General features: G+C 72.4%; 218 protein-coding genes and 7 tRNA genes (2 of these 225 only partly in view). 115 read left to right on the top strand and 110 right to left on the bottom strand.

The window, feature by feature from the left end; genetic code table 11:
• Positions 1–1013: the 3' portion of a phosphoglucomutase (alpha-D-glucose-1,6-bisphosphate-dependent) gene (pgm, locus tag OIE67_RS11570; protein WP_326639375.1), read on the top strand. The gene continues 619 nt to the left of window position 1, outside the view; only the last 1013 of its 1632 coding nucleotides appear in the window; its start codon lies beyond the left edge, outside the window; its stop codon occupies positions 1011–1013.
• Between the two features lie 18 nt (positions 1014–1031).
• Here pgm and OIE67_RS11565 read toward each other — a convergent pair whose 3' ends face one another.
• The 5 genes from OIE67_RS11565 to OIE67_RS11545 all read right to left on the bottom strand — a co-directional run bounded on the left by OIE67_RS11565 (position 1032) and on the right by OIE67_RS11545 (position 6316).
• The gene (locus OIE67_RS11565; RefSeq protein ID WP_326639373.1) at positions 1032–1796 is read right to left on the bottom strand and encodes an SDR family NAD(P)-dependent oxidoreductase; all 765 of its coding nucleotides are present in this window, start codon (positions 1794–1796) and stop codon (positions 1032–1034) included.
• 4 nt (positions 1797–1800) lie between these two features.
• Entirely contained in the window at positions 1801–3120 is a 1320-nt protein-coding gene (locus tag OIE67_RS11560; RefSeq protein ID WP_326639371.1) for an MFS transporter, read from the bottom strand.
• Positions 3121–3150: 30 nt separating this feature from the next.
• Positions 3151–4263, bottom strand: coding sequence for an Ldh family oxidoreductase (locus OIE67_RS11555; protein WP_326639370.1), 1113 nt, complete (start codon positions 4261–4263; stop codon positions 3151–3153).
• A 96-nt stretch (positions 4264–4359) separates the two neighbouring features.
• Positions 4360–5052 (bottom strand): DUF2786 domain-containing protein, encoded by a 693-nt coding sequence (locus OIE67_RS11550; RefSeq protein WP_326639368.1) that lies wholly within the window; start codon positions 5050–5052, stop codon positions 4360–4362.
• Between the two features lie 22 nt (positions 5053–5074).
• The gene (locus OIE67_RS11545; protein WP_326639365.1) at positions 5075–6316 is read right to left on the bottom strand and encodes a hypothetical protein; all 1242 of its coding nucleotides are present in this window, start codon (positions 6314–6316) and stop codon (positions 5075–5077) included.
• Between the two features lie 429 nt (positions 6317–6745).
• Between OIE67_RS11545 and OIE67_RS11540 the strand changes: the two genes are divergently transcribed.
• The 3 genes from OIE67_RS11540 to OIE67_RS11530 are packed head-to-tail and all read left to right on the top strand — an operon-like array spanning position 6746 to position 8994.
• Entirely contained in the window at positions 6746–7930 is a 1185-nt protein-coding gene (locus tag OIE67_RS11540) for a cytochrome P450 (protein WP_106247861.1), read from the top strand.
• Positions 7931–7948: 18 nt separating this feature from the next.
• The gene (locus OIE67_RS11535) at positions 7949–8716 is read left to right on the top strand and encodes an HAD family hydrolase (protein ID WP_326639362.1); all 768 of its coding nucleotides are present in this window, start codon (positions 7949–7951) and stop codon (positions 8714–8716) included.
• A complete protein-coding gene (locus OIE67_RS11530) occupies positions 8713–8994 on the top strand; it encodes a DUF4031 domain-containing protein (protein ID WP_106247857.1) in 282 nt (93 codons plus the stop codon). The genes OIE67_RS11535 and OIE67_RS11530 overlap by 4 nt, the downstream gene beginning before the upstream one ends.
• Here OIE67_RS11530 and OIE67_RS11525 read toward each other — a convergent pair.
• Complete coding sequence (locus tag OIE67_RS11525; protein ID WP_326639359.1) at positions 8991–9716, bottom strand: HD domain-containing protein; 726 nt, start codon at positions 9714–9716, stop codon at positions 8991–8993. The genes OIE67_RS11530 and OIE67_RS11525 overlap by 4 nt on opposite strands.
• Before the next feature lie 98 nt (positions 9717–9814).
• On the opposite strand from OIE67_RS11525, the gene OIE67_RS11520 reads away from it, so the two are divergent.
• The gene (locus OIE67_RS11520; protein WP_326639357.1) at positions 9815–10981 is read left to right on the top strand and encodes an alpha-hydroxy acid oxidase; all 1167 of its coding nucleotides are present in this window, start codon (positions 9815–9817) and stop codon (positions 10979–10981) included.
• On the opposite strand, the gene OIE67_RS11515 is transcribed toward OIE67_RS11520, so the two are convergent.
• Positions 10968–13160, bottom strand: coding sequence for a discoidin domain-containing protein (locus OIE67_RS11515; protein WP_326639355.1), 2193 nt, complete (start codon positions 13158–13160; stop codon positions 10968–10970). The genes OIE67_RS11520 and OIE67_RS11515 overlap by 14 nt on opposite strands.
• A 99-nt stretch (positions 13161–13259) precedes the next feature.
• Entirely contained in the window at positions 13260–14450 is a 1191-nt protein-coding gene (locus OIE67_RS11510; protein WP_326639353.1) for an ROK family protein, read from the bottom strand.
• Between the two features lie 161 nt (positions 14451–14611).
• Here OIE67_RS11510 and OIE67_RS11505 point away from each other — a divergent pair, with 161 nt between their 5' ends.
• The 6 genes from OIE67_RS11505 (at position 14612) to OIE67_RS11480 (ending at position 21635) form a co-directional block, all read left to right on the top strand.
• Positions 14612–15835: an ABC transporter substrate-binding protein gene (locus OIE67_RS11505; RefSeq protein WP_326639351.1), complete on the top strand. Its 1224-nt coding sequence runs from the start codon at positions 14612–14614 to the stop codon at positions 15833–15835.
• 1 nt (position 15836) lies between these two features.
• Positions 15837–16799, top strand: coding sequence for a carbohydrate ABC transporter permease (locus tag OIE67_RS11500; RefSeq protein ID WP_326639348.1), 963 nt, complete (start codon positions 15837–15839; stop codon positions 16797–16799).
• On the top strand, positions 16796–17629 hold the full coding sequence (locus OIE67_RS11495; protein ID WP_106247849.1) for a carbohydrate ABC transporter permease: 834 nt from the start codon (positions 16796–16798) through the stop codon (positions 17627–17629). The genes OIE67_RS11500 and OIE67_RS11495 overlap by 4 nt, the downstream gene beginning before the upstream one ends.
• A 26-nt stretch (positions 17630–17655) precedes the next feature.
• The gene (locus OIE67_RS11490) at positions 17656–19641 is read left to right on the top strand and encodes a beta-galactosidase (protein WP_326639346.1); all 1986 of its coding nucleotides are present in this window, start codon (positions 17656–17658) and stop codon (positions 19639–19641) included.
• A 107-nt stretch (positions 19642–19748) separates the two neighbouring features.
• Positions 19749–20168: a hypothetical protein gene (locus tag OIE67_RS11485; RefSeq protein WP_326639344.1), complete on the top strand. Its 420-nt coding sequence runs from the start codon at positions 19749–19751 to the stop codon at positions 20166–20168.
• 189 nt (positions 20169–20357) lie between these two features.
• Positions 20358–21635 carry a hypothetical protein gene (locus OIE67_RS11480; protein WP_326639342.1) on the top strand — a complete coding sequence of 426 codons (1278 nt, stop codon included), beginning with the start codon at positions 20358–20360 and terminating at the stop codon, positions 21633–21635.
• A 48-nt stretch (positions 21636–21683) separates the two neighbouring features.
• Here the strand turns inward: OIE67_RS11480 and OIE67_RS11475 are convergent, their stop codons facing one another.
• Positions 21684–22256 carry an RNA polymerase sigma factor gene (locus OIE67_RS11475; RefSeq protein ID WP_106247843.1) on the bottom strand — a complete coding sequence of 191 codons (573 nt, stop codon included), beginning with the start codon at positions 22254–22256 and terminating at the stop codon, positions 21684–21686.
• A 179-nt stretch (positions 22257–22435) separates the two neighbouring features.
• Between OIE67_RS11475 and OIE67_RS11470 the strand changes: the two genes are divergently transcribed.
• The 3 genes from OIE67_RS11470 to OIE67_RS11460 are packed head-to-tail and all read left to right on the top strand — an operon-like array spanning position 22436 to position 27667.
• The gene (locus OIE67_RS11470) at positions 22436–23146 is read left to right on the top strand and encodes a Crp/Fnr family transcriptional regulator (RefSeq protein WP_326639339.1); all 711 of its coding nucleotides are present in this window, start codon (positions 22436–22438) and stop codon (positions 23144–23146) included.
• Between the two features lie 22 nt (positions 23147–23168).
• Entirely contained in the window at positions 23169–24452 is a 1284-nt protein-coding gene (locus OIE67_RS11465) for an oxygenase MpaB family protein (protein WP_326639337.1), read from the top strand.
• Entirely contained in the window at positions 24452–27667 is a 3216-nt protein-coding gene (locus OIE67_RS11460; RefSeq protein WP_326639335.1) for an ATP-binding protein, read from the top strand. The genes OIE67_RS11465 and OIE67_RS11460 overlap by 1 nt, the downstream gene beginning before the upstream one ends.
• A gap of 125 nt (positions 27668–27792) precedes the next feature.
• On the opposite strand, the gene OIE67_RS11455 is transcribed toward OIE67_RS11460, so the two are convergent.
• The 3 genes from OIE67_RS11455 to OIE67_RS11445 form a co-directional block, all read right to left on the bottom strand.
• Positions 27793–28680, bottom strand: coding sequence for a hypothetical protein (locus tag OIE67_RS11455; RefSeq protein ID WP_326639333.1), 888 nt, complete (start codon positions 28678–28680; stop codon positions 27793–27795).
• Positions 28681–28761: 81 nt separating this feature from the next.
• On the bottom strand, positions 28762–29508 hold the full coding sequence (locus OIE67_RS11450) for an SDR family NAD(P)-dependent oxidoreductase (RefSeq protein ID WP_326639331.1): 747 nt from the start codon (positions 29506–29508) through the stop codon (positions 28762–28764).
• A 192-nt stretch (positions 29509–29700) separates the two neighbouring features.
• Entirely contained in the window at positions 29701–29940 is a 240-nt protein-coding gene (locus OIE67_RS11445; protein WP_326639329.1) for a hypothetical protein, read from the bottom strand.
• A 73-nt stretch (positions 29941–30013) separates the two neighbouring features.
• On the opposite strand from OIE67_RS11445, the gene OIE67_RS11440 reads away from it, so the two are divergent.
• Together OIE67_RS11440 and OIE67_RS11435 are read left to right on the top strand one after the other, a co-directional pair.
• Positions 30014–31186, top strand: a complete 1173-nt coding sequence (locus tag OIE67_RS11440; protein ID WP_326639327.1) for a phosphotransferase — start codon at positions 30014–30016, stop codon at positions 31184–31186.
• Positions 31187–31619: 433 nt separating this feature from the next.
• Positions 31620–32453 carry a DUF4352 domain-containing protein gene (locus OIE67_RS11435; RefSeq protein WP_326639325.1) on the top strand — a complete coding sequence of 278 codons (834 nt, stop codon included), beginning with the start codon at positions 31620–31622 and terminating at the stop codon, positions 32451–32453.
• A gap of 94 nt (positions 32454–32547) precedes the next feature.
• On the opposite strand, the gene OIE67_RS11430 is transcribed toward OIE67_RS11435, so the two are convergent.
• Positions 32548–33246: a sulfotransferase family protein gene (locus tag OIE67_RS11430; RefSeq protein WP_326639323.1), complete on the bottom strand. Its 699-nt coding sequence runs from the start codon at positions 33244–33246 to the stop codon at positions 32548–32550.
• Positions 33247–33336: 90 nt separating this feature from the next.
• Here OIE67_RS11430 and OIE67_RS11425 point away from each other — a divergent pair, with 90 nt between their 5' ends.
• The 7 genes from OIE67_RS11425 (at position 33337) to OIE67_RS11395 (ending at position 42915) form a co-directional block, all read left to right on the top strand.
• Positions 33337–34926, top strand: coding sequence for a class I adenylate-forming enzyme family protein (locus tag OIE67_RS11425; RefSeq protein WP_326639321.1), 1590 nt, complete (start codon positions 33337–33339; stop codon positions 34924–34926).
• A 128-nt stretch (positions 34927–35054) separates the two neighbouring features.
• Positions 35055–36638 carry an NAD(P)-binding domain-containing protein gene (locus OIE67_RS11420; protein WP_326639319.1) on the top strand — a complete coding sequence of 528 codons (1584 nt, stop codon included), beginning with the start codon at positions 35055–35057 and terminating at the stop codon, positions 36636–36638.
• Positions 36639–36643: 5 nt separating this feature from the next.
• Positions 36644–37981 carry a cytochrome P450 gene (locus OIE67_RS11415; protein WP_326639317.1) on the top strand — a complete coding sequence of 446 codons (1338 nt, stop codon included), beginning with the start codon at positions 36644–36646 and terminating at the stop codon, positions 37979–37981.
• Positions 37944–39275 (top strand): cation:proton antiporter, encoded by a 1332-nt coding sequence (locus OIE67_RS11410; protein ID WP_326639315.1) that lies wholly within the window; start codon positions 37944–37946, stop codon positions 39273–39275. Before OIE67_RS11415 ends, OIE67_RS11410 begins: the two co-directional genes overlap by 38 nt.
• An 82-nt stretch (positions 39276–39357) precedes the next feature.
• Positions 39358–40047, top strand: a complete 690-nt coding sequence (locus OIE67_RS11405) for a response regulator transcription factor (protein WP_326639313.1) — start codon at positions 39358–39360, stop codon at positions 40045–40047.
• Positions 40044–41348, top strand: coding sequence for a sensor histidine kinase (locus tag OIE67_RS11400; protein WP_326639312.1), 1305 nt, complete (start codon positions 40044–40046; stop codon positions 41346–41348). Before OIE67_RS11405 ends, OIE67_RS11400 begins: the two co-directional genes overlap by 4 nt.
• 10 nt (positions 41349–41358) lie before the next feature.
• Positions 41359–42915, top strand: a complete 1557-nt coding sequence (locus tag OIE67_RS11395; RefSeq protein WP_326639310.1) for a phospholipase D family protein — start codon at positions 41359–41361, stop codon at positions 42913–42915.
• 4 nt (positions 42916–42919) lie between these two features.
• On the opposite strand, the gene OIE67_RS11390 is transcribed toward OIE67_RS11395, so the two are convergent.
• From OIE67_RS11390 to aceE, 3 genes are all read right to left on the bottom strand, one after another.
• Positions 42920–44275 carry a hypothetical protein gene (locus tag OIE67_RS11390; RefSeq protein WP_326639307.1) on the bottom strand — a complete coding sequence of 452 codons (1356 nt, stop codon included), beginning with the start codon at positions 44273–44275 and terminating at the stop codon, positions 42920–42922.
• Between the two features lie 13 nt (positions 44276–44288).
• Positions 44289–45725 (bottom strand): glycoside hydrolase family 6 protein, encoded by a 1437-nt coding sequence (locus OIE67_RS11385; protein ID WP_326639304.1) that lies wholly within the window; start codon positions 45723–45725, stop codon positions 44289–44291.
• A 127-nt stretch (positions 45726–45852) separates the two neighbouring features.
• Complete coding sequence (gene aceE / locus OIE67_RS11380; RefSeq protein WP_326639303.1) at positions 45853–48309, bottom strand: pyruvate dehydrogenase (acetyl-transferring), homodimeric type; 2457 nt, start codon at positions 48307–48309, stop codon at positions 45853–45855.
• Between the two features lie 58 nt (positions 48310–48367).
• Between aceE and OIE67_RS11375 the strand changes: the two genes are divergently transcribed.
• Genes OIE67_RS11375 through OIE67_RS11365 form a run of 3 tightly spaced genes read left to right on the top strand, consistent with a single transcriptional unit; the run spans position 48368 to position 49438 of the window.
• Positions 48368–49000 (top strand): GntR family transcriptional regulator, encoded by a 633-nt coding sequence (locus OIE67_RS11375; protein WP_326639301.1) that lies wholly within the window; start codon positions 48368–48370, stop codon positions 48998–49000.
• Positions 49001–49051: 51 nt separating this feature from the next.
• Positions 49052–49234: a hypothetical protein gene (locus tag OIE67_RS11370; protein WP_326639299.1), complete on the top strand. Its 183-nt coding sequence runs from the start codon at positions 49052–49054 to the stop codon at positions 49232–49234.
• A gap of 54 nt (positions 49235–49288) precedes the next feature.
• Positions 49289–49438: a hypothetical protein gene (locus OIE67_RS11365; RefSeq protein ID WP_326639297.1), complete on the top strand. Its 150-nt coding sequence runs from the start codon at positions 49289–49291 to the stop codon at positions 49436–49438.
• Positions 49439–49474: 36 nt separating this feature from the next.
• Here OIE67_RS11365 and OIE67_RS11360 read toward each other — a convergent pair whose 3' ends face one another.
• Positions 49475–49942, bottom strand: coding sequence for a lamin tail domain-containing protein (locus OIE67_RS11360; protein ID WP_326639295.1), 468 nt, complete (start codon positions 49940–49942; stop codon positions 49475–49477).
• Between the two features lie 580 nt (positions 49943–50522).
• Entirely contained in the window at positions 50523–50675 is a 153-nt protein-coding gene (locus OIE67_RS11355) for a hypothetical protein (protein WP_326639294.1), read from the bottom strand.
• A 62-nt stretch (positions 50676–50737) separates the two neighbouring features.
• Here OIE67_RS11355 and OIE67_RS11350 point away from each other — a divergent pair, with 62 nt between their 5' ends.
• From OIE67_RS11350 to OIE67_RS11320, 7 genes are all read left to right on the top strand, one after another.
• Positions 50738–50968 (top strand): hypothetical protein, encoded by a 231-nt coding sequence (locus OIE67_RS11350; RefSeq protein ID WP_326639292.1) that lies wholly within the window; start codon positions 50738–50740, stop codon positions 50966–50968.
• Between the two features lie 268 nt (positions 50969–51236).
• Positions 51237–51815, top strand: coding sequence for a TetR/AcrR family transcriptional regulator (locus OIE67_RS11345; protein WP_326639290.1), 579 nt, complete (start codon positions 51237–51239; stop codon positions 51813–51815).
• A 52-nt stretch (positions 51816–51867) separates the two neighbouring features.
• Positions 51868–52749 carry an alpha/beta fold hydrolase gene (locus OIE67_RS11340; RefSeq protein WP_326639288.1) on the top strand — a complete coding sequence of 294 codons (882 nt, stop codon included), beginning with the start codon at positions 51868–51870 and terminating at the stop codon, positions 52747–52749.
• Positions 52750–52875: 126 nt separating this feature from the next.
• Positions 52876–54198: a sensor histidine kinase gene (locus OIE67_RS11335; RefSeq protein WP_326639286.1), complete on the top strand. Its 1323-nt coding sequence runs from the start codon at positions 52876–52878 to the stop codon at positions 54196–54198.
• Entirely contained in the window at positions 54195–54860 is a 666-nt protein-coding gene (locus tag OIE67_RS11330; RefSeq protein WP_326639284.1) for a response regulator transcription factor, read from the top strand. The genes OIE67_RS11335 and OIE67_RS11330 overlap by 4 nt, the downstream gene beginning before the upstream one ends.
• A 262-nt stretch (positions 54861–55122) precedes the next feature.
• On the top strand, positions 55123–55893 hold the full coding sequence (locus OIE67_RS11325; protein ID WP_326639282.1) for an ABC transporter ATP-binding protein: 771 nt from the start codon (positions 55123–55125) through the stop codon (positions 55891–55893).
• Entirely contained in the window at positions 55890–58373 is a 2484-nt protein-coding gene (locus OIE67_RS11320; RefSeq protein ID WP_326639280.1) for an ABC transporter permease, read from the top strand. Before OIE67_RS11325 ends, OIE67_RS11320 begins: the two co-directional genes overlap by 4 nt.
• Positions 58374–58403: 30 nt before the next feature.
• Here the strand turns inward: OIE67_RS11320 and OIE67_RS11315 are convergent, their stop codons facing one another.
• Together OIE67_RS11315 and OIE67_RS11310 are read right to left on the bottom strand one after the other, a co-directional pair.
• Entirely contained in the window at positions 58404–59909 is a 1506-nt protein-coding gene (locus OIE67_RS11315; RefSeq protein WP_326639279.1) for a hypothetical protein, read from the bottom strand.
• A gap of 96 nt (positions 59910–60005) precedes the next feature.
• Entirely contained in the window at positions 60006–60998 is a 993-nt protein-coding gene (locus OIE67_RS11310) for a helix-turn-helix transcriptional regulator (protein ID WP_326639277.1), read from the bottom strand.
• Positions 60999–61060: 62 nt separating this feature from the next.
• Between OIE67_RS11310 and OIE67_RS11305 the strand changes: the two genes are divergently transcribed.
• Positions 61061–62518, top strand: coding sequence for an MFS transporter (locus tag OIE67_RS11305; RefSeq protein ID WP_326639275.1), 1458 nt, complete (start codon positions 61061–61063; stop codon positions 62516–62518).
• A gap of 42 nt (positions 62519–62560) precedes the next feature.
• Positions 62561–62911 carry a cupin domain-containing protein gene (locus tag OIE67_RS11300; protein ID WP_106247804.1) on the top strand — a complete coding sequence of 117 codons (351 nt, stop codon included), beginning with the start codon at positions 62561–62563 and terminating at the stop codon, positions 62909–62911.
• On the opposite strand, the gene OIE67_RS11295 is transcribed toward OIE67_RS11300, so the two are convergent.
• On the bottom strand, positions 62905–63267 hold the full coding sequence (locus tag OIE67_RS11295; protein WP_326639272.1) for an aldo/keto reductase: 363 nt from the start codon (positions 63265–63267) through the stop codon (positions 62905–62907). The two genes, OIE67_RS11300 and OIE67_RS11295, sit on opposite strands and share 7 nt — an antisense overlap.
• A gap of 13 nt (positions 63268–63280) precedes the next feature.
• Here OIE67_RS11295 and OIE67_RS11290 point away from each other — a divergent pair, with 13 nt between their 5' ends.
• Positions 63281–63649, top strand: a complete 369-nt coding sequence (locus OIE67_RS11290; protein ID WP_326639270.1) for a LysR substrate-binding domain-containing protein — start codon at positions 63281–63283, stop codon at positions 63647–63649.
• A gap of 18 nt (positions 63650–63667) precedes the next feature.
• Here OIE67_RS11290 and OIE67_RS11285 read toward each other — a convergent pair whose 3' ends face one another.
• The 5 genes from OIE67_RS11285 to OIE67_RS11265 form a co-directional block, all read right to left on the bottom strand.
• A complete protein-coding gene (locus OIE67_RS11285) occupies positions 63668–65449 on the bottom strand; it encodes a peptidoglycan recognition family protein (protein ID WP_326639268.1) in 1782 nt (593 codons plus the stop codon).
• A gap of 137 nt (positions 65450–65586) precedes the next feature.
• Positions 65587–66666 carry a CU044_5270 family protein gene (locus OIE67_RS11280; protein ID WP_326639267.1) on the bottom strand — a complete coding sequence of 360 codons (1080 nt, stop codon included), beginning with the start codon at positions 66664–66666 and terminating at the stop codon, positions 65587–65589.
• On the bottom strand, positions 66663–66872 hold the full coding sequence (locus tag OIE67_RS11275) for a sigma factor-like helix-turn-helix DNA-binding protein (RefSeq protein WP_326639265.1): 210 nt from the start codon (positions 66870–66872) through the stop codon (positions 66663–66665). Before OIE67_RS11275 ends, OIE67_RS11280 begins: the two co-directional genes overlap by 4 nt.
• An 87-nt stretch (positions 66873–66959) precedes the next feature.
• Positions 66960–67892: an SDR family NAD(P)-dependent oxidoreductase gene (locus OIE67_RS11270; RefSeq protein WP_326639263.1), complete on the bottom strand. Its 933-nt coding sequence runs from the start codon at positions 67890–67892 to the stop codon at positions 66960–66962.
• Entirely contained in the window at positions 67889–68503 is a 615-nt protein-coding gene (locus OIE67_RS11265) for an NAD(P)-dependent oxidoreductase (RefSeq protein ID WP_326639261.1), read from the bottom strand. The genes OIE67_RS11270 and OIE67_RS11265 overlap by 4 nt, the downstream gene beginning before the upstream one ends.
• A 100-nt stretch (positions 68504–68603) precedes the next feature.
• Between OIE67_RS11265 and OIE67_RS11260 the strand changes: the two genes are divergently transcribed.
• The 4 genes from OIE67_RS11260 to OIE67_RS11245 all read left to right on the top strand — a co-directional run bounded on the left by OIE67_RS11260 (position 68604) and on the right by OIE67_RS11245 (position 71613).
• Complete coding sequence (locus OIE67_RS11260) at positions 68604–69032, top strand: MarR family winged helix-turn-helix transcriptional regulator (RefSeq protein WP_326639259.1); 429 nt, start codon at positions 68604–68606, stop codon at positions 69030–69032.
• 73 nt (positions 69033–69105) lie between these two features.
• Positions 69106–69471: a MerR family transcriptional regulator gene (locus OIE67_RS11255; RefSeq protein WP_326639256.1), complete on the top strand. Its 366-nt coding sequence runs from the start codon at positions 69106–69108 to the stop codon at positions 69469–69471.
• 46 nt (positions 69472–69517) lie between these two features.
• Positions 69518–70534, top strand: coding sequence for an NADPH:quinone oxidoreductase family protein (locus OIE67_RS11250; RefSeq protein ID WP_326639254.1), 1017 nt, complete (start codon positions 69518–69520; stop codon positions 70532–70534).
• 221 nt (positions 70535–70755) lie between these two features.
• Positions 70756–71613: a site-specific integrase gene (locus OIE67_RS11245; protein ID WP_326639252.1), complete on the top strand. Its 858-nt coding sequence runs from the start codon at positions 70756–70758 to the stop codon at positions 71611–71613.
• A gap of 84 nt (positions 71614–71697) precedes the next feature.
• Here the strand turns inward: OIE67_RS11245 and OIE67_RS11240 are convergent.
• Positions 71698–71772 (bottom strand) — tRNA-Val (locus OIE67_RS11240).
• Positions 71773–72238: 466 nt separating this feature from the next.
• Here OIE67_RS11240 and OIE67_RS11235 point away from each other — a divergent pair.
• Positions 72239–72655: an SsgA family sporulation/cell division regulator gene (locus OIE67_RS11235; RefSeq protein WP_103958541.1), complete on the top strand. Its 417-nt coding sequence runs from the start codon at positions 72239–72241 to the stop codon at positions 72653–72655.
• Between the two features lie 7 nt (positions 72656–72662).
• On the opposite strand, the gene OIE67_RS11230 is transcribed toward OIE67_RS11235, so the two are convergent.
• Entirely contained in the window at positions 72663–73196 is a 534-nt protein-coding gene (locus tag OIE67_RS11230) for a DUF305 domain-containing protein (RefSeq protein WP_326639247.1), read from the bottom strand.
• A 215-nt stretch (positions 73197–73411) separates the two neighbouring features.
• On the opposite strand from OIE67_RS11230, the gene OIE67_RS11225 reads away from it, so the two are divergent.
• Positions 73412–74749, top strand: coding sequence for an LVIVD repeat-containing protein (locus tag OIE67_RS11225; protein WP_407674836.1), 1338 nt, complete (start codon positions 73412–73414; stop codon positions 74747–74749).
• A 49-nt stretch (positions 74750–74798) separates the two neighbouring features.
• Here OIE67_RS11225 and OIE67_RS11220 read toward each other — a convergent pair whose 3' ends face one another.
• Genes OIE67_RS11220 through OIE67_RS11210 form a run of 3 tightly spaced genes read right to left on the bottom strand, consistent with a single transcriptional unit; the run spans position 74799 to position 77539 of the window.
• Complete coding sequence (locus OIE67_RS11220) at positions 74799–75629, bottom strand: aminotransferase class IV (protein WP_326639243.1); 831 nt, start codon at positions 75627–75629, stop codon at positions 74799–74801.
• Positions 75630–76655, bottom strand: coding sequence for a chorismate-binding protein (locus OIE67_RS11215; RefSeq protein ID WP_326639241.1), 1026 nt, complete (start codon positions 76653–76655; stop codon positions 75630–75632). It lies immediately after the preceding gene.
• Complete coding sequence (locus OIE67_RS11210) at positions 76622–77539, bottom strand: LysR family transcriptional regulator (RefSeq protein ID WP_326639239.1); 918 nt, start codon at positions 77537–77539, stop codon at positions 76622–76624. Before OIE67_RS11210 ends, OIE67_RS11215 begins: the two co-directional genes overlap by 34 nt.
• Positions 77540–77597: 58 nt before the next feature.
• Here OIE67_RS11210 and OIE67_RS11205 point away from each other — a divergent pair, with 58 nt between their 5' ends.
• Positions 77598–78788: a Rid family hydrolase gene (locus OIE67_RS11205; protein WP_326639238.1), complete on the top strand. Its 1191-nt coding sequence runs from the start codon at positions 77598–77600 to the stop codon at positions 78786–78788.
• Positions 78789–78885: 97 nt separating this feature from the next.
• On the opposite strand, the gene hutH is transcribed toward OIE67_RS11205, so the two are convergent.
• The 3 genes from hutH to OIE67_RS11190 all read right to left on the bottom strand — a co-directional run bounded on the left by hutH (position 78886) and on the right by OIE67_RS11190 (position 81807).
• Complete coding sequence (hutH, locus tag OIE67_RS11200; RefSeq protein WP_326639237.1) at positions 78886–80436, bottom strand: histidine ammonia-lyase; 1551 nt, start codon at positions 80434–80436, stop codon at positions 78886–78888.
• Positions 80437–80452: 16 nt separating this feature from the next.
• On the bottom strand, positions 80453–81160 hold the full coding sequence (locus tag OIE67_RS11195) for an ArsR/SmtB family transcription factor (RefSeq protein WP_326639235.1): 708 nt from the start codon (positions 81158–81160) through the stop codon (positions 80453–80455).
• 95 nt (positions 81161–81255) lie between these two features.
• Positions 81256–81807: a hemerythrin domain-containing protein gene (locus tag OIE67_RS11190; protein ID WP_326639234.1), complete on the bottom strand. Its 552-nt coding sequence runs from the start codon at positions 81805–81807 to the stop codon at positions 81256–81258.
• Between the two features lie 178 nt (positions 81808–81985).
• Here OIE67_RS11190 and OIE67_RS11185 point away from each other — a divergent pair, with 178 nt between their 5' ends.
• From OIE67_RS11185 to OIE67_RS11165, 5 genes are all read left to right on the top strand, one after another.
• Positions 81986–82714, top strand: a complete 729-nt coding sequence (locus tag OIE67_RS11185) for an SDR family NAD(P)-dependent oxidoreductase (protein WP_326639232.1) — start codon at positions 81986–81988, stop codon at positions 82712–82714.
• An 82-nt stretch (positions 82715–82796) separates the two neighbouring features.
• Positions 82797–82868: transfer RNA gene (locus tag OIE67_RS11180), tRNA-Gly, on the top strand.
• Positions 82869–82883: 15 nt separating this feature from the next.
• Positions 82884–82954: transfer RNA gene (locus tag OIE67_RS11175), tRNA-Cys, on the top strand.
• A 6-nt stretch (positions 82955–82960) separates the two neighbouring features.
• Positions 82961–83035: transfer RNA gene (locus OIE67_RS11170), tRNA-Val, on the top strand.
• Positions 83036–83240: 205 nt separating this feature from the next.
• Entirely contained in the window at positions 83241–86345 is a 3105-nt protein-coding gene (locus tag OIE67_RS11165; RefSeq protein ID WP_326639229.1) for a hypothetical protein, read from the top strand.
• 75 nt (positions 86346–86420) lie between these two features.
• Here OIE67_RS11165 and OIE67_RS11160 read toward each other — a convergent pair whose 3' ends face one another.
• Positions 86421–86801, bottom strand: coding sequence for a nuclear transport factor 2 family protein (locus tag OIE67_RS11160; protein ID WP_326639227.1), 381 nt, complete (start codon positions 86799–86801; stop codon positions 86421–86423).
• 73 nt (positions 86802–86874) lie between these two features.
• On the opposite strand from OIE67_RS11160, the gene OIE67_RS11155 reads away from it, so the two are divergent.
• From OIE67_RS11155 to OIE67_RS11115, 9 genes are all read left to right on the top strand, one after another.
• On the top strand, positions 86875–87501 hold the full coding sequence (locus tag OIE67_RS11155) for a TetR/AcrR family transcriptional regulator (RefSeq protein ID WP_326639225.1): 627 nt from the start codon (positions 86875–86877) through the stop codon (positions 87499–87501).
• Positions 87502–87559: 58 nt separating this feature from the next.
• Entirely contained in the window at positions 87560–87991 is a 432-nt protein-coding gene (locus tag OIE67_RS11150; protein WP_326639223.1) for a nuclear transport factor 2 family protein, read from the top strand.
• Between the two features lie 192 nt (positions 87992–88183).
• The gene (gene mreB / locus OIE67_RS11145; RefSeq protein ID WP_326639221.1) at positions 88184–89416 is read left to right on the top strand and encodes a rod shape-determining protein; all 1233 of its coding nucleotides are present in this window, start codon (positions 88184–88186) and stop codon (positions 89414–89416) included.
• Positions 89413–90156: a rod shape-determining protein MreC gene (mreC, locus tag OIE67_RS11140; RefSeq protein ID WP_326639219.1), complete on the top strand. Its 744-nt coding sequence runs from the start codon at positions 89413–89415 to the stop codon at positions 90154–90156. The genes mreB and mreC overlap by 4 nt, the downstream gene beginning before the upstream one ends.
• A 15-nt stretch (positions 90157–90171) precedes the next feature.
• The gene (locus OIE67_RS11135) at positions 90172–90621 is read left to right on the top strand and encodes a rod shape-determining protein MreD (protein ID WP_326639218.1); all 450 of its coding nucleotides are present in this window, start codon (positions 90172–90174) and stop codon (positions 90619–90621) included.
• The gene (locus OIE67_RS11130) at positions 90614–92467 is read left to right on the top strand and encodes a penicillin-binding transpeptidase domain-containing protein (RefSeq protein WP_326639217.1); all 1854 of its coding nucleotides are present in this window, start codon (positions 90614–90616) and stop codon (positions 92465–92467) included. Before OIE67_RS11135 ends, OIE67_RS11130 begins: the two co-directional genes overlap by 8 nt.
• The gene (gene rodA / locus OIE67_RS11125) at positions 92464–93600 is read left to right on the top strand and encodes a rod shape-determining protein RodA (RefSeq protein ID WP_326639215.1); all 1137 of its coding nucleotides are present in this window, start codon (positions 92464–92466) and stop codon (positions 93598–93600) included. Before OIE67_RS11130 ends, rodA begins: the two co-directional genes overlap by 4 nt.
• A 176-nt stretch (positions 93601–93776) precedes the next feature.
• Positions 93777–94508 (top strand): IclR family transcriptional regulator, encoded by a 732-nt coding sequence (locus tag OIE67_RS11120; protein WP_326639213.1) that lies wholly within the window; start codon positions 93777–93779, stop codon positions 94506–94508.
• A 39-nt stretch (positions 94509–94547) separates the two neighbouring features.
• Positions 94548–95198 (top strand): Rossmann-fold NAD(P)-binding domain-containing protein, encoded by a 651-nt coding sequence (locus OIE67_RS11115; protein ID WP_326639211.1) that lies wholly within the window; start codon positions 94548–94550, stop codon positions 95196–95198.
• Here OIE67_RS11115 and OIE67_RS11110 read toward each other — a convergent pair.
• A complete protein-coding gene (locus OIE67_RS11110; protein ID WP_326639209.1) occupies positions 95185–96438 on the bottom strand; it encodes an MFS transporter in 1254 nt (417 codons plus the stop codon). The genes OIE67_RS11115 and OIE67_RS11110 overlap by 14 nt on opposite strands.
• Positions 96439–96528: 90 nt before the next feature.
• Between OIE67_RS11110 and OIE67_RS11105 the strand changes: the two genes are divergently transcribed.
• From OIE67_RS11105 to OIE67_RS11090, 4 genes are all read left to right on the top strand, one after another.
• On the top strand, positions 96529–97062 hold the full coding sequence (locus tag OIE67_RS11105; protein WP_326639207.1) for a CGNR zinc finger domain-containing protein: 534 nt from the start codon (positions 96529–96531) through the stop codon (positions 97060–97062).
• Between the two features lie 140 nt (positions 97063–97202).
• On the top strand, positions 97203–98297 hold the full coding sequence (locus OIE67_RS11100; protein WP_326639205.1) for an LLM class flavin-dependent oxidoreductase: 1095 nt from the start codon (positions 97203–97205) through the stop codon (positions 98295–98297).
• A gap of 47 nt (positions 98298–98344) precedes the next feature.
• Entirely contained in the window at positions 98345–98995 is a 651-nt protein-coding gene (locus tag OIE67_RS11095) for an FMN reductase (protein WP_326639203.1), read from the top strand.
• A 10-nt stretch (positions 98996–99005) separates the two neighbouring features.
• Entirely contained in the window at positions 99006–99785 is a 780-nt protein-coding gene (locus OIE67_RS11090) for a chitosanase (RefSeq protein ID WP_326639200.1), read from the top strand.
• A gap of 42 nt (positions 99786–99827) precedes the next feature.
• Here the strand turns inward: OIE67_RS11090 and OIE67_RS11085 are convergent, their stop codons facing one another.
• Positions 99828–100736, bottom strand: coding sequence for a superoxide dismutase (locus OIE67_RS11085; RefSeq protein ID WP_326639198.1), 909 nt, complete (start codon positions 100734–100736; stop codon positions 99828–99830).
• Between the two features lie 162 nt (positions 100737–100898).
• Here OIE67_RS11085 and OIE67_RS11080 point away from each other — a divergent pair, with 162 nt between their 5' ends.
• The 4 genes from OIE67_RS11080 to OIE67_RS11065 are packed head-to-tail and all read left to right on the top strand — an operon-like array spanning position 100899 to position 103673.
• Positions 100899–101450, top strand: coding sequence for a hypothetical protein (locus tag OIE67_RS11080; RefSeq protein ID WP_326639196.1), 552 nt, complete (start codon positions 100899–100901; stop codon positions 101448–101450).
• Positions 101451–101478: 28 nt separating this feature from the next.
• Positions 101479–102084 (top strand): cyclodeaminase/cyclohydrolase family protein, encoded by a 606-nt coding sequence (locus OIE67_RS11075; RefSeq protein WP_326639195.1) that lies wholly within the window; start codon positions 101479–101481, stop codon positions 102082–102084.
• Positions 102081–102908, top strand: a complete 828-nt coding sequence (locus OIE67_RS11070; protein WP_326639193.1) for a bifunctional 5,10-methylenetetrahydrofolate dehydrogenase/5,10-methenyltetrahydrofolate cyclohydrolase — start codon at positions 102081–102083, stop codon at positions 102906–102908. The genes OIE67_RS11075 and OIE67_RS11070 overlap by 4 nt, the downstream gene beginning before the upstream one ends.
• A 57-nt stretch (positions 102909–102965) precedes the next feature.
• Positions 102966–103673, top strand: a complete 708-nt coding sequence (locus OIE67_RS11065) for a type 1 glutamine amidotransferase (RefSeq protein ID WP_326639190.1) — start codon at positions 102966–102968, stop codon at positions 103671–103673.
• An 87-nt stretch (positions 103674–103760) separates the two neighbouring features.
• Here OIE67_RS11065 and OIE67_RS11060 read toward each other — a convergent pair whose 3' ends face one another.
• On the bottom strand, positions 103761–104957 hold the full coding sequence (locus OIE67_RS11060; protein ID WP_326639188.1) for an alpha/beta hydrolase: 1197 nt from the start codon (positions 104955–104957) through the stop codon (positions 103761–103763).
• Between the two features lie 20 nt (positions 104958–104977).
• Here OIE67_RS11060 and OIE67_RS11055 point away from each other — a divergent pair, with 20 nt between their 5' ends.
• A complete protein-coding gene (locus OIE67_RS11055) occupies positions 104978–105637 on the top strand; it encodes an endonuclease V (protein ID WP_326639186.1) in 660 nt (219 codons plus the stop codon).
• Positions 105638–105869: 232 nt separating this feature from the next.
• Here the strand turns inward: OIE67_RS11055 and OIE67_RS11050 are convergent, their stop codons facing one another.
• Together OIE67_RS11050 and OIE67_RS11045 are read right to left on the bottom strand one after the other, a co-directional pair.
• Complete coding sequence (locus OIE67_RS11050; protein ID WP_106249569.1) at positions 105870–106241, bottom strand: hypothetical protein; 372 nt, start codon at positions 106239–106241, stop codon at positions 105870–105872.
• Positions 106242–106348: 107 nt separating this feature from the next.
• Complete coding sequence (locus OIE67_RS11045) at positions 106349–107095, bottom strand: NADPH-dependent F420 reductase (protein WP_326639184.1); 747 nt, start codon at positions 107093–107095, stop codon at positions 106349–106351.
• An 89-nt stretch (positions 107096–107184) separates the two neighbouring features.
• Here OIE67_RS11045 and OIE67_RS11040 point away from each other — a divergent pair, with 89 nt between their 5' ends.
• From OIE67_RS11040 to OIE67_RS11020, 5 genes are all read left to right on the top strand, one after another.
• Positions 107185–107556, top strand: coding sequence for a winged helix-turn-helix transcriptional regulator (locus OIE67_RS11040; protein WP_245956388.1), 372 nt, complete (start codon positions 107185–107187; stop codon positions 107554–107556).
• A gap of 98 nt (positions 107557–107654) precedes the next feature.
• Positions 107655–107882, top strand: coding sequence for a hypothetical protein (locus OIE67_RS11035; protein ID WP_326639181.1), 228 nt, complete (start codon positions 107655–107657; stop codon positions 107880–107882).
• Positions 107883–108016: 134 nt separating this feature from the next.
• A complete protein-coding gene (locus OIE67_RS11030) occupies positions 108017–108163 on the top strand; it encodes a hypothetical protein (protein WP_181308403.1) in 147 nt (48 codons plus the stop codon).
• A 74-nt stretch (positions 108164–108237) separates the two neighbouring features.
• Positions 108238–108783 carry a TIGR00645 family protein gene (locus OIE67_RS11025; RefSeq protein WP_326639179.1) on the top strand — a complete coding sequence of 182 codons (546 nt, stop codon included), beginning with the start codon at positions 108238–108240 and terminating at the stop codon, positions 108781–108783.
• Positions 108784–108826: 43 nt separating this feature from the next.
• Positions 108827–109078 carry a hypothetical protein gene (locus OIE67_RS11020; RefSeq protein ID WP_106249576.1) on the top strand — a complete coding sequence of 84 codons (252 nt, stop codon included), beginning with the start codon at positions 108827–108829 and terminating at the stop codon, positions 109076–109078.
• 62 nt (positions 109079–109140) lie between these two features.
• On the opposite strand, the gene OIE67_RS11015 is transcribed toward OIE67_RS11020, so the two are convergent.
• A complete protein-coding gene (locus OIE67_RS11015; protein ID WP_326639176.1) occupies positions 109141–109953 on the bottom strand; it encodes an HAD family hydrolase in 813 nt (270 codons plus the stop codon).
• A gap of 133 nt (positions 109954–110086) precedes the next feature.
• Between OIE67_RS11015 and OIE67_RS11010 the strand changes: the two genes are divergently transcribed.
• Entirely contained in the window at positions 110087–110773 is a 687-nt protein-coding gene (locus tag OIE67_RS11010; protein WP_326645307.1) for an IMP cyclohydrolase, read from the top strand.
• Between the two features lie 76 nt (positions 110774–110849).
• Here OIE67_RS11010 and OIE67_RS11005 read toward each other — a convergent pair whose 3' ends face one another.
• Positions 110850–111326, bottom strand: coding sequence for a DUF2283 domain-containing protein (locus tag OIE67_RS11005; protein ID WP_181308405.1), 477 nt, complete (start codon positions 111324–111326; stop codon positions 110850–110852).
• A 152-nt stretch (positions 111327–111478) separates the two neighbouring features.
• On the opposite strand from OIE67_RS11005, the gene pyrF reads away from it, so the two are divergent.
• Positions 111479–112300 (top strand): orotidine-5'-phosphate decarboxylase, encoded by an 822-nt coding sequence (pyrF, locus tag OIE67_RS11000; protein ID WP_326639174.1) that lies wholly within the window; start codon positions 111479–111481, stop codon positions 112298–112300.
• A 16-nt stretch (positions 112301–112316) separates the two neighbouring features.
• Here the strand turns inward: pyrF and OIE67_RS10995 are convergent, their stop codons facing one another.
• Complete coding sequence (locus OIE67_RS10995; RefSeq protein WP_326639172.1) at positions 112317–112823, bottom strand: nucleotidyltransferase domain-containing protein; 507 nt, start codon at positions 112821–112823, stop codon at positions 112317–112319.
• A gap of 69 nt (positions 112824–112892) precedes the next feature.
• On the bottom strand, positions 112893–114611 hold the full coding sequence (gene leuA / locus OIE67_RS10990; RefSeq protein WP_326639170.1) for a 2-isopropylmalate synthase: 1719 nt from the start codon (positions 114609–114611) through the stop codon (positions 112893–112895).
• A 173-nt stretch (positions 114612–114784) separates the two neighbouring features.
• Here leuA and OIE67_RS10985 point away from each other — a divergent pair, with 173 nt between their 5' ends.
• On the top strand, positions 114785–115486 hold the full coding sequence (locus OIE67_RS10985; RefSeq protein ID WP_326639168.1) for a FadR/GntR family transcriptional regulator: 702 nt from the start codon (positions 114785–114787) through the stop codon (positions 115484–115486).
• A 130-nt stretch (positions 115487–115616) separates the two neighbouring features.
• On the opposite strand, the gene OIE67_RS10980 is transcribed toward OIE67_RS10985, so the two are convergent.
• The 11 genes from OIE67_RS10980 to OIE67_RS10930 all read right to left on the bottom strand — a co-directional run bounded on the left by OIE67_RS10980 (position 115617) and on the right by OIE67_RS10930 (position 126789).
• The gene (locus tag OIE67_RS10980; protein ID WP_106249587.1) at positions 115617–115826 is read right to left on the bottom strand and encodes a hypothetical protein; all 210 of its coding nucleotides are present in this window, start codon (positions 115824–115826) and stop codon (positions 115617–115619) included.
• A gap of 68 nt (positions 115827–115894) precedes the next feature.
• On the bottom strand, positions 115895–116779 hold the full coding sequence (rbsK, locus tag OIE67_RS10975) for a ribokinase (RefSeq protein ID WP_326639163.1): 885 nt from the start codon (positions 116777–116779) through the stop codon (positions 115895–115897).
• Positions 116776–118104, bottom strand: a complete 1329-nt coding sequence (locus OIE67_RS10970) for an ADP-ribosylglycohydrolase family protein (RefSeq protein WP_326639161.1) — start codon at positions 118102–118104, stop codon at positions 116776–116778. The genes rbsK and OIE67_RS10970 overlap by 4 nt, the downstream gene beginning before the upstream one ends.
• Positions 118101–119240: an ADP-ribosylglycohydrolase family protein gene (locus OIE67_RS10965; RefSeq protein ID WP_326639159.1), complete on the bottom strand. Its 1140-nt coding sequence runs from the start codon at positions 119238–119240 to the stop codon at positions 118101–118103. Before OIE67_RS10965 ends, OIE67_RS10970 begins: the two co-directional genes overlap by 4 nt.
• Positions 119237–120238, bottom strand: a complete 1002-nt coding sequence (locus tag OIE67_RS10960) for an ADP-ribosylglycohydrolase family protein (RefSeq protein ID WP_326639157.1) — start codon at positions 120236–120238, stop codon at positions 119237–119239. Before OIE67_RS10960 ends, OIE67_RS10965 begins: the two co-directional genes overlap by 4 nt.
• Before the next feature lie 6 nt (positions 120239–120244).
• Positions 120245–121216 (bottom strand): ADP-ribosylglycohydrolase family protein, encoded by a 972-nt coding sequence (locus OIE67_RS10955; protein ID WP_326639155.1) that lies wholly within the window; start codon positions 121214–121216, stop codon positions 120245–120247.
• Positions 121213–122514 carry an ABC transporter substrate-binding protein gene (locus OIE67_RS10950; RefSeq protein ID WP_326639153.1) on the bottom strand — a complete coding sequence of 434 codons (1302 nt, stop codon included), beginning with the start codon at positions 122512–122514 and terminating at the stop codon, positions 121213–121215. Before OIE67_RS10950 ends, OIE67_RS10955 begins: the two co-directional genes overlap by 4 nt.
• Before the next feature lie 10 nt (positions 122515–122524).
• The gene (locus OIE67_RS10945) at positions 122525–123343 is read right to left on the bottom strand and encodes a carbohydrate ABC transporter permease (protein ID WP_106249599.1); all 819 of its coding nucleotides are present in this window, start codon (positions 123341–123343) and stop codon (positions 122525–122527) included.
• A complete protein-coding gene (locus OIE67_RS10940; RefSeq protein ID WP_219912307.1) occupies positions 123340–124254 on the bottom strand; it encodes a carbohydrate ABC transporter permease in 915 nt (304 codons plus the stop codon). The genes OIE67_RS10945 and OIE67_RS10940 overlap by 4 nt, the downstream gene beginning before the upstream one ends.
• Complete coding sequence (locus OIE67_RS10935) at positions 124251–125315, bottom strand: LacI family DNA-binding transcriptional regulator (RefSeq protein WP_326639151.1); 1065 nt, start codon at positions 125313–125315, stop codon at positions 124251–124253. The genes OIE67_RS10940 and OIE67_RS10935 overlap by 4 nt, the downstream gene beginning before the upstream one ends.
• Positions 125316–125499: 184 nt before the next feature.
• Positions 125500–126789 (bottom strand): MFS transporter, encoded by a 1290-nt coding sequence (locus OIE67_RS10930; RefSeq protein WP_326639149.1) that lies wholly within the window; start codon positions 126787–126789, stop codon positions 125500–125502.
• 22 nt (positions 126790–126811) lie between these two features.
• On the opposite strand from OIE67_RS10930, the gene OIE67_RS10925 reads away from it, so the two are divergent.
• From OIE67_RS10925 to mihF, 3 genes are all read left to right on the top strand, one after another.
• A complete protein-coding gene (locus tag OIE67_RS10925) occupies positions 126812–128131 on the top strand; it encodes an ROK family transcriptional regulator (protein ID WP_326639147.1) in 1320 nt (439 codons plus the stop codon).
• Positions 128132–128239: 108 nt separating this feature from the next.
• Positions 128240–128644 carry a GlcG/HbpS family heme-binding protein gene (locus tag OIE67_RS10920; RefSeq protein ID WP_326639145.1) on the top strand — a complete coding sequence of 135 codons (405 nt, stop codon included), beginning with the start codon at positions 128240–128242 and terminating at the stop codon, positions 128642–128644.
• A 103-nt stretch (positions 128645–128747) separates the two neighbouring features.
• Complete coding sequence (gene mihF, locus OIE67_RS10915) at positions 128748–129053, top strand: integration host factor, actinobacterial type (RefSeq protein ID WP_043641121.1); 306 nt, start codon at positions 128748–128750, stop codon at positions 129051–129053.
• Between the two features lie 157 nt (positions 129054–129210).
• Here the strand turns inward: mihF and OIE67_RS10910 are convergent, their stop codons facing one another.
• Together OIE67_RS10910 and OIE67_RS10905 are read right to left on the bottom strand one after the other, a co-directional pair.
• A complete protein-coding gene (locus OIE67_RS10910; protein ID WP_106249608.1) occupies positions 129211–129858 on the bottom strand; it encodes a response regulator transcription factor in 648 nt (215 codons plus the stop codon).
• The gene (locus tag OIE67_RS10905) at positions 129849–131096 is read right to left on the bottom strand and encodes a sensor histidine kinase (RefSeq protein WP_326639127.1); all 1248 of its coding nucleotides are present in this window, start codon (positions 131094–131096) and stop codon (positions 129849–129851) included. Before OIE67_RS10905 ends, OIE67_RS10910 begins: the two co-directional genes overlap by 10 nt.
• A gap of 184 nt (positions 131097–131280) precedes the next feature.
• Between OIE67_RS10905 and OIE67_RS10900 the strand changes: the two genes are divergently transcribed.
• Positions 131281–132555, top strand: coding sequence for an acyltransferase family protein (locus tag OIE67_RS10900; protein WP_326639125.1), 1275 nt, complete (start codon positions 131281–131283; stop codon positions 132553–132555).
• A 160-nt stretch (positions 132556–132715) separates the two neighbouring features.
• Positions 132716–135214, top strand: a complete 2499-nt coding sequence (locus OIE67_RS10895; RefSeq protein WP_326639123.1) for a DEAD/DEAH box helicase — start codon at positions 132716–132718, stop codon at positions 135212–135214.
• A 230-nt stretch (positions 135215–135444) separates the two neighbouring features.
• Here the strand turns inward: OIE67_RS10895 and OIE67_RS10890 are convergent, their stop codons facing one another.
• On the bottom strand, positions 135445–136008 hold the full coding sequence (locus OIE67_RS10890; RefSeq protein ID WP_326639122.1) for a hypothetical protein: 564 nt from the start codon (positions 136006–136008) through the stop codon (positions 135445–135447).
• Positions 136009–136025: 17 nt separating this feature from the next.
• On the opposite strand from OIE67_RS10890, the gene OIE67_RS10885 reads away from it, so the two are divergent.
• Positions 136026–136520, top strand: coding sequence for a DUF2087 domain-containing protein (locus tag OIE67_RS10885; protein ID WP_407674835.1), 495 nt, complete (start codon positions 136026–136028; stop codon positions 136518–136520).
• A gap of 37 nt (positions 136521–136557) precedes the next feature.
• Here OIE67_RS10885 and OIE67_RS10880 read toward each other — a convergent pair whose 3' ends face one another.
• Positions 136558–138081 carry an alkaline phosphatase D family protein gene (locus OIE67_RS10880; protein WP_326639118.1) on the bottom strand — a complete coding sequence of 508 codons (1524 nt, stop codon included), beginning with the start codon at positions 138079–138081 and terminating at the stop codon, positions 136558–136560.
• Between the two features lie 270 nt (positions 138082–138351).
• Positions 138352–139308, bottom strand: coding sequence for a helix-turn-helix domain-containing protein (locus tag OIE67_RS10875; protein WP_326639116.1), 957 nt, complete (start codon positions 139306–139308; stop codon positions 138352–138354).
• Between the two features lie 41 nt (positions 139309–139349).
• Here OIE67_RS10875 and OIE67_RS10870 point away from each other — a divergent pair, with 41 nt between their 5' ends.
• Positions 139350–140129 (top strand): phytanoyl-CoA dioxygenase family protein, encoded by a 780-nt coding sequence (locus tag OIE67_RS10870; protein WP_326639114.1) that lies wholly within the window; start codon positions 139350–139352, stop codon positions 140127–140129.
• Positions 140130–140177: 48 nt separating this feature from the next.
• Here OIE67_RS10870 and dusB read toward each other — a convergent pair whose 3' ends face one another.
• Positions 140178–141284, bottom strand: coding sequence for a tRNA dihydrouridine synthase DusB (gene dusB, locus OIE67_RS10865; protein WP_326639112.1), 1107 nt, complete (start codon positions 141282–141284; stop codon positions 140178–140180).
• 82 nt (positions 141285–141366) lie between these two features.
• Between dusB and OIE67_RS10860 the strand changes: the two genes are divergently transcribed.
• The 5 genes from OIE67_RS10860 (at position 141367) to OIE67_RS10840 (ending at position 143628) form a co-directional block, all read left to right on the top strand.
• Positions 141367–142002: an ACT domain-containing protein gene (locus OIE67_RS10860; protein WP_326639110.1), complete on the top strand. Its 636-nt coding sequence runs from the start codon at positions 141367–141369 to the stop codon at positions 142000–142002.
• Positions 142003–142060: 58 nt separating this feature from the next.
• Positions 142061–142132 (top strand) — tRNA-Gly (locus tag OIE67_RS10855).
• A gap of 19 nt (positions 142133–142151) precedes the next feature.
• Positions 142152–142225 (top strand) — tRNA-Cys (locus OIE67_RS10850).
• Between the two features lies 1 nt (position 142226).
• Positions 142227–142301 (top strand) — tRNA-Val (locus OIE67_RS10845).
• Positions 142302–142350: 49 nt separating this feature from the next.
• Positions 142351–143628, top strand: a complete 1278-nt coding sequence (locus OIE67_RS10840; RefSeq protein ID WP_326639108.1) for a hypothetical protein — start codon at positions 142351–142353, stop codon at positions 143626–143628.
• 3 nt (positions 143629–143631) lie between these two features.
• Here OIE67_RS10840 and OIE67_RS10835 read toward each other — a convergent pair whose 3' ends face one another.
• The 3 genes from OIE67_RS10835 to OIE67_RS10825 are packed head-to-tail and all read right to left on the bottom strand — an operon-like array spanning position 143632 to position 146748.
• Positions 143632–144465, bottom strand: a complete 834-nt coding sequence (locus tag OIE67_RS10835; protein WP_326639106.1) for a carbohydrate ABC transporter permease — start codon at positions 144463–144465, stop codon at positions 143632–143634.
• Complete coding sequence (locus OIE67_RS10830) at positions 144462–145382, bottom strand: carbohydrate ABC transporter permease (RefSeq protein WP_326639104.1); 921 nt, start codon at positions 145380–145382, stop codon at positions 144462–144464. Before OIE67_RS10830 ends, OIE67_RS10835 begins: the two co-directional genes overlap by 4 nt.
• A gap of 34 nt (positions 145383–145416) precedes the next feature.
• Complete coding sequence (locus OIE67_RS10825) at positions 145417–146748, bottom strand: extracellular solute-binding protein (RefSeq protein WP_326639102.1); 1332 nt, start codon at positions 146746–146748, stop codon at positions 145417–145419.
• 303 nt (positions 146749–147051) lie between these two features.
• On the opposite strand from OIE67_RS10825, the gene arfA reads away from it, so the two are divergent.
• Positions 147052–148542 (top strand): arabinosylfuranosidase ArfA, encoded by a 1491-nt coding sequence (gene arfA, locus OIE67_RS10820; protein ID WP_326639100.1) that lies wholly within the window; start codon positions 147052–147054, stop codon positions 148540–148542.
• Positions 148543–148578: 36 nt separating this feature from the next.
• Here the strand turns inward: arfA and OIE67_RS10815 are convergent, their stop codons facing one another.
• Together OIE67_RS10815 and OIE67_RS10810 are read right to left on the bottom strand one after the other, a co-directional pair.
• Entirely contained in the window at positions 148579–149604 is a 1026-nt protein-coding gene (locus tag OIE67_RS10815) for a substrate-binding domain-containing protein (RefSeq protein ID WP_435876058.1), read from the bottom strand.
• A gap of 207 nt (positions 149605–149811) precedes the next feature.
• A complete protein-coding gene (locus OIE67_RS10810) occupies positions 149812–150504 on the bottom strand; it encodes a DUF6348 family protein (protein ID WP_326639098.1) in 693 nt (230 codons plus the stop codon).
• 260 nt (positions 150505–150764) lie between these two features.
• On the opposite strand from OIE67_RS10810, the gene OIE67_RS10805 reads away from it, so the two are divergent.
• The 4 genes from OIE67_RS10805 to OIE67_RS10790 all read left to right on the top strand — a co-directional run bounded on the left by OIE67_RS10805 (position 150765) and on the right by OIE67_RS10790 (position 154178).
• Entirely contained in the window at positions 150765–151616 is an 852-nt protein-coding gene (locus OIE67_RS10805; protein ID WP_326639096.1) for a D-alanyl-D-alanine carboxypeptidase family protein, read from the top strand.
• A 72-nt stretch (positions 151617–151688) separates the two neighbouring features.
• Positions 151689–152237: a GbsR/MarR family transcriptional regulator gene (locus tag OIE67_RS10800; protein WP_326639094.1), complete on the top strand. Its 549-nt coding sequence runs from the start codon at positions 151689–151691 to the stop codon at positions 152235–152237.
• On the top strand, positions 152234–153112 hold the full coding sequence (locus OIE67_RS10795; protein ID WP_326639092.1) for an alpha/beta fold hydrolase: 879 nt from the start codon (positions 152234–152236) through the stop codon (positions 153110–153112). Before OIE67_RS10800 ends, OIE67_RS10795 begins: the two co-directional genes overlap by 4 nt.
• Positions 153113–153122: 10 nt before the next feature.
• A complete protein-coding gene (locus OIE67_RS10790; protein ID WP_326639089.1) occupies positions 153123–154178 on the top strand; it encodes a WD40/YVTN/BNR-like repeat-containing protein in 1056 nt (351 codons plus the stop codon).
• Positions 154179–154293: 115 nt separating this feature from the next.
• Here the strand turns inward: OIE67_RS10790 and OIE67_RS10785 are convergent, their stop codons facing one another.
• Entirely contained in the window at positions 154294–154923 is a 630-nt protein-coding gene (locus OIE67_RS10785) for an alpha-ketoglutarate-dependent dioxygenase AlkB (RefSeq protein ID WP_326639087.1), read from the bottom strand.
• Between the two features lie 179 nt (positions 154924–155102).
• Here OIE67_RS10785 and OIE67_RS10780 point away from each other — a divergent pair, with 179 nt between their 5' ends.
• Both OIE67_RS10780 and OIE67_RS10775 read left to right on the top strand, forming a co-directional pair.
• On the top strand, positions 155103–155861 hold the full coding sequence (locus OIE67_RS10780; RefSeq protein ID WP_326639085.1) for a VOC family protein: 759 nt from the start codon (positions 155103–155105) through the stop codon (positions 155859–155861).
• A gap of 229 nt (positions 155862–156090) precedes the next feature.
• A complete protein-coding gene (locus OIE67_RS10775) occupies positions 156091–157482 on the top strand; it encodes an MFS transporter (protein ID WP_326639083.1) in 1392 nt (463 codons plus the stop codon).
• 114 nt (positions 157483–157596) lie between these two features.
• Here the strand turns inward: OIE67_RS10775 and OIE67_RS10770 are convergent, their stop codons facing one another.
• From OIE67_RS10770 to OIE67_RS10750, 5 genes are all read right to left on the bottom strand, one after another.
• Complete coding sequence (locus OIE67_RS10770) at positions 157597–158142, bottom strand: CGNR zinc finger domain-containing protein (RefSeq protein WP_326639081.1); 546 nt, start codon at positions 158140–158142, stop codon at positions 157597–157599.
• 168 nt (positions 158143–158310) lie between these two features.
• On the bottom strand, positions 158311–159279 hold the full coding sequence (locus OIE67_RS10765; RefSeq protein ID WP_326639079.1) for a WD40 repeat domain-containing protein: 969 nt from the start codon (positions 159277–159279) through the stop codon (positions 158311–158313).
• 5 nt (positions 159280–159284) lie between these two features.
• Positions 159285–160286, bottom strand: coding sequence for a hypothetical protein (locus OIE67_RS10760; protein ID WP_326639077.1), 1002 nt, complete (start codon positions 160284–160286; stop codon positions 159285–159287).
• Positions 160287–160368: 82 nt separating this feature from the next.
• A complete protein-coding gene (locus OIE67_RS10755) occupies positions 160369–160731 on the bottom strand; it encodes a DUF2203 domain-containing protein (RefSeq protein WP_106249645.1) in 363 nt (120 codons plus the stop codon).
• Between the two features lie 11 nt (positions 160732–160742).
• Positions 160743–161414 (bottom strand): GntR family transcriptional regulator, encoded by a 672-nt coding sequence (locus OIE67_RS10750; RefSeq protein ID WP_326639074.1) that lies wholly within the window; start codon positions 161412–161414, stop codon positions 160743–160745.
• Between the two features lie 101 nt (positions 161415–161515).
• On the opposite strand from OIE67_RS10750, the gene OIE67_RS10745 reads away from it, so the two are divergent.
• Positions 161516–162844, top strand: coding sequence for an MFS transporter (locus tag OIE67_RS10745; protein WP_326639072.1), 1329 nt, complete (start codon positions 161516–161518; stop codon positions 162842–162844).
• An 82-nt stretch (positions 162845–162926) separates the two neighbouring features.
• On the top strand, positions 162927–163859 hold the full coding sequence (locus tag OIE67_RS10740) for an SPFH domain-containing protein (protein ID WP_326639070.1): 933 nt from the start codon (positions 162927–162929) through the stop codon (positions 163857–163859).
• Here the strand turns inward: OIE67_RS10740 and OIE67_RS10735 are convergent.
• Positions 163856–165145: an MFS transporter gene (locus tag OIE67_RS10735; protein WP_326639069.1), complete on the bottom strand. Its 1290-nt coding sequence runs from the start codon at positions 165143–165145 to the stop codon at positions 163856–163858. The genes OIE67_RS10740 and OIE67_RS10735 overlap by 4 nt on opposite strands.
• Before the next feature lie 256 nt (positions 165146–165401).
• Between OIE67_RS10735 and OIE67_RS10730 the strand changes: the two genes are divergently transcribed.
• Both OIE67_RS10730 and OIE67_RS10725 read left to right on the top strand, forming a co-directional pair.
• On the top strand, positions 165402–166109 hold the full coding sequence (locus OIE67_RS10730; RefSeq protein ID WP_326639068.1) for a sirohydrochlorin chelatase: 708 nt from the start codon (positions 165402–165404) through the stop codon (positions 166107–166109).
• Positions 166110–166152: 43 nt separating this feature from the next.
• Entirely contained in the window at positions 166153–166701 is a 549-nt protein-coding gene (locus OIE67_RS10725; RefSeq protein WP_326639067.1) for a GNAT family N-acetyltransferase, read from the top strand.
• 10 nt (positions 166702–166711) lie between these two features.
• On the opposite strand, the gene OIE67_RS10720 is transcribed toward OIE67_RS10725, so the two are convergent.
• Positions 166712–167227: an adenylyl-sulfate kinase gene (locus tag OIE67_RS10720; RefSeq protein ID WP_326639066.1), complete on the bottom strand. Its 516-nt coding sequence runs from the start codon at positions 167225–167227 to the stop codon at positions 166712–166714.
• A gap of 160 nt (positions 167228–167387) precedes the next feature.
• On the opposite strand from OIE67_RS10720, the gene OIE67_RS10715 reads away from it, so the two are divergent.
• The gene (locus OIE67_RS10715) at positions 167388–167837 is read left to right on the top strand and encodes a hypothetical protein (protein WP_106249657.1); all 450 of its coding nucleotides are present in this window, start codon (positions 167388–167390) and stop codon (positions 167835–167837) included.
• Here OIE67_RS10715 and OIE67_RS10710 read toward each other — a convergent pair.
• Entirely contained in the window at positions 167828–172474 is a 4647-nt protein-coding gene (locus tag OIE67_RS10710; protein WP_326639065.1) for a CHAT domain-containing protein, read from the bottom strand. The genes OIE67_RS10715 and OIE67_RS10710 overlap by 10 nt on opposite strands.
• A 1582-nt stretch (positions 172475–174056) precedes the next feature.
• Between OIE67_RS10710 and OIE67_RS10705 the strand changes: the two genes are divergently transcribed.
• Positions 174057–174698, top strand: a complete 642-nt coding sequence (locus OIE67_RS10705; RefSeq protein WP_326639064.1) for a hypothetical protein — start codon at positions 174057–174059, stop codon at positions 174696–174698.
• A 14-nt stretch (positions 174699–174712) separates the two neighbouring features.
• Entirely contained in the window at positions 174713–175063 is a 351-nt protein-coding gene (locus tag OIE67_RS10700) for a hypothetical protein (protein WP_326639062.1), read from the top strand.
• 98 nt (positions 175064–175161) lie between these two features.
• On the opposite strand, the gene OIE67_RS10695 is transcribed toward OIE67_RS10700, so the two are convergent.
• Genes OIE67_RS10695 through OIE67_RS10670 form a run of 6 tightly spaced genes read right to left on the bottom strand, consistent with a single transcriptional unit; the run spans position 175162 to position 182506 of the window.
• Complete coding sequence (locus OIE67_RS10695; RefSeq protein WP_326639060.1) at positions 175162–176937, bottom strand: GH39 family glycosyl hydrolase; 1776 nt, start codon at positions 176935–176937, stop codon at positions 175162–175164.
• 16 nt (positions 176938–176953) lie between these two features.
• Positions 176954–178477 (bottom strand): glucoamylase family protein, encoded by a 1524-nt coding sequence (locus tag OIE67_RS10690; RefSeq protein ID WP_326639058.1) that lies wholly within the window; start codon positions 178475–178477, stop codon positions 176954–176956.
• A gap of 11 nt (positions 178478–178488) precedes the next feature.
• The gene (locus OIE67_RS10685) at positions 178489–179316 is read right to left on the bottom strand and encodes a carbohydrate ABC transporter permease (protein ID WP_326639056.1); all 828 of its coding nucleotides are present in this window, start codon (positions 179314–179316) and stop codon (positions 178489–178491) included.
• Positions 179313–180242, bottom strand: a complete 930-nt coding sequence (locus OIE67_RS10680; RefSeq protein WP_219912309.1) for a carbohydrate ABC transporter permease — start codon at positions 180240–180242, stop codon at positions 179313–179315. Before OIE67_RS10680 ends, OIE67_RS10685 begins: the two co-directional genes overlap by 4 nt.
• 3 nt (positions 180243–180245) lie before the next feature.
• Complete coding sequence (locus tag OIE67_RS10675; protein WP_326639054.1) at positions 180246–181511, bottom strand: sugar ABC transporter substrate-binding protein; 1266 nt, start codon at positions 181509–181511, stop codon at positions 180246–180248.
• Entirely contained in the window at positions 181508–182506 is a 999-nt protein-coding gene (locus tag OIE67_RS10670) for a LacI family DNA-binding transcriptional regulator (protein WP_326639053.1), read from the bottom strand. The genes OIE67_RS10675 and OIE67_RS10670 overlap by 4 nt, the downstream gene beginning before the upstream one ends.
• Positions 182507–182647: 141 nt before the next feature.
• On the opposite strand from OIE67_RS10670, the gene OIE67_RS10665 reads away from it, so the two are divergent.
• Entirely contained in the window at positions 182648–183052 is a 405-nt protein-coding gene (locus OIE67_RS10665) for a nitroreductase family deazaflavin-dependent oxidoreductase (protein WP_106249672.1), read from the top strand.
• Between the two features lie 106 nt (positions 183053–183158).
• On the opposite strand, the gene glgA is transcribed toward OIE67_RS10665, so the two are convergent.
• Positions 183159–184331 carry a glycogen synthase gene (gene glgA / locus OIE67_RS10660; RefSeq protein ID WP_326639052.1) on the bottom strand — a complete coding sequence of 391 codons (1173 nt, stop codon included), beginning with the start codon at positions 184329–184331 and terminating at the stop codon, positions 183159–183161.
• 158 nt (positions 184332–184489) lie between these two features.
• On the opposite strand from glgA, the gene glgC reads away from it, so the two are divergent.
• Positions 184490–185725: a glucose-1-phosphate adenylyltransferase gene (glgC, locus tag OIE67_RS10655; protein WP_106249675.1), complete on the top strand. Its 1236-nt coding sequence runs from the start codon at positions 184490–184492 to the stop codon at positions 185723–185725.
• A 351-nt stretch (positions 185726–186076) separates the two neighbouring features.
• Here the strand turns inward: glgC and OIE67_RS10650 are convergent, their stop codons facing one another.
• A complete protein-coding gene (locus OIE67_RS10650; RefSeq protein ID WP_326639051.1) occupies positions 186077–186730 on the bottom strand; it encodes a hypothetical protein in 654 nt (217 codons plus the stop codon).
• 209 nt (positions 186731–186939) lie between these two features.
• Between OIE67_RS10650 and OIE67_RS10645 the strand changes: the two genes are divergently transcribed.
• Positions 186940–188418, top strand: coding sequence for an Nramp family divalent metal transporter (locus OIE67_RS10645; protein ID WP_326639050.1), 1479 nt, complete (start codon positions 186940–186942; stop codon positions 188416–188418).
• A 99-nt stretch (positions 188419–188517) separates the two neighbouring features.
• On the opposite strand, the gene OIE67_RS10640 is transcribed toward OIE67_RS10645, so the two are convergent.
• The gene (locus OIE67_RS10640; protein WP_326639049.1) at positions 188518–189495 is read right to left on the bottom strand and encodes an ArsR/SmtB family transcription factor; all 978 of its coding nucleotides are present in this window, start codon (positions 189493–189495) and stop codon (positions 188518–188520) included.
• A 230-nt stretch (positions 189496–189725) separates the two neighbouring features.
• Between OIE67_RS10640 and OIE67_RS10635 the strand changes: the two genes are divergently transcribed.
• Positions 189726–190910: an MFS transporter gene (locus OIE67_RS10635; RefSeq protein ID WP_326639048.1), complete on the top strand. Its 1185-nt coding sequence runs from the start codon at positions 189726–189728 to the stop codon at positions 190908–190910.
• A 59-nt stretch (positions 190911–190969) separates the two neighbouring features.
• The gene (locus OIE67_RS10630; RefSeq protein WP_106249683.1) at positions 190970–191239 is read left to right on the top strand and encodes a GlsB/YeaQ/YmgE family stress response membrane protein; all 270 of its coding nucleotides are present in this window, start codon (positions 190970–190972) and stop codon (positions 191237–191239) included.
• Between the two features lie 120 nt (positions 191240–191359).
• On the opposite strand, the gene OIE67_RS10625 is transcribed toward OIE67_RS10630, so the two are convergent.
• The 3 genes from OIE67_RS10625 to OIE67_RS10615 all read right to left on the bottom strand — a co-directional run bounded on the left by OIE67_RS10625 (position 191360) and on the right by OIE67_RS10615 (position 195110).
• Positions 191360–192343 (bottom strand): sporulation protein, encoded by a 984-nt coding sequence (locus tag OIE67_RS10625; protein ID WP_326639047.1) that lies wholly within the window; start codon positions 192341–192343, stop codon positions 191360–191362.
• 86 nt (positions 192344–192429) lie between these two features.
• A complete protein-coding gene (locus OIE67_RS10620) occupies positions 192430–193815 on the bottom strand; it encodes a GH39 family glycosyl hydrolase (protein ID WP_326639045.1) in 1386 nt (461 codons plus the stop codon).
• Positions 193816–193934: 119 nt separating this feature from the next.
• Positions 193935–195110 carry an SGNH/GDSL hydrolase family protein gene (locus OIE67_RS10615; protein ID WP_326639043.1) on the bottom strand — a complete coding sequence of 392 codons (1176 nt, stop codon included), beginning with the start codon at positions 195108–195110 and terminating at the stop codon, positions 193935–193937.
• A gap of 118 nt (positions 195111–195228) precedes the next feature.
• On the opposite strand from OIE67_RS10615, the gene OIE67_RS10610 reads away from it, so the two are divergent.
• Together OIE67_RS10610 and OIE67_RS10605 are read left to right on the top strand one after the other, a co-directional pair.
• The gene (locus OIE67_RS10610) at positions 195229–195924 is read left to right on the top strand and encodes a TetR/AcrR family transcriptional regulator (protein ID WP_326639041.1); all 696 of its coding nucleotides are present in this window, start codon (positions 195229–195231) and stop codon (positions 195922–195924) included.
• Between the two features lie 45 nt (positions 195925–195969).
• Entirely contained in the window at positions 195970–198084 is a 2115-nt protein-coding gene (locus tag OIE67_RS10605) for a SpoIIE family protein phosphatase (RefSeq protein ID WP_326639039.1), read from the top strand.
• Positions 198085–198120: 36 nt separating this feature from the next.
• Here OIE67_RS10605 and OIE67_RS10600 read toward each other — a convergent pair whose 3' ends face one another.
• Complete coding sequence (locus tag OIE67_RS10600; protein ID WP_326639037.1) at positions 198121–198486, bottom strand: hypothetical protein; 366 nt, start codon at positions 198484–198486, stop codon at positions 198121–198123.
• A 144-nt stretch (positions 198487–198630) separates the two neighbouring features.
• Here OIE67_RS10600 and OIE67_RS10595 point away from each other — a divergent pair, with 144 nt between their 5' ends.
• Both OIE67_RS10595 and OIE67_RS10590 read left to right on the top strand, forming a co-directional pair.
• Positions 198631–200760: a serine/threonine-protein kinase gene (locus OIE67_RS10595; RefSeq protein ID WP_326645303.1), complete on the top strand. Its 2130-nt coding sequence runs from the start codon at positions 198631–198633 to the stop codon at positions 200758–200760.
• Positions 200761–200916: 156 nt separating this feature from the next.
• Entirely contained in the window at positions 200917–201678 is a 762-nt protein-coding gene (locus OIE67_RS10590; RefSeq protein WP_326639034.1) for an FHA domain-containing protein, read from the top strand.
• Positions 201679–201688: 10 nt separating this feature from the next.
• Here the strand turns inward: OIE67_RS10590 and OIE67_RS10585 are convergent, their stop codons facing one another.
• From OIE67_RS10585 to OIE67_RS10555, 7 genes are all read right to left on the bottom strand, one after another.
• Positions 201689–202375 carry a response regulator transcription factor gene (locus OIE67_RS10585; protein ID WP_326639032.1) on the bottom strand — a complete coding sequence of 229 codons (687 nt, stop codon included), beginning with the start codon at positions 202373–202375 and terminating at the stop codon, positions 201689–201691.
• 34 nt (positions 202376–202409) lie between these two features.
• Positions 202410–202796: a VOC family protein gene (locus OIE67_RS10580; protein WP_326639031.1), complete on the bottom strand. Its 387-nt coding sequence runs from the start codon at positions 202794–202796 to the stop codon at positions 202410–202412.
• 125 nt (positions 202797–202921) lie between these two features.
• Positions 202922–205165 carry a protein translocase subunit SecD gene (gene secD, locus OIE67_RS10575; protein WP_326639029.1) on the bottom strand — a complete coding sequence of 748 codons (2244 nt, stop codon included), beginning with the start codon at positions 205163–205165 and terminating at the stop codon, positions 202922–202924.
• A gap of 43 nt (positions 205166–205208) precedes the next feature.
• Positions 205209–205550, bottom strand: a complete 342-nt coding sequence (locus OIE67_RS10570) for a hypothetical protein (protein WP_326639027.1) — start codon at positions 205548–205550, stop codon at positions 205209–205211.
• Positions 205551–205701: 151 nt separating this feature from the next.
• Positions 205702–205998, bottom strand: coding sequence for a hypothetical protein (locus tag OIE67_RS10565; RefSeq protein ID WP_326639025.1), 297 nt, complete (start codon positions 205996–205998; stop codon positions 205702–205704).
• A 218-nt stretch (positions 205999–206216) separates the two neighbouring features.
• Positions 206217–206759 (bottom strand): dihydrofolate reductase family protein, encoded by a 543-nt coding sequence (locus OIE67_RS10560; RefSeq protein ID WP_326639023.1) that lies wholly within the window; start codon positions 206757–206759, stop codon positions 206217–206219.
• Positions 206760–206835: 76 nt separating this feature from the next.
• Entirely contained in the window at positions 206836–207969 is a 1134-nt protein-coding gene (locus tag OIE67_RS10555) for a serine hydrolase domain-containing protein (protein WP_326639020.1), read from the bottom strand.
• A gap of 127 nt (positions 207970–208096) precedes the next feature.
• Here OIE67_RS10555 and OIE67_RS10550 point away from each other — a divergent pair, with 127 nt between their 5' ends.
• Both OIE67_RS10550 and OIE67_RS10545 read left to right on the top strand, forming a co-directional pair.
• Positions 208097–208615, top strand: coding sequence for a helix-turn-helix domain-containing protein (locus OIE67_RS10550; protein WP_326639018.1), 519 nt, complete (start codon positions 208097–208099; stop codon positions 208613–208615).
• A gap of 129 nt (positions 208616–208744) precedes the next feature.
• Positions 208745–209887, top strand: coding sequence for an alpha/beta hydrolase family protein (locus tag OIE67_RS10545; protein ID WP_326639017.1), 1143 nt, complete (start codon positions 208745–208747; stop codon positions 209885–209887).
• A 118-nt stretch (positions 209888–210005) separates the two neighbouring features.
• Here OIE67_RS10545 and OIE67_RS10540 read toward each other — a convergent pair whose 3' ends face one another.
• The 3 genes from OIE67_RS10540 to OIE67_RS10530 form a co-directional block, all read right to left on the bottom strand.
• Complete coding sequence (locus OIE67_RS10540) at positions 210006–210737, bottom strand: class I SAM-dependent methyltransferase (RefSeq protein WP_326639015.1); 732 nt, start codon at positions 210735–210737, stop codon at positions 210006–210008.
• Positions 210738–210901: 164 nt separating this feature from the next.
• Positions 210902–211576 (bottom strand): response regulator transcription factor, encoded by a 675-nt coding sequence (locus OIE67_RS10535; RefSeq protein WP_326639013.1) that lies wholly within the window; start codon positions 211574–211576, stop codon positions 210902–210904.
• Positions 211576–212895, bottom strand: a complete 1320-nt coding sequence (locus OIE67_RS10530; protein WP_326639011.1) for a histidine kinase — start codon at positions 212893–212895, stop codon at positions 211576–211578. Before OIE67_RS10530 ends, OIE67_RS10535 begins: the two co-directional genes overlap by 1 nt.
• Before the next feature lie 278 nt (positions 212896–213173).
• Here OIE67_RS10530 and OIE67_RS10525 point away from each other — a divergent pair, with 278 nt between their 5' ends.
• The gene (locus tag OIE67_RS10525; RefSeq protein WP_326639009.1) at positions 213174–213785 is read left to right on the top strand and encodes a hypothetical protein; all 612 of its coding nucleotides are present in this window, start codon (positions 213174–213176) and stop codon (positions 213783–213785) included.
• Positions 213786–213806: 21 nt separating this feature from the next.
• Here the strand turns inward: OIE67_RS10525 and OIE67_RS10520 are convergent, their stop codons facing one another.
• The gene (locus OIE67_RS10520; protein ID WP_326639007.1) at positions 213807–215156 is read right to left on the bottom strand and encodes a TrkH family potassium uptake protein; all 1350 of its coding nucleotides are present in this window, start codon (positions 215154–215156) and stop codon (positions 213807–213809) included.
• 259 nt (positions 215157–215415) lie between these two features.
• On the opposite strand from OIE67_RS10520, the gene OIE67_RS10515 reads away from it, so the two are divergent.
• From OIE67_RS10515 to OIE67_RS10505, 3 genes are read left to right on the top strand one after another with little or no spacing between them, the layout of a single operon-like run.
• Positions 215416–216093, top strand: a complete 678-nt coding sequence (locus tag OIE67_RS10515; protein WP_326639005.1) for a phosphoheptose isomerase — start codon at positions 215416–215418, stop codon at positions 216091–216093.
• Positions 216090–216308, top strand: coding sequence for a HypC/HybG/HupF family hydrogenase formation chaperone (locus OIE67_RS10510; protein WP_326639003.1), 219 nt, complete (start codon positions 216090–216092; stop codon positions 216306–216308). Before OIE67_RS10515 ends, OIE67_RS10510 begins: the two co-directional genes overlap by 4 nt.
• Entirely contained in the window at positions 216305–216904 is a 600-nt protein-coding gene (locus OIE67_RS10505; protein ID WP_326639001.1) for a D-sedoheptulose-7-phosphate isomerase, read from the top strand. The genes OIE67_RS10510 and OIE67_RS10505 overlap by 4 nt, the downstream gene beginning before the upstream one ends.
• Positions 216905–217021: 117 nt before the next feature.
• On the opposite strand, the gene hypE is transcribed toward OIE67_RS10505, so the two are convergent.
• The 11 genes in view from hypE to OIE67_RS10455 are tightly spaced (at most 46 nt apart) and all read right to left on the bottom strand, a layout consistent with a single transcriptional unit that may run on beyond the window.
• On the bottom strand, positions 217022–218116 hold the full coding sequence (gene hypE / locus OIE67_RS10500; protein WP_326638999.1) for a hydrogenase expression/formation protein HypE: 1095 nt from the start codon (positions 218114–218116) through the stop codon (positions 217022–217024).
• Between the two features lie 46 nt (positions 218117–218162).
• Complete coding sequence (gene hypD / locus OIE67_RS10495) at positions 218163–219308, bottom strand: hydrogenase formation protein HypD (protein WP_326638997.1); 1146 nt, start codon at positions 219306–219308, stop codon at positions 218163–218165.
• Between the two features lie 9 nt (positions 219309–219317).
• On the bottom strand, positions 219318–219590 hold the full coding sequence (locus OIE67_RS10490; protein WP_106249722.1) for a HypC/HybG/HupF family hydrogenase formation chaperone: 273 nt from the start codon (positions 219588–219590) through the stop codon (positions 219318–219320).
• Positions 219568–219939: a hydrogenase maturation nickel metallochaperone HypA/HybF gene (locus tag OIE67_RS10485; protein WP_106249724.1), complete on the bottom strand. Its 372-nt coding sequence runs from the start codon at positions 219937–219939 to the stop codon at positions 219568–219570. The genes OIE67_RS10490 and OIE67_RS10485 overlap by 23 nt, the downstream gene beginning before the upstream one ends.
• Positions 219940–220047: a DUF6893 family small protein gene (locus OIE67_RS55415; RefSeq protein WP_393267707.1), complete on the bottom strand. Its 108-nt coding sequence runs from the start codon at positions 220045–220047 to the stop codon at positions 219940–219942. It abuts the gene before it with no gap.
• 11 nt (positions 220048–220058) lie between these two features.
• Complete coding sequence (locus tag OIE67_RS10480; RefSeq protein ID WP_326638992.1) at positions 220059–220916, bottom strand: hydrogenase maturation protease; 858 nt, start codon at positions 220914–220916, stop codon at positions 220059–220061.
• Positions 220917–220945: 29 nt separating this feature from the next.
• The gene (locus OIE67_RS10475) at positions 220946–221905 is read right to left on the bottom strand and encodes a hypothetical protein (RefSeq protein ID WP_326638990.1); all 960 of its coding nucleotides are present in this window, start codon (positions 221903–221905) and stop codon (positions 220946–220948) included.
• Between the two features lie 4 nt (positions 221906–221909).
• Complete coding sequence (locus OIE67_RS10470; RefSeq protein ID WP_326638988.1) at positions 221910–222548, bottom strand: DUF6084 family protein; 639 nt, start codon at positions 222546–222548, stop codon at positions 221910–221912.
• Position 222549: 1 nt separating this feature from the next.
• Positions 222550–222768 carry a hypothetical protein gene (locus tag OIE67_RS10465; RefSeq protein ID WP_106249728.1) on the bottom strand — a complete coding sequence of 73 codons (219 nt, stop codon included), beginning with the start codon at positions 222766–222768 and terminating at the stop codon, positions 222550–222552.
• A complete protein-coding gene (locus OIE67_RS10460; RefSeq protein ID WP_326638985.1) occupies positions 222765–223397 on the bottom strand; it encodes a DUF5947 family protein in 633 nt (210 codons plus the stop codon). Before OIE67_RS10460 ends, OIE67_RS10465 begins: the two co-directional genes overlap by 4 nt.
• Before the next feature lie 23 nt (positions 223398–223420).
• Positions 223421–223565 carry the final stretch of a hypothetical protein gene (locus OIE67_RS10455; protein WP_326638983.1) on the bottom strand. It continues 299 nt past the right edge of the window, so 145 of the gene's 444 nt are visible here — the last part of the coding sequence; its start codon lies off the right edge, out of view; it ends in the stop codon at positions 223421–223423.

Raw genomic sequence — 223565 nt, 5'->3', positions numbered from 1 at the left:
GCGTCTACGCCGACGACCTGCCGTCGGTGGTCGACCTCGACGCGATCAGGGCGGCCGGGGTGCGGATCGGGGCCGACCCGCTGGGCGGGGCGAGCGTGGCCTACTGGGGCGAGATCGCCGAGCGGCACCGGCTGGAGCTGACCGTGGTCAATCCGCTGGTCGATCCGACATGGCGGTTCATGACGCTCGACTGGGACGGCAAGATCCGGATGGACTGCTCGTCGCCGTACGCGATGGCCTCGCTGATCGCCGGGCGCGACACGTACGACATCGCCACCGGCAACGACGCCGACGCCGACCGGCACGGGATCGTCACGCCCGACGGCGGGCTGATGAACCCCAACCACTACCTCGCCGTCGCCGTCGACTACCTCTACGGCCACCGCGCGGGCTGGCCCGCCGGGGCCGGGGTGGGCAAGACGATGGTCAGCAGCACGATCATCGACAAGGTGGCCGAGTCCTTGGGCCGGCCGCTGTACGAGGTGCCCGTGGGGTTCAAGTGGTTCGTGCCGGGGCTGCTGGACGGGTCACTGGGGTTCGGTGGCGAGGAGAGTGCGGGGGCGTCGTTCCTGCGGCGTGACGGGTCGGTCTGGTCCACCGACAAGGACGGCCTCATCCTGGCCCTGCTCGCCTCGGAGATCCTGGCCGTGACCGGCGAGTCGCCGAGCGCGCGCTACCGCGGGCTGGTCGAGCGGTTCGGCGAGCCCGCCTACGCGCGGGTCGACGCGCCCGCCACCCGCGAGGAGAAGGCCGTGCTGGGCAAGCTGTCGGCCGAGCAGGTGACGGCCTCCTCGCTGGCCGGCGAGCCGATCACGGCGGTCCAGACGGCGGCGCCGGGCAACGGCGCCGCGCTGGGCGGGGTGAAGGTCTCGACCGCGAGCGCCTGGTTCGCGGCCAGGCCGTCGGGGACCGAGGACGTGTACAAGATCTACGCCGAGTCCTTCAAGGGGCCGGAGCACCTGGCCAAGGTGCAGGAGGAGGCCCGCTCCCTGGTGTCGGCGGCCCTGGCCTGAGCGACGGCGGACGGCCGGTCAGTAGCCGAGGTGGCGGCCGCCGTCGCCGATCAGTGTCTCGCCCGTGACCAGGTCCGACTCCAGCAGCGAGGTGACCATCTGGGCCACGTGCTCGGGCTGGGCCGTGCGCCGCAGCGGCGCCTTCAGCTCCTCCTTCGCCGCCATCTCGGAGAACACCTGCTCCCCCACCCGCCCGATGTGCCAGCGGGTGGCCACGATGCCGGGCGCGACCGCGTTCACCCTGACCTCGGGCGCGAGCGCCACCGCCAGGTCGCGGGTGAGCTGGAGCAGGGCGGCCTTGCTGACCCCGTACGCGATCGAGGAGCCCGTGGCCTGCAGCCCCGCGATGGAGGCCACGTTGACGATCGCGCCGCGCGCCGCGCGCAGGTCGGGCGCGAACGCGCGGGCGCAGTAGAACGCGCCCATGAGGTTGACGCCCATCAGTTGCCGCCACACCTCGTCGGTGAGCCCTTCCAGGTCGGGGAACGGCACCCATCTGGTCGTGCCCGCGTTGCACACCAGCGCGTCCACCCGGCCGTGGGCGGCCCGCACCCGCTCGGCCATCCTGCGTACGGCGGCGTCGTCGGACACGTCGGCGGCCATCGCCTCGGCCTTGCAGCCCAGCTCCTCGATCCGGGCGACCGTGGCCCTGGCCTCGTCGGCCGAGCGCGAGTAGTTCACGATCACGGCCGCCGCCCCCTTCCTGGCCAGGCTCTCCGCGACGGCGGCGCCGATGCCGGTGCCGCCGCCGGTGATCACGACCACCGCGCCGTCGAGGTTCATGAGCTCACTCCTTCGCCGGGTCCCGCAGCGCGTCCATGGCCGCGATGTCGATGTCCTTGTTCTCGCGGGCGGCGTAGAAGGCCACGAACGAGATCACCGCCGTGCCGATCAGGAACGCCGCGACCAGCCACGGCGCCCCGCCCAGCCGGGCCGCCAGCGCCGCGCCGATCAGCGGGGAGAAGCCGGCCAGCGCCGCCCCGAGCTCACGTGAGGCGGCGAACCCCGTGTAGCGCACGCGGGCCCCGAACAGCTCGGCGTAGAACACCGGCTGCACCGCCACCTGCGGCGCGAAGCCGAAGGCCCCCATGACCATCATGGCCAGCCACACCACCCACGGGAGGCCGGTGTCGACCAGCAGGAAGTAAGGAAAGACGTACAGAGCCACGAACACCACGCCGAACAGGTTGAGCGGCCGCCGCCCGATCCGGTCAGACAGCTCGCCGTAGAACGGCTGGAGCGCGATGACGGTCAGCCCGAACAGGATCACCCCCAGCAGCGCCGTCTGACTGGTCAGGCCGAGCTGCCCGGTGGCGTAGGCGACGCTGAAGGTGGCCAGCGTGTAGACCACGGCCGTGTCGCAGATGTGCGCGCCGACGCCGACGAGGAAGTTGCGCGGGTGGCGGGCCAGCGCGTCCCTGATCGGCAGCTTGACGACGCCGCGCGTGCGCGCCATCTCGCGGAACACCGGCGACTCGGCGACGCGCAGCCGTACGTACAGCGCCACCCCGATGAGCGCGAAGCTCACCAGGAACGGCACCCGCCAGCCCCAGGCGAGCACGTCCTGCTCCGGCAGGAGCTGGATCAGCAGGAACGCCGATGTGCCGAGCACGAGCCCGATCTGCACGCCGCTCTGGGCGAAGGAGGCGTAGTAGCCGCGCCGGCCCGGCGGGGCGTGCTCGGCCAGCAGCGTGGCCGCGCCGCCGAACTCGGCGCCCGCGCCGAGGCCCTGGCAGACGCGCAGCACCGTGAGCAGGATCGGGGCCCACACGCCGATCGAGGGGTAGGTGGGCAGCAGGCCGATCAGGCCGGTCGACACCCCCATGATGACGGTGGTGATGATCAGGGTGGAGCGGCGGCCGATCCGGTCGCCCAGGTGACCGAACAGGATGCCGCCGAACGGCCGGACCACGAACCCCACGCCGAACGTGGCGAAGGCGACGATGGTGCCGGTGGCCGGGTCGGCCTGGGTGAAGAACAGGCGGTTGAAGACGAGGGCGGCGGCGGTGCCGTAGATGAAGAAGTCGTACCACTCCAGGGCGGTGCCGACGAGGGCGCCCAGGACGACGCGCCGTAACTCGGGGGTGGCGGGCGGGGTGGCGGGCATCTGACCTCCAGAGGGCGTGTCCGGCCGCCGTCAGCGGCCTGTCGCCGGCCGTGCGTTGTGCTCCGTGTCGTGCGCGCTGATCTTCTCCGTGGGTACGCCGAGGCGCGCGGCGAGGCCGCACAGCTCCTCCCAGACCGGTAAGGGCACCGGGATCCCGTCCCTCAGCCGCTCCGCACGTGCCGCGGCCTCGGGCTCACCCGGCACCACCACGCCGGGGCCGGACGCGCGCAGGGCCTCACAGAAGGACTCGACCTCGGCGACGTAGTGGTCGAGCGGGACGAACGCGGCGATGTCCACCGCGGTGATCACCGTGCCGAACGTGCCGTCGTACGCGGGCGAGCAGGCGGTGCCCGTGCCGGTGAGCAGGCCGGCGACCAGCTCGATGAGGACGCTCAGCCCGTAGCCCTTGTGGCCGCCGAACGGCAGCAGCGCGCCGCCCCGGTAGAAGTCGGCCGGATCGGTGGACGGGCGGCCCTCGGGATCGACCAGCACCCCCTCAGGGGCGGGCGACCCGGCGGAGCGGAGCAGGCCCAGCTTGCCCTCGGCCATGGCGGCGGTGGCCCAGTCCATCACCACGGCCGCGCCGCCCGCCCTGGGCACGGCCCAGGCCATGGGGTTGGTGCCGAGCATCCTGCTCCGCCCGCCGTACGGGGCCACGGTCGGGTCGGCGTTGCCGACGACCTGCGCGATCAGTCCCTGGGCCGCCAGCGTCTGCGCGTACTCGCCGAGCCTGCCGACGTGGTTGCACTCGCGGACGGCGACGACGCCGACGCCGTGCGCGCCGGCCAGGGCGGCCGCCTCGGCCACGGCCAGGCGCGCGGCGGCCTGGCCGAAACCGCGCCGCCCCGACACGACGGCGCTCGCGCCACGGCGTGAGACGACCTCGGGCCTGACTTCCGGCACGACGGCGCCCTCGGCGATCCGGTCGAGGTAGGGCTTGATCCGCCGCACGCCGTGCGAGCCGTGCCCGGCCAGGTCGGCCTCCACCAGGGACTCGGCGACGATGACCGCCGTGTCGTCGGGCACGCCGGCGGCGGTCAGGAGGTCGTGGGCGAGGTCTCGGAGGCGGCCGGCGGCGAGGACGTGCACGGAGTCGTTCACGGGGGCGTTCACGGGGGCGTTCACGGGGGCGTTCACGGTCATCTGTCTCGCTCATCTGTCTCGCATCGAGCAGGACTACGTTCCGTGGGCGCTCATATGCCCGTTTCCCGGTCCGTCAAACGGCTGTCCGGAAAGGGCTTACCCTTCGAGTTCGCGGGCCGTGGCGGTGCTCATCCCGGTGCGCCCGAGGTCGGCCCTGCGGCCTGCGGCGACCCCGTCGCGGTAGCCGGTGCCGCTGGTCCTCGGCACGCTCCTGCGGATGTCGGGATAGTGCGCGGCGACCGCCCGCTCGACCTCGGCCCTGCGGTCGGCCAGGACGAGCGCGGTCCCCGTGCCCGCCGACTCGTCCTCGGCGCGTGACTCGGCCGCGCACAGCAGCCGGTACACCTCGTCGGTGAAGCCGAGCAGCCACGACCTGCGGTAGGCCCGCACGGCGCGGACGTCGCTCGGCGGCTGGACCCGGGCCAGGCCCGAGGCCATCTGCAGCAGCAGGGAGGTGGCCAGCAGGTCGGCCCGGTCCAGGTCGGCCGCGAAGCCGAACACGTGCACCCGCTGCCCGCCCTCGCCCCGCCCGATCAGCAGCGGCCGGCACCGCACGGCCTGGGCGACCAGGCTGACGAGGCGGGCCTTCTCCCTGGCCCAGGGGGCGGGCAGGGTGACGACGCGGTCGCCGGGGGTCTGGCGGGTGCCCGCGGGGGGCAGCGCGTCGATGCCGTGCTTGGCCATGAGCGCCGACGCGGCGGCCATGAACGTGGCCCGCTCGTGCTCGTTGTCGGTGCGTTCGGCCTTGGCCAGCAGTTTCCTGACCCGTTCGAGCGTGCGCTCGCGCAACCGTGACCCCCCGCCGACTCGCTCAGGACTTGCCGGACAGCACCCGCCCCTGGTCGTCGATGGCCGGGAACGCGCCGGTGTCGACGATGCCGTGCTGCTGGTACAGCGCCTCGATGAGGGCGTGGGCGTGCGGCTCCAGCTTCCACAGAGCACGATACTCGCGTGCCGTGACCAGCGAGATGCCGATCTCCTGGGCGATGTCCACCGTGCGCGGCACGATGCCCTTGGCGATCTGCCGGTCCCAGTACTCGCGGGCGGAGCGCATGCGCGCGGCCCGCTCGGCCGTGCTGAGGACCTGCGGGGTGGTGTCGAACACCTCGATGTCCTCGTCCTCGTCGGAGACGAGCTCGGCCAGCGCGGGCGGCAGCGCCGGGCGGGCGGGGACGGGGTGGTGGTCGGCAGTGGGCTCCCAGGGCACGCGCGGGTCGGCGTCGATGAGCGCGGAGGTGTTGTAGAGGGCGGCGATCTGGGCCAGCAGCGCCTCCTGGCGCGAGGCGTCCACGGCCAGGCCGGTGTGCTCGACGGCCTGGTCCATCGCCTTGTCGAGCTTGGCCAGCGCGGCGCGCATCTTGCGCTCGGGCGCGCCGCCCTCGCGCAGCGCCTTGGCCTTCTTGGCGGCCAGCGCGACCCTGGTCAGCCGGCGGTGGGCGTCGACCTCGCTGGCGGTGCGGTCGCTGACCTCGGCCAGGCCCATCCTGACCATCAGCCGCTCGGGCGTCAGCCGCCAGTTGATCCGGCCGGTGCCGCGGATGCGGTGGCGTTCGATGGCCATGCCGCGCTCCCACAGCCAGGCGGCCACCAGCGGGGCGGCCAGGCGGAACACCGCCTCGGGCAGGCTGCGCGCGTCCATGCTGGACAGCACGGCGGTCAGGCAGGTCAGGGCCCACACGGCGATGCCGTCGATGCCGGCCGAGAAGTTCTCACGCATGTTGCGGCGCGCGCGTACGGCGGAGGTGATGATCGCGACCTCGATGAACGCGAACAGCAGTAACCGCAGCGGCCCGTCGAGGCCCAGCACGTCCCCGGAGAAGCGCCACATGCCCTGCGCGGACACACCCGTGGCGATGGAGGCGGCGACGACGGTCAGCACGTCCTCGATGGGGCGGGGGGCGATGTACCTGGTGAACAACCAGGACAGGGCGCGCCAGACGATCCTGAGCACCAGGAAGGCCAGGACCAGCCCGGCGAGGCTCAGCAGCGCGATGACGGCGGTGGCGAGCGGCTTCTCGGTTACGAAGGCTGTTATTTCCTCAAATGTCGGCATCAGTCACTATCCGTGATGGCTCAAACTCCGGCTCTATGCGACGAGATCATCGCAGAATGTCGCCATCTTGTACGCCAAACGGCATCGGCTGCACCACTTTGCCCAGGTTTCACTGCAGTTCAGGGTTCTTGACGGAGCGTGTCATCACTAGCGCCCCGCACGGCGGGGTCCGGGGTGGCCGGAGCGCGGGGGCGGGCGCACAATGGGAAGGGAGGAGGGTCGTGAACGGCCCCGTCCGCCCGAGCCGCCCGTGCGCGCCCATGACCGCGGCGAACTCCTCCCGGGGTCCGGCCGAGGCCGGGGAGCACAGGGGCCTGGGTGAGATGGAAATCGTCCTTTCGGAGGGCACCGTACGGCCTTCCAGATGGGACCATCTATGCAGGGATTTATCCCAACATGGTGTGATGTATCCCAGCAGGACGGATATCGATGTCAGCAACAGAAGAGTTCCCGCTCGTCCAGTTCATGCGTGAGGGGTTCGACCCCGTGGGCGAGCTCGCGCGTATCCGGGCGGAGCAGCCGGTCTTCCCGATGGAGATCCCGGGCGGCCAGACCGTCTACCTCGTCACCCGCTGGGAGGACGTACGCGGGGTGCTCGGCGACCATGAGCGCTTCAGCAACGACTTCGCCGGCGTCATCGGGCTCGGCTCGAACCAGGAGGACCCGGGCGGGCTCGGCTTCCGCGACCCGCCCGAGCACACGCGGCTGCGCAAGTACCTGACGCCCGAGTTCACCATGCACCGGCTGCGCAGGCTGGAGCCGCGGATCGAGGCCATGGTCGAGGAGTACCTCGACCGCATCGAGGCCAAGGGCGCCGCCGAGGGGATGCCGGTGGACCTGGTCGAGGAGTTCGCGCTGCCGATCCCCTCGCTCGTCGTGTGCGAGCTGCTCGGCGTCCCGTACGACGAGCGGGCCGGGTTCGTGAAGATCAGCAAGGACCGCTTCGACTTCACCGCCGGGCCCGAGGCGTCGCTGCAGGCCATCAACGACGCGATGACGTACCTGACGGACCTGGTGGCCAGGGAGCGGCTGGATCCGGGCGACGGGCTGCTCGGGCAGCTGCTGCGCGAGCACGGCGACGAGCTCGACGACCGCACGCTGGCCAGCATGGCCGACGGGCTGCTGACCGGCGGCCACGACACCAGCACCAGCATGCTCGCGCTCGGCACCCTGTGGCTGCTGCGCAACCCCGAGCAGGCGGCCAAGGTGCGCGAGGTGGACGGCTACGTCGTGGACGTGGTCGAGGAGCTGCTGCGCTACATGACGGTCGTGCAGGTCGCCTTCCCGCGCTTCGCCCGCGACGACCTGGAGCTGCACGGGGTGCCGATCAAGAAGGGCGAGATGGTGCTGTGCTCGCTGACCGGCGCCAACCGCGACCCCTTCCTCGGCGACGACATGAACGAGGTCAGGCCCGGCCGCGAGACGGCCGGCTCGCACCTGGCGTTCGGCCACGGCATCCACCGCTGCATCGGCGCCCCGCTGGCGCAGATGGAGATGCGCATCGCCTTCCCGGCGCTGCTGCGCCGCTTCCCCGGGCTGCGCGTCGCCGGTGAGGTGCCGTTCAGGGAACTCGCCATCGTCTACGGCGTCAAAGAGCTACCCGTCTCCTGGTAGAGCGGTTACGTTCGCTGTGTGAACGAGCCCGTCATCGACCTGACCGTGATCAGCGCCGTCGTGTTCGACACCGACGGCGTGGTCACCGACACCGCTCGGGGACACGCGGCCGCCTGGAAACACGTCTTCGACGCCTTCCTGCGCGGCCGCTCGACGCCGTTCGACATCCGCGACGACTACCTGCGCCATGTGGACGGGCGCCCGCGGCTCGACGGCATCCGCACCTTCCTGGCCGCGCGCGGCATCGAGCTGCCCGAGGGGGCGCCTGACGACGAGCCGGGCGCGCCGACCGTCCACGGGCTCGGCCTGGCCAAGGACCGCCTGTTCATGGAGCAGGTGGACAAGTACGGGGTGGCGGCGTTCCCCGCCACGGTGGCGCTGCTGCACGAGCTGCGCCGGCGCGGCGCCCGTACGGCGGCGGTCTCGGCCAGCCTGCACGCGCGCAAGCTGGTCGGCTCGGCGGGTCTCACGCACCTGTTCGACCTCATGGTGGACGGCAACGACGCGGCCCTGATGAACCTGCCGGGGCCGCCCGACCCCGCCCGCTACCTGGAGGCCGCGCGCCGCCTCGACCTGCCCCCGGCCAAGGTGGCGGTGGTGGTGTCCGCGCTGCCGGGGATCGAGGCGGGCAGGAAGGGCGGCTTCGGGCTGGTGGCCTCAGTGACGACCAACGCGGTGACGACCAACGCGGTGACGACCGGCGGCGACGGCGCCGGGGCCCACGTCGCGGTGCCCGATCTGGGGGAGCTCGGGGTCAGTGGGAGGGTTCTACCCTTGACGTCGTGACTGTTCTGATCGATCCGCCCGACTGGCCGGGGCCGCGCGGCCTGATGTGGTCGCACCTCGTCAGCGACCGCTCGCTGGATGAGCTGCACGACTTCGCGGCGCGGCTGGGGGTGCCGGTGCGGGCGTTCGACCGGGACCACTACGACGTCCCCGAGACCGTGCACGCGCGGGCGGTCGCGCTGGGGGCCGAGGCGGTCAGCTCACGGGAGCTGCTGCGCCGGCTCATCGCGGCCGGCCTGCGCCGCCGCAAGAAGCACCGCCCCGCGCCTCCCGCCTAGGCGTCCTTCCCCAGGAGGACGGTCAGTTCGGCGGTCATGTTGGCGCGGGCGCGTTCCTCCCACAGGTCGCGGGCCCTGGGTGTGCGGTAGAGGGTGGGGGTGGCGAGCAGGCGGCGCAGCACCTCGGCGCGGCCCTGGGCGAACAGCGGGCCGGGGACGTGGGCGTACTCCTCGCGGACGGCCCGTGCGTAGTCCGCGTAGCCGGGTCCGGCGAGCACGGCGAGGTCGGCGTCGCACAGGACGGCCCCGTTGCCGTCGCCCGGTCCTGTGGTGTCGTGCGCGGCCGTGAGGCGGACCAGGCGGGCGGTCTCGGCCACACGGCCGGCGGGCACGCCGCACCTCGGCAGGCGCGACTGGGCGAGCTGGGCGCTGCGTTCCTCGTCCCAGCCGGGCCGGCCGTCGTAGACCGCGTCGTGGAACCAGGCCGCCAGCCGTACCGCCGCGACGTCCCGCGCCTCGGCGGCCAGCGGCTCGACGGCGGCGAGGACGGCGGCCAGGTGGGTGCGGGTGTGGTAGCGGCGGTGCGGCTCGGCCCAGCGGGCGAGCAGCTCGGCGCGCACGGCGAGCGAGGCGGCCGACTCACCCGCGAGTGCTGCCCACCGCCCGCAGCCGGTCCAGTCGTCGCCCGCCGCCGTCTCACCGGCCGCCGCGTCTCGAACCGCCGTCTCACCGGCGGTCGGATCGTCGGGCAGGCCGTCGGGCGAGGTTCGGGCGTCGATCATCTTCTCAGCGTACGCCGTCGCGGGGTAACGTCCTGGGCATCGGCACCGCATCGGACGACCCACGGCGCCTGCCTCGCTGGCGGGAGCTGCGTGGTGTCATGCCCCGCCGGCCGCGCCTGTCCAGGGCGGCCCGGGTCCAGGCCGCGGCCGACGTGGCGGATCTGCGCCGGCTGGCCAGGAAGCGGGCGCCGCGCATGGTGTTCGACTACGTCGACGGCGCGGCCGAGGGCGAGCGGTCGATGGCCAGGGCGGTGGAGGCGTTCGACCGGGTGGAGTTCAGCCCGCGGGTGCTGCGTGACGTCTCCGAGGCGCCCACCGCGGTCGAGATCCTGGGCCGGCGGATCGCGATGCCGGTCGTGCTCGGCCCGACCGGGTTCACCCGGATGATGCACCGCGGCGGCGAGCGGGCCGTGGCGCGGGCGGCGGAGCGCGCGGGCGTCCCGTACACGCTGTCCACGATGGGCACCACGACGGCCGGTGACGTGGCCGCCGCCGCGCCCGGCGGCTGGAACTGGTTCCAGCTGTACGTGGTCCGCGACCGCGGCCGCAACGCCGAGACGCTCGCCCTGGCCGCGGACGCCGGCATGGACGTGCTGATGGTGACCGTGGACGTGCCGGTGGCCGGGGCGCGGCTGCGTGACGTGCGGCGCGGGCTGACGGTGCCGCCCTCGCTGCGCTGGAGCGGGGCGCTGGAGACGCTGCGGCATCCGGCGTGGTGGTTCGACTTCCTGACCAGCGAGCCGCTGCGGTTCGCCACCGCGGAGGGCGCGCCCGACGATCTCGCGGGCCTGACGAACCTGCTGTTCGACCCGTCGGTGACGATCGCCGACCTGGAGTGGATCCGGTCGATGTGGCCGGGCAAGCTGCTGGTCAAGGGGGTGCAGCGGGTCGACGACGCCAAGGAGCTGGCCGAGCTGGGGGTCGACGGGATCGTGGTGTCCAACCACGGCGGGCGTCAGCTCGACCGCTCCGCCACGCCGCTGGAGCTGCTGCCCGACGTCGCGCAGGCGGTGGGCGAGCGCACGCAGGTGTTCCTCGACGGCGGCGTGCGCAGCGGGGCCGACGTCGCCGCCGCGGTCGCGCTGGGCGCCAGGGCCTGCTTCGTCGGCCGCGCCTACCTCTACGGCCTGATGGCGGGGGGCGAGCCCGGCGTCACGCGGGTGCTTGACCTGCTGCGCGCCGAGCTCGTCCGTACGCTGCAACTGCTGGGTGTGGGCGGCGTCCAGGGGCTGGGCCCCGGCGTCGCGCGGCTCAGGGGTATGTGACGATCTTCACCGGGATGGTGTCGGTGCCCTGTGCGGGTCCTCCCGTGTCGTTGACGACGTGGGCGATGGTGCCGTTGCCTCCCAGGGAGACGGTGAGCAGGTCGTGGAAGCGCACGCCGGCGTTGACCGGGGTCTCGAAGCCGCGCTCGGCCACGACGCTGGGGTTGACGTTGAAGTAGCAGTACGCGCCCAGCCCCCACGCCTCGTGCGAGGTGACGGAGGCGGCGACCTTGTAGGCGGCGTAGCCGCGGGTGGAGCCGTTCATCCAGGCGGCCTGGTTGGGCGGGTCGTACGGCATCTCGTTCTGGAAGAAGATCGTCTTGCCGCGCTGCCCGTTCCAGATGACCTGGTACTTCTGATAGTGCTCGACGAACAGCCCGTACGCGGTGACGTCGTCGCCGTTGACGATCAGCCCGGTGTCGGCGGTGTTGACGGTCCAGCCGATGCCGGTGCCGTGGTCGCCGCGCCAGGCCCAGATGTGGTCGATGATCGTGTGGTCGCTGTTGACGACGAGGCTGGTCGTGGCCTTGCCCGCGTGGGCGCCGCCGACGCGGAAGAAGACGTCCTGGATGGAGATGGGGTCGGCGGCGTGCGTGGCGGACGAGCCGGACGGGCCGACCTCCATCAGGATGGGCGAGTTGACCGGGCCGGCGTCGAACAGCAGGCCGGCCACCTTGACGCCGTCCACATCGGCGATCCGCATGGGCACCACGCCGTTGTCGGGGATGACGGTGGCGTAGCCGAGCCCGAGCACGACGGTGCCCGGCCTGGTGACGTCGATGCTCTGGTTCACGTGGTAGACGCCGGGCGTGAAGAGCAGGTTGAGGCCGGCGGCGAGGGCCGCGTTGATGGTGGCCGCGGTGTCGGCCGGCTTGGCCACGTAGAACTGGCCGAGCGGGATCGAGGAGCCGGTGCCGGGCCAGTTCGCGCCGCGCGAGTTACGCCGCAGGGCCGGCACGAAGACCTGGTAGGCGCCCGCGCCGTCCACGTACAGGAAGGGCTTCTCCCTGGTCACGGGGCTGGTGTCGAGCGTCGTGTACGGCGGTTCTGGGAACGACTGGGCGGGCGCGCCGGCGACGCCGGAGAAGACCATGTTCCACACGCCGTTGAGCCAGCCGCCGATGGTGCTGTCACGGGTGAACCACTGCTGCTGCGAGTACGGCTGCACGGTCCCGTCGATCCTGCTGTCGGCGATGTAGCCGCCGCTGGCCCAGCCGTACCCGGAGGGCGCGAGGTTGAGGTTGCCCCTGACGTGCATCCGCCGGAACGGCGCCGCCTGCGAGACCGCCCACTGGTTGGTGCCGCCGGAGGGCGTGATGGACAGGTTCTCGGCCGAGCGCCAGAAGTTCTGGGTGGCGTTGCCGCCGAACCAGCCGGCGTCCACCCGTACCTGGCCGTTGATCGTGACGTCGTCGGGGTTGCGGCCCAGGCCCATGATCGAGGTGTAGAAGCCGATGTTCGCGTTGACGTTGTAGCTCCCCGGCTTGAACAGCAGGGCGTGGCGCTGGAGGCCGAACTGGTTCGACTCCATCTGGGTGAAGATCGAGTCGAGGGTGGACTGGATGCTCGCCGCCGGCATGGACGGGTCGAAGACGTGCACGTTGGGTCCGAGGTCTCCGCCGCCGCCCGGTGTGTCGGTGGTGCCGGTGCGCACGGTGAGCTCCCACAGCGAGTAGCCGTACGGGGTGGCGCGGGCGGTGCCGTGCACGCGGACGTAGCGGCCGGTTCCGGACACGTCGAGCGTCTGCGTGCCACCCGTGCCGGTCGTGGTCGCATAGACGTCGGTCCAGGAGGAGCCGTCGCCGGACACCTGGACCCGGAAGGCGGAGGCGTACGCGGCCTCCCACTGGAGCACGACCTGGCAGATCTGGTGCGAGGCGCCCAGGTCGACCTGGAGCCACTGCGGGTCGCTGAACGCGCTGGACCAGCGGGTTCCCGCGTTGCCGTCCACGGCGGCGGAGGCGGGCAGGCCGGCGTTCTCGACGGAGGAGGCGGTGGCGGGACGGCCGAGCGCGGCGTCGGCGGTGCCGCAGGCCTGCGCGCCCATGGCGGCGGAGGCGGTCGCCGGTCTGGCGGACAGGAGCGGATCGGCCGCGCGGGCCGGGCCCGCGACGAGTAAGGACAGCAGCAGGGCGGCCAATGAGGCCACGATCAGGGCGGGACGTCGGCGGGGATGCACGGCGACTCCTCACGGGAACGTACGGGAGGCAGTGGGAGAGCGCTCTCTCGTGCCGAGCGTGACTGCGGCATGCACTTGTGTCAACACTTGATTTAACTTTTAGGCAATAGTCGGGACGGATTCGGGGTACGCCGCCCCGCTCAGGAACGGCTCGACGACCAGCGTGGCCGCCCCCAGCGCCACCGCGTCTGGCCCGAGCCGCCCGAGCACCACCGTCTCCGGCTGGAACGGCTGCGCCTGCGTGTTCGCGGCTGCCGCTGCGCGGATCTCGGCCAGCAGCCGGCCGCCCAGCATCAGCCCCGCCCAGCCCCCGATCACGACCCGCTCGGGGTTGAACAGGTGGACCAGGCTCGACAGGCCCACGCCGAGCAGCTCGACACTCTCGCCGATCACCGGCGAGCCCTCCTCCAGCAGCCTGGCCAGCGCGCTCTCCTCGTCGGCCGAGTCGGCCACCACGCCCGCGCGGTCGAGGATCGCCTCCGCCCCCAAGTACGCCTCCAGGCAGCCGCGCGCCCCGCACCGGCAGGCCCGCCCGCCGGCCACGATCTTCAGATGGCCGACCTCGCCCGCGGCCATGCCCGCGCCCCGGTAGATCCGGCCGTCCGTGACCACCGTGCCGCCCACGCCCGAGCCGACCAGGAGGATGATCGCGTCGCGGGCGCCCTGCCCCGAGCCGAACCAGAGCTCGGCCTGGCCCATCGTCTTGGCGCCGTTGTCCACGTACAACGGCAGCCCGGTGCCGGCCCGCAGCAGCGCGCCGAGCGGCACCGCCTCCCAGCCGAACGTCTTGGCCCGCACCAGCGCGCCGGGGCCCGGCTCGACGATGCCCGGCACGCCGACGCCGACCCCGAGCACCTGGGCGGGCGGCACCTCACTCTCGGCGATGACCGCGTCCACGCCGGTCAGGATGTGGCGGGCGACCAGTTCGGGGTCGTGCTTGGCCGAGCGGACGGCGTAGTGGGCTCCGGCCCGCACGTTCATCGCCAGGTCGAACAGCTCCACCTTGACCTGGGTCTCGCCCACGTCCACGCCGACCGCGTAGCCGTGGGCGGGGTTGACCTTGAGCAGCACCCGGGGCCGGCCGCCGTCGGAGTCGACCTGGCCGGCCTCGACGACGACGCCGGACTCCAGCAGCCCCGCCGTCATGGTGCTGACGGTCGCCGCGCTGAGGCCGGTGGCTGCCGACAGCTCGTTGCGGCTGGCGGGCCCGCCGAAATAGAGCGCGCGCAGCAGCATCGCCCGGTTACCCCGGCGGAGATCCCGTACGGTCCTGCGCCCTGACGTGCCCATCCTCGTCCCCGTCCTGTCCGGAAAACCCGCCGCCATGTTAGTTCACGGTTCAAACGTCCACGCGGGGACGGCGCGGCCGGGCGGACGTTACCGATTCGTTTCCTGACTTTCTTCGAGTCTTAGATTATGGTCCGACCATCCCCCCGATGAGGAGTACGACAATGGGCCGAGGACTTGTGCGTGGCGCCGTCGTGGCGACGCTCGCGACCGCGCTGGCCGCATGCGGTGGTAGTGGCGGTAGTGGTGGCGGCGGGCAGGGCGATGCCAAGGAGCTGACGTTCTGGATGTACCAGGACCGCACCCCGCAGGCGGGTCAGGTCATCGAGAAGGTGCGCCAGGACTTCGAGCAGGCCAACCCGGGCGTCACGGTCAAGATCGTGAAGATCCCGAAGGACGACTACAACACCAAGCTCGGCAGCGCCGTGGCCGGCAAGAGCACCCCCGACGCGGGCATCCTCGACCAGCCGCTGGTCTCCAAGTACGCCCTCGACGGCACGATCAAGGAGGTACCGGCGGGCCTGATCGACGAGGCCGACTACTACAAGGGCGCCCTCGACACCAACCGCGCGGGCGGCAAGCTCTACGGCCTGCCGCAGGACCAGACGACCGTGGCGCTCTTCTACAACAAGAAGCTGGTGCCGGCGCCGCCCAAGACGTGGGACGACCTCAAGCGGATCTCCGCCCAGGTGCACGCCGCCGACGCGAACGTGGCCGGCATGAACGTGCCCAAGGGCGACGGCTACGGCGCCTGGATGTTCCCCGGCGTCGTGCACGGCGCGGGCGGCGAGATGGTGGACGACGCGGGCAAGAAGGTGCTGTTCGACCAGCAGCCGGCCGTGGAGGCGCTGCAGCTGTGGGTGGACCTGCAGCAGTCGTCCCCCCGTAAGATCACCGACTCCGACAAGCCGTTCGAGAACGGCCTGGCCGCCATGACGATCTCGGGGCCGTGGGACGTGCCGACGATCCGCGAGCAGTTCCCCGACCTGGACTTCGGCGTCGCGCCACTGCCGTACAAGAGCGAGCCGGCCGGCAACATCGGCGGCGAGGACTCCGTCGTCTTCTCGGCCGGCCCCAACGCCGACCTGGCCTGGAAGTGGCTGGCCTTCCTGGCCGGCGCGGAGCACAACGGCGCGGTCGCCGACGCGTTCGGCGGCTTCCCCGTGCACCTCAAGGCGCAGGTGGTCGCGGGCGGGCCCGAGCAGGCGGCCTTCCTCGACCAGCTCAAGGTGGCGCACGCGCGGCCGGCGGTGCCGCAGTGGATCCAGGTCAACGACGAGATCATCGCCCCGGCGATCGAGTCGGCGCTGACCGGCAAGGCCACCCCGCAGCAGGCGCTGAGCGACGCGGCGGGCAAGACGCGCTCCCTGCTCGGCTGGAACGGCTGACGTGGCCGCACCCGCCCTGGCGGACGAGCGGGTGGCGGCGGGCCCCGCCGGCCGGGCCCGCCGCGGGCCCGGCCGGCGCCGCGACCACCTCGTGGGCGCGCTGCTGGTGGCTCCCGCGCTCGTCTACTTCCTGGTCTTCCTGCTGTATCCGGCCCTGTCGGCGCTCTACTACAGCTTCACCGACTGGAACCTGCGCTCCGACGCGAACTGGGTCGGCCTGGCGAACTACGCGGACCTGCTCTTCGACGACGTGAAGTATCCGCACTTCTGGACGTCGGTGCGGGTCACGCTGCAGTACACGCTCATCGCGGTGCCGCTGACGCTGGTGACCGCGCTGGCGCAGGCGCTGCTGCTGAACGCGATCAGGCGCGGCGCCAACCTGTTCCGGCTGCTGCTGTTCCTGCCGGTGGTCACGGCGGAGGCGGCGGTGGGCGCGATCTGGCGCTGGCTGTACGACCCGCAGTACGGCCTGATCAACACCCTGCTCGGCCTGGTCGGCATCCCCGGGCAGAACTGGCTCAACACCCCGGAGCTGGTCATCCCGGCGCTGGCCTTCATCGCGGCCTGGCAGTGCGGCATCTCGATGATCATCTACCTGGCGGGGCTCAAGGGCATCCCCGGCACCATCCAGGAGGCGGCGGTCATCGACGGGGCCGGGCCGTGGCAGCGGTTCTGGCGGGTGACGTTCCCGATGCTCAGGCCGACCACGTTCTACCTGCTCGTGACCGGGGTGATCGCGGCGCTGCAGGTGTTCGGGCTGGTGTACGTGATCTTCTCCGGCAACGGGCGCAGCGTCACCGGCGGGCCCGAGCAGTCGGGCCTGACCTACGTGCTGCACCTGTACCTGTTCGCCTTCCGCTACGACGCGATGGGGGCGGCCTGCGCGATGTCGTTCGTGCTGCTGGTCTTCATCGTGATCGTGACGGCGCTGCAGTTCCGGTTCGTCAGGCAGGAGGCGTCATGAGGAAGGCGTCCATGTACGCGGCGCTGGTGCTGCTCGCGGCCGTGTCGGTGGTGCCGTTCCTGTGGATGCTGGCCACCTCGTTCAAGCACGGCCAGGACATCTACAGCAAGGTGCCCAGCCTGCTGCCGCTGGACAGGAAGACCGGTGAGTGGGCGGCCACGCTGGGCAACTACGACTACGTGCTCGGCGTCGGCGGGCTGGGTGGCGCCTTCGTCAACAGCGTCTGGGTGTGCGCGGTGCTGGTTCCGGCCAAGCTGCTGATCGACGCGCTGGCCGCGTACGCGTTCGCGCGGATCCCCTTCCCCGGCCGCGACCGGCTGTTCGTGATCATGCTGGGCGGCATGATGGTGCCCGCGATCACGCTGCTGGTGCCGCGCATCCACGTCACCCAGTCGCTGGGCATGTTCGACACCGGGTGGGGGCTGATCGTCCCGAACATCGCCTCGGTGCTCGACATCTTCCTGATGCGGCAGTTCTTCCTGTCGCTGCCGGCCGAGCTGGAGGAGGCCGCGCTGATCGACGGCGCGGGCCGGATGCGGATCTTCTGGACGATCGTGCTGCCGCTGTCGAAGCCCGTGCTGGCCGTGGTGACGATCACCAGCTTCCTGTTCCACTGGAACGACCTCGTCTGGCCGCTGCTGGTCACCAACGACCCCGAGCTGTACACGCTGCCGCTGGCGTTGCAGCAGCTCGTGGCCAGTCCTGACGGCGGGCGCGCGTACTACATCATGGCGGGCGCCACGCTCGCCGTCCTGCCCGTGATCGCCGTGCTGCTGGTCTTCCAGCGCCGCATCCTTGCGGGCATCGCCTTCACCGGTCTCAAAGGCTGAATCTCAACCATCAGGAGGAAACCACTGTGGCCATCGAGGTCCGCGACGGGGTCGCCGTCGTCGACGGCGTGCCGCGGGTGCTCGTCACCGCCGACTATCCGTACTATCGCGACGATCCGGCCGTCTGGGCCGATCGGCTGCGGGCCGTACGGGACGAGCTCGGGATCGAGGTGATCACCTGTTACCTGCCCTGGCGGCACCACCAGCCGGAGGCGGGCACGGCTCCCGACTTCACCGGCCGCACCCATCCGGCCAGGAACGTGACGGGCTTCCTGGCGCTCTGCCACGAGCTGGGGCTGCGGGTGATCGCCAAGCCGGGTCCGTTCGTGCACGCCGAGCTGAGCTACGGCGGGCTGCCCGACTGGGTCTGCCCGGACGCCGACCCGTCGATCGAGCCGCTGCTCGACGCCGCCGGCGCGCCCGCGTGCTGGCACGACGGCGCGGAGAAGCGCCCGCTGCCGGCGCCGTTCGGGACGGCGTTCCTGGCCATGACGACGCGGTGGCTGGCCGCCGTGGGCGAGCAGGTGCTGCCCGGCGCCGGCGCGGTGGCCGCGCTGCAGATCGCGAACGAGGGCGTCTACACCAGCGGGGCGCTGCCGCTGACGGCCTACGACTACAGCCCGTCCGGGCTCGCGTTCTACCGGGACCGGCTGCGGTCCTGGTACGGCACGCCCGAGGAGTACGACGCGGTCCACGGCACCGCGTACGGCGACTGGGCGCAGATCGAGCCGCCCGGCCCGTCCAGCGGCCCGCTGGCGCAGGCCGACTGGGGGCGCGCGCACGCCGAGTACCTGGCGCGCGTCTACCGGGTCTGGGCGCGGGCGGTCGGCTCCGATCTGCCGGTCCTGGTGAACCTGAACCCGCCGACCGTGCCCGAGCTGGACGACTGGCTGGCCAGGGTCCGGCCGGAGCTGTGGGGCGAGATCTCCTACGGGTTCACCAACTGGATGGGCGTCGTGTCCGCCGACGCCGGCGCGCAGGCCCGCTACGTGATCGCCGCCAAGCGCGCGCCCGGGCCGAACCTGGAGGAGAACTGGGGCTTCGCCGAGCTGTACGACCCGGCCTACGTCGACGGCGCCACCAGCTTCCACCAGTCGCTGCTGGCGCTGGCGGCGGGGGCGACCGGGTTCAACGTCTACACCGGGGTGGCCACGTCGGGGTGGGGGCCCGAGCTCGACGCGGCGCACGCGGGGCCGTACCCGGACTGCGCGCCCGTGGACGCGGGCGGCGCGGCCACCGGGAAGGCGCCGGTGGTGCGGGCGCTGGCGGACTTCTTCGCCGCGCACGGCACCGAGTTCCTCGAGTGCGTCCCGCGGCGGAGCGACGCGTTCGGGCTGTACCTCCCCTATGCCGGGATCGCCGCGCTTTCGGGAGAAACTGAGGGCCCCGGATGCGCGCGGGCGCTGCTGGCCTTCCACGAGCGGATGCGGGCGCGCGGGCTGGACTACGGGCTGGTCGAGCTGGAGAGCGCGACGCCGGAGGAACTGGCCGCCTACCGCTCGCTCACCGTGCCCGGCGGCCCGTTCCTGCACCGGCGCGTGCAGGAACTGCTGGCCGGGTACGCGAAGGCGGGCGGCGTGGTGCTGGTGGACGGGCCGGTGCCGGAGCTGGACGAGCGGCTGGAGCCGTGCGCGCTGCTCGCCCCCTTCGCCACTCCCCTGCCCGCCGCCCCTTCGGCTCCGGATCAGGAGAGCCTCGTCATGTACGGGGAGGCGGACGCGTTCCTGCGCAGCCACCCCGGCCGGGACGTGCACTACCTCATCGTGCTCGTCCAGACGGGCAACGAGGGGCCGATCGGCCTGCGCACCCCGTACGGGAACGTGGAGGTCGTCGCCGCGGAGGGCGGGGGTGCGGTGCTGCGCCTGGCCGGCGGCGAGATCGGCGACGTGGCGGTCAGGGGCGTCAACGCCTACCTGGACTGCGCCGTCGAGGCGAGCGTGCGGCTGGACGGCGTGCGCGCCGGCGCCGGCGGCCCCGGCGATCTGGTCAGGATCGGTGGTTCCGCTCTCTGACGAAAGTCCGTCATACCCCGGAGTAACGACGCGTATTTCGCCACCGCCGTCGTCGCTCTGCTCCTCACGCGGGGGACCCGTCCCGCACGGAGAGGAGATCGGAAAAAATGGCGACCGGAGAGTTCCAGGTGATGAAAGTGCCGGCCGAGCAACTGGCCGGCATTCTTCACGGCCAGGTTGTCGATCCCGGAGCTCAACCCACGAACACCGTTCACCGGGGCGAGGGCTGGACCGTGGACGTGAGCTGGGAGGTCACCGGTGAGCTGGTGGACTGGCTGACAGGACGCTGGCAGTTGGAGATCATCGCCGATCTGCTGGGCGGTGGTGAGACGAGGCATCCGTCGCCTCCCGTGGAGATGACCTTCACCCCTGGCTCGGGCCGCTACACCGCTTCGATCCCCATGCGCGGCCAGCTCGCCCCGGGCACGTACGACCTGGTGGTCAACCTCACCACGACGACGGCCGCCGGCACCGCGGGGGCGCTCGGCGGATTCGTGGTGATCAGCAAGATCATGGTTAAGGATTGAGCGGCGCCGCTCCGGGCCGGGCGCCCGGGGCGGCGCGCTGCAAGCTTGTCGCAAGCGGGCGCTCCTACGCTCCTGCGCGGCGGTCACGGGGCTTCGAGGCCGCCGGACTGTATCTGAGGCCACCCGGAGGCGCTCTTATCCCGATGAGCGCGCCACGGGGGCGACGGGACCAGCCGATTGGGAGACCTCATGTCCGAGCCGACCGCGGTGACCGCGGACGACGTACTGCGTATCGCGGCCTACAAGGACCGCGACGCGGCACTCGAAGCGATGGTCATCGCCTACAGCTACCACCGTGTGGCCACCGACCTCGCCGTACGCCTGGGCCGCGCGGCCAACAACTGGTACTGCTACGCCACCTGGACCTCGAAGGCCATCGGGGAGAGCCTCGACCTGGGTCCGGACTCACCGTTCATCGCGGACTTCGGCCGCCGCCTGCGCGTGCCGCAGCCGTTCAAGCGCCTGTTCCGGGCCACGCTGCTCACGCTGCTCGGGCCCAGCTACCAGCTCGGGCTGGCGCTGGCCAACCGGGCCATCTTCCTGGAGACGGCCAGCCTCGCGGTCAACCTGTGGAACGACGCCCCCGACCGCTACCTCAAGGTCAGCCCGGAGTCCGAGCTGACGCCCGAGCCGCCCGAGTTCCTGACCGGCCTGCTGTCGCCCGCCGACCCGCGGTACCTGAAGGACGCGGCGCAGCTCATGGTCGAGGCCGCGGCGACCGAGGATCCCGTGGCCAGGGGCGAGCTGATGTTCGGCGCCAACATCGCGCTGTCGGCGTACGAGCAGGCCCGCGCGCAGGCGGCGCTGGAGCTGGTGCTCTACCGGCCGGTCCGCTGGATGACCCGGCTGTCGTGGCGCTCGCTGCGCTCCCTGGTCACCCGCAGGCCCTTCCCCCGGTTCAAGCTGTACGCGGCGAGCCACGCCGACCAGCCCTGGCTGACCCGCAAGCTGGAGGACCTGTGGTCCTCGCTCTACACCCGCCACCTGTTCGCCGTCGCCACCCCGCTCAGCGACATCAAGGTCGGCCGGCCGCTGACGGCGCCGGCCGGCGTGGACATCGACCGGGCGTGGGCGCCGATCCAGAACGAGAAGGTGCGCAAGCTCGCCGAGGAGTTCATCACCGAGGACCGCGAGAGCGCCACGGCCGGGGTGCGCGACTGGGTGTCCTACCCCGACCGGATGCGCTTCATCGTCAGCTACTTCCGCGTCTACCAGAACGTGGAGGCCCTCTACGGGGTGCCGTTCGCTGAGCAGGTCGCCGAAGGGCTGGCGGAGGAGATGGCACGGGGGCTCGTGCCCGAAGCCGTCAGCGTGATGTTCGACAGCAAGCCCGGGCTGCGCCGCCGGCGCCGGTTCTACGCCTACCCGGCGGAGACCACCGATCCGGACGCGCACGAGATGGCCCACTTCGACTTCGAGCCGTTCCTGGAGGCGATCCCGCTCGACACCGTCACCGAAGAGGCCTGATCGGCCTGACCGACCAGATCCGACCGAACCCGATCGACCGAGAAGAGATCAGTCCAGGAAGTCGCGCGTGATCTCGCGGGCCTGGAGCAGCCCGCGCAGCTTCGCGAAACAGCGGGCACGGGTGGGCCCGATGCTCCCGACCGGCCTGCCCAGCCTGCGCGCCACGTCCACGTAGTGCGGCTCGGAGGTTTCCGTGAGCGCCCTGAACAGCACCCGCTGCGCCGCCGGCAGCTCCTCGACCAGCTCCGCCAGCGTCCCGGCCAGCCAGATCCTGGCCAGCTCCCTGTCGACGTCGTCGGTGCTGCCGAGCGAGTCGAGGTCCGGCGTGCAGATCTCCTTCGTCCGCCTGGTGAGCTTGAGGCACTCGCGGAAGGCGATCGTGGCCAGCCAGCCGGCCATCCGCTGGCCGTCCTCGACGCTGCGCAGGTTCTGCCAGGCCAGCAGCCATGTCGTCTGCAGCACGTCCTGGGCGTCCTCGTGGCTGAGCCGGAAACGGCGGATGCGCGCCCTCAGCATCGGGCTGAACTCCTCGACCAGCCGTTCCCAGGCCACGGTGTCGCCGTCCTGGGCGGCGGACACGAGGGCGGCGGTGTCGAGGCGTTCGATGGTGTCCAACTGCATGTCGTTCTCCCCGCCGGTCCGGTTTCTCGGGGGGCCAATTCCGGCCGGCTACCTCACCGTGCGCCGGATGATCCGAAAAGACTGTCTCGGAAGTGACAGTGCGCGTGTGGTCCTCGTCACATTCCGGAGATCGGCAACCGGAGGCTGTCCACCCGTGGAATGCGTCCTAAAGTTCTTGCATGAACGCGCGCAGCGGGCTGCCCCACGACGTCGAGCCGGTCGCCGCCGTGCTGGCGGAGATCCCGTTGTTCCGCGTGCTGGGGGAGAAGGGCATCCGGAGCACGGCCCAGGCGGGGGTGTCGCGGCGCTACCGGGCGGGGCAGATCATCTTCCACCAGGGCGATCCTGGAGAGTCGCTCTTCGTCCTGCTGGACGGGCTGGTGAAGGTGGTGTTCACCACCGAGCACGGCGACGAGATCGTGCTCAACATGCTCAGCCGCGGCGACACCTTCGGCGAGATGGCGCTGCTCGACGGCTCGCCGCGGTCGGCCTCGATCACGACCGTGCGTCCCGCCTGGGTGTTCGCGCTGCCGCGGGCCCGGCTGCTGGAGCTGATGCGCGAGCATCCCGGGCTGGCCGACGAGTTCCTGCGGCTGCTCGGCCGCATGGTCCGCCGGCTCACCGACCAGGCGGCCGACCTCGCCTTCCTCGACCTGGGCGGGCGGCTGGCCAAGCTGCTGCTGCAACTGGCCGACAAGCACGGCCACTCCGACGGGGTGGTCGACCTGCCCGGCCTGACCCAGTCCGACCTCGCCGCCCTGATCGGCGCGTCGCGGCCCGCGGTCAACCGGGCCCTGCAGTCACTCGTGTCGCGCGACCTCATCGCCGTCAAGGGGCGGACGATCACGCTGCTGAATGTCGCCGCCCTGCGGAAACGGGGCGGCCTCTGACCGAATCTGGAGTACGGGGCACATGAACGATCACGACGAGCGCTGGCCCGAGGAGAGGTTCCGGCAGTTGCGTCACCAGGCCGATCCCGACATCGACAAGGTCGTGGCCGAATACCTGGCGGCGCAGCCGGACGGGAAGAGTGCGCTCGACCTGGTGAAGGCCGTGGTCGCGGAGCTGGGCGAGGCCAAGCGGGAGGCCAGGGAGCCCTCCGGCGAGCCGCCCGCGTACGAGATCTTCGACGCGCTCGACTTCGCCAAGGAGCTGCCGGAGTGGGGGGACGACCGGGAGCTGCTGGCCAGGGGGCAGACGGTCTTCGCCGACTACGGGCTGTACCAGTCGGCGGCCCTGTTCTTCGCCTGCCTGCCGATGGCGTACGCGGAGACGTCCAGCGCGAGGGTGCTGGCGGGCGTCTCCAACCTGGCCACGCACCACATGACCCGCCGGGTGGCGGAGACCGGCCAGATGCTGGTGGACGTGATGGGACTGAAGTCCACCGACAGCCTGCAGCCGGGGAGGCCGGGACACACGACGGCGATCGGGCTGCGCATCCTGCACTCGTTCGTGCGGGCTCTGGTCGACGAACGCTACGCCGACCGGTGGGACACCGAGCGGCACGGCCCGCCGGTGAACCAGGAGCTGCTGCTCGCCACGCTCTTCGACTTCTCCGTGGTGACGTGGGAGGCGATGGAGACCATGGGGGTGACGCTGAGCGAGGAGGAGCGCGCCGCCAACCTCTACACCTGGAGCGTCTTCGGCCACCTGATGGGCATCGAGGTGTGCCGCGACGGCCCCCTCACGCTCGACGACGTCGAGCCGATCAGCGCGCGCCTGGGCCGGCTGCTCGAACCCAGCGACGAGGGCGTCAGGCTGATGGCCGTGCTGCTGAAGGAGATGGAGGCCTTCATGCCGCTGGGCTGGCGCAAGATGCCGCGCAGCCTGGTGCACTGGATCTTCCAGGACGCCGCCCACGGCGCGGACCGGGTGCCCGAGCTGCTCGACGTGCCCCCGCCGGCGTGGTGGTTCACGGCGCTGTTCCGGCTGGCCCGCGAAGCCAACAGGGGCGGGTTGCTGGCCCGCCCGGTGGACTCTGTGGTTCGCTGGCTGGTACGCAAGTCCGGGCGGCACATCGTGGTCGCCCTGATCGACCGCCATTCCGGCGGGCAGGCGGCGTTCAGGATCCCTCCGGAGCTGGCCCGCTCGTGGCGGATCAGGCGCTCCGGCGCCGCGGTGAAGACCCGCGCGATCCGCCGCACGGTCCGCCGCACGCTACGAGCGCCCGCCCAAGGGCGGAAAGGGCCGCACTAGTGACCGCCCTCCACGACCGCGCGCACGAGCCGGGCACGCTCACCACGGCGACCATCCTGTTCACCGACGTGGTCAGTTCCACCGCGTTGCGGATCAGGCTCGGCGAAGAGCGGGCCAACGTCGTCTTCCGCCGCCTGTACGAGCTGCTGCGTTCGGTGGTGACGGCCAGCGGGTCGTCGTTCACCAAGAGCCTGGGCGACGGGCTGATGGCGGTGTTCGACTCGGCCACGGCCGGGCTGGACGCGATCATCGCGGTGCAGCAGGCCGTGGCCGACGAGAACGAGCGGGCCCAGGAGAAGATCTCGATCAGGGCGGCGCTGGCCGCCGGCGACGTGTGCTGGGGTCACGACGACGTGAGCGGGCTGCCGACGGTGGAGGCGGCCCGGCTGGTCGCGGTGGCCGAGGGCGGGCAGGTGCTCTGCACCGATCTGGTGCGGCGGCTGGCCCAGGGGCGCAGCCGGCACGAGTTCAAGGATCTCGGGCGGCTGCCGGGCAAGGGGCTGCGCGAGCCGATGCACACGTACGAGCTGCACTGGCAGAGTGCCGACCATCATCTCGGCGCCGGGCTGGCGCCGTGGCTGGACGAGCGGGGGCTGCCGTTCGTGGGCCGGGAGGAGCAGCTGCGGACGCTGGACGCGGAGCTGGCGGCGGCCGAGTTCGGCGGCAATCTGGTACTGCTGCAGGGTGAGCCCGGGGTGGGCAAGACGCGGCTGGCCTCAGAGGTGGCCAGGCGGGCGCTCAAGCGGCAGTTCACGGTGCTGGCGGGGCGGTGCACCGATCCGGCGCGCAAGGCGTACGAGCCGATCGCCGGAGCCGTCGAGCGGCTGGCCCGCACCTCGCCGGCGCTGCTGCTGCGGGCGGGGATCGACCAGCAGTGCGGGCAGCTCGTGCGGCTGGCGCCGTCGCTGGCCGCGCCGCCGCTGTCGCTGGAGGTGCCGCCGGCCACCGAGCCCGTCTCCGAGCGCTACCATCTGCTGGCCGCGGCTCGCACGCTGATCGAGCGGCTGGCCACCGTGCGGCCCGTGCTGCTGATCGTGGACGACCTGCAGTGGGCCACGCTGGAGTCGCTGCAGATGCTGAACGCCCTCATGTGGGACGCCGACGCGCTGCCGCTGCTGGTGCTGGCGATGTCGCGGCCGGTGCCGGTCGAGTCGGCCATGCCGGAGCTGCACAAGCTGACCGCCGACGCCCGCGTCGTCCCGGTGCCGGCGTTCGGGCCGGACGAGGTCTCCCACGCGCTGACGGAGGCGCGCGCCGCCGGTGACGCCGCGGTGCTGCACCGGATCACCGGCGGGAACGCGTTCCTGATCAGCGAGGTGATCAGGGAGCTGACCGCGGGCAAGGACCTGGACGCGCTGGCCGTGCCCGACTCGGTCACCCGGATGGTCCTGGCCCGGCTGTCCCAGCTGCACCCCGACGCCAGAGACCTGGTCAACCTGCTGGCCGTCGGCGAGCGGATGTCCTCGGCCGAGCTGCGCCAGGGCCTCGGCCTCGACGAGGCGCGCTTCGTGGCCGCGGTCGAGGAGGCGATGGGCGCGGGCCTGGTGACGATGCTGGACAACGGGTCCTGCCACTTCTCGCACGAGCTGACCAGGAACGCCCTCTACTCCACGCTGTCGGCGCCGCGCGCCGCGCTGCTGCACGGTCGGGTGGCCGACGCGCTCTCGCTGACGGATCCGCAGGCGATGCGGTCGCGACCGTACGTGGTGGCCACGCATCTGCTGGCCGCCGCCGAGCACGGCCGCGACCCGGCCCGGGTGAGCGCGGCGGCGGACGCGGCCGTGCACGCGGCGCAGCACGCGCTGGCCGGGCTGGCGCACCGCGAGGCGGTCACCTGGTACCAGCGGGCGCTCGGCCTGCTGCACGACTCCCCCGGCGGCACCGTGGAGCGGCGGGCCGAGCTGCTGGTCGACTGCGGCCGGGCGATGTGGCTGGCCGGGCATCCCGAGGCCAGGCGGACGCTGCTCGACGCGGCGGCGATGGCCCGCGAGTGCGAGCGGCACGACCTGGTCGTCACCGCGGCGCTCGGCGGCGACCGGGGCTCCAGCATCTCGCCCGCGCCCGACCGGCAGCGGATCGAGCTGCTGACCGAGGCGCGCAAGGTGGTCGACTCCACCGACGTCAGCACCAGGGCGCTGCTGGCCGCGCAGCTCGCCTCCGAGCTCATCTGGGCGCCCGACGGGGAGCGGCGCTTCGCGCTGAGCGACGAGGCGGTCGCGCTGGCCCGTAAGTCGGGCGACCCGCGCACGCTGGCCGGCGTGCTGGGGATGCGCAGCCTGACCATCATCCCGGCCGACCCGCTGCACCAGCGGCACCGCGACGGTGACGAGATGCTGGAGGCGGCCCGCAGGACGGGCGACGACCTGGTGCTGTTCCACGCGTACATGCAGCGCACTCCCCCGGTCCTCGACGGCGGTGACGCGGTCAAGGCGGCCCTGCTGCTCGACCAGGCGGAAGAGCTGGCGCGCCGGCTCGGGCAGCCGCACCTCACCTGGCTGATCGGGTACTCCAAGGCCGGACTGACCCTGATGCAGGGCGATCTGGCCCAGGCCGAGTCGGAGGCCGAGTCGGCGCTGCGGCTGGGCTCGCAGATCGGCTACCGCCTGGACGCGATGGCCTTCTACTCCGAGCAGATCGCCGAGATCCGGCGGCTGCAGGGGCGGCTGTGGGAGCTGCGCGACCGGCTGCGCAAGGCCGGCCAGGCGCCGCGCGCCGACCCGGTGCACGCGGTGCTGCGGTACCTGTGCGAGCTCGACGACGAGGAGGCCGGTCCGCTGCTGGACCGCATCCTGGCCTACGGGGGCGCCACGCCGCCGCGCAACATCGCGCACAGGCCCGCGCTCGACAACCTCGCCGTGGCCGCCGCGCGGCTGGGCCGGGCCGACCTGGCCGCGACGCTGTACGACGCGCTGGCGGCCGAGGGCGAGACGTTCGGGCACGGCACGGTGGCCCATCACTGCGGGCACCACTACCTGGCGCACCTGTGCCTGGCGATGGGCGAGCCGGCCAGGGCGGCCGTGCACTTCGAGGCGGCGGCCGAGGTGCACGAGCGGCAGGGGGTGCCGCTCATGCTGGCCGAGTCGCTGCTCGACTGGGCTGCGCTGCTGGAGTCGGGCGAGGTGCCCGGGCCCAAGGCGGCGGATCTGCGCGGGTGGTGCCGTACGCTGCTGGCCGGGCGGGACGCGCTGCTGCTGGAACGCCGTCTCTCCGCCTGATCGCGGCTGCTGCGCGGACCCGGGTGCCAGAGGACGGGTGCCAGAGGACGGGTGCCAGAGGACGGGTGCCAGAGGACGGGTGCCAGAGGACGGGTGCCAGAGGACGGGCGTCAGGGGGCCGGGCGTCAGGGGGCCGGGCGGAGGGCCAGGGTCTGGCCGGCTTCGATGGCCTCGCGCACGCTCCTGGCCAGCGTCTGCTCCAGCGCGTCGCCGTGCGCCTCCAGGTCGCGCATCCCGTCGGCGTCGTCGGTGTGCGCCAGCAACGCCCGGTACTTGTCGTTATCGGCCAGCGCCGCCTGCGCCCGCAGCGCCGCGTCGGCTTCCTGGACGCGGCGGGCGTACCGTTCCAGACTCTCGACCCGGGCCGTCACGGACGCCACCGAGCGGCGCAGCGCCTCCTGCTGCGGCGCAAGGACGGCCCGCAGCTCGGGCGTCACGACGCCCCGCATGGCGCGGTCCTGCTCGTGCTGCAACTGGGTCTGGACCCGCAGCAGCATGGCGATCTCCCAGATCTGCCGGGGCAGCAGCACCTCGTTGGCCAGCCCGTCCAGCAGCCGCTGGTACATGACCTGCGAGGTGTAGACGGACATGACCGCTCTCCTGCCGCGTTCCAGCAGGGCTCTGGCGGGCGGCGACAGCTCCGGCACCAGCACGAACCGGTCCCGGTACGCGGCCCGCGAGGCGGCCTGCCCGAGCCTGGGGATGAAGGAGTCGATGACGGCCAGGCGCTCCTGCTCGCTCAGGGCGGGATCGGTGACCAGGTCGACGGTGCGCTTGACGTGCTCGCGTTCCCTGGCCAGCAGGACGCGTTCCTCGTCCGCCGCGGACCTGCGGCGGCGCAGGTCGTGCACGACCACGAATCCGCACAGGCCGATCACGGAGAGCAGCACGGTGGCGACCGTGGCGGCGGGGCCGCTCGTCACGTACACGAGGAGGGTGCCGGCCAGGACCACGATGACGGACACGACCGACACCAACGCGTATCCGCAACCCTTGGCCACACCGTCTCCCACCGAGCGAGTTTCCGAAGTGCCCTGAGGGTCACAATAGCCCGCTATTTCCGGCAGATCACGGCATAGCGGGATGTGATGGGATCAGCGGAGGTACGAGGCGCCGTTCAGGTCGAGCACCGTCCCGCTCGCCCATTCCGCCGCCGGGGAGGCCAGGTAGAGCACCGCCGCGGCGATCTCCTCCGGCAGCGCGACCCGGCCGAACGGGCTCTGGGCCCTGATGGCCTCCCCGCCGGGACCCTTGAGGTGCTCGCTCACCATGTCCGTCTCGACGAACCCGGGCGCCACGGTGGCCACCGCGATACCGCGCGGGGCCAGGGCGATGGCCAGCGACTGGGCCAGCGCGTTCAGGCCCGCCTTGCTCGCGCCGTACGCCGGGCTGTCCGGCTCGCCGCGGAAGGCGCCGCGCGAGGAGACGTTGACGATCCGGCCGCCCTCCCCCATGTGCCGCAGCGCGCACCAGGTCAGGTTGGCCGCGCCCACCAGGTTCACGTCCAGCGTGCGCCGCCAGGCGTCCTGCCACTCGTCGTAGGACAGCTCGGTGACGGGGTGGTGCAGGTAGACGCCCGCGTTGTTCACCAGCACGTCGATCCCTCCGCCCAGTGCCGCCGCGGCCTCGTCCGCCATGCTCCTGACGCCGCCGGGGTCGGCGAGGTCGGCCCTGACGACCACGTGCCCCTGGCCGGGCAGCTCGGCGAGCAGGCCCTCGGCCTCCTTGGCGGAGTCGCGGTGATGGATCGCGACCCGGTCTCCCGCGGCGGCGAAGGCCGTCGCGACCGCCCGGCCGATGCCTCTCGACGCTCCCGTGACAAGTACTCCACGTCCACTCATCCCCCGCACCCTAGGGGACGCGGCCGGGCGGGGGTGCGGCGGGTCCGGCGGGTCCGGCGGTGCGATAGGTCCGGCTGGTGCAAGGGCCCGGCGGTTGCGACCGTGGCGATGAGTCCCGGTAAGCCGGGCGATTGCGACCGTAGCGTCGGGTCCGGCGATCGCGGTCGTTGCGCCGTTACGGCTCTGCGGCTGTTACGGCTTCTGCGCGGCTGCGACGGTCGCGGCCTCCTCCAGGATCCGGCCCCGGCCCGCGCGCAGCCGCCGGTCCGCCCGCGCCGCCTCGACCAGGCTGCGTTCACGGTCGATCGCGGCCACCGCGCCGATCCGGTCGTACAGCTCCTCCAGCCGGTCCAGCGCGGCGCGCACCGTCTCGGTCGCCGTCGTCTCACGGCTCTTGTGGCGGCGTACGAGTTCGAACGCGCTTTCGCTCATGGACGCCTCCCCGGAGCCTGCCGCGAGCCGCCGCCACCCTACGATGGACCCCATCCCCGAACCAGGAGTCACCATGTCCAGATCCCCTGACGCGCCGACCGAAACGTGGTCCGCGGCCGTGGCGTCGGCGTACGACCTGGGCCGCCCACTGCGACCCCCGGTGTACGCGGCGCGCGGCGAGCTGGGCCGGATCTGGCGACTCGACACCGACGCCGGCACGTGGGCGGTCAAGGAGCTGCTGGTGCCCGTCGAGGAGCACGAGGTACGCGCCGACCTCGCCTTCCAGCGGGCGGCGGCGAAAGCGGGCATCCGGCTCCCGGAGCCGCGGGTGACGACGCGGGGCGCGGTGCTGCACGAGGGGTTCCGGGTGTACGCCTGGGTGGACCTGGCGGACGGGGACGTGGTCACGGGGCGGGAGCTGGGCGCGGTGACGGCCCACCTGCATCGAATCGGACACCCCGCCGAGGGCCCCGTCGTCCCCTGGTTCGCCGAACCCCTCGGCCGCACCCGCTGGGAGTCCTTGCTGAAGGCCGCCACCGACGCGGCCCGGGAAGCGGGCGCGCTGCTGACCGCAGACACGGATCTGGACACGAACACGGGTCTAGGCACAGGTACGAATGCGGGCCCAGGCACAGGTAGGGATCCGGGCTTGGGCACGGGTACGGATGCGGGCTTGGGCGCCGACGCGGGCCTGGACACGCGTGCGGAGCTGGGCACAGATGCGGGGTCGGGGGCCGATGTGAGGCTGGAGGTCGGCGGGAAGGCGGAATGGGGGTGGGCGGGTGCTTTGGGGCGGCTGCTGCCTGAGCTGATCGCGCTGGACGCCCTTGTCGTTCCGCCCGGCACGGCCTCGCTGGAGACGTGCCACCGCGACGTCAACGTGGAGAACGTGCGGCGGGCTCTGGACGGTGGTGTGGTGGTGCTGGACTGGGAGAACTGCGGGTCGGCGCGGCCGGCCTGGGAGCTGGCGAAGATCCTGGCCGATCTCCCGCTTCCCGACGCGGCACAGGCGTGGCGGGCCTACCGGGACGAGGGCGGCCCCGGTGTGCTCGCCGAGCCGGCCGACTTCTCCATGGCCATCGCGGAGCAGGGTCATCTGCTGGAGATCTACGCGAACCGGGCGATGTCGTCGCGGGAGTCCGCGGAGAACCGCTCCAGGGCCCGGTCCAGACTCCGTTCGATGCTCGCCCGTCCCCTGACCATCGCTCGCATCGACGCCCTGCTCGCCACCCGCGACACCACCTGAGCCTGTACCGGCTTCTCCCGCCTGCACCGGCTGAGGCGGCGTCGGGTTCTCCGGCGAAGATCCAGTCAACCGGACCCGCTCCTGGAACGTCCCAATACTGCCGTCTTCGAGCAGGAGCCCCGTCATGGCCTTTCCGCCCCAGCCGCCGCAAGGCCCGTACGGCCCTGCGCAACCGCCGCACGGCCCCTATGGTCCTGCGCGACCGCCGCAGAGTTCGTACGGTCCTCCGTGGCAGCAGCCCCATGGCCGTGGCGCGCCTCCGCCGCAGTACGGCCAACGGCCCCAAGCATCACCGTTTCCCCAGCCACGGCCGTTCCCTCCGCCACCGCCTCCCGGGCCGACGTCGCCGGCCTCCCAGCCTCTCCCTTCCTGGCCGGCGTCGTCTCCCCCGTCGACGTCGTCCGTTCAGCCGTCGTCGCCGCTCTCGTCCAACGTGGCGCTGATCGTGCTGCTCGCGGTGGGCGTCCCGCTGCTGCTTCTCAGCGGAGGTGCGGCCGTGGCGATGGTGCTGACGGACACCGGCGGGGGTCCGGTGGCTGATGGGGCAACCATGGTCATGCCGTCCCGTGAGCCGCTCGGGGACCCATCCGCGCAGGACCCAACCGATCCGGCCACCGGTCAGACGGGACAGGACGCGGCCGGGCAGGTCACCCAGAACCCGGACGGACAGACGGTCCAGGATCCCGCCGGGCAGATGGCGCGAGACTCGACCGGGCAGACGGTGCAGGACCCCGTAGGGCAGACCGGGCAGGATTCGACCGGCTCGGCGGGGCAGGATCCGGCTGGTCAGGCCGTACAGGACTCGACCGGGCAGACGGGGCAGGGCTCGGTCGGGCAGACGGGGCGGGGGCCGGTCGCGGTCGGTGAGGCGGTGACGTTGGCGGGACGCACGCCCGGTTTGCAGATGAGTGTGACCGTTGACCAGCTGGTCGCCGCGGCCACCCCCGCCTCCGACCTGCTCAAGCCGAAGGCGGGCGCCAAGCTGGTCGCCGTCCAGGTCACGCTCGTCAACACCAGCCAGTCCGTCTACGGGGACGCGCCGTCGAACGGCGCCTGGCTCATCGACGCCCAGGGCCAGCAGTACCGCTCCACCGTCCACGGGGTCCGCGAAGGTCAGAGCTTCGGCGGCGGCGCGACGATCAACGCGGGCGACTCGCGCCAGGGGATGATCGTGTTCGAGGTGCCGGAGGGCGCGGTGCCGGCGAAGTTCCAGTTCGCGCTGGACAGCGGGTACGCCGAGCAGAAGGGCGAGTGGACACTGTCCTGACGGGCTCCACCGCCCGGAGGTGATCGGCCGCAACGGGCGCAGGTCCCGCGAGGCCGCAACGGGCGCAGGTTCTGCGAGGCCGCGACGGGGGTTGTCAGCGGCCGCGGAGGATGAGGCGGGCCAGGCGGCGGGGGCGTTTGCGGCGGAAGGCCGCGCGTTCGTTGACCCGTGGGTACGGCTGCGCCGGCACCGGTACCCCGAGGAACGCGCACAGTGGCTCCCACCCGTCCCCCGCCTCGAACACCAGCAGTCGCTCGGCGGGGATCGCGGCCTTCACCTCGGCGATGTGCCGTTCGAACACCTCGATGACGTGGTCGCGGTCGTCGAGGCGGCCGTCGAAGACGGGGTCGATGAAGGCCGCCCTGGCCATGCGCGGGAAGAGGGCGAAGTCCGGAGCCCGCCAGGCCACCAGCCGGCGGACCAGCCGGCGGATCAGGCGGCGGTGCGGGGGCGGGCGGCGCTGTTCGAGGAAGGCGCGGAAGATGGTCTCGCTGACGCTGTCGTACCAGCGGCCGGGGTCCCGGACGGTGAGGATGACCTTGGCGTCGGGGTGGTGCGCGGCCAGTTCGCGCCAGTACGCGGCGGCGGGCCAGTCGACGGCGGACCGGAACCCGGCGAACAGCGTGTCCCAGTCGCGGGAACGGCCCTCACCGACGTCGAGCCACTGCCGCACCCGGTACGGCTCGGCGATGACGGTCGACATGTGGTAGCAGGGCCCGAGGCCCAGTAGTTCGAGCGCCGCCTGCAGGGACCTGGTGCCCGTGCGGCCGAATCCCGCGCCGATGACCTTCACGTCAGGCTCGTCTCTGATCCGCCTCTGATGTGAATCCCGTTATATGACGGCATAGGGCAATAGGCCACTGCTGTGAATGAGGAGCCGAGCATGCTCTTCCCCACCCCCCTGCTCGACGCCCTGCGCGCCGCGCCCGCGACTCCGGCGTTCGAGCACGGAGCCAGGATCGTCACGCGCGGCGAGCTGCTGGAGCTGATCCGGCGGCTGACGGACGCGCTGCGCGAGGCCGGGCTGGGCCCCGGCCGGGCGGTCGCCGTCAGGACCGAGGTGACGCCCGAGGCGTTCGCCGCCCACATGGCCGCGCACGTCCTGGGCTGCCGGGTCGTCGGCATCCGTCCCGGATATCCGCCGGGGCAGCTGGAGCATGTGCTCGGCATGGGGGTGGACGCCGTCATCGTGGATCCGGCGACGGCGACGCCACGGCTCCTCCGTGCGGGGACGCCGCTCTCGCTCGGTCCCGTGCCGGGGGCGACAGACCTTCTGGCGCGTCCGGCACGCGCGACCGGACTGCCATCAGGTCAAGCAGATCGGGCGGGCCATGCGGGTCCGGCAGGTCCGGCGGGATATACGGCATATGCGAGTGGCGACTGGTCGCCGGTCGTCGCGGCGCGGCCCGATGACGTGGCGGTGCTGACCTTCACCAGTGGCAGCACCGGCCGTCCCAAGGGCTGCGCGATCACCTACCGTGCGCTCACCGAGCACTGGGCCTGGCAGCCGCGCGTCTGGGGCCCCGTGGCGGCCGCCCTCGCGCGGGGGTTCGAGCGTTATCTCCTGTTCGGCACGCTCGCGAGCATGGTGGTGCTGGAGTTCCTGGCGCCCTGCCTGCTGGGCGGGGGCACGGCGGTGATCCCCGAGGACGACGGGCGGCCGCTGTTCCCGTACGCGATCGAGCGTCACCGGATCACCGGGTCGATCATCACCGTGCCGCGCCTGTCGGCGATGCTGGAGCGGGTGGACAAGGCGGACGTGTCGAGCCTGCGGGCGCTGATGGTGTCGGGGTCGCCGATCGGCCCGCGCCGGCTGGCGGAGGCGGCGGCGCGGCTCGGGCCGGTCGTCTACCAGGGGTACGGGCAGACCGAGGCGGGCAACGTCGCCATGCTCACCCCCGAGCACATCGCCGCCGGCGTCGTGGTCCCGGTCGGGCGTCCGCATCCGGGGGTCGAGCTGAGCGTGCGCGACGAGGACGGTCTGGAGCTGCCGCCGGGGCGGACGGGTGAGGTGCACGTACGCAGCCCGTACGTCATGGCGGGTTACTGGGGCGACGAGCGGGAGACCCACGAGACGCTGCGGGACGGCTGGCTGCGCACGCGCGACCTCGGGCACGTGGACGCGGACGGCTTCCTGCACCTGGCGGGCCGCACCCGCGACGTGATCATGGTCAACGCGATGGTGGTGTACGCGGGCCCGATCGAGCGCGTGCTGACCGGCCACCCCGGCGTGGCCGAGGCGTACGTGGCGGGCGCGCCGGACGAGGGCACCGGGGAGGCCGTGCACGCGTTCGTGGTGCCCGCGCAGGGACGGGCGCCGGACCGGGCCGCGCTGTGCGAGCTGGTACGCGCGGAGCTCGGCGAGGACAGCGTGCCCAAGACGATCACCATGGTCCCCGGCGTGCCGGTGGCCATCAGCGGCAAGCCCGACAAACGGGCCCTCCTCACCCAGTACGGCACAAGTGTGCTCTGAGCGACGTCGCGGAAGGACACGCTGCGGAACGCGCGCGGAAGGCGCTCCGGGCAAGCCCGCCGACGCGCTCTGAGCAACCTCTGATAATCACCCGCCCACACTGATGTTGCCCTTTCAATCACTTCGTCGTGACGGAGGCGTCAGTGCCGGACAACTCCCTGGACTACCTGGTGATCGGCGCCGGCCCCGCCGGCCTTCAGCTCGGCCACTTCCTGCACGAAGCGGGCCGTGACTACCTGATCCTCGAAGCGGGCGAGTCCCCTGGCCGCTTCTTCCACACCTTCCCGCGCCACCGCACGCTCATCTCGATCAACAAGAAGCACACCGGCTGGGACGACCCCGAGCTCAATCTGAGGATGGACTGGAACTCACTCCTGTCCGACGACCCCGAGCTGCTGTTCACCCGCTACAGCGACCGCTACTTCCCCGCCGCCGACGACCTGGTCCGTTACCTCGGCGACTTCGCGCGGGCGCGCGGCCTGCGCGTCTCCTACGGCTCGCGGGTCGTGCGCGTGGAGCGGCCCGAGCAGCCGGGGCCGTTCCTGGTGACGGCCGAGGACGGCACCACGTACGAGGCGGCACGCGTCATCGTGGCCACCGGCGTGACGAAGCCCAACATCCCGCCCATCCCAGGCATTGAGACGGCCGACACCTACGCGGACGCCTCGACCGACCCGGCCGACTACGTCGGTCAGCGGGTGCTCATCATCGGCAAGGGCAACTCGGGGTTCGAGACGGCCGACAACCTGATCGAGACGGCCGCGGTCATCCACGTGGCGGGCCCGCACTCGCTGCGCATGGCCTGGCGCACCCACTACGTCGGGCATCTGCGGGCGATCAACAACGGCCTCCTGGACACCTACCAGCTCAAGTCGCAGAACGCCCTGCTCGACGGTGACGTCAGGCGCGTGGAGCGGCAGGCGGACGGCACGTACCTGGTGACGGTGGCCTTCGCCAGGGCCGACGAGGTGACCAAGGACATCCCGTACGACCGGGTGATCGTGTGCACCGGCTTCCGCTTCGACGCCTCGATCTTCGCCGCGGACTGCCGTCCCGAAACGGTGATCGGCGGCAGGTTCCCGGCGCTGACGCCCGCGTACGAGTCGGCCGGCGTGCCGGACCTGTACTTCGCCGGCACCCTGACCCAGTCGCGCGACTTCCGGCGCGGCACCAGCGGCTTCATCCACGGCTTCAGGTACGGCGCCCGCGCCCTGCACCGCATCATGGAGTCCCGCTACCACGACGTCTCCTGGCCGGCCAGGGAGTTGCCCGCCGATCCGGCCGCGCTCGCGGCGGCGGTGGTCGAGCGGATCAACCGCACCTCGGCCCTGTGGCAGCAGTTCGGCCTGCTGGCCGACATGATCCTGCTGGACGGCGCGGGCGGGGCCCGCTATCTGGAGGAGGTACCGTTCGACCTGCAGGGCCCGCCGGTCGGCGACCGCGGCCACTTCGCGATCACCCTGGAGTACGGCCCCCACCACGACGCCTACGACCCGTTCGACATCGAGGTCGGCCGCATCGCCCAGAGCGACGCCGCCAGGGCGCACGAGGGTCACTACCTGCATCCGGTCGTGCGGCACCACTTCCCCGGCGAGCCCGTGGCCGCCCACCACATCACGGAGAACCTGGAGAACGAGTGGGACTCCGCCGAGGTGCACGTCGAGCCGCTGCGGGCCTTCTTCGCCCGCCGCACCGCCCCGGTCCCGAGGTGAGCCGGGTGAGCGAGGTGAAGGGCCGGCTGCCGGACCGGATCGTGGCGCTGCGCGGCCGCCTGTTCGCCCGGATCAACGGCGACGAGGGCATCCCGGTGCCGGGCGACCTGATCGGCGTGGAGCGGTTCAGGGAGGTGTACGCGCATCCGGCCGCCGGCGGGCGCAGCAAGGGCGCGGCGCTGTCGGACCTGTTCTGGTACTGGCTGGCGCCCGGCCCCGAGATGCACCAGGAGCACCTTGAGGCGGGCGAGCGGTACGAGGCCGTGGCGCGCGTCACCCGTTCCCTGCTCGCCGTGCCGCGTTCCGGGGCCGAGGAGCTGGCCCGCCGCTGCGCCGGGCGCGCGCTCGCGGACGTGCGCGGCCTGGTCCGGCTGCGGGACCTGATGATGCCGCTGTGGGCGGAGTTCGCCTACGAGCTCGTCTTCGCCGAGCCCTGCCCGCGCCAGGCCCGCGACCTGATCGCGGCCAACGCGGACGACGTCGTCAGCTCGCTCAAGTGCACGGGCCTGCGGCACATGCGCCGCCGGCTGCGCCTGACCGGCTACCTCCTCGACCGGCTCGGCCGGGTACGCCTGCCGCTCCCGGCCGGCCTGTCGCCCACGCAGCAGGCGTACTACCTGCAAGGGGCCTTCTTCAACACCGCGGTCGTGCAGTTGTCGGAGGCCATGGCGCACCTGCTGCTGGTCCTCGCCCAGCATCCGGAGGCGCAGGAGCGGGCGCGCGCGGGCGATGACGGTTACCTCGACCAGGTGATCAACGAGACGCTGCGGCTCTACCCGCTGTTCGGCATCGCCCACCGCGTCACCACCGGCGACATCGAGCTCGACGAGCGCACCACGATCCCGGCCGGCTCGGTGCTCTGCTTCGACTATCCGGCGTTCCACCGCGCCGGCTTCGCCGACCCCGACCGGTTCGATCCGGGCAGGTTCGACCCGGACCGCTCCGACCGGCCGGTCAAGGAGCTCAACCACATCCCGTTCGGCATCGCGGCCAACCGGCCGTGCCCGGCCTGGCGGCTGGCGCCGATCGTCATGCGGGTGGTGGCACGGGAGGTTCTGGACCGTTATGTGCTGGCCTCCTCCGTGTCCCACACCCGGTCCCTGCCCAGCCGCGGCCCCTGCCTGCTCACCCCGCTCGGCGCCCGGCGCCGCGCCGGTCCCGCGCTGGCGTACCTGCGCGTCCGCGACCGCTGGGAGGACGTCTGGCGCGGCCTGACGCAGCTCGTCCTCGGCGCCTGCATGGTCTGGGACGCGCGCCGGCAGCGGCTGTGCGAACGCCACTTCGCCTCTGCAGAGGAGCATCCGTATGCACGTCCTGGCCCTGACCACCGTCGCGGCTCCTGACGCGAACCTCGCGCTCGTCCTGAAGGTCATGCCCGCCCTGGTCGTCCTGCTCATCACCTCGGCGGTGTGCGGGCGGCTGGCGCTCATGGTGATGCAGCCGCGCGTGCTCGGCGAGATGGTCGCCGGCGTCCTGCTCGGGCCGACGCTGTTCGGCTGGCTGTTCCCCGAGGCCCAGGCCGCGCTCTTCCCGCCGGAGGTCCGCCCCGTCCTGTACGTGCTCAGCACGATCGGCCTGACCCTCTACATGTTCCTGGTCGGGGCCGGGATCGACCACACCGCCAGGACGCAGGGCGAGGTGCGCAAGGCGGCCGTGCTGGCCACGTCGGGGATCGTCCCCTCGCTGCTGCTCGGCTTCGGCGCCGGCCTGCTGGTGCACAGCCTGCTGTCCCGTCCCGACGTGTCGCCCTTCCAGTTCGCGCTGTTCGTCGGGGGCGCGCTGTCGCTGACCGCCTTCCCGATGCTGGCCAGGATCCTGTACGAGCGCGGCCTGGAGAACACCCCCATCGGCCGGCTCACCCTGCTGGCCGCCTCCATCGACGACGCGCTCGCCTGGTGCCTGCTGGCCGTGCTGTCGGCCATGCACCTGGGCACGGGCACCTCCAGCGCGCTGCTCACCATCGGCCTGACCGCGGCGTTCGCCGTCGTCATGCTCAAGGTGGTCGCCCCCATGCTGCGCCCCCTGGGCAGGAGCGTGACGCGCACCGGCCGGCTCGGCCCGACCGGCGTGTACGTCGTCGTCATCGTCCCGCTCACGGCCGGCTGGCTGACGGACTGGATCGGCGTGTACGCCGTCTTCGGCGGCTTCTTCGCGGGCCTGGCCATGCCGCGCGACCCCAAGTTCCGCGAGGTGCTGCACGGCCGCATGATGGAGGTCGTCTCGACCCTGCTGCTGCCTGCGTTCTTCACCTTCTCCGGGCTGAACACGCAGCTCGGCGGTATCGCGGGCGGCCCGATGCTGCTGGCGTTCGGGCTGATCCTGCTGGCCGGGTTCTGCGGGAAGTACTTCGGGTGCTCGCTGGCGATGCGCGGGATCGGGTTCGGCCGGCGGGAGGCGTACGCGGTGGGCGCGCTCATGAACGCCCGCGGCCTGATGATCCTCATCTTCATCAACATCGGCCTGGCCCAGGGCATGATCACACAGGAGCTGTTCTCCATGCTGGTGCTGGTGGCCGTGCTGACCACGGCCGGCGCGCTGCCGCTGTACAAGCTGGCCCTGCCCGAGCGCCTGGAGCGCGGCGCCAGGGCCGCGCCGCCGGTGCGGGAAGCGGCCGACGTCCGGTCCAATTCGTCGTGATCCCCGAGGTCGGAGGTCCCCTGTGGTGCGAATGATCCCAGTGGACCTGGAAAATGTCGGGCAGTGGTGAAACGGTTGTGCCGTGGCTGGGACACCGGGCGCGGCCGACCTGCCCTCCCGTCGGCTGCTGCTCGTCGAGGACGACCGCGAACTGGGAAACATGCTGGCCGGCCTGTTCACCGAGCAGGGCTACACGGTCGACGTCGCGCTGGAGGGGCAGCGAGGGCTGCATCTGGGGCTGAGCCGCGCGTACGACGTGCTCATCGTCGACCGCGGCCTGCCCGCGCTCGACGGCATCGACCTGCTGCGCCGGCTGCGGCGGCAGGCGGTCACCGCGCCGGTGCTGCTGCTGACCGCGTTCGGCTCGGTCTCCGACCGGGTCGACGGGCTGGACGCGGGGGCGGAGGACTATCTCGTCAAGCCGTTCGAGATCGACGAGTTGCTGGCCAGGGTGCGCGCGCTCAGCCGGCGCAACCTCGACCAGGCCATGCTGCTGCCGCTCGGCGCCGGCTGGCTGGACGCCGAGTCCCACATCGTCCGCCTGCCCAGCGGGGAGCAGGTGACGCTGTCGGGGCAGGAGTGCAAGCTGCTCAGCGCGCTGGCCGCCCGCCCGCGGCACGTGCACACCCGCAGGTCGCTGCGCCAGCGGGTCTTCGACGGCGCGAGCAAGGAGTCGATCGTGGACACCTACGTCTACTACCTGCGCAACAAGCTCGGCTCGGGCATCGTGCGCACCGTGCGAGGTGTGGGCTACCGCCTGGGTGACTTATGAGCGTCACCGCGCCGGGCCGCCCGCGGGCGCGCGGCGGCGGCCGGCCCAGGAGGCCCGATCCGGACCGGCGGCTGCTCGTCCGGGCTCGCCGCCGCATCACCGTGCAGGTGGCGGGCGCGATCTCCGTGGTGCTGGCGCTGGTCGGCGTGCTGGTCTACTGCGTCATGCTGCACGGCCAGAGCGCCTCGGCCGGACGCGAGCTGGCCGCCGCCGCCCGCAGCTCCCCCGTCGCGCACCCGCCGCCCTGCGTGTGGCTGTACGAACTGCGCGCCGACGGCACCGTCCTGAGCTCACCCGGCGCGCCCGCGGCCCTGCCCGCGCTGACGGCGCTCGGCCGGGTGAGCTCCGGCGGCGGGCCGGGGCTGACGCGGGTGACCGCGGGCGGGAGGGACTACCTGGTGCACACCCGCGAGCGCGGCGGCACGATCGTCCAGGCCGCCTTGGACCTGCGCTACCAGGCCGCGGAACGGCAGCGGCTGCTGCGCACGCTGCTCGGGGCCGAGGTCGCGGGCCTGCTGGCCGCGCTGCTGGTCGGCCAGGTCGTCTCCCGGCGCGCGATCGCCCCGCTGGGCGAGGCCCTGGCCCGCCAGCGGCGCTTCGCCGCCGACGTCAGCCACGAGCTGCGCTCCCCGCTGACCCGCCTGCACACCCGCGCCCAGCTGCTGTCGCGCCGCGTGCGCGGCGGCACCGACCCCATCCTGCTCATCGACGAGATGGACCAGCTCGTCGACGGCACCAGGCAGCTCGGCGAGGTGGTCGAGGACCTGCTGCGGGCGGCCAGGTTCAAGCAGCTGCGCGGCCCGTTCGGCCCGGTGGACCTGGCCGTGCTGGCCGCCGAGCTGGCCGCGGCCGAGAACGCCAGGGCCACGCTGCGGCAGGTGAGCGTCGAGGTGCGCTGCGACGGGCCCGGCGAGCCGGTCGTGCGCGGGGTGGAGTCGGCGCTGCGCCGGGTGCTGTCGGCGCTGCTGGACAACGCGCTGAGCCACACGGGACCCGGCGGGCACGTCTGGATCACCCTGTCGGGCGGCCGGGACACGGTGCTGCTCAGGGTCAGGGACGACGGCGCGGGCCTGGATCCCCGCGACGCCGAGCGGCTGTTCACCCGGTTCGAGGGCGCCCGGTTCGGGCTGGGACTGGCGCTCGTACGGGAGGTCGTGGACGGCCACGACGGCACGATCACCGCGGACGGCCGGCCGGGCGGCGGCGCCACGTTCACCGTCCGCCTGCCCGCCCACCGCCCCGCCACCGCGGGGGGACCGGAACCGGCCTGGCACAGGTATCACCCGCCACTGCCCGGGTAGCGACGGACGAATGCGCATCCAGGACTGGTTCCTCACCGGGGACGAGCGGGGCAACCCGGCGACCCGGCTCGATCCCTGGACGGAGGGCAACGACGTGCGGCCCCTCGTCCACGGCGCCACCTACTTCGCCGAGCTGCGCGCGCACCTTGGGCGGCTGGGCGCGGACGACCTGCTGCTGTTCGCCGACTGGCGGGGCGACCCCGACGAGCGGCTGACCCCCGGCGGGCCGAGCGTGGGCGAGGCGATGGCGGCCGCCGCGCGCCGCGGCGCCCTCGTCCGCGGCCTCATCTGGCGCTCCCATCTGGACCTGCTGCGCTTCAGCTCCGCCGAGAACCGCCACCTCGGCCAGGAGATCGAGGACACCGGCGGCCAGGCCCTGCTCGACACCCGCACCGCCGTGGGCGGCTCGCACCACCAGAAGTTCGTCATCCTGCGCCACGACGAAGGCCCCGAGCGGGACGTGGCCTTCGTCGGCGGCATCGACCTGTGCCACAGCCGCCGCGACGACGCCGCGCACGAGGGGGACCCGCAGCCGGCGCCGATGCCCGGCGTGTACGGCCCGCGCCCGCCCTGGCACGACGTCCAGGTCGCCATCCGGGGCCCGGCCGTGGCGCAGGTGGAGCAGGTGTTCTGCGAGCGCTGGGAGGACCCGGCCCCCGAGACCCGCGACCCGCTGCGGCGGCTGCGCGACCGGCTCGGCCGCCTCGACGACGCTCCCCCGCTGCCCCGTCCTGGGCCGCCCCCGCCGCGGGCCGGTCACCACCATGTGCAGCTGCTGCGCACCTATCCGGCCCGGCGCGGCGGCTACCCGTTCGCGCCCGAGGGCGAGCGCAGCATCGCCCACGCCTACCGCAAGGTGCTGGCCCGCGCCGGCAAGCTGATCTATCTGGAGGACCAGTACCTGTGGTCCACCGACGTGATCGAGCCGTTCGCCCGCGCGCTGGAGCGCGAGCCGGAGCTGCGCATGGTCGTGGTGGTGCCGCGCCATCCCGACCAGGACGGCTGGCTGGCCGGTCCGGCCAGCCTCATCGGCCGCGTCGACGCGCTGCGCCGCCTGCTCACGGCGGGCGGCGACCGGGTGGCCGTCTACGACCTGGAGAACCATCAGGGCACGCCGGTGTACGTGCACGCGAAGGTGTGCGTCGTGGACGACGTCTGGGCCACGGTCGGCTCCGACAACGTCAACCTGCGGTCGTGGACCTACGACTCCGAGCTGAGCTGCGCCGTCCTGGACGAGCGGGAGGACCCCCGTCCGCCCGCCGGTGGCCGGCGCTTCGCCAGGGACCTGCGGCTGTCGCTCATGGGCGAGCACCTCGACCTGCCCGCCGACCGGCTGGACGAGTTGTGCGACCCGGTGGCCGCGTTCGAGGCGTTCGCCCGCTCGGCCCGGGAGCTGGAGTCCTGGCACGAGAACGGCCGGGAGGGGTCGCGCCCTCCCGGCCGCCTGCGTCCTCATCCAGCGCCGCGCCTGTCCCACGCCCAGCAGCTCATGGCGCTGCCTCTGTACCGGCTGGCGGTGGATCCGGACGGCCGCCCGCCCGCCCTGCGGCGCACGCGCGGCTTCTGACCCTTTATCGGGCCGGCACGTACTCGTAGGCGCCGGCCTCGATGCCGCCGTCGGAGCCGATCGCGACGCCGTTCAACGCGATCTCCCCGTACGCCTGGCGGCCGAGCCCGATCGCCTTGCTGCCGGGGAGCAGCTGCAGCGGGCGGGCCGGGTCGAACCCGGGGTTGTCGAAGACGTTGCCGACGCCGTCGTCGCCCAGCTGGTACTGCTCGCCTTCCAGCACGTTGGAGGAGTTGGCGGTCCCCGTGATGCCGGGCCCGTAGGCGCTCTTCTTGGCGGCGTAGATGGTGTTCTGGGTCATGGTCAGGTGCTCGTTGGTGCAGTTCGAGTCGCAGACCACGCCTTCGGCGTCCTCGTTCGGCAGGTTGATCGAGTTGTTCCTGAAGATCGTGCGCAGCACGGGGCCGTTCACGTCCGGCGCGTGGTCCGGGGTCTCCTTGAACGGCCCCCGGGTGACGAGCCCTCCTCTGGTACGCGTGCCGTAGATCTCGTTGTACTCGAACACGTTGTCCGAGACGCCGTCCGGGTCCCTGGTCTCGCCGGTCGGCTCCCTGTCGGTGCCCAGTTCGGTGAAGGTGTCGTTGTCCACCGAGGTGTTGTGGTGCACCCAGGTGCGCGAGCCCTTGAAGATCTCGACGGCCGCGCCGTCCCAGACGTAGTCGTAGCTCTGCGCGATCGAGCCCCTGATGTCGTTCCAGGAGATCTCGGAGTCGTCGCCGTGCACCAGGATGGCGAAGGCGCCCGCGTCGTCGTCGGCGTACTCCTCCCCCATCTCCTCGGCGTCGGTGTTGACGCTCATGACGTTGTTGTCGACGAAGTCGTTGGCGTTGACCGAGGTGTAGCGGGCCTGCTCGTCGATGTAGACGGCGGCCGAGTTGCCGGTGAAGTAGTTGCCCTTGAGGAAGTTGTGGTCGCCCTCCACCGTCACCCCCGACCACAGGCAGCGCGCCGCGCCCTTGACGCCGACCTGCACGTTCAGCAGTTCGATGTAGTCGCCGGACAGCAGGACGCACGAGTAGGCGGGGCCCGCCTTGATCACGGGCCTGGCGCCGGAGCCGTAGGCGTCCACGGTGATCGGGGTGTCCTCCTCGCCCGACCTGGAGACCACCAGTTGCTCGGACCACGCTGATCCCCGGCGCAGCAGCAGCTTGGATCCGGGGGTCAGGTTGGCCGCGTTGGCCTTGGCCAGCGTGCGCCAGGCGGTCGCCTCAGAGGTGCCGTTGGCGCTGTCGCGCCCGGCGACGCTGTCGACGTAGTAGGTGGCGGGCTCGGCCGCCGCGGCCGCCGGGGTGCTCGCCACGCCCGTGGCCAGCAGCGCGGCGGCGGACACGCCCGCCGCGGACGTCCTCCAGTTGAACATTCGTCCTCCCATGTCAGGACGCGCCGTTGATCAGGGCCATGGCCAGGCCGGGGCTGAACTGGCCGGCGGGGATGGAGCCGCCGATCCCGCACTCGCCGTCGGAGTCGCCCGGCACCTTGACCCAGAACAGGTACTCGGCCCCGCTCGTCGGCCGCACCGGAGGAGTGCCGAGCTTGCGCCCCGGCGGGTTGCACCAGTTGTCACCGGGGGTGTCGTCGGTGTACGGGCCGTTGCCGTTCCTGCTCGTGTCGATCACGTACTTCTTCGCGCCCACCGTCGCGGGCAGGTGACCGTTGACCGCGACCGCGAACCGCTCGCTGTCGGCGGTGGAGAGGTAATTGGATACGTTTACCGAAAAGCCGCGCGTGTTGGCGACACCCGACTTGACCAGCGCCGTCGCCGTCCAGTCCGCCGCCCGCCAGGTGGCGTTGCCCGCGTCGAGGTACACCCACGCGTTCGGCGCCTGGGCGCGCAGCACCTGGGTGGCGTCCAGCAGGATCCGGAACTGCTCCTCGGGGTCCTCGCCGATCTCCGGCAGGCACGGGGCGGCGGCGATCGCGTCCGGCTCCAGCACCACGACGGCGTGGCGGTCGCCGATCGCCTTGGCGAAGTCGGTGATCCAGGCGTGGTAGCCGGGGGCGTCGCCCGCGCCTCCACCCGAGAGATGCGCGCACGCGTCGCGGTTGGGGATGTTGTAGGCCACCAGCATGGGCAGCTTGTCCGCGGCCTGCGCGGCGCCCACGTACGTGTCCACGGCCCGGGTGATGTCGGGGAACCAGCCGCCGAACCACTCGAAGATCGGCTTGCTGCCGATGGCGTTCATGACGGCCTGGCCCTCGGCCGTGCCGGAGTTCCTGGCGGCCCAGTCGGCCGGGTGCGACAGCGGGGAGACGTACAGGCCGGTCGGGCGGCTCGTCTGCGTCTCCATCAGCGAGACGTTGTCGAAGCGGACGACCGGCGTGCCGCCGGAACCGCCGAGCTGGAAGGTCACCTCGGCCGCGGTGGCGCCGGCCTGGGCGGCCGTGAACGGGAAGCTGTAGCGCCTGCTCGTCGCGGTCAGCGGCACGTCCGTGGCCAGCGACTGGTTGCTGCTCGGGGTGGCGGTGTACTGGACCGTGGCCTTGGCGGTGAAGGAGGTGGTGGCGTACGCGTCGAAGGAGAGGGTGTAGCTCCTGCCCGGGTTCAGGGCGGCGGTGGTGGGCGAGGCCACCATCGCGTCCCAGGGGTTGGCCACGTTCTGCCTGACCTGGACCCGCATGAGGCCCGACTCGGCCGTGACGGTGGTCTGCCCGAGGGCGGCCCAGGGGGCGGTGGTGCCGGCGAAGGTGCCGTTCGCGATGAGCTGGGCGGCGGCCGAGGCGGGGGCCGGGGCGGCGAGGACGCCGCCCGTCAAGGTGACGGCGGTCAGGGTCGCGGCCAGTGCCGCGCGTCTTGCCGATAACAAGCGCACGTGGTGCCCTTTCTGAGGGAGGTACGACTGGGCGATGATCATTGCCGACTCCCTCTGACACGGTCAAGCGACCTTGTCACGGGCACCCCGCGACCCAGGACCATCGGCCCCGGCCCCCAGGGGCGTCTCAGCCCTCCGCTTCCTCCACCGCCTTCAGCACGGCGTCCGCGATCGAGCGCGGGTCGACGCCGAAGTGCCTGCGTACGGACTCGCGCGTGCCCGACAGCCCGAAGCCGTCGGTGCCGAGCGAGGTCCATGGCCGCTGGACGAAGGGAGCGATCTGGTCGGGCACGGCCCGCATCCAGTCGCTGACCGCGATCACGGGCCCCCGCGTGCCGGCCATGGCCTGGCGCAGGTAGGGCACGCCGGTCGCGGTCATCGCGTCGCGGCGCAGCTCGCTCCACGAGGTGACCGACCAGACGTCCACGCCCAGCCCGTACTCCTCCTCCAGCAGCCGCTGCGCCTCCAGCGCCCAGTGGATCGCGGTGCCGCTGGCCAGCAGGTGGGCCTGCCCGCCGCCCTCGCGGTAGCGGTAGATGCCCTTGACGATGCCCTCCTCGACGCCTTCCGGCATCGCGGGCTGCGGCATCGGCTCGTTGTAGACGGTCAGGTAGTAGAACACGTCCTCGGCCGCCGGGCCGTACATCCGCCGCAGCCCGTCCCGTACGATCACGCCCACCTCGTACGCGAACGCCGGGTCGTAGGCCAGGCAGGCGGGGTTGACGGAGGCGAGCAGCTGGGAGTGCCCGTCCGCGTGCTGCAGCCCCTCGCCGGTCATCGTGGTGCGGCCCGCCGTAGCCCCGACCAGGAAGCCCTTGCCGAGCTGGTCGGCCAGCGCCCACATCTGGTCGCCCGTGCGCTGCCAGCCGAACATCGAGTAGAAGATGTAGAAGGGGATCATCGGCTCGCCGTGGGTGGCGTAGCTCGACGCCGCCGCGGTGAACGACGCCATCGACCCCGCCTCGGTGATGCCCTCCAGCAGGATCTGCCCGTCGGTCGCCTCCGTGTACGACAGCAGCAGCTCCCGGTCCACGGCGTCGTACCGCTGGCCGAGCGGCGAGTAGATCTTGGCCGTGGGGAAGAGCGACTCCATGCCGAACGTCCTGGCCTCGTCGGGCACGATCGGCACCCACCGCCGTCCGGTCTCCGGCTCCCGCATCAGGTCCTTGGCCAGCCGGACGAACGCCATCGTGGTGGCGACCGGCTGCGCCGAGCCCTTGACGAGCCGGCTGAAGTGCCGCTCGTCCGGATCGGGCAGCGGGTGGTGCGTGACCGTCCGGCTCGGCACGGGCCCGCCCAGGGCGCGCCGGCGTTCGAGCGCGTACTCGGCCTCCGGCGAGTCCGGGCCCGGGTGCAGGTACGGGGGCACGTCGCCGGCCAGCGCCGCGTCGCTCACCGGCAGGCCGAGCCGGTCGCGCATGGCGCGGAACTCGTCCTGGGTGAGCTTCTTCATCTGGTGGTTGGCGTTGCGCGACTCCACGCCCGCGCCGAGCGTCCAGCCCTTGACCGTCTGGACGAGGATGACCGTCGGCCCGCCCCGGTGCTCCAGGGCGCTGCGGTAGGCGGCGTACACCTTGCGCGGCTCGTGACCGGCCCGCGAACCGCTCACGATGCGGCGCAGCTCCTCGTCGGAGTGCGGCACGTCGAGCCCGTGGAACAGGTGCCGCCTGATGTAGTCACCGGGGGAGGCGGCGAGTGTCTGGAACTGCCCGTCCGGCGTCTCCGCCAGCCTGGCCACCAGCTCGTCGGAGCGGAGCAGGTCGTCCCAGTCCTGCCCCCACAGGGCCTTGACCACGTTCCAGCCCGCACCGCGGAAGACGCTTTCGAGCTCCTGCACGATGCGGGTGTTGCCGCGTACGGGGCCGTCGAGCCGCTGCAGGTTGCAGTTGATCACGAAGGTGAGGTTGTCCAGCCCTTCGCGGGCGGCCAGCGTCAGGGCGGCCGTGGACTCGGGCTCGTCCATCTCGCCGTCGCCGAGGAAGGCCCATACGTGGGAGGCCGAGGTGTCCTTGATGCCGCGGTTGTGCAGGTAGCGGTTGAACCGGGCCTGGTAGATCGCGTTGAGCGGCCCGATCCCCATGGACACGGTGGGGAACTGCCAGAAGTCCGGCAGGGCCCGCGGGTGCGGGTAGGACGGCAGGCCGCCCTCCGGCTCGCGCCGGAACAGGTCGAGCCGTTCCTCGCTCAGCCGGCCCTCCAGGAAGGCGCGGGCGTAGATGCCGGGTGAGGCGTGACCCTGGAAGTAGACCTGGTCGTGGCCGCCGTGGAAGAAGTGGTTGAAGCCGACCTCGTAGAGCCACGCGGCCGAGGCGTAGGTGGCCAGGTGACCGCCGAGGCCGAGCCTGCTCCCCCGGGTGATCATCGCGGCGGCGTTCCACCGGTCGTACGCCGCGATCCGCTGTTCCATCTCGAGGTCACCCGGGTAGGCGGGCTCGTCCTCGGTGGGAACGGTGTTGAGATAGCGGCCGCTCGTGGCCAGCCGCCGCAACAGGAACTCGGCCCGCTCGGGGCCTGCCTGGCGCCGTACGGCCTCCAGCGACTCGAGCCATTCGGCCGTCTCTTGGGGGTTCCGGTCTGTCTCCATGTATACCATTACACCCTATGATCGATCATCCGATGTGTTGCGGGGTAGGATTTCACCCGTGAAACCGGTTGTGCGGGCTCCACTCCGCGACCAGATCCGGCAGGCGGTCGTGGACGGGCTGATCAGCGGCCGTTACGCGCCGGGCGACCGCATCGTCGAGCGGCGGGTGGCCGCCGAGCTCGGCGTCAGCCAGGCCCCCGTCCGCGAGGCGCTGCGCGAGCTGGAGGCGCTGCGGCTGATCGAGTCCTCACCCAACAGGGGCGCCCAGGTGCGCGGCATCACCGAGGCCGACCTGCGCGAGGTCTACCAGGTGCGGGCGGGTCTTGAGGAGACGGCCGTCCGGCTCGGGCGTCCTGACGTGCACGCGCTGCGCCGGCACCTGCACCGCCTGCAGGAGGCCACCGCCGGCGGGTCGCTCACCGAGCAGGTGCGGCACGGGGTCGGCTTCCACCGGGAGATCGTCGCGGCGGCGGGCAACGCCGTGCTGATGTCGGTGTGGGAGTCGCTGGGCGTGGAGGTGTGGACGCATCTGTCGATCCGGCTGTTCCGGATGCGGCCGCACGAGAACGCCCGTGATCATGAGCCGCTGGTGGAGGCGTTCGAGCGGGACGATCCCCGGGCGGGCGCGATGCTGCACGACCACGTCCTCGCGTACGCGCCCGCCCAGGCGCCGACGGGGACCAACCATTGATGAGCCTCTCGTGACCCACCGTTGGGGGGCCGGCTCAATACGCTACTCAACGTGACTGACGACAGGATCCGACGCAGGCGGCAGATCAGCATCGACGGGGCGGGCATCGAAAGGCGGAGGGCGGCGATCCAGACCATCGTCGACCAGGCGCCCCCGCACCCTTCCCCGCAGGCCGAGACACCGCCCGCCGTCTCCCCCGCCGCCCAGGGCGCGGAGCGAACATCCCCGGCCTAGGGATCATCCCGAAGCGGCGGGCATCCATCGGGCCCGACGGGGTAGTGGGCGCCTATGGCAACGGTCATAGATCGGGTGCGCGCGTACCTGCGCAGCCCCAAGGGCAGACAGAACGTCGAGAAGGTCAAGCGGATGGCCCGCGACCCCCACAACCAGGAGAAGGCCCGGCGCTTCCTCAGCCGGTGGCGCTCGCGGCGCCGTTGACCCCCGGACCCCCGGGCCGCCTTCCTGGCGTCAGGTTCAGCAGATCCTGAAGGCGGCCCGCGAGGAGTTGTACGAGCAGGAGTCGATCAGCCGGCCGGACGCGTCGCGCAGGTAGCCCGCGTCCGCGGTCTGGTTCCAGATGTAGGCGAAGGTGCCCCCGCTCCTGTTCCAGTAGCGCGTGGTGCCGGTGTCCCTGCCCTTGCCGGTCCGTACGGTGACCGTCTTGCCGGCGCCGAGGGTGAACGCGCCGAAGGTGTACACGTGGTCGGGCCGCTTCGTGGCGTCCCGCAGGGTCCACCCCTTGAGGCTGACGGCCTTCTTCGTCCGGTTCTTGATCTGCGCGTACTCGCCGTTCAGGCTGCTGTTCTTACCGAAGTCCGGCGAGCCGGGCGAGTCGTAGTAGATCTTGGTGAACACGACGGCGGGCGCCGCCGCCGCGTGGGCCGGCTGGGAGACCACGGCGACGGTCAAGGCGGTGGCCGCCAGCACTGAGGGGATATGCACGACAGATCCTCCTGTGATGGGCGATATGCGGAAAACGATCTTATGGATGATCCGGCGGGCGAATGGACCGTTCCCATATCGGTTCGGTATCCGCTCGGCGCCCAGGCCCGGCCGGGCTACTGATCGATCACCGGACGCTACTGAGCGCAGCGGCGCCCCCTTTCCGGAGGCCCGCGACGGTCACGTAACCGCAACCGGATCGGGCCGCCTGCTCTACCGCCGCTTCAGGTCGTAAAGCCCGCGCGAGCCGGCCTCCCCCGCGCGCCCGCCGCCGGCGGGGGCCCGGAACCCCGCGGCCCTTTGCCGACTTCTCCTCAGGACGCGATGCATCGCGCGCCCGTCATCGGCTTTCATAGATGTACGGCGGCCGTCGTTGGCCTGCTTTTTGGTCCCGGCGATGCCGCGTCTTACGATCCTCACCACCTCGCGCCGGCCGCTCCCGCCGCCCCAAATTAGGGGGGCCGAGCCTTTGCCGCCGTGAGATCAGTCCGGCCCGGACCGCGTCCTAGCGTGGAAACCAAGTCCGGGCCGAAGAACCCGGTGTCCCATCGAGGACCCGAGTGGCCCCTCAACGCCAGCCTCAGCGGAGGTGCACTGGCATGAACAGCGCCAAGAACATCCTCGCGGCCGCCGCCATGGCGGCCTCGGCTCTCGTCGTCCCCGTGGCGGCATCGGCTCCGCCCGCGGCCGCCGAGCCCACCATGCAGCGCACGACGTCCACAGAGACCCTCACGACGCAGCATCCCTGCCGATTCCACCGGAACCCGGCCAGGTGCCGGGCCCGCGGCCACGGAGGTGGCGGCGGAGGCGGCGGCGGTGGAGGTGGAGGTGGAGGTGGCGGCGGCGGAGGCGGCGCCAACATCGACATCAACAACCAGAACATCGGTGGAGGCGGCGGAGGCGGCGGTGGTGGAGGCGGCGGCGGAGGCGGCGGAGGCGGTGGCGGCGGCGGAGGCGGCGGCGGCGGCGGTGGTGGTGGCGGAGGCGGCGGCGGAGGCCGCTGACCTGCCGGCCAACGCCGAGTAGCCGCTCCAAGCCGAACCGACGTACCGACCGAGCCGAGCCGATCAACCGAACCGAGGAACCGAAGCAACCGACCTGAGCCGAGCCGAGCCGTGTCACGGCAGTCTCGCCTCACCATATTCCGCCTGAACCGGAAGACCGAGAGGGTCGCACCAGCCGCCGGTGCGGCCCTCTCCCCATGCCGTCGGGAAGGCGGCCCATCGTCATCCCGCGAACGGCGCCCCTCGGCTTTGTGGATCGCTTGATCCAGAAAGGGTGTTACGGTGGGGGCATGGCGAGGACGCGGGAGTTCGACACCGAGGCCGCGGTGAGCCGGGCGATGGAGCTGTTCTGGACGCGCGGCTACGAGGCGACCTCGCTGCGCGACCTGACCCGGCGCCTGGGCATCGGCCAGGGCTCGCTGTACGCGGCGTTCGGCGACAAGGACGGCCTCTATCGCGCGGCACTGGAGCATTACCGCACCACCCTGGCCGCGACCGCGCTGCGCGACCTGGCCGAGGGCGCGGACGCCCGTTCCGCGATCCGCGCGATGCTCGTGGAGCGGATCCGGATAGCCGTGGGCAATGGGGGTCAGGGCTGCCTGGCGGTCAACGCCGCGTGCGAGCGCCTGCCGGAGGACCCGTCGATCCGGCGCGTCGTACGGGACATGCAGGACGCCAGCCAGGAGGCGCTGGCCGAGGTGCTGCGCGCCGCGGCGGAGCGGGGCGAGGTGGCGGCCCGCCACGACCCCGGCACGCTGGCCGCCTTCCTCGTCACCTTCCTCAACGGGCTGCTGGTCTCGTCGAAGATCACGCCGGACGCCGGCGCGCTCGAACCCCTCGTGGAGGTGGCGCTGACCGCCCTCGACTGATTTTTCCTGCCCTCATACTGTATCAACTGATCCAGAAAGCCCGAGTAAACCCATGATGTACGACCACGACGGCAAGCCACTCCGCACCGGCCGGGCCGCCGTCAACGGAACGAGCCTGCACTACCGGACGGCCGGTTCAGGACCGGCCGTGGTGCTGCTGCACGGCGTGCCCAAGACCGGCTACCACTGGCGTCACCTGCTCAAGAGGCTCACGCCCCACCACACCGTCGTCGTGCCGGACCTGCGCGGCCTCGGCGACTCGGCGCGCCCCGCCGACGGCTACGACTCCGTGACGATGAGCGAGGACGTCGCCGAGCTCATGGCGTACCTCGGGCACGAGAGGTACGCCGTGGCGGGCGAGGACTGGGGCGCGGTGATCGGCTACCAGCTCGCCGCCCGGCACCCGGAACACGTCCTGGCCCTGGTCTTCGCCGAGGCGCTGTTCCCCGGGTTCGGCTTCGAGGAGCGCACCGCGCTCACCCCGGAGAACGTCTCCAGCGGTCTGCACCTGTGGCATCTCGGCTTCTACTTCCAGCCCGACGTGCCCGAGATGCTGATCTCCGGCCACGAACGCGAGCTGATCACGTACATGATCAAGAACGAGCGTACCCACCCCGACTCGGCCACTCCCGACGCCGTCGAGGAGTACGTGCGCACCTACTCCATGCCCGGCGGCATCCGCGCGATGTTGTCGATCTACCGGGCGATGCTGGTGGACGCCGAGCAGAACCGGCAGGCGGCCCGGCGCAAGCTGGACCTTCCGGTCCTGGCACTGGGCGGCTCGGCCTTCATCGGCGAACGCAACGAGTCCCAGCTGCGGCTCATGGCCCACGACGTCACCGGTCACGTCTTCGACGCGGGCCACGACCTCGCCGAAGAGGTGCCCGACGAGATGGCCGACGTGATGCTGCCGTTCCTGGCCAGGAGCGCATGACGGGGTCCTGGGACCCGCGCGGCACCCGGCATCGGAGCACTGCTGCGTGTCAGACGAGAGGCTGAGGCGATCTGCGACCGTGGTCGGATGGCAACGGCGCCGGTCCCGTCTACGGTGGTAGGCGCCATGCCTGCCCCGCACCGCTCCACCGTCACCCGGCCGCCGCGTGAACCCGGCGTGGCCGCCCCCCTGCCGCGCCGCACTCACCCGGCCGCCCGGCTGCTGCGTGACACCCACCCCGCCGGGCGGCTGCTGCGTGATGCCGGGCTCGCCGTCGGGCTGGCCGTGGCGGGCGTCGTCATCCTGCCGTACCTGCCGCACGCGGCGCTCGTCGTGGCGATGTGCGTGCCGCTGGTGCTGCGCCGGGCCTGCCCGTGGGCGGCGCTGATCACCGTGACCGTCGCCGCCGCGCTGCACGTCGTCGTGCTGAAGGATCCGACGGTGTCGGTCGTGGCCGTGCCGGTCGTCGTGCACAGCCTGGCCCGCTGGTCGACGACCACGGCGGCCAGGGCCGCGCTGGCGGTGGGGCTCGCCGGAGCGGTGATCGGGCCGGCCAGGTGGCTGAGCGTCCAGCTGGAGGCGCCGTCCCTGGGGAGCTGGGTGACCTCGATCGTCGGCCACGGCGCCGTCGTCGTCGCCGCGTTCGTCGTCGGCCGGCGGGCCCGCGAGCGCGAGGAACTGCTGGTGCGGCAGGAGCGGGAACGCGCCGAGCGGCAGCGGGCCGCGCTGGCCGAGCGGGAGCGCGCGATCCGCCGGGCCGCCGACGACGAACGCCACGAGGTGGCCCGCGAGATCCACGACCTCGTGGCACACTCGCTGGCCGTCATCGCCGTGCAGGCCGAGGGCGGCCGGGCGATGGTGGCGCGTCATCCGCACCGATCGCAGGAGATCCTCACGGTGATCGCCGACACCTCCAGGGAAGCGCTCGACGAGCTGCGCCAGGTGGTGGCGATGCTGCGCCGGCACGAACCTGGACCGGCCGCCGACTACCGGCCGGCCGTCGGGCTCGACGACGTCGCCGACCTGGTGGCCCGCCTCGGCGGCCGGGCCCTGCTCCGCGTCCAGGGCGACCCGGGCGCCGTGAGCCCGCTGGCCGGGGTGACGGTGTACCGGATCGTCCAGGAGAGCCTGACGAACATGCTCCGCCACGCCGGCCCGGCCGCCCGCGCACAGGTCGCCATCACCGTCACCGGCCACGAGGTCACCGTCCGCGTGCGCGACGACGGCCGCGGCGACGCCGCCGAGTCCGACGGCCGCAGCCGCGCCGTGGAGTCCGAGGGCCGCGGCGACGCCGTGGAGCCCGGCGGCCGGGGCACCGGGCTGGTGGCGATGCGCGAACGGGTGCAGCTGCACGACGGCACCCTGACCGCGGGCCCGTGCGCCGGCGGCGGCTTCGAGGTGCACGCGGTCCTGCCGGCGCAGCGGGCGGCGGGATCGGCGGCCGGATGACGCTCAGCCTGTTCCTCGTCGACGACCAGCGGCTCGTCCGCGCCGGGCTGCGGATGATGGTCGAGTCGCAGGACGACCTGACCGTGGTGGGCGAGGCCGGTGACGGCCGGGAGGCGGTCACGAAGCTGCGCGGCCTCACCGCCGACGTGGTGCTGATGGACGTCCGGATGCCGGTCATGGACGGCGTCGAGGCGACCAGGCGGCTGACCCGGCTCGGGCATCCGGCGCGGGTGCTCATCCTGACCACGTTCGACCTGGACGAGTACGTCTTCGCGGCGCTGCGCGCGGGCGCGGCCGGCTTCATGCTCAAGGACGCCCGCCAGGAGGAACTGCTGGCGGCGGTCCGCGGCGTCGCCGCCGGCGGCTCGGTCGTCGCGCCGTCCGCGACCCGGCGGCTGATCGCCCACTTCGCCGACCGGCTGCCGGGCGGGCCGGCCGCCACCGACGAACGCCTCGCGCTGATCACGCCACGGGAGGCCGAGGTGCTCGACGCGATCGCGACCGGGGCCACCAACGCCGAGATCGCGGCCCGGCTGCACCTGGCCGAGGGCACGGTGAAGACCCACGTCGGCAACCTGCTGGCGAAACTGCGCTGCCGTGACCGGGTCGCGCTGGTCCTCTTCGCCTTCGAGACCGGCCTGGCCACCCCCGACCGCCGATAACCCCGGGCCGCGTCCTCCTGTTCGGGCGCGTCCCTCCGCGTCCCTCCGCGTCCGTCCACACTCCTCGTCGCACCCCGACGCCACCGGCCGCAGCCCGCCCTACCACCTGGGCGCTCTTGCCCTACGACCTGGACGCTTGTGCCCTACGACCACGGTCGCAGACGCCGTCCAGAAGTCCGGACCGCAGACAGATCCGCTTCCGCCCGCGGCTGCCTACGTTGGGCACCCGGCAACCGAATCACCAGCGACAGACAGGGCACCCATGACCGCACACAGCTCCGCCGTGGACCGTTCAGGGCCGCGCGACACGACCTCCGCGGCCGCCGCACGGGACCTCACGAAGACGTACGGCACCGGCGACACGGCCGTGCCCGCGCTGCGTGGGGTCACGGCCGACTTCGGGCGGGCGACGTTCACCGCCGTCATGGGCCCGTCCGGCTCCGGCAAGTCCACGTTCATGCACTGCCTGGCCGGGCTCGACCGGCCCACCGGCGGCCACGCCTACATCGGCGGCCAGGACATCTCCGCGCTCGGCGACCGGGAGCTGACCCGGGTCAGGCGGGACCGGGTCGGCTTCGTGTTCCAGTCGTTCAACCTGCTGCCGACGCTGACGGCGGAGCAGAACATCCTGCTGCCGCTGGACCTCGCGGGCCGCCGGGCGGACCCCGCCAGGCTCGCCGCCGTCGTCGGCTCGCTGGCCATCGGCGACCGGCTCGGCCACCGTCCCGCCGAGCTGTCCGGCGGGCAGCAGCAGCGGGTCGCGATCGCGCGTGCCCTGGTCACGGAGCCGGAGGTGGTCTTCGCCGACGAGCCGACCGGCGCCCTCGACTCCCACACGGCGGCGACCCTGCTGAGCTTCCTGCGCCGTTCCTGCCGTGAGCTGGGCCAGACGATCGTGATGGTCACCCACGACCCGATCGCGGCGTCGTACGCCGACCGGGCGCTGCTGCTCAGCGACGGCCTGATCGTGGACGAGCTGCGCGAGCCGACCGCGGACGCGGTCCTGGGCGCGATGCGGAGACTGGCCGCATGACCATCGGCCGTCCGACGCGCTTCCCCATGGCCCGCAACGCGCTCGCCGAGCTGCGGCACAACCCGCGCCGCGTGGTCGCCGTCATCGTCGCGATCATGATCAGCGTCGGTTACCTCACCGCCTCCGTGACCGTGCTGGCCGGCGAGACGAAGACGTTCGAGCGGAACATCATCGCCCGGGTCTCCGAGACGGACGTCGTGGTCACCGCCCGCACCGGCGACCGGGCCGCACAGGCCCGCCTGGCCGCCCGGATCGAGCAGGTGGCCGGGGTCGCCTCGGCGGACCTCAGTCTCCTGTCCCGTGGCTGGGTGAGCGGCTCCTCCGACTGGGTGCAGGTGCAGTCGCTCCCGGACAACCCGAAACTGCGCTGGACCGACCTGACCGAAGGACGCTGGCCCGGCGGGCCCGGCGACATCGTCCTCGGCGATGTCACCGCGCGGCAGCTCAACCTGAAGACCGGCGACCGGATCACGATCACCGACAGGAACACCTCCGCGACGCTGACCGTCACCGGGCTCACCCATCAGGGCGACTCGCTGCTGTCGGGGCTGACACTGCACTCCTTCGTCGCCCCCTCCTTCTACACCGCCGCGGACTCGATCCGCGTGTCGGAACAGACGGAGATCCTCGTCATCGGCGACGGCACCCTCTCGCAGGGGCGGCTCGCCGAACGGGTCGAGGCGGTGGCCGGAGGCCGCGACCGGGTGGAGACGTCCGCCGGGATGGTCCAGCGCCTCATCTCCCAGCGGACCCAGGGCGTCTACGTCTTCCAGCTGCTCCTGCTGGTGTTCGGGGCGGTCGCGCTGCTGGTCGGCGGCATCATGATCGTGAACACGTTCCTGATCCTGGTCGCGCAGCGGCGCCGGCAGATCGGGCTGCTCAGGGCGGTCGGCGGCCGGCGCGACCACATCCGGCGCGGGCTGCTCGCCGAGGCGGGCGCGATCGGCGTCATCGGGTCGCTGCTCGGCGTCGGGCTCGGCGTGGCGCTCTCGGCCGTGGTCGCGGTCGTGCTGGACCAGGCGCTCAGCGTCCCGGCCTGGCAGGTGGTCGCCGTCGCCGTCGTGGGGGTCGCGATCGCGGTGCTGTCGGTCCTGGTGCCGGCGCGGCGGGCGGCCATGATCGCGCCCCTGGAGGCGCTGCGTACCGTCGCCGGCGACGCGATCGGGCGCCGGGCCCCGCTCGTCCGCCGGGCCGGGCCGCCGGCCCTGGTCGTCCTCGGGCTGGCCGGGATCGGGCTGGGCTTCACCGACACGTTGTTCGCGCTGGCGTACTCCATCGGCGGGTCGTTCGTCTGCGCCGTCGGGCTGCTCGCCTCCGTCGGGTCGTACCTGCCGCCGCTGCTGCGCGGCCTCGGCTCCCCCCTGCGTCGCACCGGCCCGACCGCGCGGCTGGCCACCGCCAACACGCTGCGCAACCCCGGCCGGGCGGCCGCGACCGGCGCCGCGCTGATGCTCGCCGTCGGGCTCGTCGTCGCCCTCCAGGTCGGCGCGGAGAGCATGAAGGCGACGGCCGACCACAATCTCGACGCCCGCTTCCCCGTTGACGTCACCGTGTCGATGCTCACCGGGCCGCTGCCGGCCGGCACCGTCGGCGACGTCGCCGCGATCGCCGGGATCACCGACGCCAAGGGGGTGCGCACGACGCGGGTGACCATCAAGGTGCGCGGGGGCTCGAAGCGCGTCCTGGCGCAGGGTCCCGGCGCCGACGCGATGACCACTCTGTGGGCGCCGCGCCCGCCGATCGCCGCCGACGTCGTCCTCGCCGACCCGTACCTGCTCGAAGACGCCGGCATCAGGAACGGCAGCCGGCTCACCGTCACCGGCCGGTCGGGATCGGTCACCCTGCCGGTGCGGGGTGACCCGCTCGCGCCCACCGACGGCCTGGTCGTCGCGCCCCGTGTGCTCGCGGCCCTCGACGCCGGCGCTCCGCTCGGCGCGGTCTGGGCCAAGGCGCGGCCGGGGGCCGACATCACCGCGCTGCGCTCGCACCTGCGTACCGTGGCCGAGCCGATCACCGGCGCTGAGGTGGGCGGCGGGCTGACGGCGAAGCTGATCTATCACACGGCCATGGACCGGCTGCTGGCCATGTCCACCATGCTCCTGGCTGTGGCGGTGCTGATCGCGCTCGTAGGCGTGGGCAACACCCTCGGCCTGTCGGTGCTGGAACGTACCCGCGAGTCCGCGCTGCTGCGCGCCCTCGGGCTGCAACGCCGGCAGCTGCGCTGGATGCTCGCCATCGAGGCGATGCTGCTCAGCCTGGCCGGCGCGGTCGTCGGCATCGCCACAGGGGCGTTCTTCGGCTGGATCGGCGCGTACGCGGTCAGCGGCGAGCTGAACCTGGAGAACATCCAGTTCGCCATGTCGGTGCCGCAGACACTCGGGGTCACCGCCGTGGCCGTCGTCGCCGGCGTCCTCGCCTCGGTCCTGCCCGGCCGGCGCGCGGCCCGGGCCACCCCGGTGGCCGCCCTCGCCGAAACCTGACCGCCCGGGCCTCCGCCGGTTCCGACGGTGTCAGCGTGGGGTGGTGGGCTCGGCGCCTCCCTCGTGCAGGCGTTCCAGGCGCTCGCGTACGCCGGCGTCCGGTTCCGCGCGCAGGGCCGCCGCCACGGCGGTACGCGCCTCGGGCGGCAACCTGGCGTGGTCCCAGGCGGCCAGGGCGCGGACGGCCAGGTTGCGGTTGCGGACGACCGGGCTGGCCAGGCCCGCCGCGATCAGCGGCCAGCCGTGTCCCGGCCAGGCGTCCAGGCTCTGCAGGACCAGGTCGAGGGCCCGGTGGGGCTGGCGGGCGGGGCCGAGCCCGGGGTCCTGTTCCGGTCCTGAGGCGATTTCGGCCAGCGGGAGGATCTCCGCGGCCAGGGCGAGGATCTCGTCCACGTCCCGCTGTGTCGCCTGCCGCATCAGGGCGTACCAGTGCGCCGCGCCGTACGGATCGGCGCGCAGCCGGGCCCGCAGGGCGCCGGCGGTCGGAATGCCCAGCAGCTCGCACGCCCGTACGGCACGGCCGAACGCGGCGTCGTCGTCCGCCCCGGCCAGGGCGGCGGTAGCCAGCTCGGCCCAGAGCGGGCGGGCCAGGATCTCCGTGCAGCGTGGCAGCAGCTCGGGCCAGTGCTCGTCAGCGTACTCGCGCAGGGCATGAACGTACAGAAAGTGCCGCAGTTCCCCCGCACCCGGCCTCGCCGCAGAATCGTCCGCACCGGTACGGGCCTCGATGTGGCCCAGGTACAGCTCGGCCGCCCGCCTGCCCTCCTGGTAGCCGGACATGCCGGCGACCGGCCCGTCCTCGTCGGTGAGGGCCGTCAGGATCTCGCCCGCCGCCTCCAGCAGCTCGTCGTCCGGCGTACCGGCGAGCCGGCCCGCGAGGTCACCGGCCCCGGCGGCGGTCCCGGCGAGGTAGGCGGTCGCCACGTCGTTGCGGAAGCCCTCGCGGACGATCCACTCGCGCACCGCCGGATCGGCCGCCCGCGCCAGGTGTTCCACCAGGTGGATCCGCCCCCACCCGCGCACCTGCCTGGCCAGGGCCCACAGGTCGGCGGTCGCGTCCCCGCCGGTGTTGCGCAGGGCGGTCATCGCGTACAACGTGAACTCGTCGTGCCGCCCGAACGTCATGAGCTCGTCGCGGTGGTGCTCGGCGTCGAACAGCCCCAGCAGCGCGATCCCCAGCTTGACGGCCTCGCGCTCGTCCGATTCGGTGGCCAGCGCGTACGCAAGGTCGTAGACCCCTTCATGGTCCAGGCCGGCGGCGCTGACGTCCGTCAGCAGGGCGTCCACCAGCGAGATGATCCGGGCCTCGCCGATCGCCCTGCGCACGGCGGCGGGCTTGAGCGTGCCGATCGCCGTGGACAGCCGCCGCAGCTCCTCCTCGTCGGCCCGCCCGTTCCAGTGGTAGATCAGCACGCCGTCCCGCGCGCCCGGCATCCACACCGTCTCCGAGCTGCCGGGCTCGTCGAGCAGTTCCTCGGCGCCGTCACGTAACTGCTGGTAGATGGACGGACGGCCCTTCCCCTGCTTTCCTGCCATGCGCAACACTTCCTTCCTTACCGAGGTCCCCGTTCCGATGACGCGAAGATCTGCATGCTACGGCCGGTCGAGCAGGACGGTGGCGCCGGTTCGCGGCTACCCGGCGGCGCGCCGGTAGCGGCGGGCGAGGGTGCGGCAGGCGTCCTTCAGTTCGTCCGGCTCGATGGCGGTGATGTCGGCGTCGAAGGTGGCGAGCAGGCCGGCGATCCCGGCCCACGACCATGCGCCGAGGGTGATGCGGGTCCGGGTCGGGGTGACGTACTCGATGACGGAGCCGCCGGGCGCCCATCGGGCGACGACGTCGGGCGGCAGCTCCATCAGGACGGTGCCGAGGCACGGCCACGGGGCCGGGGTGTCGCCTCTGTCGTGGCTGGTCATCACGTAGTGGGCGACGTTGGGTTCGGGAGGTTCGCGGCGGCGGAACGGGGTCCCGGTGGGTGCGTAGGCGTGGATGCGGTCCACCCGGTAGACGCCCCAGGCGTCGGTGTCCGGGGTGTAGGCGACGAGGTACCAGCGGCCGGCCCACATGAGGAGGTGGTGGGGTTCGACCCGTAGCGGTGGGGTGAAGCCGGGGTCGCCCGGATCGGGGCGATGGCTGCCGGGGGTGCGGTAGTCGAAGCGCAACAGGTGCCCGTTGCGGACGGCGGAGCCCACGGCCTTGAGCGTGCCCGGGTCGACGGGTGGCGCGGGGAACTCCCAGAAGTTGCGGATGGCGGTCAGGTGCATCGCGTCGACCTCGGCCCGAAGGTGGGCGGGCATGACCTGCCTGATGCTGGTCAGGGCGCGGGCGGCGTCGTCGTCGAGGCCGGCCACGCTGGCCGGCGCGGTCTGGAGGGCGACGGCGACGGCGACCGCCTGCTCGTCGTCGAGCAGCAGCGGAGGCAGCCGGCCGCCCGTGCCGAGCCGGTAGCCGCCGTCGGGACCCATGAGGGCCTGGACCGGGTAACCCAGCTCGCGCAGGCTCTCCACGTCACGGCGCAGGGTGCGGGTGCTGATGCCGAGCCTGCCGGCCAGGTCCCGCCCGGACCAGTTCGAGCGGGCCCCGAGCAGGGACAGCAGCCTGAGCAGGCGGGCGGACGTGGTGGCCATGGGCTCCATTGTGGGCGAATGGCGGTCATCCGGTGTCCGCGACCGCTGTCACGGTGTGGCGCATGAGTTCAACCACCACTTCCGGCCCCGTCTCCCGCGGGGAGCCCCGAGCAGGTGCGCTGGCCGGCCGAGCCGCCGGGTTCGCCCTGCTCGTGGTGCTGTTCGCCTCGTTCATGGACCTGCTGGACGCCACGATCGTCACGGTCGCCGCACCGGCGATCGCGGCCGAACTGCACGCGAGCCAGGCCCAGGTGCAGTGGATGCTGGCCGGGTACGTCCTCGCGCTGGGCTCCGGTCTGATCATCGGCGGCCGGATCGGCGACGACCACGGCCGTCGGCGGATGTTTCTGGCCGGCCTGGCCGTCTTCGCCGTCGCGTCCGCGGCGTGCGCCCTGGCGACGGGCCCGTCGATGCTGATCGGCACGCGGGTGCTGCAGGGCCTGGCCGGCGGCCTGATGGTCCCGCAGGTGTTCGGGATCATCCGGTCCTCGTTCCACCCGGCGGAGCTGGCCAAGGCGTTCGGCGCGTATGGGGCCGTCCAAGGGCTGGCCGCGGTGGCCGGGCCGCTGATGGGCGGGTTCCTGGTCGACGCGGACCTGTTCGGCCTGGGCTGGCGGACCATCTTCTGGGTGAACGTGCCGATCGCGGCCCTCGCACTCGTCCTCGGCTCCCGCGTCCTGCCGGAATCCAGGAGGCGGCACCGGGCCGCGCCTGATGTCGCCGGTGCGGCGCTGCTGACGTCGAGTGTGGTGCTGGTGCTGCTGCCCCTGGTCCAGGGGCACGACTGGGGCTGGCCGTGGTGGGGCTTCGCGCTGCTGGCCGCCGGAGTGGCGGCGCTGTGCGCGTTCCTCGCCTACGAGCGAAGAGTCACGCGACGGGGCGGGCAGCCCGTGCTCGACCCGGCGCTGCTGCGGGTGCGCAGCTTCGGCGCGGGACTGACGGCCTCCCTGTTCTTCTTCGGCGCCATCGGCGCGTTCTTCCTGACGCTGTCGATCTACCTGCAGACCGGCACCGGACGCACCGCCTGGGAGACCGGTCTGGTGATCCTGCCCTACGCGATCGGGTCCATCCTCACCTCCGGCCTCGGCGTCGCCCTGGCGGCCAGGGCGGGCCGGGCGCTGCTGGTGACCGGATCGCTGGCCCTGGCCGCGTCGCAGGCGCTGTTGTGGTTCGCCGTCCGCGACGGTCAGAGCCCCGGATACTGGACGCTCGCGGCGGCACTGTTCGTCGGCGGTCTGGGGCTGGGCCTGGCGGCGCCGATCCTGGTCAACGTCATCCTGGCCGGCATCCCGGACCAGGACGCGGGCGCGGCCGGTGGGGTGCTCTCGACGGTGACCCAGATCGGCGGCGCCGCCGGCGTGGCCGCCCTGGGCACCCTCTTCTTCACCACCCTGGACGACCACGCCGCCCCGCTCCAAGGGTTCGGCGACGCGTTCGCGGCCGTGCTGCCGGTCGGGATCGTGCTCTATCTGCTGGCCGCCGCACTGATGCTGCTGCTACCTCGAACCGCGGCCACGTAACGCTCCGGCCGGCGTCAGGAGCATGGCGGTAGGGTCGCCGCCATGCAGATCATCAAAGGAGCGGGACAGTGGGCGCCGCCGGCCGCCGGGGCCGCCAACGACTGGGTCGAGCAGCTCAAGGTGCCGGACCTGTCCGTCGGTACGTACTGCGTTCCCGCGGGCGGCGTCGACACCCAGAGCCCGCACACCGAGGACGAGATCTACGTGGTGACCGCGGGCCGGGCCAGGATCACGACACCGAGCGGGGACGAGGAGGTCGGCCCCGGCGCGGTGATCTTCGTTCCGGCAGGTGAGGAACACCGCTTCACGGACATCACGGAGGATCTGGCGCTGCTGGTCGTGTTCGGCCCGGCCTACGGCTCGCGCGGAGCAGCCCCAGCGGGCGATCAGTGACGTCCAGGGGACGGGTCTCCCTCAGCCCAAGGGCTGACTCCGCGCTCGGCCGCGACGCGATGGAAGGCGGTGCCGGCGGAGGCCGGGCCTGAGGGGCCGTCGAGTGAGCTGCGGGAGATGCCGCCGAACGGGCTGCAGGGCAGGAAGGCCAGGCCCGTCTCGGTGCACAGCCGCAACTCCGGCTCGCTGTCGCGGACAGCGGGCGAGTACTGGTTCTGCACGGGGACGAGCCCGTCACCGAGGATCTGCCGCGCCTGACGGATCTGGGCGGTGGTGACGTTGGAGATGCCGGCGGCGCGGATCGTGCCGGCGTCGAGCAGTTCGCGCAGCGCGCCGACGGACTCCGCCCAGGGCACGGCGGGGTCCGGCTTGTGCCTCGCCGGCCGCGCCACGCTCGACCTGGCCGAGCTGGCCGCCGAACCCTGGGTGCTCGGCTGCCTGAAGACCGAGGCGTACCTGCGCCGCCACGCCGAGCGGGCGGGCTTCGAGCCGGACGTGCGCGGCACCACGACCGACTACTTCTTCGCCCGCTCGCTCGTCGCCGGCGCCGGCGTGGGCATCTCCCTGATCCCCTCCATCCCGCTCACCCCGGAGCTCCCCGGCCTGAGCACCGTCCCGATCAAGCCACCGGCACCGGCCCGGCACCTCGGCGTCGCCGCGATCAGGCGCGACGACCGGCCCCACGTCACGACCCTCATCCACGCCCTTCGCGAGCAGGCGCGGCGAGCCGGTCGGTAGCCGGACCACCCGGCACTCTCAGGCCTCGGTCACCACGACGTCCTCGCTCCTGACGAACATGACGCGGTGGCCGAACTGGATCTGGTGATACTCGTCGGTGCCGCGGACCACCACGTGCGGCGTGGTGTCGAAGGTGTCCGCCTTGTAGAACTCGCCGGTCGTGGTCAGGCCGATCGTGTACGACTGCCCCGCCGGGAACGTGTACTGCAGCGGGATCAGCGGCTGCACCGCCACGCCCGCCGGGTACGCCGCCGCCTCCGGGTACGCGCGGCCGTACACCGGAACGGAGTCCAGACCAGGACGGGGCGTCGCCATGCGGGCCCGGCTGGGCACGGCGGCGGGAGCGGAATCCGGGTTGTGGAACCACGCCTTCTGCCCCAGGTACCAGATGGCGGTCCAGTCGCCGCGCCGCTCGGCGACGACGTAACGCTGCCCGGTGACGGCGCGGGCGGCGTGATCATACACGCTGAACGTGGACTCTCCCGTCGGGTGCTTGCCGACGTCCTTGACGAGAGGCGCGTCCTCGCGCGGCTCGGTGTGCAGCCAGACCGAGGCCGACCCGTGGGCCGGGCAGGCGGCCGCGGGATGGTGCTCGTCGCAGCCGATGTAGTGCGGGCGGTTGCGGTCGTAGTCCGGCAGGATCATGACCGTGGCCGTGCCGGAATCGCCGTCAGCGCGTAGCGGAGCCCCCAGCAGGTCGAAGAAGTGCGCCCAGTCCCAGTACGGGCCCGGGTCCTCGTGCATGCTCGACACCTTGTCCGGCAGCAGGCCGGGCACGTTGTCATGACCGAGGATGTGGGCGCGATCCAGCGGGACGCCGAACCTGTCGGCCAGGTAACGCACGAGCTTGGCGGACGTGCGGTACATCGCCTCGGTGTACCAGGTGCCGCCGGTGGCGAGGAAGCCCTCGTGCTCCACGCCGATCGCCTTGGGGTTGAGGTACCAGTTCCTGGCGTGCCAGGCCACGTCCTTGGTGCGTACGTGCTGGGCGAGGTGACCGTCGTGCGAGCGCACCGTGTAGTGCCAGCTCGCATTGGACCCCGGATCCTGGACGATGCCGAGCGTCCCGTCGTACCGCACCTCGGTGTCGTGGATGACGATGTACCGGATCGTCTGACTGTTCGGGCGGTCGGCCTTGTCGTGATTGCCGTACTTGCCGTTCGGCAGTTCGGCGTAGGGCGCCGGGATCCACTCGCAGGAGAGTCCGGCAGGGCACTCCACGTCCTCGCTGCGGGCCAGATGCGGCAGGTTCAGCCTGGTCAGCCAGAGGCGGGACGGGCGCACCTCGGGGGAGGACGGCAGCGTCATCTCCGTGCCGGTGTCGGTCATCCGGGTGGCGCCCTCGTGGATGACCTCGTACACCTCGTCGGCGAAGCCCGCCGCGGTCTCCTCGTCCGTGGCGCCCGAGTAACGCGCCACCGCGCCGTACCAGTCGGCGGGGTCGGCGCTCGGCGGAGCGCCCAGGGCGCGCTGGTACTCCGCGAGCAGTGCCGCGCCGCCGTCGATGTTCGCGGCCGGGTCCTTGCGCAGGCGCTCGGCGCTCTGCCCGGTCAGCTCGGCGGCACGTTCCAGCGTGTGCAGGGACGTGCCGTCCGGCCCGGCCCCGGTTCCGTCGAAGGGATGGTACCTGCCCGGCGCGTCACCGTCGGTGAGGTGCATGGGGCCGAATCCGGCGGCCGTACTGGGCCTGCCGCCGTTGCAGTCCCAGCGCGACTCCATGTACGAGACGGCGAGCAGGACGTTCTCCGGTACGCCGTGTCTTCTCGCGGCCTGTTCGAACGCTTGCGGCATCGTGGTCATCACCACCACCTCCACACCTGCACCGTCGCATGGACGGCCATCCCACCGGGAGGCGATATGTCATAGCTTTTGGCTTCCTTGTGGCAGTCCAAGCCGTCGTCGACCGGCAGCCGGAGCCTCGTCCGCCCTGCGAACGTTCACAGACGCTCGCCCAGCTCGCCGACCCAGCCCAGGCTCTCGTAGGCCATCCGGAGCGACGGCGCCGATCGCCCTCGCGGACGGAACTCGTACGCGAGCAGCTCGGCCGTCGCGTCGTCCACGACCAGCCGGAACTCACCCTCGCCCTCCCCCGTCCCCTTCCTCGCCAGGGCGACGCCGGTGCGGCCGAGCGCGTCGGTGACCTTCCCGGGCGAGCTGATCCCGGGCTGCTCGGCGAGCACACGGTAGAGGGCGGAGCGGGTGGCGGGGGTGAGCGGGCCGGCCAGCAGGTCCTGCGCCGTCGACCACACATAACCGGCGAACTCCGGTTTGGCTCCCCCCCAGTCGCTCGCGGGCTCCGCGTCGTACAGCCGCCGCAGCCGGCGCTCCAGACCGTCCTTGCCGGTCGGCAGCCGCAGCAGCTCCTGAACGGTGAGACGGTGCGTGCCGATCAGGTAGAACAGCCGCATGTCGTAGTCGTTGGTCGACGGCTTCGCCGGCACCAGCTCGGGCGAGCCCATCGCCCGCCACTTCGCCTCGTCCTTCGGGGTGCGGAACGTGACCTTCGCGTCCTGGCCGGTCACGGTGCGGCTGGGCGCGTCTTTCGCACGCGCGTGCCAGGTGTCCTGGGTGGTCGCCACCGTCGCCGCGAACGGCGCCTTGCGCCGCTTCATCCTCTCGGCCGTCGGCAGGGTGCGTACCGGCTCGAAAGTGCGGTGGCGGGTGTACCAGTAGCGGCCCGTCGTGGCGGGCGCGCGGGCGGCGGTCTCGGCCGCGGCCAGCAGGACGGACCGGGCGTCGAAGGCCGGCGGGGTCGCGGAACGCGGCGCCCCGTCCGGGGTGGGAGACGCACTCGCGACCGGCACCGTACGGGCCGGCGAGACGTCAGGGCCGGTGCCGCCGACCACGAGAACGGCCGCAGCGGCCAGAGCCAGGCCCGACAGAGCGCTCACCACGGCACGGGCCCGCCTGGCCCGCCGACCGCGGCGCAGCAGCTCCAGCACCGGGGCCGGGCCGGCCGGTTCGCGGTGGGCGAGGGTCCGCAGCGCCTGGGCGAGTTCTTCCTGCTCGTGATTCATCGTGCCGCCTCCTGGTTCTCCCGCAGCGCAGCGCGCAGGCGTGCCATCGCTCTGAAGTGCTGGCTCCTGACCGTGCCGACCGAGCACCCGAGGATCGCCGCGACCGCCTTCTCCGTCAGGTCCTCGTAGTGCCGCAGGACGACGACGGCCCGCTGCCTGCGCGGCAGGTTGGCAGAACGGAGCGGAAATCCGCTGTCACGGCACACAGGGCATCCCCGATCAGTGGGCTCAGAACCGGTAGTCGAGCGCGGGTTCGCCCGACCGGAAATGCCCGGCCGGTGCGCGGGTCATCGTCAGGAAGGAGTCGCCGGGCCGGCCTGGTCTTGGCCGGTGAGACCGGTCAGGGCCGCGCTGGCCTGCCAGAGCCGTTCCTGCACGGCGATGTCGTAGGACGGTTCCGGCGTGCGGCGTGGGCGCCGGTCGGCGAAGAACGCGCCGCTCACCTGCGCGAGGCCGGGCGAGGTGGCCAGGTGTATGGCGGTGTGCGCGCCCTGGGCGGGGGTGAGCAGGAACGGCCGGGCCAGCGCGGCGACCGGTCTGAGCATGCGGGGCACGCTGTCGGCGATGATGGCGGTGGCCACGATGCCCGGGTGCAGGGCGTTGACCGTGACTCTGGTGCCGTTCAGTCGCCTGGCCAGGGCGTATCCGCACATGACCATGGCCAGCTTGGCGTTGCCGTAGGCCTGCATGGGCCGGTAGGCGCGTTCGGACTGCAGGTCGTCCAGGTCGATGACGGCGGTGCGGCGCGGGCCGATCCGGTAGGTCCTGGTGTCGGTGATGGCGTCGGAGGCCACGTTCACCACGCGCGCGGGGGCGCCGGCGATCAGCCGGTCCAGGAGCAGGTTCGTCAGCAGGAACCACGACAGGTGGTTGACCGCCAGATGCAGCTCGATGCCGTCCGTGCTGAGCCGGCGCTCGTGGAAGTGCGCTCCGGCGTTGTTGACGAGCACGTGCAGGCGCTCGTGGCGGTCACGGAAGGCCGCGGCCAGCTCGCGGATGGCCCGCTGATCGGACAGGTCGGCTGCCAGGGCGTGCACATCGGCGTTGCCGGTGGCCGCGCTGACCTGATCGCGCAGCGCGCGAGCCGCCCGCATCTCGCGGCAGACGAGCACGACGGTGGCGCCGCGGCGGGCCAGCTCGGTGACGATCACCCGTCCCATGTCACCGCCCGCACCCGTGACCAGGCACACCCTGCCCGCCAGGGGCCCCGCGGCCGGGCCGGTCATGCCGCGATCCGGGGTGCCTGGCCGACATAGACGTCCTCGGCCGCCGCGCGCAGCAGGAAGTCGGCCAGGTCCGCGCGGGAGATCCGCGAGGCCAGCGTGATCTTCAGCTCGGTGCCGACGCGATAGCGGCCGGTGCGCGGGCTGTGGGTGAGCGCGGGCGGGCGCACGATCGTCCACCGCAGGTCGTCCGCCTGGCGGATCAGCGTCTCCATCGTGTCCTTGTCGCGCATCTTGGCGCTCAGCAGGGTCCGCACGGCCATCACGTACGGCGAGTGGTCGCGGCTCTCCGCCGCGCCATGAGCGCTCACCACCAGCAGCCGGACGGCAGACGTGGCGCGCATGGCGGCCAGGATCGCGCGGACTCCGTCGGTGCAGGCAGGTTGCCTCGCCGAGCCCGCCAGCGCGCTGATCACCACATCGCGGCCGTCCACGGTGGCGTCGACGGCGCCCTGGTCGGCCAGTTCCCCGACGACCACGTGCAGCCGTTCGTGCGAGATCGGCAGGCGCGCGCTGTCGCGGACCATGGCCCGGACCTCGTGCCCCGCCTCCAGCGCCCGCACCACGACCAGGCGGCCGGTGGCGCCCGTCGCGCCGAACACGGCGATCTTCATGGCACTCTCCTCATCCCAGCGGCTGATAGTTGGACACTCCAATCGTTGAACCAAAAGCTTGGAGTTGTCAACCATTGGAGTCTCGTACTATTTTGTAGCCGTGGAGGACGCCGAATCGCCGATCTACGACCTCATCGACCTGACCATGGGCCTGGCCGAACGCACGCAGGCACTCATCGCCGAAGTCCTGGCCGAGCTCGACCTGACCCACGCCCTGGCCAACGCCGTCTGGCGGCTCGGCGGCGCGCGCACCCCGCCCTCGATGCGCGAACTGGCTCACGCTCTGCGCTGCGACCCCTCCACCGTCACCTTCCTGGCCGACCGGCTGGAACAACGGGGCCTGGTCACCAGGACCGTCGACCCCGCCAACCGCCGCGTCAAGATCCTCACCCTGACCGACACCGGCCACCTGGCCAGACGCCGCCTCGTCGAGGCCATGACCATGGGCTCCCCTCTCGCCCGCCTCTCCCCCGACGACCAGCGCACGCTGCGCACGCTGCTGTCCAAGGCGATGAGCGACAGACCGTGACGACGGACGGGAACGCTTCGCCGTGGCGATGAGTACCGGAAGATCGCGGTGCACCACGACGTTGCCCACAGACATGAGAATCGGCGACGCATCCAGAGTCAGCGGCGCGAGTGCGCGATCGTTGCGGCACTACGAGGATGCGGGCCTGATCGTCCCCGGTCGTTGCGGCAACGGGTTCCGCGACTACTGCCAGTCCACCATCGACCGGGTGCTCACGATCCGCTCGCTGCTGGAGTCCGGCCTGTCCGTACGGCTGATCCGGGAGCTCCTGCCCCGCCTCACCGATGAACCCGACGTGGGCACTGATGCGGCACGCGCGGAGTTCCTGCACGAGGTGCAGAGTTACCGCGATCGGCTCGCCGCCCGCATCTCCGTGCTCACCGATCAGCAGGCGGCACTCGACGCCTACCTGCGACAGGCCCGCCGCCCTGCTCCATGATCGCCGCTTGACCTTGACACAAGTGTCAGACTCCTACCTTCCACGCATGGAGATCGACCAGCAGCAGCAGATGACGAAGCAGACGGTACGAGCACTGGTCCAGCGATCGCACCGCGGACCGAAGGACCTGACCCTCACGACCGATCGGCGCCGCCCCACCCCGGGGGCCGGCGAATACCTGGTCCGCGTGGCCGCCGCCGGGATCAACTTCGCCGACGTCATGCAGACCTACGGAACGTACGAAGGAGGCCCGCAGGCACCCTATGTGGCGGGCTTCGAAGCCGCCGGCGAAATCGTCGGCGCCGGCCCGGACGTCGAGACCCCGCTGTCACCCGGCACCCATGTCGTCGGAGTCGGGTCGGGCGCTTTCGCGCAGTACATGACGATGCCGGCCGCGGGCGTACTTCCCGTGCCTGCTGGTTGGAGCGATGCGCAAACCCTCGGCCTGGTGCTGAACTGGGCCACCGCCCTGGCGGCACTGAAACCGCTGGGCGAGATCAAGCCGGGTGAAGTGGTGCTCGTCCATGCCGCCGCCGGCGGCGTGGGGCAGGCCGCCGTTCGCCTCGCCCACCACTACGGTGCGCGAGTGATCGCCACGGCGTCACCGGCGAAGCACAGCACCGTCAAGGCGCTGGGCGCCGAGGAAGTCCTGGACCGCACTCGTCCCGATCTGGCCGCGGAGATCACCCGCCTGACCGGCGGAGTCGACCTGACCTTGGAATCAGTGGGACAGGCCACGTTCAAGACCAGCCTGTCGGTCACCAAACCCTTCGCCGGACGCGTCGTCGTCTTCGGCGCCGCTTCCGGCGATGCCGTTCTGACCACGCACGACCTGGTCTTCACCCACCACGTCCAGATCAAGGGCCTGCACATCGGTGCCCTGGCGCTGCATCAGCCCTCCCTCTACCAGTCGTTGCTGATCGAGATCGAGGCACTCATCGCCCAAGGCGTGTACCCGCCCGGCACCCCACAGCTTCACCCCTTGGCGGACGGGCCGGCCGTCCTGCAGCAACTCGAAGCAGGCCAGACCCACGGCAAGCACGCCCTCGACCCCTGGCGCTGAGTGATGCGCAGCAGGCCGTATGCGCGCACGTACTCGACCTTGAGGGTGCTGTTGAACGCCGCGAAGGCACAGGAGGGAATCAAGACCTGCGTGGTGCGGGAGCGGAGGCCGACCAGGGCGTGAGGTCAAGTTCCGGATATCGCAGTGCCATGCCGGCCAGCGTCTGCGCAGTCCAGTAAGAATGTCCTGGCGGGGGAACCCGAAGGCTTGGAGTTGGCAAGGTGACGCGCGGTGGACGAACTCGCCCCATTCTCGTTCGAAGCTGCGCGCGCACGCTGCAAGAGCTGCGGTCGATCCTTCGTCGGGCGGTAGGACGTGCCCAGGCACGGGACAAGGTGAAGCGGAACGTTGTCCTGCTGTGCGAGCTGCCGAAGGGCAGGCCCGGCCGGCCGTCGAAGTCGCTGACCGTCGAGCAGGCTGAGGCCGTACTGGAGGCCGCCGAGAGTGCACGGCCCTGGCTCCGGGCGTACGTGGTGCTGGCGCTGCTCACCGGCGCCCGCACCGAGGAGCTTCGAGGGCTCACCTGGTCTCATGTCGTCGCCTACGACGAAGAGCATCAAAAGTGGCATCCGGTGCCGATAGCGGGCTGGAAGCACAAGGAGTTCGCCGTGTACGTATGGAGGTCAGTGCGCGCCCACGGGGACACGAAGACCCCCAAGTCGCGGCGGACACTCAAGCTGCCCCGGCGCTGCATCGACGCCCTGACAGCGTTCTGGGGCCACCTGAGCGCAGCAGGAAATGCTCCGACCCGAGAGAACCCGGACCGTCTGGTCTTCGCCACCCGGAACGGCACCAAGATGAGCGCGGGCAACGTGCGGCGCGAGTTCCGGCGGGTGATCACGCGGGCCGGCCTGGTCGGCGCCGAGTGGACGCCGCGGGAAACCCGGCACAGCTTCGTGTCACTGCTCTCCGACAGTGGGATGGCTCTTGAGGACATCTCACGGCTGGTTGGCCACAAGGGAACGGCCGTCACCGAAGCCGTCTACCGACTGCAGATCCGACCCGTGATGGAGCACGGCGCCACCGCGATGGACGACATCTTCCCGAGCGAAGATGAGGCGTCGTCGTCAGGCAGTTAGTCAGGCACCCCCCACGGCAGGTCCCGAACATCAAAAGAGGCCACCTCCCCGACCGGGGATGTGGCCTCTGACCTGCTGCGAACGTGGTGGGCGATACTGGGATCGAACCAGTGACCTCTTCGGTGTGAACGAAGCGCTCTCCCGCTGAGCTAATCGCCCGCCCTGCCGGTGCCTTGCGGTGCCGACGTGGAAAACCATACCGCACTCCGGGGCCCACAGCGAAACCAATACGAGGGGGCGATCAAGGGGAGGAGCGAGGCGTCTCGGGGGTCGGGTCAGAGGGATTCGGGTGAAACGCGGCGGTTGCCCATCGGCACGGCGGGCGGGTGGCATACCATCGTCGTGTCCCGGAAGGCATCGGCCACGATCTTTGCTGAGAAACGTTCATGGGCGGCGCGTCCGGGGCAGGCTCCAGAGCACGCAAAACCCTTGCAAATACGACCCGATTGATGCCGTTTAGCCTGGTAGATGCCTAAATGTCCAGCTGTGATGTGCGTTACAGAAGGCCCTGGAAGCGGAATCTTTCCTACAGGTTTCTTCGTTCCGCGTCATAGCTCGCGACGAAGTCCGTCAGAGCAGTGAAAGCCCCGAAGAGGGGACCTACGACGAAAAGGTTTGGCTGACGATGAACAGCACCACCGTCTCCGCCGAGCTTGGCCTTCGGCTTGTGGTCCCCGACCGTACGACCGTCCCCCTGCTCGCCGGACTGAGTTACACAGCCGACGACCCTTATGCCATCCGCATGGCGTTCCACGTAGGGAACGACGAACCGGTCGAGTGGATCTTCGCCCGCGAGTTGCTGACCGTGGGCATCGTGAGGCGTGTCGGCGACGGCGACGTGCAGGTCTGGCCCGCACGCGCCGATGGCGAGCGCACCTTGCACATCAGCTTGACGTCCCCGTTCGGGCAGGCGCTGTTCGAGGTGCCGCTGGCCCCGCTCACGGAGTTCCTGCACCGTACGTACGAGAAGGTGCCGGCCGGGCGTGAGACCGACTACATGGATCTGGACGCTGAGCTGACCAACATGTTGTGGCCCTCCTGAGCCGACGCTAGGCGGGCAGGGAGCCCAGGACCTCGCGCATGCGGGCGATCTCGATGCTCTGGCCCGAGTAGACGTCCTTGGCCAGCAGCCGCATGCGCTGGTCGCGGCCCCCGGCCAGCTCCTCCCCCGCCATCTTCACCGCCCCCTCGTGGTGCCTGGTCATGAGCTGCAGGAACATCCGGTCGAAGACCCCTCCCTGGGCGGCGCGCAGCGCGTTCAGCTGGTCCTGGGTGGCCATGCCGTAGCCGGGGTCCGTCGTGTGCGCGTGCCCGGCGGGGGCCTCGCGGCCAAGTTCGCGCAGCCAGGTGGTCATGGCCTTGATCTCCGGGGTCTGGGCGGCGGCGATCTGGCGGGCGAACGAGCGGATGGCCGGCGTCGTCGTACGCGCCTGCACCAGTGAGGTCATCTCCAGCGCCTGCCGGTGATGCGGGATCATCCCCTCCGCGAAGCGCACGTCCGAGGCCACCGTGGCGGCCGGCGTCTGCCCGACGCGCTCCCCCGGCGTCGCCGTGCGGGCCGGAGCGCCGGGACTGCCGGGCACGATGACCGGCGCCTGCGTACCTATGGGTGACGGCCCGGCGGGCCGAGGTGGCTCCGGTGTGCACGCAGTAAGCGCAAATGTCGCCATAACTGTGATGATTACCGTACGCGGCCTCGCACCTGCTGACATAGCTTCCATAGTGAGCTACGAGACAAAGGGGATGCGCGTTGATCTCTGCCACATTGCGCGGAGCGTTGCTGTGTACGGCGCTGTTAATGGCCTCCGCCTGCGCCGCGGAGCCACCCGTGGCCGGTACGCCGACGCCCGCCGGTACGCAGGAGACCAGCGCTGCGGCCGCTACGCCGGCCGCGTCGGCCGCGGGTGACGTGAAGACGAGCCCGAACGTCGAGCACGTCGCCCACATCCCGCGGGCGGCCCCGCTCAACGGGGAGGCCGACTTCAACACCGACCTGGCCTTCCAGGGGGACTACGCCTACGTCGGGAACTTCGGCGGCTTCGCGATCTACGACATCAGCGACCCGACGAAGCCGCAGGTCGTCAGCCAGGTGTCCTGCCCGGCGCAGCAGAACGACGTGACGGTGCACGAGAACCTGCTGATCCTGTCGATCGACGAGCCGCGCGGCGGCCCGGAGTGCGACTCCGGCGAGGGCCGGCGCAGCTGGGAGGGTCTGCGGATCTTCGACATCAGCGACAAGAAGAGTCCTGAGTACGTCGGCGCGGTCCAGACCGAGTGCGGCTCCCACACCCACACGATGGTCCCCGCCGGGGAGAGCCTCTACGTGTACGTCTCGTCGCCGGGCCCGGAACCGGACTCGGAGACCTGCCCCGCCCCCCACGAACTCATCCAGATCGTGGAAGTCCCCATGAAGTCGCCGGAGAAGGCGAAGGTCGTCGCGAAGCCGGACATCTTCCCCGAGCGTCAGCACTCCGAGTTCGCCTCCGGCTGCCACGACATCACCGCGTACCCGGAGAAGAAGCTGGCGGCGGCGGCCTGCTTCGGTGACGGCGTGCTGCTCGACATCGCCGACCCGGTCAAGCCGAAGGTGCTGCAGCAGCTCACCGACACCGAGAACTTCCAGATCTGGCACTCGGCCACGTTCAACAACGACGGGACGAAGGTCGTGTTCAGCGACGAGCTGGGCGGCGGCGGCCAGGCCACCTGCGACACCAACACCCCGGCCACCAAGGGCGCGAACGCCGTGTACGACCTGGTCGGCGGCAAGCTGGAGAAGCGCGGCTACTTCAAGATCCCGCGGGTGCAGCAGGAGGAGGAGAACTGCGTGGCCCACAACGGCTCCCTGGTCCCCGTCAAGGGCAAGGACATCATGGTGCAGGCGTGGTACCAGGGCGGCGTGTCGATCTGGGACTTCACCGACTCGGCCGCGCCGAAGGAGATCGGGTTCTTCGAGCGCGGGCCGCACCCGGAGGGGGGCATCGCGGGCTCGTGGTCGGCGTACTACTACAACGGCTACATCTACTCCAGTGACATCCTGGAGGGCCTGGACGTCCTGAAGATCACTGATCCGCTGACCGATCCGGCCGGGCAGGTCAAGATGGACGACTTCAACGTTCAGACGCAGAAGTCCTACTGATCCGACGCTGAAAGCCGTGGGCCCGCAACGGGCCCACGGTGGTCGCGGGTCAGGGGTTGAGGTCGGCGGCCGAGCGCTCGGCGAAGACCTGCATGGCCTTGGTCGTGATCGGGCCGGGCGCGGCGGGCAGCTCGGTGTCGTCGACGAGCCTGATCGGCTGGACGTCGCGGGTGGTGGAGGTGAGGAACGCCTCCTCGGCCTCGTACAGGGCCTGGAGCGGCACGTCGGCCTCCTCGCCGCCGCACCATTCGAGCACCAGCGCCCGGGTGACGCCGGCCAGGCAGCCGGAGCCGAGGGTGGGCGTGAGCAGGCGGCCGTCGCGGACGATGAAGATGTTGGAGCCGGTGCCCTCGCACAGGTTGCCGGCCAGGTTGCCGAAGATGGCCTCGCCGCCGCCGCGCCGCTTCGCGTGCAGCAGCGCCTTGGCGTTGTCGCCGTAGGAGGTGCTCTTGACGCCGGACAGGGCGCCGCGCTCGTTGCGCGGCCACGGGACGACGGCGACGTTCGCCGTCTCGGGGAACGGCTTCTGCTCGTCCACGATGACGACGGAGGTGGTGCCCTGGTCGCCGCGGTCGGAGCCGAGCGGGCCCGGGCCGCTGGTGTAGGTGACGCGGATGCGTCCGAGAGACCAGGCGGGCGCGACGGCGAGGAGCCGGTCGATGCCGTCGGCGATGGCCGCGACGTCGGGGTCGGGCAGGTCCATGCGCTGGGCGGAGAGCGTGAGCCGGTCGAGGTGCCGGGTGAGCGCGAACGACTTGCCGTCAACGATCTTGATCGTCTCGAAGACGCCGTCGCCGACCATGAGCCCGTGGTCGAACACCGAGACGGTGGCCTTCCCGGGGTCGATCACTTGCCCGTTGACCCAGACAGGGATGTTCATTCAGATTCCTCCTGTGGATGCCAGCGCGATCAGCCTGGCTGCTTTGAGCTCGGTCTCGAACCACTCGCGCCCGGGGTCGCTGCCCCAGGTGATGCCCGCTCCCGTGCCGAACCGGAGCTCGTCTCGGCCGTCGGCCGAGGGCGAGATCCAGAATGTCCTGATGCCTACGGCCAGCGCCGCCCTGCCTCGGTCGGCGTCGACCCAGCCCACGGCCCCACAGTACGGGCCCCGGGGGACCGGTTCGAGCTCATTGATGATGCGCAGAGCCGACGACTTCGGCGCGCCTGTGACAGATCCGGGCGGGAAAGTCGCGGCGAAGAGCTCGGGCCAGCCCGCCCCGGGCGCGAGCCGGGCGCGGACGGTGGAGACGAGGTGGACCAGCCCCGGGTATTCCTCGGCCGCGCACAACGACGGCACCTCGACGGAGCCGACGGCCGCGACCCGGCCGAGGTCGTTGCGGACGAGGTCGACGATCATGACGTTCTCGGCGTAGTCCTTCTCCAGCAGGCCGTCCACGGTCTCGGCCGTGCCCTTGATGGGGCCCGACTCGATGACGTCGCCGTCGCGCGACAGGTACAGCTCCGGCGAGGCCGAGACCACGCTGAGGCCGGGGACCTGGATCACGGCCGCGTACGACGCCGGATGGGCCTCGGCGAGCCGGGCGGCCAGGGCGAGCGGGTCGGCGTCGGGCGGGACGGGCGCGCTCAGGACCCGGCAGAGGTTGGCCTGGTAGACCTCGCCCTGCTCGATGTAGGCCCTGATGGCGTGGACGCCGCGCTCGTAGCCGGCCCGGTCGAGGGAGCTGCGCCACTGGTCGGGCCGGGGGCCGCGCCAGGGGGCGGCGGGCGTGGGCAGGGGGGCGCGGCGCACCCGGTCGAACCGGGCGCACGTCACCTTGCCCTCGTAGTCGACGACGACGGCCCACCAGCCCTCGCTGTCGAGCGCGGCGAGGTCTGAGGTCACGTCGCGCAACCCGGTGGCGGACACGTGACCTAAGTGGGCGAAACCGTCGTACACGCCTTCCATTCTCCCAACATCTGGACCAGCTCCAGCGCGGCGGGCAGTGGCGTATCGGGCAGGGCCGCGTAGACCTTCCGTACGGGCGCCGTACCCTTCAGCGGTTTGAGCACCAGATCCGCCGGTACGGCCCGCGCCGCGAGCTCCGGCACCAGCGTCACGCCGAGCCCGGCGGCGACGAACCCGAACTTGCCCGACCATTCGGCCACCCGCAGCCCGCTGCGCGGCGTGAATCCGGCCGCCGCGCACGCCGTCACCAGCAGCGTCGGCTGACCGCGCGGGGCGGCCTCGATCCAGGTCTCGGCGGCCAGGTCGCGCAGGTCCACCTCCGGCTCGGCGGCCAGCCGGTGCCCGGCGGGCAGCGCGACGAACAGCCGGTCCTCGATCAGCGGCACGGTGCCCGCGCCGCCGCCGGGCAGGCCCGCCGGGTAGTCGCTGATGACGGCCACGTCGAGGGCGCCCGCGTGCATCCGGTCCATCAGGCGGGAGCTGAGCCCCTCCGTCAGCCGCAGCTCCACGCGCGGGTTGCGGCTCGCGAAGCGCTTGAGCGTGCCGGGCACCAGGTCGACGTTGGCCGTGGCGAACGCGCCCACCCGCAGTGTGCCGCCGCGCCCGCCGTGGATGGCGGCCAGCTCCTCCCCCGCCCGATCGAGCCGGTCGAGCACGGCCACCGCGTGCCGGTGCAGCGCGGCGCCTGCGGGCGTGAGGCGCACGCCGCGGGCCAGGCGCTCGAACAGCGGCCCGCCGGCGGCGCGCTCCAGCGCGGCCACGCGGCGGGAGACCGCGGACTGGGTGTAGCCGAGCAGCTCGGCGGCGGCGGTGAACGAGCCGCTTCTGGCGACCTCGTCGAACAGGCGCAGCGCCGCGGTGTCGAAGGCATTCGTGTCAGGCATGGCTGGTATGCAATCTAGTCGGTGGTGGAATACCTCGCGACGGGGTTCACTGAGGCACGTGATTGCATTTCTCGGACAGATTGCATTTCTCGGGCAGGGACGCATGGGCGTCCCGATGGCGCGGCGGCTCATGCTCGCCGGGCACAAGGTGACGACGTGGCGGCGCGCGGACGGCGTGGCGGTGGCCGAGGCGGTCGAAGGGGCCGAACTGGTCATCACCATGCTCAGCGATCCGGCGGCGGTGCGGGAGGTCCTGACGGCGGCGCTGCCGGGGCTGCGGCCCGGCGCGACGGTGGTCGAGATGTCCACGATCGGCCCCGAGGCGGTGCACGCGCTGCGGGCACTGCTCCCGCCGGAGGTGGGGCTGGTGGACGCGCCGGTGCTGGGCAGCGTGGGCCCGGCCGCCGAGGGCGGCCTGACGGTGCTGGCCGGCGGTGACGTGGCGGGGTGCCGCGAGGTGCTGTCGGTGTTCGGCTCCGTCCGCGAGACCGGGCCGCTGGGGTCCGGCGCGGCCATGAAGCTCGCCGTCATGAGCGCGCTCGTGCCCGCGCAGGTGCTGGTGGCGGAGACGCTCGCGTACGGGCGGGAGCACGGCGTGGACCGCGGCGCGCTGCTCGACGTGCTGGCGGGCACCCCGCTCGGCGCGGTGGCCGGGCGGCTGCGGACCCCGGCGGAGGAGACCAGGTACTCGCTCGCGCACGCCGCCAAGGACCTGGAGCTGGCGGCCTGGGAGGGCGCCTCGATGGCCGCCGCCGCCAGGGCCAGGTTGCAGCGGGCGCGGGCCGCCGGGCTGGGCGGGCGCGACCTGACGGTCATCGCGGCGCACGTCGGAGCCCCTTCTCCTGAGCGTCCGGAACGGCGGGCCGTGCCGATGAACCTGACCACGATCCCGGCCACGAACGGCTTCTACTCGCACGCCGTCCGGGCCGGCGACACCCTCTACGTCTCCGGCCAGGCGGCCTTCGACGAGCGCGGCGAGGTGGTCGGCCCCGGCTCCATGGAGGTCCAGGCCGAGCACGTCTTCCAGGTCATCGCCCGCATCCTGGCCGATCAGGGGGCGACGTTCGAGGACGTGGCCTTCATCCGGACGTACATGACGGACATGGAGGACAGGGCCGCGTACGGGCGGGTGCGCCGGAAGTACATCACCGGCACGCCGCCGGCGAGCACGACGGTGGAGGTGTCGAAGCTGTTCCTGCCCGGCCTGGTGCTGGAGGTGGACCTGATCGTGGCCCTGCCGGGCCGGTAGGGGGCGGGCTCGGCCTGCCGGGCCGACAAGGGGCGGGCCCGGCAGGCCGGCGGTGCGTCAGGCGAGCGGGCCCTGTGCCGGGACCGGTATGACAGCGTCAGGCGAGCGGGCCCGTGACCGACTCGGCCGCCGCGACGACGCCGCCCTCGGCCACCAGCCGTACGGCGGACTCGATCTCCGGGGCCAGGAACCGGTCGGGGCCCGGCGCGGGCACGGTCTCGCGCAGCGCCCTGACCACGGCCGCCGTCGCGGGCGCGGGCTCCAGCGGGGCGCGCAGGTCGAGGGCGCGGGCGGCGGTGAGCACCTCCACGGCCAGCACCCTGCTCAGCCCGTCCACGGACCTGCGCAGCTTGCGCGCGGCAGACCAGCCCATGGAGACGTGGTCCTCCTGCATGGCCGAACTGGGGATGGAGTCGACGCTGGCGGGCACGGCCAGCCGCTTCAGCTCCGAGACGATGGCCGCCTGGGTGTACTGGGCGATCATGTGGCCGGAGTCGACGCCGGGGTCGTCGGCGAGGAACGCGGGCAGCCCGTGGTTGCGGGCGACGTCCAGGAAGCGGTCCGTGCGGCGTTCCGACATGGAGGCCAGGTCGGCGGCCACGACGGCGAGGAAGTCCAGCACGTACGCGACGGGCGCGCCGTGGAAGTTGCCGTTGGACTCCACCCGCCCGTCGTCCAGCACGGCCGGGTTGTCGACGGCGCTGGCCAGCTCCCAGCCGGCCACGGTGGCGGCGTGCGCGATCGTGTCGCGGGCCGCCCCGGCGACCTGGGGGGCGCAGCGCAGCGAGTACGCGTCCTGGACGCGCGTGCAGTCGCCGGGGTCGCGGTGGCTGGCCATGACGCCCGAGTCGCGCAGGATCCTGGTCATGTTGGCGGCGGAGAGGGCGAGGCCCGGGTGCGGGCGCAGCGCCTGCAGCTCGGGGGCGAACACGCGGTCGGTGCCGAGCAGCGCCTCCACGCTCATCGCGGCGCTCACGTCGGCGGTCCTGACGAGCCTGGTGAGGTCGTCGATGGCGAGGATGAGCATGCCGAGCATGCCGTCCGTGCCGTTGATCAGCGCCAGGCCCTCCTTGGCGGCCAGCTCGACAGGGTCGATCCTGGCCTGCTTGAGCGCCTCGGCCGCGGGCCGCACGTTGCCGGAGGCGTCCCGTACGACGCCCTCGCCCATGAGGGTGAGCGCCACGTGCGCCAGCGGGGCGAGGTCGCCGGAGCAGCCGAGGCTGCCGTACTCGTGCACGATCGGCGTGATGCCCGAGCTGATCAGCGCGGCCAGGGTCCTGGCCGTGGTCGGCCTGATGCCGGTGTGCCCGGTGGCCAGGGTGTGCAGGCGCAGCAGCATGAGCGCGCGCACCACCTCGGTCTCCACCTCGGGGCCGTTGCCGGCCGCGTGCGAGCGCACCAGCGAGCGCTGCAGCTGGGCGCGCAGCGCCGGGTCGATGTGGCGGGTGGCCAGGGCTCCGAACCCGGTCGAGATGCCGTACGCGGGCGTGGGGCTCTCGGCCAGCTCGTCCACCCGCTGGCGGGCCGCCGCGACGGCGGCCACGGCGTCGTCGGTGAGCTGGACGGGGGCCCCGTGGCGGGCCACCCTGATGACGTCGTCGAAGCTCAGTGGCTCAGGACCGACGTTCACGACTCCGTTGTCGCCCATGTTGCGTCTCTCCCACTCAGGTAACCGGCGTACCCGATGTTAGCTCCTTACTTTCGAAGAGCTCCGCCAGCCCCTCCTGACCCGCGTCGGTGAGGGTCACGGCCCTCGGCACGCTGTCGCGCCGGTACCACCCGCGCTCGAACAGGACCTCCGTGATCGCCGCGCCGAGCGCCCCGCCGAGGTGCGCCCTGCGCTCGGTCCAGTCGAGGCACTCGGGTGCGAAGCGCCGCCTGGACCCGCGCGCTCCGGCCACGTCCACGCCCAGCCGCGACAGCAGCCGCTCCCCCGACTCGGTCAGGTCGCCGCCCGCGAGATGGCCGCCCCGCACGAGCCGGTCGAGCAGGCCCACGCCGGCTCTGCCCGCGAGGTGGTCGTAGCACGTACGGGCCTCCTCCAGCCGCCTGGCCTGCCGGGACTGGCGCAGCGAGCGCACCGGGGGGCGGGTGCTGATCCTGGCCAGCACCTCCAGCACCTCGGCCACCTCGTGGCCGGACAGGCGGTAGTAGCGATGACGGCCCTGGCGTACGACGTCCACCAGCCCGCCCTCCAGCAGCCTGGCGAGGTGGGCGCTGGCGGTGGCCGCGCTCACGCCGGCCATCCTGGCCAGCTCCCCCGCCGCCAGGGCGCGCCCGTCGAGCAGGGCCGTCAGGATCGCCGCCCGTGTGGGGTCGGCGATCAGCGCGGCGACGGGCGCGATGTCGGCGTCACGAACGATGTACTCCATGCTCAACACGCTAATACGTGGACATTTCGCTCAGGGTCGAAGGATGTCGTGCTGCTTCGGCCCTGGGCTGCCGTGCTGCTTCGGCTCGGTGGCCGTCAGCGTTTGCCCAGGGCCTTGCGGATCAGGTCACGCGCCCGGTCCATGATCGCGGCGGGCGGGCCCATCAGCAGGTTCCTGGTCAGGGACTCCGCGCCGGGGCGCGGGCGCGACGGCGCCAGCGACTCCGCCGCCCGTACGGCCGCCGCCATGGCCCGGCGCTCCACCACGGAGGTGTGCGCACGCAGCCGGGCGAACTCGTAGCGTTCCTCACTGCGCGCGTGCGCCGTCACGGCGGCACGCAGCTCGGCCAGGCGGTCCCAGAAGCGCGGATCGTCCACGCCGGCCCTGTGCAGAGCGACGAGCATGCGCTTGGTCTTGTTCTCCTCGGTCAGCCGGTCGGCCACGACGCCCTGGCCGTTGTCGAGCTTCCTGCGCGCGTACGGGTGGACGATCTCTTCCTCGGCCGTCTCATGAACGGACATCAGGCGCGTCAGCCGGTCGAACGCCGCACCGACCTTGTCCGCGGGCGCCCGCTCCACCTCGTCGAACAGGTCCCTGATCCGGCCGTGCTGGGCCACCAGCAGGTCGATGACATCGTGTTCAGCCACGTCCGCGCCTTACCCGGTTCGGCTCGGAGGCACGCGCGGGCATACCGAACCCAGTCCCCCGGGACACCTAACGCGGAGCCACCCCGTACGGACCCCGCCCCCGGAGCCCTGACCCGCCGACCTCGCCTGCGGACCTGCGCTTCGGCCGGCGACCCGTCACTGGCTACAGTCGGGTCTTATGACGTCGAACGTCGCGCTCGTGACCGGCGCCTCGCGTGGCCTCGGGACCGTGATCGCCCGCAGGCTGGCCGCGGACGGCTTCGCCGTCGCCGTCAACTACTCCAGGGACCGGGACGGCGCCGAGCGGGTGGCCGGCGAGATCCGCGCCGCGGGCGGCACCGCCGAGACGTTCGCCGCCGACGTCACGGACGAGTCCTCCGTGGCCGGCCTGGTCGCGGCCGTCGCCGGGCGGCTGGGCCCCGTGATGGTCCTGGTGGCCAACGCGACCGGCCCGCAGCCGTCCGTCCCGGTCACGGACCTCACCTGGCAGGACCACCTCGACCAGCTCACCTTCTTCGTCAAGAGCCCGACGCTGCTGGTCCAGGCGGTACTGCCCGGCATGAAGGAGCGCGGCGGCGGGCGCGTCATCCAGATCGGCTCCGACATCGTGAACCGCAAGCTGCCCGGCATGTCCGCCTACACCGCCGCCAAGGCCGCCCAGCACGCGATCACCGAGGTGTGGGCCAAGGAGCTGGGCCCGTACGGGATCACGGTCAACGTGGTCGCGCCCGGCTGGATCCCGGTCGAGCGGCACGCGGGGCTGGACGAGAGCGACTACGTCGCCGAGGTGCCGCTGGGCCGGATGGGCACGCCGGAGGACGTGGCCGCGGCGGTGGCGTACCTCGCCTCGGAGGACGGCGCGTTCGTCACCGGACAGCGCATCACCGTAAACGGCGGGCACACGTGACCTGGGCGCGCGTATTCCAGTTTGGGGACTGGGCCAGTTTTCGCTAGAGTTCTCTCGTCGCCCCGCGCGAAACGGGGCGAAGGCGGAAGTGGCTCAGTGGTAGAGCATCACCTTGCCAAGGTGAGGGTCGCGGGTTCGAATCCCGTCTTCCGCTCGGAGCTTCCGGCTCGGTGGCGTGGCCGAGAGGCGAGGCAGCGGCCTGCAAAGCCGTCCACACGGGTTCAAATCCCGTCGCCACCTCTGCAAGGACGATTAGCTCAGCGGGAGAGCGCTTCCCTGACACGGAAGAGGTCACTGGTTCAATCCCAGTATCGTCCACCATCTTTCAGAGCCCCGGCCGATGAGCCGGGGCTCTGTCATTTCCTCCCTTTTCTCGTGGCTTCTCTGGATTCCGCCTTCGGCCTGGGTCCGGCTTTCTCCCGGTGCTCTCGGCGCGGGCTCGGCGATAGGCGGAGGCGCTCACTTCGTAGCCACTTCCCGGTCACCGGCGTGCGCACCCGGCTCCGTGGCGGGCACATGACGGGGCGTGGCGAAGACGACCCGCACCTTCCTGCTCGCCGCCGCGGGCATCGCGCTCGGTGTCTGCGGCCTGTGCGCGCTGCCGCCCGTCGGCGGCTTCCTGCTCGGGCGGGCCGTGGCGTCCGTACTGGTCTTCCCCGGGCTGGGACAGGGGCTCGCGGCGGGCACGGCGGTGACCTTGGTGGTGTACGCGGTGCTGCTGACCTGCGGGGCGTACCTCGCCTTCCGGTGGTCGGGGTTCGGTGCGTCGCGGATCGGGCTGCTCGTGTGCTGGGGGCTGGCGGGCGGGCCCGCCGGGGTGCTGGCGGTGCTGCTGTGGACGCGGGGGCACGGCGTACCGTTCGACGGGTACGCCCGGTACGCGGCCTCGTGGGGGATGGCGACCGCCCTGCTGGCCGCGCTGCTCACGATGGCCGCCACCCGCCTCCTTCCCGCCCCGGCCGGCGACGGCCCGTCCGTTCCCGAGGACGAGCAGGACCCGGCGTCCGCCGAGAACACCACCACCCGTAAAGGGACACCCGGCAAGGAGACGCCCGCCACCCCGCGCAGGGCCACACCGGCCAAAAAGACGCCTGCCACCGGCCGTAAGGCGACTCCCGCCAAGGAACCGTCGGCCTCGGGCCGCAAAGCGACACCGGCCACCGGCCGCAAGGGAGCAGCGGCCAAAGGCTCGTCGGCCACCGGCCGCAAGAGGGCGCCCCGGGTCCGGGAGCGGTCCTCCGGGTCCGCGCGGCGGCTGGCCTTTCACCCTCGCTCCTGGGTGCTGCCGTGTCTGGTGGCCGGGTGGGCGGTGGTGTGGAGCGTGCTGGTGCGTGACCGGCAGCCCCTGATGGCCTGGCTGCCGCTGTCCCTGAGCTACTTCACCCAGGTGGCGGTGGTCCTGGCGAGCATCGCGGCCGGGTACGTGGAGGGCACGCTGCGGCGCCGCTTACCCGTGGAGGGGCGTCCTGGGCGGGCGTTCGTGCTGGCGTGGATCTCGGCGTCGGTGGCGCCCGTCGTGTACGCGGCCGTCGTCGCCATCGACCTCGGCATGCGGGAACGGCTGCTGGCCGCGCCGCTGAACCCGGCCTGGATCGCCGAGTACGCCGCCGATCTGGGCGCGGTGCTGGTGGCCGAGCCCGTCCAGGTGGCCCTGCCGCCGCTGGTGCTGGCGCTGGCCGCGGCCGGCGTGCAGGCGGTGCCGCCGCTGCGGCGGGCGCCGGCGGGCGAGCCGGATCCGGTGCGCACGGACCGGCGGTGGGCGCTGCTGGTGGCGGGGGCCGCGCTCGCGCTGACGTACTTCTGCCTGGCCGTCACGTCCCGCTTCCCGGTGCTGACGCGGCGCACGTTCGACGCCGAGACGCCCGCGATGGTGCGGGCGCTCGCACTGCTCTCCCCGCCGGATCCGGTGCTGGGCGCGACAGCGGTGGTGTGGTCGTGGGCGACGACGGCGGTGTTCGCGGTGGCGACGGCCGGGCTGGTCTACGTCGCGGTACGGGGCCAGCTCGTGCGGCTGTTTCCCGCCTCCTCCTACGTGGTGCTGGTGGGGGCACTGGCGCTGGCCACCGCACTGGCCTGGACCGTGGGCGGCGTGATCGGCCGGGCCGTGACCGGGGAGGAGCCGGTGGGGATCTCCCCCGCGGCACAGGCGACGGAGTTCGCCGCGTTCGTCGTGCCGGTGTTCGCGGCGCTGCTGTTCATCGTGCACTCACAGGTCGGGGTGTCGAGGTTCGCCAAGATCGTTGACCTGGAGAACGAGCAGACCTGGGAACAGGCGACCGAACGCTACCGGGCGTGGCGGGATCGGACGCGCGACCACGTGCCTTCCCGGCGTGAGCGCGGGGTGATCGCGGGCATGGCGACTGCGGGCGCACTGGTGCCCCTGGTGCTGGCCGGCGCGCTGATGCCGTCGGTATCCCTGATGGGGGCTGGCTCGGCGCACAGGCTCAGCACGGGCACGACACTCAGCGCAGGCAGCGAGGTCAGCACGGCCGGCGGGCTCGGCGCAGCCGGCGGGCTGGGCTTTCCGGTGCCGTCGTTGGTGGGGCCGGTGGCCGACGCTCTGACGTGCGCGGCCTACCTGGTGCTGCTCGCGGGGCTGGTCTTCGTGTCGCTGATGAGGGTGAACCTGCGGGAGCGGCGGTGGGCGGTCTGGGCGGCCGTGTGGGGCGCGTCCGTGGTCGCGGGCATGGCGGCGGGGTTGGCCACTCCGGCTGGGCTGCTGCTGGGGCTGGTGGCGGGGCTGTTCGCGGTCGCGGGGGTGGTGGCGGGGCCGCTCCTCGTGGGGCGGCGCAGGGTGCTGGTGGTTGCGGGCGCGGTGCTGCTGCTGGTGACGGCGGTGCCGCTGGTACGGAGGGCCCCGGCCGGTGTACCGCTCACGATCACGACGGCGACGTGGCGGACGCGGGCGCCGGGGCTCACGGTCGAGATCTCCTACCCGGTGGTCGCGGGCGGACCCGACGCTGCTCGGGTCGGTGCGGCCCTGGTGGCGCCGCTACGCGCGCACGTCGAGGAGTTGCTGCGGCGGCACCGGGAGGACCCCTCACGCGATCCCGCCCCAGCGACCAGCCCGGGAACCAGTGGGACAACCGACCCCAGGACTGGCCCCACCCCCGCTCCGGCAACCGGCCAAGCGGCCGGTCCAAAGGCTGGCCCGACAACCGGCACGACGGCCGACCCTACAAACGACCCCTGGACTGGCCTCACAATCGGCACGACGCCCGGCACGACGCCCGGTCCGACGCCCGGTCCGACGACTGGACTCGTGACCGGTGGTTACACGGTGGTGCGCAACGATGCCGGGGTCGTTTCCGTGCGTTATGCGTTGTCCGGTGAGGTGGGCCGGGCCGTCACCTACGGGCGGGCCGAGGGGCGGGTGCTGGAGGTGCGTGATCTGTTCGTCCCCGCCGCCTTCACCCCCGCCGGACGGCGGCAACTGGCCGGCGCGCTGCGGCCGCTGATGCCCAAGGGGCACGTGCCCAGGACCGTGAGCCTGGACAGCGACCGGCTGCTGGTCAACCTGGCCCCAGGAGCCGTGGAGTTCGCGTTCGGCCGCGACTACTTCTGTGCCCCCTGCGCCCCGGTCACGGTCCGGGTCCCGGACGCGCGGCTGACCGGCCTCAGACGCGGCTGACGAGCAGCAGGCTCAGCGACGCGTCCGGACGCCCAGGTGGCCGACCTCAGGTGCGGGTCGCGGGCCGGGTCGCCGTTAGAACATTCCGTTCGGGTTCAGGGCTTCCGCAGGGATCTCCTGCATGACGTCCCAGTGCTCGATCAGCTTGCCGTCCTCGAGCCGGAAGATGTCCATGATCGCCGTGCCCCGCTGCCCGGGCTCGCGGACCGCGTACACGTGCCCGACGACGTAATCGTCCTCGGCGAGCAGGCGTCTGACTTCGAGCCTGAGCGCCGGGAAGGTCTCCTTGAGGTGGCGCAGGCGCGCCTGGAGGCCGTCGGGGCCGTCGGCGATCTGCGGGTTGTGCTGGGTGTAGTTGTCGCCGACGAGCTCGGCGACGGTGTCGAAGTCCTTTTCGTTGAAGGCGGCCTCGTAGAAGTCGAGGACGGTCTGCTTGTTCGACGCGACGGTGGGCATGCGAGAGCTCCTATGACTGAACGACTGTAGCGCTACGACTGTAGCGCTACGAGTGTCGGGATACAATGCGGGCATGAGCACCACTGCGTCGAGCGACCGCCAGGCGCGCGGGCGCAACCGGAGAGGCCAGGGCGAGCGGCTGCGGGAGGACATCGTCGAGGCGGCCACCCGGCTGCTCGACGAGCTCGGCGACGACGAGGCCCTGTCGATGCGCGCCGTGGCCCGCGCCGTCGGCAGCGCCGCGACCTCGGTCTACCTGCACTTCGCCGACCGCGACGCCCTCGTGCTCGCCGTGCTCGACCGCTGTCACGAGGAGCTGACCCGAGCCGTCGACGACGCCGAGGCCGCCTCGGACGACCCGGTGGCCCGGCTCCGCGCCCGCACCCTGGTGCTGGGCGCCTGGGCGCACCGGCATCCCGGCCTGTACAAGGTGCTGCACGAGAGCGCGCTCAACGAGCGGGCCGAGATGCCGTTCAAGCGGCGCCTGGCCGAGCGCACCACCGCCGCCGTCCAGCGCTGCATGGACGCCGGCCGCGCCCCCGCCGACGACGCCGCCACCGTCGCGCTCGACCTGCGCGCGGCCGTACACGGAGCCGTCTCGATGCGCCTGCACCAGCCCGACCACCCGTGGCCGCCGCTGGAGGAGCAGGTCGAACGCTTCCTCGTCAAGCTCGTCGGGATCCGCCCGCCGGCTCCGTGATCCCCCATGAGAGCCCGGCGATCTGGTCATCCGGCCCGCCGGGCGCGACGATCAGCTCATGAAGACTCAGGAGATCGCCGACCGATTAGAGATCACCGGCCTGCTGGCCCGCTACACCTTCGCGATCGACTCCGGCCAGTGGGACCTGCTCGACGAGGTGTTCACGCCGGACGCGTCGATCGACTACAGCTCGTCAGGGGGCATCAAGGGCACGCGGGACGAGGTCAAGGTCTGGCTGGCCGAGGTGCTGGCGCACTGGCCGGCCCGCCTGCACCTGATCGGCGCGGCGCGGATCGACTTCCTGGACGGCGAGGCCCGGGTGAGCGCCCCGTTCACCGACACCCTGGCCCCGACGCGCGAGCTGGTCGCCGCCCGCACCGAGGGCTTCCTGCACGGCGGCGGCTACTACCACCACCGCCTGCGCCGCACCGACAGCGGCTGGCGCAGTGTCGAGCTGGTGGAGGAGCAGAGCTGGCGCACCGCCCGGTGAGCGATAGCCCATCCCGTCATCGGGGAGGTGCCGCGCGCCGCCGTACGGACCGGCGCGCGCATCTGCCCGACCCCGGATGACCTGCGCAAACGACAACAGGTACAGATTTATCGCGTTTGTGGGCAGATCGGCGAGGGCAGCGCCACAGCGGGTAGTGTCCCCCTGCCCTTCCCGGTCGAAAGGCTGTGCGGTATGGCGTTCGCATGGGCTCTTCTCGGTCATGACATAGCGGTCGATCTCGGCACGGCCAACACGCTCGTGTACGTCCGCAGGAAGGGCATCGTGCTGAACGAGCCCTCCGTCATCGCGATCAACCTGCACAAGAACACCGTCGTCGCGGTCGGCAGGCCGGCCAAGCGCATGATGGGCCGCACTCCCCCGCACATCGCCACGATCAGGCCGCTCAAGGACGGCGTGATCGCGGACCTCGACGCGGCGGAGCGGATGCTGCGCATGTTCATCCAGAAGGCGCATCCCAGCAGGTTCCTCGCCAAGCCCCGCATCGTGGTGGCGGTCCCGAGCGGCACCACCTCGATCGAGCAGCGGGCGGTCAAGGAGGCCGCGTACGAGGCGGGCGCGCGGCGGGTGCACATCATCGAGGAGCCGATGGCGGCGGCGATCGGCGCCGGGCTGAAGGTCGGCGAGGCCACCGGCAACATGGTCGTCGACATCGGCGGCGGCACCACGGAGGTGGCCATCGTCTCGATGAGCGGCGTCGTGGTGGCCAAGTCGCTGCGGGTGGGCGGCGACGAGCTGGACGAGGCGATCATCACCCACATCAAGAAGGAGCACGCGCTGCTGCTCGGCGACCGCACCGCGGAGCGGCTGAAGATCGACCTCGGCATGGCCAGGCCGGCGCCCGTGACGGCCCGCGACGCCGATCCCGAGCCGAAGGGCCGGCACCGGGTGGGGGTCTGCGAGCTGCCGGTGGACGGCCCGCCGGTCGAGGCTCCGGACGAGGAGGCCCCCGAGCCGCCCGCGCCGCGCGGCTGGAACCCGTTCCGGTCCCGTCCGAAGCCGGAGAGCGCCGCCCAGACCGCCGCGCCGCGGTCGCTGGAGCCGCGCGCCTCCGCCCCCGTACGCGGGCGCGACCTCGTCAGCGGCCTGCCGAAGACCGCGACCATCACCGCCGAGCAGATCAGCGAGGCCATCGAGGACGAGGTCCAGGCCATCATCGACGCGGTGCAGACGACGCTCGACCAGTGCCCGGCGGAGCTGGCCGGCGACCTGCTGGACAACGGCATCGTGCTGACCGGCGGCGGCGCCCTGTTACGGGGCCTGGCCGAGCGCATGGGCGAGGCCACCGGCATGCCGATCCGGGTGGTGGACAAGCCGCTGTACTCGGTCGCGCTGGGCGCGGGCCGCTGCGTCGAGCGGTTCCAGGCCATGCGTGACGTGCTGCTGCCCGACTGGTCACGCCGGTGAGGCGGACGTTCGTCCTGCTCCTGCTCGGCACCGCGGTCCTGCTGGTCGTGACCGACCGCTGGCTCCTGCCGCTGACGTCGCTGCGGGCGGCGGGCGCGGCCGTGTACGGCGCCGCGGAGAGCGCGGCCGGCACGGTGACCAGGTCGTTCGGCGGGGACGGGCGGCTGCGTGAGCTGGAGCGGGAGAACGCCGCGCTGCGCGCCGAGCTGCTGTCCACAGGCGCCCGTTCGGTGAGCGCTCCGCCGCGCGGCGTCTCCGTGTCGCGTGGGGTGGCCGCGTACGTGGTGGGGTTCGGGCGGGGGCAGCGGGTGACCGTCGACGCCGGATCGGGCTCGGGGGTCGTGCGCGACGTGACCGTGCTGAACGCCGACGGCCTGGTCGGCAAGGTCACCTGGGCCGGCGCCGGCACCGCCTCGGTCTCCCTGATCACCGACGCCGCCTCCTCCGTGGGGGTGCGGATGGCCGGGTCGGGTGAGCTGGGGGTGGTGACGGGGCTGCCGGGCGAGGGGCTGCTGCGGCTCAGCCTGTTCGATCCGGACGCGCCGCTGCGGGCCGGCGACCAGGTGGAGACGCTGGGCTCGGCGGGCGGGCGGCCGTACGTGGCCGGGGTGCCCGTGGGCGCGGTCACCACGATCGAACGGGTGCCGGGCGCGGCCACCCGCACGGCGCTCGTACGCCCCGCCGCCCGGCTCTCCGCGCTGGGCCTCGTCACGGTCCTCGTGCCGGAACCGGAGCGGTGAGCCGTGGGGCTGGTGATGTTGGTGCTGGCGGCGCCGTTGTTGCAGGTGCTGCTGGTCAATCGGTCGCCGTGGGGTGGGCCCGATCTGGTGGCGCTGGCGGTGGTGTGGCTGGCGGTGGCCCGGGGGCCGGTCTGGGGGTGCGCGGCGGGGCTGGTCGCCGGGCTGGCCGCCGACGTGACGCCGCCCGCCGACGGCACGGTGGGGCGCGCGGCGCTGGCGCTGTCGGTCACCGGGCTGCTGGTGGGGTGGTGGCGCGGGAGCAGGCCGCTGGTGGCGGCGGGGGCGGGGGCTCTGCTGGGGCCGCTGCTGCAGAGCGCCGCCGCGGTGGCGCTCGGGGACGAGCCGTGGCGGGCGGCGGTGGCGGGGCTGCCGCTGACACTGGCCTGGACGGTGGGTCTCGGCGTCGCCGTCGGTGCGGTGCTCGCGCGACGACATCCGGCCGAGACGGTGATGCGGCGTGTCTAGGGCGCGGTTGTTCGTGTTGCGGCTGGCCGTCGCGGCGATGGTGGTCACGCTGCTCGGACGGCTGTGGTTCCTGCAGGTGGTCAACGGGGAGCGGTACGTGCAGGCGGCGGCCGACGTGCGGATCAGGAGCGTGACGCTGCCGGCCGTCAGGGGGCCGATCCTCGACGTGGCCGGGCGGCCGCTGGTGACCAACAGGACCAGGCCGGTGGTCACGGTGGACGCGGTGGAGCTGGCCCACCAGCCGGACGGCGGGCGGGAGGTGCTGACCCGGCTGGGTAAGGCGCTGGGACGGTCGTACCGGCAGATCGCGGAGAAGGTGCGCTCATGCGGGCCCTCGGTGCCGCGCCCGTGCTGGCCGGGCTCGCCGTACGAGCCGATCCCCGTCGCCGAGGCCCTGAGCGTGCCGGCGGCGCTGCAGATCAGCGAGCGTCAGCAGGACTTCCCCGGCGTGCGCACGGAGCTGCGCCCGGTCAGGGCGCACCCGGCCGGCGCCTCGGCCGCCCACACCCTCGGCTACGTCCAGGGCGTGGAGGGCCGCGACGGGCTCGAAGGCGTCTACGACCGGGAGCTGGCCGGGCGGGCCGGGCGCAGGGACGTGGCCGTGGACAACACCGGCCGGGTCACGCGGACGGTCACGGAGGTGCCGCCCGTTCCCGGGAACGCGCTCGTGACCAGCATCGACTCCCGCATCCAGGCCATCGCCGAGCGGGCCCTCGGCCGGGGGCTGCGGGCCACGGGCGGCACGTCGGGCGCGGCCGTGGTGCTGGAGTCGGGGACGGGCCGGGTGGTCGCGCTGGCCGGGCGGCCCTCGTACGACCCGGGCGTGTGGACCGACGGCGTGACGGCCGCCGAGTACCGGGCGCTGCCGCTGCTGTCGCAGGCTGTGCAGGGCGAGTGGGCGCCCGGTTCGACGTGGAAGGTGGCCTCGGTGGCGGCGGCCGCGTCCGCCGGGTACGCGCTGGGCGCCACCTACGACTGCCCGGCCGGTTACCCGATCGGCGGCCGTACCTTCGGCAACTTCGGCGACGCCGACCTGGGCCGGATGACCATGCACGGCGCGCTGGTGCGGTCGTGCGACACGATCTTCTACCGGCTGGCCGACCAGCTGTGGCAGCGCCGCTCGAACGTGCCGCAGGAGACCGCCCGCGGGTTCGGCTTCGGCGCGCCGACCGGCGTGGACCTGCCAGGCGAGGCGGCGGGCGCGGTGCCGGACGCGAGGTCGAAGAAGGCGCACTGGCGGGCCACCCGCGCGGAGAGCTGCCGCCGGGCCGTCAAGGGCTACCCGGAGCTGGCCGACCGGGCGCGGGCGGCCTACCTGACCACCATCGCCGGGGAGAACTGCCGGGGCGGCGGCGTGTGGCGGGGCGGCGACGCGGCCAACTTCTCGATCGGGCAGGGCGGGGTGCTGGTCACGCCGTTGCAGCTGGCGCGGGCGTACGCGGCCGTGGCCAACGGCGGCACCCTGCACAGCCCGCGCGTCGGCCTGCGCGTCGTGCGCCCCGACGGCTCGACGGCGCGGGCGATCACGCCGCCGGTGGCGGGGCGGCTGCCCGCCTCCCCTGAGACGCTGCGCTTCATCCGGCAGGCCCTTGCCCAGGTGCCCAGAGAAGGCACGGCGGCAGGCGCCTTCAAGGGGTTCCCGTTCGGGAAGATCGCCGTGGCGGGGAAGACGGGGACGGCGGAGTCGTTCGGGCACCGGGACACCTCCTGGTTCGCCTCGTTCGCGCCCGACCCCGCGTACACGGTGGTCGTCGTGCTGTCGCAGGGCGGCAGGGGCGCGGAGGGCGCCGCCCCGGCCGCCCGCGAGGTCTGGGAGGGCATCCTCGGGCTGAGGGAGCGGCGATGATCACGATGTCCGGCAGGCGGCCGCTGGTGTGGGCGCCGTCGCTCGGCCCGCCCGACCGGGTGCTGACGCTGCTGGCGCTGGCCCTGTCCGGGACCGGGCTGCTGCTGGTGTGGTCGGCCACCCGGATGGAGGGCGACCACGGGCTGCTGGTGCGGCAGGCGGTGTCCGCCGGGGCCGGGCTGGTGCTGATGTGGCTGGTCTCGCGGGTGGACCTGCGGGTGCTGCGGGCGTACGTGCCTCTCGCGTACGTGCTGGCGCTGCTGTCGCTGGCCGGGGTGCTGAGCCCGCTGGGGGTGCGGGTCAACGGGGCCCACTCGTGGATCGTGCTGGCGCCGGGGGTGCAGTTCCAGCCGTCGGAGTTCGCCAAGGTGGCGCTGGCGCTGGCGTTCGCGGTGCCCCTGGGTGAGCTGCTGGACGGGCGGCGGCGGCCGGGGTTCGGCGGGGTGCTGCTGGCGCTGGTGCTGGCCGCGGTGCCCATCGCCCTGATCGGGTTGCAGCCGGACCTGGGCACGATGGTGGTGTTCGCGGCCATGGTGGCGGGGGCGCTGCTGGTGTCGGGGGCGCCCAAGCGGTGGCTGCTGGTGCTCGTCCTGGGGGCGGCGGGCGCGGGGGTGGCGGCGTGGCGGCTCGGGCTGGTGCGGCCGTACCAGGTGCAGCGGCTGCTCGTGCTGGCCGACCCCGGGGCCGATCCGGGCGGCGTCGGGTACAACGCGGCCCAGGCGCGCATCGCGATCGGCTCCGGCGGCCTGTACGGCAAGGGGCTGTTCAACGGCGAGCAGACGGCCGGGCATTTCGTGCCCGAGCAGCACACCGACTTCATCTTCACCGTGGCCGGCGAGGAGCTCGGCTTCGCCGGCGCGGCGCTGATCGTGCTGGCCGTGTTCGCGCTGCTGTGGCGGGGGTTGTCGATCGCGCGGCGCAGCGCGTCGCCGTACGGGACCGTGCTGGCGGGGGCGCTGGTGTCGTGGCTGGCCTGCCAGACGTTCATGAATGTGGGCATGACCCTGGGGCTCGTGCCGGTCGTGGGCGTGCCGCTGCCGTTCGTCTCCTACGGCGGCTCGGCCACGGTCGCGGGGCTGCTGGCCGTCGGGCTGCTACAGGCGGTGCACAGGACCAAGGCCATGCAGCCGTAGCAGGTTCTCACCGAGGATCTTGCGTTTGGCCTGGTCGGTGAGCTGGCGGCACGGGTCGTAGACCCCGGGCAGCGCCTGACCGGCCCACCGTGGTATCTCCGGCATGACCTCATCGTCGGACGGGTGTGCCGCCTGGGGTAGGCGTCCGTTTTTCAAATGACGAACATGCTTGGAGGATGACCGACGATGAACCCAGCGATCTGATCCGCAGCGTCTCGCGCGCCCTGCGCGTGCTGGAGGAGGTCTCGCGGGCCGACCGGCCGCTGTCGGTCAAGGTGATAGCCCGCCGGTGCGGCCTCAACCTGTCCACGTCCTACCATCTGGTCCGCACTCTCTGCTACGAGGGTTATCTGCACCGGCGGCCCGACGGCGACTACATGATCGGCTCGAAGGTGGCCGAGCGGTTCCACGAGATGCTGGAGGCGTTCGAGCGCCCGCCCCGGGCGGCGGAGGTGCTGCGGCAGCTCGCCGCCGAGTCCGGCCACACCGCCTACCTGGCGCAGCTCACCGACGCGCGGCTGGTGGTGGTGGACGTGGCGGAGGGGCCGCGCTCGCCGTGGCTGGAGGACCTCCAGGCGGGTCTGGAGACGGCCCCGCACGCCACCGCGCTCGGCAAGGCGCTGCTGCTGTCGCTGCCGCCGCGGATCCGGCAGGGCATCCTCACCGAGTACGGCCTGCGCCGCTTCACCGCCGCCACCCCCACCAGCGTCGAGGACGTCGAGGAGGAACTGGCGCGCTTGCGGCCCGGTCAGGTGGTGGAGGAGTACGGGCAGTTCAGGGAGGAGGTGGCGTGCGCGGGCGCGGTCGTGCCCGGCACGCAGTGGGCGATCGGCATCTCCGCCCGCGGCCTGTCCATCCCGGCACTGGCCCGCGCCCGGCTGCGCGAAGCGCTGCGTGACCTGACCTGATCCGGCGCCGCCTTACGCTTGCTCTGGAGAGGTGCCGAGATGCGAGTGATCTTGTTCGGGGCGACCGGGATGGTCGGGCGCGGGGTGCTCAGGGAGTGCCTGCTCGACGACCGGGTCACGGCTGTGCTCACGGTCGGCCGGGCCGTGACGGGGGTCACGCATGGCAAGCTGCGCGAGCTGCGCCACGACGACCTGCTCGACCTGTCCGCGATCGAGGACGAGCTGCGCGGTTACGACGCGTGCTTCTTCTGTCTCGGGGTCTCGTCGGCGGGCATGAAGGAGCGCGACTACCGGCGCGTCACGTACGACTTCACGCTCTCGGCCGGCCGGACGCTGGCGCGGCTCAACCCCGGCTCGACGTTCGTGTACGTGTCCGGCGTGGGCACCGACGCCCAGGGCCGGGCCATGTGGGCGCGGGTGAAGGGCGAGACCGAGAACGCCCTGCTGGAGCTGCCCCTGGAGGCGTACATGTTCCGGCCCGGCTACATCCAGCCGATGTACGGCGTCGCCTCGCGCACCCGCTTCTACCGGCTGGCCTACGTGGTGGTGCGGCCGTTCTACCCGGTGCTGCGGCGGCTGTTCGGCGCGGGGATCACCACGACCGAGCGGATCGGCCAGGCGATGATCACGGTGGCCGAACGGGGCGCCCCCAAGCGGTTCCTCGGCCCCGCCGACATCAACGCGCTCTGAGCGCGGCCGGCGCGAGGGGGACGGCGGCGAGCGAGGCGGCCGCGGCCAGGCCCCACACCGCGGCCCAGGAGGCGTGGGCGAGCACGACGGGGATGAGCAGCGGGGTGAGGAAGGCCATGGCGAACAGCGTGGTCCCGATCAGGCCCAGGGCCGTCCCCGCGCGGCCCGCGCCGGACATCGCGGCGATCTCGGTGTAGGCCACGCCGTGCCAGGCGTTGGCCAGCAGGCCGCCGAGGGCCAGGGCGGCGACGGTGAGCGGAGTGGGGGCGTCGGTGAGCACCGCCGCCCCGGCCATCGCGATCCCGGCCAGGACGCCGATGCGGCGCAGGCAGGTGCGGCGGGCGCCGCTGCTGTCCCCGGCGCGGTCGGTGCGGCGGCCGGTCCAGATGCGGGCCGCGCCGCCGCCCAGCTGGGCGATCAGCACGGTGAGACCGGCCAGGGCCGCGCCCGCGCCCTTGACGTCGTGCAGGAAGATCGCGGTGAAGGTGAGCACGGCGAACTGGGGGACGGTGAGCAGGGCGCCGGCCAGAGCGAGCCGCCACACGTCCCATCGCCGCAGCGGTGACCTCTGGACGGCGCTCTCCGTGACGACGGGGGCGGGCGGGATGGGCGGCTGCGGGGTGGGTTCGTGCAGCCAGCGCCAGGTGGCGGCGGCGGCGAGCAGGCAGAAGGCGGCGGGAACGGCGTAGACGGCGCGGAAGCCGTACGCCTGCGCCAGCCAGGGCAGCAGCGCCACCCCGACCGCGCCCCCCGCCGGGATCGCCGTCTGGCGCACGCTCATCGCGAACCCCCGCTCCCCCTCCCCGAACCAGGTCATGACCGCGCGCCCCGACGCGCCGTTGACGCTGCCGCCGAGCGCGCCCGCGATGGTCAGGCACACCGCCAGCAGCACCGTCCCCGCCCCGTCCGCCGGGGTGACGGCCGTGGCCATCACCACCAGCAGCACGCCGGTGGACGTCAGGCCGGTGAGCAGGACGCGCCGGTCGCCGAAGCGGTCGGTCAGCAGGCCCCAGACGATGTCGGAGACCGCCACGCCGAGCCCGAGACAGGCCAGCGCCAGGCCGAGCGCGCCCGTGGACAGGTGGTAGCCCGCCCGCATCGAGACGCCGGTGACCGGGATGCCGGAGAACATCGCCGAGAAGCTGCCCTGCGCCCCGACGCCCACGGCCAGCACGACCCACCGGTGCCGGGGTCCGTACCGGCGCGGCAGCGCTCCTGCGGTCACGGTCGGTACTGCCATCACCACTGCTCCGTTCAAAGTAACCGTCATTAGCGGTTATCAACCGTGGCAGCCGCCGAAGTAACTTGTCAATCCGGTTACTATGAGGGCATGGACTTCACGTTCGTCAGCGGGAACCTCGGGCTCGACCTGGCCGGCACCGTCGGCGACCGGCGGGGCGCGCGCGTCGACCTGCTGCCGACGCCCGCGGAGCTGGCCCGCTGGACGGTCGCCGCCGGGCTGCTCGACGTACCGCCCGCGGCCGGTGACGACGACCTGGCCGGGGCGGTGGCGCTGCGTGAGGCGATCTACCGGCTGGCGTCCGCGGCCCGTACGGGGACGGCGTTCGAGGCGGCCGACCGGCGCACGCTCAACCTGGCCGCCGCGCTCGCGCCGGCGAGCGTGCTGCTCGGCGAGCACGGCGTGGAGCGTGGCGGCGACCTGGCCGCCGCGCTGTCCAGCGCCGCCCGCTCCGCCGCCGAGCTGCTGGGCGGGCCGCGGGCGGCGCTCATCAGGGAGTGCGAGGCCGCTCCCTGCACCCGGCTCTACCTCGACACCTCGCATCGGCGTACGCGCCGGTGGTGCGACATGCGCCGCTGCGGCAACCGGGCCAAGGCGACGGCCTTCCGCGCCCGCCACACCTGACCGCCCCCACCTGTTCAAGAGCCGGACGCTCGCCGCGGATCCGCCCGGCGGGGCCGGGTGTGCCCGATGATGGAATACCTGGGCGAGCCCGGGCGCTACGGTAGTCGTCAAATATTCAACAGTCATGGATGGTGACTAAAGTGCAGTTCGGCATCTTCAGCGTGGGCGACGTCACCACGGATCCCACCACCGGCAGGACCCCGACCGAGCACGAGCGGATCAAGGCGATGGTGACGATCGCGCTCAAGGCCGAAGAGGTCGGGCTCGACGTCTTCGCGACGGGCGAGCACCACAACCCGCCCTTCGTGCCGTCCTCCCCCACCACCATGCTGGGCTACATCGCGGCCAGGACCGAGCGGCTCCAGCTGTCGACCGCCACGACGCTGATCACGACCAACGACCCGGTGAAGATCGCCGAGGACTTCGCGATGCTGCAGCACCTGGCCGACGGCCGGGTGGACCTCATGCTGGGCCGGGGCAACACCGGGCCGGTCTACCCGTGGTTCGGCCAGGACATCAGGCAGGGCATCCCGCTGGCCATCGAGAACTACGCGCTGCTGCACCGGCTCTGGCGCGAGGACGTCGTGGACTGGGAGGGCCGCTTCCGCACCCCGCTGCAGGGCTTCACGAGCACGCCGCGCCCGCTGGACGGAGTGGCGCCGTTCGTCTGGCACGGCTCCATCCGCAGCCCCGAGATCGCCGAGCAGGCCGCCTACTACGGCGACGGCTTCTTCGCCAACAACATCTTCTGGCCGAAGGAGCACTTCATCCGCCTGATCAGCCTCTACCGGCAGCGGTACGCCCACTACGGGCACGGCACCCCTGAGCAGGCCGTGGTCGGGCTGGGCGGTCAGGTGTTCATCCGCAAGAACTCCCAGGACGCGGTCCGCGAGTTCCGCCCCTACTTCGACGTCGCCCCCGTGTACGGCCACGGCCCCTCGCTGGAGGAGTTCATGGCCGAGACCCCGCTCACGGTGGGCAGCCCGCAGCAGGTCATCGACAGGACGCTGGAGTTCAGGGAGTACTTCGGCGACTACCAGCGCCAGTTGTTCCTGATGGACCACGCGGGCCTGCCGCTGAAGACCGTGCTGGAGCAGCTCGACCTGCTCGGCGAGGAGGTCGTGCCCGTGCTGCGCGCGGAGTTCGCCAAGAACCGGCCGGCCGAGGTACCAGGGGCGCCGACGCACGCGTCCCTGCTCGCCGCCAAGAACGAGGCCGAGCCCGTCGGCGCCTGACAGGCCCCAGCCCGCTGAAATCCTGATTTTTCTGGAAAGGAGCCTCCATGAAGCTCGCCGTCGTCACGGCCGGGCTTACCCAGCCCTCCTCCACCCGCCTGCTCGCCGACCGCCTGGCCGAGGCGGTCACCCACCGGACGGCGACCGGGACCGGGACCCGGACGGGGACCGGGACCGGGATCGAGGTCCGCGTGATCGAGCTGCGTGACCTGGCCGTCGACATCGCCAACAACTTCGCCACCGGCTTCCCGAACGGCAGGCTGCGCGAGGCCATCGCCGCCGTGACGGAGGCCGACGGGCTCATCGCGGTCACGCCGATCTTCAGCGGCTCCTACAGCGGCCTGTTCAAGTCGTTCTTCGACGTGCTGGACAACACCGCGCTGACGGGCAAGCCGGTGCTCATCGCGGCCACCGGCGGCACCGCCCGGCACTCGCTGGCGCTGGAGCACGCGTTGCGGCCGCTGTTCGCGTACCTGCGCGCGGTGGTCGTCCCGACCGCCGTGTACGCGGCGTCGGAGGACTGGGGCGGCGGCCACGACGCGTTCACCGACGGCCTCGGCGAGCGCATCGGCCGCGCCGCCGACGAGCTGGCCGGCCTGCTCCAGCACCGCGCGCCCGCCGCGCGGCGGGACGAGGGGGACGAGGAGCAGGTCGTGCCGTTCGAACAGCAACTCGCGGCCCTGCGCCCCGTGGAGTAGTTTCTCCCCCGTGATCACCGCCGCCCTCGTGGCCCTCTCCCTCACCCTGAGCGGTGTCCCCGCCACTGCCGCCCCGGCGGCCGGCCTGGCGGGGGCGCACAAGAAGGACATCGCCATGCGGCTGGTGTCCAGCGCGGAGAACTCCTCGCTCGACTGGAAGGCCCAGTACGGCTACATCGAGGACATCAAGGACGATCGCGGCTACACGGCCGGCATCATCGGCTTCTGCTCGGGCACCGGCGACATGCTGAAACTGGTCGAGCTCTACACCAGGCGCAAACCCGGCAACGTGCTGGCGAAATACCTGCCCGCGCTGCGCAGGGTCGACGGCACCGCCTCGCTGAAGGGCCTGGCCCCGCGCTTCCCCGCCGACTGGCGCAGGGCGGCCAAGGATCCCGTCTTCCAGCGGGCCCAGAACGACGAGCGCGACCGGGTCTACTTCGGCCCGGCCGTCCGCCGGGCCAAGAAGGACGGGCTGCGGGCGCTCGGCCAGTTCGTCTACTACGACGCCATGGTCATGCACGGGCCCGGCTCCGACCGGCTCAGCTTCGGCGGCATCAGGAAGGCCGCGCTGGCCAAGGCCAGGCCGCCGGCGCGGGGCGGGAACGAGGTCACGTACCTCAACGCGTTCCTCGACGCCCGCAAGGCGGCGATGCGGGCCGAGGAGGCCCACGAGGACACGACCCGGGTCGACACGATGCAGCGGGTGTTCCTGAAGAACCGCAACCTCGACCTCAGGCCGCCGCTGACCTGGAAGGTCTACGGCGACCGCTACACGATCAAGAAGTGAGGACGCGCCCCCTCGGGAGGCGCGTCCACACCTGGAGCGGCGTCAGCGCTTGACGGCGACCACGTCGTACGGCGTGTCGGGCGTCGGGGTGGTGCTGAAGCGGGCGTTGGGCAGGTAGAGGCGGTGGCCGTGGGCGGCGACCGTGGTGGGGATGTCGAACCCGGGGTGGGTCAGGCGCTTGACGATCTTGCCTGACGAGCCGTCGCGCGACAGGCCGACGACGGCGATCGTGTTGTCGCGGTTCAGCACGGCGTACAGGGTGCGGCCGGACAGCAGCAGGCCGTCGCCGTTGACCAGCGAGTCCCCGCCCAGGTTCACCTCGGTGGTGACGCCGGAGGAGGGGTTCACCTCGAACAGCTTGCCGGTGTTGGACTGCACGATCAGCAGCGAACGCCGGTCGGGGCTGGGGGCGATGCCGTTGGCGTTGATGCCGGTCCCGTACGCGATGGCGCCGGTGAGCGGGATCGTGTCGAAGCCGTCGGGCAGCGCGCCGCCCCGGCCGAGCCGCAGCTTGTACAGCACCGCGTTGGAGGAGTCGGTGAAGTAGGCGGCGCCCCCGACGAGGACGACGTCGTTGACGAACGACGTCCCGGTGGCGAACTGGTACGACTTGAGCACCCGCCCGGTGCGCAGGTCGACCACCCGCGCGTTGCCGGCGTTGCCGCCGGCCACGAACAGCCTGCGCCCGTCGGTCTTCAGCCCGAGCGACGGCGTGCCCGGTCCCTTGCTGATGACGGACCCCTTGCCGGTACGCAGGTCGGCCCGGTAGATGTCGCCGGTGGCGCGGGAGCCGAAGTAGGCGTGGGGGCCAGGCCCGATCTCGATGCCCTCCGGCTGGAACCCGTTCGGCAGCGGGAACGTGTCGGGCTTCGAGGCGGCCTGCGCCGGCACGCTGCCGAGCAGGACCAGGATGAGGGCGCTGAGTGCGGTCTTCAGGATCGCGGATCTCATGCGGCCCACGATGCCCAAGGGGCTGGGCCCGGCAAAGACCCACGACCGGCTTCTCACACATTTCTCAGAAATGTCCGGACTCGGGACCGGTTACGGACCGGCACCCCCGCTGGAGTGACCCAGCGAGTAGGTTGGGACAGAGCCAAACAAACGGGGTGAGTCATGTCAAACGGTACCCGTCACGCTCTGGGAGTGGTCGCGGGGCTGCTCCTTCCTCCCCTGGCCGCCGCCGGCCTCTGGTACGGCATCGGCGAGCTGTCCCTCCAGCTCGCCCAGACCTTGCGGCTCTCGTGGATCGCGCTGGGGGTGCTCGTCGCGACGGGGATCCTGCTCGCCCTCCTGATCGGGTCCCGCCTGTCGCCCGTCGCCTCGCTGCTGGGCGGGCTCGCGTTCGTCGCGGTGGGCGCCCTGCCGTTCGTGGAGCTGACGACCGGCGCCCGGCTGATCCCCAGCGGCCTGCTGCCCAACCCCATGAGGTCGGGTTTCCAGACGCTGAGCTACTCGGGACTGCACCTGGTGCTCGGCGTGGCGCTGCTGGTCGCGTCGGTGTTCCCGTCGCGGTGGCGGGGACGGCACCGCCCCGAGTACCCGGCGCAGGTGGGCTACGAGGGGGCGTGGGAGCCGGCCCAGTCGCCGGCCCAGTCCCCGTACCTGCCGCCGCAGCCGCCGCATCATGGACCCGAGGACGCCACGCGGCCGATGTACCGCGAGTGAACCGCGGGCGGCCTGGCAGAATGCCGCCATGCGCGACTTGACGATCGTCGACTTCCTGTCCGAACTCGCCGACCGGGTGCCCGCGCCCGGTGGGGGCGCCACGGCGGCCCTGCACGCGGCGCAGGCCGCCGCCCTGCTCGGCATGGTGGCCCGCTACACCACCGGGGAGAAGTACACCGCCCACGCCGAGACGGTCGTCGCCGTGATCGCCGAGACCGACACCCTGCGGGCGCGGGCGCTGAAGCTCGCCGAGGAGGACGCGGCGGCGTTCACCGCGGTCACCGACGCCTACCGGCTGCCCAAGGGCGAGGAGCGCAGCGGCGCCATCGCCAGGGCCCTGGCCGGCGCCGCCGAGCCGCCCGCCCGGGTGGTCGAGGCCGCCGCGCGGGTGGTCGAGCTGTGCGAGCTGCTGCTGCCGATCTGCAACCGCAACGTGGTCACCGACATCGCCGCCGCCGCCGAGGCCGCCCGCGCCGCGCTCACCACGGGCCGGGTCAACGTGGAGGTCAACCTGGGCGGCGTACAGGACGAACGGCTACGCGCGGAGCTGAACATCCGCCTGTCCGGCGTCGACGCGGCCGTGGCCAGGGCAGACTGGGTGACCGCAGAGGTACGCGAGGAGATCAAGCCGTGAAGACGCTGACCGGCCGGGACCTGGCCGCCGCCATCAGGACCCAGACGCAGGCCGAGGCCGCATCGGGCACGCAGCCGCGGCTGGCCGTCGTGGTGGCCACCGCCGACGAGGCGAGCCTGTGGTACGTGCGCTCGATCGCCAAGGCGGCGGCCGCCGTCGGCATCGACTGCGACCTGGTCGACCTGGGCCCGCAGGCCACGCCCGAGCGGATCGGCGAGACGCTGGCCAGGCTGAGCGCCGACGCCGGCGTGCACGGCGTGATGCTGCAGACGCCGCTGCCGGCCGGCGCCTCGGCCCAGGAGCTGGCCGCGGCCATCGACCCGCGTAAAGACGTCGACGGGGCCAACCCGCTCTCGCTCGGCCGGCTGGCCGCCGGGCTGCCCGCGTTCCCGCCCGCGACGGCGGCGGCCGTGATGGCGCTGCTCGACCACCACGGGGTCGAGCTCACGGGGCGGCGGGCCGTGGTGGTCGGCCGCTCGACGGTGGTCGGCAAGCCGCTGGCGCACCTGCTGCTCGACCGGCACGCCACCGTCACCGTCTGCCACTCGCGCACCCGCGACCTGGCCTCCGTCACCGCGCAGGCCGAGGTGCTGGTCGCCGCGGTCGGCCGGGCGGGGCTGATCGGCGCCGGTCACGTCGCTCCCGGCGCGGTGGTGATCGACGTCGGCACCAACCCGACCGACGACGGCGGCCTGACCGGCGACGTCGACTTCGCCGCGGTCGCGGAGGTGGCGGGCGCGCTCACCCCCGTGCCGGGCGGGGTCGGGCCGGTGACCACCGCCCTGCTGCTGCGGCACGTGGCGCGGGCGGCCAACCTGCCATGATCATGCGCATGCCCGTTCCCGACCCTCAGGTCATCGACCATCAGGCGGAGGCCTGTCTTGGCTGACATTCTCATCGTCCAGAACAGCAGGAGCGGAGGTCCCGGCCGCGTGGGCGGCTGGCTGGAGGAGGCCGGGCACCGGCTCGACGTCGTGCTCGCCCACGACGGCGCTCCCCTGCCCCGCCGCCTGACCCACGACGCCATGATCATGCTCGGCGGCGGCTACCTGCCGGACGAGGACGACCGGGCGCCGTGGCTGCGCGACACCCGGCGGCTGATGACGCAGGCGCTGGGCGACGGTGTGCCGCTGCTGGGCATCTGCCTGGGCGGGCAGATGCTGGCCCACGTGGCCGGAGGCGAGGTGACCGGCGACACGGGCACGCCGGAGAACGGCAGCCTGCCGCTCACGATCAGGCCCGAGGCCGCCGCCGACCCGCTCTTCCACGGGCTGCCGCCGGTGGTGCCCGCCGTCGAGCACCACAAGGACGCCATCACCCGGCTGCCCGACGAAGCCGTCCACCTGGCCGAGACCGAGGCGTGCCCGTACCAGGCGTTCCGGATGGGCGAGCGGGCGTGGGGGGTGCAGTTCCATCCCGAGGTGCTGCCCGAACGCATGCGGACGTGGCAGGCCGACGGCTTCGACCCGGACGAGGTCTACGCGCGGGCGGTGGCCGACGAGCCGGTCTCCACGCCGATCTGGCACCGGGTCACCACCCGCTTCGCGGCCCTCGTCACCTCCCGCGCCCCCGCCGCCAGGGCTTCGTGACACCGTCTCCCGGCTACGCGCGTCCGGGCCGCCCGGCTTTGTGAGCCGGTGGCGGCCGGCACCTCGCCGCCGAGCCCGAGGGTCCGTCTAGGTGAGAGCGTCGGCGATGGCCTTGACGGTGGCCTGCCAGATGGGGGCGGCGGGAGTGATGACGTCGAAGTGGTCGCCCGGTTGCTCCAGGTAGGTGACGTCGTCGCCTGCCTGCCGGGCCAGGGCGGCGTGCCTGCGGGCGAAGTCGACCAGGTCGAGATCGTCGTCACGGCCCTGCACGATGAGCTGCGGGGTGCCGAGGGGGAGGCGGTGGAGGGGGGAGGAGGCGGCGTAGGGATCCTCGTCGCCGGGCTGTGCTGAGGTGGCGGAAGGGCCGGCGGGGGCCGAGGTGCGGCCGAGGGCGGCGGCGACCGCTCCCGCGCTGAGTTTGCGGCGGTCTCCCTGGACGAGGTCGAGCACGCCCGCCAGGGACACCGCCAGCGCCATCCGCGATCCGTCGGCCGCCGCCCTCAGCGCCAGCTGCCCGCCGGCCGAGTGTCCGGCGACGACGATCCGGTCCAGGTCGAGCGCGACCGGCGTCGCGGCTCCTTGGCCGGTGACGGTGGGGAGGGTGGTCAGCGTGGCCAGGCCGGTGGCGATGTCGGCGGTGGTCGCGGCCCAGCCGTGCCGGTCGGGGCGGCGGTATTCGAGATTCCACACCGCGAACCCGCGCCGGGCCAGGTCCTCGCAGAGCTCCTCCATGAGGTCGGCGGCCCAGATCGAACGCCAGTAACCCCCGTGGATCAACGCCACCACGGGCACCGCCTCGTCTGCGGCGGCGCGGGTGGGCGCGGTGGCGGTGGTGGCGATGGCGTCGGTGACGATGGCGGTGCCGGCTGTGGGGAGGTACAGGTCGGCCCACTGTTCCGGGGAAGGGCCGTAGGTGATCCGCTGGATGGCGGGGTGACGCGCGCGGTGTACGGCGTGCCGGATGCCCCAGGTCAGCCCTGCGATGCCACGCCCGTGGATGTGCGTGGCCCCGTCGACTCGGTCGATGTCCACCCAGACGACGACCGAGGGGCCGAGCGGCTGCCCGATGGACGCGCGCACGTCCTCGCCCGGCCCTGGGAGGACGACCGCCACGTCGCGTTCTGGTACCGACGAGAACAGGTGCGCGGCGTCGCGGGCGTGCACGACCGTGCCGTTCACCCCGAGACGGGTGAACTCGCGGTCGGCGATCTCCGCGAGCAGCCCCGCGTCCGCCACCAGGCCGGGGCCGACGGCCACCACGATCTCGTCTGAAGCCACCCTCATACGGAGATACCTTAGGGCGGGTGCGTGTGAATCAGCTTCACCTTTGGCCCGCGAGTGTCGCCGAGGCGGAGGCCGTCCAGGACCGGCTGCGCGGGCAGGTCGAGCTGACGGGACCCGACACCTTCGCCCTGGTGGCGGGCCTGGACGTGCACTACCACGGCGACGACGAGGTGACGGCCGCGGTGGTCGTGCTGGACGCCGTGACGCTGGAGCCGGTGGAGCAGGTGGTGGCGCACGGGAAGGCGGCCTTCCCCTACGTGCCGGGCCTGTTCGCCTTCAGGGAGCTGCCCGCGCTGGTGGAGGCGCTCGAGCGGCTCACGGTGACACCCGACCTGCTGGTCTGCGACGGGTACGGGCTGGCTCACCCGCGCGGCTTCGGCCTGGCCTGCCACCTGGGCGTGCTGACCGGGCTGCCGTCGGTGGGGGTGGGCAAGACACCGTTCGTCGGGACGCACGAGCCGCCCGGCCAGGAGCGCGGCGCCTGGACACCGATCGTCCACGAGGGCGCCGTCGTGGGGCGGGCGCTGCGCACGCGACGCGGGGTCAGGCCGGTGTACGTGTCGCAGGGGCACCGCATCTCGCTCGGCACGGCCACCGGCGAGGTGTTGCGGCTGGCGGCCCGCTTCCGCCTCCCCGAGCCGATCCGCCACGCCGACCACCTGGCCCGCCACCCGTCCTGAGCCCGGCGACGGCAGCGGGAAGCGGACCGACGCCAAGGAGTACAAGTACTACGCCGGCCCGGTGTACGTCTCGGCGCCCGGGCAGTGCGTCGACGTCGAGGGCATCGTCCCGTCGTACACGATCGTCAAGCTCAACAACGTGCACTGCGGCTGACCCTTGGCTGAGAGAGCCGGCCGCGGGACCGGCGCCCCCGCGGCCGGCCCCGGAGCCGTTCCCCTCCCGGGGCGGGGGTCAGCGGCGCAGAGCCCAGACCAGGAGCCAGACGCTCAGACCGAACAGCGTCATCCCGAGCGGCACGTGCGCCGCCAGCGCCCCCGACCCGCCCAGCATCGACTGGACGAACCCGAGCAGCAGCACCGCCAGGCTGACCAGCGCGGGCCAGCCCGGCCCCCGCGCCGGCCGCCACAGCAGCACGGCGACGACGAGCTGAGCCAGCGCCAGCGCGTGCACCGCGGTCGCGCCCATCCCGTGCGGTCCCGCCGCTCCCCCGCTCAGGAGCTGCCCGGCCGTCACGGCCTGGACCAGCACCGACAACGTGCTGAGCGCGGTGACGACCTTGAACGCGGTGGCGTACCCGCTGCCCTTGGCGACCTCGGTGACCACTGGCCTCTCCTTTGACCTAGGACGAAAGGTCTTCAGGATCCGCCCGGCGGGCGGTGGCCGCATCCGCCCGCGGTCGCGGTCCGCGCTACATCAACGGTCGTACACGATCAGGCCGGCTGGTGCTCACCGGAGGATGGCAGAGGCGGCAGGACGGCCTGGGCGTCGGCGCCGCCGAACCACAGCCCGATCATGAACGCCGCCGTCGCCTCCAGTTGCGTCGCCCGCGCCAGGCTCCCGCCGTTCACGGGGGTGCAGCCGAGGTCGGCGACCAGCGTGCGCGCGGCGTCCATGGCGGCCTGGTCGTCACCGCACAGGGGCACGGACAGCGGCCGGCCGTCGAAGACCGGCGGCGTCAGCCGCCACACGTCCACGTGACACAGGTTGAAGCCCTTCACCACATGCCCGCCGGTGATGTCGGCGATCAGGCGGGCGAGGGGACGCGTGGGGTCATACCGGTCCGGAGCGGCGGCGTTCGTCACGTCGATGAGCGGCTTGCCGCGCAGGGCCGGGCCGGCGGCACGGAGCGTGTCGGCCAGCCCCGCCTCCCTGACGGCCACCACCACGACGTCCCCGAACCCGGCCACCTCCGCGAAACTCCCGCTCCGCACCTTCGCGACACTCCCGCTCAGGACCTCCGCGACCGCCCGGGACCGCGCCTCCGCCGAAGTTCCCGCCGCTGTCGCGGGCGCGGCCGGGGCCGAGGTCCGCGCGACCGCCTGGGCGGTCATGCCGGCCGCGCGCTCCGCGCTCCTGCCCGGGTCCCGCCCGCTGACCATCACCTCGTGTCCCGCCACCGCCCACTGCGTGCCCAGCGCGTCCGCCATGTTGCCCGCGCCCAGGATCCCGATCCGCATGTTCCGTCCTCCACATGAGGGGCTTTACTTGACAGCAGGACTGTAGGAAGTCCGTCGCGCACCATTCGGTTCCTATCGGAAGGTCCCCGTTGTTCCTCGCCGACTGCCAGACCCGGCTGGCCTTCGACCTGCTCGCCAACACGTGGAACGCGGTCGTCATGTGGGCGCTGCGGCACGGCCCGCGCCGGCCGGGGCGGTTGCGTACGGAGATCGGCGGCATCAGCAGCAAGGTGCTGACCGAGACGCTGCGCCGCCTGGAGTACAACGGCCTGGTGACGCGCCACACCTACGCCGAGGCCCCGCCGAGGGTGGAGTACGAGCTGACCGACCTGGGCCGTTCACTGCTGGGCCCGATCGAGGGGTTCGGCGAGTGGGCCGCCGAGCACGCCGACGAGGTCATGGCCGCGCAGGAGCGCTGGGTCATGACGGACCCCCGTCCGATGCCGGAGAGCTTGGACTGACGCGGCTGCCCTGAAGGCTTTCTTAGACGGAGTGTTACTGATCGATTACTCTGGGTAGTTAACCGGAGGTTGTTCATCACCGTCACCCAGGAGGTCACATGCGTTTCGCCCCCCGTCGGCTCGCCGTCACCGCGCTCGTCGCCGGCGGCCTGACTCTGCTCTCCGTCCCTGCCGCACACGCCGTCGTCGATCCCGTCCTCACCCTCACCTGCCTGGCCGAGGCCCCCAACGCGGCGCTCGGCGTCATCGATCCGGCCGCCGCCATGGACCCGGCGTCCCTGCTCGCGATGCCCGAGCTCCCCGCGACGAACTGCCTGGCTCCCTGACCACGCGGGTTACCGGCACGGGACCACCCCTCGACACCGGTAACGGGCGGCGTCCGCACGCCGGACGCCGCCCGGTCCCAGCCCACCGTCCGCGTCATCAGCGGGTGCACGAAGAGCAGCAGCAAGGAGTTCCGTTGAAGGTCCGAGTCCTGACCGCCGTCGCCGCCCTGGCGCTGGCCGCCGGCCTGCCTCCGTCCATCCTCGACGAGCTCGGCAAAGGCAATCCTCCGCTCGTCGACATCCAGACCTACGTCCAGCACATCAACGTCCTGACGTCCTAGTGCGGGTAGCGCAGCTGTCCGTGGCCTCTACGCCGACCGGGCCGCGGACACCGCTCCGACGGGTCGGCTACTTCATGTTCTTCAGCCGATGGATCCAGGTGCCGCTCTACCTGGGGCTGATCGTCGCGCAGGTCGTCTACGTGTGGCGCTTCATGATGGAGCTGCTCCACCTGATCCAGCTGGGCTTCGGCGGCACGCCCGCCGAGACCACCGTCATGCTGATCGTCCTCGGGCTCGTCGACGTGGTGATGATCTCGAATCTGCTCATCATGGTCATCATCGGCGGCTACGAGACGTTCGTCTCGCGGCTGCGCATCGAAGGACATCCCGACCAGCCCCAATGGCTCTCGCACGTCAACGCCAACGTGCTGAAGGTCAAGCTGGCCATGGCGATCATCGGCATCTCCTCCATCCACCTTCTGCAGATCTTCATCAACGCCGCGAAACCCACCATCACCGACCGGGAGCTCATATGGAAAACCCTGATCCACCTGACCTTCGTCGTCTCAGCGATCGCGCTCGCCATGATCGACCGGGTGATGGAGGGCGGGCGTCCGCATCAGAGCACGGGCGACGGGGAGCAGTCCACAGGGACGTCGCAGGAACGCCTGGCCGCCTAGCCGCGCGCCCGTGGGTGTGGCGGTGCGCCTGTCGGGGGGACTGATGCGATTCACGTACGCGGTCGTGGCGGTGGTGGCGTCGGCGTTGCTCGGCTGCCCCGGCGCGTACGCCGAGGACGAGGCTCCGGCGAAGACCGGCCCGGCTCCCCTGATCGGCGACGTGATCATCTTCAACGACGAGATCGTCGAGCCGGTGTCCCTGCCGTTGAGCACGTGCGGCGGGCTGCTGCCGGTGCTCAGCCAGGCACCGTCCTCCTGTGATGGCGCTTCGCGAGTGTCGGACGACGACGCGTGAGGCCGTACGTGCCCGCCCGCGGGGGTGGGCGGGCACGACGGCGCGACCCCGGCGAACGGGCGTCAGGCGGCGCGGCCGAGCAGGTCCTCCAGCACCACGGCCACCCCGTCCTCGTCGTTCGACAGCGTCCGGTGCTCCGCGGCAGCCAGCACCATCTCGTGGGCGTTGGCCATCGCGTATCCGGCGCCCGCGTAGAGCAGCACGGCCAGGTCGTTCGGCATGTCGCCGAAGGCCACCACGTCGCCGGCCCCGACGCCCCGCTCCCGGCAGAGCCGGTCGAGCGTGGCCGCCTTGGTGACGCCGGGGGCGCTGATCTCCAGCAGCCCCTCCAGGCCCGAGTACGTCACCTCGGCCAGATCGCCGATCGTGTCCGACACCGCCGCGTACATCTCGTCCGCCGTACGGGACGGTGACAGGGCCAGCAGCTTGACGATCGGCTGGTCTGCGCCGAAGACGGAGTCGACCTCGCGGTAGAAGGCCACGTCATGCTCGATCCTGCGGGTGTAGGCGGCCTCGGTCAGCACGTTCCTGCCGGTCTCGACGGCCAGCCCGACGTCGGGCAGAGCGAGGGCGAGCGCCTCGGCGACCTTGCGCGCGGCCTGCGGGTCGAGCGGGCTGCTGGCGGTGATCTCGTCGCTGGCCAGGTCGTAGACGACGGCGCCGTTGCTGCAGATCGCGGTGCCGGTGACCCCCGCTTGGGCGGCGATCTCCTGGACACCGCGCGGGGCTCTGGCGGTGACGAAGACGATCTCGGCGCCGGCCGCGCGGGCGGCGCCCAACGCCTGCCTGGTACGCGCGCTGACGGAGCCGGTCGAGGTGAGAAGGGTGCCGTCGAGGTCGGTGGCCACGATGCGCGGGAAGGTCACGGTGCTCACCAGGCGATTATCCCGTCCGGGCGACCACGCGACCACGCGACCACGTCCGCTTCGCCACGGAGTTGTAGGCTGACGCGGCCGCCGCGGATGGGATCGACGAGCGGCCGGATCACGAAAGGGAGCTCGGGTGTCCATGCGGCCGCTGCGGCAGACCCTCCAGGCCATCCCCTATCCGGGACGGATCGTCGTGTGGGCCAGGACCCTCGATGGCGCGATGTGCGGCGGCTATGTCCTGACCGGCCGCACCCAGGCGTCGAAGGCGCGGGCTCTGCGCCTGGCCGGTCACGAACTCGTCGTCGGCCCGACCGACCCGGCCCCGGACGACCCGCTGCGCCACTACGTCGCCGCCACGCGACGTGACAGCTGGCTGGTGTTCGGGAACGGGGAACAGGTGGCGACCGTGGCCGATCGCCTGCGCGCCGGACGGCCGCCGGTCGTCGCTCTTGACGGCCTGGACTACGAACCCGATCCGCCGATCTTCACGCCGCGCGTCACCGTGGTCGTGAACGTGGACTCCCCCGGGGACGCCTGGTTCGGCGCCGCCCGTCGCAGCTCCGGCGACCGGACCTCGACCGATCGGCTGACGCTCTCCGTCCGGGAGCTCGCTCCCGGCGATGCCGTGCTGATGACCACCTACGTGTCCGACGGCCGGCACGTGGTCACCGGAGAGCCGTTCCTCGAAGCCGTGACCGAGGCGGCCGATCAGCACGCGTTCCTGGACGAGCTGTGGGAGGCGCTCGATCCGCGCTACCGGGTGGCGGCGGCGAGCTTCACGCCGCACGATCTCGCCGGCGCGGCTCTGCGCCACCAGGAGCCGTGACCCGGCGATCAGGCGGGCATGCGCAGGACGAGGCACGCGCCCTGGTGCTGCTGCAGCAGCGTCAGCCGCAGAGACGTCAGACGCGCATCTCGGACGGGAGCCGGGTGGCCGCGTCGGTGAGTTCCACGCCCAGCAGCTGGCCCGAGTCGCCGAAGTCGAGCACGACGTCCCCGGCCACGGTCTGGTCCGCCGCCTCCCCCGGGGCGATCTCGTGCTTCATCGCGATATAGGCGATGTTGCGGTCGTCGTCGACGCTCACGTACACCGTCCGCGGCCGCGGCGTCTCTGGACGGTCGTCGTCGGCCAGCAACCCCTCCCTGGCCTCGTGCGAGCCGGCCAGCGCCGCCCTGACCATGACCATCGCCAGCTCGACCGCCTCCAGCGAGTCGAGCCCGGTGACCTTCCGCTCGTGCTCCCATCCGTCGAGCCCGTCGATCCGGTACGGGCACGACCACTCGCCCGTCGCCTCCTCGTAGGGCAGGCCGAGCGTGACGAGGACGTCACGTGGCGGATCGGTACGCAGCGCCAGCACCCGATGGGCGATCTCGTACATGTCTGCTGATCTACCCGCACGACCACATGTGGAAGACTCGGCCCCGCACCGGATGGGCATCGGTGCCTCGGCACCCTAATGTCCTGGGAGTACGATTCATGCCCACGGCACCCGCGGGGCCGCCTACCCGTGGTCGTGAGGGAGCTAGTCACATGAACGATTCGTTCGGGGCGCGTCTGCGAGCCATGCTCGACGACCGGGGGCCCCTGTGCGTGGGCATCGATCCGAGCCCGGCGCTGCTCACCGCCTGGGGGCTCGACGATTCGCCCGCCGGTCTGGAGCGGTTCAGCCGCACGGTGGTCGAGAACGTCGCCGACGTGGTGGCCGCGGTCAAGCCGCAGTCGGCCTTCTTCGAGCGCTGGGGCAGCCGCGGCATCGCCGTGCTGGAACGCACCATCGCGGACCTGCGCGAGGCGGGCACGCTGGTGCTGCTCGACGTCAAGCGGGGCGACATCGACAGCACGATGGCCGCCTACGCCGAGGCCTACCTCGACCGGGGCAGCCCGCTGGCCGCCGACGCGGTGACGCTGAGCCCCTACCTGGGGTTCGGCTCGCTGGCGGGCGCGATCGCCTCGGCGGTGGCCAACGACGCGGGCGTGTTCGTGCTGGCCCGCACCTCCAACCCGGAGGCCGCCGGGCTGCAGCGGCTGGTGGCCGGTCAGGTGCTGGCCGGGGCCACCGCCGCCAACGCGGGGCATTCGCCGTTCGGGCCCGTCGGGCTGGTCATGGGCGCCACGCTGCCGGAGCTCGAAGACTCGCTGACCGACCTCAACGGCCCCATCCTGGCGCCGGGGCTGGGCGCGCAGGGCGCCACTCCGGCCGACGTGGCGCGCCTGTTCGGTCCGGTACGGCACGCGGTGCTGCCGTCGGTCTCCCGGGACGTGCTGGCCGACCCGAAGCGGGTGCGCAGCCGTACGCTGTTCTACCGCGACGAGTGCGCCGCGCACCTGTCGGGGGTCGCCGCCCCGAGCTGACCGACGCGGTGCGCGTTCAGAAGTGGGTCGCGATCCCGAACGTCTCCCGCAGCCTGGCCATGTCGTGCAGGTCGCGCTCCCTGGGCTGGTAGCCCTGGTGGAAGGTCACCTGCTGGGCGGCGGACAGGCACGGCACGTCCACGCCCTCGATCACGCCGGAGGCGAAGGCGTCCGGCGGATAGGTGAAGGCGCCGCCGTGGTCGTCGAGCCGCTGCAGCGCCGAGCCGTCGGGGCGGAAGCTCAGCGGGTGCAGGTCCAGCTCACGCCCGCCGGGATCCGCCATGACGAAACGGGCGGGCCTGCCGGGAACGACGCCTTCGTGCCGCTCGGCGTACCCGAGGGCCTCAAGGACGGCGATCACGGCGGGCTCCTGCTCCACCCGGTGGAGCAGGTCGAGGTCGGCGTGCTGCCTGGTGACGCGGCCGACGAGCGCGTCGACGCCCCAGCCGCCGGCGACCCACACCGCGCAGCCCGCCGCGCGCAGGGCCCGCAGCACCGCAAGGACGGCGCCCGCCTCGAACATCCGTATCCTCCACGATCACAGGTTCCGTGGCGGGGACCCGCCACGGAACCTGTGATCGTACGCGAGCGGTCAGCCGGTGTGCGCGGCCGGCTCGATGGCCCGGTTGACCGCGGCCAGCACGGCGCGGACCGAGGCGGTCAGGACCGAGGTGTCCGTGGCCGCGCCCCAGCGGGTGACGCCGCCCGCGCGGACCTCGACGTACGCGATGGCCCGGCCGCCCCTGCCCGGATCGAGGGCGTGCTCGGCGTAGTGCAGGATGTCCGTCTCGATCCCGTCGGCGGCCAGCGCGGCGCTCAGTGCCGACAGCGGCCCGTTGCCGGTGCCGCGCAGCGCGCGCCCGCTGGTCAGCGTCCCCTCGAACGCGTGCGCGCCCGGCCCCGTCTCCACCGTGCTCCAGCTCGCCAGCGGGGCGGCCTCCCCCGGCGCCAGGTAGGTGGCGTGGAAGAGCTCCCAGAGCTGCTCGGCGGTGATCTCCGCGCCGCTGCCGTCGGTGGCCCGCTGGACGACCCGGGAGAAGTCCATCTGCAGGCGGCGCGGCAGTTCGAGGCCGTAGCGGGTGTGCAGCAGGTACGCGACGCCGCCCTTGCCCGACTGGCTGTTGACCCGGATGACGGCCTGGTAGTCGCGGCCGACGTCGGCCGGGTCGATCGGCAGGTACGGCACCTCCCACGGCGCCCGCTCCGGCGGCACGCCCAGCTCGGCGGCCCGCTTGGCGTGGTGGGCCAGGCCCTTGCCGATGGCGTCCTGGTGGGTGCCGGAGAAGGCGGTGTAGACGAGGTCGCCCGCGTACGGGTGGCGGTCGGGCACCGACAGCCGGTTGCAGTGCTCGACCACCCGCCGCACCTCGTCGATGTCCGAGAGGTCGATCATCGGATCGACGCCCTGCGCGTGCAGGTTGAGCGCGAGCGTCACCAGGTCCACGTTGCCGGTGCGCTCGCCGTTGCCGAACAGGCAGCCCTCCACTCGCTGCGCCCCCGCCAGCAGGGCCAGCTCCGCGCAGGCGACGCCGGTGCCGCGGTCGTTGTGCGGGTGCACGGACAGGATCACCGCGTCCCTGCGGGCGAGGTTGCGGTGCATGTACTCGATCTGGTCGGCGTACACGTTGGGCGTGGCCACCTCGACCGTCGCGGGCAGGTTGAGGATCACGGGCCGGTCGGCGCAGGCGTCCCACAGGGTGGTCAGGTCGTCGCAGACCTCCAGCACGTAGTCCGGCTCGGTCAGGTTGAACACCTCCGGCGAGAACTCGAAGCGGATGTCGCGGTCGCCGGCCAGCCGGGCGACGTGCCCGGCGGCGTCCCTGATCAGGGCGCGCAACTCGCTCCTGTCGTGGCCGAGCACCACCTCGCGCCAGGTGGGGGCGGTGGCGGCGTAGAGATGCACGACCACCCGGGACATGCCCTCGACGGCGGCGAACGTGCGCTCGATCAGGTCGCGCCTGGCGGCCGTGAAGACCACCACGCTCACGTCCTCGGGCACGGCGCCCGGCGTGGCCAGGTGGCGGACGAAGTCGAAGTCGGTCTGGCTGGCCGAGGGATAGCCGACCTCGATCTCCTTGAAGCCCATGGCCGTCTGCAGGTCGAACATCCGGCGCTTGCGGGCCGGGTCCATCGGCTCGGCCAGCGCCTGGTTGCCGTCACGCAGGTCCACGGGGACCCAGAGGGGCGCTTCGGTGATGCGCCGTCCCGGCCAGGCGCGCTCGGCGGCGAGCGGCACCTCGACGCGCTCGTGGACGGGGCGGTAGCGGTGAGAGGGCATGGCGCTCGGGCGCTGCCGGTTCCAGTCGTACATGATCGTCCTTCTCGGTTCTCGGAGGGGAGACCGGCGGGGCACACCGACCGCCGCGGCGGGGTGCCGGTCCGGTCAGGCCCCGCCGCGGCGACCGAGAAGGAGGCGACCGTACGACGTCATGGGCGCTAGACTAACCACACCACAGGTCCTCAGACAACCTGAGAGGAAAAGCGATGCCCCTCGGCTCACTCCGGCCCAGCCCGCTCGTCGAGCAGGCCACCGAGCATCTGCGCGAGCAGATCACCCAGGGCGAGTGGCCGGTGGGCACCCGGCTGCCCGGGGAGAACGCGCTGGCCAAGGCGCTCGGGGTGGGGCGCTCGACGGTGCGCGAGGCGCTGCGGGCGCTGGCCGGGGCGGGGCTGGTGCAGGCCCGGCAGGGGTCGGGGGTGTTCGTGATCGCCACGGAGTCCGCCACCGGTCCGGCCGAGGGGTGGGCCGCCCGGCTGCGGCGGGCCGCCATCACCGATGTCTACGAGGTACGCGTCATCGTCGAGACGCAGGCCGCCGCGCTCGCGGCCGGGAGGCGTACCGACGAGGACGTCGCGGCCCTGGAGGCGGCGCTGGAAAGGCGGTCACGGGCGGCCGGCGCGGACGACGCCGCGTTCGTGGACGCCGACATCGCGCTGCACGCGGCGGTGGTGGCGGCGGCGGGCAACCCGGTGCTGTCCGACCTGTTCGCCGAGTTCGCACCCGCGCTGCGGGAGCGGCTGATCGACCTGGTCGAGCTGCTGGGGCTGCGGGAGCACGATCGCAATCCCGGGCACGACACGCACGCGGCGCTGGTCACGGCCATCAGGGACGGCGACGGCGCGGCGGCCGAGGAGATCCTGCGCACGGAGCTGCGCCAGACCCTGTCCCACCTGCACGCCCACTGACCGGCCGGCGTGCGGCGCGGATCGCCTCACCGCACGGGCACCTACCGGGCGGGCTGACGGGCGCACCGGCTGACGTGTCCGGGTGGGCTGACGGGCGCACGCCGGCTGACGAGTCCGGGTGGGCGGCGGGTCAGCCGGTCGGGCCGGCGTCCGGGCGGATGACGTCTTCGTCGTCGTCCGGCTCCTCCTCCGGCTCCGGCTCGTCCTGCGCGTCGGGCGGGTCGGCGGAGATCGGCCGGCGTGACCTCGGCGTGTCGCAGCCCGCGCGCTCGGCGACGACGTCGCTCTCGCCCTGCAGTCCCCGCACCGCCTCGGGCAGTTCCTTCGATGGCTTGCTCATACCTGCCACCTGCCCTGCCACAACCCGCCCAACCTGGCCGAATACCGGCCAAGAGCCGCCCGGACGCGTCAGTCGAGCGCGTCCTCGATCTGGCGGCGGGTGGGCATCGAGGTGCTGGCGCCCTCGCGCTGCACCGACAGCGCCGCCGCCACGGAGGCGAAGCGCAGGGCGCGTTCCATGGGCATCCGCTCGGTGCGCGCCACCGCCAGCGCCCCCACGAACGTGTCGCCGGCCGCCGTCGTATCCACCGCGTTCACCTTCACCGCCGGCACCCGCAGCCGCTCCCCCTCCCGCGACCCGTACAGCGCCCCTTCGGAGCCCAGCGTGATCACCGCCTCGGGAACCAGTTCGAGCAGCGCGTCCATGGCCTCGTCCGCGCCGGTCACGCCGGTGATGGCGGCGGCCTCGTGCTCGTTGGGGACGATGGTGGTGACCGCCTCCAGCAGCTCGGCGGGCAGCGGCTGGGCCGGCGCCGGGGTGAGGAAGACGGGCACGCCGGAGACGCGGGCCGCCTGCGCGGCCCGTACGACCGCCTCCATGGGCAGCTCCAGCTGCAGCAGCAGCGCCCGCGAGCCGGCGATGGCGGCCAGGTCCTCGCCGGTGGGCCCGGTGACGGTGCCGTTGGCGCCGGGGACGACGATGATCGAGTTGCCGCCGTCGTCGTCCACCACGATGTGCGCGATGCCGCTGGGGCCGGGCACCTGGCGCAGGCCGCGTACGCCCACCCCGGCCTCTGTCAGCGTGGCGCGCATCTCCGCGCCGAACCCGTCGTCGCCCACCGCCCCCAGGAACGTCACCTCGCCGCCCGCGCGGGCGGCGGCGATCGCCTGGTTGGCGCCCTTGCCGCCGGGCACGGTGCGGAACCGGTGCCCGGTGACCGTCTCACCGCGGCGCGGGGCCTGGGAGACGTACGCGACGAGATCCATGTTGGCGCTGCCGAAAACCGAGATCATGCCCTCATCATCTCCTGTGTCCGCGCCGCCAGCTCGGCCGGACTCACCCCGTCGAACCCGGTCAGGCTGCTGGCCAGCCTGTCGCGCAGCCGCCAGCGCTCCGGCACGCCGCCGTTCAGCGCGCCCGCGACGGAGCCGGCCGTGGCGCCGGCGGAGTCGGTGTCCCAGCCGCCCGCCACCGCCCCGGCGATCGTCGCGGTGAAGTCGCCGGCGCCGTGCACCAGGGTCGCCGCGACGAGGGCGGCGTTGTGGATCGTGTGCACCCAGTGCAGGTCGCCGTGGCGTTCGTGGAGCAGGTCGACGACGCGTTCGAAGTCGTCCTCGCGGGTGGCGTCCGCCACGGCCAGGCGGACCGCCGCGTACAGGCGCGAGCCGCGCGGCACCACGGACATGCCCGCCCGCACGACCTCCTCCGCCGAATCGGCCACCAGCGCGGCGGCGCACATCGCGGCCGCGAACATGGCTCCGTAGATCCCGTTCGCGGTGTGGGTGAGGCGGGCGTCGCGCCAGGCGTACTCGGCGGCCGTGGCGGGGTCGCCCGGGTTGACCCAGCCGTAGACGTCGGTCCTGATCATCGCGCCGATCCACTCGCGGAACGGGTTGCGGTAGGTGGCGGTGGCCGGCGGCTCGACGCCGTCGAGGAGGTTGCGGTACGCGACCCGCTCGGCGGTGAACGTACGGCCCGCGGGCAGCTCGTCCAGCCACAGCTTGGCCACGTCCTCGGTGCCGAAGCCGCGGCCGTGCCGCTCCAGGACCGACAGGGCCAGCAGCGGGTAGTTGAGGTCGTCGTCCTCGGGGATGCCGTCCACGTTCTCGGCCAGGGAGTTGACGGCGCTGCGCCGGTTCCACGGCCAGCGGCGGGCGACGTCGTCCGGCAGGCCCTTCGCGGTGAACCAGCCCTCGATCGGCCAGTTGCCGGTGGCCTCGGCGATCTCCCTGATGCCCGCGCGGGGGATCTTCTCGACGGGTTTGCCGAGCACGCAGCCGGCCGCGCGGCCCAGCCACGCCCCCAGCACCCGCGCGGGATCCACCTCGGCCCTGGGTCGCCGCCGCGGCCAGTCGGGGCAGGCGGCGATGATGCCGGCCAGGTCCGACGGCTCGGGCAGCGGGGAGGGGACGGCGGCCAGCTCGTCCAGCAGGTCCTCGGCCAGGCCGCGCAGCCGGACGGCCCCCGGCTCCGAGGCGCCGGCGCGGGGCGGGGCGTCGTGGCCGCCGGCCGCGTGCCAGCGGGCGGCGATGCCGCCCGCGTCGCGGCCGTCCTCGGCGGCCTGGCGCAGCTCGTGACCGACGAGGTCCTCCGGCTGCACCCAGGTGAGCCGGATCATGCGCCGTCGAGCTCGGCGAAGGCGGACTCGTGGGCGCGGCGGCGGAGCAGGTCGCCCTCGTGCACCCGGCGCGCCACGGCGGCGATGGAGCGCCCCGGAGCCACCAGGTCCGTCCTGCTGGCGGCCGCCACCTGCTCGACCCACTCCTTCGGCACGCCGCCCAGCCCGCCGAGCGCGCCCGCGATGGCCCCGCCCATGGAGGCGATCGAGTCGGCGTCGCGCCCGTAGTTGACGCCGCCCAGCACGGTGTCCCGGTAGTCGCCCTTGGCGATCACCAGGAACCCCAGCGCCAGGGGCAGCTCCTCGATGCTGTGCACCCGGCTCGGCCGCCGCGCGCCCAGGCCCTGGTCACGGTAGGTGTCGGCGACCGTGTCGTACGGCCTGACCGCCGCCCGCAGCGTCTCGAACGAGCCCTCCCAGTGCCCGAGCCCGGACGCGGCCTCGCAGACCGCCTCGATGGCGGCCCTGGTGCCGTCCTTGGCCAGGCGCAGGCAGGCGGCCACCACGGAGTCGGCGGTGGCGCCCGGCCGCATCGCCTCGGCCACGGCGGCGGCCATCACGCCCGCCGCCTCACGCCCGTAACTGGACTGGTGCGCGCCGGTCAGGTCGACGGCCTCGGCGTAGGCGGCGTCGGGGTCGGCGGCGTTGACGATGCCGACGGGGGCGACGTACATGGCGGCGCCGCAGTTCACGATGTTGCCGACGCCGGCCTCGCGCGGGTCGGCGTGGCCGTAGTGCAGCCTGGCCACGATCCACTTCTCAGCCAGGAAGATCCGCTGCAGCGGCAGCGCCTCGGCCTCCAGCTCGGGGATCCAGCGCCGCTCGCCCATCAGCTCGGGCACCAGGTGCTCGGCCATGGAGTAGGCGTCCAGGTGGCCGCCGGTCTTCTCGTACACGCGGATGAGGGCGTGCGTCATCAGGGTGTCGTCGGTGATGTGGCCGTCGCCCTTGTGGTACGGCGCGATGGGCCTGGCGTTGCGCCAGTCCTCGTTGTACGGGGGCACGACGCCTTCGACGCGGCCGCCGTACCGTTCGACGATCTGCTCGGAGGTCCAGCCCTCGGTGGCGCCGCCCAGCGCGTCACCGACCGCCGCCCCCGCCACGCAGCCGGTCGCCCTGTCCTCAAGCGGCGTCATGCGATTCCCTCCAGTAGTTCGATCAGATCTCGGCCCGCCAGGTCAGGCAGGCAACAACCGGCCAGCGTACGGGCCGGGGCGGTCCACCCCTCCGGGATCGCCCCGTACCCGCCGCAGGCCCCGGTGAGCGCGCCGGTCAGCGCGGGCGCCGAGTCGGCCAGCCGCGCCAGGCAGGCCGCGGCGGGCACGGCCCTGGTGAGCTCGCCTCCCGCCGCCTCGGCCAGCGCCAGCGCCACGGGCACCGTCTGCGCGGCGCCGACGCCGTAGCTGTAGACGTGGTCGAGCAGCGCGGCGTCCAGCGCGGGGACGGCGGCGAACGGGTCGCCCGCCTTCCGCGCGACGGACAGCGCCAGGCGGGCGTTGTGCCCGATGGCGGTGTCCGCGGGCAGCATGTCCAGTGCCGCCTCGACCGCCGCCGCCACATCCCCCGACATCGACCCTGCCGCCACAGCGGCGGCCATCGCCTGGGCGGCGAGCACTCCGTCGCCCGCGTTCGTCACCTGCGCGTCCTCGGTGGGGTCCCTCCCCAGGACCCCGAACGCGACGGCTCTGATGGCGGCGGCGTCGTCGAAATGATGGGGATTGTCATGCCCCGACGCGGGCGGCTCGACACCGTCGGCCAGGTTGTCCAGCGCGGTGGCCACGGAGATGCGCGCCCTGATCGGCGCGGGCGCCTCACCGCTCGGACCGGCGCCTGGGCGCGACGGGACGAGGTCTCTGAACGCCTCCGCCCGTGGCCGGTCGATGGTCAGCAGCGTCCAGGCCAGCCACTCGGCGTCGTCTGACGGCCCGATCCGCAGCGGCGCGACCGGCTGGTTCAGCGCGAACGGCACCGGCAGCGTGGTCACCTGATGCTCTTCGGCGAAGGCGTCCAGCTCGCGGTGCAGCCGCCGGCTCCAGGGCGCGTGCAGGGCCGCGCGGTGCCTGGCCGCGGGCCAGCCCACGGCGTCACCGACGGCGAGCCCGGCGACGGCCCCCCTGATTCTGTCCCCCGACATGGTGTTCTACAGTCCTTCCGCCAGTTCGTCGGCGACGTCCAGCACATGTCTTCCGGCCACGACGGGCAGGCACTTGCCCGTCACCGGCCCGATCCTGGCGGCCCAGCGGGCCGGCACGCCGCGCTCTCCCCGCGCGGCCCCGGCCACCGCTCCCGCGATGGCGCCGATCGTGTCGGCATCCCGGCCCAGGCTCACCCCGAACGTCACGGACGCCTCCACCTCGCCGCCCCCCGCGAGGAAGGCGGCCAGGGCCAGCGCCACGGCCTCGGGCGCGACGTCGGTCCACGGGTAGTGCCGCACGACGACGGCCCGGTGCAACGCCTCCACGAGCTCCGAGCCACCCGGGTCCGGGAAGGACGCGAGGACGTCACGTACGCGGACGACGTTCCTGGCCGTCCACGACTCTGCCGGGATCACCGCCAGCGCCGCCGCGACCACCTCGTCCGGCGTGGCCCCGCCCATGGCGGCGGCCACCGCCCCGGCGACCGCCCGGCCGCCGACGATGCCCTCGCCCGACCCGCTGACCAGTCCGTCCTGCTCGACCAGCCGGGCCGCCTCCGCCGGATCCCCCGGGCAGAAGATCCCGTACGGCGCCGCGCGCATCGCCAGCCCGTCCGACCAGCCGTGCGCGTGCACGAGCCCGGTCAGCGGCGGCTCCAGCCCCCGGCGAAGCGCTTCGACGGTGCCCAGCTCGGAGAAGCCGGCTCCGCGCATGGGCCCGCTCACCCGGGGGATGATCTCCGCCCGGTACGCGGCCGCCACATCGTGCGCGCGAAGGTCGTGCCCGTGGCGGACGAGCAACGAGGCGGCGTAGATCGCGTACTCGGTGTCGTCGGTGCCGCCGCCCTCGATCTCGGTGAGCCGCCCCCACCGCCGCCGGATCTCGGCCGGCGTGAGGTTCTCGGCCGGGGCCCCGAGGGCGTCGCCGGCCGCCAGGCCGAGCAGGCACCCCCGGGCCCTGTCCCGCAAGGAAGTCACCGCTGGTACCGCTCCAGCACCTTGTTGCCGTCCTCGACCAGCTTGGTCGCGGCCTGGTCAAGAGTGATCTTGTCGGCGAAGTACTCCTGCAGCGCGGGCGTGGCGACCTTGCTCTTCCACTCGTCGAACCCGTTCACCTTCAGGAACGGCGCCACGACGAGGTCCTTGGCGGAGGCGGTGGCCACGTCCCAGCCGTTCTCCTTCGTGGTCATGGCCGGGTCGGCGGCGGCAGTCTGGGAGGTCGGCAGCAGCCAGTCGCCCTTGGCGAGCTTGGCCTGGTTGGCGCCGTTCAGGAAGAACGAGATGAACTTCATCGCCTCGTCGGGATGCTCGCTCTCCTGCGCGATCGACAGCGTCTGCGAGACCGCGCCCTGCTGGGCGCTGGTGCCCTTGGGCGCGGGCAGCGTCACCCACTCGAACCCGTCGGGCGCCTGCTCGGCGACCTGCTGGCGCAGGTAGACGCCGGCCGGCAGCAGCGCGAACTTGCCCTTGTAGAAGGCGGGCAGCGGGTCCGCGGTGCCCTGGCCGAGCGCGGCCGGGTCGGCGGACTTGTCCTTGTAGAGCTGGTCGTGGATGCGCTGGAGCACCTCGCGCTCCTCGGGACCGACCTTGACGGTGGTCTTGCCGCCGGCGGTCTGGAAGAAGGTGCCGCCGAAGTTGAGCGCCAGGTTGAGCGTCTTGTTGACCGGCGACTTCATCGGCCAGGCGACGCCGAACGTGCCGCCCTTGGTCATCTTCTTGGCCGCCGCGGAGAACTCGTCCCACGTCCACGGGTCGCCCGCGGCGGGGACGCGCACGCCCGAGTCGTCGAGCAGCTTCTTGTTGGCGATGATGACCTGCGACTCCTGGAGGAACGGCACGCCGTACACGCCCTGCTCGCCCTTGCCGCCGTCGAAGGTGACGGTGTCCCAGGCGGCCTGCGGGATGTCGCTCTTCAGCTCGGCGGGCAGCTTGGCACCGAGGTCGAGCAGGTAGCCGTCGGAGGCGAAGCCGGCCAGGGCGGGCGAGTCGTTGTGGATGACGTCGGGCGCGGTGCCGCCGGCGAACTGGGTGACGAGCTGGTCGTTGACGTTGTCCCAGCTGCCCTGGACGTAGGTGACCTGGATGCCGGGGTTGGCCTTGTTCCACTCGTCCACGATCTGCTTGTTCGCGGCGACGGACTCCTTCTGCCAGGCCAGGCTGAGGAAGTCGAGCTTGACGGGCGCGCCGGGCGAGGACGACGACTCGCCGCCACCCCCTCCGCACGCGGCGGCGAGCGTGAGGACGGCCGCCGCCGCCAGAGCGGACTTGATTCGCATATGAGGCCTCCTAGCCCTTGACGGCGCCGGCCATCAGGCCGGACTTCAGTCGCCGCTGGATGATTGCGAAGAAGATCAGGCTGGGGATCGTCGCCATGAGCGACGCCGCGGCCAGCGGCCCGAGCCTGGCCACGCCCTCGGGGCCGGTGAACCTCACCAGCGTGAGCGGGAGCGTCATGACGTCGGGGTCCTGCAAGATCACGAGGGCGAACATGAACTCGTTCCAGGACGAGATGAACGAGAACAGCAGGGTCGCCACCACACCCGGCGCGAGCAGCGGGGCGACCACGCTGACGATCGAGCGCAAGCGGCTCGCGCCGTCCACCGACGCGGCCTCCTCCAGCTCGGGCGGCACGGCGCGGACGTACCCCTGCAACATCCACAGCGCGAACGGCAGCGTGAACGTCACGTGCACCACCACCAGGCCGGGCAGCGTGTTCACCAGGTCCAGGTCCCGCAGGATCATGAAGAGCGGGATGATGATCAGAATGAACGGGAACACCTGGCTGACCAGCACCCACCCGATCGCGATCTTGTTCACCAGCCCCCGGTAGCGGGCCATGGCGTAGGAGGCGGGCAGCGAGATCACCACGGTGATCACGCTGGCGAACAGCGCCACCACCAGGCTCCGCGCCGCCGCCCCGACCAGGTCCTGCTCCCCGAACGCGTCGGTGAAGTTGGCCAGCGTGGGCTCGCGCGGGATCCACGTCGGCTCCGTCAGTGCCATCTCCTGGGGCGTCTTCAGCGCCGTGGACAGCAGCCACAGCAGCGGGAACGCCAGGAAGACGACGTACGCGACCAGCGCCACGTACTGTGAAACGCGTTTCACCTGGCCTCCCTCATCTGCCGCCACAGGTACAGCCCGAGCACCGCGAGCACGACGATCGCCATGGCGAGGCCGAGCATCGAGGCGTAACCGGCCATGCGGTAGCGGAACGCCTCCTCGTACGCGAACAGCATCGGCAGCCGCGTGCGCCCTCCCGGCCCGCCCTGCGTGAGCACGTAGACCAGGCCGAACTGGTTGATGTTCCACACGAAGTCGAGCGAGGTGATCGCCACGATGACCGGCCTGAGCTGCGGCAGCGTGATGCTCCAGAAGCGCCGCCAGGAGCCCGCGCCGTCCATCTCACCGGCCTCGTAGAGCTCCTTGGGCACGTTCTGCAGGCCCGCGAGCAGCACGACCGTGGTCTGCGGCATGCCCGCCCAGACGCCCACCACGATGATCGCGGGCAGGGCGAGCGAGAAGTCGGCCAGCCAGTTGACGTGCGTGCCGAGCAGGTCGTTCAGTATGCCCGCGTCGGGGTGGTAGACGAGCTTCCACATCAGGCCGATGACCACCGGCGGCATCGCCCACGGCACCACCGACAGCACCCGGGCCACGGCCCGGCCGCGCAGCTTCTCGTTGAGCAGCAGCGCCAGGCCGAGCGCGGCGACGAACTGCAGCACGGTCACGGAGACGGACCAGATCGCGCCGATCCGGAACGAGGACCAGAACTCGTCGTCGGCCAGCAGCGCGGTGAAGTTCTCCAGGCCGACGAACTCGGTCTGGTGGACGCGGGTGTTGCGGGCGTCGGTGAAGGCCAGGCCGATGCCGTACAGCAGCGGGCCCATGCTGAACAGCAGCACCGGCACCATCGCCGGCAGCATCAGCAGCCACATCTCCCGCGTCTTGCGCGAGGGCCCGCGGCGTCTGGCCCGCGACCGCCGGGGCGGCGCCGCTCTCGTCTCGGTGGCCGTCACGCGCCGTCCTCCTGCCCGTCCGCGTACTTTCCTTCGGCGTACTTTCCGCCCGCGTACGCCGGGCCGGCCGTGGAGGCCCGGACCGCGAGGCGGGGCGGCACGGTGACCAGCCGGGGCTCGCGCTCGCCGCCCTGGAGCCGTTCGAGCAGCAGTTCGGCGGCGGCCTTGCCGCGTTCCGCGGACCCGAGCGAGACGCTCGTCAGCGACGGCCACGAGGCGGCGGCGAGGTCGGTGTCGTCCATGCCGACCACGGCCACGTCCTGGGGCACCCGCCGGCCCAAGGCGCGCAGCACGTCGAGCGCGCCGAGCGCGATCAGGTCGTTGGCGCACATCAGCGCGTCGATGTCGGGCCTGGCGGCGAGCAGTCCGGCCACCGCGCGGGCACCGTCGGTGCGGTAGAAGTCGCCGATGCGGACGAGGTCCTCGTCGTAGGGCAGGCCGAGGTCTCCCAGCGCCTCCCGGTACGCGGCACCGCGGGCGGCGCCGGGCACGGTGTCGAGCGGGCCGTTGACCAGGGCGATGCGGCGGCGGCCGAGCGCGTGGAGGTGGTCGAGCGCCAGCCTGACGCCGGTGCGCGAGTCGGCCCGTACGTTGTCGACGGGGGTGCCCTCGGGCACCGAGCCGATGATCACGACGGGGGCCCTGGCCGCGGCCAGCATCTGCAGATGGGCGTCGGTGACCCGCAGCGGGACCATGATCAGCCCGTCCACGTAGCGCTCGCCCAGGCTGTGCAGCACGGCGATCTCGTCCTCCACCACCGCGTCGGTCGAGTGCAGCACGAGCCGGTATCCGGCGGCCTTCAGCACCGGCTGGATCTGGCGCAGCATGGCCAGGTAGGCGGGGTTGCCGACGTCGGCCATGGCGAAGGCGACCTGGTGGGTGCGGCGTGACTTGAGGGATCTGGCCACGGCGTTGCGCACGTAACCGAGCTCGTCCGCGGCGGCCATCACCTTGCGCACGGTCTCCTGCCTGGTCGGCAGGCCGTTGAGGACCCGCGATACGGAGGCGATCGAGACACCGGCGCGCTCGGCGATCGTGTTGATCGTGGGTCCGTCGGCCAAGGCTGTCCTTCCATCGTGAGTAAACGTTTACGGCCATCCGTCTGTAAACGTTTACCGCGTGGAGGACATGAAACCTGGATGTAACTTGCAGGTCAAGTCACGATCACATAACACCAGGTCAGCGGCCATCGGCACAAGTCCCGTCACGACCGGCCGCAACCGAACCGGCCGTGACGGAAACGGATCAGTCGCGGGCGGGTTCCGGTTCCGGCTCGTGTCCTCGCTCCCCCGCCGGGCCGGCCGCCGCTTCGGGAGCGGCGTCCTGGGCGGGGGACGTCGAGAGGCGGAGCAGGGCGCGGATGGCCGGGGAGCCGGTGAGTGTCACCACCGCCGCGAGCACCGCGGGGATGAACAGGGCCACCGGCAGCGACGTCGACTCGGCCACGAACCCGAGCACGGCCGGCCCCAGCAGCAGCCCGCTGTACCCGAACGCCGTCACCATGGCCAGGGCCCGGCCGACCCGGCCGCCGGCCGCGCCGACCGCGCTGAACAGCACCGGCACCACCGTGGCCAGCCCGACGCCGACCAGCGCCCACCCGGTCCAGGCGCACGCGACCCGTACGGCCGCCCCGGTCAGCGGCGAGACGAGCACGAGGACGTACCCGGCGGTGGCGAAGAGGCCGGCGAGCTGGATGGTCCGCACGGAGCCGAGCCTGGCCCTGATCGGGTCGCCCAGCAGCCGCACGGTCGTCATGGCGACGGAGAAGATCGTGTACGCCAGCGGCGCCATGACCGGATCGGTCTCCAGCACCCAGCGGGCGTGCAGCGCGGCCCAGTCGATGGCCGCCCCCTCGCTCAGGTGCCCGGCGAACGCGGCCAGCCCGAGCAGGGCGATCAGCCCCCAGCGCAGCGACTCGCCCGGCGCACCCGGCGAGCCGGAGGACTCTGAGGCGGAGCCGTCCCCCGCCGTGCCGGGGAGCAGCAGCCGCGCGGCCGGCAGGTACAGGAACGGCACCACGATCGCCGCCACGATCAGCAGCCACTGCGCGTCCAGCCCGGCCTTGAGCACGAGGGAGGTGATCCCGCCGCCGGCGGCCCCGCCGAGGCTCCAGGTGCCGTGGAAGGCGGAGATGATCGGCCGCCGGTAGATCCGTTCGACCTCGACGGAATGGGCGTTCATGCCGACCTCGGTCACGCCGAGCCCCATGCCGAAGAGCACGGCCAGTACCGCCAGCTGCCAGTACGAGGACGCCAGCGCCGGCCCGAGCAGCACCAGGCCGGAGAAGGGCCCGCCGAACCAGCACACCCGCCGGCTCGACCACCGGTCCACCAGCGGCCCGGCCACCAGCATCGACACCAGCGCCCCGCCGGAGATCAGCAGCAGGACGCTGCCGAGCCGGGCGGGGCCGAGGTCGAGCCGGTCGTTCAGCGACGGCAGCCCGGCCGCCCACAGACCCATGACAAGACCAGCGAGAAAGAAGAATCCGAAAACTCCGACACGAGCCCGTTTTGCGTCAGTGAGGCTTTTGTTCACGGCTAGAGCATAAACTGTTCCCGTGAATGGAGCTACAACGAGTGGCGAGCTTCGCGCGCACAACCGGGTCAGGCTGCTGCGCGCCGTGCACGACTCCGGTGCCGTGCGCACCAGATCCCAGCTCACCCGCGATCTGCGGCTGGCCAGGGGCACGGCCTCGGTGCTGGTGGCCGGCCTGGCCGAGGCCGGGCTGCTGCACGAGGAGCCGGCCCCCGGCCACGCGCGGGGCCGGCCGACGCAGGTGCCCGGGCCGCATCCGCACGGCCCGGTGGCGCTGGCCGCCGACGTGCGCGAGGACGCCTGGGAGCTGGCGGCGTGCGAGCTCGGCGGCCGGGTCACGGTGCTGGACGTGCGCCCGCACGACGGCACGCCGCAGGGCACGCTCGGGCCGCTGGGCGAGGCCGTGGCGGCGCACCGGCGGCGGCTCGGCCACCGGGTCGTGGGTGTCGGCGTCGCCCTGGCCGGCCCGATCCGCCACGGCGGCCTGGTGGACATCGCCCACCTGGGCTGGCGCTCGGTCGACGTCCCTGCCCTCCTGAACCTGCCCGACGGGCCCGCCGCCCAGCCCGGCGCGCCCGCCTTCGAGCCCGGCGAAACCGGCGCCCGGCCCGGCGAGCCCCGGCCCGGCGAGCCCCTGCCCGGTACGCCCGTCATCGGCAACGACACCGTCCTCGCCGCGCTGGCCGAGGCGCGGCGCGGCCACCTGCGTGACGTCCGGGTGGGCCTGCACCTGCACGTGGACTTCGACCTGGGCGGCGTGCTGATCGTGGACGGCCGGCCGGTCCCCGGGGCGAGCGGCGCCGGCGCCGAGTTCGGCCACATGCCGCTCTCCGGCGGCGACCGTCCCTGCCCCTGCGGCGCCACCGGCTGCTGGGGCATGGACGTCGGCGCCAACGCCCTGCTGCGCGACGTCGGCCTGGCCCACGGCGGCGGCAGGGGACGCGAGCAGGCCGAGCGGGTGCTGGCGACGAACGGGGAGGCGGTGGAGGCCAACGCCAGGGCCCTGGGACGCGGTGTGGCGGCCCTGGTGAACGCGCACGACCCGGAGGTGGTGACACTGTCGGGCCACGGCGTGGAACTGCTGCAGCGGGCCGGGCAGGCCCTCATGGCGGCCTGTGAGCCCGGCCTGATGGCGATCCGCCGCGACCGGCCGCCGCGGATCGAGGGCTCGGCCCTCGGCTGGCGCGGCTCGCTCCTGGGCGCGATGGAGTCGGTCTTCGACCACTTCCTCACACCCGAGGGGCTCGAACTCTGGCGGAAAAACCACCCTGACCAGGCTCGCGACACGCCCGACCGACAAAGTGTGACGTATTCCACCCTGGCCCGGCATAAGCCCCTGTGACTCAACACCTCCGCACCCGCGTAGGCGATCTTGCACGGGCCCGGCCGGCCCGGGTACGCATGGGGAGGGCCAAGGCGCGAAAGAATCATGATCCGAGGGGCGAACCGCGTGAATCTCGAACTCGCGCTCCGCATGACGGAGGCAGCCGTCAAGCAGGCGTACCGCGAGGGCGCCCGGATCTCCGTGGCGATCGTGGACGACGGCGGAAATCTGGTGTCCTTCCAGCGTATGGACGGTGCGGAGATCTCCGGTCCTGTCCTCGCGCGGGGCAAGGCGTACACCTCGGTGGCCCTGCGCAGGCCCACCTCCGAGCTGCCCGCGCTGACCGCGGCGGACGGCGAGCTCGCGGGCCTGGCCGGAGCGGGTTTCGTCTGCTTCGGCGGCGGCCTGCCGCTCTGGTCGGGCTACGGTGAGACGGAACGCGTGGTCGGTGGCATAGGGGTCAGCGGAGGCACGATCGCGCAGGACGTGGCGTGCGCGGAAGCGGGCGCATCAGCGTGGTCCGGACGCTGACCACGCACTTTCCGCAACACGAACCGCTGGTATCCGCCATGATTAGCCACTGCACCACGGGTAACAGAACCCGAACGCTCAACTCCCCGAGGAGAGAACAGAGATGGCACTTCCCACCCTCACCCCCGAGCAGCGTCAAGCCGCTCTGGCCAAGGCAGCCGAGGCCCGTGCCGCGCGCACGGCGCTGCTGGCGAAGGTCAAGGCCGGCGAGCTGACGTTCGCTCAGCTGCTCGAGCGCGACGACGACATCGCGAAGAAGATCAAGGTGTCGCAGGCGCTCCGCGCCGTCAAGGGCGTCGGTCCGGCCAAGGCCACCGCGCTGATGGAGGAGGCGGGCGTCGACGAGAAGCGCCGCCTCGGCGGCCTGGGCGCCCAGCAGCGCAAGAAGCTGGTCGACGCGCTCGGGTAGACCCCCCCGAGCGGCCAGGTCCGCGCGTAGCGGCGCGCGGACCGGCCAGCGACCCTCTCACTGGCCAGGAGGGACCGGCGGGCGGAGCCGCCCCGCTCGACCGGCGGGCCAGCCGGGAGGTCACGTGAACGTCAGGTCAGGGCGGCCGGGAACGTGATCACGAACGCAGGTAGGTCAGGACGGCGAGCACCCGGCGATGCTGGTCACTGTCCTCCGCGTAGAGGCCGAGCTTGCTGAAGATGCTTCTGATGTGCTTCTCCACGGCCCCGTCGCTGATCACGAGCTGCCGCCCGATGGCCGGATTCGACTTCCCCTCGGCCATCAGGCCGAGCACCTCGCGCTCGCGCGGCGTGAGCTCGGCCAGCGGGTCGTCCTTGCGCCTGCGCACCATCAACTGCGACACCACCTGAGGATCGAAGACGGTTCCGCCGGCGGCCACCCGCCGCAGCCCCTCCAGGAACTCCTCCACGTCGACGACCCGGTCCTTCAGCAGGTAGCCGACCGCGCCACGGGCGTCGGCCAGCAGGTCGTCGGCATAGGAGACCTCGACGTACTGCGAGAGGATCAGCACCGGCGTGCCCGGCACCCGGCGCCGGGCCTCGACCGCCGCCTTGAGCCCCTCGTCGGTGAACGACGGCGGCATGCGTACGTCCACCACTGAGACGTCCGGTTTGTGCTCGGCCACCGCGGCGACGAGCGCGTCACCGTCACCGACCGTGGCCACCACCTCGCAGCCGAACTCCTCCAGCAACCTGACCAGGCCCTCCCTGATCAGAACCGCGTCATCGGCCACGACTACCCGCACGGCACCTCCGCCACGATCATCGTGGGCCCGCCGTCGGGCGACTGCACGGTCAGCTCCCCGTCGACGGCGCGGAGCCGGTCGGCGAGCCCGGCGAGCCCATGTCCCTTGGCGACGTGCGCGCCGCCGACCCCATCATCCCCGATCGTCAGCATGAGGACGTCACCGATGCGGACGAGCTGGATCGTGCAGACGGTGGCGCGGCTGTGCTTGGCCACGTTGGTCAGGGTCTCGGCGCAGACGAAGTAGACGGCGTTCTCCACCGCGGCCTGGTAGCGCTCGACGGTCTGCACGTCGAGGTCGACGGGGACCGTGCAGCGGCCCGCCAGGGCGGCCAGCGCGGGCGCGAGGCCGCGGTCGGACAGGATCGGCGGGGCGATGCCGCGCGAGAGGGCGCGCAGCTCGTCGAGCGTCTCGCGGGTGGCGCCGATCGCGGCGGTGAGCGTGGCCCGCGCGGCGTCGGGGTCCTTGGCCAGCTGCCGCTGCGCCCTGGACAGCTCCATGGCCAGCGACACCAGCCGCTGCTGCGGCCCGTCGTGGATGTCGCGCTCCAGCTTGCGCAGCGCGTTGGCCTCGGCGGAGACGGCGGCGGCGCGGCCCTGGGCCAGGTCGTCGATGCGCTCCTGCAGCTCGGCCACACCGGTCAGCAGGGCCCGGCCGAGGCCGGAGCGCAGCAGCGCGGCGCCGCGGACCACGAACGGCATGAGCAGCGTGAAGACCAGGCCGATCGAGACGTAGAAGAGCACGTTGACGCCGTAGGAGTCGCCCAGTCCGAGCAGCTCCGGTAGCTCGGTGTTGCCGGGGATGCGCGAGGTGACGAGCCCGTACAGGGGATAGGTGAGCCCGGCGACGGGAATCGCCCAGAACACCACGGTGAGCACGAACGCGATGATCGCGAACGGCAGGTTGAGTATGCCGTGCAGCAGGTCGAGCCAGGACTGCCCGCTGGTCAGCGGGTTGATGAGGCGGCGGAAACGGCCCGCGCCGGGCGGCGCCGGCTTGTAGCGCGGCCGTACGGGCGGCCTGCGCAGCACGTCGGAGAGCCAGCCGCGCTCGGCGTCGGCGAAGCCCCGCGCCACCATCAGCGTGCCGGCCAGCAGCGGCACGCCGATCCACACGACCGCCGTGCCCACCCCTGCCGCGAATCCCGCGATCATGAGCACGAAGCCGATGAGAGTGGTCGGGAAACCGACCAGCGTGTAGCGGGTGTCGAGAAGGACACGCCTCGTCAGTGAGCGCATGGCCACCACCGTATGTCGCGGCGGCTTCGCGGACGAGCGGGTGCGCCGGTGTATGGGGGTAGGGCCAGCCCTACCCGGCCCGGTGGTGTGATCTCGACCCCAGGACGGCGGCTCACGGCAATGTGCGCGAGCCTCCTGGGCGGGAGCCTTGAGCCATCCGCTCCCCCAGGAATCGAGGCTCCCCATGACCGCCCTGCTGGACCGCCCCACTGCCGCGCCCGCGAGGCCGCGCGGCCCGGCGGACGCGCGCCCGGCGGGCCGCGATCCCTTCATCGACCTGCTGCGGGTGGCCGGGATGGCGCTCATCGTGCTGCAGCACTGGACGATCCCGGTGCTGACGTACGAGGACGGCCGGCTGACGACGGGCAACGCGTTGTCGACCCCCGGGGTGTGGGTGGTGACCTGGATCAGCCAGGTGATGCCGCTGGTGTTCTTCGCGGGCGGTGCGGCGAACGCGATCAGCTTCGGCCGCTCGGCCAAGCCCGCGCCGCTGTGGCTGGCGGTCCGGCTGCGCCGGCTGGCCTGGCCGCTGCTGCCGCTGGCCGCGGTGTGGATCCCGCTGCCGCACGTGCTGCTCAGCTGGGGCGTGCCGGCGCAGCCGCTCGGGGTGGGCGCGCAGCTGACGGGGCAGCTGCTGTGGTTCCTGGCCGTGTACCTGATCGCCGTGACGGTCACGCCGTACGCGCTGCGGCTGCACGAGCGGTACGGCTGGCGTGTCCCCGTCGTCCTGTCGGCCGGGGCGGTGCTGACGGACGTGGTGCGCTTCTCGTCCGGGGTGGACGCCCTGGGTTACGTGAACGTGGTGTTCGTCTGGCTGGCCGTGCACCAGCTGGGCTTCTTCTACGCCGGCGGCCGGCTGCGGCACCCGTGGCTGCTGGCCGCGGGCGGCTTCGGGGCGGCGGCGCTGCTGGTGGCCCAGGGCCCCTACCCGGGCAGCATGATCGGCCTGCCGGGCGCGGAGGTGTCCAACATGGCCCCGCCCACGCTGGCCATGCTCGCCGTCGGCCTCGGGCAGATCGGCCTGGCCACGCTGCTGCGTCCCGCGCTGGTACGGCTGGCGCCGGCCCGCCTGCTGGACTGGGCGAGCCCGCGGATCATGACGGTGTACCTGTGGCACATGCCGGCCCTGTTCACGGTGACCGGGGTCGTGGTGGTGCTGCTGGGCGTGGACACGCCGCGGCCGGGCAGCGTGCTGTGGTTCCTCGGCTGGCCGATCTGGTTCGGGCTGCTCTGCCTGGTGCTGTGGCCGCTGCTGAAGGGGTTCGCCAGGTTCGAGACGCCGCCCGCGCTGCCGTTCGGCACGGCCGGCTGGCGCGGCACGCTCACGGCGGCCGGGCTGGTCGGCGCGGGGGTGCTCACGCTGACCGTGGGCGGCTTCGCTCCCGGCGGCGGCCCGTTCCTGGCGGTCTTCGCGCTCCTCGGCGGGCTGCTGCTGACCGTGCCCCGCGCACGCACCTGACGACTGCGGGCGGTGGCTCGCGGGCGCGCCCCGGACGACTGCGGGCGGTGACTCGCGGGCGCGCCCCGGACGGCCGGATATCGGCGCCGGCGGCGAGGTCGCCCGACCGAGTTGGGCGTGACCGGTTCGACCACCCGGCAAACTTCGGCAGGATAGGTGTGTGAGCCTTCTCCTTGACCGCCTGCCCGACGACATCGACGCCGATCCGGACGCCATCTTCGACGCGTTCGTCGCCTGGAACGCCGAGCGGGGGCTCACGCTCTATCCCGCCCAGGAAGAGGCCCTCATCGAGGTGGTCTCCGGCAGCAACCTGATCCTGGCCACGCCGACGGGCTCGGGCAAGTCGCTGGTCGCCGCGGGCGCCCACTTCACCGCGCTGACGCGCGACATGCGTACCTTCTACACCGCGCCGATCAAGGCGCTGGTGTCGGAGAAGTTCTTCGACCTGTGCGCCATCTTCGGCACTGAGAACGTCGGCATGATGACCGGCGACGCCAGCGTCAACCCGGGCGCGCCGATCATCTGCTGCACGGCCGAGATCCTGGCCAACGTGGCGCTGCGCGACGGGGCGGCGGCCGACATCGGCCAGGTCGTCATGGACGAGTTCCACTTCTACGCCGAGCCGGACCGGGGCTGGGCCTGGCAGGTGCCGCTGCTGGAGCTGCCGAACGTCCAGTTCGTGCTGATGTCGGCCACGCTCGGCGACGTGTCCATGTTCGAGCGCGACCTGACCAGGCGCACCGGGCGGCCGACGTCGGTGGTCAAGCACGCCGAGCGGCCGGTGCCGCTGATCTACTCCTACCGGATGACCCCGCTGCACGAGACGCTGGAGGAGATGCTCTCGACCGGTCAGGCGCCGGTCTACGTCGTCCACTTCACCCAGGCCGCGGCGATGGAGCGGGCCCAGGCGCTGATGTCGATCAACATGGCGACCAAGGCCGAGAAGGAGGCCATCGCCGCCATGATCGGCGGCTTCCGCTTCACCACCCGCTTCGGCCGGGCGCTGTCGCGGCTGGTCAAGCACGGCATCGGCGTGCACCACGCGGGCATGCTGCCGAAATACCGGCGCCTGGTCGAGCGGCTGGCCCAGGCCGGGCTGCTGAAGGTCATCTGCGGCACCGACACGCTGGGCGTCGGCGTCAACGTGCCGATCAGGACGGTGCTGTTCACGGCCCTGTCCAAGTACGACGGCAACAAGGTGCGGCGGCTGCGGGCCCGCGAGTTCCACCAGATCGCCGGCCGCGCGGGCCGGGCGGGCTTCGACACCATCGGCTACGTCGCCTGCCAGGCCCCCGAGCACGACATCGAGAACGCCAAGGCGCTGGCCAAGATCGGCGACGATCCCAAGCGGCGGCGCGGCTACGCCCGCAAGAAGCCGCCGGAGGGCTTCGTCGGCTGGAGCGAGGACACCTTCACCAAACTCCAGGAGGCCGAGCCGGAGCCGCTCAACTCCCGGTTCAAGGTCAGCAACGCCATGCTGCTCGCGGTGATCAACCGGCCGGGCGACTGCTTCCAGGCGATGAAGCACCTGCTGACCGACAACCACGAGGACCGCAAGTGGCAGCGCCGGCACATCAGCCAGGCCATCGCCATCTACCGTTCGCTGCTGGCCGGCGGCATCGTCGAGCAGTTCGCCGAGCCGGACGAGCAGGGCCGGCGGGCCCGGCTGACGATCGAGCTGCAGGAGGACTTCGCGCTCAACCAGGCGCTGTCGACGTTCGCGCTGGCCGCGTTCGACCTGCTCGACCGCGAGTCGCCGGCCTACGCGCTCGACATGGTCTCGATCGTGGAGTCCATCCTCGACGACCCGCGCCAGATCCTGTCCGCCCAGCTGAAGAAGGCCAGGGGCGAGGCCGTCGCGCAGATGAAGGCCGACGGGATCGAGTACGAAGAGCGCATGGAGCAGCTCGCCGAGGTCATGTACCCGATGCCGCTCGACGACCTGCTGCTCGGAGCGTACGAGACCTACCGGCGCGGCCACCCGTGGGTGGGCGACTACACGGTCAGCCCGAAGTCCGTGATCCGCGACATGTACGAGCGGGCGATGACGTTCGGCGAGTACATCCAGTTCTACGAGCTGGCGCGCTCCGAGGGCACGGTGCTGCGCTACCTGGCCGACGCCTACCGCACGCTGTCGCGCACGGTGCCCGAGCACCTCAAGACCGACGACCTGGTCGACCTGATCGAGTGGCTCGGCGAGCTGGTCCGCCAGGTCGACTCCTCGCTGATCGACGAGTGGGAGAAGCTCACCAACCCGGCCACGGCGCTGGAGGAGCACCAGCAGCTGGAGGCCAAGGTACGCCCGGTCACCGCCAACCCGCGGGCCTTCCGCGTGCTGGTGCGCAACGCCATGTTCCGGCTGGTCGAGCTGTGCGCGCTGGAGAAGGAGGCCGAGCTGGAGGAGCTCGCCCCCGACGTCGACTGGGGCGCGGCGCTGGACGCCTACTACGACGAGCACGAGGAGATCCACACCGACGCCGACGCGCGCGGGCCCGCGCTGCTGCGCATCGAGGAGGAGAGCGGTCTCTGGAAGGTGCGCCAGACGGTCAAGGATCCGGCCGGTGACGGCGACTGGGGCATCGACGCCCAGGTCGACCTGGCCGCCTCCGACGAGGAGGGCCGCGCGGTGCTGCACGTCCAGGGGCTCAACCGCCTGTAGGGCGACCTGGTGAGAAGAGACGACAAGCCCTGTGCCGGAACGGACTGGCAAGGGCGCTCCGGCACAGGCCTGTCGATTGATTCTCCTTCGCCGAACGTCGAGGTCGTGTCATGACCATGTCTCAAGATCGAGACATTCCCTCGTCACCGGCCCCGCCACCGGCACGTCCGCCGGCCTCGTCACCGGCCCCGATTTCAGTTCGTCCGCCGGCGTCGTCACCGGCGCGGGCGTCAGCATCCGGCGATGGCGCAGATCTTGGCGAGCATGCGCCTGGTGTCCTTCGTCTGCTGCCTGAAGTCGGCCTTGGCCGGTTTGCTCCACTCGCCGGACACGGTGTAGAGGATCAGGGCGTTGGCGCGCCGGGTCACGATCGCCCGCTCGCCGCCGATGGCCGGCTTCCCGCCCTGGTACGCCTGCCCGGTGACCGACAGCCCGGTGTCGCCGAGGGCGATCGATGCCGAGGAGTAGCGGTAGCCGGAGGTGCCGCAGGACTTCACCGCCGCCCGCAGGTCACGCAGGGCCTTGCCCGCGGCGGCCGCGGACCGGTAGAGGACGACCTGCTCCGACTTGGCGTAGTCGGGCACCGCCGTGTAGATGAGCGTCCTGGCCGAGGTCCGGCCGCGCTGGCCTAACCCGGCCTTCTGGCACGGGTTGACGACGAGCGGGGCCGTTCGCCTTCCGCCGGCCGACCAGCTCGTCTCGGGGTTGGCGTCCTTCTTGGCGGCGGCCTTCTCGTACAGAAGGAAGTTGTTCGGGACGGCGACGGCGGCTGCGAGCACCAGTGCTGTGATCATGGGACAAAATGGTACGAGTGAACGACGAAGACATCAGGCGCGTTCTCGGACTCCTCTACCAGGACGACACGCTCAAGACGTTCGCCTCCCTGGTGCTCGGAGCCACCGACGGGCTCTCCCCCAAGTGTCTGCACAAGCTGGCCAGCGGCGGCCTGGCCGAACGCGACGAGAACGGCACCTGGCGTGCCTCCCCAGAACGCTTCCGCGACCTGCTGCGGGCGCACGCCGAACCGGCCGAGGAGCTGAGCGCCGAGGAGCGGGTGCTGCGCACCTTCCTGGTGGACGGGCGGCTGACGACCACGGCGATCCGGCGGGACAAGCGGCTGGTCGTGCTGCACTACATCGCGGGGGTCTTCGAGCCTGGCGTGCGGTACGCGGAGAAGGACGTGAACGTGGCGCTGCGGGCCTTCCACGACGACTACGCGGCACTGCGCCGCTACCTGGTGGACGAGGAGCTGCTGTCCCGGGAGGGCAACGTCTACTGGCGCAGCGGCGGCCACGTGGAGATCTAGGCGGGTTCCCGGCGGGATCAGGCGGGTTCTCGCGAGGTCAGGCGGGGTTGAGTGCCGGGTCGCCCGGCTCGATCACGAAGGAGCCGGAGGTACGGGCGGGAGCGTCCGGTCGCGTCACGTAGGCCAGTGAGCGGAAGTCGACCTTCATCTCCCGCCGGCTGATCCTGGTCCTGACGTAGCCGCGGCGGCCGTTGAAGAACCGGACGTGCGGATTCTCGGCGAGCAGGTCCGGCGTGTCGGGATACTCGTCGAGGCCGTCGCCGGCGCTGGTGACCGAGGTGGTGACGAGTTCGACGGCCACGGGCTTCGAGCCGGGGTCGCGGTGGTCGCGGCTGATCTGGCCGGCCCAGTGGGAGTGCACGTCGCCGGTCAGCACGACGGCGTTGCGCCGGTGGGCGCCGACGGTGGCGGCCAGGTGGTCGCGGGAGGCGACGTAGCCGTCCCAGCCCTCGTTGGACCAGCCCCGGGCCGGGCCGCGGACCCAGTCCATCTCCATCATGAACACCTGCTGGCCGAGCAGGTCCCAGGTGGCGCGCGACTCCCTGAGCTGGGCGTCGAGCCAGGTCTGCTGCTCCTGCCCGAGGATGGTGCGGGCGGGCGCGAGGCGTTCGGCGCAGTCGGGGCCGACGGTGCCGCTGCGGCCGGCGCACGCGTACGGGTCGCGGTACTGGCGGGTGTCGAGCAGGTGCAGGTTCGCCACCGCGCCCCAGCGGATGCTGCGGTACAGCCTGAGCGCCGCCCCGACCGGCCGCTGCGCGCGGCGCAGCGGCATGTTCTCGTAGTACGCGCGGAACGCCGCCGCCCTGCGCTTCCTGGGGACGTCGCCGGCCCAGGCGTTCCGCACGTCGTGGTCGTCCCAGACCACGGCCCAGGGGGCGATGGCGTGGGCCGCGCGCAGGTCGGGGTCGGTCTTGTGCTGGGCGTGGCGCAGCCGGTAGCCGGCCAGGTCGAGGCACTCGCCGCCGGCCTGGTCGCGGACGGGGTGCTCGTAGTCGCCGTACTCGTAGATGTAGTCGCCGAGGAAGGCGATCAGGTCGGGGTGGTCCTCGGCCATCCGGCTGTAGGCGGTGAAATAGCCGCTCTGGTAGTCGGCGCAGGAGGTGAACGACAGGTTCAGCGCCCGGCTGCGGCTGCCCGGGGCGGGGGCGGTCAGGGTGCGGCCGGTCTCGGACAGCTCACCGGCGGCGCGGAACCGGTAGAAGTACTCGGCGCCGGGCTCCAGGCCTTCGAGCTCGACGTGGACGCTGTGTGCCGCCTCGGGGCGGGCGGTCTCGGTGCCGTGCCGTACGACGTGGCGGAAGTTCTCGTCCTCGGCCAGCTGCCACTCCACGGGCACCGGGCGGCGCGGCATCCCGCCCAGCCCGTCCGGCGCCGGCGGATCCGTGGCCAGGCGCGTCCACAGCACCATGCCGTCGGGCGCGGGCTCGCCGGAGGCGACGCCGAGCCGGAAGGGATCGCGCAGCGGGGCGCGCCGGGCGGCCGCGCGGACGGCCCTCGGGGCGGTCACGCCGGCAACGGCCAGGCTCGCGCTCCCGGCGAGAAGCGCACGCCGAGTGAGCATGGGGGTCCTTACATGGGAACGGGGATGCGGGCGCCGATCGCGGTGAACGCCGGGGTGGCGGGTGCCTGCGCGGACAGCCTGACGTGCGGCGGGTTGCGGAGAGCGTTCAGAAGGGGACATCTCGCTGAAGCCCGGATGAACCTTCGTCACAACTCCGGCGCGCTGGAGCCGTAGGTGCGAAGTCAACCCGCGGGGAGCGGCAACGTCGATCAGAGGGTGGGCGCACAGGGCGGGATCAGCCGCCGACTGGGAACCGGGCGAAGGCGTCTCTCAGTCGCCGGCGGGGCGGAGGCGGGCGCGGTAGTCGCGGGGTGGGAGGCCGTACTCCCGTCTGAAGGCGCGGCTGAAGTGGAACGGGCTGACGAAGCCCGAGGCCGCCGCCACCTGGCCGACGTCCATGTCCGTCACCTCCAGCAGGCTCGCCGCGTGCCGTACCCGGGCCCGGCGCACCGCCTGCATCGGCGTCTGGCCGGTCTCCTCGGCGAACAGATGGGCGAACCGGGACGGGGAGAGCGCGACCGTACGGGCGAGCGAGGCGACCGAGTGCGGCGCGCCAGGCTCGGCCGCGATCCGCGCCAGGACGCGGCGTACCCGCTCGTCCCCCTCCTCGCCCCTTCCCTCGGGCCGCGCGGACGCGGTGGCCAGCACCAGCACCTCCGCCACAGCCCCCAGGACCAGCTCCCGCGCCGCCCCGCCCACCACCACCGCCGGCACCCGCGCCCCACCGTCCGGGTCGGCCGCCGCAGTCGGATCAGGCATGCCGGCGGGGTTCGGGCCGACCGGGTCAGACCCCGCGGTGGCCGATGAGGTCATGTCCGGTGTCCAGCGGGCGTCCTGGAGGGCCCGCTGGAAGGCCAGGTCGATCCGGGGGTGCACGGCCCGGGGCACGCCGGCCACCAGGTGGCACCCGCCCTCTCTGGCGTACGGGCCCAGCCAGGCCGCCCAGCTCGCCCGGGGCTGGAAGTGCACCCACCAGAACCGCCACCGCTCCGCCCCCTGCCGGACCCGGTAGTGCTGGGCCACCCCCGACCGCAGCACCGCCAGGTCCCCCTCCCCCACCTCGAACGCCGCCCCGCCCTGCTCGACCGCTCCTGACCCGGCCTCGGTCCACAGCAGCAGCCAGCTCGGCGAGCCGCCCGGGCGGCGGGTCGCGTAGCCGGGCGCCCTGTCGTAGTGGCCCACGATCATCAGCTCGGCAGCAGGAACAGACAGGTCCTCAGCGGTCATGGGCATACCGTCGCACATCCCGGCCGCCTACCGTGAAGGGCATGAGGTACAACGATTTCCACGAGCAGGGGTACACGCTGGTGCCCGGTCTCCTCGCCCCGGAGGAGGTGGCGGAGCTGCGTGACGCGTTCATGACCATGCACGCCAAGGGCCCGATCCCGGGGCACTTCACGCCTCAGCCGCAGGAGCCGGGCCGGCCGTACGACATCCTGCGCGACTACCCCCGGATCATGCACCCGCACCAGGTGAGCGACGTGGCGCTGCGCTACCTGCTCGACGCCCGCGTCGGCGCGATCCTGCGCGAGCTGCTCGGTGAGGAGCCGATAGCAGCCCAGAGCATGTTCTACTTCAAGCCGCCGGGCGCCAGGGGGCAGGCGCTGCATCAGGACAACTTCTATCTCCGGGTCGAGCCGGGCACCTGCGTGGCAGCGTGGGTGGCGCTCGACCGGGTGGACCGGGCCAACGGCGGCCTGGAGGTCGTTCCCGGCACGCATCTGATGGATCTGTTCTGCCCGGAGGAGGCCGACCAGGGCGTCTCGTTCACCAGGGAGTACGTGCCGCCGCCGCCGGGCCTGGAGAAGGTCCCCGTGGACATGGACCCGGGCGACGTGCTGTTCTTCAACGGCAGCCTGGTGCACGGCTCGGAGCCCAACGGCACGCCGGACCGCTTCCGGCGCAGCTTCATCTGTCACTACACCGGCCGCTCGGCGGAGCGGATCGCCGAGTACTACCCGACGCTGACGATGACGGGCGAGCCCGTTCGGCTTGAACCGTCGGTCGGCGGTGGCCCCTGCGGCACGGAGATCACCGGCCCCCACTGAGCGCGCCCCAGCTCGATCGAACCCGTATCCACCCCGATGGGGCTGGACTCAGCCGCCGGAGACGTCCGACTCGTCGTCGGGGATGGGGCAGTCCCAGGGGTCGTCCAGCCACCCGTCAGGCAGCAGCACCTTGGATCGTTCGCCCGACTTGCCCCGGGGCGTGTCGGTGTTCGGCGGCCACGGCTGGTCGCGCTCCAGCTTGGCCAGCCCCTCCCGCAACCCGTCGAGCGACTCGGCCGTGGCCAGCTCACGCCGCAGCTCGCTCCCGACCGTGAACCCCTTCAGATACCACCCGACATGCTTGCGGAAGTCGGCCACCGCGTACCGCTCGATGTCGAAGCACTCGGTCAGCCCCTCGGCGTGCCTGGCCATCACGTCGGCCACCTCGCCGAGCGTCGGCCTGACCCGCTCGGAGCTGCCGTCGAAGGCGTACTGGAGGTCCTTGAACAGCCACGGCCGCCCCAGGCAGCCCCGCCCGACGACGACGCCGTCGCACCCGGTGCGCCGCACCATGGCGACGGCGTCGTCGGCGGACCAGATGTCGCCGTTGCCCAGCACGGGGATCTCGGGGACGGCCTCCTTCAGCCGGGCGATGGCCGCCCAGTCGGCCACGCCTCCGTAGTGCTGCTTCGCCGTACGGGCGTGCAGCGCGATCGCGGCGACGCCCTCCTCGGCGGCGATCCGCCCGGCGTCCAGGTAGGTCAGGTGGTCGTCGTCGATGCCCTTGCGCATCTTCATCGTCACGGGCAGCGACCCGGCGTTCGCGACCGCCTCGCGCAGGATCCGCCGCAGCAGATTCCGCTTGTACGGCAGCGCCGACCCGCCCCCGCGCCTGGTCACCTTGGGCACGGGGCAGCCGAAGTTGAGGTCGATGTGGTCGGCCAGGTCCTCTTCGGCGATCATCCGCACCGCCCGGCCCACGATGGCGGGGTCGACGCCGTACAGCTGGATGCTCCTGGGCCGCTCGGACTCGGCGAACCTGATCATCCGCAACGTCTTCGGATTGCGTTCGACGAGGGCCCTGGTCGTGATCATCTCGCACACGAACAGGCCGGCGCCCTGCTCGCGGCAGAGCACCCGGAACGGCGCGTTCGTGATGCCCGCCATCGGCGCCAGCACCACCGGCGGCCACACCCCAATCGGCCCAATCTTCACCCCGTCAGTTGTAGCGCAGGTCAGGCTGTGAACGGTATTCGGCCGATAGTCTGTGATCCGGCATCTTCGGTGAGGGGGACGGATGCTTCTTCGAGTCCGCGTCGAACTGCCCGACCGGCCCGGGTCCCTGGCCCAGGTGACCAAGGTCCTGGGGGCGGCGGGGGCCGACATCACCCAGGTGACCGTCCTCGACCGGGGCGAGGGCCGGGCCGTCGACGACATCACGGTCTGCTGCCCGGCGGGCACACCCACGCAGACCCTGGTCAGGAGCCTGCAAGGCGTCGACGGCGTGACGGCCGTCAGCGTCTGGCCCACCCGCGAGGCGCCGGGCACGTACCCGGAGCTGGAGGTCCTCAAATACCTCACCACGGCGGGAGACCGGGCGCTGACCACGCTGGTGGACTCGCTGCCGGCGCTGTTCAGCGCCGACTGGGCCGCCGCCGTCGCCGGGCGCCGCGTCGTCCACGCGAGCTGGCGCGCGCCCTGCGACCCGGCCGTCCCCCTGGAGCCGCCGGCCCGCCCCGAGGCCCTGACCCTGGACGACGGCCTGCACGCCGTGCACGCCCCGCTGCCGCCGCTGGCCCTCTCCCTGGTCCTGGCCCGCTCCGAGGGCCCGGCCTTCCACCGCATCGAGGTCCACCGGCTCACCAGGATCCTGGAGATCTTCCTCAGCCTCCCCGCCACCGAACACAGCCTGGCCCGCCGCCTCCACGCCTGACTCCTGGCCGGCGGCAGCATCCGCTCCGAAAAACCGCTAGAGTTGTGCATGCGGCAACGCGGAAGTGGCTCAGTGGTAGAGCATCACCTTGCCAAGGTGAGGGTCGCGGGTTCGAATCCCGTCTTCCGCTCGGAGATGAGGTTCGACTCGGTGGCGTGGCCGAGAGGCGAGGCAGCGGCCTGCAAAGCCGTCCACACGGGTTCGAATCCCGTCGCCACCTCCAAGGACGATTAGCTCAGCGGGAGAGCGCTTCCCTGACACGGAAGAGGTCACTGGTTCAATCCCAGTATCGTCCACCAGTTCATTCTCCGATCCTCCTGCGGGCGCGGGGCCGCTACGCTCTCGCGTATGGACGATCCGTTGGCCGAGCTCGACCAGATCGACTGGGCCGGGCTGAGACACGCCTACGGCTCGGCCGGCGACGTTCCCGGCCTGCTGCGGGCCCTCGCCTCCGACGATCCAAGCCTTCGCGCCGAGGCGCTCGGTGAGCTCTACACCAACGTCTTCCACCAGGGCAATCGTTTCCAGGCCACCCCGTACGCGGTGCCGTTCCTGGTCCGGCTGGCCGTGCGTCCCGCCGTACCCGACCGTGACCTGATCCTCTACCTCCTGGCCGCGCTCGCCCTCGGTTACGACGAGGCCTACCTGCCGGAGGGCGTCGGCATCGCGCACTGGCGGGCCGAGAGCGCGATCGTGCAGTCCAGGAGCAGGCCAGAAGCGCAGGACGCGCTCGACCGGTGGGCCGCCGACGCGGTGGGCGACGCCGAGCGGTGGGATCGCGACCACGTCCGCCGCACCTACGACCACGACCGCGAGCGCGCCGCCGCCGACGCGCAGCTGGCCTCCTACGACGCGGTACGCGCCGCCGTGCCTCAGCTGCTGCCGCTGCTCGCCGACGCCGACCCGTCCGTCAGAACCTCGGCCGCGTACCTGGTGTCGTGGTTTCCCGAGGAGGCGGCGGTCGCTCCGGCGCTCGCCGCGCTGGTCCGCGCCGACCCCGACCCGGTGTCCGTGGCGACGGCGCTGTTCGGCCTCTCACTGCTCCCCCACGACGGCGATCTCTCCCCGGACGGTCCTTCGCGCGACGACCGCCCCTCCCAGGATGGCCTCTCTCACCCCGGCGGCCTCGCCCGGCACGACGAGGTCGTGGCGGCGCGGCTCGGTGACGCCGACGAGCTGGTCCGGGCCTGTGCCGCGCTCTCCTTGGTCAACCTGCGCGGCGAAGCCGCCACCTCCGAGGCCGGGGATGAGGTGCGCCGGCTGCTCACCGTCACCGGCCCCACGCCGCTCCCGTACGGTGACGGCGACCTGGCCACCCTCGCCACCCGGGTCAGCCGCCGTCGCCTGCCCGCCGACGCCCCCGCCCGGGCCTCGGCGCTGATCGCCAGGCTGACCGGAGCCGACGGCGAGCACGCGTTCCCGATCGTCGGCGACCTCATGGACACCGTCTTCGACCGGCCCGGCGCCCCCGCCCCGCACACTCTCACCGCCTTGCAGCGGGACGCCCTGGAGGCCGTCGCCGCGCTGGGCGACGAGGCGTGGAGCTGGCTCAACCTCCTGGAGATCCTGCGGCACTGGGGCGTCCCGGACGGACGCGAGAAGCTGGCGGCCTTCCTGAGCCGCTGAACGTCACTGGCCGGCCAGGCCCGTGTGGGCCACGCCCCGGACGATCTGGCGCTGGAACAGGACGAACACGAACAGCAGCGGCAGCCCGGCCAGGACCACGGAGGCCATGATCTGCGCGTACCGGAGGCCGAACGTCCCCTGCACCACGTTCGCCAGCCCCACCGGCAGTGTCATCGTGTTCGGGTCGGTGGAGACGAGGAACGGCCAGAGGAAGTTGTTCCAGGTGTTGATGAAGGTGAAGATCGACACCGCCGCCAGCACCGGCCGCGACAGGGGCAGGACGATGGTGAAGAACACCCGCCAGCGCCCGGCCCCGTCCACGAAGGCGGCCTGTTCGAGCTCGGGCGGCACGTCCTGGAAGAACTTGAACAGGATGTAGACGATCAGCGGCGCCGCCACCTGCGGCAGGATGATCGCCCACCAGGTGTCCACCAGGCCCAGCGAGACCATCTCGGCGAACAGCGGCGCCATCAGCACCTGCGGCGGGATCATGATGCCGGCCAGGATCAGGCCGAGCAGCACCCGCTGGCCCTTGAACTGCGTGCGCGCGAACCCGTACGCGGCCATCGCCGAGAACAGCACGGTGAGGAAGGTGACGATCACGGACGTGACGGTGGAGTTGATCGCCCACTTGACGATGCCACCGGTCTCCAGGACGAGCGCGTAGGAGTCGAAGGTGAGCCGGCTGCCGATCCACTCCAGCGGCAGCTTGGTGGTCTCGGACTCGGGCTTGAGCGAGGTGGCGACGGCCCAGGCGATGGGCGCGAGCCAGATCACCGCCAGCACCAGCGCGGCCACCAGCAGGACGAGCTGGCTGAAGCTGAACCGCTTGGTCACGACGCGACCTCCTCGCGCTTGCGGAACAGCCGGAGCTGCGCCAGGGAGACGATGACGATCAGGACGAACAGGATGTACGACACGGCCGAGGCGTAGCCGATGCGGTAACCGGTGAAGCCGACGTCGTAGGCGTACTCGATGATGGGCCGGGTGGCGTCCTGCGGCCCGCCGCCGGTCATGAGGTAGATCTGGTCGAAGACCTTGAGCGAGGCGACCAGTTGCAGCACCACGATGAGCACCGTCGTGCGCCGCAGCAGCGGCAGCGTGATGGAGCGCAGCTTGTCCCAGCCCGAGGCGCCGTCGATGTCGGCGGCCTCGTACAGGTGCGTGGGGATCGACTGGAGCGCGGCGAGGTAGAGCAGGAAGTTGAAGCCGACCGTCCACCAGACGGTGGTCAGCACGATCGACCACATGGCCGTGGACGGGTCGCCCAGCCACAGGATGTCGGTGCCGAGCGTGCCGTTGAGCAGGCCGTAGTCGGGCGGGTAGATCATCTGCAGCCACAGGATGGCGATCACGGCCGACGGCAGCAGGAACGGCCCGAAGAACGACAGCCGCCACAGCCACTGCACGAAGCGCACGTTGTGCACCAGCAGCGCGAGCACCAGGCCGAGCAGGACCAGCGGGATCGTGCTCAGCACGGTGAAGACGAGCGTGTTCCACAGCGAGCGCCACATGCGCGGGTCGGCGAACGCCTCGGCGTAGTTGTCGAACCCGATGAAGTGGTTGTTGCCGCCGGCGATGTTGACGCTGGACAGGCTCATCTGGAAGCCGAGGATGGTCGGCCAGACCAGGAAGGCCAGGTAGATCAGCAGGAAGGGCCCCACGAAGAGCAGCCCGTGCTGAGTCCAGCCGCGCCGGACCTTGGCCTTGGCGACGGGGGCGGCGGTCGCGGGGGCCGCGACGGTGGTGGTCATGAGCCCTCCTTGGTCGATTCCACGGCCGGCCCGGTCATGAGCGCTCCTCGGGGAAGGGGTCCGGGGCGGACATCAGCCGGTTGAGCGACGCCTTCGCCGCGGCCAGCCCCTCCTCGGGGGTGCGCGTCCCGGCGATGACCGGGGAGAACGCCTCGCCGAACTCGATCCACATCCGCGAGGCCGACCCGGCGAACCACACCTGCGGGTCGAGCGCGACCTCGGTGATGACCGAGCGGTACTCCGACTGCGGCTGCAGCGCCAGGTAGTCGGGCTCCTCCAGCGCCGGCAGGTACGCGGGCACGTGCCCGGCCACCGCCCAGTCGGCGCTGTTCTTGACCAGGTAGGCGATGAAGCGGTAGGTGGCCCGCTCGACCTCGGGGTCGCGGGCGCGCTGGTGCGGCAGCACGAACGCGTGGCAGTCGGCCTGCGCCGCGCCGGTGCCGAAGACGGTGGGGAAGCGGGTCATGCTGAACGGTGTCCCGCGTTCCTTGAGCCCGGTGGTCTCCCAGTCGCCGTTCCACAGGAACGCCGCCTCGCCGTTGGTGAACTTGGCGACGGAGGCGCCGTAGTCGGTACGCCAGTCGCACAGCCCTTCCTTGCCGAGACGCTGCATGAGCCGCAGGGCCTCCAGCGCCTTGGCGTCGTCGATGGTGATCGTGGTGCCGTCGTCCGAGACGAGGGTGCCGCCGCTCTGCGGGTAGAGCGAATACCACACCCGCCACGGCCCGACGGTGCCCAGGCCGAGCGCGTCGAAGGCCAGCGGGGGCTTGCCGCCCATCACGTCCTTGGCCTTGGTGAGCCGGGCGATCAGCTCGTCCACGCCCTTGGTGGGCGCGAGCTTGCCGTCGGGGCCGAGCAGCCCGGCCTTCTGGCAGATGTCGGTGTTGTAGTACTCGACCATCGGGTGGGCGTCGAAGGGGATCGCGTACAGGACGCCGTCGAGGTGGGCGCGTTCCCAGATGGGCGGGCTGAAGTCGGCGCCGCGCAGCCCGGCCTCCTCCAGCAGCTTGACGTCGATCGGGTCGAGGATCTGGCCGGCGCCGATCCCGGCCAGCCGGGCCAGGTGGAAGCTGGCCAGGTCGGGCGAGCGGCCGCCCGCGCCGGCCATCGCGACCTTCGTGTAGAAGGGCTCACCCCATTGGAGGACGTTCTCCTCGACGAAGATGTCGGGATTGTCCTTCGCGAACGCCCCGACCATCTTGTTCATGATGATGCCGTCACTCGCGCCGAGGAAGTGCCAGTACTTGACGCGGGTCTGCGACGAGCCGAGCCCCATGGGGATGGCGCAGCCCGTGGCGGCGGCGCCGAGCAGGGCCAGGCTGCCGCCGAGAAGGTGCCGTCGGGTGATGTCGGGGGGACCGTGCACTGGGGGCCTCTTCCTGCACCAGCTATGTTCTCGTTGACACCGGAGGACTAAGGCAGGCGTGATCGGCGCCTCTCTCACGGAGGCGCCGGTGGGCGAGCACTCCGGGTCGCGGAGGTCGCCGCGCGGACCCCGTTGTTTCAGCGGGGTTACCCGAGTGTTAGCGGTAACAAGCAGGCTGTCAAGGGCCCGCCCGCAACCGGTTGCGGCGACCCGGAGCGCACCTCCGGCCGCTTGACCCGCGCCTGTGATAACGCTAACAATCGGGACCACGTAACGCCCGCGAAACCCCAGGAGAGGCCCTCCGTGCATCACGCCAAGCTCACCCTCGATCCCGCTTTCAAGGTCGCCCCCGTCCACCGGCGCACCTTCGGCACGTTCGTGGAACATCTCGGGCGCTGCGTGTACACCGGCATCTACGAGCCGGGCCATCCGATGGCCGACGAGGACGGTTTCCGCCGCGACGTGCTCGACCTGACCAGGGAGCTCGGCGTGTCCACCGTCCGCTACCCCGGCGGCAACTTCGTCTCCGGCTACCGGTGGGAGGACGGCGTCGGGCCGGTCGCCGAGCGCCCGCGCCGGCTCGACCTGGCCTGGCACAGCACCGAGACGAACGAGGTCGGCGTGGACGAGTTCGTCCGCTGGTGCCGCCGGGCGGGCGTGGAGCCGATGATGGCCGTCAACCTCGGCACGCGCGGCATCGCCGAGGCCCTCGACCTGCTCGAATACTGCAACCACCCGTCCGGCACCGCGCTGTCGGACCAGCGGATCGCGAACGGCGCCAAGGAGCCGCACGGCATCAGGATGTGGTGCCTGGGCAACGAGCTGGACGGCCCCTGGCAGACCGGCCACAAGACGGCCCGCGAGTACGGCCGGCTGGCCGCCGAGACCGCCCGCGCCATGCGCATGGTGGACCCGGGCCTGGAGCTGGTGGCCTGCGGCAGTTCGAGCTCCAGCATGCCCACGTTCGGCTCGTGGGAGGCCGAGGTGCTGGAGGAGACCTACGACTTGGTGGACCACATCTCCTGCCACGCCTACTACCAGGAGAAGGACGGCGATCTCGGCAGTTTCCTGGCCTGCTCGACCGACATGGACTACTTCATCGCCTCGGTCGTGGCCACCGCCGACCACGTCGGGGCCCGGCTGAAGTCCCGCAAGAAGATCAACATCTCCTTCGACGAGTGGAACGTCTGGTACCAGTCGCGCTTCCACGACACCGGCACCCCCGAGGACTGGCCGGTGGCGCCGCCGCTGCTGGAGGACCAGTACCACCTGGCCGACGCGGTGGCCTTCGGCGGCCTGCTGATCTCGCTGCTGCGCAACAGCGACCGGGTGACCGCCGCGTCGCTGGCCCAGCTGGTGAACGTGATCGCGCCGATCATGACCGAGCCGGGCGGGCGGGCGTGGCGGCAGACGACCTTCCACCCGTTCGCGCAGGCCTCCCGGTACGCGGCCGGCGACGTGCTGCGGGTGGAGCCGGTCGCGCCGGCGTACGAGACGAAGGCGTACGGCGAGGTGCCGCTGATGGACGCGGTGGCCACGCACGACGGGGAGAGCACGACGCTGTTCGCCGTCAACCGCTCGGCGGACACGCCGATGTCGCTGGAGATCGACGCGCGGGCGCTCGGCGGGGTGCGGATCGTCGAGGCCACCACGCTCACCGACCCCGACGTCTACGCCCGCAACACGGCCGACGACCCCGGCCGGATCGCGCCCAGGCCGAACCCGGACGTCGAGCACGACCCGGCGCGCGTGCTGCTGCCGCCGGTCTCGTGGAACGTGATCAGGCTGGGGTAGCGCCTGGGGTGGCGCCGGCGCTCTCGTGGTACGTGATCAGGCCGGGGTGGCGCCGGGGGCTGCGCCGGTGCTCTCGCGGACGACCAGTTCGGGCTCGATCAGCCGGCGCGCCTCGGGCTCGGCGCCCGCCATCCGGTCGAGCAGCAGGTGGAAGGCGTGCCTGCCGACCGCGCCGAAGTCCTGGCGCACGGTGGTGAGCGGCGGCCAGAAGTACGCCGACTCGGGGATGTCGTCGAAGCCCGCCACGCTCACGTCCTCGGGCACCCGCCGCCCGGCCTCGCGCAGCGCCCTCAGCACGCCGAGCGCCATCTGGTCGTTGGCCACGAACACGGCGCTGACCTCGGGGTCCCCGGCCAGGCGGCGGCCGAGCTGGTAGCCGGAGCGGGCGCTCCAGTCGCCGCGCAGCACGTCGGGCACCGGACGCCCGGCCGCCTCCAGGACGCCGCGCCAGCCCTCGATCCGGTCGTTGGCGTCGAGCCAGTCGGCGGGCCCCGCCACGTGCCAGACACTGCGGTGGCCGAGGCTGAGCAGGTGTCGCGTCACCCGGGCGGCCCCTGCGGCTTGGTCCACCTTGGCCACGGGCACGGGGATGTCGTCGCCGGCGTCCACCGCGACCACCGGCATCTCGGGCGGCAGGTGGCGCAGCCCGTCGGCGGCCGACTCGTGCGGCGCGACGATGATCACGCCGTCGACCGCCTGGGTGCGCAGCCGCTGCACGCCCTCCTCCATCGACCTGCGGTTGAGCGAGCTGAGGCTGGCGATGCTGACGTTGTAGCCGGCGTGCCTGGCGGCCTGCTCGATGCAGTAGAGGGTGGAGGCGGGGCCGTAGAGGGTGGTGTCGATGCTGACCACGCCGAGCACGCCGGAGCGTCCGGTGACGAGCTGGCGGGCGGCCTGGTTGGGCCGGTAGTCGAGCTCGCGCACGGCGGCCAGCACCCTGGCCCTGGTCTCGGCGCGGACGAGGTCGGGCGAGTTGAGCACCCGCGAGACGGTCATCGTGGAGACTCCGGCGAGTACGGCGACGTCCATGAGCACCGCCGGCCGGCCGGGTTTGGCTTTCACCGCGGCTCACCCCCTCAGCGGTAACGCTAACAGGCGGAGGGGGCTCGCGCGCGATCGAACATGCGCGGACGCGAGCGTGCGGATCTCCGCGCGGGCGTGCGCCTCGCGTGCGGAAGTCTGCGTCGTGACGAGATCAGCCCGCGTGACGAGATCAGCCCGCGTGACGAGATCAGCCCGCGTGGCGAGATCAGTCCTCGCGGCGGCTTCTCAGTCTTCGTGGACGAGGAGGACGAATGTGCGGGCGTAGGAGACGCCGTTGGCCGGGCGTGGCCAGTCGAGCTCGGCCAGCGCCCGCGAGCCCGCCTCGTGGTGCTCGCCGTTGACCCGGATCTCGGCGGTCTCGGCGCCCTCGCCGCCGCCGAAGAACGCCTTGACGCCCACGAGCTCGTCCCGTTCGAACGTGCCCTTCAGCTCCGGGGCCAGGTGCGGGAGCAGCACGTGCTGGACCGCCCAGCGCTGGACGGCGTCGTGGTCGTCGCCCGTGCCCCAGCCGGTGATGCCGCCGTGGATGGCGTGCCGGCCGGGGAAGCCGTCGGGGTCGCCGGAGGCGAAGTGGCCGGCGTGGGAGCCGTCCTGGACGAGGAGCTCCAGCAGCGCGCTGCCGGTGGTGCCCAGCCACACCTGCACGGCCCGCTCGACGGCCTCCTCGGTGGTGGCGCCGTAGCCGGCCACGCAGTCGGCGATCGTGGCGCGTTCCGGGTGCTCGACGTCGAGCACGAAGTCGAGGTCGAGGTGGCTGGGCTCGGCGGTGTGGCCGTCGCCGCCGCCGAGCCGCACCGCGACCCTGCCGGGACCCTTGGCCAGGCCGTCGCGGACCTCCCACGGCCGCCCCATGGCCGCGCTCAGGCGCGCGGCGACCATGCCGAGCACCACGTCGTCCGCCGGCCGTACGCCGTCCATGCCCCACCCCTCGGTCGCGATCCCTCGACACCTGCCAGGCTAGTCGTGTTGATCATCTCGTGTGCCTACGCCACGTGCCCGCCGGGGGCACATTCGCGTCACCGCCCCTCTCTTCGGCAAAAGATTTACCCTACGGAATTATCAGGCCATATCGGCCTTTCTGTACGATTTATCACGAAATGCCGTGCATTGTGGCAAGAGCATGCCAAGTCCGGCGGCACTCTGGGCCAATGCGTAACCGGAAAGCTTTTCTGGCTGCCATGGCAGGCGCTCTTGCCCTGGTCACAGGACTCACCGCGCCCGCGCATGCCTCGCCAACCCTCGCCCGGGCCGTCACCGCCGACGACGCCCCCACCGTCCGCGGCAGCGCCGCGTACCTGATGGACGCCGCCTCCGGCGCCGTACTGCTGAACAAGAACGGCGGCGAACGGATGCCCATCGCCAGCCTCACCAAGACCATGACCGCTTACGTGGTGCTGAAGAACGCCAAGCCCACGGACGTCGTCCGGATCAAGCGCGAGGACGTCGCGTACGCGGAGGACGGCGGCGGCACCACCGCCGACCTGCGCCCCGGCGACCGGATCACGGTCGGCGAGCTCATGTACGGCCTGATGCTGCCCTCCGGCGCCGACGCCGCCCACGCGCTGGCCCGCACGTACGGCCCCGGCGTCAAGGGCTTCGTGGCCAAGATGAACGCCACGGCCCGCGAGCTCGGCATGAACGACACCGAGTACGTCAACGCCGACGGCCTGCCCACGCCCCGCGGCGACGGCTTCTCCACCGCCAAGGACCAGGCCGTGCTCGCGGCCGCCGCGCTGCGCGTTCCGCTGATCAAGCAGGTGGCGGGCACGCGCCGGCACGAGCTCGACGCCGGCGACGGCCATCGTTCCTACGCGTGGCGCAACACCAACCGCCTGCTCAGGACGACGCCGGGGGCGATCGGGCTCAAGACCGGGTTCACCCGGGCGGCGGGTTACTGCCTGGCGTTCGCCGGCGAGTCGGACGGCCGGACGCTGGTCGGCGTGCTGCTCGGCGAGTCCGTCTCCAGCCGGCGCTTCGACACGGCGCAGGAGCTGCTGTCCTGGGGCGCGACCGCGCGCGGGGCCGCCTGACAGGACGAATGAGGTCGATGACCCTTGATGCGGTCATTGCAGTCATGACTGCAATGACCGTAATGTGGCGATATGGCCACGGAAGCAGAGCTGGAGTTCGTCGACGACGTCGCGGTGTTCTTCGCGCGTGAGGGCATGCCGCTGATCCCCGGCCGGGTGATCGGCTGGCTGCTCATCAGCGACCCTCCGGAGCAGAGCGCCGCGCAGCTGTCCGACGTGCTGGCGGCCAGCCGCAGCTCGATCAGCAGCGCGACCCGGCTGCTGACGCCGAGCGGGCTGGTCGAGGGGGTGCGGCGGCGGGGCGAGCGGCAGGAGTACTTCCGCATCGCGGCCGACGGCTGGAGCCGGATGCTGGCCGCCCGTTACGCGAAGACGGCCGCGTTCCGGCAGATCACCGAGAACGGGCTGCGCGTGCTCGCCGGCGGCTCCCCCACCCGGCGGGAACGACTGGAGAACGTGCACGAGCTGTACCGGTTCCTGGAGGGAGAGCTGCCCGCGCTCTGGCGACGATGGGAGACCCACCGCGCCCGGCTGGGCGGGCCTGGCGCCGGAGCGGACAGCGAGCTAGGCGGCGAGCAGGAGATCGGGCCCGCTGCCGGCCTTCGGGAGGAGGACTCATGACGGGTGAGCTGCGCAGCACGTACCTGGCCAGCCCGGAAGGCCGCCTGCACGTCCACAGCGCCGGCGAGCCCGGCGCGCCGCCGGTGCTGCTGCTGAGCGGAGCCGGGGTGGACAACGCGCTGCTGAGCTGGCGGCACCTCATCCCCGTCCTGGCCGGCGGCCACCACGTGCTCGCGCTCGACTGGCCGAAACAGGGCCGGAGCCGCCCGTGGAGCGGCCGGGTCACCCACGAGCGCATGCTGCGCTGCGTCACCGACGTGCTCGACCGGTTCGGCCTGCGTTCTGCCGCCCTCGTCGGGCTCTCCCAGGGCGGCGCGCTCGCCCTGGCCACCGCCATCGAGCATCCCGGTCGGGTGGACCGGCTCGTCGCGCTCGCACCGGCCGGCATCCTGTCGTTCCCGCCCCTCGTGCACCAGGCCCTCTGGCTCACCGCGAAGCTGCCTCTGCTCAACAGCGTGCTGCCGACGGCCATGCTGGGCAGCAGGGAGCGGATCGCCGGGTTCGCCAGGAAGGCGCTGTTCGCGGGACCCGTACGGGACTTCGAGGACGTCATCGACGAGATCGAGGCGGAGGTACGAGAAGGCGGCGCGGGCTCCTCCGACTGGCAGAACGCCTCGATCGGCCCCCTGCGCATGCGCGTCGACCTGCGCCCGCGCCTGCGCGAGATCGTCTGCCCCACGCTGATCATCCAGGGCGACAAGGACGTCGGCGTTCCGCCCGCGCGGGCACGGGACGCCGCAGCGCTCATCCCCGGCGGCCGGTTCGAGCTGCTCAGAGGCGTCGGCCACTGGTCGAACCGGCAGGCGCCCGCCCAGGTCAACGCGCTCGTGGCCGGGTTCCTGCAGCCCATGGACGGCGCTGATCCTTTGGGCTAGTTTGCCCGACATGAAGCTTCGCATCGCGTTAGGCGTCCTGTCAGCGGCCCTCGTGCTCACCGCCTCGCAGCCCGCCCAGGCCGGCCCGCCCCGGCTCGGCTGGGAGCTCAAGCAGACGGGAACGACCGAGCGCCTGCGTGGCCTGTCGCCGGTCAGCGGGAACGTCGTGTGGGCCTCGGGCTCGGGCGGCGTCGTGCTCAGGACCGTGAACGGCGGGCGTACCTGGCAGAACGTCTCCCCGCCCGGCACGGAGGCGCTGCAGTTCCGCGACATCGAGGCGTTCGACGCCGACCGGGCCGTGGCGCTGTCCATCGGCGAGGGCACCGACTCGCGCGTCTACCGGACGGAGGACGGGGGCCGCACGTGGGCGGAGACGTTCAGGAACGACGAGCCCCGGGCCTTCTACGACTGCCTGGCCTTCTTCGACCGGCGCCACGGGCTGGCGATGAGCGATCCCGTGGACGGCCGGTTCCGGATCCTGGCCACGGACGACGGCGGGCGCAGCTGGCGGGTGCTGCCCGCGGACGGGATGCCCGAGGCGCTGCCCGGTGAGGCCGGGTTCGCGGCGAGCGGGCAGTGCCTGGTCGCCGCGGGCTCCCGTGACGTCTGGCTGGCCGCCGGCGGGGCGGAGCGGGCGCGGGTGTTCCACTCGGGCGACCGCGGGCGTACGTGGACGGTGGCCGACACGCCGGTCCCGGCCGGCGATCCGGCGCGCGGCGTCTTCGGGCTGGCCTTCCGCGACCGCCACCGGGGCATCGCGGTCGGCGGCGACTACCGCCCAGACCAGCAGTCGCCCAGCGCCGGGGCGGTCACCAGGGACGGCGGCCGCACCTGGCACCCGTCGTCGGCGCCGCCGCCCGCCTACCGGTCAGGGGTGGCCTGGCTGCCGCACCTGCCGTTCGCGGCCGTCGCGGTGGGGCCGTCGGGGAGCGACGTGACGTATTCGGGCGGGAGGAACTGGGAGACGTTCGACGGCGGCTCGTTCGACACGGTGTCCTGCACCCGGGACCTGACCTGCTGGGCCTCCGGCGAACAGGGCCGCGTGGGACGACTCGTGCTGAGATGACCGCGCACTGAGGCAGCTCCCGCATCGCGGCCGGGACAACCGCCCGTCCCGAGACTGCGCCCCGCATCACGCGGGGCCTCCATGCGGAGACGCCCCCGCGTGGCGGGGCCCTCGGTCAGCGGACGCCCCGTGGGCGGAACTGGATGCTGATGCGGGGGCCCGCCGGGCGGGTGGTCTTGGGGATGGCGTGCTCCCAGGTGCGCTGGCAGCTGCCGCCCATCACGATGAGATCGCCGTGCCCCAGGTCGCGCCGGATCGAGGGGCCGCCGCCGCGCGGGCGCAGCAGCAGCGAGCGGGGGGTGCCGACCGAGATGATCGCGACCATGGTGTCTTCCGTGCTGCCCCGGCCGATCGTGTCACCGTGCCAGGCCACGCTGTCGCGGCCGTCGCGGTAGAAGCAGAGCCCGGCCGTACGGAACGGCTCGCCGAGCTCCTGCCCGTAGTAGGCGTCGAGCGCGCGCCTGGCGTCGGCGAGGACGGGGTCGGGCAGGGTCTCGCCCTCGTCGTAGAACTTCAGCAGCCGCGGCACCTCCACGACCTTGTCGTACATGCGGCGCTTCTCCGCCCGCCACGGCACCCGCTCCGCCAGCCGCTCGAACAGCGCGTCGGCCCCCGTCAGCCAGCCCTGTCTCAGGTCGATCCAGGCGCCGTGAGCCAGATGGGTCCGGTGCACGGCGCCGTCGAGCGGACCGAGCCCGAGCTCGGTGTCGAGATCGAGCAAAGAAGCTTGGAACGCGGCTGTCATGGTGTCGAGTGTATGCCATTGTTCAAACATCCATTCGACTTACCGATTCTGTCGCATGGCTCGCGGCGATCGGCGGATCGTGTCACGCTGTGAAGCGCCGGATACGAGTGGCGTCGCCCCTCCGACCGCACCAGAGGTGAAGAGGCCACCCGCCGCTTCGTCACGCGAAGGAGCAGGCCATGCTCACCACCGACTTCACTCCGGGCACCCCCAGCTGGCTCGACGTCGCCGCCCCCGACGTGGAGGCGGCCGACGCCTTCTACACCGGGCTGTTCGGCTGGCGGTCCCTCTCGCTCGGGCCCGAGCACCGCGACTACCGCTTCTGCCAGGTCGACGGCCGAACGGTCGCCGGGATCAGCCCCAGCAGGGGCGCGGCCGCGTGGCTGACCTACTTCCACACGCCCGACGCCGACACCGTCGCCAAGGCCGTCGAGCAGGCGGGCGGCAAGGTGCTGGCGGCGCCGTTCGACATCCAGGGCCAGGGCCGGATGGCGGTCTTCGCCGATCCCGCCGGGGCGTCGTTCGCCGTCTGGCAGCCGGGCGCGACCCGGGGGCTCGGGCTGGTCACGGAGCCCGGCTCGCTCGGATGGGTGGAGCTGCACGTGCCCGATCCCGGCCGGGTCAGGGGCTGCTACGAGTCCGTCTTCGGCTGGCGGATCGAGGACCTGCCGATGGGCGACGCCACCTACCCCGTGATCTCGCCCGCCCAGGGAGGCGAATCCTCGGCGATGGCCGGCATCGCCACCCTGGAGCCGGGCGACGAGCCGCACTGGCTGCCGTACTTCGAGGTGACCGACTGCGACGCGACGGTGGAGCGGGCGCAGGAGCTGGGCGCCACCGTACGGGCCACACCGGCGACGACGGAGGGCGCGGGACGGATCGCGTTCCTCGCCGACCCGTTCGGCGCCCGCTTCGCGGTCATCACCAGCTCAGCCTGAGCGACGGGGCGGCACCGGCCCGAGCGGGCGGAGGATTGAGGAAGTGACCTGAGTGGGCGGGGGTGTGCGGCCGGCCTGCGCGCACGCAGCCCGCGCAGGCCGGCCTCCCCGGCGTGAGCGGTTTCCCCAGCTCAGGGAGCTTGACTGCGGGTACTCATTCCCGTGACACCCCTCCCCTAACATCGGCATGCCGGTTTCCTGTAACGTCTTGTCGGTGTTATTCCGTTACATGACCGGAGCCGTCGCCGCGCGTACCGGTGACGAGATGTCCGGGCCCGCCCTGCTCGTGATGGGCCTGGCCGTCACCGGGTCGCCGGTGCCCGCATCATGGTTGCTGGCCGGGCTCACCGTCTCGGCCGCCGCCGGAGGACCGCTGCTCGGGGTGCTGCTCGACCGGTCGCCGCGGCCGGGGCGGCTGCTGGCGTCGTGCCTGCTCGGGTACGCGGGCGGGCTGCTGCTGATCCTCGCCCTGCTGGGACGGGTACCGGACGCGGTCGTGATCGGGCTGGCGGTCGTGACCGGACTGCTGGGACCCGCGCTCACCGGCGGATGGACGGCCCAACTGCCCCTGGTGGCCGGTCCGGGACGCCTGGGCCGGGCCACGGCACTGGACTCGATGAGCTACAACCTGGCCGGCCTGGCCGGTCCGGCACTGGTCGGGGCCGTGGCTGCCTTCGGAGGGGGCGGTGCGGCGGTGCCGGTGTCCGCCGGGCTGCTGATCGCCGCACTACCGGCCGCATACGGCCTCCCCTCACGCGGCGGCCTCGCGGTTCGCGCAGGCACGGACGACGAGACCCGCACAGCCACCGGCCACAGGGTTCGTCCAGGCACCAGCCATGGGGTGCGCGGGGGTACAGGCCGGGGCGAACTGCCCGCGCGGGTCGTTCGGGCCAAGGTGAGGGCGGTGGGGGCCGAGGTGCGGGCCGGGGTCTCGGCGATCGTGCGGAACGTGGCGTTGCGGCGGGCCACGGTCGGGTCGATGGTGTCGTGCTGCGGGCTGGCCATGCTGGTCGTGTCCGCGCCTGTGCTGGGTGAGCGGCTGACCGGGCAGAGCGGCCACGGCGCGCTGCTGCTGGCCGTCACCGCCGCCGCCGGCCTCACCGCCAACGCCGTGCTCGCCGCCCTGACCCGCCCCCGGAGCCCCGCCCGAGCCGACGCGCCTCGACCGTGGGACGTGGCCGAGCAGGCTGGGGACTTGGCCGAGCGGACGGAGCGCTCAGGGAACAGGGCGGAGCGGGCGGGGAACGGTCCTGGGGCGCGGTTCTGGGATGTGGTGCAGGCGGCGGGGACTGCCGTGCTGGGGGTGGGGATGGTGGTGCTCGCCGTCTCCGGGACGTTCTGGGTGGCGGTCGTGGGGGCCGCGGTGGCAGGGCTGGGTGAGGGCCCGCAGCTCACGGCGCTCTTCGCCGTACGGCACCGCGAGGCGCCCGCGCGCCTGCGCAGCCAGGTGTTCACCACGGCGGCCAGCGTCAAGATCACCTCGTTCGCGCTCGGCTCCGCGCTGGCCGGCCCGCTGGCGGCGTACGACGTCGGCATCGCCCTGCTCGCCGGCGCGGCCCTCCAGGCGACGGCCGCCGCGATCCTGCTGCCCCGCGGCCGCTCCTCCCCCGGCAGCGGCTGAGGCGTGGCAGCGGCGAGACGCGGGCAGGCGGCGGCCGGTGGGCGCGCCGGTGGGTGGAGCCTGTGCCGGTGGCGGGGACGTAGCCGGTTGGGCTCCGGTGGCGGGCTCGTTGGGTCAGGTGGTGCGGGCTCGGTGGGCGGCGACGCGTTCGCGGGTGGCGCAGCGGGCGCTGCAGTAGCGGCGTGGGCTGCCGCCGCCCAGGTCGAGGAACGGGCGCCCGCAGCTCGCCGAGGCGCACAGCCCGCCCGGTACCCGCTGGTGATCGGCCAGCAGCACCGCCAGCGCCATCGCCGACGACGCCAGGAACCACTCACCCCATGGGGCCTCGTCGCTGCTGTCGACGTGGACGTGCCAGGTCGTCGTGCCGCCGTGGTCGGTCAGCCTGGGGGGCCTGGCCGACTCCGCGAGCAGCCGGTTGAGCAGGGCCGACGCATCGCCGGGGGTGGCCGCGCCGAGCACCTCGCGCAGCCGGGCCGCCGCCGCGCGCATCGCCCGCACGTCGTCCTCCCCCAGGCCGAGGTCCCCCGTGCAGGGAGCGCCGAGCTCGCCGTACGCCCGCAGCACCCGCGACACCGACTCGATCGACGGCTGCTCGTGCAGCAGCGCCACGCACAGGTCGACGGCCCGCGCGGCCATCGCCTTGGTCGAGTGAACCTCCACCAGCAAAGCGTATGTCCCGCCACCGGCCACCCAGCCGCCCGACCGCCGCAAGACGGTCAGCGGGCAGGGCGGTAAGGCCGCCGACCGCTCAGCCGCCGTATTCCGGTCAGCCGCCCCACCGCCGCAGACCATCCGATCGCCGCAAACCGCCCAACAGCCGCAGACCGATCAGCCGCCGCAGGCTGCGAAGATGAAGGTGTCGGGGAGGATCGTGTAGCGGTCTCTGAGCTTGACCGTGCCGGTCTCCGTGTCGATCCGGACGATCGTCATCCTGGTCCTCCCGCCCGGCTCGCTGAGCAGGTGGGCGGTCAGTTCGTGGTCGCCGGTCCAGTCGAGCATGTGGACGTGCCCGGCCGGCAGCTTGACCCGCCTGCGCTCCCCGAGCTGGTCGCCCGCCATGTCGTACGTCACCGTAAGCGCCTTCGCCCCGGCCACCAGGATCGCCGCAGTACGCCCGTCGGCCGCCAGCGCCCCCGGCAGGTTGGCCGCGATGACCTGCGGCGGCGTGGTCCGGCTCAGCTCCTCCCCGGTCTCGGAGTAGGCGACCAGCTCGGTGACGGACTCGTCGGCCTGGACGGTGGCGAGCAGTTCGTCGCCGTCGCCGCTGAAGCCGGCCACCGTCGCCTCGGGCGGAAGGACGCCGACCTGCTCACCGGTCGCCGTGTCGAAGATCCGCGCGCCGGCCGGCTTGTCGCCGCGCGGGGAGGCGGCCAGCCGGGCGCCGTCGTCGGACAGCACCAGCGTCACCTCGTACTGGGCCCGCTTCGGCAGCGCGTCCTCGGCCAGCAGGCGCACCCCGCCGCCGAGCGTCCGCACGGCCAGGCGGCCCTTCTTGGTGAAGTACGCCACCCGCCGGCCGTTCCCGCTGACCGCGATGGGGGCCGGCACGTAACGGTTGGTGGAGCCGTCGGCCTCCAGCGCGAGCGTCTGCGCGTCGGGCAGGGTGCTCCTGGCGCCGCTGTGCATGACGAGCCGCCAGGAGCCGCACGGCCGGGCGCCGCCGCCCTTGATCGGGCAGCTCTTGATGGAGGCGTAGCGGATGCTGTCGTGGTCGTGCCCGGAAACGTGGGCGTGGGCGGTCGCCGGCCAGGCCAGGGCGAGCGCCGTGGTCAGAGCTGCGATGATCTTGATGCGCATGCGGTTCACTCCCCCGCGAGGACGTAGGCGTGGTATCCGGAGTTGATCGTGTACTTGTCGGCCTGTTCGGCCGCGCCGTTCGCCGGATCCACCGTGAGCACCCTGACCACCGTCGCTCCTGATCTGTCGTCCGTCGTGATCGTAGTCGTGAGCCGGCCGCCGCTCCATCGCGCCAGGTACGGCGCCACGTCGGCGGGCAGCGGCAGGTCCGCGCCGGCGGACAGCTCGCCGCTCTCGAGGTCGTAGGTGCGCACCCGCGGCGGCTTGTCCTGGCTGGCCGTGAAGAACCCGACGGTGGTGCCGCCGGCGTCGAGGGCGTAGGTGCCGCCGTTGACCACGATCGTGGGCGGGGTGCGCTTGAGGAAGCCGCCGCCGGGGCGCAGGGCGTACAGGGCGGTGGTGTTGTCGCTCATCGTCCGGGTGGCCAGCACCTGGTCGCCGTCGGCGCTGAAGCCCTGGGTCGAGTAGACGGCGGGCAGCGTCGTGATGCCGCCGGTGGCGACGGTGATGATCTTGGTACGCAGGCGTTCCGGGTCGTCGGTGTAGTCGATCAGCACGCGGTGGCCCGAGGGCGACAGGGTGAGGGCCAGTTCGTCGCTGCCGACGCCTCGTGGCCTGGCGGAGGCGGGCAGCTCGGTGGCCGGGCCGCCGTCGGCCCGCTGGACGACCAGGCGGTGGTCACGGGCGCGTTCGTAGGCCAGCACGCGGCCGTCCGCGCTGACCGCGAACGTGGCGGGCTGCCGGGTCCTGCGGCCCTTGCCGTCGACGCCGCGCGCGGCGGCGGCCGGGACGGCGACCTGGCGGCCGTCGCGCAGCAGCAGCCGCCACGTGCCGCAGGGCCAGGACTCCTCCCGCTTCTCGTCGTAGCAGGTCTTGATCCAGGCCGCGCGTACGGCGGGACGGGCGGCCGTCGCGGAGGTGTCCGCCTGGGCCGGGACGGAGCCGAGCCCCAGCGCGCCGATGACCGCCGGCGCGAGGAGCGCCGCGGCCGCCGAGGAGAGCCTCATGGGTGTGGTCCTTTCGCTCACCCCGTTAGACACGGACGCGGCGTGTTCGGTTGATCACGGATCGGCCACACGTCGCGCCGGGCTACAGCGGGCGGCGGCCGGCGAAGCCCAGCTCGGTGCGGTGGTACCAGCCGAGCTCCCGCTCCCCCTCGATCCAGCACAGCCGGACGGAGAACCCGTCGAGCACCGAGGGGAAGTCGACGAGCACGGGCGCGATGCCCTTGACCTCGATGCCGCGCTCGTTCCACCCGCTCAGGATCTCCTCGATGCGGGCCTGCAGTCCTTTGAGCTCGGGCAGGCCGCCCAGCTCCGATCCGCCGCCGGTGCGGCGGGCGAAGTCGATCTCGGCCAGGTCGGCGCGGGCGGCGATCACCACGGCGGCCTCCTCCATCACGGCGGGGAGCAGCGCGCGGGCCTCGTCCAGGGTGAAGATCCGGTCGTCCATGGGCGGCAACGTTAGCGGTCGGGGTCGTAGGCGTGGATGAGCAGCCGCTCGGCGTGGTCGAGGTAGTCGTCCAGATAGGCGGCGGCCTGCTCGGACTCGCCCGATTCGATCAGGCCGAGCAGCGTGCGGTTGCGGTCGACGAACGGCTCGTGGAAGGCGCGCGGGTTTTCCATCACGTGGAAGACGAGCCGCAGCTCGGCGAGGAGCTGGCGCATGGCCTCGTCGATCCTCGGGCTCTGGTTGAACGAGACCAGGGCCTGGTGGAAGCGGATGTTGGCGGTGCCGACGCCCTGCCAGTCGTCCCGCGCCGCGGCCTGCTCGGCGTCGAGCACCGCCTGCTTGAGCAGCGCCAGGGCCGGCTCGGCCGGGGCCCGCCGCACGGCCGCGCCCTCCAGCACGCGGCGCACCTGGTAGAGGTCGGCGACGTCCTCGGCGGACGGGAGGCGGACGAACACGCCCCTGTTGAGCCGGTGGTCGAGCAGACCCTCGTGGCCGAGCAGGCGGAAGGCCTCGCGCAGCGTGTTGCGCGACACCTCCAGCGCCTCCGAGATGGACTCCTCCGACAACCGCTGCCCCGGCTGGAAGTAGCCCTCGCTGATGCGGCCGCGCAGGACGTCGGCCACGCGCTCCGCCGTGCTGCTGCGCCCCAGCCGCGGCCGGTCCTGAGAAAGATCGGCAACCACGTTATCCACATTTAACAGGGAATCATGGAGCAAACCTCTTGTCGAATTGTTCAACGATCCTTACGTTGATAGATATCCCCCACGATTTCAAGGAGCGATCGATGTCAGGCTCCACGCAACAGACCCGGCGGGTGATTCTCGCCAGCCTGATCGGCACGTCGCTGGAGTGGTACGACTTCTTCCTCTACACCACTGCGGCCACCCTGGTCTTCCCCAAGCTGTTCTTCCCCTCCCTCGACCCGTTCAACGCGGTCCTGGTGTCCCTGACCACCAACGCCGTCGCCTTCGTGGCCAGGCCGCTCGGCGGCATCGTGTTCGGCCACTTCGGCGACCGGGCCGGCCGCAAGACGGTGCTGGTGGTGACGCTCCTGGTGATGGGCGTCTCGACGTTCCTCATCGGCGTCCTGCCCGGGTACGCCAGCGTGGGCGTGCTGGCCCCGATTCTGCTGGCGGTGCTCCGCTTCGTGCAGGGCCTGGGCCTCGGCGGCGAGTGGGGCGGCGCGGTCATCATGTCGCTGGAGCACGGCGACGGACGGCGGCGCGGCTTCAACGCGAGCTGGCCGCAGGTCGGCGTGCCCGCCGGCTACGTGCTGGCCACGGGGCTGCTGGCGCTGATGTCGTTCGTCATGACCGACGCGGCGTTCCTGTCGTGGGGCTGGCGGGTGCCGTTCCTGCTGTCAGGGGCGCTGGTGTTCGTCGGCCTGTGGGTCCGGCTGAAGGTCACCGAGTCGCCGCTGTTCGAGGCGGTCGAGCAGCAGGGCGTCAAGGCGCGGATGCCGCTGGTCGAGGTGCTGCGCACGCACCCGCGCGCGTTGCTGTCGGCCTTCACCGCGCGGATCGGGGTGGACGTCGCCTTCTACACGTTCACCGCGTACATCATCGTCTACATCACCACCGTGCTGGAGCTGCCGCGCTCGTACGCGCTGAACTCGGTGCTCATCGGCTCGGCGCTGCAGCTGGTGCTGATCCCGCTGGCCGGCGCGCTGTCCGACCGGTACGGCCGCCGTCCCGTCTACTTCGCGGGCGTGCTCGGCGCGGCGGTGTGGGTGTTCGTCTTCTTCCCGCTGCTCGACACCAAGTCCTTCCCGCTGATCGCGCTGGCCGCGGTGGTGGCGCTGGTCACCCACGCCGCGATGTACGGCCCGCAGGCCGCCTTCATCGCCGAGCTGTTCAGCACCCGCCTGCGCTACAGCGGCGCGTCCATGGGCTACCAGGTGGCCGGCATCGTGGGCGGCGCCCTCGCGCCGGTGATCGCGCTGCAGCTGTTCGCGTCCTACCAGTCCACGATCGCGGTCTCGATCTACGTGGTGATCGCCCTGGCCGTCACGACCGTGGGCCTGGCCATCGCTCCTGAGACCCGCGACCTCGACCTGGCGGAGAGCGCCCCCGAGGCCGCGCCCAAGGCCCCGCAGGTGGGCCCGTTCGCCTGAACCGTCGTTCTTCCGACCATCGCAGGAATGCCGCGAAAGCGCGGGCGGCGGCTGCCGACGCCGCCCGCGCGGAAGGGTCCTGATGAGAATCGCACTGGCCGTGGTGGCGGCTCTGATCGTGATCCCCCTGCTCATCGGGGGCGTCGGCGGGCTGGAGAGCACCGGCGGCGGCGAGGTGGCCGTCGTCCGCGACGGCGGGGTCTTCGACGACAACAGGGTGCGCCAGGTGATCGACGCCGGCTCCGGGCTCACCTGGACGGGGATGTGGTCCTCCGTCCACCTCTATCCGGCGCAGCAGCGCTTCTACACCATCACCGCCGACGCCAAGCGGGCGACGACGCTCGGCGTGGACGTGGTGACGGTGCCGAGCAGCGACGGCGTGAACCTGGGCATCGAGGGCACCCTCTACTTCACCCTCAACCTGGACCACGAGACGCTCAAGAAGTTCGACGACAAGTACGGCACCCGTACCTTCCGCGCCCAGGACGACAGCTCGCTCTACGCGTGGGACGGCGACGAGGGCTGGAGCGCGTTCTTCGGCCAGGCCGTCCGGCCGGTGATCGACAACGCGCTGCGCGGGCAGATCGGGTCGATGCGCTGCGCGGAGCTGGTGCCGTCCTGCTCGCTGCTGGAGAGCAACGCGCTCAAGCCGCGCGACAGCAACGCCAACATCGCCGAGGTGCAGAACGCGGTCAACGCCTCGCTGGCCCGCGACCTGCCCGTCACACTGGGCGGGGACTTCCTCACCGGGCCGCGGTTCACGCTGGTCAAGGTGACGCTGCCGGGCGAGGTGCAGCAGGCGGTGGACCGCTCGCTGTCTGCCTCGGCGGCCGTCTCCGAGGCCCAGGCGCGGGTGGCCCAGGCCAAGGCCGAGGCGGAGGCCAACCGCGCCAGGCAGGACGGCTACGACAAGTGCCCGGCCTGCGCGGAGATCGAGAAGCTCAAGTCACTGCCGCAGGGGATCACGGTGTACGCGCCGGGCAACCCGCAGGCGGTGGTCGTACCGTCCCGTTAGACCTCGACCCCTTGCGGCCTGGCGGTCCGCCAGCGGCCCTTGAACGCGACCATCGAGACGAGGAAGACGACCTGGCCGGCCAGCGCCACGCTCAGCCAGAGCTGCCAGCCGCCGGCCTCCACCACCCTCGGCGAGACGATCAGCATGACCACGATCATCACCCGGACGACCATGCCCCACAGCCCCAGGGCCGAGCCCTGCAGGCGGGACTCGACGTCCTCGGCGTTCTCGGAGAAGTTGGCCATCCACGGCACGTACGCGACGCCCATGACCAGGAACAGCAGCGCGTAGACGGCGGTGACGTGCCCGGTGGAGACGCCGGGCCCGATCAGGAAGATGAAGTACGCCAGCGCGGCGGCGGTGAGCACGGTGCCCACGGCGGTGAACGGCTTGCGCAGCCGCAGCCGGTCCGACGCCCGGCCGACGATCACCACCGCCAGGGCGTTGAGCACGATGCCCAGCGCGACGACCCGGTTGGCCGTGGCCGCGTCCATGCCGAAGGCGGTGGCCAGGATGGTCTGGCCGAAGATGGTGAACGTCCAGTAGAGCACCTGCCAACCGGTGTTGCCGAGCACGTGGGCCCAGAGGTGAGGGTGCTTGAACAGCTCGCGCACCCGGCCGTGGCCGGCCTCCCCCTCGACCGCGAGCTCCTGCTCGGCCTCCATCACCTGCGCCCGCAGCGCTCCGGACGGCTCGGCGATCTTCCAGATGATCACGGCGCACATGCTCAGCGACACGACGCCCATGATGATCGCCTGCGACTGCCACGCGTTGCCGAACAGCGGCAGCGTGAACCCCGCGATGAACGAGGCCAGGAACGCCGCCCCGACCGGCCCCCACGTCCAGAACGCGAACGCCTGCGCCCGCCCCATGCGCGGCGAGAAGTCGCGGACCAGCGAGGCGGTGATCGTGATGCCCGCGCCCTCGATGAACAGCATCAGGCACCGCACCCAGAACAGCCCGGCGACGGAGTCCACGGTGGCCAGCAGGAAGTTGCAGGCGGCGGTGACGGTGAGGGTGGGCACGAGGATCGCGACCCGGCCCCACCGGTCGGACAGGATGCCGCCGAAGCCCGCCGACAGCCCGCCCACCAGCACCGACAGCGCGGCGAGCTGGCCGTAGACGGTCAGGGACATGCCGAGGTCGGTCATGAGGAGGGGCAGGATCGTGGCGAGCGTGGTCTCGAAGTTCGCCACCAGGCTGGCCAGTACGGCGACCGCCAGCAACAGGATGCGGCGGCGGCCGACCGGGTAGACACTCAGTTCGCGGACATAGAACGGCTTCATTCCCATCCTCCGGGGACGGTCCTGCGTGCTGTCGCTCTAGAACGCGTTTCTAGTGCGCCCAGGTTTTCCGTTTTGTACGGGTAAGTCAATGTGCCGCGAGATCACGATGTAATCTCGATCACACGCTCCGGGTTGTGACGCAATCGCCATCGATTCCTGGAACACCCACCGTCGATTAGGCATAAACTGCGCGCCTGTGAGCCTGCCTGTACGAGAACGTTCCCCCCGGCCGGGCGGCGGCCGACACCGCCGTCCCGTGCCCACGTCCTTGCCCCCCGACGCCCCGATGCTCGTGCTCGCCACACCGGGCGGCGTCACCGGCGTGGCCGAGGAGATAGCGGCAGTGGTCCGCGTCGACAATCCGCAGATCGAGGTGCGCCTCACGAGCGTCACCGACCTCGCGGACTCCCTGCCCTCCGGCCGCGACGCCGTCGTCGTACCCCTGCTCACCTGGGACGACCCCGTCGTGATGGCCGAGATCGGCAAGGCCGTGGCCGCCGCAGGCACGGGGGCGGTGGTGACCGAGGCGCTGGGCCCGCACCCGCTGCTGGCCGAGGTCCTGCACATTCGCCTGGCCGAGCGCGGCCTGGCGCGGGCCGACCGCGTCCGCCTGCTGAACGTCTCCAGCCCCGTCGACGGCGTCATCCTCGGCACCGTGGGCGGGATCAGGGCCGTGGGGGCCGTGCAGGCCACCGCGGTGCTCCTGGCCTCCAGGCTCACGCTGCCGGTCGTGGCCGCCTCGCTCGACAGCGACCCCGGCGTGCCGGCGGCGGCCCAGCGGCTGCGCTCGGCGGGCGCGGAACGGCTGGCCATCGCGCCCTGCATGATCGGCCACGAGGCCCCCGTGAGCGTCGTCGAACAGGCCGCGGCGGCGATCGAGGCGGGCCACGCGGAGCCCCTCGGCCCCCACAGCGCCGTCGCCGAACTTGTCGCCCGAGCTTACGGAAGTCAACTCGCGACTTGACAAGGGCTTGTAGAGATCACGGGACTCGCGTTACCTTCTGCGCATGCGCCGCGTGGTCCGCAAGGGCGATCGTCTCGGCCTCCGTGACATCACGGAGGCCGACGCTCCCGCCCTGCACGCCATCTACGGCGACCGCGTCGCCACCCAGCACATGCCGTTCCCGCCGCGCAGCCTGCGCGAGGTCGAACGGCTGGTCGACGAGGCCATCGAGGCTTCCGCGGCCGAGCCGCGCCGCCTCTACGTGCTGGCCGTCGTCGACAGCGCGCGCTGCGACATCATCGGGGTCGCGCGCCTGCTGATCGAGGCCGAGCACCCGCACAGCGCCGAGATCGGCTTCGGGCTCCACCGCGACCAGTGGGGGCGCGGGATCGGGACCGACCTCGTCCGGCTGCTGCTGTCGTTCGGGTTCAAGCAGCTCGGGCTGCACCGCATCTGGGGCGCCCGCTCCCCCGCCAACCTGCCCGCCCAGCTCGCGATGCTGACGGCCGGGATGGTCGAGGAGGGCCGCATCAGGCACCACCTGCACACGCCGGCGGGGTGGCGCGACTCGATCGTGCACTCGGCGCTGGAGGACGAGTGGACCGAACGCTGACCGCCCTCTACTACGCCTGCCAGCCCCGCAACACGCGGGCGGCGACCTCCTCGGGAGTGCCGTGCGTCCCGTCCACGGCGTAGTCGTCAACCCCGGCCGCGTCGAGGATCGACTGCAATTCCCCTGACCTTTCGAGGTGGCGGTCAAGCGCCTTGGGGTCGAGGGCGTGGCGGGAGCGCAGCCGGCGGCGTACCAATGAGAGATCCACGTGCACGCGGCAGACCGTGAGCGGGACGCCGAGCGCCTCCTCGTGGGCGAGCCGCTCCCGCCGGCTCTCGATGACGCCCGCGAGCACGAGCCGCTCGGCTCCGGCGGCCACGAAGTTCGCGGCGACGGCGCGCAGGTTGCGCAGGGTCAGGGCGCCGTTGTACGGGTCGCGCGGGGGCGCCGGCCAGGCCCGGCGGAGCCAGTCGAGGTCGATGACCGCGTTGGGCACGCCCGCCTCGATGAGCAGGTCGCCCGCGAAGTCGGCCACCGTCGTCTTGCCCGCGCCCACGGTGCCGGTGATCAGAAGAGCCGTCGCCATTCCCGCGATCCTACGCACGGCCTCGCCGGGACCTGTGCGTGGGTCTTCGCACAGCCTCTCCGGAGACCTGCATGTGGGCCTTCGCACTCCTGCGTGTGGCGAGCACCGAGATTGTCGGTGGGGCATCCTACGATGAGGCACCTCACGGAGGGATAGTCACATGCTCGACTCGCTGATCGTGCCCTTGTTCGTCACCACGGACCTGCCGCCCGAGGCGGAGCTGGCCGAGTTCGGCGAGTTGCTCGCCGGGACGGCGCGCGTGCTCGGCGACGACGGCTACGAGGCGTTCCTGGTGGGCCGGGTGTTCTGGCTGGACCGGCCCGTGCTGCCCGAGCAGAGCCCCGCCGCCGAGGGCGAGCTGCGCTTCGCCGGCATGCTCGGCTACCTCGCCGCCTCCGGCGCCGGCCACACCACGCGCGAGGTGGTCCGCGACGTGCGCCGGGCGATCGGGCAGGCGGTGACCGGCCGCTACGGCGACGTCGGGGTGGCGCCGGCCGTGTTCGCGATCCGCGACCAGGACGTGCGCGAACGCACTCCGGAGCTGGCCATCCACGTCGACACGCGCGACGCGGCGGCCGAGCTGGTGAGCGCCGCCAGGTCCTACCTGTAGTCGCCGGTGGCCGGGACGCCGTCGGGAAGGCCGACCAGCACGTACGACGCCCACAGCTCCGGTTCCGCGGGTCCGTAGAGCTCACGCAGGCCGAGTACGGCGGCGCGCAGGGCCTGGGCCGGGCCGGCGCCCGCGCGGAGGCTGGTGTGCAGGTCGCGCATGAGTGCGCGGGTGATCTCGGCGGACACCGGCCACAGCGAGAGCACCACGGCTCCGGCACCTGCGTGCAGCAACCCGTACCCGAGCCCGGCCAGACCGTCGTGCAGACCGGCCCCGTGGACCGTCTCGGGGGCGGGCTCGCGGTTCGTCCGGTGCGTGGTCTCGTGGGCGGTGACGAGGACGAGGCCGGCGTCCAGGCGCGTGCTCATGAGGTCGCGGGCGGTGCGGAGGCCGTCGGCGAGGCGGATGCCCGCGGCGAACGGGTCGGCCGGATCCTCGACGGCGCGGCAGGCCAGGTGCACCACGTGCCACGAGCCGTTCTGGGGGCTTCTGGTCAGGGCGTTCGTGGTGGCCTGGCGGTGGGTGGTGCCGAGCAGGGCGGCTGCGTCCCGCGCCTCGGACTCCACCACCGGGCGCTCGGCGGCATCCGGGGTGAAGGTGAGCACCAGAGAGTGGCCGCCACGCGACGGGGCCCTTTTCGCCAGCCTCGACAGGGCGGCGGCGGAGGGAGCGTACGCGACGGGGAACCGTTCGAGCAGCGGGCGGCCGTCCGGGGCCAGGGCGTGCAGCGGGATGCGGTGCAGAGCGGCGTGCGGGAACAGGTGGAGCAGGTCCACGTGGTCACCCAGGGCTCGGACCGCCTCTGACAGCAGGAGGTCGGCCAGGCGGCGCCAGAGGTCCGCACGGTGACGGCGGGCCTCGATGTCGAGCAGATCGGGTCGGCGGCCCTCTGCGGTGCGCAGGAATTCGGCCAGGAGGGGGCGGTCGGCCGCGGTGGGGAAGGCCCGCGGCTCGGCCCAGCCGGTGCGATGAGCCAGCACGGTCACCGTTTCCTCCCCGACATGGAATCCGAGCAGCGCCGTCACCACACCGGTCCCAGGGGCGTTGACGAGGGCGTCGAGCTCGGCGCTGCTGGGCGGAGTGCCTCGGCGCAGGGCGACGTGGTCGGGGGCCAGGGGCTCCATGCGGGTCCAGAGACCGTCCAGATCGGCTTGGGCGGCTTGGGCGCGGTGGATGAGGTGCGCGGCGCGTTCCGGGTCGCGGGTGTTGACGGCGGCCGACGTGAGCGTGCGAACGGCCTCCAGCCCTCGCCGCTCTGTTTCCAGCAGCTCGGCAGGGACGCCGTAGGGAGCCGGCCAGGCTCGGGGGCTGGAAGGGGTGGCGGGCATGCCGGGAGAAGGCGGCTGATGCTCCGGGTCGAGGTGGGTGGTGAGGGTGTGGTGTCCGGCCTGTTCGGCGTGGGTCCAGGCTGTCATGCCCTGCTTCAGGTGGGCTGCCAGGCGGATCACGCGGTCTTGGGCGGCTTCGTGACCCAGGGCGTGGGCTCGTTCGGCGTCGGCGAGGGCGGCGGGGAGGTCGCCCAGCTCTTCGGCGGCGATCGAGCGGTGGTGGCAGGCGGTGGCGAGCTCCAGGTCATGCCCCAGGTCGGCCAGCAGCTCGATCGCCGCCGACAACCGGCGGTGGGCGGCGGCGTAGGCGCGAGTGCGGGACTCGGCGTCTTCCTCCGTGTGAGTGTCGGCAGCGGCGGCGGTGTCGGCGGCGGTGTCGGCGGCGGTGTCGGCGGCGGTGTCGGCGGCGGTGTCGGCGGCGGTGTCGGCGGCGGTGTCGGCGGCGGTGTCGGCGGCGGTGTCGGCGGCGGTGCGGGCCTTGTGGACATTGTGGGCGGCGGCGAGGTCGAGGGCGCCCAGGTGGGCGAGCGCGACGGCCTCTCCGGCGCGGAAATCGATCTCCTGCGACAGGACGAGCGCTTCTTCCAGCCATGTCTGCCCAAGCTGCGCCGTCCTGGTCAGAGCCTCCCTTGAACGCGCTTCCGCGTCCCGATCCAACGCCGCTTCCGCCCCCTTGGCCGCCTCCTCAGTCCGTGCGGCGCGTTCCAGGCGGGCGAGGGCGAGAAGGGTAAGGACCGTGCTGCGGTGGCGGCCGTGTTCTCGGTCCAGAGTCAGGGCCCGGTCGGCGAAGGGGCGGCCCTGCGCGGGCTCTCCGCGCAGGTCGTGGACCAGGGCCAGGCCGGCGTAGGCGGAGGCGAGGCCGGCGGGGGCGCCCAGTTCCTCGCCGAGCGCGATGGCCTCGTGGTAGCGGGCCGCGGCTTCGTCCAGCTCGCCGAGCTTGAGGTGGAGGTCGGCGCGGCCGGTCAGCATCGGGACTCGGAGCGCGCGCCAGATGGGGGCCTCGACCAGGGCGAGACTCTCCTCGTACGCCCGCGCGGCCTCGGACCAGCGGCCCAGGTCGGCGAGGGCGGCGGCGAGAAGGCCGAGGGACTGGACGAGGTGGGCGGGGAACGCGATGCCCTCGTCGCGGGCCAGCTCGACCGCCCTGGACAGATGGGTGACCGCCTCCTCCGCCCGGCCCAGCTCGGTGGCCGCCGCGCCCATGTTCCGCAGGTGTTCGACGATCCGTTCGTCACGCAGCTCGTACCCCTGAACGGCATGGTCGTAGGCGGCGGGGAGGTCGCCCAGCTCGCGGCAGTAGAACGAGAGCCTGGCCAGGAGATGGGAACGGTCGGCGAGCTCACGGTCGCCATCTGAACCGGCCGGGCCGGGCAGACCGGTGGGCGGGCCGGGCGGAGCGGTAGTCGAGCCGGCTGGGACTGCGCCCGAGCCAGGCGAAGCGATGATCGGGCCGCGCGAAGCCCTACCTGGGTCGGGTGGGGTGGTGGGCGGGAGGTTGGTGAGGAAGGTCTGGGCGAGGGTGCGGGCCGTGGGGAGGTCGCCGGCTGATTCCGCCTCGGCCAGGCGTAGCCAGGAGCGCAGGCGTTCCGACGCCTCCGCGCGCCGGCCGCCCGTACCGAGAGAGGCCAGAGCTCTGGTCAGGGTGGCGCGGCCGCGAGTGAGGTCGCCGAGATCGAGCTGGATGCCGGCCAGGCGGGACAGGACGGCGGCGTCCAGCTCCCCCGCCATGGCCGCGATGATCTCGAACGGCGCTCCCGCCGAAGCGAGCGCGTCGTCGGCCGTCTCCAGGCCGGTGAGGCCCTCCTCCAGCGCGGCCCTGGCCCGGCGGAACTCGCCGTGCGCCTCCAAAGCAAAGCCCAGCTTGATCGAGGCGAGCGCGGCCAGCCGGTGCCGCCCCCCGTCGCGGAAGCCCGCCAGGGCCGCCTCCAGGGCCCGCGTGCGGGCTCCGAGGTCTCCGGTACGGGCGGCGAGCGCGGCCAGGCGGTCGTGGACGACGGCTTCCTTGAGCGCGTCCCCGGCGGCCAGGCCGAGCGCCGATTGCAGGCGTTCACCGGCCTCCCTGAGCTCGCCCAGCTCCACGCCCACCGCGGCGCGGCCGAGGGTGGCGATCAGCAGCGTCTCCAGGTCACCCTCGGCGGCGGCCAGCTCCAGGGCCCGTTCGAGGTCGTCCGGGGCTTCGTCGGCGCGGTCGAGGGCCGTCAGGCAGGCGGCGCGCATGCTCAGCGCCGCCGCCTCCTTCGCCCGCGACCGCAGCCCGGCGAACGCCTCCGCCGCCGCCCCGAACGCCGCCAGCGCCCGTTCCGCATCACCCTCCGCGTACGCCAGGCAGCCCAGGTTGTAGCGGACGGCCCCGGCTCCGTCGTGGTGTCCGATGGCCTCGTACTCGCGTTCGGCCAGGTCGAAGGCGACCCTGGCGCCGTCGACGTCCCCGCGGCCACGGCGGCGCTGCGCGATCCGGTACCACTCGTCGGCGGGTTCGCGCCGCCGCCCCTTGCGCCGGACGACCTCCACCAGCCTGGTCTCGCAGGCGGCGGCGTAGCCGGGATGTCCCCGCCCGGACAGCAGGACGGCGTGGGCGTCGAGCGCCGCGCACGCCTCCTCCCACGCTCCGGCGGCCTCCAGTTCGATGGCGCAGGCGGCCATGCGTTCCGCGGAGGCGGTGAGGTCGTCCTGGTCGACGGCCGCCCTGGCGGCGTGGACGAGCGCCTTGGCGGCGGCGACGCTCTCGCCGAGCGCGAGGTGGAGCGCGCGTGACCTGGCCGCGCAGGAGACGGCCTCCTCCGGATTCCCGGCGGCGAGGTGCGCCACGGCCGCGGCGTCCTGGTGCAGCGCCTCGTCCTCCGGCAGTCCGGCCTCCTCGCACCGGGCCACGGCGCGCATGTGGTGCTCCACGGCGCGGGCGGGATCGCCGGTCCTCAGGTGGAGCGCGCCCATGTGGCCGAACTGGCGCGCCTCGGCTGCGGGGTCGTCGAGGTCGTGGTAGACGGCCGCCGAGCGTTCGTACGCCTCCAGAGCACGGGACGGCTCCCCCGACGCCTCGTGACCCGCTCCCAGCCGCGACAGCGCGTAGGCCGCCCGCGACCGCAGCCCGGCCGCCTCGAAGGCCACCGCCGCCCGTTCCAGCACCACGCCCGCAGCACGCGAGCGCCCCGCCTCGGCCAGCCGCAGCGCGGTCCCCAGCAGGAATTCGCCCCGCTCCCCGCTCCCCTCGGCCCTGAGCTCGGCCAGCCGCAGCAACTTGAGCGCCAGGTCCTCGTCCGGAGAACGCATGGCCAACTCGGTGGCGGCCACCGCAAGCTGCTCATCCACGACCAACGACGGCCGCCGGTCGGGGGCATGAGTGGAAGGCGTGGAAGGCACCGGGGTGTCGGAAGCTGAGTTGTCGAGAGCTGGGGCCTCCGGGGCTGCCGCGGAGGCTGGCCGCTCCGGGACCCTGGAGGTTGGCAGCTCCGGGACCGACGTGGATGCCGGCGTCTGCGGGGCTGCCGTGCCGGCTGGCGCCTCCGGGACCGACGTGGAGGCCGGCGTCTCGGGAGCCGGCGTGACGGGCTTCGTCGGGGTGGGCCCCGAGGCGGCCGGCCCCGATGGGACCGACTCGGGTGCGACCCGCCCTGGGGGGACCGACTGTTGGGTGAGCGGCTGTCGGGTGCGCGGCCCTGAAGCGACCGGCCCAGGGGCAATGGGGGCCGGAACACCGGGGGCTGGGGGTGCGGAGGCCGAAAGGCCGGGAACCGGAGTGGCAGGATCAGCTGCGCCAGGGTCGACAACAGGGCTCGTGATCCCAGGGCCGACGCTCCCAGGAGCGCCAGTCCCAGAGCTGACGGTCCCAGGAGCGCCAGTCCCAGGGCCGACGGTCCCAGGAGCGGCAGTCCCAGGGCCGACAGCCACAGAACTGGCGGTCCCAGGGGTGGCGGTCCCAGGGGTAGCGGTCGCAGGAGGTGGTGGGGTGAGGGTGGTGTCCAGGGCCTGGGTTAGTTCGGGCAGGTCAGTGAGGTCGGCTGCGTCGGCCAGGGCCAGGGCTTCGGTGAGGTCGCGGGGGTCGCCGTAGGCCGAGTGGCGGGCCAATAACGCGCGGCACAGCTTGCGTTGGGCGGGGCTCTGGTCGTGGGAGGCCTTGGTGGCCAGCTCGACGCCCTGGCGGGCGGCCAGCACGGCTTCGCGCAGGTCGTCGGCCCGGCGCCCGCCGTCCGTCTGGGTGGCGCGCCAGCACAGGAGCTCGGACACCAGCCCGTACGCCTCCGTCCGGAACGTCAGCCGCTCCCACGCCCCCAGCGCCTCGCGCAACACGGCGAGGGCCTCGTCGGCGTTGGCCATGGTGAGGTCGAGTCTGAGGGCCTGGGCGAGCAGCAGCAGCGTCGTGGCCCTGGACGGGTCCTTCTCGTCATGGGCGGCCAGGGCGGCGCGGGCGGCGGCGATCGGTTCGGTGGGGTCGCCGCCGGTCACGACGGCCCGTCTGAGCAGCGCGTTCGCCAGGTTGGTGAGCAGCCGTGGCCGGTCGGGATGCCCGCTCGCCGACGAACCGCCCCCCAGAGGACCGCTAGCCAGAGGACCGTTTTCCAGACGGTCGCTCCCCCGGGGTCCGCTCTCCAGACGGTCGCTCTCCAGACGGTCGCTCTCCAGACGGTCGCTCTCCAGACGGTCGCTCTCCAGACGGTCGCTCTCCAGACGGTCGCTGCCCAGGGGGTCGTTCGGCTGAGCACCGCCCGGCTGGGAGCCACCCGCCCCAGAACCACCGGAACCAGGACGGCTGAGGCCGGAGTGGCCGGCGGTGGAGAGGTCGGCGGCTCGGCGCATGACGGAGATGGCCGCGTCCAGGTCGGCGGGGTCGCCGGTGACGCCGTAGCGGTGCCAGCGCCGGTCGCCGAGGAGCCCTAGCCGGACGACGGGGTCGGTGCCGAGTCCGCGCGACGTCTCGTCCGGCGTCACGTGCAGGGCGTCCAGCATCTCCAGGCCGGCCTCCAGCGAGCTCTCGTTCCCCGTCACGACGAACCACTCGATCAGCCCCGCCGCGTACGGCGCCAGCACCCCCGGATGGGCCCACGGCTCGTGCCAGAAGTCCAGCGCGCACTGCCCGACCCTGATGAACGCCAGCAGGTCCTCGTCCGCGTACGACGCCGCGGCGCGCGCCTGGGTGAGGTCGACGAGGGTCAGCAGCGCCCGTGACCTGTCCTGGCCGCCGGGCGGGGTCTCGACCGCCGCCAGGTACGCCCGGACCAGCTCGTCGTCATCGGGCGCCGCCAGGGCCAGGGCGGCGGCCAGCTCGCCCGCGGACAGGGTGTCGCCGTGGGCCCCGAGCGCGGCCCGCAGCAGCATGTGGACCGCGTCGGCGATGACGTGCCGTTCCCCGCCGCGCGTGTACTGGCGGACCAGGCCCGCGCCGACCAGCCCGAGCGCGCCCGGCGCCCAGGCGGGGTCGGCGGCGCGCATGGACTCCTGCAGCAGGAACTGGCCGAGCCGGTCGGAGACCTCCGGCACCGGGTCGGCCATGGCCCGGCGGACCAGGGCGTGGATCAGCAACCCCACGTGCCGGTAGGCGTCCGGGTCCACGTGCTGGAAGACCTCTTCCACCAGCCCGGCCCACGTGTCGGCCGACTCGCCCGGCGGCCGGGAGCCGCGCAGCTTCTCCGGCAGGCGGCCGGGATCCAGCACGGCCACGGCGGCGAAGAAGGCGCCCGCCACGGCGGCGTCCTGCGTGGTGCGCTGGTCGAGCCGGTAGCGGGCCAGGTGCAGCATGCCGATCAGCCGCCAGGCGGCGGCGTCGGTCCTGTCGCCGGCGCACGCCCGCATCGCCTGCTCGGCTTCGGCCAGCGCCGCGGGATCCCAGATCAGCTCGGGATCCGCGGCCTGCTCGAACCGCTCGATGCGGGCGGCCAGCGCCTCGGCCGGATCGGTCATTAGCACAGGCTCTCACCGGCGCGCCTCCCGCGTACAGAACCGCCGGTTCAAGGGGCCGGCGCAGGACGCCGGTGAAAGGTGGCCGGTGAAGGTGGCCAGGCTCAGGGGGTCAGTTCGAGGAAGCTCACCCCCGGCATGGGCAGGTCGAAGGTGATCGTGAACGTGGGACCGGTGACGGTGGCGGGCGGAGCCAGCTCGGCCAGCTCGTCACAAGCGCGCAGTTCCTCCCACTGCGCACCCTGCGGCCAGTCCCCGCCGCCCATCGCCTGCCAGGCCGCCTCCACGTTCGTGTGATCGGCGTCGATGCGGTGATGGGTCAGCGTGTACGAGCCCTCCAACCCCTCGACGGTGAGCGTGATCGAACGGTCAAGTTCGGCGGCCCCGGACGCCTGGGCGTTGTTGAGGGTGCCGTTCCAGACGAGCACCCCGACCCGGCCGTCGTCGTGGCGGGCCGCCCACACCTCGACGCCACCCACGTCGCCCCCGGCCTCGGCCGCCAGCTCCAGGCCGCCGAGCCGTTCGGCCAGGGCGAGGGCGTGGAAGCGGGGCTTGCGCAGGTTGCCGACGGTGAGCAGGCCGAAGCCGCCGTGGAAGAGCCTGGGCGGCCGGCCCACCTCCTCGAAGTGGTCCGAGGCCACCCAGTGCGACAGCGCCTCGATGCGGCCGGCCGCCGACTTCATGCCGTGCAGCACGAACGCCGCCCCGAACGCGCCGTCCCCGATCCCCTGGAAGTGGGTCGGGGTGGGCCCCCACTCGGTCCACCAGACGGGCACGTCGTGGCCGTGCCTGGCCAGCGTGGGCCGCCAGTCGAGCGGCGCGTTCCCGTACGTGTGCGTGGAGACGAAGTCGAGCGGCGCGCCCGATCCGGCGATGTGCGCGAGCAGTTCCTCGACCCAGCCGTTCGCGGCGGAGGAGGGGCCGCCGACGCGCAGGTCCGGGTGGACGTTCTTCACCGCGGCGGCGGTGACGTCGTAGAGCAGGAAGTACTCCTCGGGGGTGCCGGACCAGAAGACGGACAGGTTCGGCTCGTTCCAGACCTCGAAGGCCCAGTGGTCGATCAGCTCGCGGATGCCGTAGCGGGCGGCGAGGTGCTCGACGAGGGCCCTGACCAGGTCGCCCCACGCCTCGAAGTCCTTGGGGGGCGAGATGACGGCCGCGTAGTCGAAGACCGTCCTGGACGGGTCGGCGGCCAGGTCGCGGGGCATGTAGCCGAGCTCCACGATCGGCCGCAGCCCGAGCGAGACGACCTTGTCGTAGACGGCGTCCACGCCGGAGAAGTCGTACGGCTCGCCCTCCTTGTAGACGCCGAGGTCGTCGCCGAGGATGGCGTGCGCCCTGACCGTGCGCACGCCGAGCCGCTCGCGCACGAGGCGCAGCGCGTCGGCCAGCTCCTCGCCGATGGGCCGGCCGCCGCTCTCGTCGGTGCTGAGCAGGTGGGACAGGTGCTCAGAGCCCACCATGTACGCCCACGGCCGGGGCAGCTCACGCGTCACCCGCCGCGCGTCCACCTGCACAGAGACGGCGGCGGCGCCGGAGACGGGCAGCGGGGCGGCCTCGACGGGCGGGGAGAACGGCCCGGTCGCGTCCGCGCCGATGACGGCGGCCACCGTGTAGGCGGCCGCCCCGTGGCCGGTGTCCACGAACCGGCAGGACGGCACCGCGGGCACGTCCACCTCGGGCGGCACGGCGCGCACCCCGTCCCTGTGCACCAGGTAGCCGATCGCCTCGGGCACGGGATCCCAGGTGAGCGTCACGTGCCCGGCCCCCGGGACCGCGCGCAGGCCGGTGGGGGCCTCCAGCGCGGGCACGGGGACGGTCGTCTCGCCGGACGCCTGTCCGACGCGTTGCTGCCAGTCGCGGTGCGCGGCCGTACTCATCGGCGGGTGCCTCGATTCATCGCACATCCCAATCCTCGATCGCCATCACCGGCCGGAGCCGGTGCTCCACGCCGGAGCCGGCGAAGTAGCGGTGCAGGTTGCCGTTCGCGAGCACGTTGCCCAGGGCGCCCATGACCATGCCCTGGTCGAGTGCCAGATACCACTTGGACACGGCCCCCGTGCGGACCGCGACCGCGTCGTAGAAGCCGCCGGGGCCGTAGGCGTCGAAGCCGGCCCGCAGCTTGGCCAGGTTGGCCAGGGCGGCGTTCCTGGCGTACGGGAGGGCCAGGAAGCTGGCGTGCGGCGTCACCACGCCGTTCCCGAAGCTCGCCGGCTGCGGCTGGGCGGGGCGGCAGCCCTCGTAGCCGTAGTCGACGCGGGTCTCCTCCTCGTCGGAGGTGTAGCCGGGCTCGTCCATGCCGAGCGGGTCGACGCCGTAGACGCGGTAGGTGCCGTGGGGGTCGTTGGACGGGGAGAAGCCCCAGTAGCCGTAGCGGGCCTCCTTCAGGCCGTGCTCGATCTGGGCGCGGACGAAGACCGGGTGGTTGCGGCCCCAGCTCTTCGGCGCCCACTCGGCCTCGGGGACGACCAGGTCGGGCATGAGCGCCTCGAACATCGATCCGCCCCAGTTGGGGACGAAGCGCATGCCGCGGTAGCCGTAGGTGCCCTCCCAGACGTTCACGCCGAGGTAGGTCTTCCACGACCCGACCGGCTTCTGCTCCTGCCAGCCGAAGTCGCAGCCGTTGTCGGGGAAGGTGCGGTACGGGCCGAAGTAGCTCTCGCGGGGCAGCTGGCCGAGCGCGATGCCCACGTACTGGCCGATCCGGGTCTCTGCGGGGGCGCCGTAGTGGTGGCAGGTGGAGTAAACGGTCGTGCCGGTGCCGGCGTAGTCGCTCTCCACGTTGCACTCGACCGGCGGGTCGGGCCAGAAGCCGCCGCGCAGCAACCCGGTGCCGGCGTCGGGGCGGGCGGCCGGGTCGTAGTAGGCGCGGAAGTTCATGGAGTTGACCAGCCGGTCGGCGCGGGCGGCGTGCCGGGGGACGGCGTTGCGGACCATCATGAGCGCGCCGGCCAGCCAGCCGTTGTCCACGCTGGAGGCGAAGGGGCGCACGACGTCGCCGGAGTCGGGCCAGGTGGTGATGACGGCGAGGGTGGCGGGGTCGTACCAGTTGTAGTACTGGCCGGTGGGGGTGTTGCGGTGCATCCGCTCGAGCGCGGTGAGGACCCGGCCGACGCGCTCGGTGGCGTCGGCGCCGCTGATGAGGCGCAGGTCGCGGGCGGTGAGCGTGCTCCAGAGGTACGTGCCGATGTTGGTCGGCGAGGTGACCTCGGCGCGGGTTCTGAGGTCTCCGGTGACCTTGTCGGCGGGCAGGCCGGTGGCCGGCACCACCATGGCGTCCATCGAGCGCCAAGTGTCCTTCGCGTAGCGGAGCAGGACGGCGTCGGTGCCGCTGTGGACCGGCGAGGCGGCGGCGTTCGCGGCGCCGGCCGGCACGGATAAGGACAGCACGAGCAGTGCGGACAGGACCGTCTTGCGCATGGGTTGCTCCCCTACTTGAGGCCGGTGGTGGCGATGCCCTGGATGAAGAAGCGCTGCAGGAAGACGAACAGGATCAGGATCGGCGCGATCACCACGACCGATCCGGCGACCAGGAGGTTGTAGTGGGTGGCCTCGTGGCCGTTGAGGATGTTGAGCGCGACCGGCAGGGTGTACATGTCCTCGCTCTGCGCGACGACGGCCGGCCACAGGAAGTTGTTCCACGCGCCGAGGAACGTGATCAGGCCGAGCGTGGCCAGCGGCGGCCCGCACAGCGGCAGGATGATCCGGAAGAAGATGCGGAACTCCCTGGCGCCGTCGACCCGGGCCGCGTCGATCAGCTCGTCGGGCAGGTCGGAGATGAACTGCCGCATCATGAACACGCCGAGCGGCGTCACCACGGTGGGCAGGATGATCCCGATGAACGTGTTGACCAGGCCCAGCTTCGCGATCAGCACGAACTGCGGCATCATCAGCACGATCGCCGGGATCGCGAGCTGCACCAGCACCAGCGCGAAGGCCACGTTCCGGCCACGGAAGCGGAGCTTGGCGAAGGCGTAGCCGACCATGGAGCAGAACAGCAGGTTGGTGGCGACCAGCACGAGTGCGATGAACGTGCTGTTGGCGAACTCGGTGCCGATGTCGACCCGGTCGAACAGCTCGGCGAAGTTGTCCAGCGTCCAGGTCTGCGGCCAGAACGTCGGCGGGTCGCGCCTGATCTCCTGTTCCGGCTTGACCGAGCTGAGCGCCGTCCACAGGAAGGGGCCGGCGACCAGGGCCAGGCCGACGCCGAGCCCCAGGTAGACGACCGCCCGCTGGCGGCGGGTGCTCCCGTTCCTCATCGGCGCCTCCCGAGCCTGAGTTGCAGCACGGCCAGCGCCACGATGACGGTGAACAGCACCGTCGAGGCGGCTCCGGCGTAGCCGTAGTTGCCCACCCCGAACTGGCCGAAGATGGCCAGCGAGGCCGACAGGGTGGAGTTGAGCGGCCCGCCCCTGGTCATGACCAGGGGCTCCTCCATGAACTGCATGAAGCCGACCGAGCTGTAGACGGTGCAGAACAGCAGCACGGGGCGGAGTGAGGGCACGGTGACCGAGCGGAAGCGGGCCCAGCGGCCCGCGCCGTCGACCTCGGCGGCCTCGTACAGCTCCCTGGGGATGCTCTGCAGCGCGGCCAGCAGCACGATCATGTTGAAGCCGAAGCTGCGCCAGGCCGTCATCACGATGATGGACGGCAGCGCGGTGCTCTCGTTCTGCAGCCAGTTGGGGCCCTGGACGCCCACCAGCTCCAGCAGCCGGTTGACCAGCCCCGCCTCGGGCTCCAGCAGGAACTTCCAGGCCACCGCGATGCCGATGATGCTGGTGATGTTGGGCAGGTAGTAGCCGAGGCGGAAGAACGCGGCGGGCAGACGGGCGATGCCGGAGTTCAGCAGCACGGCGGCGGCCAGCCCGAGCCCGACGGCCAGCGGCAGCGTGGTGAGCACGAAGACGACGGTGTTGACGGCCGCCCTGCGCATGGCGGCGTCGTTCATGAGCCGCAGATAGTTCTCGACGCCGACCGGGTCGACGGCCAGCGGGTCGCTCACGTCGGTGCTGCGCATGTCGGTGAAGCTCATGCCGATGCCGACCAGCAGCGGCCCCAGGTAGAAGACCGCGAAGAGGACCACGAACGGCGTGATGAAGAGCCAGCCGATGCCCGACTGGCGTAACGCGCCCCTGATCCTGATCGGCGGCGGGGCGGCCGGCGCCTGCTTCGTGCGGACGGCCACGGCTCAGAGGCCGGTGCCGATGGTGGCGGCCTGGGACTGGATCGACTTGGCCGTCTGCTCGGGCGTCTGGGTGCCGCGGGCCAGCTTCTCCAGCTCGCCTTCCAGCACCCGGGCCACCTGCTCCCAGGTCGGGAACGGCGGCGGTGTCCTGGCGTCCTTGAGCTGCTCGCCGAAGACCGCGAGCTGCTTGTCCGCCTTGAGCGCGGGCTCCTGCCAGGCGGCCTGGACGGCGGGCAGCGCCTTGACCGTGGTGTACCACTTCGCCTGCACCTGGGGCTCGCTCAGCCACTTGATGAACGACCAGGCGGCGTCGCGGTTCTTCGCCTGCTTGAACACCGCCATGTCGGAGCCGCCCACGAAGCTCGTCGCCGACACCGGGCCCTTGGGGTAGGGGGCGACGTCGAACTTGTCCGAGAACCCTGAGCCGCCGTCGTTGTTCAGCACGCCGATCATCCACGGGCCGGAGAAGAAGCCGCCGATCTCGCCCTTGATGAAGCTCTGCGGGAACGCGCCCTCGGGCGTGTTGTTCGGGGCCAGCTTCTGCTCGAACATCGAGGCGTACTGCTTGAGCGCGGTCACCGCCTCGGGCGTGTCGAAGGTGTAGGCGCCGTCCTTGACGATCTCGCCGCCCGCCTGCCAGATCAGCGGCAGCACCTCCTGCCAGGAGGCGCCCTGGGTGTAGCTCTGCTGGAAGCCGTTCTTCGCGCCGCCCTTCTCCTTGAGCGCTTTGGCGAACGCGGTGAACTCCGCCCAGGTCGCCGGGGGTTTCACGCCCGCCTTTCCGGCCTGGTCGGTGCGGTAGTACAGGACGCGGGTCTCGACGTACCAGGGCACGCCGTACGCGGTGCCGTTGACGTCCACGGTCTGCCAGGCGCCGGGGAAGAAGGCGGCCTTGTCGACCAGGTTGGCGGGGGTGGGTTCGAGCGCGCCGGTCTTGGCCAGCTCGCCCGACCAGGTCGAGCCGATCATGCTGACGTCGGGCGTGGCCCCGCCGGCGATGGCCGCGGTGATCTTGTCGTGGGCCACGTCCCAGCCGATGGCCGTCACGTTGACCTTCACGCCCGGGTTGGCGCTCTCGTAGTCCTTGACGAAGGCGCCGAGCGCCTTGCCCTCCTCGCCCATCGCCCAGACCGTGACCTCCCCGGTGACCTTGCCGGTCGTGACGTCCTGCGCCTGCTCGGGCGCCTGCTGCGGGTCGCGGCCGCAACCGGCCGCCACGAGCGCGAGAGCCAGCGCGCCGACGGCGGCACGCCGGGTGGTGGTGTTCACGTTCGTACCTCCTGGGGGTGGTGACCACAGCTGGAGCGGATGACCAGCTCGGTGGTCAGGATGAGGTGCTTCGGGACGTCGCGGGTCCCGGTGATCAGTTCGTCGAGCGCGCGGGCGGCGCGGGCGCCGAGCTCGCGCATCGGCTGCCGTACGGTGGTCAGCGCCGGGCGGGCGTGCCGGGCGGCCATGATGTCGTCCCAGCCGGTGACGGCGACGTCGCCGGGCACCTCCAGGCCGAGCTCCTCGGCGGCGAGCAGCGCCCCCAGCGCCACCTCGTCGTCGGAGCAGATGATGGCCCGCGGCCGGTTCCGGCCCTTGAGCAGGGTCCTGGCCGCCTCGAAGCCGCGGTCCACGGTGTATTGACCGGTGTCCACGGCCTCGATCGCGCCGCCGAGCAGGTGTTTCACGCCCTGCCAGCGCTCGTCCACGTCGTCCCGGCTGGTCAGCGGCGCGCCGAGGAAGGCGAACCGCTCGTAGCCGTGGCCGGTCAGGTGGGCCGCCAGCGCCCGCGCGGAGGCGATGTTCTCGCTGCGCAGCGTGTCGGCGCCGGCCAGCGGGTCGCGCGAGATGAACACCAGCCGCACGCCCAGCCGGACCAGCTCGGCGGCCAGCGGCTCGGGCACGGCGTGGCCGAAGATCAGCATGCCGTCGACCCGTCCGGCGAGGTCCTTGACCAGGTCGCCGACCTTCGAGCGGCCCTTGGTGGACAGGATGACCACCGAGCGCCCCAGCTCGGAGGCGACCTCCTCGTAGCCGAGCAGGACCTCCGTGTAGTACGGGCCGGCCAGGTCGGGGAAGACGATGCCGTTGGCGGCGTGGCGGCCCTCGGCGAGGCTGACGCCCAGACGGCTGGGCGTGTAGTTGAGCTCCTCGACGGCCTTGAGCACCTTCTCCCGCGTCCTGGCGGCCACGGGGCCGGTGCCGCGCAGCGTCCTGGACACGGTCGCGATCGACACGCCCGCCCGCTTGGCGACTTCGTAGATGGTCACGTCCATGCGGCTTTCCTTTCATGTAAGCGCTTTCATAATCGCTGCTGTAAGCGCTTACACAAATGCAGTGTGCCAGCCGCGTCAACTTCCCGTACAGACCCCGGCGCGTAACGGTGAGGTCACGCCGCCCTGGGGTAGAGGGAGCCCATGCTCTACGGCAAGGAACATGTCCAGCGGTACCAGGAAACCGACGGCGCTGAGGGCCACGACTGGAACAACACCACGGTCCTGCTCCTGACCACCAAGGGGCGCAAGTCGGGCCGGCCCTACACCACGCCGCTCATCTACCAGAAGTACGGCGACGACCACCTGGTCGTGGCGTCCAAGGGCGGCGATCCCGACCATCCGCAGTGGTTCAAGAACCTGCAGGCGGAGCCGGAGCTGGAGGTGCAGGTGAAGGGCGAGAAGTTCAAGGCCCGCGCCCGCACCGCAACCCCGGAGGAACGGCCGGAGATGTGGCGCGTCATGGCCAGGACCTGGCCCGACTACGACGAGTACCAGAAGAAGACCGACCGGGAGATCCCGATCGTGGTGCTCGAACGCGTCCGCTGATCACCGCCCGACGACCACCGTCCGACGACCATCCCGCCCCGCCGGCCCGCGCCGGCGGGGCGGCCCTTTCCCGGCCGCCCGCGCCCTGTTCCGGCGGGAGGCGGGCTCAGCCCGTCAGTGACGTGTAGAGCTTCAGCGTGCGGTGGGCGATGCGCTCCCACGAGAAGTGTTCGATGGCCCGCTCACGGCCCGCCACCCCCAGGGCGCGCGCCCGCGCCGGATCGCGCAGCAGGGCGTTGACCCGCTCGGCCAGGTCGGCGGCGAAGCGCTCGGGGTCGTGCGGGGTGCCGTCGGCGGCCTGGGAGATCGGCACCAGCAGCCCGGTCTCGCCGTCGGCCACCACCTCGGGGATGCCGCCGGTCGCCGTGGCCACCACCGCCGTCTCGCAGGCCATCGCCTCCAGGTTGACGATGCCCATCGGCTCGTAGACCGACGGGCAGACGAACACGGTGGCGTGCGTCAGGAGCTGGATCACCTCGGGCTTGGGCAGCATCTCCCGGATCCAGAGCACGCCGTCGCGGTCGAGGCCGCGCACCAGCTCGGTCACCTCGGCGGCGATCTCCGGGGTGTCGGGCGCGCCCGCGCAGAGCACGAGCTGCGCCTGCGGGTCGAAGGAGCGCGCCGCGTGCAGGAGGTGGACCAGGCCCTTCTGGCGGGTGATGCGGCCGACGAAGACGACATAGGGCCGGTCGGGATCGACCCCGTGCTTGGCCAGGACGTCGGTCGCGCGGTCGGGGGCGTACTGGGCCGTGTCGATGCCGTTGTGGATCACGCTGACCCGCTCGGGCGGGATCTCCGGGTAGGCGGCGAGCACGTCGCGCCGCATGCCCTCCGACACCGCGATCACCGCGTCGGCGGCGGCCAGCGCGGTGCGCTCGGCCCAGGACGAGATCGTGTAGCCGCCGCCGAGCTGCTCGGCCTTCCACGGGCGCAGCGGCTCCAGGCTGTGCGTGGTGATCACGTGGGGCACGCCGTGCAGCATCTTCGCGACATGCCCGGCGAAGTTGGCGTACCACGTGTGGGAGTGGACGACGTCGGCGCCGGCGCAGGCGGCGGCCATCTCCAGGTCCACGCCGAGCACCTGGAGGGCGGCGTTGGCGCCCTCCAGCCCGGCCGGCACCCGGTAGGCCGAGACGCCCGCCTCGGCGCGCGCGGCCCCGAAGCAGCGCACGTGTACGTCGGCCAGCTTCCGCAGCTCCCTGGCCAGATATTCCATGTGCACCCCGGCCCCGCCGTACACCTCGGGCGGGTACTCCCGGCTGAGCAGATCAACGCGCATGAGAAGACCTTAAAGGGGGCGCGGGCAACGGGAACACATCGACAAGCCCAAGGTCGGGCACTTGGGTTCGTACATCCGTGACCAAATCAGGACACGCAGGAAGTTCACCGTGCGGGCTTTCGTCGATAGATCGGCCATTTGAGGGTAGCGTCCTGGACATGAGGTCCCGGAGGGTGCTTGCGGTCGTGCTGGCAGGTGGAGAGGGTAAGAGGCTGATGCCGCTGACGGCGGATCGGGCGAAACCGGCGGTGCCGTTCGGGGGGATGTATCGGCTCATCGATTTCGTGCTGTCCAATCTCGCGAACGGCGGATTCCTGAAGATCGTCGTACTGACGCAGTACAAGAACCACAGCCTTGACCGGCATGTCTCACGGACCTGGCGGCTGTCGGCGATGCTGGGCAACTACGTCACCCCGGTGCCGGCGCAGCAGCGGCTCGGGCCGCGCTGGTTCTCCGGCTCGGCGGACGCGCTGTTTCAGAACCTGAACCTGATCTACGACGAGATGCCCGAGCACGTGATCGTGTTCGGCGCCGACCACATCTACCGGATGGATCCGCGGCAGATGGTCGAGCAGCACGAGGACTCCGGGGCGGACGTGACGGTGGCGGCGATCAGGCAGCCGCTGTCGCTGGCCGACCAGTTCGGCGTGATCGAGACCGACCCCGAGGGCCGCCGGATCGTCGCGTTCAGGGAGAAACCGAAGGACGCGGTCGGGCTGGCCGACTCCCCCGACGAGGTGTACGCCTCGATGGGCAACTACGTGTTCAAGACGCAGTCGATGATCGACGCGCTGCGAGAGGACGCGCTCGACCCGACCAGCAAGCACGACCTGGGCGGAAACATCATCCCGATGCTGGTCAAGTCGGGCGGCGCCGACGTCTACGACTTCGCCAACAACATCGTCCCCGGCTCCAGCGAGCGCGACCGCGGCTACTGGCGCGACGTCGGCACCCTCGACGCCTACTACGAGGCCCACATGGACCTCATCTCGGCGCATCCGGTGTTCAACCTCTACAACGACAAGTGGCCGATCTTCACCGGGCACGATCCGCTGCCGCCGGCCAAGTTCGTGCACAACGACGGCGACCGGGTCGGGCGGGCGATCGACTCGCTGGTCTCCCCCGGCGTGATCGTCTCCGGCGGCACGGCGATCAGGTCGATCCTGTCGCCCAAGGTCGTGCTCCACTCGCACTCGCTGGTGGAGGACTCCGTGCTGATGGAGAACGTCAAGGTCGGGCGGGGCGCGATCGTGCGCAAGGCGATCATCGACAAGAACGTGGTGATCCCGGACGGCGCCCGGATCGGCTTCGACCTCGACTACGACCGCACCCGGTTCGCGCTGACCAGGGGCGGGGTCGTGGTCATCGGCAAGAACGAGATCGTCGACCGCTGAGTCAGAGGGCGGGCCCCGCGGGGCGCACCGGCGCCCCGCCCTCGGGGATGCGGGCGCGGTCGCACGTGGTGACGCCGTGATGGTGGCCCGGGAGACGGTGGCGCCGTGATGGTGGCGCCGTGATGGTGGCGCCGTGATGGTGGCGCCGTGGCGGTGGCGCGGTGAGGGTGACGTCGCGAGGGCAGCGCGGGCGGGGACGTGCGCGGGCCCGCGAGCGTGGCGGGCGCCTGGGGGTCGTCGTGCTGGGGTGGGGCGAGGGAGAGACCATGAGGTCCCGGGTCACATGGCAGTGTCCCGGGACCGAACCGGAATGACCTTCACAACCGGCTCTGACCGGCCTTGGGTCCGGTGTTAGAAGCGGGCGTACCAGCCGGGCCAGCCGTAGCCCTGCCAGCCGCGCGGGGCCCAGACACCGCGCAGGTCCCAGCCGTGGTCGTGGCCGTGGCCACGGTCCCAGCCGCCGTTCCAGCGGCCGTCCCAGCCGCCGTCCCAGTGACCGCGGTCCCCGTCCCAGTGACTGCGGTCCCCGTCCCAGTGACTGCGGTCCCCGTCCCAGTGATCGTTGTGGCGCCAGTCGCCCTGGTTCCACTGGTCACGGTTCCAGGAGCCGTTGTCCTGCCAGTCACCGGCCTCTTCGTCGTAGCGGGCGTCCTCGTGAGTGACGTCCTCGTGCGTGTCCTCGTGCGCTTCCTCGTGCCGAACGTTCTCGTGCTGCGCCTCGTCGGTCTCCGCGTCCTCGTACGCGACGTCCTCGTACTGGTCGACCTCGGGCTTCGCGGCGTCGTGCTCGACGGCCTCGTGCTTGACCTCTTCCTGCTTGCTGCTGCAGGCCGAGGCGTCGCGGCGGCCCGCGTAGACGCCCCATGCGTCGATGCGCAGCGAGTGATGCGCATCGGCCACGCTCAGGTCGCAGACGACCGGCTGCGCACTGGCCGGCGTGGCCATGCCGATGAGCGCGGCGGCGGTGACGAACGCGCCACCTGCCGCTATGAACTTACCTTTCATGATCTCCCCCTGTAGTTACCCTGTGGCAACGCTTCCTCACTCTACGTAGTCAATCCTGTTAGGTCGCGTAACGCCACGCGTGGACAACTCGTCACGTTGACCACCTGTCTGAGCCGATCCCGAGCAGGCCCGAGAAGCCGCGACACCGGGCAATTGGGTCTTGTGATGACCGCCCTTCGGGATCACCCTGAACGGCAGGAGGCACTGACATGTCGCACCCACTCGGAGTCAGCCGTCCCGACCTCGAAGTCACCGATCTGCCGACCCCCGAAGAGGTCTTCAAAGTCCCCCGGCTCGGCATCAAGGAACTGTTCAAGTACGCCGTCGGTCCGAGCCTGATCGCGCTGGGCATCTCGATCGGCAGCGGCGAGTGGCTGCTCGGCCCCCTCAGCGTGGGGCAGTACGGATTCGTCGGCGTCGGCTGGGTCATCGTGGTGTCGGCCCTGCTGCAGACGTTCTACAACGTCGAGTGCTCGCGCTACGTCCTCGCGACCGGCGAGACGCCGGTGGTCGGGTGGGGACGGGTGCCGCCGGGCTGGCCCCTGTGGGTGCCCCTGTCGGTGCTCATCGTGATCTTCGCCTTCATCGCGGGCGGGTGGGCCGCGTCGGCGGGACAGGGCGTGTTCGCGCTGATCCACGGCGTCGCCCCGGGAGCGGACGACGCCGAGCCGCGGCTGTACGCCATCGGCCTGCTCGTGCTGGTGTTCCTCATCACCGCCGCCGCCCGCCGGATCAGCCGCGCGCTGGAGCTGGCCAACTGGATCATGGTCGGCACCATCCTGATCGCCCTGCTCGCGGTCGACCTGCTCGTGGTGCCGTTCAGCCAGTGGTGGGAGGGCATCCGCGGGTTCCTCACCCCGGCCGCCCCGCCCGCCGGGATCACCGCCACCCAGCTCGGCGGCCTCGCCGGCTTCACCGCCCTGGCCTCGGGCCTGAACTGGTACGTCATGGGCCACTACCGGGACAAGGGCTACGGCATGGGCTACCGGGTCGGCTACATCTCCGGCCTGCGCGGCGACCGCAAGCCGATCCTGGCCAGCGGCGTCACCTTCCCCGACGACGACCGCAACCGGGGCCTGTGGCGGCGCTGGTACCGGCTGCTCATGGTGGACATGTGGGGCGTGTTCTTCGTCGGCGCCATCCTCGGCATGCTGCTGCCCACCCTGCTCATGTCGCAGGCGGTCGCGATGTCGGGCGAGAAGCCGACCCGGGCGAACGTGCCCACGTTCGTGGCCACCGCGCTGGGCGACCAGTACGGGCAGGTGGTCTTCTACATCTCGCTCCTGGTGGGCGTGCTGATCCTGTTCTCCACCCAGCTCGGCATCTTCGAGGCGATGGTGCGGGTGACCACCGACGCGGCCAACGCGACGAGCCCGCGTCTGCGCCGGCTGATCGAGGGCGACCCGCGGCGCTTCTACTACCCGTTCATGCTCCTGCTGCTGGTGATCATCTCGATCGTCATCTTCCAGTCGCTGCCCGTGGGGCTCGTGGAGTGGTCGGCGAACATGTCGAACCTCGGCGCGCTGGTGTATCCGTTCCTGCTGATGTACCTCAACAGCAAGCTGCCGCGCCCGGCGCGCCCGCGGCCCTGGCACTACGTCATCCTCGTCCTCAACTTCCTGTTCTTCGGGTTCTTCTTCGTCAACTTCATCGCCGACTTCATCGGCGATCCGCTGGTGACGTTCTGACCGGGAACTGCTCACGTTCGTCGAAGTGATCCGAAGGGCTGTTCGGTCGCCGGCTTGACCGGCGTGCCGAACAGCCCTTCGGTGACCCCTTCTCGCGGGTCAGCCGCGGTGGAACAGCTCCAGCAGCTCCTCCGCGCGGCGGGTGCGCCCCACCCACACCTCCCGGCCGCGCCGCTCCCTGGTGATGAGCCGCGCGGCGCGCAGCCGGTCACAGTGGTAGGTGATGCTGCTGGGCGCGACCTGCAGATCCATCGCCAGCATGCTCATCGTCATCGGCCGGCCGATCTTGCACAGCAGGTCCGCGCGTACCGGGCCCATCAGCGCCGACAGCTCGTCGCGCAGCGGGGCCGCGGGCCGGCGCCACATGCTCTCCGCGCCGGGCACCGGGTACGCGATCCACACGGCCTCCTCGTGGTCCAGGCTGACGATGACGGCGTCCTTGCCGGCCAGCATCGGCACCAGGACGATCTTCCTGTTGCCGAGGTCGAAGCGGCTGGACTCGACGTCGGAGATGAGCAGGCCGCGCTCGCCGTACGCGATGCGGTGGTTCAGCGAGCCCAGCAGCGGCTCGACACCGCCACGGACGGCGGCCAGGCCGACCCGGCCGACCTCCCTGTCGAGGAGGGGGCGGGCGCGCTGCCAGAGGGGTTCGACGGTGTTCCAGACCTCGGACAGGGCGCTGGCGTAGCCGTGCAGCCAGGCCCCGGGGTGTTCGGCGGCGGAGCGCCAGTGCGCGGGCAGCGGCCCGTCGCTGAACGCCTGCTCCAGGTCGGTGATCAGGCGGTCGGGCGGCAGTTCGCGCAGGGCGGCGGCCTGCACGGGGACGTCTCCGCTCGCGGGGGTGCTGGGGACGATGCAGTCGGGGACGACGGAGTATCCGGGGGCGGCGAGCGGGCGTACCGCCTGGTGTCCTGGCCGGCCGACGCGGGACCTGAGCGCCTGGCGCCAGAGGTCCGGCAGGCCGCGGTGGCGGCCCGCGAGGGCGTCGCTGATCATGGCCACGGCCGTGAGGTGCGGAGAGATCGAGACGGACAGCTGAGGAGTGGCGGTCATGCGCAGCTCACTCCACACGGTCATGCTGGTTACGTCGGCTCCTCGGGGGTTGACTGGATCGGGCAGTGAGTCAACTTATTGCGGCCACTTTCTCCGGACTTACAACCCGATTGCAGACAGCGCGGCGCCGAGCGCCGCCCGCTGCAAGGACACTTCTGACGCTATAAGACCGAGGGCCACACCTTCCCCCAAAATATCGACCTATATGGTCATGTACGTGCTGTGCGTTATAACGAGGCGGAACCGGCTGCCCGATGTCTGAGCCGTCGCGGCGGGCGCTCGGCGTGCTGCTGGCCCACGCGGTGACCACGCAGGTGGTCACGTTCGTGCTGCGGCCGACGATGGCGTACCGGGCGATCGAGCTGGACGTGCCGTCGGCGTGGCTGGGCGTGCTCGGCGCCAGCTTCGCCATCGCCCCGCTGCTGCTGGCCCTGCCTGCCGGGCACGCGGCCGACCGGTACGGCGAGCGGCGCATGGCGGTGGCCGGGGCGCTGACCCTGGTCGCGGCGGGGATCGCGTTCCTGACGCTCGGGGACACCGTGGCCGGCCTGGTCGCGGCCGGGATCCTGCTCGGGACCGGCCACCTCGGCTGCGTCATCGCCCAGCAGGCGCTGGTGGCCAACACCACCCGCAGCGGCGGCCACGACGCCGCGTTCGGCCGCTACACGTTCGCCGCCTCGCTGGGCCAGGCGGCCGGGCCGGTGCTGATCTCGGTGTTCGGCGGCGAGCAGGCCATCCCCGACACCGGCGCCATCTTCCTGTGGTCCTGCGGCCTGGCCGTGCTGCTCGTCGTGCTGTCGGCGCTGCTGGCCCGCAGCCCGCGCCCGGAGGCCGGGGACCGGGACGACGGCGGCGGCGTGCGCTCCCTGCTGCGCCGCCCAGGGCTCGCGTACGCCCTGATCACGAGCTGCGTCGTGCTGGCCGCCGTGGACATCACGCTCGTCTACCTGCCGGCCCTGGGCACCGAGCAGGGGCTCACCGCCGGCACGATCGGCCTGCTGCTGACCGTCCGCGGCCTGGCCTCCATGGCCTCCCGGTTCTTCCTCGGCCGCCTGTCCCAGGCCGCCGGGCGGCGCAGGCTCCTGGTCACCAGCACGGTCGCGGCGGCGGTGGCCATGCTGCTCACTCCCCTGCCGATGCCGCTGTGGCTGCTGCTGGGCGTCCTGCTCGTGCTGGGCTTCGGGCTCGGCGTGGGGCAGCCGCTGACCATGTCGTGGCTGGCCGAGTCGGCGCCGCCCGGCCTGCGCGGGCGGGCGATGTCGCTGCGGCTGGTCGGCAACCGGACCGGGCAGATCCTGCTGCCGGGGGCGGCGGGGCTGGTCGCGGCCGGGCTGGGGGCCGGGGGCGTCCTCATGGTCACGGCGCTCGGCCTCGGCTGGGCCGGCGTGGCCGCGCGACGACTCCCCGCGGACGGCGGGGAACACGGCGGGAAACTCTGAGGACCGGTCGTACGTTGACGCGGTGACGGGAGATCGCCGGCCTTCTTCGGAGGCGCAGCATGGAAATCACCGGAATCATCTCCGGCCTCATCGTCGGCATCGTGATCGGCGTCCTGGGACGGCTCGTCGTTCCCGGCCGCCAGCGCATCCCGATCTGGCTCACCATCGTGATCGGCGTGGTCGCCGCCCTGATCGGCACCGCGATCGCCGCCGGGCTGGGCGTGGCCGACACGGGAGGCGTCGACTGGATCGAGCTGGTCATCCAGATAGCGCTCGCCGCGCTGGGGGTCTCGCTGACGGCGGGAATGTACGTCAAGCGCCGCGAGTGATCCCGGCCACGGGCGGCGGCCACCGGGCTGGGTGGGGCCGCCGCCCGTGATCGGTACCGCGCGGTCAGGGGCGCGTGGCGGGCCGGTCAGGTGACGCGGACGTCGCCGGGCACCCCTCCGTCACCAGTCGCCGCCCTCTTCGTCCCCCTCGAAGAACTCCTCCACGACCTCCTCGACGACCTCACCGGCGACGAGCCCGCCGACCACCCCGGCCGCGCCGGCGGCGGCCACCATGCCGAGGCCGGGACCGCCGTGGTGGCCGTGGTGCCCATGGTCGTGGTGCCCGTGATCGTGGTCGTGGTGACCGTGGTGGCCGTACGAGGAACCCGGGTGGCCGTACTGGGAGAGGCCGTCGAGCCAGCGGCCGAGCTCGCCGGCCCAGTCCGTGCTCAGGGCGTCCTCATGACTGACGTGGAAGCGGCCGACGGCGTCGCTGGACGAGTAGCGCCCGCTGCGCTTGTCGGCCTCCAGGACGACGTCAAGACCGGCCGGGTTCGCCACGAAGGACACCTCGACCTCGCCGACGACGCCCGCGTACTGCCCTGACGGGTAGAACTCGATCTCCTGGTAGAACGGCAGCTCCTGGTGCACCCCGTACAGCCGCCCCGCCTCCAGGTCGGCCGACTTGAAGGCGAAGCCGAGCCCGAGGAACGCCTCCAGGATGCGCAGCTGCGACGGCAGCGGCTCGACCGCCACCATGTCGAGGTCGCCCTTGTCGACGGCCTTGGCGATGGCCAGCTCGGTGCGCACGCCGACCGCCATGCCGGTGAGCGGCTGCCCGCCGATCTCGCTGATCGGCGCCTCCCACGGGACCGGCAGGCTGAAGCCGATCACGCGGTCCTCGCCCTTGCGCAGCGTGAAGGGTCCGGACACCTGGGCGCGGGAGAACTCGCCGAGCCCGGCCGCCTCGCCGTCGCCGTGCTCGATCTCGACCCTGGCCACCAGGCCGAGGGTGACGTGCTCGATCTCGGCGTCGAAGTCACCGCCCTTGAGCCGGACCTCACCCTCCAGCGTGCCGCCCGGCTGGGTCCGCGGCGTGGACAGCACGGTGTCCACCGAGGGCGCGCCGACGCCGAACGCGCCCAGCATCCTTTTGAAGACCAAGGCTCTGTACTCCCTGTCGAAGATCGTTTGTCTGCCGCCGCGTCAACGATCGGCATGAGGCCGGAGTTCCGGCCCTCCCCGACAGGTCAGCGGCCGCTCCACTTGATCTCGTACGCCTTGAGCGCGAACTCCTTGCCGTCCACGGTCGTGCTGACCGCCTTGCCGGTCGTGTTGACCAGCAGCAGCTGCTCCGGCTGGGCCAGCACCCTGACCGCGGGGTCGGAGGAGTCCACGGATTCGATCCGCGCCCCGGCCGGGAACCACTTGGCGAAGCCGGTCATGAGCCGGCCGGTCGGCGTCAGCGCGCCGCCGCGCGGCTCCCACATGCAGCCCTGGCACGGGCCCTGCTTGGCCTGCGGGTTCCAGTAGAGCGCGGTGGCGGCGCCGCTGCGGGCGAACTCCATCATGGACGCCGCCTGCACGGCCAGCCGCTTGGGCTCGTCCCAGCTGGTGCCGTCCTCGGGCACGAAGTACCACTCCGACCACCAGACCGGCAGGTCGTCGGTCTTCTCGCGCAGCCACTTGGTGACCGCGCTGAACTTGCTCAGCGCCCCGAACTCGTCGGGCAGCAGCTCGTGCGCGTCGGTGACCGAGGCGCCGTCGACCACGATGAAGTCGGCGCCCTTCTTGTGCTCGTACCAGTAGTCGAAGGCGTCGAGGACGTTCTGGTTGACCACGCCCCAGTCGCCGCGCAGCTCGGAGTCGCCGCCGTTGTTGCTGTCGAAGCCGATGTACGGGCCGCCGACCTGCGCGTCGGGACGGGCGGCCTTCACCGCGTCGTAGACCTTGTTGTACATCTGGGTGTAGCCCTTGTAGTCCGCGGGCTTGGCGTGGTCCTTCCAGAAGCCCTTGAACTCGTTCCACACCATGAAGTACTTGACGTCCTTGTACCGGGTGGCGACCGCGGCCGAGAGCTTGGCGAAGTCGTCGAAGTGCTCGGGGTAGGGGGCGTCCTCCAGGTGCTCGCCCCAGGCCGACTCCTCCGTGGGGCCTTCAGGGCCGCCCTTCATCCAGTCGGGCGCGCAGCAGAGCGTGATGACCGGGGTGGCCCGCGACTGCCGCATGACGCTGATCCGGCTGTCGAGGTCCTCCCAGTAGTACTGACCGGGATACGGCTCGGGGTTGAGCGCGCCGAAGCCCATGATGTGCTGGTTCTGCAGCATCGGCGTACCGGCGAGGGCGCCCGCGACGGCCTGCTCGAACTCACGCGTGACGTTGTTGGCGCTGGTGCCCGTGTGGGTGAAGCCCCAGCGGGGCCAGCCCTCCTCCACCGACGGCGCCTTGGCCGCCGGGCTCGCGCTCTCCGTCTCGGGCGCGTCGGCGCTCTCCGTCGCCGGCGGCGGGGCCCCCTGCTCCGCCTGACCTGTCGCGCCGCAGCTCGCCACGACGACGGCCAGGGCGCTCGCCCCGGCCGCACAGGCGGTGGCCCTGCCAAACCGCCGCCACCACGATCCCCCGGTTGTCCGTGCCACCCGATTCTCACCTGATCCCAACGCTGAACATGCCGCTCGTAGCGTTCCATGGCGGGACCGACAGGGGCACATCGGGGGTAAAGACTCACAGCTAATCGTTATGTACGGGCGGTTGCGGATCAGCGGAACAAGGCGTCCGGGACGGCGTCGGCGAGGGCCTGGTAGCCGGCGGGGTTCAGGTGCAGGTGGTCGCCCCCGTCGTACGCCGCGGCGAGCCGTTCATGACGGGCCGGGTCGCGGACCGCGCGGTCGAAGTCGATCACCGCGTCGAAGCGCCCCGACGTGCGGATCCACGCGTTGACCGTCTGACGGGCCGCCTCCCGGTGGCCGAGCGGGTCGTCGTAGGGGTCGTGGCCGCCGAAGGGCGTGAGCGTGGCCCCGTAGACCAGCAGGCCGCACGCGTGGGCGCGCAGGACGATCTGGTCGAAGGCGGCGATCAGGTCCGCGGCCGTCCCGGCCTGGGCGGCGGCGGTGGGTTCCGCGGTGCCGAGGTCGTTGACGCCCTCGAAGACCACCAGCCGGCGGGCCCCGCTCTGGGCCAGCACGTCCCGGTCCAGGCGGGCCAGGGCGCTGGGGCCGAGGCCGTCGTCGAGCACGCGGTTGCCGCCCGCCGCCTGGTTCGCCACGGCCACGTCCGGCCCGAGGCGGGCGGAGAGCCGGTCGGGCCAGCGGTCGTCGCCGTTGGTGGTGGAGCCTCTGCCGTCGGTCAGCGAGTCGCCGAGCAGGACGACCGTGGCCGTGCCTGGGCCGGCCCACGTCTCGACGCCGCTGATCAGGTACCAGTGGTCGACGGCGGTGGCGGCGGGCAGGAAGGCGGCGTCCACGTGGTCGCCGGTGGCCAGGTGGGAGGTGGTGCGCGATCCGGGGTGGGAGGTCAGGGCCGAGGAGCGCTGACCTTCTGCCAGGTGGACGGTGACGGTGAGGACGGATCCCGGCGCCAGGTCGGCCGCCACCGGGTCGGACACGACGTGGGCGCCCATCGGGACGACGGCGGACGCGCGGCCGGAGAAGGTGACCGGGTGGGAGGAGCCCGGCCGGATGCCGTTCACGCCCGACGCCCCGTCGAGGGGCAGCGCCACCGCCACGCGGGTGAGGGGCAGGGGCGCACCGCCGAAGGCGTTGGACAGGCGCAGCCGGAAGCGCGGGCCGCCCGCCGAGACCCGTACGGTCTGGCGCAGGGTCGTGTCCGCCAGGACCAGGTCCTCCTTGGCGTACGGTGGCGGCGGCATGTTGCCGGGCTCGGTGAGCTGCGGCATCGCCGTCCAGGTCGTCACCCAGTGCCCGTTCGAGGTCATGTGCGGCGGCTCCTCCATCGGTTTCCGGCACGATACCGAACGGGTGCCGCTCGCTTTTTACCCGTGCTTGTCGATCAAGTCATAGGTTCGGCGGCGCACCCCGCTTAGGGTCGCGTCCATGGACTCTCCTCCAGAAGGCGGTGAGCGGCAGCTGATCCTGCGGGTGGCCACCAGGCTCTACTCCGCGCTCGGCTATGACAACACCTCCGTCGAGCAGATCGCCGACGCCGCCGGAGTGGACCCGGCGGACGTCAACGCGTGCTTCGCCAGCAAGCAGCAGCTCTATCTGGAGGTCATGGAGCAGGTCCGCGAACTGGTCACGACGGCCCTCCGGGCGCGGACGGACGAACTGGCGGCCGCGCCGCCCGAGGGCCGGGGAGAGGCGTTGCACCGGTTCATCGACGCCTACATCGACATGTGCGTGGCCCATCCCGAGATTCCGGCGCTGTGGATGCACCGCTGGTTGTCGGACGCCAGCGACATCTCCGAGGTGGAGGCGAGGGACGCCCAGCCGCTGACGCGGTTCATCGTGAACAGCGTGACCAGGCTGGCCGAGCCGGTGCGGGCGGACCCGCTGCACCTCACGTACACGATGATCTGGTGTGTGCACGGCTTCGTGCTCAGCGGGGTGCTCGACGGCCGCGGGATCAGGATCGGCATCGACGATCCCGCCCAGCTGGGACGCTTCCGCGCGCACATGCACCAGCTCTTCGGCCGGGCGCTCGGCCTGCCCCGCTCTCCGGCGAGGTCTCCGGGGCCACATGATCGGCCGCATGTGCCTTATGCGTGTATTCTGCCCGTATGGGGGGTTTGAGGGGACCGTCCGGCGCCTGCCGCGTGAGCGGGGACTGGTGAGACGGTGCCGGCGAGCGAGGTTGCGGCCCACGGCGCGGCGAGCGACTCGTCCCGCCTCGACGAGTTGCTGATCGGCTCCGTCACCGGCACCGGCGCCCACGTCGGCGCCGTCTACGTCCTCGACAGGAGCGGCAACCTGCTGCGCATGGTCACCGAGGTCGGCCTGCCCAGCCCGATCGCGCGGTCGTTCGCCCGGATCAGGATGACCGAGGCGATGCCGATCTCCGTCGCGGTCCGGGAGCAGCGCTTCATCTGGATCACCGGCCGCGAGCACCTGGCCCGCGAGTTCCCCGGCGTGGCGCTGTCGCTTCCGTATCAGTTCGCGGCGGCCCTGGCTCCGGTCTGCGCCGGCGACACCGTCGTCGGCGGGTTCTTCCTGCTCTGGCCGGCCGGCCGGGTCACCGAGCTCGATCCCGGCCAGATCGCCGTCATCAGCGACACCTGCGCCCGGCTCGGCGAGCTGATCAAGCGGGCGGCGGAACGCGGCCGGCCCATCACCGCCGGGGCCCAGCCGCGGGTCCTCGGGCCGCGCCCCGCCCTGGAGGCGGACCCGAGGGCCGACCTGGTCGCGCTGGAGCTGGTCAACCGGCTGCCCGAGGGGTTCTGCGGGCTGGACGTGGACGGCTGTGTGACCCTGATCAGCGCGCAGGCCTCCGACCTGCTCGACCTGCGCCCGTCCGACGTGGTCGGCAAACGGCTGTGGGAGGTGCTGCCGTGGCTGGGCGATCCCGCGTACGAGGACCGCTACCGCGCCGCGGTCGTGGGCCGCCGGACCACCCGCTTCGTCGCCCGCGACCCGGAAGGGCGGCGGCTGACGTTCGAGCTGTGTCCAGGGCTGTCCGGCCTCACCGTACGCATCACTCCGGCCGCGGTGTCGGGCGGCTCCGAGTTCGCACCCGCGGAGGGCGTGCCCCCGCCCCGGATGATCGCCGTGCACGACATCCTGCGGCTGGCCACCTCCCTCGCCCGGGCGATGACCGCCCAGGAGGTGATCGACCAGGTCGCCGACCACATCATGCCCGTCTACGACATCCAGGCCCTGGCCATCCTCACCGGCAAGGGCGGACGGCTGCGGGTGGTCGCCTCGCGCGGTTACAGCCGGCGCGCGGTCGAGGAGTTCGACGAGCGCCGCGCGATCCCGCCGGCCCACGGGGACACGCTGACGCCGGCGTTCTTCCGCAGCTGGGAGGAGCTGCGCGAGACCTACCCCGACGCCGTCCGCTCCGACGACATGGGCGCGTGGGCGTTCCTGCCGCTGATCACGTCGAGCCGGCCCATCGGCACGTGCGTCCTGGCCTACGACCGGCCGCACGAGTTCAGCATCGACGAGCGGGCCTCGCTCACCGCCCTCGCCGGGCTGATCGCCCAGGCGTTCGAACGTGCCCGCCTCTACGACGTCAAGCACCAGCTCGCGCAGTGCCTGCAGTCGAGCCTGCTGCCGCGCACGCTGCCCCGCCTGCCCGGCCTGGACGTGGCGGCCAGGTACGTGCCCGCCACCCCCGGCATGGACATCGGCGGCGACTTCTACGACCTGGTCCGCCTCAGCGACACCAAGGTCGCCGCCGTCATCGGCGACGTGCAGGGCCACGACGTGACCGCGGCGGCCCTCATGGGACAGGTGCGCACCGCCGTCCGCGCCCACGCGACCGCCGGCGCCAGCCCCGGCGAGGTGCTCGCGCACACCAACAGGCTGCTCACCGAGCTGGCCCCCGACCGCTTCACCAGCTGCCTGTACGTCGCCTTCGACCTGGACCGGCACACGGCGTGCCTGGCCAGCGCGGGCCACCCGCCACCCGTGCTGGGCCGCCCCGGCGTCCCCGGGCAGGTCGTCGAGACCTCGCCCGGGCTGCTGCTCGGCATCGACCCGGACGCCGAGTACGTCACCGCGGACGTGCCGATGCCGCCGGACTCCGTCATGATCCTCTACACCGACGGGCTCATCGAGGAGCCCGGCCTCGACCTGGGCGACTGCATCGCCGCCCTGGCCGCCGGCTTCACGCCGTCGCCGCGCCGCCCGCTGCACGCGCTGGCCGACTCGCTCATCGCGCAGGCCGGGGTCGAGCGGCGCACGGACGACATCGCGCTGCTGCTCGTCCGGGACGACCTCGCGCGGGGGTGACCACCGTACGGGCGGGACGACCTCGCGCGGAGGTGGTTACCGCACGGGCGACAGACGGAGCACCGCCTTGCTGCCCGACAGCGACAGGATGCGCACGCCGATGCCGTTGACCGAGCCGGTGGAGCCGCGGCCGAGCACCGCCTGCGACGACACGTACGCCCCCGTGCCGCGCACCTTGACCGTGCTGGAGTTGAACGCGATGGCCAGCCTGGTGATGCCGAAGCGGGAGCTGACCCGGAACGAGACGCTCTTGGTGAGGGTGAGCTTGCACTTGCCGTCGTAGCAGGCGCGGAGGTTCGGCTTGGCTGTCGCGGAGGCGGCGGTCGCGGTCGCGTGGGCCGCGACCGGGGTGAGGACGAGGGACGCGGCCACGGCGAGCGCGGTGCTGATCTTGACGGGCATGATCCTCCTTGCTGTCCGGAAATGTCATGAGGAATTACGGAAATCGGTAACCCTGGTCAATGGTGCGGCGATCCCTCCGGGACCGGTCCCGGCAAAACCCAGCGTGATCGATCTCTCACTCGTTAGCCTCTTTTCGTGCGCTTGATGCAGGGGCGGTCCGGAGCGGGGAAGCTCACGGCACGCCGGGGCACGACCGTGGACGGACGTTACCGGCTGACGCGGCCCCTCGCCCGCGGACTCGGCGGCGAGGTCTGGCTCGCCCGGGATCTGGAGCTGGGCCGCGACGTCGCGCTCAAACGGGTTGCTGTGGAGGAGGCGGCCGGCCTCGACCGGCTGTGGGCCGAGGCGCGGGCGCTGGCCAGGTTCAGCCATCCCCACGTGGTCACCCTCCATCACGCCGTGCGCGCGGGCGGGCGGCGCGGGCTCGCGCTGTGGCTGGTGATGGAGCACGTGCCCGGCGGCAGCCTGGAGGGGCGGGGGCCGCTGCCGGTGGGGGTGGCGGCGCGGATCGGGGCCCAGATCGCGGGCGCGCTGGCGGCCCTGCACGCGGAGGGCATCGTCCACTGCGACATCAAGCCGGGCAACGTGGTCGTCACCGGTGACGGCACGGCCAAGGTGGCCGACTTCGGGGCCGCGTACCGGGTGGGGGGCGCTGAGACGATCACCCCGAACAGCGCCGTCAGCTACACGCCCGACTACGCCGCGCCCGAGGTGGTGCGAGGGCGGCCGGAGCCGAAGTCGGACGTCTTCTCCCTCGGCGCCACGGTGTACGCCCTGGCCACCGGCCACCCACCCCGCCGCGGCGCCCCGCCGAGCGACACCACACCACCCGCCGACCCGCCCAGCGACGTGCCCGATGAGCCGCCCAGCAGTCCCTCCGGCAACCCACCCGATGAGCAGGCCGGCAGCCCCTCCAGCAACCCACCCCATGATCCGCCCAGCAGTCCCTCCGGCAACCCGTCTGATCAGCCGTCCAGCAGGCCGCGCGACCCCGCCGGGGCGCTCATCGCGGCGCGTCAGGCGGCCAGGGGCGCCGTCTTCATGGACGCCGACGCCGGGGCGCTGACCGGCGTACTGGCCGAGATGCTCCGGCGCGGCCCCGGCGACCGCCCGGACGCGGACGAGGCCCGGCGGCGGCTGGAGGAACTGGCCGACCCGGCGGCTCCGCTCCCCGCCCTCGGCGCCGAACCGGCGCGGTCCCGGTCACCGGCTCTCGGGTTCGGACGAAGCCCGCACCCGCACGCGACCGGCCGCGAGCGGATCGGACGCGGCCGGCACCGGCGAAGGGCGGCCGTGCTCGCGATGGTGATCGCCGGGATCACCGTGGCGGCATGGGCCTGGTGGTCGTGGACCCCGGGCTCTCCCCCGAGCCCCGCGGCCCGTACACGGGACACGCGGCAACCCCTCCACAGCACGAGCCCTGCCGGCGGGAATGTCATCGGCGACCCCCGCACCGCCGACCCGTGCGCTCTGCTCGACCCCGCCTCCCTCGGCCGCTTCGGCGACACCGAGCTCGACTCCGACTACGGCAACTTCGACCGCTGCGACGTCCTCATCGAGCCCGGCGGCGACAGCGTCGTGGACGTCCGGGTGGACTTCAACCTCGATCCCCCGCCGGAACGGGCGGCCGCGACCGCGAAGACCGGCATCGTCGCGGTCGTGAAAGAGCCGGGCGGCAGCGACTCGTGCGAACGCTCGCTGGCGCTCTCCGGAGTCACCGACACCACCATCACCGTCACGGCGAAACGGGACGACAAGGGCAAGGCGCCGCTGTGCGCCATCGCCGACGTCGCCACGGCGGACGCCGTCGAGGCACTCAACCGGGGCCCGATGCCCCGCCGCTCCCCCGCCCTGCCCCCGGAATCCCTGGCCGGCCTGGACGCCTGCACGCTGCTGCACGCGCGGGACCTCGAGATCATCCCCGGGGTCGACGCCGCCGACCCCGACCACGGCTTCGGCGGCTGGGACTGCGACTGGGCAAGCACCACCAGCGACCTCGGGCTCGACCTGCGCTTCGACCGGGGCCCCGAGCCGGACGCGGCCGGCGGCACGGCCACCCGCCTCAACGGCCGGCCCGCCTTCGTCAAACCGGAGGACGAGGGCGACGAGACCTGCCTGGTCCTGATCGTCCACCGCACCTACGCCGACCCGCACGGCCGCACCGCCGCCGAGACGGTACGCCTGCTGGTGCACGGCTCCCGTCCGGTGCCCCGGCTCTGCGCGATGGCCACCGACCTGGCCAGAGCCGTCTCGACCCGGCTGCCGCGCACGTGACTCCCCACGGGCTCGGGAGGTGAAGGGTCCGGGAGATGTTCAGGGAAAGAGCCCGGCCCCGCGAGCTCGCAAGGCGAAGGTCGGGGAGACGTTCAGGGAAGGGTCCCGGAGGCGTTCGGGCAGGCTTGAGGGAGCGACGAAGGAAGGCGGGCGAACATGAGCGCACCTGACAGCCTGGCGCGCGGCGTCGCGCCGGCCCCGCCGGGCACCCTGCACGCGCGTACGGTGCACGGCGGTGTGGAGGTGCCGCCCAGGGCCGGTCTCACCGTCAGGTTCGGCCGGGGCGAGGAGCCCGACGTGGACGTCTGCGTCGGTGAGGACGATCTGTGGGTGAGCCGCAAGCACGGCGAGCTGACCTTCCGCGAGCGCCGGTGGTGGCTGCGCAACACCGGCCGGCAACTGCTCCGGCTGCCCAAGGGGCGGCTGATGCACGCCACGACCGAGGCCGTGCCGCTGGCCGAGGGGTACACGCCGGTGTTCGTGCGCGGGTCGAGCTACCGCGAGCACCTGGTCGAGCTGTACGTCTCCGGCCACGACGAGGAACGCTCCCCGCGCCGCCGGGCCGAGACGCTGCCGCCGAAGCGGTGGTCGCTCGACGACGACGAACGCCTGCTGCTGGTCGTGCTGGGCCAGCGTTACCTGCTGTACGAGGAGGGCCCGCGGCCCCTGTCGTACCGGCAGGCGGCCGAGCAGCTGGCCTACCTTCGGCCCGGCGCCGACTGGCGGGAGCGCAGGATCGAGAACCGGATCGAGGCCGTACGCAAGCGGCTGCACGCGGGCGGCTTTCCCTACCCGCTGACGCACGACAGGACGGCCGGCGGGCCGTCGGACAACCTGCTGCACAACCTGCTGCGGGGGCTGGTGGACTCCACCACGCTGGTGCCGCCCGACCTGGACCTGCTGGAGGACGACGGGTGATCGTCGTCGGTCAGCGGGGCGGCTCGCGCAGGACGAAACCGGCGCCGCCGGCGGAGTGGAGCATGCGCGGGTGACCGTCCGACTCCAGCTTGCGCCGCAGCCCGCCGACGAACGCGTCCACCGGGCTGCCCGTGACCTCGAAGTCGTAGCCCCAGACGCGTTCGAGCAGCAGTTTGCGGGACATCGCCAGGCCGGCGTTGCGCGCCAGCACCTCCAGCAGGCCGAACTCGCGCCGCGTCACCCGCACCTCGCGGCCCTCCAGCGTGACCCGGCGGGCGGCGGGGTCGAGGGTCAGCGGGCCGACCTCGACGGTGACGGCGGGCGCGGGGGCGATGTGGCGCAGCAGCGCGCGCAGGCGCAGAACCAGCTCGTACAGGTCGAACGGTTTGATCACGCAGTCGTCGGCGCCGGCGGCCAGCCCGGCTGCCCGCTCCTCGACCTCGTCCCGTTCGGCGAGGATCAGCACCGGCGCGTGCGTCCCGGCCTCGCGTAATCGGGTACACACCTCGATGCCCGACATGCCGGGCATGGTGACGTCCAGCAGGATCGCGTCAGGAGGAGCGGCTCTGACGCTGTCCAGGGCGAGCGGCCCCGAGTCGACGGTGTCGACGGCGAAGCCCTCCATGCGCAGGCCGCGCCAGAGCGCGCGCTGCAGGGTCTGGTCGTCGTCCACGGCGAGAATCCGGTAGGCGGTCATGCGCGTGCTCCTCGTGGTGCTCGCGGCCCCGGAGTCAGCGGGCGTCGCGCCGCAACGGGTGGTCGGCCGGGACCTGCACCAGAACGATACGGTGACCGTCGGGATCGGCGATCCACAACTCGATCAACCCCCAAGGCTCGGTACGGGCCTCGCGCAGCACGGTGACGCCGGCCCGCCGCAGGCGTTCCTCCTCGCGGGTGACGTCGCGTACCTGCATCCACAGCGACACGCCGGGCCCGGCGCCGTCCGGCGAGCTGCCCGACAGCTCCAGCAGCCCCTGGCCCAGGAAGAAGACCACGCCGGGGTGGTCCGGCGGGCCGAACTCGCGGTAGACGGCCAGGCCGAGCGTCTCGGCGTAGAACCGGCGGCTGCGGGCCGGGTCGCGGGGACGCAACAGCACACGACTGCTCAGCACCTCCATGCCGGACCCCTTCCCCGCTCGCCCCGGCCCTTCCCCCTCGCCTGGACACCTTCCCCGCGTCCGGCCGGCCGTCACCTCGCCCGACCGGCCGGACGCCACCTCAGCGACTCATGACGCCGCCGCCGTCACAGCACCGCCCCCGATCCCGTACGGACCTTGCGCTCGCGCGGGGCGGCAGGTTGCGGCGGCGGGCGGCGGTCGAAGCGGCCGAGCAGGATCGCCGCGGGCCCGGCCACGAAGGCCGACGAGAGCGTGCCCGTCACGATCCCGGCCACCAGCGCCACGGCGAAGTCCCGCAGCGAGTCGCCGCCGAAGAACATGAGCGCGACCAGGATGAACAGCGCCCCGAGGCCGGTGTTGACGGTGCGCGGCATGGTCTGCAGGATCGCGCCGTTCACGGCCGACGCGAACGGCTCACCGCGCCGGGCCGTCCACAACTCCCTGACCCGGTCGAACACCACCACCTTGTCGTTGACCGAGTAGCCGACGACCGTCAGCATCGCGGCCAGGAACACGCCGTCGATCGGCTTGCCCAGCCAGGCGAACAGCCCGGCCACCACGATCACGTCCGCCACCAGCGCCAGCACGGCCGCCGCGCCGAACGTCCACCGGAAGCGCGCGGCCAGGTACACGAGTTGCATGGCCACCGCCACGCCGAGCGCGATCAGGGCGTTGCGCCGCAGTTCCTCGCCCAGGCTGGGGCCGATGAACTCCTCGCGGGTCTTGGTCACCTCGCCTGCCTGGCTCTCCAGGGCCTGTTCGATCCTGGCGGCCTCCTCGATGCCGAGGTTCGCGGCGCGTACGGAGACGCCGTCGTCGTTGACCTGCACCACCGCCGCGGGGAACCCGGCCCGCGACACCGCCTGCCCGGCGGCCTCGGCCGAGATCGGCCTGGACGTGGCGAACTCGACGAGCCGGCCGCCGGTGAACTCGACGCCGAAGTTCAGCCCGCGCGCGGCCAGCCCGGCGACGGCCACCGCCGCGACCGTGCCCGCGATCGCCAGCCACACCTTTCCCGCCCGCATGAGCTGCGGATTCCTGCGCGTCAGCCAGGTCCTGACGGCTCCGGGCGAGCCCAGTCCGGACAGGCGCGGCCCGATCCGGCCGATGACGGCGTGCGCGAGCACGCGGGTGATGAGCATGGCCGAGACGAGCGAGGCCAGCACACCGACGGCCAGCGTGACGCCGAAGCCCTTCACCGGTCCTGAGGCGAGCCAGAACAGCAGCCCGGCGGCGATCAGGGTGGTGACGTTGGAGTCGGCGATGGCGCTCCAGGCGTTCCTGAACCCCCGGTCGAGTGCGCTGCGCAGCCCGCGGCGCGGCGACTGCTGGTACTCCTCCCTGGCCCGCTCGAAGACCAGCACGTTGGCGTCGATGGCCATGCCGATGGCCAGCACGAACCCGGCCAGCCCCGGCAGGGTGAACGTCGCCCCCATCGCGACCAGCGCCGCGTACGAGATGGCGCCGTAGCAGAGCAGCGCGATCACCGACAGCAGCCCGGCCAGGCGGTAGACGGCCACGATGAACACGGCTGTGAGGATCAGCCCCGCGACCGCCGCCTCGGCGCTGGCCTTGATGGCCGCCTCACCGAGCGTCGGGCCGACCGTCCGCTGCTCGACCAGGTCGAGCGGGACCGGCAGGGCGCCGCCCTTGATGAGCACGGCCAGGTCGCGCGCCTCCTCGTGGGTGAACGAGCCGGTGATGTCGGCGCGCCCGCCCGGGATGCCGGCGCCGCAGGGCACGGACGGATCCATCGGCGGCGAGGAGATGATCTCCTTGTCCAGCACGATGGCCACCCGGCGCTGCGGATCGCCCTGCGGATGGCAGGCCGCCTCGCCGGTCAGCTTCTGCCAGGACGCGGCGTCGCGGAAGTCGAGGCTCACCCACCAGCCGGGGCCGCGCTGAGGGTCGCTGCTCTCGGCCGCGTCGCTCACCCCGTCGCCGGTGATGGCGGCGGGTCCCAGCTTGAGCGGCTGGCCGTTCTCGTCGCGCACCGCCGTGCCGTCGCCCTGTTCGGCGGCGCCGAGCACCGGGTGGAACGCCAGTTGCGCGGTACGGCCGATGACCTCGGCCGCCTGTCTCGGATCGAGCACTCCTGGCAGCTCGACGATGATCCGCTTCTCTCCTGAGCGGACCAGGGTGGGATCGACCACGCCGAGCGCGTCGGCGCGCTGGCGCAGCACGTTGATCGCGCGGTCGGTGGCGGCCGCGTCGGCCTCGACGGTGGGCGAGTCTTTCGTCTCGAAGACGAGCTGGGTGCCGCCGCGCAGGTCAAGGCCCAGACGTGGCGCGGCGTTGAAGGTGACGACCAAGGAGATCGCGATGACGGCACACGCCGCCACCGCACGCCAGAACGGCGCACGGAACATGAAAGCCTCCACAGGCTCGGACGTGCGAAAAGAAGGAGAATCCTCAGCGCACTGTGGAGGGAGGCGCCCGCGCGGCCGCCGCGAGCGGGCGGCGGGCCACCGGGGCGCGATCGGCCGGGGAGGCGACGACGACGGCCCACGGGGCGTGGAACGCCGGGAGTCCGGCCGCGAGCGCGGCCGTGGTGCCGGTCGCGCTGCCGGGGCCCGCCCATGCTCTTACCGCCGGGGCCGGTGGCGGAAGCTGCCGTACCCCGGAGTGGTGCTGGTCGGGCCGCCACGCCTGGGCCTGCGCGACGGTGATCTGCTGAACGGCCTGCGCGTGGGCGGCGGGCGGGAGGAACCAGGAGAGGAGGAGCAGGAAAGCGGCCGACAGCCGAGTACGCATAGCTCCTCCCTCCTCCGACGATTCACCCTAGCCGCAGGCGTACGAAAGCGGCGCATCCTCCCAAGAGAGACGAACAGCCGTCACCGCGACACGTCCGGAGCGACCGTCACCCCGGCACGGCGGCGGCCCGGTGCCGGAGACCGGACGGCCGTCACTCCGGCAGGTTCGGGGGTGTGGGCTGGGCACCGGAGGCCAGCCATCGGGCGCGCCGCTCGATCTCGCCGTCCCACCCGTCGGGCACCACCGTGAAGCGGCCGGCCCGGACCGCGGCCAGCATCCTGGGCACGAACGCCCGCAAGCCGTTGCTCACGCCACCGGCGTTGACCGCGAACACCCGCGCCCAGTCCTCGGCGCGGCCCGCGACGTGCAGGCGGGCCATCGTGTAGCTCTCGCCCGTCTTGGCCATCCGCGCCCGGACACGCGCCTTGAGCTGCTTCTTGCTGGTCATGAACGACTCTCCCCGCGGCCGTCGCCAGGACCCGGCCCACGCCCGCGGCCCGTGGCGGCCACGAAAGATCGCCGGCCGGTCGGAGCGCGGCTCCCGAGGCTCCTCGTGTCCCCTTTGCCTCCGCGTCGGGCGGGCCGCGTGGGAGCCCGCTCTGGAGGTTCGGCGGGAGAGTGCCGCCGTCCCGTCGGATGCTAGTACAGGACGGCGCGTGCCCGCACCTAGCCCTTAGGGCCGTAGGTCAGGACGACGACGCCCGAGGTGAACGGGGTCGTCCGCAGCAGCCGGAGGTGGGTGAGGTCGATCAGGCCGCTGAGCAGCCGGTCGCCGCCGCCCGCGAGGACGGGGAACATCCAGAAGTGGAACTCGTCGACCAGCCCGTGCTCGATGAGGGTGCGGTCGAGCGCGCCGGTGCCGTACTTCAGGATGTTCTGGCCGGGCAACCGCTTCAGCTCCGCGACGGCCTCGGCGACGTCGCCCTCGATCAGGTTGCCGTTCCAGGCCTCGGCGCTCTTCAGCGTGGTGGAGGCGACGTACTTCGGCATGCTGTTCATCTTGTCGGTGTACGCGTCACCGGAGCGGCCCGCCCACGCCTCGGCGAACCCCTCGTACGTCTCCCGGCCCAGCAGCAGCGTGTCCGCCTCGAACAGCAGCTTCGAGCCGTACTCCTGGTGGTCCTCGTCCCAGTAGGGGGCGCCCCAGACGTGCGGGTCGCCGATGACGCCGTCGAGCGTCACGAACGTCGATTCGACGAGCTTCCTCATCGCGGTCTCCTTCGTCAGTGCCTCGCTGTCGAGATCACCCTTCCGTACGGCACTTACCGAATCCTTAAGGTCGGGCTCAACGGCCTGCGCCACCGCTCGTGGGTGCCGCCGCGGTCCGCGCGCGGCAGGCGACGCCCCACGTCAGCGGTTCCATGAGGTCCTCCAGGTTCCACCGCCCTCGCTGGTAGGCGTGGTTGCTGGCCCAGAAGACCATGACGTCGTCGTCCAGGGACCGCGCGAGGTTCGCCAGCGACCAGGAGTTGCCGCCGTCGTGCCAGGCGATCCGGCCGGCGTCCGTGTCGGAGATCACCCAGCCGTATCCGTAGGAGTCCTGGGAGTCGGGCATGCGTACCTGCGGGCTGAACATCTTCCGCTTGGCCGTCGCCGACAGCACGCCGGTGCCGGACAGGGCGCGGTGCCAGCGGAGCAGGTCGCGGGCTGTGGAGAGCATGCCGCCGTTGCCGTGCAGGTTCCAGTAGGGGCCGTCCTGCGCCCACGGGTGGGCGATCGGCCTGCCGTGGGCGGCTCCCTCGTCGTCGTACTCCACCGCGATCCGGCCCGGCTCCCACGTCGGCAGCACGTACCCGGTCCTGGTCATGCCCGCGGGGGCGAACAGGTGCTCGGCCAGGAAGTTCTCGTAGCCGAGCCCGGAGACCTTCTCGACGATCGCGGCGAGCAGCCCGTAGCCCATGTTCGAGTAGTGGAACGTCGTGCCGGGAGCCGACAGCGGCTTCGAGGCGAGCGCCCTGGTCAGGAAGTCGTCGCGGGCCAGGACGTCGTAGTCGTCGCCGAGCCCTTCGGCCAGTCCGGCCGTGTGCGTCAGGAGCTGGTGCAGGGTGATCGGCCGTTTGTCCGCGGGAACCTGGCCGAGATGGCGGCCGATCGGGTCGGTCACGCGCAGCTTGCCCATCATCTCCAGCTTGAGGATCGCGGCCGCGGTGAACTGCTTGGTGATCGACATCACGTCGTACACCGTGTCGCAGCTCGCCCGGACGCCGGCCGCACGGTCCGCCAGGCCGAAGCCCTCGCAGTACACGATCCGGCCGCCGCGGGCGGCCATGACGGTCCCGCTGCCCTCCTTGGGCATCGTGTCGGCGACGAACACGCCGATCGGGCCCGGGTCCGGCGGGCAGGGAACGTCGCCGTTCCCGCACGCGGTCAGCGCGGTCATGGCGGCGAGGAGCACGCCGCCCACGCGAAGCCACCTCATTCGGCCTCCTGAGCGTCGAGGGGGCCACCACCTTGACCACCGGGTCGGGCTCTGATCAACATGTCGGGGTGTCCGAGGTTGTGCGAGACACCGTACGGCCAGCTCGGAGCATCACCGGAGGATGATCATGACCACCGCACCCGCACCGCAACCCCCACCGTCACCAGCCGGGGCCGCCGATGCCGCCGCCTTCATGGCCGAGCTGCGGCGGCTGAAGACGTGGTCGGGGCTGAGCTTCCGGCAGCTGGACCGGCGCGCCGCCGCGGCGGGTGACACCCTGCCCTACTCCACCGCCTCGACCATGCTGGGCAAGGACCGGCTGCCGCGCCCTGAGCTGCTCGTCGCGTTCGTCAAGGCGTGCGGGGTGGAGGGTGACGAGCTGCGGGTCTGGCAGACCTGCCACGCCGAGATCACCGCGCACCAGGCCGGCCTGTCACGCCCGCCTGCCTCGGACGCCCCTGCTGTCGCCTTCCCGGCCGCGCTCCCGCCGGCCGCGCGGCGCTCGATCAGACCCGGGACGGTCATCGCGGCGGCGGCCCTGGTCATCGCGTCGCTGGCCGGAGCCGGCCTCGCCGGTGTACTGAGCGGCACCTCCGACACCGAGGTGCACGTGCTCGTCGACTCCGCCGGCGGCGCGCTTCGTTGACCCCGGGTATACGATGTACACATCACCTTGTTTACTGTGTATACGGGGCGCTCCATCCCGGCGGCCGCAGCGGACTGGAGGAGGACACCGTGCGGCGCTCGTGCGAGCGCACGGTGAGGAGGATCTTCGATGGCGTCCGGCAGCGAGCGGCGGCCCCGGTGGAGACGACGGGCCTGGACCGCGGGCGTGACCGTGCTCCTGATCCTCGTCGCGGCGGCGGGCGCCGGGGCCTGGTACGGCAGCGACCAGGGGATCAAGGTCGTCCACTACGGCACGAGCAACACCAGGGTGCTGGCCGTGGAAGGCGATCTGGTGACGCTGGAGCGGACTCCGGAGACCGGCAAGCCCGGCACGTACTGGCTGGAGTGGACCGGCGCCTTCTCGATGCTCGGCGACGTCGTCTCCCGCGCTCCGGACCGGGTGACCCGCAAGGTGCTGCGCGGCCCGGCCCCCTCCGTCGGCACTCCCGGCTACTTCGGCAACGTTCCGCCCGGCGACCCCCAGGTCGCCTGGGGGATCGGCCACACCGAGATCATGGTGCCCACCGAACTCGGGCCCGCACCGGCCTGGTACGTGCCCGGCGGCAGCGACACGTGGGTCGTGGCCGTCCACGGGCAGAACGGGCGGCGCAAGGCGGAGCTGAAGATCCTGCCCGTCGTGCACCGGCTCGGGCTGCCCTTCATGGCCATCAGCTATCGCAACGACGAGGGGGCGCCGCCCTCACCCGACGGGCTGCTGCACCTGGGGGACTCGGAGTGGCGCGACCTCGAGGCCGCCCTGCGTCAGGCGCGGACGATGGGGGCACGACGCTTCATCCTGTACGGCACCTCGATGGGCGGCCAGATCGTCGGGCAGTTCCTGGCCAGGTCGCCGCTCGCCGGCCTGGTCGACCGGGTCGTCATGGACGCACCCATGATCGACGTGCGGATGACCGCGGAACAGGGCGCCAGGAAGAACCATCTGCCTTCTTTCGTGGCGGGGCTGTCGACCCTGGTCACCGAGTGGCGGACCGGGATCGACACCGATCGGCTCAGCCTGATCCGCCACCCGCCGAAGATCAGGCCGCCGCTCCTGCTGATCCACACCGTTCCCGACGCCGACCACGTGCTCCAGGAGGCACGCGACCTCGTCACCGCCGGCCGCGACCTGGGCTGGCAGATCCAGTTCGAGCCGTTCGCGCAGGGCGGGCACACGGAGGCGTGGAACGTGGACCGCGCCCGCTACGACCGGCTCGTGCGTGATTTCCTGACCCCGGCCGGGAGCGGCCCGTAGATCTGCCGGAGGCGGCGGTCGCACGGGATCCACACGTGACGCACGCACGAGGCCATCGGCGTGATCGCCGGGGCTGCGGCGTGCGCCGGCGGACTCCACCCGGCTTCGGGCGAGACCCTCACTCTTCGGGGCGGCGGGCGAAGAACACGAACTCCCGGCCCGGCCGGTCGGGAGCGTCCCTGACCTCCTCCATGACGTATCCGGCGGACGCCAGGCCCGCCTCGACCTCCTCCCGCTCGCGGAAGCGCAGCGTGGAGCCGGAGGTCAGCACCGCTCCGTCGGAGGCGAACACGCACGTCCACCGGAACGTCACCAGCGGGCCGCTGACGTCGACCAGGTCGAGCCACGACTCCACGACGCCGGTCCCCGGCACGTCGGTGACCTGGTGTGACTCCTCCCGGTTCCAGTGTTCCCAGGCGCGTCTGGCCGGATCGCGGGTCTCGAACACCAGGTGGCCGCCCGGCCGCAGTGCCTCCCGGGCTCCGGTCAGCGTGCCGTGCCAGGCGTCCGGCTCGACGACGGCCTGCGCCACGTTCGCCGTCATCGTGGCGAGGTCGGCCCGCATCGGCGGCAGGGCCGTGGCGTCGCCGTGGATCCAGCGCACGCGGCCGGCGCCCGGCTTGCCCCTGGCGACGTCGAGCGAGGCCGCGGCCGGGTCGACGCCGGTCACCTCGATCCCGCGGGCGGCCAGCATCAGCGCGAACGTGCCGGTGCCGCAGCCGATGTCGAGCACGGTACGCGCGCCCAGCTCGGCCGCGACGGCCACGTAGACGTCGAGGTCGCTCCTGTCGGGGTCGAGCGGGTCGTACAGGGCGGCCAGCCGGGGATGCTCGAAGATCGCGTCAGCCATCGGACGAACATAGCGGCCCGTCGCCTGCCACCTGCGACGGGTCTCCCGGGAATCGGCCCTCTGCCCTCAGCCCTCCGCCCTCTGCCCTCCGCCCGGAAGGATTCGCCGTCCGCGACGAGGCAGCCGGTGGAGGTCCGTCGTGAACGGCGGGCGAGCGCGGCTCGTCAGCCGCCTGGGCGGTGCTCGTTCCCCGACACCCAGAGCGCGAGCTGGGTGCGGTCGCGCAGGCCGAGTTTGCGCAGGCAGCTGGAGATGTGGTTCTTGGCGGTGCCCTCGGTGATGTGCAGCCGCCGGGCGATCTCGCGGTTGGCCGCGCCGGCGGCGACGAGCCGGGCGATCTCGTACTCGCGCTCGGACAGGCCGCCGGGCGGCCCGTCCGGCTCCGCCGCCGGCGCGGGTGTCTCGCGTAGCGCGCTGACCAGCCGTTCGCCGGCCACCCCGCCCAGCACGGTCTCGCCGCGCGCCGCCCGCCTGATAGCCGCCACGAGCTCGTCCGGCGGTACGTCCTTGAGCAGGTATCCCTTCGCTCCCGCCCGCAGGCCGCCGAAGATGTAGTCGTCGTCGTCGAACGTCGTCAGGATCACCGGCGCGACCTCGGGGAACTCGGCCCGCAGCCGGGCGACCAGCTCCACGCCGTCCATGCCCGGCATGCGGGCGTCCACGAGCGCGACCTGCGGCCGTTCGCCGTCCGGGATCCGCGCCAGCAGGCTCAGCGCCTCCTCGCCGCCGCCGGCGGTGGCGGCGATCTCGATGCCCTCCTCGATCTCCAGGAGCTTGCGCAGCCCCTCGCGCATGAGGATGTGATCGTCCACGAGCAGGACACGAACGACGCCGCCCATCAGAGTGGCACCGTCGCCTTGAGGGTGAAGCCTTCGCCCGCGTGGCCGGCGACGTCGAGTGCGCCGCCGACGCCGTGCAGACGTTCGCGCAGGCCGCGCAGGCCGAACCCGTTCTCGGTCGCGCCGGGCGCGGCTCCCCTGCCGTCGTCGGTGACGGTCACCTCGACCCGGTCCCGCGTGCAGTCGAGCGCGACCTCGATCCGGCGGGCCCGGGAGTGGCGCAGGGCGTTGGTCAGGCCCTCCTGGACGACCCGGTAGCAGACCAGCTCGCGGTTCTCGTCCACGTCGGGCCAGGTGCCGGTCATGGTGAAGGCGACGCCGGTGTCGTCCGAGCCGAACGACTCGGTCAGGACCCGCAGGGCGGCGGGCCCGTGGAGGCCGTCCATACGCAGCGGTTTGAGCGCGCGTACCCAGCGGCGGGTGTCGGTCAGCGCCTCCAGCGTCAGCTCGCGCGCCTGGCTCACCTCGTCCCAGGCGGCCTCCGGGCGTACGGTGCGGTAGCGCTGGGCGTTCTGCAGGCCCACGTTGATGACGGTCAGGTAGTGGCCGACCGAGTCGTGCATGTCCCGCGCCATCCGCGCCCGCTCCTCCGCCACGGCCAGTTCCCGCGAGCGCGCCGCGTGCCGTTCGAGCTCGGCGTGGGCGTGTCCGAGCTCCCCGTGGGCGCGTTCCAGGTCGGCGTGGGCCTGTTCGAGGTCGCTGTGGGCTTGTTCGAGGTCGCTGTGGGCTTGTTCGAGGTCGGACAGGAGGCGGCGGGTCTCCTCCGCGCGGCTGTGCGACTGGAACATCGCGATCACGACCAGGAGCAGCACCAGGCACAGCAGCAGCATGAGCGTGCCGTTGACGGCCGCGCCGACGAGGGTCTGACGCGGGTTGACCGCGCTGATGCCGAAGCCGAGCAGCCCGGCGACGGCGGTGTAGGTGAGCGCACCGCGCAGGCCGAAGACGACCAGGGCGTTGCCGACCGCCAAGCCCACGATGATCGGGGCGCTGGCCCCGCCGGGCGACAGCAGCGGCAGCGACACGACCAGGAACGCCACGCTCGCCGCCCGGCGTGCCACCGGCGCCCCCCTGCGCCAGGGCAGCAGCGGCCACAGAACGGCCGCGAGCAGGAGTGCCCCGGCCCCCGTCCAGGAGATCACCGCGTACAGCGCGCGGTCGCCCGGCGGCACCTGGTCGATCATCGGCAGGGCGCCGGCCAGGACCACCGCGCAGATGCCGGCCGCGGCCCAGAACAGGACGCTGAACACGATGGGCGCGCGCCCGTCGGAGAACCCGACCCAGCGCTCCAGCTCCCGCATCGATCTCGGCTGCCGCATAGCCGCAGCATAATCGCCGCGATCGTGCGGAAAGGAGTGCCGATGGTCATGTTCCGGCGGGTGCCGATCGGCATGGTACGGACGTGACCGGCAGGTGCCCGATGACGGATGTTCCGCCCTGATCACCGAAACCTACGATCGCAGCACTTCGAGCGATTGGGGACGGTATGAGCGTCGATGCACAGGCCGGCGGAGCCGGACGGGACGGATGGGACGGATGGGACGGGCAAAACGGACGCGACGAGCCGGCGAGGCGAGCGCCTTGGGCGGGTGTCGTGGTGACCGTGCTCAGTCTGCTCGCCATGGCCGCCATCGCGTGGGCGCTGTGGGACTCGCTGCCGGAACTGGTGACGACGCAGGAAGCCAGGGGGCGCCGTGGCCGTATCCAGGTGCCGCGGATCGTCCTCGCGGGGGTGCTGCCGGCGGCCGTGGTCGCCCTGGCCGTGATCATGGCGGCCGCCTCCGTGGTCGCCGGCCGCCTGCGGGCCTGGTTGCCGCCCGCGCTCGTCTCCTCGCCACGCGCCCAGGCCGCGTCGACGAACGCCGTCTTCGTGCTGCTGCCGCCGTTCATCACCGTGCTGCACGCCGGGCTGCTGCTGGAGACCGCCGGTCACCACGTTCCCCTGCCGCAGCTGGTGACCGCCGCGTTCGGGCTGCTGATCGCCGGCCTCGGCGGCGTCCTGCCGCGGCTGCGCCCCGCGCACCCCGACCCCGCCGGGGACCGGGTGCGGCGCACGGGCGCCGTGGCCATGATGCTGCTGGGCGCCGGCTGCGTGGCCGGCGCCTTCCTCCTCCCCGCGCTGCCCGTCGCGGTGGCCGCGGCGTACGCGGGCGGGGGGATCACCGGGCTGACGATCCTCATCCCGCGGCTGTGGCCGCGCCGCCGCTGACCCCGGGCCTGCGGGCGCGGTTCAGCCGACGATGACGCGTTCCTCGGGCAGTTCATAGCGGCGGGTCCGTTGCTTCAGCGCGAGCGCCGAGCCCAGCGTGAGCGGCCCGATGCGGCCGATGAACATCAGCACGCTGAGCAGCACGTGCCCGGCCAGCCCCGTGGCCGCGGTGATGCCTGTGGACAGGCCGTTGGTGGCGAAGGCCGAGATGATCTCGAAGAGCACGCGGTCGAAGCCGTACGGCGTGATGGTGAGCATGAGCCAGGTCGCGAACGTCACCAGGACGACGCCGAGCATGCTGATGGACAGCGCCTGCCGCTGGGTCGCGGCGGGCAGGCGGCGATGGCCGATGTTGACGTGGCTCTCGCCGCGCAGCTCGGACCAGACCATGAACAGCAGGAAGCCGAGCGTGGTCACCTTGATGCCGCCGGCCGTGCCCGCGCTGCCGCCGCCGACGAACATCAGCACGTCGGTGAGCAGCCACGACGACGGGTTCATCTGGGCGATGTCGAGGGTGTTGAAGCCCCCGGAGCGCGGCATGACGGCGGTGAAGAAGGCCGCCAGCACCTTGTCGCCGTCGTTCAGCGGGCCCATCGTGGCGGGGTTGCGCCACTCGGTCATCAGGAACGCCAGCGTGCCGCCCGCGATCAGCACCGTGCTCAGGCCCACGGTGATGCGGGTCAGCAGGGACCAGCGGCGGGGACGGCGCCAGGCGCGCAGCAGTTCGAAGACGACGGGGAAGCCGAGCCCGCCGACGATCACGGCCAGCGCGATCGTGACGCAGATCCACGGGTCGGTGACGTACCGCATCAGGTTGTCCGGCCACAGGGCGAAGCCGGCGTTGTTGAACGCCGACACCGCGTGGAAGGCGCCCAGGTAGGCCGCCCGGCCGAGCGGCTCGCCGTAGCCGACGGCGAAGCGGCCGGCCAGCACCACGGCGATGACGGCCTCGCAGGTCAGGCTGAACACCACCACTTTGCGCAGCACGTGCCCCAGGTCGGAGGCGACCACGGACTTGGTCTCCAGCTGTGCGGACAGGCGGGCCCGCAGGCCCAGCCGGCCGGAGACGATGACCGTGATCACGGTGGCGAGCGTCATGATGCCCAGGCCGCCGACCTGGATGAGCAGGGCGATGACGACTTCGCCGAAGACCGACCAGTGGGTCTCGGTGTCGACCACGACCAGGCCCGTCACGCAGACGGCGGACGTGGCGGTGAACAACGCGGTGAGCCAGTGGGACGCGTCGCCCTCGGCGGTGGCCTGCGGGGTGGCGAGCAGGAGCGTGCCCACGAGCACGGCGACGCCGAACCCGGCGGCGATGACCACCGTGGGATGCCCGCCGCGTCCCGCCAGGGCGGGGCGGCGCGTCATCGCACCTCCCGCCGGCCGCACCGGCCGTCGTCGTCCATCGCAGAGCCTCCGTCGGGCTACCCGGCCAAGGACGCCGCCGACCAGCCTTCCCGGCACACCGGGCCATACCGTAGCGCAGGCTCGGGAGCCGCCGCCAGCGGTACCACCCCGGTGACCGGCCGAGGGTGTGACCTGGGGTGACGGAAGCAGGCGGGCGGATGGCAGAAGCTTGAGGTGTCCCTGCGGGCGGCGCCCCAGCGTGCTGAGCTGAAATGGGACCATGTCTGATCTGCTCGACTCGGACCGGCTCCGCCCTGACCGGCCCGGCTCCGACCGGCCCCGCTCCGATCTGCTCGGCTCTGATCTGCTCGGCTCTGATCTGCTCGGCTCTGATCTGCTCGGACGGGCCCGGGCCGAGCGCGCGGCTCCCGGCGCCGCGCTGGCACAGGACGCGGCGGAGATCGTACGGGCGGCGCAGGCCATGGCCGGGCGCTTCGGGCGCGGCGGCCGGCTGCTCGCCTTCGGCGCCCCGGCGGACGCGGCGCACGTGGCGGTGGAGTTCACCCATCCGGTGATCGTGGGCAAGCGCGCGCTGCCTGCGCTCGCGGTGGACGCCGTGCTGCTCCGCACCCTGGGCCGGCCCGAGGACATCGCGCTCGGCATCGGCCCGCGTCTCGACGGCGGAACGGTGCTCGACCGTGGAACGGTGCTCGACGGCGGAACGGTGCTCGACAGCGGCGATCCGGAGGGCGGCGGACGTGGGCCGGGTGGTTCGGCGCTGGAGGTGGCGCGTGGGCTGGGGATGTTGACGGTCGTGCTCACCGGCCCCTCCGGCGGCGTCGCGGCCGATCACGTGCTGCTCGCGCGTGCCGAGGATCCCCTGATCGCCAGGGAACTGCACGTCACCACCTATCACCTGCTCTGGGAGCTGGTCCACGTGTTCCTGGAGGCGTCGTGAACGTCCCCGACGATCCCATCGACGCCTGCGAGAGCTGCGTGACCTGCGGCGACGTCGCCGTGCCCGTACGGATCGCGCGGCTGCTGCCCGGCGGGCTGGCGCTGGCCGACACCGGCGACGGCATCGAGGAGATCAGCGTGGCGCTCGTCGCGGCGCGACCGGGCGACACCGTGCTCGTGCATGCCAAGGAGGCGATCGCGGTGGTGGCGCGATGACCGGCACTCTGTACCCGTTCCTGCGCCGCGAGTCTCTGGACCTGACCGCGTCCACGGCGGCCAAGGCGCGCGAGAGCCTGGAGCTGCGGCTGCGTGTCCTGGACGAGCTCGGCCCCGGCCTGGCGGCGTGCGCGTCGGCCGTGGCGGCGGCGCTGGGCGGAGGCGGGCGGGTGTTCGCCTTCGGCAACGGCGGGAGCGGCACCGACGCCGAGTCCGTGGCGGGGCTGTTCGTCGAACGGGGTCTGCCCGCGATCTCGCTGGCCTGCGACTGCGCGCTGGTGACGGCGCTCGGCAACGACGTCGGCTTCGAGGTGGTCTTCGCCCGCCAGCTCGCCGCGCTCGGCGGGCCCGGCGATGTGGCGCTGGCGCTGTCCACCAGTGGCGGCTCGGCCAACGTGCTGCGCGGGCTGGCCGAGGCCGGCCGGCTGGGCATGGTGACGATCGGGTTCGCCGGCTCGGGCGGCGGACGGCTGGCCGCGGAAGGGCTGGCCGAGCACCTGTTCGTGGTGCCGTCGTCGTCGGTGCACCGCATCCAGGAGGCCCAGGCGACGCTGTACCACCTGCTCGCCGAACTGGTCGCGGCGCAGACACCGTGACGAGGGTCGCCTGGCACGCGGCCGGCAGCCGGTCGCGCCGCCCCGTCTCCAGCGAACGGGGGACGGCCGGCCGCCCGAGTTCCACGGACGCGCGGTGGTGAATCGCCCGGTGGAAGGTCAGCAGATGCGCGGCAGCGGGTCGCCGACCAGGACCTCGACGACGCGGGTGCCGCCGACGGCGGTGCGGAGCAGGACCATGGCGGCGGGCTCCGGGGCTACGGTGCCGATGATCGCGGCCTGCTCGCCCAGCGGGTGGGCGCGCAGGGCGTCCAGGGCGCGGGTGGCGTGGTCGCCGTCCACGACGGCCACGAAACGGCCCTCACAGGCCACGTAGAGCGGGTCGAGGCCGAGCAGCTCGCAGACGCCGGTCACCTCCGGGCGTACGGGGATCGCCGCCTCCTCCAGCACCACGGCCACGTTCGAGGCGGCGGCGACCTCGTTCAGCACCGTGGCCACTCCGCCGCGCGTGGCGTCGCGCAGGGTCCTGACCCGCCCGCCGGGCAGGGCGTCCAGCAGCCCGGCGACGACGCCGTGCAGCGGCGCGGTGTCGGAGACGATCGCGGCCTCGATGTCGAAGTCGCCCCTGGCCAGCATGACGGCGGCGCCGTGGGCGCCGATCGGGCCGGAGACGAGGACCGCGTCGCCGGGCCGGGCGGCGGCGGAGGAGAGCGTGACGGGCCGTTCGATGATGCCGACGCCGGTGGTGGTGATGTAGCAGCCGTCGGCGCGGCCCCGCTGGACGACCTTGGTGTCGCCGGTGACGATCTCCACCTCGGCGGCGGCAGCGGCGGCGGCCATGGAGGCGGCGATCCTGCGCAGGTCCTCGACCGGCAGGCCCTCCTCCAGGATGAACCCGGCCGACAGGTAACGCGGGCGGGCGCCGCACATGGCCAGGTCGTTCACGGTGCCGTTGACGGCCAGGTCGCCGATGTCGCCTCCGGGGAAGAACAGCGGGGAGACGACGTACGAGTCGGTGGTGAAGGCGAGGTTGACCCGCACGCCCTCCTCGCCCACGCCGAGCCGCAGGGTGGCGCCGTCCTCCAGCGGTTCGAGCAGCGGGTTGCGGAACGCGTCCAGGAAGACGGCCTGCACCAGCGTCTGCGTGGCCCGGCCTCCCGAGCCGTGGGCGAGCGTGATGCGCTCCTCCCTGACGACCGGCCGGCGCCGCCTGGCCCGCTCGATCCGATCGAGCACCTGCTGTTCCGTGCTCACGCGCGGCTCACCCTTCCCTCGCTGCCGGCCACCTGCCGTTCTGCGGTCACGCGCGGCTCACCTCTCGCTCGCCGGCCGGGCCGCGCGTCCTGTCGCGGGTGAAGCGGCCGAAGTTGTAGTACGCGGCGCAGGCGCCCTCCGAGGAGACCATGCACGTCCCGATCGGCGTCTCCGGCGTGCAGGCGGTGCCGAACACCTTGCACTCCCAGGGCTTGAGCACGCCCTTCAGCACCTCGCCGCACTGGCACGAGCGCGGGTCGGCGACGCGTATCCCGGGCAGGTCGAAGACGCGCTCGGCGTCGAAGGCCGCGTACTCCTCGGCCATGGCCAGCGCCGAGTGGGCGATGAAGCCCAGCCCGCGCCACTCGAAGTGCGGCCGCAGCCGCATCACCCGCCCGATCGCCTCCAGCGCGACCGGGTTGCCCTGCCAGGGCACCACCCGCGCGTACTGGTTCTCCACCTCGCACCGCCCCTCGGCCAGCTGGCCGAGCAGCATGTGCACCGAGGTCAGGATGTCCACCGGCTCGAAACCCGCCACGACCAGCGGCTTGCGGTAGTCGCGGGCGATGAACGCGTACGGCTCGCAGCCGATCACCGCCGACACGTGGCCGGGGCCGATGAAGCCGTCCAGCCGCAGGTCCGGCGAGTCGAGGATGGCCTTGATCGCCGGAATGATCATGACGTGGTTGCAGAAGACGGAGAAGTTCGCCACGCCTTCCGCCGCCGCCCGCAGCACGGTCATCGCGGTGGACGGCGCGGTGGTCTCGAAGCCGATGGCCATGAAGACGACCCGGCGGTCCGGGTTCTCCTTGGCTATCTTGAGCGCGTCGAGCGGCGAGTACACCATCCGGATGTCCGCCCCCGCCGCCTTGGCGTCCAGGAATGATCCGGTGCCGCCGGGCACGCGCAGCAGGTCGCCGAACGAGGTCATGATCACGCCGGGCTGCCCGGCGATGTGGATGGCGTCGTCCACCCGGCCCATCGGGATCACGCACACAGGGCAGCCGGGCCCGTGGACCAGCGACACCTCCGGCGGCAGGTGGTCCTCCAGCCCGTGCTTGTAGATGGTGTGCGTGTGGCCGCCGCACACCTCCATGAACGCGTACGTCCGTCCTGGACGGCACCGTGCCGCGATCCCGGCGGCCAGGGCGCGCGCCCGGTCCGCGTCGCGGTACTCATCGACGAAGCGCATGTGCCCCCCTCAGGTGATGTCCGACGCGCGCAACGCGTCGATCTCGTCCTCGTACGGCTGCCCGAGCCCTTCCAGGTACGCCAGCACGGCCTGCGCCTCGTCCTCGGAGATCTTGGACAGCGCGAACCCCACGTGCACGAGGACCCAGTCGCCCGGGTTCAGCTCCTGGCCTTCGAGCAGCCCGATGTTGACCCGCCGCCGTACCCCGCTGACCTCGACCAGGGCCAGGTCGTCGTGCCCGCCGGCCGGGCCGACCAGCTCACCGGGAATGCCCAGGCACATCGGCCGCCGTCCCCTCGCCGCCGAACCAGACCGACTCCAGCACCAGCTCGTCCCCGCCGCTGACGCTCACGTCGCCGCTGCCGCAGGCCGGGCACGCGGCCAGCGTGTCCATCGACTCCGAGCGCCCGCCGCAGGCCACGCACTCGATCGTGGCCGGCACGATGATCAGATCGATCACCGCGTCCTGCGCGGACGTTCCCGCGGCGGCCATGGTGAACGCCTGCCCGAACGCCTCCTCCACGACCGCGTGCCTGGCTCCCACGCGTACCCGGGCCGAGGCCACCGGCCGGCCCGCCGCCTGGCTGTGGATCAGATCGACGAGTCCCTCGCACAGCCCGATCTCGTGCACCTACATCCGCTCCATCCTGATGTACCGGCGGATCTCCGGCCACTGGTGGACCACGATCGCCGCCAGCCCGCAGAGCAGGAGCAACCGCACCATCCGCGACTTCCACATGCCACGTCACCTCATCCGTGAGCACGATCGCGGCAGCCCCGTCCGGCGCTTTCCGCAATCATTTCCATAACCAGGGCATTCACCAGGCTCGCCGCCTCCGGGACGGCGGCCTGGACGGGGGCACTCAGCTCGTACAGCGCCTCGGCCGCGCTCTCCGGCTCGCAGCACACGATCCGGATCAGGCGGGGCACCGGGCCCAGCTCCGCGGCCAGCCGCAGCACCTTGACCGGGTCCATGCCGTGCGTCTCCAGCGGCTGCCCGCCGCCGCCGGCGGGCGCTCCCGACGCTTCCCGCTGTCCGGGGCCCGCGTGCTCTGCCGGCTCTGCGGGCTCTGTGGGGTCGAGGACGGTGAGCGTGCCCGGCGGCTCACCGCGCGGGGACGCGTCGACGAGGATCACGGCGTCGTAGTCGCGTTGCAGCGCGTAGACCAGGTCCATGCCGCGGATGCCGAAGTCCACGACGTCGACGCCGGGCGTGCGGGGCGCGGCCGACAGGTGGCGGGCCACCTCGACGCCGAAGCCGTCGTCGCCCAGGAAGACGTTGCCGATCCCGGCCACCAGGACGCGGAACGCCCGCTCGCCGAGCGGCTCGATCTCGTCGGCCGCGTAGAAGAAGCGGTGGCCGGGAAGCCGGGCCTCGCCCAGGTCCCTGCCGGGGTCGTCGTCCACGGTGACGGCGAAGTGGAACGCGCCCTCCTCGTCCTGCTCGACCGCCTCCACCACGCCCTCCTTGCCCGTCAGGACCAGGTCGAGCACGTCGGCGGTGCCCCTCGGGCGCAGCCGTACCCGGCTGCCCGCGCGCACCTCGACACCGCCCACGACCACCTCGGCGGGGCCGCGCCCCTCCATCCGGGTCCAGAAGTCACCCATGTGTCCCTCCCCTTCCACCGGCCGGCCGCTCATCCCGCCGGGCCTCTGCCGCGCCAGGCGCCGCTCAGGCGCATGAGCTCCTCCTGGGTGAGCGCCGCGCAGCGGTCGAGGATCTCGCGGGCGCGCGGGTCGCCGGCCCGGATCTCCTCCCGTTCCCCGTCGCTCAGCGCCAGCACGCAGAGGGTGAGGAGCTGGTCGATCTCGGTCGCGTCGAACAGGTCACCGGGGCTCTCCGGCGCGATCTGCGGCTGGTCGTACAGGATGATCGGCGCCGACAGCACGGTGCGCAGGTCCTCCCCCGCCAGCACCGGCCACAGGCCGTCGTTGCGGCAGGTTTCGGCGTGCTCGCGCAGGTCCGGCGGCGGGTCCGTCTGGGAGACGAAACGCCCCTCAGGCGCGTGCAGGACGACGTGCGCGGACACCAGCGTGCGGGCCATCGTCTCCTCCCGCGTCCCGCCCGGCTGCCACGGCGTGGTGTTGACGACGTCGGCCGTCACCCGGAAGAGCCGCGGCCCCAGCCGCTCGGCACGCACCTCGACCTGCCCGCGCAACGCCTCCCACCGGCGCAGCACCCCTGCCCCGAGCTCCTGTCCCGCCTCGCGGTCCTGCGCGTCAGCGCGGTCCTCGCCCACCGTGCGTTCCTCGCCCGCCGCGATGTCGATGCGGGCCAGGGCCGGGCCGCCGCCGAGCGTGAGCTCCGGTACGCGTACCTCGCGTTCGCGCGCCTCCTCGCCCCGACCGGCCGCGCCGATCCTGGCCACGACGTGCAGGAACCGCACGGACACCGCGACGGCGGCGCCGGGATCGGCCTCGACCAGGCACTCGGTACGGATCCGCGACCGGTCGCCGCACCCCTCCGGATGGACGCCGCCGATCGTCCAGCGGTGCCGGTTCTTCAGCGAGGACTCGCGGTAGGGCCACAACAGGTAACCCTCGTAGAGCACCGCCCGCGCGATCCGCCCGACGTGCTCCAACTCGCCGTCCGTCAAGACATCAGCCCTTCGCCAGCAGTGAGCGGATCACGTCGTCCCAGCCGGGAAGCGTGTGCCGCACCTTGTACGCGTACAGCCGGTCGAACTCCTCCCGGCCCAGCCGGACCCAGGCCCCGCCGGGGAAGTGGCGTTCCATCAGCTCCCGCCACACCCGCACCGGCATCGAGAAGGCCGCCTCCGCCCGTCTGGGCAGGTGCGCGGCCTGCAGCCGGTCGCCGTCCAGGTAGAAGACGGTGCCGGTGAACAGGAAGTCCAGTGGCGCCTCGCCGTCCTCCAGGCCGTGGAAGTACTTGGCGGCGGCCACCTCGAAGTCGTACGTGCACGGCACGGTGATCCGGGCCTTCGTGCTTCCGGTGAAGGCGGGCACCTGGGTGACGGTCTGCGTCCACAGCAGGCTGGACAGGTTGCGCGACCACTCGTCCGGCGGGCCGAACAGCTCGGCCAGCCGTTCCTTGTCGCGCTCGCCGTAGCCGCGCCGGGTGGCGTCGATGCGGATCTGGGTGGCGAGCGTGAGCGAGCGGACCTCGTGCCCGCCGGCGGCGCGCAGGGTCAGCGTGAAGTCGAGCGCGGGCACGGCGGCGGGCGCGGCCGGCTCGACGCCCTCGACCTCGATGCTCAGCTCGGGTGGCGCGGAGGGCATGTCAGGCGGGCGACAGGTTCGGCATGCCCGGGTCGATCGGGTCGTGTTTGCCGGGGTTGATGCCGGTCGAGCGCCTGGCCGTGGAGCGGCCGTCGGGCAGGTGACCGTCCTGCTTGTCGTAGTTGCCGGTGGAGTTGCCCTCCTTGACGCCCTTGACGTGGGAGGGAGCGTCGGGCTTGACGTCCGGCCTGCCGGTCCTGATGGGTTTGCGCGCGCTCATGCCGGGCTCCTGTCGTCGCTGAGGTCGGTGAAGAAACGGGCGATCCGCTCGCGTACGTCCGGGCCGCCGGTCAGGCCGCGCCAGTGGGAGCGGACCAGGCCGACGAGCCGGTAGCAGTCGTCGAGCGGGACGATCCAGGCGCCGTGGTCGCGGTCGAGCAGCAGCGCCTCGACGTCGGGCTCCAGCAGCGCCATGAGCGGGTCGTCCCAGGCCGGGCCCGCCACGGCGCCCGCCGGGCTGGGGTAGTACATGACGCTGCGGCCCGCGCCCGAGTCGCGTACCAGGAAGACGGTGCGGACGGGCGCGCCCAGGCCGGACCAGGTGAACCCGTCCTGCCGCTCGCGCCGCCGGGGCACCAGACGGTATTGGGCGCCGCCCGCCGCGGCGTGGTCGAAGAGCACCTGGCAGGCGCGGCAGGCACAGCACAGCTCGCGGGTGGTCAGGTCGAGCAGGTGCCGATGCCCCTCGGGCACCAGTTCCCCGCACAACTCACACCGCTCCTCCGAGACCGGCTGATCGGCGTTCCCGGAGGAGGCGGTGGCGGGTGTGGTGGTGCGCCGGCGGCGGGTGAGGTCGTGCAGGCGCAGGCGGCCGCTCACGGTGCCGCCATCACGCGTCGTGCCGTTCACGGTGCCGCCTCCCGCTGTATCGGTCACTTCGTCGCCGCCCCGCGTCGTACGGTGAGGCTTTCGACGGGGATCACCGGCCGCTCGTCCAGCTCGACCTCGACCCGTTCCACCTCGGGAGCCGCCGCGCGCACTGCCCGTTCCACCCCCGCCGTGGCCGAGGAGCGGCAA

Origin of the sequence: Nonomuraea fuscirosea, from assembly GCF_035917475.1 — a bacterium.
GTDB classification, from domain to species: Bacteria; Actinomycetota; Actinomycetes; order Streptosporangiales; family Streptosporangiaceae; genus Nonomuraea; species Nonomuraea fuscirosea.
The sequence above is the reverse complement of the archived record's forward strand: the minus strand, read 5'-3'. Positions and strand labels throughout refer to the sequence as shown.

Excerpts from the sequence above, each read along its gene's own strand:
- OIE67_RS11450 (WP_326639331.1), bottom strand. The coding sequence starts at position 29,508 with ATGAGTGGACGTGGAGTACTTGTCACGGGAGCGTCGAGAGGCATCGGC.
- OIE67_RS10470 (WP_326638988.1), bottom strand. The coding sequence starts at position 222,548 with ATGCCCTCCGCGCCACCCGAGCTGAGCATCGAGGTCGAGGGCGTCGAG.
- rbsK (WP_326639163.1), bottom strand. The coding sequence starts at position 116,779 with ATGATCTCGGTTTTCGGCAGCGCCAACATGGATCTCGTCGCGTACGTC.
- OIE67_RS10540 (WP_326639015.1), bottom strand. The coding sequence starts at position 210,737 with ATGGCTGACGCGATCTTCGAGCATCCCCGGCTGGCCGCCCTGTACGAC.
- OIE67_RS11150 (WP_326639223.1), top strand. The coding sequence starts at position 87,560 with ATGAAGACTCAGGAGATCGCCGACCGATTAGAGATCACCGGCCTGCTG.
- OIE67_RS11395 (WP_326639310.1), top strand. The coding sequence starts at position 41,359 with ATGCGCATCCAGGACTGGTTCCTCACCGGGGACGAGCGGGGCAACCCG.
- OIE67_RS11020 (WP_106249576.1), top strand. The coding sequence starts at position 108,827 with ATGCGATTCACGTACGCGGTCGTGGCGGTGGTGGCGTCGGCGTTGCTC.
- OIE67_RS10545 (WP_326639017.1), top strand. The coding sequence starts at position 208,745 with ATGGCGTCCGGCAGCGAGCGGCGGCCCCGGTGGAGACGACGGGCCTGG.
- OIE67_RS11365 (WP_326639297.1), top strand. The coding sequence starts at position 49,289 with ATGGCAACGGTCATAGATCGGGTGCGCGCGTACCTGCGCAGCCCCAAG.
- OIE67_RS11285 (WP_326639268.1), bottom strand. The coding sequence starts at position 65,449 with ATGACCACGATGCCGCAAGCGTTCGAACAGGCCGCGAGAAGACACGGC.
- OIE67_RS10615 (WP_326639043.1), bottom strand. The coding sequence starts at position 195,110 with ATGACCTCGAACGGGCACTGGGTGACGACCTGGACGGCGATGCCGCAG.
- OIE67_RS11315 (WP_326639279.1), bottom strand. The coding sequence starts at position 59,909 with ATGGCAGGAAAGCAGGGGAAGGGCCGTCCGTCCATCTACCAGCAGTTA.
- OIE67_RS11085 (WP_326639198.1), bottom strand. The coding sequence starts at position 100,736 with ATGAGATCCGCGATCCTGAAGACCGCACTCAGCGCCCTCATCCTGGTC.
- OIE67_RS11270 (WP_326639263.1), bottom strand. The coding sequence starts at position 67,892 with ATGACCGGCCCGGCCGCGGGGCCCCTGGCGGGCAGGGTGTGCCTGGTC.
- OIE67_RS10650 (WP_326639051.1), bottom strand. The coding sequence starts at position 186,730 with ATGAAAGGTAAGTTCATAGCGGCAGGTGGCGCGTTCGTCACCGCCGCC.
- OIE67_RS10810 (WP_326639098.1), bottom strand. The coding sequence starts at position 150,504 with ATGGACGGCGTACGGCCGGCGGACGACGTGGTGCTCGGCATGGTCGCC.
- OIE67_RS11310 (WP_326639277.1), bottom strand. The coding sequence starts at position 60,998 with ATGGCCACCACGTCCGCCCGCCTGCTCAGGCTGCTGTCCCTGCTCGGG.
- OIE67_RS10465 (WP_106249728.1), bottom strand. The coding sequence starts at position 222,768 with ATGAGCGCGCGCAAACCCATCAGGACCGGCAGGCCGGACGTCAAGCCC.
- OIE67_RS10995 (WP_326639172.1), bottom strand. The coding sequence starts at position 112,823 with ATGTTCGAGGCGGGCGCCGTCCTTGCGGTGCTGCGGGCCCTGCGCGCG.
- mreB (WP_326639221.1), top strand. The coding sequence starts at position 88,184 with ATGGCGTTCGCATGGGCTCTTCTCGGTCATGACATAGCGGTCGATCTC.
- OIE67_RS11520 (WP_326639357.1), top strand. The coding sequence starts at position 9,815 with ATGCCCCGCCGGCCGCGCCTGTCCAGGGCGGCCCGGGTCCAGGCCGCG.
- OIE67_RS10970 (WP_326639161.1), bottom strand. The coding sequence starts at position 118,104 with ATGATCCGGCTCACCTGGGTGCAGCCGGAGGACCTCGTCGGTCACGAG.
- OIE67_RS11410 (WP_326639315.1), top strand. The coding sequence starts at position 37,944 with ATGCACGTCCTGGCCCTGACCACCGTCGCGGCTCCTGACGCGAACCTC.
- OIE67_RS10880 (WP_326639118.1), bottom strand. The coding sequence starts at position 138,081 with ATGCTCACTCGGCGTGCGCTTCTCGCCGGGAGCGCGAGCCTGGCCGTT.
- OIE67_RS11025 (WP_326639179.1), top strand. The coding sequence starts at position 108,238 with ATGTTCTTCAGCCGATGGATCCAGGTGCCGCTCTACCTGGGGCTGATC.
- OIE67_RS11470 (WP_326639339.1), top strand. The coding sequence starts at position 22,436 with ATGAACGCGCGCAGCGGGCTGCCCCACGACGTCGAGCCGGTCGCCGCC.
- OIE67_RS10890 (WP_326639122.1), bottom strand. The coding sequence starts at position 136,008 with ATGATCACAGCACTGGTGCTCGCAGCCGCCGTCGCCGTCCCGAACAAC.
- OIE67_RS10630 (WP_106249683.1), top strand. The coding sequence starts at position 190,970 with ATGGAAATCACCGGAATCATCTCCGGCCTCATCGTCGGCATCGTGATC.
- OIE67_RS10875 (WP_326639116.1), bottom strand. The coding sequence starts at position 139,308 with ATGACCGCTGAGGACCTGTCTGTTCCTGCTGCCGAGCTGATGATCGTG.
- OIE67_RS11045 (WP_326639184.1), bottom strand. The coding sequence starts at position 107,095 with ATGCGGATCGGGATCCTGGGCGCGGGCAACATGGCGGACGCGCTGGGC.
- OIE67_RS10555 (WP_326639020.1), bottom strand. The coding sequence starts at position 207,969 with ATGAGGTGGCTTCGCGTGGGCGGCGTGCTCCTCGCCGCCATGACCGCG.
- OIE67_RS10985 (WP_326639168.1), top strand. The coding sequence starts at position 114,785 with ATGCCCCTCGGCTCACTCCGGCCCAGCCCGCTCGTCGAGCAGGCCACC.
- OIE67_RS11525 (WP_326639359.1), bottom strand. The coding sequence starts at position 9,716 with ATGATCGACGCCCGAACCTCGCCCGACGGCCTGCCCGACGATCCGACC.
- OIE67_RS10980 (WP_106249587.1), bottom strand. The coding sequence starts at position 115,826 with ATGAGCAAGCCATCGAAGGAACTGCCCGAGGCGGTGCGGGGACTGCAG.
- OIE67_RS10520 (WP_326639007.1), bottom strand. The coding sequence starts at position 215,156 with ATGACGCGCCGCCCCGCCCTGGCGGGACGCGGCGGGCATCCCACGGTG.
- rodA (WP_326639215.1), top strand. The coding sequence starts at position 92,464 with ATGATCACGATGTCCGGCAGGCGGCCGCTGGTGTGGGCGCCGTCGCTC.
- OIE67_RS11010 (WP_326645307.1), top strand. The coding sequence starts at position 110,087 with ATGCGGCCGCTGCGGCAGACCCTCCAGGCCATCCCCTATCCGGGACGG.
- OIE67_RS11185 (WP_326639232.1), top strand. The coding sequence starts at position 81,986 with ATGACGTCGAACGTCGCGCTCGTGACCGGCGCCTCGCGTGGCCTCGGG.
- OIE67_RS11250 (WP_326639254.1), top strand. The coding sequence starts at position 69,518 with ATGGAGATCGACCAGCAGCAGCAGATGACGAAGCAGACGGTACGAGCA.
- OIE67_RS55415 (WP_393267707.1), bottom strand. The coding sequence starts at position 220,047 with ATGTGGAAGTCGCGGATGGTGCGGTTGCTCCTGCTCTGCGGGCTGGCG.
- OIE67_RS10635 (WP_326639048.1), top strand. The coding sequence starts at position 189,726 with ATGTCTGAGCCGTCGCGGCGGGCGCTCGGCGTGCTGCTGGCCCACGCG.
- OIE67_RS11495 (WP_106247849.1), top strand. The coding sequence starts at position 16,796 with ATGAGGAAGGCGTCCATGTACGCGGCGCTGGTGCTGCTCGCGGCCGTG.
- OIE67_RS11060 (WP_326639188.1), bottom strand. The coding sequence starts at position 104,957 with ATGAGGGTGGCTTCAGACGAGATCGTGGTGGCCGTCGGCCCCGGCCTG.
- OIE67_RS10840 (WP_326639108.1), top strand. The coding sequence starts at position 142,351 with ATGGACGATCCGTTGGCCGAGCTCGACCAGATCGACTGGGCCGGGCTG.
- OIE67_RS11215 (WP_326639241.1), bottom strand. The coding sequence starts at position 76,655 with ATGGAAGGCGTGTACGACGGTTTCGCCCACTTAGGTCACGTGTCCGCC.
- OIE67_RS10600 (WP_326639037.1), bottom strand. The coding sequence starts at position 198,486 with ATGCCCGTCAAGATCAGCACCGCGCTCGCCGTGGCCGCGTCCCTCGTC.
- OIE67_RS10505 (WP_326639001.1), top strand. The coding sequence starts at position 216,305 with ATGACCGGCACTCTGTACCCGTTCCTGCGCCGCGAGTCTCTGGACCTG.
- OIE67_RS10795 (WP_326639092.1), top strand. The coding sequence starts at position 152,234 with ATGACGGGTGAGCTGCGCAGCACGTACCTGGCCAGCCCGGAAGGCCGC.
- glgA (WP_326639052.1), bottom strand. The coding sequence starts at position 184,331 with ATGCGCGTTGATCTGCTCAGCCGGGAGTACCCGCCCGAGGTGTACGGC.
- OIE67_RS11425 (WP_326639321.1), top strand. The coding sequence starts at position 33,337 with ATGCTCTTCCCCACCCCCCTGCTCGACGCCCTGCGCGCCGCGCCCGCG.
- OIE67_RS11210 (WP_326639239.1), bottom strand. The coding sequence starts at position 77,539 with ATGCCTGACACGAATGCCTTCGACACCGCGGCGCTGCGCCTGTTCGAC.
- OIE67_RS11305 (WP_326639275.1), top strand. The coding sequence starts at position 61,061 with ATGAGTTCAACCACCACTTCCGGCCCCGTCTCCCGCGGGGAGCCCCGA.
- OIE67_RS10645 (WP_326639050.1), top strand. The coding sequence starts at position 186,940 with ATGTCGCACCCACTCGGAGTCAGCCGTCCCGACCTCGAAGTCACCGAT.
- hutH (WP_326639237.1), bottom strand. The coding sequence starts at position 80,436 with ATGGGCGACAACGGAGTCGTGAACGTCGGTCCTGAGCCACTGAGCTTC.
- OIE67_RS11505 (WP_326639351.1), top strand. The coding sequence starts at position 14,612 with ATGGGCCGAGGACTTGTGCGTGGCGCCGTCGTGGCGACGCTCGCGACC.
- OIE67_RS10595 (WP_326645303.1), top strand. The coding sequence starts at position 198,631 with ATGCAGGGGCGGTCCGGAGCGGGGAAGCTCACGGCACGCCGGGGCACG.
- OIE67_RS11325 (WP_326639282.1), top strand. The coding sequence starts at position 55,123 with ATGACCGCACACAGCTCCGCCGTGGACCGTTCAGGGCCGCGCGACACG.
- OIE67_RS10570 (WP_326639027.1), bottom strand. The coding sequence starts at position 205,550 with ATGCGTACTCGGCTGTCGGCCGCTTTCCTGCTCCTCCTCTCCTGGTTC.
- OIE67_RS10565 (WP_326639025.1), bottom strand. The coding sequence starts at position 205,998 with ATGACCAGCAAGAAGCAGCTCAAGGCGCGTGTCCGGGCGCGGATGGCC.
- OIE67_RS10580 (WP_326639031.1), bottom strand. The coding sequence starts at position 202,796 with ATGGAGGTGCTGAGCAGTCGTGTGCTGTTGCGTCCCCGCGACCCGGCC.
- OIE67_RS10760 (WP_326639077.1), bottom strand. The coding sequence starts at position 160,286 with ATGAGGCTCTCCTCGGCGGCCGCGGCGCTCCTCGCGCCGGCGGTCATC.
- OIE67_RS10805 (WP_326639096.1), top strand. The coding sequence starts at position 150,765 with ATGGCAGGCGCTCTTGCCCTGGTCACAGGACTCACCGCGCCCGCGCAT.
- OIE67_RS11120 (WP_326639213.1), top strand. The coding sequence starts at position 93,777 with ATGACCGACGATGAACCCAGCGATCTGATCCGCAGCGTCTCGCGCGCC.
- OIE67_RS10900 (WP_326639125.1), top strand. The coding sequence starts at position 131,281 with ATGACCGCCCTGCTGGACCGCCCCACTGCCGCGCCCGCGAGGCCGCGC.
- OIE67_RS10640 (WP_326639049.1), bottom strand. The coding sequence starts at position 189,495 with ATGACCGTGTGGAGTGAGCTGCGCATGACCGCCACTCCTCAGCTGTCC.
- OIE67_RS10590 (WP_326639034.1), top strand. The coding sequence starts at position 200,917 with ATGAGCGCACCTGACAGCCTGGCGCGCGGCGTCGCGCCGGCCCCGCCG.
- OIE67_RS10530 (WP_326639011.1), bottom strand. The coding sequence starts at position 212,895 with ATGCGGCAGCCGAGATCGATGCGGGAGCTGGAGCGCTGGGTCGGGTTC.
- OIE67_RS11255 (WP_326639256.1), top strand. The coding sequence starts at position 69,106 with ATGAGAATCGGCGACGCATCCAGAGTCAGCGGCGCGAGTGCGCGATCG.
- OIE67_RS11510 (WP_326639353.1), bottom strand. The coding sequence starts at position 14,450 with ATGGGCACGTCAGGGCGCAGGACCGTACGGGATCTCCGCCGGGGTAAC.
- OIE67_RS11075 (WP_326639195.1), top strand. The coding sequence starts at position 101,479 with ATGCGCGACTTGACGATCGTCGACTTCCTGTCCGAACTCGCCGACCGG.
- OIE67_RS10780 (WP_326639085.1), top strand. The coding sequence starts at position 155,103 with ATGCTCACCACCGACTTCACTCCGGGCACCCCCAGCTGGCTCGACGTC.
- glgC (WP_106249675.1), top strand. The coding sequence starts at position 184,490 with ATGAGGTCCCGGAGGGTGCTTGCGGTCGTGCTGGCAGGTGGAGAGGGT.
- OIE67_RS11555 (WP_326639370.1), bottom strand. The coding sequence starts at position 4,263 with ATGACCGTGAACGCCCCCGTGAACGCCCCCGTGAACGCCCCCGTGAAC.
- OIE67_RS11110 (WP_326639209.1), bottom strand. The coding sequence starts at position 96,438 with ATGGCAGTACCGACCGTGACCGCAGGAGCGCTGCCGCGCCGGTACGGA.
- OIE67_RS10695 (WP_326639060.1), bottom strand. The coding sequence starts at position 176,937 with ATGAGTACGGCCGCGCACCGCGACTGGCAGCAACGCGTCGGACAGGCG.
- aceE (WP_326639303.1), bottom strand. The coding sequence starts at position 48,309 with ATGGAGACAGACCGGAACCCCCAAGAGACGGCCGAATGGCTCGAGTCG.
- OIE67_RS11560 (WP_326639371.1), bottom strand. The coding sequence starts at position 3,120 with ATGCCCGCCACCCCGCCCGCCACCCCCGAGTTACGGCGCGTCGTCCTG.
- OIE67_RS10535 (WP_326639013.1), bottom strand. The coding sequence starts at position 211,576 with ATGGGCGGCGTCGTTCGTGTCCTGCTCGTGGACGATCACATCCTCATG.
- OIE67_RS11320 (WP_326639280.1), top strand. The coding sequence starts at position 55,890 with ATGACCATCGGCCGTCCGACGCGCTTCCCCATGGCCCGCAACGCGCTC.
- OIE67_RS11440 (WP_326639327.1), top strand. The coding sequence starts at position 30,014 with ATGTCCAGATCCCCTGACGCGCCGACCGAAACGTGGTCCGCGGCCGTG.
- OIE67_RS10735 (WP_326639069.1), bottom strand. The coding sequence starts at position 165,145 with ATGAAGCCGTTCTATGTCCGCGAACTGAGTGTCTACCCGGTCGGCCGC.
- OIE67_RS11335 (WP_326639286.1), top strand. The coding sequence starts at position 52,876 with ATGCCTGCCCCGCACCGCTCCACCGTCACCCGGCCGCCGCGTGAACCC.
- OIE67_RS11400 (WP_326639312.1), top strand. The coding sequence starts at position 40,044 with ATGAGCGTCACCGCGCCGGGCCGCCCGCGGGCGCGCGGCGGCGGCCGG.
- OIE67_RS11475 (WP_106247843.1), bottom strand. The coding sequence starts at position 22,256 with ATGCAGTTGGACACCATCGAACGCCTCGACACCGCCGCCCTCGTGTCC.
- OIE67_RS10830 (WP_326639104.1), bottom strand. The coding sequence starts at position 145,382 with ATGACCACCACCGTCGCGGCCCCCGCGACCGCCGCCCCCGTCGCCAAG.
- OIE67_RS10755 (WP_106249645.1), bottom strand. The coding sequence starts at position 160,731 with ATGGACGACCGGATCTTCACCCTGGACGAGGCCCGCGCGCTGCTCCCC.
- OIE67_RS11265 (WP_326639261.1), bottom strand. The coding sequence starts at position 68,503 with ATGAAGATCGCCGTGTTCGGCGCGACGGGCGCCACCGGCCGCCTGGTC.
- OIE67_RS10960 (WP_326639157.1), bottom strand. The coding sequence starts at position 120,238 with ATGTCGGGGGACAGAATCAGGGGGGCCGTCGCCGGGCTCGCCGTCGGT.
- OIE67_RS11340 (WP_326639288.1), top strand. The coding sequence starts at position 51,868 with ATGATGTACGACCACGACGGCAAGCCACTCCGCACCGGCCGGGCCGCC.
- OIE67_RS11095 (WP_326639203.1), top strand. The coding sequence starts at position 98,345 with ATGAAGCTCGCCGTCGTCACGGCCGGGCTTACCCAGCCCTCCTCCACC.
- OIE67_RS10785 (WP_326639087.1), bottom strand. The coding sequence starts at position 154,923 with ATGACAGCCGCGTTCCAAGCTTCTTTGCTCGATCTCGACACCGAGCTC.
- OIE67_RS10665 (WP_106249672.1), top strand. The coding sequence starts at position 182,648 with ATGCTCTACGGCAAGGAACATGTCCAGCGGTACCAGGAAACCGACGGC.
- hypD (WP_326638997.1), bottom strand. The coding sequence starts at position 219,308 with ATGCGCTTCGTCGATGAGTACCGCGACGCGGACCGGGCGCGCGCCCTG.
- OIE67_RS10685 (WP_326639056.1), bottom strand. The coding sequence starts at position 179,316 with ATGAGGAACGGGAGCACCCGCCGCCAGCGGGCGGTCGTCTACCTGGGG.
- OIE67_RS11300 (WP_106247804.1), top strand. The coding sequence starts at position 62,561 with ATGCAGATCATCAAAGGAGCGGGACAGTGGGCGCCGCCGGCCGCCGGG.
- OIE67_RS10480 (WP_326638992.1), bottom strand. The coding sequence starts at position 220,916 with ATGGGTGACTTCTGGACCCGGATGGAGGGGCGCGGCCCCGCCGAGGTG.
- OIE67_RS11390 (WP_326639307.1), bottom strand. The coding sequence starts at position 44,275 with ATGTTCAACTGGAGGACGTCCGCGGCGGGCGTGTCCGCCGCCGCGCTG.
- OIE67_RS10740 (WP_326639070.1), top strand. The coding sequence starts at position 162,927 with ATGAGAATCGCACTGGCCGTGGTGGCGGCTCTGATCGTGATCCCCCTG.
- OIE67_RS11155 (WP_326639225.1), top strand. The coding sequence starts at position 86,875 with ATGAGCACCACTGCGTCGAGCGACCGCCAGGCGCGCGGGCGCAACCGG.
- OIE67_RS11005 (WP_181308405.1), bottom strand. The coding sequence starts at position 111,326 with ATGTACGAGATCGCCCATCGGGTGCTGGCGCTGCGTACCGATCCGCCA.
- OIE67_RS10790 (WP_326639089.1), top strand. The coding sequence starts at position 153,123 with ATGAAGCTTCGCATCGCGTTAGGCGTCCTGTCAGCGGCCCTCGTGCTC.
- OIE67_RS11545 (WP_326639365.1), bottom strand. The coding sequence starts at position 6,316 with ATGCCGACATTTGAGGAAATAACAGCCTTCGTAACCGAGAAGCCGCTC.
- OIE67_RS10560 (WP_326639023.1), bottom strand. The coding sequence starts at position 206,759 with ATGAGGAAGCTCGTCGAATCGACGTTCGTGACGCTCGACGGCGTCATC.
- OIE67_RS11035 (WP_326639181.1), top strand. The coding sequence starts at position 107,655 with ATGCGTTTCGCCCCCCGTCGGCTCGCCGTCACCGCGCTCGTCGCCGGC.
- OIE67_RS11080 (WP_326639196.1), top strand. The coding sequence starts at position 100,899 with ATGTCAAACGGTACCCGTCACGCTCTGGGAGTGGTCGCGGGGCTGCTC.
- OIE67_RS11235 (WP_103958541.1), top strand. The coding sequence starts at position 72,239 with ATGAACAGCACCACCGTCTCCGCCGAGCTTGGCCTTCGGCTTGTGGTC.
- OIE67_RS10490 (WP_106249722.1), bottom strand. The coding sequence starts at position 219,590 with ATGTGCCTGGGCATTCCCGGTGAGCTGGTCGGCCCGGCCGGCGGGCAC.
- OIE67_RS11135 (WP_326639218.1), top strand. The coding sequence starts at position 90,172 with ATGTTGGTGCTGGCGGCGCCGTTGTTGCAGGTGCTGCTGGTCAATCGG.
- OIE67_RS10610 (WP_326639041.1), top strand. The coding sequence starts at position 195,229 with ATGGACTCTCCTCCAGAAGGCGGTGAGCGGCAGCTGATCCTGCGGGTG.
- secD (WP_326639029.1), bottom strand. The coding sequence starts at position 205,165 with ATGTTCCGTGCGCCGTTCTGGCGTGCGGTGGCGGCGTGTGCCGTCATC.
- OIE67_RS10800 (WP_326639094.1), top strand. The coding sequence starts at position 151,689 with ATGGCCACGGAAGCAGAGCTGGAGTTCGTCGACGACGTCGCGGTGTTC.
- OIE67_RS10745 (WP_326639072.1), top strand. The coding sequence starts at position 161,516 with ATGTCAGGCTCCACGCAACAGACCCGGCGGGTGATTCTCGCCAGCCTG.
- OIE67_RS11485 (WP_326639344.1), top strand. The coding sequence starts at position 19,749 with ATGGCGACCGGAGAGTTCCAGGTGATGAAAGTGCCGGCCGAGCAACTG.
- OIE67_RS11225 (WP_407674836.1), top strand. The coding sequence starts at position 73,412 with ATGGCCTCCGCCTGCGCCGCGGAGCCACCCGTGGCCGGTACGCCGACG.
- OIE67_RS11160 (WP_326639227.1), bottom strand. The coding sequence starts at position 86,801 with ATGCCCACCGTCGCGTCGAACAAGCAGACCGTCCTCGACTTCTACGAG.
- OIE67_RS10860 (WP_326639110.1), top strand. The coding sequence starts at position 141,367 with ATGCTTCTTCGAGTCCGCGTCGAACTGCCCGACCGGCCCGGGTCCCTG.
- leuA (WP_326639170.1), bottom strand. The coding sequence starts at position 114,611 with ATGTACGACTGGAACCGGCAGCGCCCGAGCGCCATGCCCTCTCACCGC.
- OIE67_RS10690 (WP_326639058.1), bottom strand. The coding sequence starts at position 178,477 with ATGCGCAAGACGGTCCTGTCCGCACTGCTCGTGCTGTCCTTATCCGTG.
- OIE67_RS10720 (WP_326639066.1), bottom strand. The coding sequence starts at position 167,227 with ATGGCGACGGCTCTTCTGATCACCGGCACCGTGGGCGCGGGCAAGACG.
- OIE67_RS11115 (WP_326639211.1), top strand. The coding sequence starts at position 94,548 with ATGCGAGTGATCTTGTTCGGGGCGACCGGGATGGTCGGGCGCGGGGTG.
- pyrF (WP_326639174.1), top strand. The coding sequence starts at position 111,479 with ATGAACGATTCGTTCGGGGCGCGTCTGCGAGCCATGCTCGACGACCGG.
- OIE67_RS10550 (WP_326639018.1), top strand. The coding sequence starts at position 208,097 with ATGACCACCGCACCCGCACCGCAACCCCCACCGTCACCAGCCGGGGCC.
- OIE67_RS10765 (WP_326639079.1), bottom strand. The coding sequence starts at position 159,279 with ATGCGCATCAAGATCATCGCAGCTCTGACCACGGCGCTCGCCCTGGCC.
- OIE67_RS10715 (WP_106249657.1), top strand. The coding sequence starts at position 167,388 with ATGCTCGACTCGCTGATCGTGCCCTTGTTCGTCACCACGGACCTGCCG.
- OIE67_RS10965 (WP_326639159.1), bottom strand. The coding sequence starts at position 119,240 with ATGACGCCGCTTGAGGACAGGGCGACCGGCTGCGTGGCGGGGGCGGCG.
- OIE67_RS10775 (WP_326639083.1), top strand. The coding sequence starts at position 156,091 with ATGACCGGAGCCGTCGCCGCGCGTACCGGTGACGAGATGTCCGGGCCC.
- OIE67_RS10870 (WP_326639114.1), top strand. The coding sequence starts at position 139,350 with ATGAGGTACAACGATTTCCACGAGCAGGGGTACACGCTGGTGCCCGGT.
- OIE67_RS10585 (WP_326639032.1), bottom strand. The coding sequence starts at position 202,375 with ATGACCGCCTACCGGATTCTCGCCGTGGACGACGACCAGACCCTGCAG.
- OIE67_RS11220 (WP_326639243.1), bottom strand. The coding sequence starts at position 75,629 with ATGAACATCCCTGTCTGGGTCAACGGGCAAGTGATCGACCCCGGGAAG.
- OIE67_RS11195 (WP_326639235.1), bottom strand. The coding sequence starts at position 81,160 with ATGGAGTACATCGTTCGTGACGCCGACATCGCGCCCGTCGCCGCGCTG.
- OIE67_RS11465 (WP_326639337.1), top strand. The coding sequence starts at position 23,169 with ATGAACGATCACGACGAGCGCTGGCCCGAGGAGAGGTTCCGGCAGTTG.
- OIE67_RS10905 (WP_326639127.1), bottom strand. The coding sequence starts at position 131,096 with ATGCGCTCACTGACGAGGCGTGTCCTTCTCGACACCCGCTACACGCTG.
- OIE67_RS11565 (WP_326639373.1), bottom strand. The coding sequence starts at position 1,796 with ATGAACCTCGACGGCGCGGTGGTCGTGATCACCGGCGGCGGCACCGGC.
- OIE67_RS11540 (WP_106247861.1), top strand. The coding sequence starts at position 6,746 with ATGTCAGCAACAGAAGAGTTCCCGCTCGTCCAGTTCATGCGTGAGGGG.
- OIE67_RS10950 (WP_326639153.1), bottom strand. The coding sequence starts at position 122,514 with ATGCGAATCAAGTCCGCTCTGGCGGCGGCGGCCGTCCTCACGCTCGCC.
- OIE67_RS11105 (WP_326639207.1), top strand. The coding sequence starts at position 96,529 with ATGGACTTCACGTTCGTCAGCGGGAACCTCGGGCTCGACCTGGCCGGC.
- OIE67_RS11280 (WP_326639267.1), bottom strand. The coding sequence starts at position 66,666 with ATGAATCACGAGCAGGAAGAACTCGCCCAGGCGCTGCGGACCCTCGCC.
- OIE67_RS11445 (WP_326639329.1), bottom strand. The coding sequence starts at position 29,940 with ATGAGCGAAAGCGCGTTCGAACTCGTACGCCGCCACAAGAGCCGTGAG.
- OIE67_RS10725 (WP_326639067.1), top strand. The coding sequence starts at position 166,153 with ATGCGCCGCGTGGTCCGCAAGGGCGATCGTCTCGGCCTCCGTGACATC.
- OIE67_RS11330 (WP_326639284.1), top strand. The coding sequence starts at position 54,195 with ATGACGCTCAGCCTGTTCCTCGTCGACGACCAGCGGCTCGTCCGCGCC.
- OIE67_RS11480 (WP_326639342.1), top strand. The coding sequence starts at position 20,358 with ATGTCCGAGCCGACCGCGGTGACCGCGGACGACGTACTGCGTATCGCG.
- OIE67_RS10515 (WP_326639005.1), top strand. The coding sequence starts at position 215,416 with ATGTCTGATCTGCTCGACTCGGACCGGCTCCGCCCTGACCGGCCCGGC.
- mihF (WP_043641121.1), top strand. The coding sequence starts at position 128,748 with ATGGCACTTCCCACCCTCACCCCCGAGCAGCGTCAAGCCGCTCTGGCC.
- OIE67_RS10670 (WP_326639053.1), bottom strand. The coding sequence starts at position 182,506 with ATGGACGTGACCATCTACGAAGTCGCCAAGCGGGCGGGCGTGTCGATC.
- OIE67_RS11345 (WP_326639290.1), top strand. The coding sequence starts at position 51,237 with ATGGCGAGGACGCGGGAGTTCGACACCGAGGCCGCGGTGAGCCGGGCG.